This window comes from Rhodococcoides fascians A25f (genome assembly GCF_000760935.2).
Taxonomy (GTDB): domain Bacteria; phylum Actinomycetota; class Actinomycetes; order Mycobacteriales; family Mycobacteriaceae; genus Rhodococcoides.
In genome coordinates this window covers 1,494,481-1,725,166 of sequence record NZ_CP049744.1, presented here as the reverse complement: position 1 = coordinate 1,725,166, position 230,686 = coordinate 1,494,481, and the positions used below count along the sequence as shown (strand labels likewise).

Annotated in this window: 219 protein-coding genes and 1 pseudogene (2 of these 220 running past the window's edge); 80 read left to right on the top strand and 140 right to left on the bottom strand. The window is 64.6% G+C overall.

Annotated elements, in window-relative coordinates:
* Positions 1–257 carry the start of an HpcH/HpaI aldolase/citrate lyase family protein gene (locus tag BH93_RS08355; protein ID WP_052064829.1) on the bottom strand. 643 nt of this gene lie to the left of the window's left edge, so only the first 257 of its 900 coding nucleotides appear in the window; it begins with the start codon at positions 255–257; its stop codon lies beyond the left edge, outside the window.
* Between the two features lie 116 nt (positions 258–373).
* Here BH93_RS08355 and BH93_RS08350 point away from each other — a divergent pair, with 116 nt between their 5' ends.
* From BH93_RS08350 to BH93_RS08325, 6 genes are all read left to right on the top strand, one after another.
* Positions 374–1,648 (top strand): magnesium transporter MgtE N-terminal domain-containing protein, encoded by a 1,275-nt coding sequence (locus tag BH93_RS08350; RefSeq protein WP_037171529.1) that lies wholly within the window; start codon positions 374–376, stop codon positions 1,646–1,648.
* Between the two features lie 20 nt (positions 1,649–1,668).
* Complete coding sequence (locus tag BH93_RS08345) at positions 1,669–2,214, top strand: DUF1003 domain-containing protein (protein WP_052064891.1); 546 nt, start codon at positions 1,669–1,671, stop codon at positions 2,212–2,214.
* Between the two features lie 122 nt (positions 2,215–2,336).
* On the top strand, positions 2,337–3,209 hold the full coding sequence (locus BH93_RS08340) for a lytic transglycosylase domain-containing protein (protein ID WP_032375922.1): 873 nt from the start codon (positions 2,337–2,339) through the stop codon (positions 3,207–3,209).
* A 61-nt stretch (positions 3,210–3,270) separates the two neighbouring features.
* Entirely contained in the window at positions 3,271–4,407 is a 1,137-nt protein-coding gene (locus BH93_RS08335) for an Mrp/NBP35 family ATP-binding protein (protein ID WP_032375923.1), read from the top strand.
* Positions 4,408–4,499: 92 nt separating this feature from the next.
* Positions 4,500–5,957 carry an amino acid ABC transporter substrate-binding protein/permease gene (locus BH93_RS08330; RefSeq protein ID WP_037171536.1) on the top strand — a complete coding sequence of 486 codons (1,458 nt, stop codon included), beginning with the start codon at positions 4,500–4,502 and terminating at the stop codon, positions 5,955–5,957.
* Positions 5,954–6,727, top strand: a complete 774-nt coding sequence (locus BH93_RS08325; protein WP_052064830.1) for an amino acid ABC transporter ATP-binding protein — start codon at positions 5,954–5,956, stop codon at positions 6,725–6,727. The genes BH93_RS08330 and BH93_RS08325 overlap by 4 nt, the downstream gene beginning before the upstream one ends.
* Positions 6,728–6,879: 152 nt before the next feature.
* Here BH93_RS08325 and tatB read toward each other — a convergent pair whose 3' ends face one another.
* The 4 genes from tatB to sigE form a co-directional block, all read right to left on the bottom strand.
* Positions 6,880–7,344, bottom strand: a complete 465-nt coding sequence (tatB, locus tag BH93_RS08320; protein ID WP_037171539.1) for a Sec-independent protein translocase protein TatB — start codon at positions 7,342–7,344, stop codon at positions 6,880–6,882.
* An 18-nt stretch (positions 7,345–7,362) separates the two neighbouring features.
* Positions 7,363–8,895: a S1C family serine protease gene (locus BH93_RS08315; RefSeq protein WP_371832088.1), complete on the bottom strand. Its 1,533-nt coding sequence runs from the start codon at positions 8,893–8,895 to the stop codon at positions 7,363–7,365.
* Between the two features lie 81 nt (positions 8,896–8,976).
* Positions 8,977–9,303: a zf-HC2 domain-containing protein gene (locus tag BH93_RS08310; RefSeq protein WP_032375948.1), complete on the bottom strand. Its 327-nt coding sequence runs from the start codon at positions 9,301–9,303 to the stop codon at positions 8,977–8,979.
* A 16-nt stretch (positions 9,304–9,319) separates the two neighbouring features.
* The gene (sigE, locus tag BH93_RS08305) at positions 9,320–9,946 is read right to left on the bottom strand and encodes an RNA polymerase sigma factor SigE (RefSeq protein ID WP_052047749.1); all 627 of its coding nucleotides are present in this window, start codon (positions 9,944–9,946) and stop codon (positions 9,320–9,322) included.
* Positions 9,947–10,185: 239 nt separating this feature from the next.
* Here sigE and BH93_RS08300 point away from each other — a divergent pair, with 239 nt between their 5' ends.
* Positions 10,186–10,797 carry an O-methyltransferase gene (locus tag BH93_RS08300; RefSeq protein WP_032375949.1) on the top strand — a complete coding sequence of 204 codons (612 nt, stop codon included), beginning with the start codon at positions 10,186–10,188 and terminating at the stop codon, positions 10,795–10,797.
* Positions 10,798–10,865: 68 nt separating this feature from the next.
* On the opposite strand, the gene glgC is transcribed toward BH93_RS08300, so the two are convergent.
* A complete protein-coding gene (glgC, locus tag BH93_RS08295) occupies positions 10,866–12,080 on the bottom strand; it encodes a glucose-1-phosphate adenylyltransferase (protein WP_037171542.1) in 1,215 nt (404 codons plus the stop codon).
* 76 nt (positions 12,081–12,156) lie between these two features.
* Here glgC and glgA point away from each other — a divergent pair, with 76 nt between their 5' ends.
* Positions 12,157–13,320, top strand: coding sequence for a glycogen synthase (gene glgA / locus BH93_RS08290; RefSeq protein ID WP_037171544.1), 1,164 nt, complete (start codon positions 12,157–12,159; stop codon positions 13,318–13,320).
* Here the strand turns inward: glgA and BH93_RS08285 are convergent.
* The 12 genes from BH93_RS08285 to BH93_RS08230 all read right to left on the bottom strand — a co-directional run bounded on the left by BH93_RS08285 (position 13,290) and on the right by BH93_RS08230 (position 22,780).
* A complete protein-coding gene (locus BH93_RS08285; protein WP_037171546.1) occupies positions 13,290–14,153 on the bottom strand; it encodes a methyltransferase domain-containing protein in 864 nt (287 codons plus the stop codon). The genes glgA and BH93_RS08285 overlap by 31 nt on opposite strands.
* Before the next feature lie 103 nt (positions 14,154–14,256).
* Positions 14,257–14,424: a DUF3117 domain-containing protein gene (locus tag BH93_RS08280; RefSeq protein ID WP_008714277.1), complete on the bottom strand. Its 168-nt coding sequence runs from the start codon at positions 14,422–14,424 to the stop codon at positions 14,257–14,259.
* 95 nt (positions 14,425–14,519) lie between these two features.
* A complete protein-coding gene (locus tag BH93_RS08275) occupies positions 14,520–15,128 on the bottom strand; it encodes a DNA-3-methyladenine glycosylase I (protein WP_037171549.1) in 609 nt (202 codons plus the stop codon).
* The gene (locus BH93_RS08270) at positions 15,125–15,475 is read right to left on the bottom strand and encodes a DivIVA domain-containing protein (protein ID WP_037171552.1); all 351 of its coding nucleotides are present in this window, start codon (positions 15,473–15,475) and stop codon (positions 15,125–15,127) included. Before BH93_RS08270 ends, BH93_RS08275 begins: the two co-directional genes overlap by 4 nt.
* Positions 15,476–15,506: 31 nt before the next feature.
* Positions 15,507–16,436 carry a glucosyl-3-phosphoglycerate synthase gene (locus tag BH93_RS08265; RefSeq protein WP_037171553.1) on the bottom strand — a complete coding sequence of 310 codons (930 nt, stop codon included), beginning with the start codon at positions 16,434–16,436 and terminating at the stop codon, positions 15,507–15,509.
* Positions 16,433–17,293, bottom strand: a complete 861-nt coding sequence (folP, locus tag BH93_RS08260) for a dihydropteroate synthase (RefSeq protein ID WP_032375933.1) — start codon at positions 17,291–17,293, stop codon at positions 16,433–16,435. The genes BH93_RS08265 and folP overlap by 4 nt, the downstream gene beginning before the upstream one ends.
* A 36-nt stretch (positions 17,294–17,329) precedes the next feature.
* A complete protein-coding gene (locus BH93_RS08255; protein ID WP_037171555.1) occupies positions 17,330–19,105 on the bottom strand; it encodes a long-chain-acyl-CoA synthetase in 1,776 nt (591 codons plus the stop codon).
* A 91-nt stretch (positions 19,106–19,196) separates the two neighbouring features.
* Positions 19,197–19,775, bottom strand: coding sequence for a TIGR00730 family Rossman fold protein (locus tag BH93_RS08250; protein ID WP_052064831.1), 579 nt, complete (start codon positions 19,773–19,775; stop codon positions 19,197–19,199).
* Positions 19,772–20,539 carry a TIGR00730 family Rossman fold protein gene (locus BH93_RS08245; protein WP_037171556.1) on the bottom strand — a complete coding sequence of 256 codons (768 nt, stop codon included), beginning with the start codon at positions 20,537–20,539 and terminating at the stop codon, positions 19,772–19,774. Before BH93_RS08245 ends, BH93_RS08250 begins: the two co-directional genes overlap by 4 nt.
* Before the next feature lie 10 nt (positions 20,540–20,549).
* Positions 20,550–21,635, bottom strand: a complete 1,086-nt coding sequence (gene dapE / locus BH93_RS08240) for a succinyl-diaminopimelate desuccinylase (RefSeq protein ID WP_037171557.1) — start codon at positions 21,633–21,635, stop codon at positions 20,550–20,552.
* Between the two features lie 10 nt (positions 21,636–21,645).
* Entirely contained in the window at positions 21,646–22,590 is a 945-nt protein-coding gene (locus BH93_RS08235; RefSeq protein WP_037171558.1) for an SMP-30/gluconolactonase/LRE family protein, read from the bottom strand.
* A gap of 46 nt (positions 22,591–22,636) precedes the next feature.
* A complete protein-coding gene (locus BH93_RS08230) occupies positions 22,637–22,780 on the bottom strand; it encodes a hypothetical protein (protein ID WP_155290847.1) in 144 nt (47 codons plus the stop codon).
* A gap of 181 nt (positions 22,781–22,961) precedes the next feature.
* On the opposite strand from BH93_RS08230, the gene dapD reads away from it, so the two are divergent.
* Entirely contained in the window at positions 22,962–23,915 is a 954-nt protein-coding gene (gene dapD / locus BH93_RS08225) for a 2,3,4,5-tetrahydropyridine-2,6-dicarboxylate N-succinyltransferase (RefSeq protein ID WP_037171561.1), read from the top strand.
* 87 nt (positions 23,916–24,002) lie between these two features.
* On the opposite strand, the gene BH93_RS08220 is transcribed toward dapD, so the two are convergent.
* The 4 genes from BH93_RS08220 to BH93_RS08205 all read right to left on the bottom strand — a co-directional run bounded on the left by BH93_RS08220 (position 24,003) and on the right by BH93_RS08205 (position 27,325).
* Positions 24,003–25,430, bottom strand: a complete 1,428-nt coding sequence (locus BH93_RS08220) for an HNH endonuclease signature motif containing protein (protein WP_052064832.1) — start codon at positions 25,428–25,430, stop codon at positions 24,003–24,005.
* 402 nt (positions 25,431–25,832) lie between these two features.
* Entirely contained in the window at positions 25,833–26,288 is a 456-nt protein-coding gene (locus BH93_RS08215; RefSeq protein ID WP_037171563.1) for a 6,7-dimethyl-8-ribityllumazine synthase, read from the bottom strand.
* 10 nt (positions 26,289–26,298) lie between these two features.
* A complete protein-coding gene (locus tag BH93_RS08210; protein WP_032380597.1) occupies positions 26,299–26,730 on the bottom strand; it encodes a DUF1810 domain-containing protein in 432 nt (143 codons plus the stop codon).
* A 10-nt stretch (positions 26,731–26,740) separates the two neighbouring features.
* Complete coding sequence (locus BH93_RS08205) at positions 26,741–27,325, bottom strand: TetR/AcrR family transcriptional regulator (protein WP_037171564.1); 585 nt, start codon at positions 27,323–27,325, stop codon at positions 26,741–26,743.
* A 61-nt stretch (positions 27,326–27,386) separates the two neighbouring features.
* Here BH93_RS08205 and BH93_RS08200 point away from each other — a divergent pair, with 61 nt between their 5' ends.
* Positions 27,387–28,148 (top strand): SDR family NAD(P)-dependent oxidoreductase, encoded by a 762-nt coding sequence (locus BH93_RS08200; protein WP_242459155.1) that lies wholly within the window; start codon positions 27,387–27,389, stop codon positions 28,146–28,148.
* Here the strand turns inward: BH93_RS08200 and BH93_RS08195 are convergent.
* On the bottom strand, positions 28,123–28,563 hold the full coding sequence (locus BH93_RS08195) for a MarR family winged helix-turn-helix transcriptional regulator (protein ID WP_037171569.1): 441 nt from the start codon (positions 28,561–28,563) through the stop codon (positions 28,123–28,125). The genes BH93_RS08200 and BH93_RS08195 overlap by 26 nt on opposite strands.
* A gap of 59 nt (positions 28,564–28,622) precedes the next feature.
* Here BH93_RS08195 and BH93_RS08190 point away from each other — a divergent pair, with 59 nt between their 5' ends.
* The gene (locus tag BH93_RS08190) at positions 28,623–29,324 is read left to right on the top strand and encodes an SDR family oxidoreductase (protein ID WP_037171570.1); all 702 of its coding nucleotides are present in this window, start codon (positions 28,623–28,625) and stop codon (positions 29,322–29,324) included.
* A gap of 14 nt (positions 29,325–29,338) precedes the next feature.
* On the opposite strand, the gene BH93_RS08185 is transcribed toward BH93_RS08190, so the two are convergent.
* From BH93_RS08185 to BH93_RS08165, 5 genes are all read right to left on the bottom strand, one after another.
* A complete protein-coding gene (locus BH93_RS08185; RefSeq protein ID WP_037171572.1) occupies positions 29,339–29,824 on the bottom strand; it encodes a CoA-binding protein in 486 nt (161 codons plus the stop codon).
* Positions 29,821–31,119 (bottom strand): O-acetylhomoserine aminocarboxypropyltransferase/cysteine synthase family protein, encoded by a 1,299-nt coding sequence (locus BH93_RS08180; RefSeq protein ID WP_037171573.1) that lies wholly within the window; start codon positions 31,117–31,119, stop codon positions 29,821–29,823. Before BH93_RS08180 ends, BH93_RS08185 begins: the two co-directional genes overlap by 4 nt.
* Positions 31,120–31,123: 4 nt before the next feature.
* Positions 31,124–31,636 carry an OsmC family protein gene (locus tag BH93_RS08175; RefSeq protein WP_037171575.1) on the bottom strand — a complete coding sequence of 171 codons (513 nt, stop codon included), beginning with the start codon at positions 31,634–31,636 and terminating at the stop codon, positions 31,124–31,126.
* Positions 31,637–31,840: 204 nt separating this feature from the next.
* Positions 31,841–32,503: an SDR family NAD(P)-dependent oxidoreductase gene (locus tag BH93_RS08170; RefSeq protein WP_037171578.1), complete on the bottom strand. Its 663-nt coding sequence runs from the start codon at positions 32,501–32,503 to the stop codon at positions 31,841–31,843.
* Positions 32,504–32,586: 83 nt separating this feature from the next.
* The gene (locus BH93_RS08165) at positions 32,587–34,002 is read right to left on the bottom strand and encodes an acyl-CoA synthetase (RefSeq protein WP_037171581.1); all 1,416 of its coding nucleotides are present in this window, start codon (positions 34,000–34,002) and stop codon (positions 32,587–32,589) included.
* Between the two features lie 2 nt (positions 34,003–34,004).
* On the opposite strand from BH93_RS08165, the gene BH93_RS08160 reads away from it, so the two are divergent.
* The gene (locus BH93_RS08160) at positions 34,005–34,427 is read left to right on the top strand and encodes a hypothetical protein (RefSeq protein WP_032380587.1); all 423 of its coding nucleotides are present in this window, start codon (positions 34,005–34,007) and stop codon (positions 34,425–34,427) included.
* Between the two features lie 12 nt (positions 34,428–34,439).
* Here BH93_RS08160 and BH93_RS08155 read toward each other — a convergent pair whose 3' ends face one another.
* The 5 genes from BH93_RS08155 to BH93_RS08135 all read right to left on the bottom strand — a co-directional run bounded on the left by BH93_RS08155 (position 34,440) and on the right by BH93_RS08135 (position 39,959).
* Entirely contained in the window at positions 34,440–35,057 is a 618-nt protein-coding gene (locus BH93_RS08155; protein WP_032380586.1) for a LysE family translocator, read from the bottom strand.
* A gap of 58 nt (positions 35,058–35,115) precedes the next feature.
* On the bottom strand, positions 35,116–36,219 hold the full coding sequence (gene dapC / locus BH93_RS08150; protein WP_037171584.1) for a succinyldiaminopimelate transaminase: 1,104 nt from the start codon (positions 36,217–36,219) through the stop codon (positions 35,116–35,118).
* Between the two features lie 4 nt (positions 36,220–36,223).
* Positions 36,224–36,547 carry a ferredoxin gene (gene fdxA / locus BH93_RS08145; RefSeq protein ID WP_008714223.1) on the bottom strand — a complete coding sequence of 108 codons (324 nt, stop codon included), beginning with the start codon at positions 36,545–36,547 and terminating at the stop codon, positions 36,224–36,226.
* A 113-nt stretch (positions 36,548–36,660) separates the two neighbouring features.
* A complete protein-coding gene (locus tag BH93_RS08140; protein WP_032380584.1) occupies positions 36,661–37,419 on the bottom strand; it encodes a hypothetical protein in 759 nt (252 codons plus the stop codon).
* Positions 37,420–37,457: 38 nt separating this feature from the next.
* On the bottom strand, positions 37,458–39,959 hold the full coding sequence (locus tag BH93_RS08135) for a bifunctional FO biosynthesis protein CofGH (RefSeq protein ID WP_371832097.1): 2,502 nt from the start codon (positions 39,957–39,959) through the stop codon (positions 37,458–37,460).
* A gap of 161 nt (positions 39,960–40,120) precedes the next feature.
* Between BH93_RS08135 and BH93_RS08130 the strand changes: the two genes are divergently transcribed.
* Genes BH93_RS08130 through BH93_RS08120 form a run of 3 tightly spaced genes read left to right on the top strand, consistent with a single transcriptional unit; the run spans position 40,121 to position 42,816 of the window.
* Entirely contained in the window at positions 40,121–40,600 is a 480-nt protein-coding gene (locus BH93_RS08130; RefSeq protein WP_037171588.1) for a PH domain-containing protein, read from the top strand.
* A gap of 59 nt (positions 40,601–40,659) precedes the next feature.
* Positions 40,660–42,108 (top strand): PH domain-containing protein, encoded by a 1,449-nt coding sequence (locus BH93_RS08125; RefSeq protein ID WP_242459221.1) that lies wholly within the window; start codon positions 40,660–40,662, stop codon positions 42,106–42,108.
* A gap of 6 nt (positions 42,109–42,114) precedes the next feature.
* Positions 42,115–42,816: a uracil-DNA glycosylase gene (locus BH93_RS08120; protein ID WP_037171591.1), complete on the top strand. Its 702-nt coding sequence runs from the start codon at positions 42,115–42,117 to the stop codon at positions 42,814–42,816.
* On the opposite strand, the gene BH93_RS08115 is transcribed toward BH93_RS08120, so the two are convergent.
* The 5 genes from BH93_RS08115 to typA all read right to left on the bottom strand — a co-directional run bounded on the left by BH93_RS08115 (position 42,743) and on the right by typA (position 48,284).
* Complete coding sequence (locus BH93_RS08115; RefSeq protein ID WP_037171592.1) at positions 42,743–43,195, bottom strand: hypothetical protein; 453 nt, start codon at positions 43,193–43,195, stop codon at positions 42,743–42,745. The two genes, BH93_RS08120 and BH93_RS08115, sit on opposite strands and share 74 nt — an antisense overlap.
* Positions 43,196–43,261: 66 nt before the next feature.
* The gene (locus tag BH93_RS08110) at positions 43,262–43,420 is read right to left on the bottom strand and encodes a hypothetical protein (protein WP_008714214.1); all 159 of its coding nucleotides are present in this window, start codon (positions 43,418–43,420) and stop codon (positions 43,262–43,264) included.
* Positions 43,421–43,463: 43 nt separating this feature from the next.
* Positions 43,464–44,357, bottom strand: a complete 894-nt coding sequence (gene mshB, locus BH93_RS08105; protein ID WP_037172152.1) for an N-acetyl-1-D-myo-inositol-2-amino-2-deoxy-alpha-D-glucopyranoside deacetylase — start codon at positions 44,355–44,357, stop codon at positions 43,464–43,466.
* Between the two features lie 77 nt (positions 44,358–44,434).
* Entirely contained in the window at positions 44,435–46,243 is a 1,809-nt protein-coding gene (locus tag BH93_RS08100; protein WP_037172153.1) for an ABC transporter family substrate-binding protein, read from the bottom strand.
* A 103-nt stretch (positions 46,244–46,346) separates the two neighbouring features.
* A complete protein-coding gene (typA, locus tag BH93_RS08095; RefSeq protein WP_032365354.1) occupies positions 46,347–48,284 on the bottom strand; it encodes a translational GTPase TypA in 1,938 nt (645 codons plus the stop codon).
* A 175-nt stretch (positions 48,285–48,459) separates the two neighbouring features.
* On the opposite strand from typA, the gene BH93_RS08090 reads away from it, so the two are divergent.
* Complete coding sequence (locus tag BH93_RS08090; RefSeq protein WP_094609726.1) at positions 48,460–48,636, top strand: hypothetical protein; 177 nt, start codon at positions 48,460–48,462, stop codon at positions 48,634–48,636.
* Here the strand turns inward: BH93_RS08090 and BH93_RS08085 are convergent.
* Positions 48,602–49,027, bottom strand: coding sequence for a (deoxy)nucleoside triphosphate pyrophosphohydrolase (locus tag BH93_RS08085; protein ID WP_037171593.1), 426 nt, complete (start codon positions 49,025–49,027; stop codon positions 48,602–48,604). The genes BH93_RS08090 and BH93_RS08085 overlap by 35 nt on opposite strands.
* A gap of 14 nt (positions 49,028–49,041) precedes the next feature.
* Here BH93_RS08085 and BH93_RS08080 point away from each other — a divergent pair, with 14 nt between their 5' ends.
* Complete coding sequence (locus BH93_RS08080; RefSeq protein ID WP_037171596.1) at positions 49,042–49,323, top strand: 4a-hydroxytetrahydrobiopterin dehydratase; 282 nt, start codon at positions 49,042–49,044, stop codon at positions 49,321–49,323.
* Here the strand turns inward: BH93_RS08080 and BH93_RS08075 are convergent.
* Entirely contained in the window at positions 49,268–50,485 is a 1,218-nt protein-coding gene (locus tag BH93_RS08075) for a mannosyltransferase (RefSeq protein WP_037171598.1), read from the bottom strand. The two genes, BH93_RS08080 and BH93_RS08075, sit on opposite strands and share 56 nt — an antisense overlap.
* Before the next feature lie 300 nt (positions 50,486–50,785).
* Here BH93_RS08075 and BH93_RS08070 point away from each other — a divergent pair, with 300 nt between their 5' ends.
* Positions 50,786–51,646: an Rv1157c family protein gene (locus BH93_RS08070; protein ID WP_052064894.1), complete on the top strand. Its 861-nt coding sequence runs from the start codon at positions 50,786–50,788 to the stop codon at positions 51,644–51,646.
* A gap of 128 nt (positions 51,647–51,774) precedes the next feature.
* Here the strand turns inward: BH93_RS08070 and BH93_RS08065 are convergent, their stop codons facing one another.
* Positions 51,775–52,524 carry a DUF1906 domain-containing protein gene (locus BH93_RS08065; RefSeq protein ID WP_032380574.1) on the bottom strand — a complete coding sequence of 250 codons (750 nt, stop codon included), beginning with the start codon at positions 52,522–52,524 and terminating at the stop codon, positions 51,775–51,777.
* Positions 52,525–52,752: 228 nt separating this feature from the next.
* Here BH93_RS08065 and BH93_RS08060 point away from each other — a divergent pair, with 228 nt between their 5' ends.
* Complete coding sequence (locus BH93_RS08060; protein ID WP_032380864.1) at positions 52,753–53,331, top strand: TerD family protein; 579 nt, start codon at positions 52,753–52,755, stop codon at positions 53,329–53,331.
* A gap of 161 nt (positions 53,332–53,492) precedes the next feature.
* Entirely contained in the window at positions 53,493–54,314 is an 822-nt protein-coding gene (locus BH93_RS08055; protein WP_032380573.1) for a hypothetical protein, read from the top strand.
* 66 nt (positions 54,315–54,380) lie between these two features.
* On the opposite strand, the gene BH93_RS08050 is transcribed toward BH93_RS08055, so the two are convergent.
* A complete protein-coding gene (locus tag BH93_RS08050; protein ID WP_155290848.1) occupies positions 54,381–55,733 on the bottom strand; it encodes a sialidase family protein in 1,353 nt (450 codons plus the stop codon).
* A 194-nt stretch (positions 55,734–55,927) separates the two neighbouring features.
* Here BH93_RS08050 and BH93_RS08045 point away from each other — a divergent pair, with 194 nt between their 5' ends.
* Complete coding sequence (locus BH93_RS08045) at positions 55,928–57,301, top strand: WS/DGAT domain-containing protein (RefSeq protein ID WP_052064833.1); 1,374 nt, start codon at positions 55,928–55,930, stop codon at positions 57,299–57,301.
* A gap of 75 nt (positions 57,302–57,376) precedes the next feature.
* Positions 57,377–58,258, top strand: coding sequence for a PE-PPE domain-containing protein (locus BH93_RS08040; protein ID WP_037171601.1), 882 nt, complete (start codon positions 57,377–57,379; stop codon positions 58,256–58,258).
* Here the strand turns inward: BH93_RS08040 and BH93_RS08035 are convergent.
* From BH93_RS08035 to BH93_RS08020, 4 genes are all read right to left on the bottom strand, one after another.
* Entirely contained in the window at positions 58,224–58,697 is a 474-nt protein-coding gene (locus tag BH93_RS08035) for an SRPBCC family protein (protein ID WP_037171602.1), read from the bottom strand. The two genes, BH93_RS08040 and BH93_RS08035, sit on opposite strands and share 35 nt — an antisense overlap.
* Positions 58,698–58,707: 10 nt before the next feature.
* The gene (locus BH93_RS08030; RefSeq protein ID WP_037171604.1) at positions 58,708–59,067 is read right to left on the bottom strand and encodes a VOC family protein; all 360 of its coding nucleotides are present in this window, start codon (positions 59,065–59,067) and stop codon (positions 58,708–58,710) included.
* A gap of 16 nt (positions 59,068–59,083) precedes the next feature.
* Positions 59,084–60,040, bottom strand: a complete 957-nt coding sequence (locus BH93_RS08025) for an alpha/beta hydrolase (RefSeq protein WP_037171606.1) — start codon at positions 60,038–60,040, stop codon at positions 59,084–59,086.
* Positions 60,041–60,113: 73 nt separating this feature from the next.
* A complete protein-coding gene (locus tag BH93_RS08020) occupies positions 60,114–62,027 on the bottom strand; it encodes an alpha-amylase family protein (protein WP_037171608.1) in 1,914 nt (637 codons plus the stop codon).
* 71 nt (positions 62,028–62,098) lie between these two features.
* On the opposite strand from BH93_RS08020, the gene BH93_RS08015 reads away from it, so the two are divergent.
* Positions 62,099–63,088 carry an SDR family NAD(P)-dependent oxidoreductase gene (locus tag BH93_RS08015; RefSeq protein ID WP_037171609.1) on the top strand — a complete coding sequence of 330 codons (990 nt, stop codon included), beginning with the start codon at positions 62,099–62,101 and terminating at the stop codon, positions 63,086–63,088.
* On the opposite strand, the gene BH93_RS08010 is transcribed toward BH93_RS08015, so the two are convergent.
* Positions 63,074–64,822 (bottom strand): helix-turn-helix domain-containing protein, encoded by a 1,749-nt coding sequence (locus BH93_RS08010; RefSeq protein ID WP_037172156.1) that lies wholly within the window; start codon positions 64,820–64,822, stop codon positions 63,074–63,076. The genes BH93_RS08015 and BH93_RS08010 overlap by 15 nt on opposite strands.
* 70 nt (positions 64,823–64,892) lie before the next feature.
* Here BH93_RS08010 and BH93_RS08005 point away from each other — a divergent pair, with 70 nt between their 5' ends.
* Positions 64,893–66,266, top strand: coding sequence for an FAD-binding oxidoreductase (locus tag BH93_RS08005; protein WP_037171611.1), 1,374 nt, complete (start codon positions 64,893–64,895; stop codon positions 66,264–66,266).
* A gap of 13 nt (positions 66,267–66,279) precedes the next feature.
* Here BH93_RS08005 and BH93_RS08000 read toward each other — a convergent pair whose 3' ends face one another.
* The 3 genes from BH93_RS08000 to BH93_RS07990 all read right to left on the bottom strand — a co-directional run bounded on the left by BH93_RS08000 (position 66,280) and on the right by BH93_RS07990 (position 68,758).
* Complete coding sequence (locus tag BH93_RS08000) at positions 66,280–66,603, bottom strand: hypothetical protein (protein ID WP_037171612.1); 324 nt, start codon at positions 66,601–66,603, stop codon at positions 66,280–66,282.
* Positions 66,604–66,727: 124 nt separating this feature from the next.
* Entirely contained in the window at positions 66,728–67,279 is a 552-nt protein-coding gene (locus tag BH93_RS07995; protein WP_037171614.1) for a hypothetical protein, read from the bottom strand.
* A gap of 135 nt (positions 67,280–67,414) precedes the next feature.
* The gene (locus BH93_RS07990) at positions 67,415–68,758 is read right to left on the bottom strand and encodes an MFS transporter (protein WP_037171615.1); all 1,344 of its coding nucleotides are present in this window, start codon (positions 68,756–68,758) and stop codon (positions 67,415–67,417) included.
* Positions 68,759–68,783: 25 nt separating this feature from the next.
* Here BH93_RS07990 and BH93_RS07985 point away from each other — a divergent pair, with 25 nt between their 5' ends.
* The 4 genes from BH93_RS07985 (at position 68,784) to BH93_RS07970 (ending at position 72,319) form a co-directional block, all read left to right on the top strand.
* The gene (locus tag BH93_RS07985) at positions 68,784–69,683 is read left to right on the top strand and encodes a metallophosphoesterase family protein (RefSeq protein WP_242459153.1); all 900 of its coding nucleotides are present in this window, start codon (positions 68,784–68,786) and stop codon (positions 69,681–69,683) included.
* 16 nt (positions 69,684–69,699) lie between these two features.
* Positions 69,700–70,872, top strand: a complete 1,173-nt coding sequence (locus tag BH93_RS07980) for a winged helix DNA-binding domain-containing protein (RefSeq protein ID WP_037171617.1) — start codon at positions 69,700–69,702, stop codon at positions 70,870–70,872.
* A 464-nt stretch (positions 70,873–71,336) separates the two neighbouring features.
* Positions 71,337–71,918: a hypothetical protein gene (locus BH93_RS07975; protein WP_242459152.1), complete on the top strand. Its 582-nt coding sequence runs from the start codon at positions 71,337–71,339 to the stop codon at positions 71,916–71,918.
* Positions 71,915–72,319: a GNAT family N-acetyltransferase gene (locus BH93_RS07970; protein WP_037171618.1), complete on the top strand. Its 405-nt coding sequence runs from the start codon at positions 71,915–71,917 to the stop codon at positions 72,317–72,319. The genes BH93_RS07975 and BH93_RS07970 overlap by 4 nt, the downstream gene beginning before the upstream one ends.
* A gap of 45 nt (positions 72,320–72,364) precedes the next feature.
* Here BH93_RS07970 and BH93_RS07965 read toward each other — a convergent pair whose 3' ends face one another.
* Positions 72,365–72,982 carry a class I SAM-dependent methyltransferase gene (locus BH93_RS07965; RefSeq protein WP_037171621.1) on the bottom strand — a complete coding sequence of 206 codons (618 nt, stop codon included), beginning with the start codon at positions 72,980–72,982 and terminating at the stop codon, positions 72,365–72,367.
* A 138-nt stretch (positions 72,983–73,120) separates the two neighbouring features.
* On the opposite strand from BH93_RS07965, the gene BH93_RS07960 reads away from it, so the two are divergent.
* On the top strand, positions 73,121–73,750 hold the full coding sequence (locus BH93_RS07960) for a DUF4190 domain-containing protein (protein ID WP_037171622.1): 630 nt from the start codon (positions 73,121–73,123) through the stop codon (positions 73,748–73,750).
* Here the strand turns inward: BH93_RS07960 and BH93_RS07955 are convergent.
* The 5 genes and pseudogenes from BH93_RS07955 to BH93_RS07935 all read right to left on the bottom strand — a co-directional run.
* A pseudogene (locus BH93_RS07955) lies at positions 73,659–73,946 on the bottom strand (type II toxin-antitoxin system RelE family toxin); the annotation flags it as partial. The gene BH93_RS07960 and the pseudogene BH93_RS07955 overlap by 92 nt on opposite strands.
* A 116-nt stretch (positions 73,947–74,062) precedes the next feature.
* Complete coding sequence (locus BH93_RS07950) at positions 74,063–75,058, bottom strand: alpha/beta hydrolase (protein ID WP_037171624.1); 996 nt, start codon at positions 75,056–75,058, stop codon at positions 74,063–74,065.
* Between the two features lie 217 nt (positions 75,059–75,275).
* Complete coding sequence (gene ychF / locus BH93_RS07945; protein WP_037171625.1) at positions 75,276–76,355, bottom strand: redox-regulated ATPase YchF; 1,080 nt, start codon at positions 76,353–76,355, stop codon at positions 75,276–75,278.
* Positions 76,356–76,367: 12 nt separating this feature from the next.
* Positions 76,368–77,162: a TIGR03620 family F420-dependent LLM class oxidoreductase gene (locus tag BH93_RS07940; protein ID WP_037171629.1), complete on the bottom strand. Its 795-nt coding sequence runs from the start codon at positions 77,160–77,162 to the stop codon at positions 76,368–76,370.
* A gap of 34 nt (positions 77,163–77,196) precedes the next feature.
* Positions 77,197–78,033 carry a helix-turn-helix domain-containing protein gene (locus BH93_RS07935; RefSeq protein ID WP_037172159.1) on the bottom strand — a complete coding sequence of 279 codons (837 nt, stop codon included), beginning with the start codon at positions 78,031–78,033 and terminating at the stop codon, positions 77,197–77,199.
* A gap of 102 nt (positions 78,034–78,135) precedes the next feature.
* Between BH93_RS07935 and BH93_RS07930 the strand changes: the two genes are divergently transcribed.
* A complete protein-coding gene (locus BH93_RS07930; protein WP_037171631.1) occupies positions 78,136–78,906 on the top strand; it encodes an SDR family NAD(P)-dependent oxidoreductase in 771 nt (256 codons plus the stop codon).
* Positions 78,907–78,928: 22 nt separating this feature from the next.
* Here BH93_RS07930 and BH93_RS07925 read toward each other — a convergent pair whose 3' ends face one another.
* The 3 genes from BH93_RS07925 to edd all read right to left on the bottom strand — a co-directional run bounded on the left by BH93_RS07925 (position 78,929) and on the right by edd (position 81,817).
* Entirely contained in the window at positions 78,929–79,261 is a 333-nt protein-coding gene (locus BH93_RS07925) for a CD225/dispanin family protein (protein WP_052064835.1), read from the bottom strand.
* A gap of 84 nt (positions 79,262–79,345) precedes the next feature.
* Positions 79,346–79,963, bottom strand: a complete 618-nt coding sequence (gene eda, locus BH93_RS07920) for a bifunctional 4-hydroxy-2-oxoglutarate aldolase/2-dehydro-3-deoxy-phosphogluconate aldolase (RefSeq protein WP_037171632.1) — start codon at positions 79,961–79,963, stop codon at positions 79,346–79,348.
* A 30-nt stretch (positions 79,964–79,993) separates the two neighbouring features.
* Entirely contained in the window at positions 79,994–81,817 is a 1,824-nt protein-coding gene (gene edd, locus BH93_RS07915; protein WP_037172162.1) for a phosphogluconate dehydratase, read from the bottom strand.
* A gap of 142 nt (positions 81,818–81,959) precedes the next feature.
* Between edd and BH93_RS07910 the strand changes: the two genes are divergently transcribed.
* The 6 genes from BH93_RS07910 to BH93_RS07885 all read left to right on the top strand — a co-directional run bounded on the left by BH93_RS07910 (position 81,960) and on the right by BH93_RS07885 (position 89,134).
* Positions 81,960–83,141, top strand: a complete 1,182-nt coding sequence (locus BH93_RS07910; RefSeq protein WP_032380540.1) for an ROK family transcriptional regulator — start codon at positions 81,960–81,962, stop codon at positions 83,139–83,141.
* A gap of 134 nt (positions 83,142–83,275) precedes the next feature.
* Complete coding sequence (locus tag BH93_RS07905; protein WP_037172163.1) at positions 83,276–85,549, top strand: carbon starvation CstA family protein; 2,274 nt, start codon at positions 83,276–83,278, stop codon at positions 85,547–85,549.
* On the top strand, positions 85,550–85,720 hold the full coding sequence (locus BH93_RS07900; protein ID WP_072692145.1) for a YbdD/YjiX family protein: 171 nt from the start codon (positions 85,550–85,552) through the stop codon (positions 85,718–85,720).
* Between the two features lie 115 nt (positions 85,721–85,835).
* The gene (locus BH93_RS07895; RefSeq protein WP_037171633.1) at positions 85,836–87,302 is read left to right on the top strand and encodes an AlkA N-terminal domain-containing protein; all 1,467 of its coding nucleotides are present in this window, start codon (positions 85,836–85,838) and stop codon (positions 87,300–87,302) included.
* Positions 87,299–87,796, top strand: coding sequence for a methylated-DNA--[protein]-cysteine S-methyltransferase (locus tag BH93_RS07890; protein WP_037153512.1), 498 nt, complete (start codon positions 87,299–87,301; stop codon positions 87,794–87,796). The genes BH93_RS07895 and BH93_RS07890 overlap by 4 nt, the downstream gene beginning before the upstream one ends.
* 96 nt (positions 87,797–87,892) lie before the next feature.
* Positions 87,893–89,134, top strand: coding sequence for an AI-2E family transporter (locus BH93_RS07885; protein WP_052064836.1), 1,242 nt, complete (start codon positions 87,893–87,895; stop codon positions 89,132–89,134).
* On the opposite strand, the gene BH93_RS07880 is transcribed toward BH93_RS07885, so the two are convergent.
* On the bottom strand, positions 89,116–92,124 hold the full coding sequence (locus BH93_RS07880) for an AAA family ATPase (RefSeq protein WP_037171635.1): 3,009 nt from the start codon (positions 92,122–92,124) through the stop codon (positions 89,116–89,118). The genes BH93_RS07885 and BH93_RS07880 overlap by 19 nt on opposite strands.
* Positions 92,121–93,305: an exonuclease SbcCD subunit D gene (locus BH93_RS07875; RefSeq protein WP_037171637.1), complete on the bottom strand. Its 1,185-nt coding sequence runs from the start codon at positions 93,303–93,305 to the stop codon at positions 92,121–92,123. Before BH93_RS07875 ends, BH93_RS07880 begins: the two co-directional genes overlap by 4 nt.
* Before the next feature lie 125 nt (positions 93,306–93,430).
* Here BH93_RS07875 and BH93_RS07870 point away from each other — a divergent pair, with 125 nt between their 5' ends.
* A complete protein-coding gene (locus BH93_RS07870; RefSeq protein WP_037171639.1) occupies positions 93,431–94,597 on the top strand; it encodes a DNA recombination protein RmuC in 1,167 nt (388 codons plus the stop codon).
* Positions 94,598–94,617: 20 nt separating this feature from the next.
* Positions 94,618–95,781 (top strand): DUF6542 domain-containing protein, encoded by a 1,164-nt coding sequence (locus tag BH93_RS07865; protein ID WP_197914569.1) that lies wholly within the window; start codon positions 94,618–94,620, stop codon positions 95,779–95,781.
* A 36-nt stretch (positions 95,782–95,817) separates the two neighbouring features.
* On the opposite strand, the gene BH93_RS07860 is transcribed toward BH93_RS07865, so the two are convergent.
* Positions 95,818–96,825: a 4-hydroxy-3-methylbut-2-enyl diphosphate reductase gene (locus BH93_RS07860; protein ID WP_032402967.1), complete on the bottom strand. Its 1,008-nt coding sequence runs from the start codon at positions 96,823–96,825 to the stop codon at positions 95,818–95,820.
* 89 nt (positions 96,826–96,914) lie between these two features.
* Between BH93_RS07860 and BH93_RS07855 the strand changes: the two genes are divergently transcribed.
* From BH93_RS07855 to BH93_RS07845, 3 genes are all read left to right on the top strand, one after another.
* Positions 96,915–97,514: a lipid droplet-associated protein gene (locus BH93_RS07855; protein ID WP_037171640.1), complete on the top strand. Its 600-nt coding sequence runs from the start codon at positions 96,915–96,917 to the stop codon at positions 97,512–97,514.
* Positions 97,515–97,609: 95 nt separating this feature from the next.
* Entirely contained in the window at positions 97,610–98,788 is a 1,179-nt protein-coding gene (xseA, locus tag BH93_RS07850) for an exodeoxyribonuclease VII large subunit (protein WP_230592466.1), read from the top strand.
* A 13-nt stretch (positions 98,789–98,801) separates the two neighbouring features.
* Entirely contained in the window at positions 98,802–99,026 is a 225-nt protein-coding gene (locus BH93_RS07845; RefSeq protein ID WP_032380531.1) for an exodeoxyribonuclease VII small subunit, read from the top strand.
* Here the strand turns inward: BH93_RS07845 and BH93_RS07840 are convergent.
* Positions 99,023–99,595, bottom strand: a complete 573-nt coding sequence (locus BH93_RS07840; protein WP_032402964.1) for a DUF4245 domain-containing protein — start codon at positions 99,593–99,595, stop codon at positions 99,023–99,025. The two genes, BH93_RS07845 and BH93_RS07840, sit on opposite strands and share 4 nt — an antisense overlap.
* A gap of 135 nt (positions 99,596–99,730) precedes the next feature.
* Here BH93_RS07840 and glpX point away from each other — a divergent pair, with 135 nt between their 5' ends.
* Both glpX and BH93_RS07830 read left to right on the top strand, forming a co-directional pair.
* A complete protein-coding gene (glpX, locus tag BH93_RS07835; protein ID WP_032380529.1) occupies positions 99,731–100,771 on the top strand; it encodes a class II fructose-bisphosphatase in 1,041 nt (346 codons plus the stop codon).
* Positions 100,772–100,803: 32 nt separating this feature from the next.
* Positions 100,804–102,207 (top strand): class II fumarate hydratase, encoded by a 1,404-nt coding sequence (locus tag BH93_RS07830; RefSeq protein ID WP_037171642.1) that lies wholly within the window; start codon positions 100,804–100,806, stop codon positions 102,205–102,207.
* Positions 102,208–102,347: 140 nt separating this feature from the next.
* Here the strand turns inward: BH93_RS07830 and BH93_RS07825 are convergent, their stop codons facing one another.
* Positions 102,348–103,205 carry an acyl-ACP desaturase gene (locus BH93_RS07825; protein WP_037153528.1) on the bottom strand — a complete coding sequence of 286 codons (858 nt, stop codon included), beginning with the start codon at positions 103,203–103,205 and terminating at the stop codon, positions 102,348–102,350.
* 173 nt (positions 103,206–103,378) lie between these two features.
* Between BH93_RS07825 and BH93_RS07820 the strand changes: the two genes are divergently transcribed.
* Positions 103,379–104,926 carry a serine hydrolase gene (locus BH93_RS07820; protein WP_242459151.1) on the top strand — a complete coding sequence of 516 codons (1,548 nt, stop codon included), beginning with the start codon at positions 103,379–103,381 and terminating at the stop codon, positions 104,924–104,926.
* Between the two features lie 35 nt (positions 104,927–104,961).
* Complete coding sequence (locus tag BH93_RS07815; RefSeq protein WP_242459220.1) at positions 104,962–105,330, top strand: limonene-1,2-epoxide hydrolase family protein; 369 nt, start codon at positions 104,962–104,964, stop codon at positions 105,328–105,330.
* A gap of 50 nt (positions 105,331–105,380) precedes the next feature.
* On the opposite strand, the gene BH93_RS07810 is transcribed toward BH93_RS07815, so the two are convergent.
* The 3 genes from BH93_RS07810 to BH93_RS07800 all read right to left on the bottom strand — a co-directional run bounded on the left by BH93_RS07810 (position 105,381) and on the right by BH93_RS07800 (position 109,647).
* On the bottom strand, positions 105,381–106,706 hold the full coding sequence (locus BH93_RS07810; RefSeq protein ID WP_170945933.1) for a PhoH family protein: 1,326 nt from the start codon (positions 106,704–106,706) through the stop codon (positions 105,381–105,383).
* A 401-nt stretch (positions 106,707–107,107) separates the two neighbouring features.
* Positions 107,108–108,391 carry a serine hydroxymethyltransferase gene (gene glyA / locus BH93_RS07805; protein WP_037153536.1) on the bottom strand — a complete coding sequence of 428 codons (1,284 nt, stop codon included), beginning with the start codon at positions 108,389–108,391 and terminating at the stop codon, positions 107,108–107,110.
* 59 nt (positions 108,392–108,450) lie between these two features.
* Positions 108,451–109,647, bottom strand: coding sequence for a hypothetical protein (locus tag BH93_RS07800; protein WP_037153539.1), 1,197 nt, complete (start codon positions 109,645–109,647; stop codon positions 108,451–108,453).
* Between the two features lie 153 nt (positions 109,648–109,800).
* Between BH93_RS07800 and coaA the strand changes: the two genes are divergently transcribed.
* Positions 109,801–110,736, top strand: coding sequence for a type I pantothenate kinase (gene coaA, locus BH93_RS07795; protein ID WP_176457345.1), 936 nt, complete (start codon positions 109,801–109,803; stop codon positions 110,734–110,736).
* Positions 110,737–110,750: 14 nt separating this feature from the next.
* Positions 110,751–113,405, top strand: a complete 2,655-nt coding sequence (locus tag BH93_RS07790) for a helix-turn-helix domain-containing protein (protein WP_037171648.1) — start codon at positions 110,751–110,753, stop codon at positions 113,403–113,405.
* Here the strand turns inward: BH93_RS07790 and BH93_RS07785 are convergent.
* Positions 113,374–114,144: an AfsR/SARP family transcriptional regulator gene (locus BH93_RS07785; protein WP_052064838.1), complete on the bottom strand. Its 771-nt coding sequence runs from the start codon at positions 114,142–114,144 to the stop codon at positions 113,374–113,376. The genes BH93_RS07790 and BH93_RS07785 overlap by 32 nt on opposite strands.
* Before the next feature lie 143 nt (positions 114,145–114,287).
* Positions 114,288–115,070, bottom strand: a complete 783-nt coding sequence (locus BH93_RS07780) for an isoprenyl transferase (RefSeq protein ID WP_037171650.1) — start codon at positions 115,068–115,070, stop codon at positions 114,288–114,290.
* 132 nt (positions 115,071–115,202) lie between these two features.
* Here BH93_RS07780 and trhA point away from each other — a divergent pair, with 132 nt between their 5' ends.
* Positions 115,203–115,868, top strand: a complete 666-nt coding sequence (gene trhA / locus BH93_RS07775) for a PAQR family membrane homeostasis protein TrhA (protein WP_032380520.1) — start codon at positions 115,203–115,205, stop codon at positions 115,866–115,868.
* A 7-nt stretch (positions 115,869–115,875) separates the two neighbouring features.
* Here the strand turns inward: trhA and BH93_RS07770 are convergent, their stop codons facing one another.
* From BH93_RS07770 to mca, 4 genes are all read right to left on the bottom strand, one after another.
* Positions 115,876–116,814, bottom strand: coding sequence for a sensor domain-containing diguanylate cyclase (locus BH93_RS07770; protein ID WP_052064839.1), 939 nt, complete (start codon positions 116,812–116,814; stop codon positions 115,876–115,878).
* Between the two features lie 97 nt (positions 116,815–116,911).
* The gene (locus tag BH93_RS07765; protein WP_037171651.1) at positions 116,912–118,936 is read right to left on the bottom strand and encodes a thioredoxin domain-containing protein; all 2,025 of its coding nucleotides are present in this window, start codon (positions 118,934–118,936) and stop codon (positions 116,912–116,914) included.
* On the bottom strand, positions 118,936–119,208 hold the full coding sequence (locus BH93_RS07760; RefSeq protein WP_032401989.1) for a hypothetical protein: 273 nt from the start codon (positions 119,206–119,208) through the stop codon (positions 118,936–118,938). Before BH93_RS07760 ends, BH93_RS07765 begins: the two co-directional genes overlap by 1 nt.
* Positions 119,205–120,080: a mycothiol conjugate amidase Mca gene (mca, locus tag BH93_RS07755; RefSeq protein ID WP_170944756.1), complete on the bottom strand. Its 876-nt coding sequence runs from the start codon at positions 120,078–120,080 to the stop codon at positions 119,205–119,207. Before mca ends, BH93_RS07760 begins: the two co-directional genes overlap by 4 nt.
* 103 nt (positions 120,081–120,183) lie before the next feature.
* Here mca and BH93_RS07750 point away from each other — a divergent pair, with 103 nt between their 5' ends.
* Both BH93_RS07750 and greA read left to right on the top strand, forming a co-directional pair.
* On the top strand, positions 120,184–120,624 hold the full coding sequence (locus BH93_RS07750; protein WP_032380516.1) for a DUF4307 domain-containing protein: 441 nt from the start codon (positions 120,184–120,186) through the stop codon (positions 120,622–120,624).
* A gap of 224 nt (positions 120,625–120,848) precedes the next feature.
* Complete coding sequence (gene greA, locus BH93_RS07745) at positions 120,849–121,343, top strand: transcription elongation factor GreA (protein ID WP_027498150.1); 495 nt, start codon at positions 120,849–120,851, stop codon at positions 121,341–121,343.
* Positions 121,344–121,411: 68 nt separating this feature from the next.
* Here greA and BH93_RS07740 read toward each other — a convergent pair whose 3' ends face one another.
* The 5 genes from BH93_RS07740 to ilvA all read right to left on the bottom strand — a co-directional run bounded on the left by BH93_RS07740 (position 121,412) and on the right by ilvA (position 128,393).
* Complete coding sequence (locus tag BH93_RS07740) at positions 121,412–122,203, bottom strand: endo alpha-1,4 polygalactosaminidase (protein ID WP_037171652.1); 792 nt, start codon at positions 122,201–122,203, stop codon at positions 121,412–121,414.
* The gene (locus tag BH93_RS07735) at positions 122,203–122,997 is read right to left on the bottom strand and encodes an ABC transporter permease (protein WP_037171653.1); all 795 of its coding nucleotides are present in this window, start codon (positions 122,995–122,997) and stop codon (positions 122,203–122,205) included. Before BH93_RS07735 ends, BH93_RS07740 begins: the two co-directional genes overlap by 1 nt.
* The gene (locus BH93_RS07730; protein ID WP_037171655.1) at positions 122,994–123,962 is read right to left on the bottom strand and encodes a daunorubicin resistance protein DrrA family ABC transporter ATP-binding protein; all 969 of its coding nucleotides are present in this window, start codon (positions 123,960–123,962) and stop codon (positions 122,994–122,996) included. The genes BH93_RS07735 and BH93_RS07730 overlap by 4 nt, the downstream gene beginning before the upstream one ends.
* Before the next feature lie 55 nt (positions 123,963–124,017).
* Positions 124,018–127,170 carry an arabinosyltransferase domain-containing protein gene (locus BH93_RS07725; protein ID WP_037171656.1) on the bottom strand — a complete coding sequence of 1,051 codons (3,153 nt, stop codon included), beginning with the start codon at positions 127,168–127,170 and terminating at the stop codon, positions 124,018–124,020.
* A 74-nt stretch (positions 127,171–127,244) separates the two neighbouring features.
* On the bottom strand, positions 127,245–128,393 hold the full coding sequence (gene ilvA, locus BH93_RS07720) for a threonine ammonia-lyase (RefSeq protein ID WP_230594758.1): 1,149 nt from the start codon (positions 128,391–128,393) through the stop codon (positions 127,245–127,247).
* A gap of 197 nt (positions 128,394–128,590) precedes the next feature.
* Between ilvA and BH93_RS07715 the strand changes: the two genes are divergently transcribed.
* Genes BH93_RS07715 through BH93_RS07705 form a run of 3 tightly spaced genes read left to right on the top strand, consistent with a single transcriptional unit; the run spans position 128,591 to position 130,485 of the window.
* Positions 128,591–129,532 carry a DUF6286 domain-containing Asp23/Gls24 family envelope stress response protein gene (locus tag BH93_RS07715; RefSeq protein ID WP_037171658.1) on the top strand — a complete coding sequence of 314 codons (942 nt, stop codon included), beginning with the start codon at positions 128,591–128,593 and terminating at the stop codon, positions 129,530–129,532.
* Complete coding sequence (locus BH93_RS07710) at positions 129,529–130,080, top strand: membrane protein (protein ID WP_037171660.1); 552 nt, start codon at positions 129,529–129,531, stop codon at positions 130,078–130,080. Before BH93_RS07715 ends, BH93_RS07710 begins: the two co-directional genes overlap by 4 nt.
* Positions 130,081–130,104: 24 nt before the next feature.
* Complete coding sequence (locus tag BH93_RS07705; protein WP_155290850.1) at positions 130,105–130,485, top strand: hypothetical protein; 381 nt, start codon at positions 130,105–130,107, stop codon at positions 130,483–130,485.
* 139 nt (positions 130,486–130,624) lie between these two features.
* On the opposite strand, the gene BH93_RS07700 is transcribed toward BH93_RS07705, so the two are convergent.
* The 17 genes from BH93_RS07700 to BH93_RS07620 form a co-directional block, all read right to left on the bottom strand.
* A complete protein-coding gene (locus BH93_RS07700; RefSeq protein WP_037171663.1) occupies positions 130,625–133,150 on the bottom strand; it encodes a polynucleotide kinase-phosphatase in 2,526 nt (841 codons plus the stop codon).
* Positions 133,147–134,457: a 3' terminal RNA ribose 2'-O-methyltransferase Hen1 gene (locus tag BH93_RS07695; RefSeq protein WP_242459150.1), complete on the bottom strand. Its 1,311-nt coding sequence runs from the start codon at positions 134,455–134,457 to the stop codon at positions 133,147–133,149. The genes BH93_RS07700 and BH93_RS07695 overlap by 4 nt, the downstream gene beginning before the upstream one ends.
* 282 nt (positions 134,458–134,739) lie before the next feature.
* On the bottom strand, positions 134,740–135,930 hold the full coding sequence (gene tuf, locus BH93_RS07690; protein ID WP_032380840.1) for an elongation factor Tu: 1,191 nt from the start codon (positions 135,928–135,930) through the stop codon (positions 134,740–134,742).
* Between the two features lie 102 nt (positions 135,931–136,032).
* Positions 136,033–138,135 carry an elongation factor G gene (fusA, locus tag BH93_RS07685; RefSeq protein WP_032380505.1) on the bottom strand — a complete coding sequence of 701 codons (2,103 nt, stop codon included), beginning with the start codon at positions 138,133–138,135 and terminating at the stop codon, positions 136,033–136,035.
* Positions 138,136–138,230: 95 nt separating this feature from the next.
* Entirely contained in the window at positions 138,231–138,701 is a 471-nt protein-coding gene (rpsG, locus tag BH93_RS07680) for a 30S ribosomal protein S7 (RefSeq protein ID WP_003941856.1), read from the bottom strand.
* 1 nt (position 138,702) lies between these two features.
* Complete coding sequence (gene rpsL / locus BH93_RS07675; RefSeq protein ID WP_008714048.1) at positions 138,703–139,077, bottom strand: 30S ribosomal protein S12; 375 nt, start codon at positions 139,075–139,077, stop codon at positions 138,703–138,705.
* A gap of 293 nt (positions 139,078–139,370) precedes the next feature.
* Positions 139,371–139,898 carry a DUF3558 domain-containing protein gene (locus tag BH93_RS07670; RefSeq protein ID WP_037171665.1) on the bottom strand — a complete coding sequence of 176 codons (528 nt, stop codon included), beginning with the start codon at positions 139,896–139,898 and terminating at the stop codon, positions 139,371–139,373.
* Entirely contained in the window at positions 139,895–140,416 is a 522-nt protein-coding gene (locus tag BH93_RS07665) for a DUF3558 domain-containing protein (RefSeq protein WP_037171668.1), read from the bottom strand. The genes BH93_RS07670 and BH93_RS07665 overlap by 4 nt, the downstream gene beginning before the upstream one ends.
* Before the next feature lie 89 nt (positions 140,417–140,505).
* Positions 140,506–141,909 (bottom strand): amidohydrolase family protein, encoded by a 1,404-nt coding sequence (locus BH93_RS07660; protein WP_052064896.1) that lies wholly within the window; start codon positions 141,907–141,909, stop codon positions 140,506–140,508.
* 60 nt (positions 141,910–141,969) lie between these two features.
* Positions 141,970–142,596, bottom strand: coding sequence for a TetR/AcrR family transcriptional regulator (locus BH93_RS07655; protein ID WP_032380839.1), 627 nt, complete (start codon positions 142,594–142,596; stop codon positions 141,970–141,972).
* A gap of 25 nt (positions 142,597–142,621) precedes the next feature.
* Positions 142,622–143,374, bottom strand: a complete 753-nt coding sequence (locus BH93_RS07650; protein WP_037171671.1) for an enoyl-CoA hydratase family protein — start codon at positions 143,372–143,374, stop codon at positions 142,622–142,624.
* Positions 143,374–144,534 carry an acyl-CoA dehydrogenase family protein gene (locus tag BH93_RS07645; RefSeq protein WP_037171673.1) on the bottom strand — a complete coding sequence of 387 codons (1,161 nt, stop codon included), beginning with the start codon at positions 144,532–144,534 and terminating at the stop codon, positions 143,374–143,376. Before BH93_RS07645 ends, BH93_RS07650 begins: the two co-directional genes overlap by 1 nt.
* The gene (locus BH93_RS07640; protein ID WP_037171675.1) at positions 144,531–146,504 is read right to left on the bottom strand and encodes an acetyl/propionyl/methylcrotonyl-CoA carboxylase subunit alpha; all 1,974 of its coding nucleotides are present in this window, start codon (positions 146,502–146,504) and stop codon (positions 144,531–144,533) included. Before BH93_RS07640 ends, BH93_RS07645 begins: the two co-directional genes overlap by 4 nt.
* 4 nt (positions 146,505–146,508) lie before the next feature.
* Positions 146,509–148,107: an acyl-CoA carboxylase subunit beta gene (locus BH93_RS07635; RefSeq protein ID WP_037171677.1), complete on the bottom strand. Its 1,599-nt coding sequence runs from the start codon at positions 148,105–148,107 to the stop codon at positions 146,509–146,511.
* The gene (locus BH93_RS07630) at positions 148,104–149,252 is read right to left on the bottom strand and encodes an acyl-CoA dehydrogenase family protein (protein ID WP_037171680.1); all 1,149 of its coding nucleotides are present in this window, start codon (positions 149,250–149,252) and stop codon (positions 148,104–148,106) included. Before BH93_RS07630 ends, BH93_RS07635 begins: the two co-directional genes overlap by 4 nt.
* The gene (locus BH93_RS07625; protein ID WP_037171682.1) at positions 149,249–150,943 is read right to left on the bottom strand and encodes an acyclic terpene utilization AtuA family protein; all 1,695 of its coding nucleotides are present in this window, start codon (positions 150,941–150,943) and stop codon (positions 149,249–149,251) included. Before BH93_RS07625 ends, BH93_RS07630 begins: the two co-directional genes overlap by 4 nt.
* A complete protein-coding gene (locus tag BH93_RS07620; RefSeq protein ID WP_037171683.1) occupies positions 150,940–151,737 on the bottom strand; it encodes a TIGR03084 family metal-binding protein in 798 nt (265 codons plus the stop codon). Before BH93_RS07620 ends, BH93_RS07625 begins: the two co-directional genes overlap by 4 nt.
* Before the next feature lie 100 nt (positions 151,738–151,837).
* On the opposite strand from BH93_RS07620, the gene BH93_RS07615 reads away from it, so the two are divergent.
* Together BH93_RS07615 and BH93_RS07610 are read left to right on the top strand one after the other, a co-directional pair.
* The gene (locus BH93_RS07615) at positions 151,838–152,905 is read left to right on the top strand and encodes an endonuclease/exonuclease/phosphatase family protein (RefSeq protein ID WP_155290883.1); all 1,068 of its coding nucleotides are present in this window, start codon (positions 151,838–151,840) and stop codon (positions 152,903–152,905) included.
* Between the two features lie 7 nt (positions 152,906–152,912).
* Positions 152,913–153,311, top strand: a complete 399-nt coding sequence (locus BH93_RS07610) for an ASCH domain-containing protein (RefSeq protein ID WP_037171684.1) — start codon at positions 152,913–152,915, stop codon at positions 153,309–153,311.
* 229 nt (positions 153,312–153,540) lie between these two features.
* On the opposite strand, the gene BH93_RS07605 is transcribed toward BH93_RS07610, so the two are convergent.
* Positions 153,541–153,678 (bottom strand): hypothetical protein, encoded by a 138-nt coding sequence (locus tag BH93_RS07605; RefSeq protein WP_155290852.1) that lies wholly within the window; start codon positions 153,676–153,678, stop codon positions 153,541–153,543.
* A gap of 190 nt (positions 153,679–153,868) precedes the next feature.
* On the opposite strand from BH93_RS07605, the gene BH93_RS07600 reads away from it, so the two are divergent.
* Complete coding sequence (locus BH93_RS07600; RefSeq protein ID WP_037171685.1) at positions 153,869–155,728, top strand: HNH endonuclease signature motif containing protein; 1,860 nt, start codon at positions 153,869–153,871, stop codon at positions 155,726–155,728.
* 83 nt (positions 155,729–155,811) lie between these two features.
* On the opposite strand, the gene BH93_RS07595 is transcribed toward BH93_RS07600, so the two are convergent.
* From BH93_RS07595 to BH93_RS07585, 3 genes are all read right to left on the bottom strand, one after another.
* A complete protein-coding gene (locus BH93_RS07595) occupies positions 155,812–157,914 on the bottom strand; it encodes a glycosyltransferase family 39 protein (protein WP_197914567.1) in 2,103 nt (700 codons plus the stop codon).
* A 102-nt stretch (positions 157,915–158,016) separates the two neighbouring features.
* On the bottom strand, positions 158,017–158,523 hold the full coding sequence (locus BH93_RS07590; RefSeq protein WP_052064841.1) for a class F sortase: 507 nt from the start codon (positions 158,521–158,523) through the stop codon (positions 158,017–158,019).
* A 180-nt stretch (positions 158,524–158,703) separates the two neighbouring features.
* Positions 158,704–160,137 (bottom strand): ice-binding family protein, encoded by a 1,434-nt coding sequence (locus tag BH93_RS07585; RefSeq protein WP_052064842.1) that lies wholly within the window; start codon positions 160,135–160,137, stop codon positions 158,704–158,706.
* A gap of 418 nt (positions 160,138–160,555) precedes the next feature.
* On the opposite strand from BH93_RS07585, the gene BH93_RS07580 reads away from it, so the two are divergent.
* Positions 160,556–161,221 (top strand): TetR/AcrR family transcriptional regulator C-terminal domain-containing protein, encoded by a 666-nt coding sequence (locus tag BH93_RS07580; RefSeq protein ID WP_037171688.1) that lies wholly within the window; start codon positions 160,556–160,558, stop codon positions 161,219–161,221.
* Positions 161,222–161,474: 253 nt separating this feature from the next.
* Here BH93_RS07580 and BH93_RS07575 read toward each other — a convergent pair whose 3' ends face one another.
* Both BH93_RS07575 and BH93_RS07570 read right to left on the bottom strand, forming a co-directional pair.
* On the bottom strand, positions 161,475–163,166 hold the full coding sequence (locus tag BH93_RS07575; protein ID WP_032380493.1) for an MDR family MFS transporter: 1,692 nt from the start codon (positions 163,164–163,166) through the stop codon (positions 161,475–161,477).
* Between the two features lie 92 nt (positions 163,167–163,258).
* Positions 163,259–164,530 carry an MFS transporter gene (locus BH93_RS07570; RefSeq protein WP_037171689.1) on the bottom strand — a complete coding sequence of 424 codons (1,272 nt, stop codon included), beginning with the start codon at positions 164,528–164,530 and terminating at the stop codon, positions 163,259–163,261.
* 91 nt (positions 164,531–164,621) lie between these two features.
* Between BH93_RS07570 and aroQ the strand changes: the two genes are divergently transcribed.
* The 5 genes from aroQ (at position 164,622) to BH93_RS07545 (ending at position 168,892) form a co-directional block, all read left to right on the top strand.
* Positions 164,622–165,056, top strand: coding sequence for a type II 3-dehydroquinate dehydratase (gene aroQ / locus BH93_RS07565; RefSeq protein ID WP_170944754.1), 435 nt, complete (start codon positions 164,622–164,624; stop codon positions 165,054–165,056).
* Between the two features lie 31 nt (positions 165,057–165,087).
* A complete protein-coding gene (locus BH93_RS07560; protein WP_242459149.1) occupies positions 165,088–165,840 on the top strand; it encodes a DsbA family protein in 753 nt (250 codons plus the stop codon).
* A 20-nt stretch (positions 165,841–165,860) separates the two neighbouring features.
* The gene (locus BH93_RS07555) at positions 165,861–166,433 is read left to right on the top strand and encodes a vitamin K epoxide reductase family protein (protein ID WP_037153576.1); all 573 of its coding nucleotides are present in this window, start codon (positions 165,861–165,863) and stop codon (positions 166,431–166,433) included.
* 119 nt (positions 166,434–166,552) lie between these two features.
* On the top strand, positions 166,553–168,079 hold the full coding sequence (locus tag BH93_RS07550) for a C40 family peptidase (RefSeq protein WP_037171691.1): 1,527 nt from the start codon (positions 166,553–166,555) through the stop codon (positions 168,077–168,079).
* The gene (locus BH93_RS07545; protein WP_037171692.1) at positions 168,080–168,892 is read left to right on the top strand and encodes an acyl-[acyl-carrier-protein] thioesterase; all 813 of its coding nucleotides are present in this window, start codon (positions 168,080–168,082) and stop codon (positions 168,890–168,892) included.
* On the opposite strand, the gene BH93_RS07540 is transcribed toward BH93_RS07545, so the two are convergent.
* From BH93_RS07540 to BH93_RS07505, 8 genes are all read right to left on the bottom strand, one after another.
* Entirely contained in the window at positions 168,796–170,277 is a 1,482-nt protein-coding gene (locus tag BH93_RS07540; protein WP_242459148.1) for an AMP-binding protein, read from the bottom strand. The two genes, BH93_RS07545 and BH93_RS07540, sit on opposite strands and share 97 nt — an antisense overlap.
* Positions 170,249–170,884, bottom strand: coding sequence for an energy-coupling factor transporter transmembrane component T family protein (locus BH93_RS07535; protein ID WP_037171696.1), 636 nt, complete (start codon positions 170,882–170,884; stop codon positions 170,249–170,251). Before BH93_RS07535 ends, BH93_RS07540 begins: the two co-directional genes overlap by 29 nt.
* Complete coding sequence (locus BH93_RS07530; protein WP_037171698.1) at positions 170,881–171,561, bottom strand: energy-coupling factor ABC transporter ATP-binding protein; 681 nt, start codon at positions 171,559–171,561, stop codon at positions 170,881–170,883. Before BH93_RS07530 ends, BH93_RS07535 begins: the two co-directional genes overlap by 4 nt.
* Complete coding sequence (locus tag BH93_RS07525) at positions 171,558–172,676, bottom strand: thiolase family protein (protein ID WP_242459147.1); 1,119 nt, start codon at positions 172,674–172,676, stop codon at positions 171,558–171,560. Before BH93_RS07525 ends, BH93_RS07530 begins: the two co-directional genes overlap by 4 nt.
* 41 nt (positions 172,677–172,717) lie before the next feature.
* Positions 172,718–173,854: an AMP-binding protein gene (locus BH93_RS07520; RefSeq protein ID WP_080738910.1), complete on the bottom strand. Its 1,137-nt coding sequence runs from the start codon at positions 173,852–173,854 to the stop codon at positions 172,718–172,720.
* Positions 173,851–174,402 (bottom strand): biotin transporter BioY, encoded by a 552-nt coding sequence (locus BH93_RS07515; protein ID WP_170944753.1) that lies wholly within the window; start codon positions 174,400–174,402, stop codon positions 173,851–173,853. The genes BH93_RS07520 and BH93_RS07515 overlap by 4 nt, the downstream gene beginning before the upstream one ends.
* Before the next feature lie 154 nt (positions 174,403–174,556).
* Positions 174,557–176,683 (bottom strand): HNH endonuclease signature motif containing protein, encoded by a 2,127-nt coding sequence (locus BH93_RS07510; RefSeq protein WP_037171700.1) that lies wholly within the window; start codon positions 176,681–176,683, stop codon positions 174,557–174,559.
* Positions 176,684–176,785: 102 nt separating this feature from the next.
* Complete coding sequence (locus BH93_RS07505) at positions 176,786–177,637, bottom strand: alpha/beta fold hydrolase (protein WP_037171702.1); 852 nt, start codon at positions 177,635–177,637, stop codon at positions 176,786–176,788.
* A gap of 74 nt (positions 177,638–177,711) precedes the next feature.
* On the opposite strand from BH93_RS07505, the gene BH93_RS07500 reads away from it, so the two are divergent.
* A complete protein-coding gene (locus BH93_RS07500; RefSeq protein WP_037172176.1) occupies positions 177,712–178,293 on the top strand; it encodes a TetR/AcrR family transcriptional regulator in 582 nt (193 codons plus the stop codon).
* Positions 178,294–178,303: 10 nt separating this feature from the next.
* Here the strand turns inward: BH93_RS07500 and BH93_RS07495 are convergent, their stop codons facing one another.
* The 3 genes from BH93_RS07495 to BH93_RS07485 form a co-directional block, all read right to left on the bottom strand.
* Entirely contained in the window at positions 178,304–179,251 is a 948-nt protein-coding gene (locus BH93_RS07495) for a CPBP family intramembrane glutamic endopeptidase (RefSeq protein ID WP_052064898.1), read from the bottom strand.
* Between the two features lie 113 nt (positions 179,252–179,364).
* Positions 179,365–179,631, bottom strand: coding sequence for a hypothetical protein (locus tag BH93_RS07490; RefSeq protein WP_052064843.1), 267 nt, complete (start codon positions 179,629–179,631; stop codon positions 179,365–179,367).
* Positions 179,632–179,666: 35 nt separating this feature from the next.
* The gene (locus tag BH93_RS07485; RefSeq protein ID WP_080738911.1) at positions 179,667–180,323 is read right to left on the bottom strand and encodes a GAP family protein; all 657 of its coding nucleotides are present in this window, start codon (positions 180,321–180,323) and stop codon (positions 179,667–179,669) included.
* 66 nt (positions 180,324–180,389) lie between these two features.
* On the opposite strand from BH93_RS07485, the gene BH93_RS07480 reads away from it, so the two are divergent.
* The 3 genes from BH93_RS07480 to BH93_RS07470 are packed head-to-tail and all read left to right on the top strand — an operon-like array spanning position 180,390 to position 182,109.
* Entirely contained in the window at positions 180,390–180,995 is a 606-nt protein-coding gene (locus tag BH93_RS07480; RefSeq protein WP_037171705.1) for a TetR/AcrR family transcriptional regulator, read from the top strand.
* A gap of 60 nt (positions 180,996–181,055) precedes the next feature.
* Positions 181,056–181,598, top strand: a complete 543-nt coding sequence (locus BH93_RS07475) for a GtrA family protein (RefSeq protein WP_032380483.1) — start codon at positions 181,056–181,058, stop codon at positions 181,596–181,598.
* Positions 181,585–182,109, top strand: a complete 525-nt coding sequence (locus tag BH93_RS07470; protein ID WP_037172179.1) for a SixA phosphatase family protein — start codon at positions 181,585–181,587, stop codon at positions 182,107–182,109. The genes BH93_RS07475 and BH93_RS07470 overlap by 14 nt, the downstream gene beginning before the upstream one ends.
* Positions 182,110–182,142: 33 nt before the next feature.
* On the opposite strand, the gene BH93_RS07465 is transcribed toward BH93_RS07470, so the two are convergent.
* From BH93_RS07465 to BH93_RS07455, 3 genes are all read right to left on the bottom strand, one after another.
* Positions 182,143–182,343: a hypothetical protein gene (locus BH93_RS07465; protein WP_037171706.1), complete on the bottom strand. Its 201-nt coding sequence runs from the start codon at positions 182,341–182,343 to the stop codon at positions 182,143–182,145.
* A gap of 84 nt (positions 182,344–182,427) precedes the next feature.
* A complete protein-coding gene (locus BH93_RS07460; RefSeq protein ID WP_155290855.1) occupies positions 182,428–183,783 on the bottom strand; it encodes an outer membrane protein assembly factor BamB family protein in 1,356 nt (451 codons plus the stop codon).
* Between the two features lie 41 nt (positions 183,784–183,824).
* On the bottom strand, positions 183,825–185,120 hold the full coding sequence (locus BH93_RS07455) for a hypothetical protein (protein ID WP_037171708.1): 1,296 nt from the start codon (positions 185,118–185,120) through the stop codon (positions 183,825–183,827).
* A 142-nt stretch (positions 185,121–185,262) separates the two neighbouring features.
* Between BH93_RS07455 and BH93_RS07450 the strand changes: the two genes are divergently transcribed.
* From BH93_RS07450 to BH93_RS07440, 3 genes are read left to right on the top strand one after another with little or no spacing between them, the layout of a single operon-like run.
* Positions 185,263–185,853, top strand: coding sequence for a hypothetical protein (locus BH93_RS07450; RefSeq protein ID WP_037171709.1), 591 nt, complete (start codon positions 185,263–185,265; stop codon positions 185,851–185,853).
* A 17-nt stretch (positions 185,854–185,870) separates the two neighbouring features.
* Positions 185,871–187,163, top strand: a complete 1,293-nt coding sequence (locus BH93_RS07445; protein WP_165712659.1) for a sensor histidine kinase — start codon at positions 185,871–185,873, stop codon at positions 187,161–187,163.
* A gap of 13 nt (positions 187,164–187,176) precedes the next feature.
* Complete coding sequence (locus BH93_RS07440; protein ID WP_037171712.1) at positions 187,177–187,830, top strand: response regulator; 654 nt, start codon at positions 187,177–187,179, stop codon at positions 187,828–187,830.
* Here BH93_RS07440 and BH93_RS07435 read toward each other — a convergent pair.
* The gene (locus BH93_RS07435) at positions 187,827–189,149 is read right to left on the bottom strand and encodes an NAD(P)/FAD-dependent oxidoreductase (protein ID WP_037171714.1); all 1,323 of its coding nucleotides are present in this window, start codon (positions 189,147–189,149) and stop codon (positions 187,827–187,829) included. The two genes, BH93_RS07440 and BH93_RS07435, sit on opposite strands and share 4 nt — an antisense overlap.
* 131 nt (positions 189,150–189,280) lie before the next feature.
* On the opposite strand from BH93_RS07435, the gene BH93_RS07430 reads away from it, so the two are divergent.
* Complete coding sequence (locus BH93_RS07430) at positions 189,281–190,189, top strand: LysR family transcriptional regulator (RefSeq protein WP_037171715.1); 909 nt, start codon at positions 189,281–189,283, stop codon at positions 190,187–190,189.
* Here BH93_RS07430 and BH93_RS07425 read toward each other — a convergent pair.
* Positions 190,165–191,157: an MsnO8 family LLM class oxidoreductase gene (locus BH93_RS07425; protein WP_037171717.1), complete on the bottom strand. Its 993-nt coding sequence runs from the start codon at positions 191,155–191,157 to the stop codon at positions 190,165–190,167. The two genes, BH93_RS07430 and BH93_RS07425, sit on opposite strands and share 25 nt — an antisense overlap.
* A gap of 10 nt (positions 191,158–191,167) precedes the next feature.
* Between BH93_RS07425 and BH93_RS07420 the strand changes: the two genes are divergently transcribed.
* The gene (locus tag BH93_RS07420; protein WP_037171719.1) at positions 191,168–191,815 is read left to right on the top strand and encodes a type 1 glutamine amidotransferase; all 648 of its coding nucleotides are present in this window, start codon (positions 191,168–191,170) and stop codon (positions 191,813–191,815) included.
* A gap of 39 nt (positions 191,816–191,854) precedes the next feature.
* Positions 191,855–192,229 carry a VOC family protein gene (locus tag BH93_RS07415; protein WP_037171721.1) on the top strand — a complete coding sequence of 125 codons (375 nt, stop codon included), beginning with the start codon at positions 191,855–191,857 and terminating at the stop codon, positions 192,227–192,229.
* A gap of 6 nt (positions 192,230–192,235) precedes the next feature.
* Here the strand turns inward: BH93_RS07415 and BH93_RS07410 are convergent, their stop codons facing one another.
* Entirely contained in the window at positions 192,236–193,171 is a 936-nt protein-coding gene (locus BH93_RS07410) for an endonuclease/exonuclease/phosphatase family protein (protein WP_037171722.1), read from the bottom strand.
* Between the two features lie 133 nt (positions 193,172–193,304).
* Here BH93_RS07410 and BH93_RS07405 point away from each other — a divergent pair, with 133 nt between their 5' ends.
* Both BH93_RS07405 and BH93_RS07400 read left to right on the top strand, forming a co-directional pair.
* The gene (locus tag BH93_RS07405) at positions 193,305–194,945 is read left to right on the top strand and encodes a GMC oxidoreductase (protein WP_037171723.1); all 1,641 of its coding nucleotides are present in this window, start codon (positions 193,305–193,307) and stop codon (positions 194,943–194,945) included.
* A 75-nt stretch (positions 194,946–195,020) separates the two neighbouring features.
* Complete coding sequence (locus BH93_RS07400) at positions 195,021–195,587, top strand: GNAT family N-acetyltransferase (RefSeq protein WP_037171725.1); 567 nt, start codon at positions 195,021–195,023, stop codon at positions 195,585–195,587.
* Between the two features lie 60 nt (positions 195,588–195,647).
* Here BH93_RS07400 and BH93_RS07395 read toward each other — a convergent pair whose 3' ends face one another.
* Positions 195,648–197,261: an alkaline phosphatase D family protein gene (locus BH93_RS07395; RefSeq protein WP_037171727.1), complete on the bottom strand. Its 1,614-nt coding sequence runs from the start codon at positions 197,259–197,261 to the stop codon at positions 195,648–195,650.
* 73 nt (positions 197,262–197,334) lie between these two features.
* On the bottom strand, positions 197,335–197,772 hold the full coding sequence (gene soxR / locus BH93_RS07390; protein ID WP_179278300.1) for a redox-sensitive transcriptional activator SoxR: 438 nt from the start codon (positions 197,770–197,772) through the stop codon (positions 197,335–197,337).
* Between the two features lie 67 nt (positions 197,773–197,839).
* Here soxR and BH93_RS07385 point away from each other — a divergent pair, with 67 nt between their 5' ends.
* Together BH93_RS07385 and BH93_RS07380 are read left to right on the top strand one after the other, a co-directional pair.
* The gene (locus BH93_RS07385) at positions 197,840–199,225 is read left to right on the top strand and encodes an MFS transporter (protein WP_037171728.1); all 1,386 of its coding nucleotides are present in this window, start codon (positions 197,840–197,842) and stop codon (positions 199,223–199,225) included.
* Positions 199,226–199,289: 64 nt separating this feature from the next.
* A complete protein-coding gene (locus BH93_RS07380; RefSeq protein ID WP_037171729.1) occupies positions 199,290–199,712 on the top strand; it encodes a VOC family protein in 423 nt (140 codons plus the stop codon).
* A 49-nt stretch (positions 199,713–199,761) separates the two neighbouring features.
* On the opposite strand, the gene BH93_RS07375 is transcribed toward BH93_RS07380, so the two are convergent.
* Positions 199,762–200,259 carry a MarR family winged helix-turn-helix transcriptional regulator gene (locus BH93_RS07375; protein WP_037171731.1) on the bottom strand — a complete coding sequence of 166 codons (498 nt, stop codon included), beginning with the start codon at positions 200,257–200,259 and terminating at the stop codon, positions 199,762–199,764.
* A 75-nt stretch (positions 200,260–200,334) separates the two neighbouring features.
* On the opposite strand from BH93_RS07375, the gene BH93_RS07370 reads away from it, so the two are divergent.
* Entirely contained in the window at positions 200,335–200,706 is a 372-nt protein-coding gene (locus BH93_RS07370) for a nuclear transport factor 2 family protein (RefSeq protein WP_037171734.1), read from the top strand.
* Positions 200,707–200,710: 4 nt separating this feature from the next.
* Here BH93_RS07370 and BH93_RS07365 read toward each other — a convergent pair whose 3' ends face one another.
* From BH93_RS07365 to rpoB, 3 genes are all read right to left on the bottom strand, one after another.
* A complete protein-coding gene (locus tag BH93_RS07365; protein ID WP_242459146.1) occupies positions 200,711–201,073 on the bottom strand; it encodes a VOC family protein in 363 nt (120 codons plus the stop codon).
* Between the two features lie 194 nt (positions 201,074–201,267).
* Positions 201,268–205,224 carry a DNA-directed RNA polymerase subunit beta' gene (locus tag BH93_RS07360; RefSeq protein WP_032401941.1) on the bottom strand — a complete coding sequence of 1,319 codons (3,957 nt, stop codon included), beginning with the start codon at positions 205,222–205,224 and terminating at the stop codon, positions 201,268–201,270.
* Positions 205,225–205,320: 96 nt separating this feature from the next.
* Positions 205,321–208,827: a DNA-directed RNA polymerase subunit beta gene (gene rpoB, locus BH93_RS07355; protein WP_032380471.1), complete on the bottom strand. Its 3,507-nt coding sequence runs from the start codon at positions 208,825–208,827 to the stop codon at positions 205,321–205,323.
* Between the two features lie 702 nt (positions 208,828–209,529).
* Between rpoB and BH93_RS07350 the strand changes: the two genes are divergently transcribed.
* Complete coding sequence (locus BH93_RS07350; RefSeq protein ID WP_037171737.1) at positions 209,530–211,716, top strand: MMPL family transporter; 2,187 nt, start codon at positions 209,530–209,532, stop codon at positions 211,714–211,716.
* Positions 211,717–211,723: 7 nt separating this feature from the next.
* Here BH93_RS07350 and BH93_RS07345 read toward each other — a convergent pair whose 3' ends face one another.
* The 16 genes from BH93_RS07345 to BH93_RS07270 form a co-directional block, all read right to left on the bottom strand.
* The gene (locus BH93_RS07345) at positions 211,724–214,300 is read right to left on the bottom strand and encodes an aminotransferase class III-fold pyridoxal phosphate-dependent enzyme (RefSeq protein WP_037172181.1); all 2,577 of its coding nucleotides are present in this window, start codon (positions 214,298–214,300) and stop codon (positions 211,724–211,726) included.
* A 241-nt stretch (positions 214,301–214,541) separates the two neighbouring features.
* The gene (locus BH93_RS07340; RefSeq protein WP_037171738.1) at positions 214,542–215,477 is read right to left on the bottom strand and encodes a hypothetical protein; all 936 of its coding nucleotides are present in this window, start codon (positions 215,475–215,477) and stop codon (positions 214,542–214,544) included.
* Positions 215,478–215,536: 59 nt separating this feature from the next.
* Positions 215,537–216,226, bottom strand: coding sequence for a hypothetical protein (locus tag BH93_RS07335; RefSeq protein WP_032380469.1), 690 nt, complete (start codon positions 216,224–216,226; stop codon positions 215,537–215,539).
* A gap of 83 nt (positions 216,227–216,309) precedes the next feature.
* On the bottom strand, positions 216,310–217,557 hold the full coding sequence (locus tag BH93_RS07330) for an MCE family protein (RefSeq protein ID WP_032380468.1): 1,248 nt from the start codon (positions 217,555–217,557) through the stop codon (positions 216,310–216,312).
* Complete coding sequence (locus BH93_RS07325) at positions 217,554–218,816, bottom strand: MCE family protein (protein ID WP_155290861.1); 1,263 nt, start codon at positions 218,814–218,816, stop codon at positions 217,554–217,556. The genes BH93_RS07330 and BH93_RS07325 overlap by 4 nt, the downstream gene beginning before the upstream one ends.
* A 29-nt stretch (positions 218,817–218,845) precedes the next feature.
* Complete coding sequence (locus BH93_RS07320) at positions 218,846–220,129, bottom strand: MCE family protein (RefSeq protein WP_032380466.1); 1,284 nt, start codon at positions 220,127–220,129, stop codon at positions 218,846–218,848.
* The gene (locus BH93_RS07315) at positions 220,129–221,127 is read right to left on the bottom strand and encodes an MCE family protein (protein ID WP_032380465.1); all 999 of its coding nucleotides are present in this window, start codon (positions 221,125–221,127) and stop codon (positions 220,129–220,131) included. The genes BH93_RS07320 and BH93_RS07315 overlap by 1 nt, the downstream gene beginning before the upstream one ends.
* On the bottom strand, positions 221,124–222,191 hold the full coding sequence (locus BH93_RS07310; RefSeq protein ID WP_032380464.1) for an MCE family protein: 1,068 nt from the start codon (positions 222,189–222,191) through the stop codon (positions 221,124–221,126). The genes BH93_RS07315 and BH93_RS07310 overlap by 4 nt, the downstream gene beginning before the upstream one ends.
* Entirely contained in the window at positions 222,188–223,543 is a 1,356-nt protein-coding gene (locus BH93_RS07305) for an MCE family protein (protein WP_032401935.1), read from the bottom strand. Before BH93_RS07305 ends, BH93_RS07310 begins: the two co-directional genes overlap by 4 nt.
* A complete protein-coding gene (locus BH93_RS07300; protein WP_032365270.1) occupies positions 223,540–224,400 on the bottom strand; it encodes an MlaE family ABC transporter permease in 861 nt (286 codons plus the stop codon). Before BH93_RS07300 ends, BH93_RS07305 begins: the two co-directional genes overlap by 4 nt.
* Before the next feature lie 5 nt (positions 224,401–224,405).
* Positions 224,406–225,200, bottom strand: a complete 795-nt coding sequence (locus BH93_RS07295; protein ID WP_032401934.1) for an MlaE family ABC transporter permease — start codon at positions 225,198–225,200, stop codon at positions 224,406–224,408.
* A gap of 5 nt (positions 225,201–225,205) precedes the next feature.
* Positions 225,206–226,378 (bottom strand): ATP-binding cassette domain-containing protein, encoded by a 1,173-nt coding sequence (locus tag BH93_RS07290; protein ID WP_176458240.1) that lies wholly within the window; start codon positions 226,376–226,378, stop codon positions 225,206–225,208.
* 468 nt (positions 226,379–226,846) lie between these two features.
* On the bottom strand, positions 226,847–227,233 hold the full coding sequence (gene rplL / locus BH93_RS07285; protein ID WP_032380460.1) for a 50S ribosomal protein L7/L12: 387 nt from the start codon (positions 227,231–227,233) through the stop codon (positions 226,847–226,849).
* Positions 227,234–227,323: 90 nt separating this feature from the next.
* Complete coding sequence (rplJ, locus tag BH93_RS07280; protein WP_032380459.1) at positions 227,324–227,905, bottom strand: 50S ribosomal protein L10; 582 nt, start codon at positions 227,903–227,905, stop codon at positions 227,324–227,326.
* A 341-nt stretch (positions 227,906–228,246) separates the two neighbouring features.
* Positions 228,247–228,864, bottom strand: a complete 618-nt coding sequence (locus tag BH93_RS07275; protein WP_242459145.1) for a class F sortase — start codon at positions 228,862–228,864, stop codon at positions 228,247–228,249.
* 20 nt (positions 228,865–228,884) lie between these two features.
* On the bottom strand, positions 228,885–229,661 hold the full coding sequence (locus tag BH93_RS07270) for a CHRD domain-containing protein (RefSeq protein ID WP_037171740.1): 777 nt from the start codon (positions 229,659–229,661) through the stop codon (positions 228,885–228,887).
* 144 nt (positions 229,662–229,805) lie between these two features.
* Between BH93_RS07270 and BH93_RS07265 the strand changes: the two genes are divergently transcribed.
* Together BH93_RS07265 and BH93_RS07260 are read left to right on the top strand one after the other, a co-directional pair.
* Entirely contained in the window at positions 229,806–230,339 is a 534-nt protein-coding gene (locus BH93_RS07265) for an RNA polymerase sigma factor (protein ID WP_037171742.1), read from the top strand.
* Positions 230,336–230,686 carry the 5' end (the start) of a hypothetical protein gene (locus BH93_RS07260; RefSeq protein ID WP_037171743.1) on the top strand. The gene runs 384 nt beyond the window's last position, so the window shows 351 of its 735 coding nt (coding positions 1–351); its start codon is at positions 230,336–230,338; its stop codon lies beyond the right edge, outside the window. Before BH93_RS07265 ends, BH93_RS07260 begins: the two co-directional genes overlap by 4 nt.

Below are 230,686 nucleotides of genomic sequence, written 5' to 3'. Positions count from 1 at the left end.
GCGGCGCACTCGACCTTCGGCAACAGGATGGCGTCGAGATTGCGGCCTGCACCCGAGACGACGTCGATGACATCGGCGTACGTCCACTGCGTCGTCCAGTCGTTGACGCGCACGACCTTGATCTGATCGCCCCAGCCATCGGAGTTCAGCGCATCGACGATGCGCGCCCGAGCCTCGATCTTCGCGATGGGGGCGACGGCATCTTCGAGATCAAGGAAGATCGCGTCGGCAGGCAGACCCTTGGCCTTGGCGATCATCTTGTCCGAACTGCCCGGAACTGCCAGTACCGATCGCCGTAGGCCCGACGCATTCACCGCAGCACAACCCCTGTCTGATTCATACTCTGTATTGTCCAGCCTCTAACCTTGCCATCATGGCAGCACTGAGCAAGGTATTCGCGGCCAGGCTCGCAGGCCTGGGCGTCCTGGGCCCCGACGGCGAATCGATCGGCCGGGTTCGCGACGTGGTCATCTCGATGCGCGTCGGCAGAGCGCAACCGAGAGTTCTCGGCCTGGTGGTCGAATTGGCAACTCGCCGAAGAATTTTCGTGCCGATGCTCCGCGTGACCAGCATCGAGCCCAACTCCGTTCAACTCACGACCGGTAACGTCAGTCTGCGTCGATTCACCCAGCGCGCCAACGAGATCCTGGTGTTCGCGCAGATCCTCGACTCCAAGGTGCGCGTCGACGACCCCGAGCTCGACGAGCTGCACGACGCCGATTCGATCGTCGTCGACCTCGGTCTCGAGCTCACCCGAACTAGGGATTGGGTGGTCGCCCGAGTGGCTGTGCGTAAGCAGCGTCAGCGCCTCGCGCGCCGCGGCGCGATCCACGTCGTGGACTGGCAGCACGTGCAGGGGCTCACACAGAACGAGCTGTCGATGCCCGATCAGGGTGTGGCGCAACTGCTCATGCAGTTCGAGGATCTTCGCGCGGCCGATGTGGCGAACGCGATGCGCGAGCTGCCCGTCAAGCGCCGCATGGAGGTGGCGCGAGCTCTCGACGACGAGCGGCTCGCGGACGTCGTTCAGGAGCTGCCCGACGACGATCAGGTGGAGTTGATGCACTACCTCGGTGTGGACCGCGGTGCCGACGTGCTCGAGGCCATGGACCCGGACGACGCCGCCGACCTCCTGGGCGAGCTGCCCGAGACCGAAGCGGAATCGCTTCTGCGCCTGATGGATCCGGAGGACTCCGCGCCTGTCCGTCGCCTGCTCGAGCACTCCCCCGACACCGCCGGTGGTCTGATGACCCCCGAACCCGTCGTTCTCACCGCGTCGACGACGGTGGCCGAGGCTCTCGCCCGGGTGCGCAACCCCGACCTGACGCCTGCGCTGGCCTCCCTGGTGTTCGTCGTGCGGCCCCCGACCGCGACACCGACCGGCCCGTACCTCGGCTGCGTCCATTTGCAGCAGCTACTGCGAGAACCCCCGGCGAGCTTGGTCGGCGGAGTGGTGGACAGCGCCCTTCCGCGGTTGTCCCCCGACGACAGCCTCACCGCCGTGACGCGATACTTCGCGACGTACAACCTCGTCTGCGGCCCGGTGGTCGACGACGAGGACCACCTGGTCGGGGCCGTGACCGTGGACGACGTCCTCGATCACCTGCTGCCCGAGGACTGGCGAGATCAGGAAGTGGCGGGACAGTGAAAGAAACAGCACGCCAGAGAATGGACACTCCGCGTGGATCGCGGATGTTCAACGTCAATCTCGACTTCGATCTCGGCAAGTCGGGCGAGAAAGCCGCCAGATTCCTCGGCACGGGGCGCTATCTGGCCATTCAGACCGGCATCGTCATCGTCTGGATCTTCCTCAACGTCGTTGCGGTCAATCTGCAGTGGGACCCCTATCCCTTCATCCTGCTCAATCTCGCCTTCTCGACTCAGGCCGCCTACGCCGCGCCGCTGATTCTGCTGGCCCAGAACCGGCAGGACGACCGCGACCGCGTCTCCCTCGAGGAGGATCGCTCTCGCGCCCAACAGACCAAAGCCGACACCGAATTCCTGGCCCGCGAACTCGCTGCGCTGCGCATCGCCGTCGGTGAGGTCGCCACCCGCGACTACCTGCGCCGCGAACTCGACGAGATCAAGGCACTGCTCGAGCACGCAACAGGTCAGCCGGTCACATCGCCGAAGAAAGCACGCAAGAAGGCAGCCGCGCGGGTGCAGGACGATGCCGGTGCGCCGGACGCGTCCGATAACGATCCGCTGCCCTGACCGCACGGCATCGCCGCTGATAACAGCCCGATAACAGAACAGTCTCGAATCAGGTACCCTCGATCCCGGTCATCAGCTCGGGCCCCGGACGTCGTCCGGGGAAATCAGGAGGTACAGCACGCGTGGGTCGTCACAGAAAAGCATCGACTTCCAAGGTTCGACGGAATTCGGTGATTGCTCTGGCAGGTCTCGTCCCCGCAGGACTCGTCACCGCCGCCACCAGCGCCGGGGCAACGGAATACATTCCGTTCGTCAGCGCGAAGACCTCGCCTGCAGCGCAGGAATCGAACTCGGTGGTCGAGACCCCGCAGCCGATCACTCAGGACCAACAGGCTCAGCCGGTGGCGCAGGCCGAGCTTCCGGTACCGGCACCGGTCCCTGCACCCGCGCCGGTCCCTGAGATCCCGCCCACACCGGAGCTCCCCACCAACCTGGCCGTCAGCCCCATCGCGATTCCGGTGGTCAACGTCGCCGCCTACAAGAACGCCGAGCGGATCCTCGCCCAGCAGCAGCCCGGCTGCGGCATCAGCTGGACCGTCATCGCCGGCATCGGCCGCGTCGAGTCCACCCACGCCAACAACGGCAAGGTCGACGACTCGGGCGAGCTGCACGAGCCCATCCTCGGACCGGTTCTGAACGGCACCCTCGCCGGCAATCAGGTGATCCGTGACACCGACGGCGGCGCACTCGACGGCGACACCCAATACGACCGCGCAGTGGGACCGATGCAGTTCCTGCCCTCGACGTGGAACCTGTATCACGCCGACGGCAACGGCGACGGAGTCTCCGACCCACAGAATCTGTACGACGCAGCCCTGGCCACCGGCATGTACCTGTGCGACGACGGCACCAACATGCGTGACCTGGGATCCACCACCAGAGCGATCCTGCGCTACAACAATTCGATGGCCTACGTGGCGAACGTGCTGGCATGGTCGGCCGGATACGCCACCGGCATCGTCCCGACGTCGGACCAGCTCCCGCGCATTCACTGATCGGGTGTCCGCGCCTGCCCTGCTGTCCATCGACGCAGTGCCCACCGCCTAGCATGAGGCAATGGCTGTACTGACCGAATCCGACGTTCGGACCGCGCTCACGAAGGTGATCGACCCCGAGATCCGCAAACCCATCACCGATCTGGGAATGGTCAAGAGCATCGATGTATCCGCCGACGGTTCCGTCGGTGTCGGCATCTACCTCACCACCTCCGGCTGCCCGATGAAGACCGAGATCAGCGATCGCGTCAAGAACGCCGTCGCCGACGTCGCAGGCGTGGGCACCGTGACAGTCGAGCTCGACGTCATGAACGACGAGCAGCGCACCGAACTGCGCAAGTCTCTGCGCGGCGATTCCGCCGAGCCCATCATCCCGTTCGCGCAACCCGGGTCCCTGACCCGCGTCTACGCGGTGGCGTCGGGCAAGGGCGGCGTGGGCAAGTCCAGTGTGACGGTCAATCTCGCGGCATCACTGACTGCTCGTGGGCTGTCGGTGGGCGTGCTCGACGCCGACATCTACGGTCACTCCGTGCCCCGCATGCTCGGCAACGACGCGCGGCCGACCCAGGTCGAGAAGATGATCATGCCGCCGCAGGCGCACGGCGTGAAGTTCATCTCGATCGCCCAGTTCACGCAGGGCAACACCCCCGTCGTATGGCGTGGACCGATGTTGCACCGCGCACTACAGCAGTTCCTGGCCGACGTCTTCTGGGGCGACCTGGACGTGCTGCTGCTCGACCTTCCCCCCGGCACCGGAGACGTGGCAATCTCTGTTGCACAACTCATTCCGAGTGCCGAGATCCTCGTGGTCACCACTCCGCAGCAGGCCGCGGCCGAGGTTGCCGAGCGCGCCGGAGCAATTGCCCTGCAGACCCGCCAGCGCGTCGCAGGCGTCGTGGAGAACATGTCGTGGCTCGAACTGCCCGACGGCACCCGCATGGACATCTTCGGATCCGGTGGCGGACAGGACGTATCGGACAGACTCACGAAAGCTGTCGGTGCCAGCGTTCCCCTGCTGGGCCAGATTCCCCTGGACACCGCCGTCCGCGAGGGTGGTGACGCCGGGATGCCGATCGTACTGAGCAACCCGGAATCGCCTGCGGCACAAGCCTTGGAGGCCGTCGCCGCAAAGTTGGCAGTCCGCGAACGTGGACTGGTCGGAATGTCGCTCGGAATCGACTCGGCCCGCAAGCTCTAGAAACGACGGTTATACCCGACAAACGACGTCGGGAACAGGGTAGAAGCCTTAGGATTTGCCTTCAATCCTACTGTCGATAGAGAGTGGCCTTCATGAAGAAGCCGCATCGGATCAGGCCGGTCGTCGTTCCGGTTCTGATCGCCCTGATGATGACCCTGCTGGGATCGCTGCTCGGCCCTGGCCTGGCATCCGCACAACCCGCCCCGCCCGCGCAGAACTACTCGATCGCGACCGACACCACGTTCGCACCGTTCGAATTCCAGGACGAGAGCGGCAAACTCGTCGGAATCGACATGGACCTGCTGGCGGCGATCTCGGTGGATCAAGGCTTCGACTACACCGTCGAGCAGGTCGGGTTCGATACCGCGCTCCAGGGCGTCACCAGCGGCCAGTTCAACGGCATGATCGCCGGCATGTCGATCACCGACGAGCGCAAGGCCACCTTCGACTTCTCCGAGCCGTACTTCGATTCCGGTGTCCAGATGGCAATTCTGGATTCCAACGACGAGATCACGGGCTACGAGGATCTGCGCGGTAAGTCCGTCGCAGTCAAGAACGGCACCGAGGGCGCCACCTTCGCCGCGTCGATCGCAGATCAGTACGGCTTCACCATTCGTAGTTTCGACGACTCGGCCACCATGTTCGAGGAAGTTCGCACCGGCAACTCGGCGGCCGCCTTCGAGGACTACCCCGTGCTCGCCTACGGCATCACCCAGGGCAACGGATTCAAGACCGTCACCGAGAAAGAAGCCGGTGCCAGTTACGGATTCGCCGTCGCCAAGGGCACCAACGCGCAGCTGCTCGAGCAGTTCAACACCGGCCTGGAGAACCTGCGCGCCAACGGCCAGTACGACCAGATTCTCGACACCTACCTCAACGCCGACGCCTCCACCTCAGACACGTCCATCCCCGGCCTGATCGCCAGCAGCTGGCAGTTGCTGCTCAAAGGCTTGTGGCTGACCATCGTCTTGACTGTCATTTCCATCGCCATCGCGTTGGTACTCGGCGGAATCTTCGGCCTGTTCCGCGTCTCGACCAACATCGTGCTCCGTGGAATCGGAACCACCTACGTCGACATCTTCCGTGGCACACCGCTTCTGGTGCAGGCATTCTTCATCTACTTCGGTGTGCCCGCGGCGCTGAACTTCCAGATGTCGGCGTTCACCGCAGGCATCATCACGCTCTCGCTCAACGCCGGTGCCTACATGGCCGAGATCGTCCGCGGCGGCATCCTCGCCGTCGACAAGGGACAGATGGAGGCCTCGCGCAGCCTCGGCATCAGCTACCTCAAGTCGATGCGAAAAGTGGTGATGCCACAGGCAATACGCACGATGATCCCGTCGTACATCAATCAGTTCGTCATCACGCTCAAGGACACCTCGCTGCTCTCGGTCATCGGCCTCGCCGAGTTGACGCAGACGGGTCGTCTGATCATCGCGCGCAACTTCGAGTCGTTCAACATGTGGCTCATCGTCGGCGTCCTGTACTTCATCATCATCATGGCTCTCACCAAGCTGTCGAACCGGCTCGAGAAGAGGATCAACAAATGAGCACCGAACTGACCAAGGACCTGCCGGTCGACAATGGTCCGGGAACGAAGATCTCGATCAAGGGCCTGCAGAAGGCGTTCGGCGACAACACGGTTCTCAAGGGCATCGACGCCGAGATCGCCAACGGTGAAGTGGTCTGTGTGATCGGCCCCTCGGGCTCGGGCAAGAGCACGTTCCTGCGTTGCCTCAACAAGCTCGAAGACATCACTGCCGGATCGGTCGTCGTCGACGGCACCGACCTCACGGCCAAGAACGTCGACCTGGACAAGGTGCGCCAGAACATCGGCATGGTGTTCCAGCACTTCAATCTCTTCCCGCACATGACCGCCCTCGAGAACGTCATGCTCGCGCCCGTCGAGACCAAGAAGATGTCGAAGTCGCAGGCGAAGGAGTCGGCCGCGAAGTTGCTCGAACAGGTCGGCCTGTCCGAGCGCGCCGACTACAAGCCGGCCAACCTATCGGGCGGGCAGAAGCAGCGCGTCGCCATCGCGCGAGCATTGGCCATGAGCCCGTCGATCATGCTGTTCGACGAGGCCACCAGCGCACTCGACCCCGAGATGGTCGGCGAAGTACTGCAGGTGCTGCGCGACCTCGCCAAGGGCGGTATGACGATGGTCGTCGTCACCCACGAGATGGGCTTTGCACGTGAAGTCGCGGATCGTGTGATCTTCATGGCCGAGGGCGTCATCGTCGAGGAGGGAACCCCCGACGAGTTGTTCGGTAACCCACAGAACCCACGTACCCAGGACTTCCTGAACAAGGTGCTCTAGCTCGCCCGCCCCCCGTCTGCCCGCTACCCCCCCGTCCCGGATCAATGCGCCTTTGTTGCACTCAGAGCGACTGAATCCCACATTCATCCCGGGGCGGGAGGTCGGTCGGTACCAGCAGTCGGGGTGGCCTGGCGGGCGGGCTGAGGGTGCGTCTACGTGGCGTCGGCGTCGATCGGCGGGGTATCGCCCGCCGCGAGTTTCGGCTCGTTCTTGCTCATCGACACGGCACTCCCGGATGTACTGCTCGAGGGCACACCGTTCTGTGGCGTCGGTCCGCCGAGGTTCTTCGGCTTGGTGTCGAAGGGCTTGCCCTTGAAGGTGTCGTCCAAGGGGTTCTTGAAGATCGAATCGTCGCCGTCGAGCAGGTGCTTGGTGATCACCGCACGCGGCGTCATGCCCCGGAGCTGGTTGAGGTCGGCGAGCGGTTTGCGAAGGTCCTCGAAGTCGGTACCCAGCTCGTCCTTGAGCTGTTGACTCGCGCCGTTCGCGTAGTCCTTGACCTGGCGGATGGACTTGGACACCCAGCTGATGGCGCCGGGAAGGCGATCCGGACCGAGGATGACCAGAGCTGCTACGAGGAGGATTACGAGCTCTCCCCAACCGATGTTGCCGAACACGCCTGCCAGCCTACGTCGTCAGTCCGAAACCGGCGTGACGGAGACGTCCACCAGCCGTCCCGAACGGACGAGTTGCACGGGTACCGCTTGGCCGATCGTGGTCTCCTGCACCGCGACCACCAGTTCGTCCGCATCTCCCACAGCGCGGTCGCCGACCTTCGTGATGACGTCCCCTTCGACGATTCCGGCCTGCTGCGCCGGGCCGTCGGTGCGCACGTTGGCGACTTCGGCACCGGCCGAGGTGTCGTTGATGACCGATCGGGCGTTGATGCCGAAGTCCGGATGTCTCATGACGCCGTCCCGGATCAGGCTCTGTGCCACCTCGGTGACCTCGTCGACCGGAATCGCGAAGCCCAAGCCCACCGATCCGCCGCTCTCGCTTCGGATCGCCGAGTTGATGCCGATGACGCGACCCTCGAAGTCGATGAGCGGGCCGCCGGAGTTACCGGGGTTGATAGCGGCGTCGGTCTGTACGGCATCGATGACCGCATCGGTGTCGGTGCCCTCGCCCGACAACGCGACGGGACGGTCGAGCGCGCTGACGATGCCGGAGGTGACCGTCTTGTTCAATCCCAGGGGCGAGCCGACGGCGATGACGTCCTGGCCGACGCGAACGTCGCCGGAACTACCGAGCTGGGCCTCGGTGAGGTTGCCGACCTCGGTCTTCAGGACGGCGAGGTCGGTCTTCGTGTCGCGGCCGACGATGCGGCCGGGCACCTTCGTGCCGTCGGAGAAGGTGACTTCGAGTGTCGAGTTGTCCGGGTCGGACGCGGCAAGGGAGATCACGTGGTTGTTCGTCACGATGTAGCCGTCACCGCTGATCACGACACCCGAGCCGGTGCCCCCGGTCTCTCCGAGCGTCACCTGGATCGACACGACGGACGGCAGGACCGCGTCGGCGACCTTGCTGATCTGCCCGCGCGGGATGTCGTCACCGCTGGACTGGGTCAGTGTCACTTTCTGGCTGGTCAGTGCGCCGGTCACCTCGGCGGTCAGGCGACCGAACAGGCCACCGACCAAGCCGATGACGAGTGCGAGGACACCCAGTACGACGAGAGCTCGAACCGATACCGACCGTCCGAACAACACGTCGCGGACACCGAGTTTGGTTCCGGGAGGAAGCACAGGAGGTGGTGGAGCATCGACCGCTGCGCTGCCGAGAGATACCCGGGACGCAGGATCACGCCACGGATCGGCCGGCTCCGACGCGGCGGTGTCGCCGTCGTCGTGGGCGTCGGGATCACGCTGGAGCGATTCCTGAGCGTCGTCAGGACGTCCGAATGCCTCGGCGAGGATCGGATCGGGTGGTCGAACGGATACACGCGACGGCAATTGCTCGCCGGGCCGGCGCGGAGAGAACGAGCCGTCGACGTCCTCGGGACGTCCGAACACGGAAGCCGACACCGGATCGACGGAGGGCCGATACACCGGACGCGGTGGCAACCGTGGACCTTCCGGACCGTTCTGCGCGGCCTCGAAATCCGACGGGTCGGTGCCTGCGGTCTCGGTGCTGGTCGAATTCGATGTCACGCGTCCGGTTACCCCTCGCATACGTCGGTGTGAGAGTTCAGTATCACTCGAGCGGTCGGCTCGGCTCGATGCAGGTGAGGAGTCGGGCAGATCTCGCTGTCGTCAGCGTCGGCGACGACGCACAGCGGCGACGGACGACATGAAGGTTCGCTTGGTGTGGGCCGGCCGATCCTCGCCGGCGCACGACGGGATCTGGCTGAGCAGGCCGAGCAGCGAGTGTGGCATCGACATCTCACCCGCCCCGCGCAACGCTTTGCGCGCTTGCTGCTGAGCCTCGACCTCGGCCGCGCATTCCGGGCATTCGGCGAGGTGGTGGGCAGCACGAAGGTACGCGGGCATCCGCAATTCGCCGTCGACGTATGCCGCAACGGCCTCACTGGCCAGATGTTCGGTGGAGCTGAACTGCCGGGGCTTGCGCGCCTGCGTCATCCAACCCTCCTCGTAGCTAGTGGACACTTGCGTGACCGGAGTCGACCTTCCCGTGCACTCGAAGGTACTCGCGTAGCGCCTGGCGTCCACGGTGAATGCGACTGCGGACCGTTCCGAGCTTGACGCCCAGTGTCGCACCGATCTCCTCGTACGACAGTCCTTCGATGTCGCACAGCACAATTGCGGCGCGGAACTCGGGTGCCAGCGAGTCGAGTGCCGACTGCAGATCGGGGTCCAGCCGCGCGTCGTGGTAGATCTGCTCGGGGTTGGGCCGGTCGGAGGGGACGCGGTCGTAGTCCTCGGGCAGTGCCTCCATGCGGATGCGGCTACGGCGACGGACCATGTCCAGGAACAGGTTCGTGGTGATGCGATGCAGCCAGCCCTCGAACGTGCCGGGCTGGTAGTTGGACAGGGAGCGGAACACCCGGATGAACGTGTCCTGAGTCAGGTCTTCGGCATCCTGAGCGTTGCCGGACAGGCGGTAAGCCAGTCGGTAGACGCGGTCGCCGTGCTCGCGAACCAGCTCGTCCCAGGACGGCATGGTGGAGTCCTCGCCGGTCGCATCGAACACTGCGGTTCCGCTGAGGTCATCGGGTGCGGGTACTGACTCGGGTAGACGCGCGGTGTCGCGATCGCCGTTGATCTTGTAAATAGCTGGATCCTCCTGCTCAGGACTGCGTACGTCCTTCTGACTCAACCGACGACTACCCTCGGATGTTCCAGCTCACACTTCGCAATCGAGACGGACCTTCGATTCCTCCATAGCCTGACCGACCCGCGTGTGGGTCCGGTATGAATCACCTGAGGCGCACCTGAGAATGTGTGCGTGAGATCGAGCCTCCGGCACGATAACCTCGGGGCGTGCCGACCAACGCCGAGAAGATGCTCGCCTACGCCGAAGACTCCGCTCAGGAGGACGAGGTTCTCATCGCAGCCAGAGAGCGCGCCATCGACCTCGGTGCCGCCCCGGTACCGCCGTCGGTCGGGGCGATTCTGAGTATCTTCACCCAGATGCTCGGGGCCAAGACGGTCGTCGAGATCGGAACGGGCGCAGGAATCAGCGGGCTGTGGCTGCTCGACGGGATGCGCGCCGATGGCGTTCTCACCACGATCGACACCGAGCCTGAGCACCAGCGCGCGGCCCGAGAAGCGTTCCGCGCCGGAGGAATTGCACCCTCACGCACCCGGTTGATCAACGGCTGGGCACTGGACGTGCTCCCCCGATTGGCCGACGACACCTACGATCTGGTGTTCATCGACGCCAGTCCCGCAGACCATCCACACTTCGTCGCCGAGAGCGTTCGACTGCTCCGCCCCGGCGGAGTTCTGGTGCTGCACAACGCGTTGCTCGGTGGACGAGTCGCCGATCCCACTCAGCGCGACGCCACAGCGGTGGCCGTTCGATCCGCCGCGCGGGCGATCGCCGAGGACGAGCGGCTAACCACCGTGCTGCTGCCCCTCGGCGACGGTTTGATCTGCGCGTCGAGAGCGTGAGTGCGCTCCGCGCAGTGGTGCGGTTATGTGCCCTCTGCGGCACCTAACCGCACCGCTGCCGCAGGCACTCAGATCCAGACGCCCTTACCGACCGAGACGACTCCCCCGGCGCTGACGTTGAAGCGTTCACGATCGCGTTCGTGGTCGACGCCGATGATCTCGCCGTCACCCACGACGACGTTCTTGTCCAGGATCGCGTGCCGGACGACGGCACCCTTACCGATCTTGACGCCGGGCATCAGGACACTGCCCTCGACGGTCGCGCCGCTGTCGATCATGACGTTGGAGCTGAGCACCGAATTGCGCACGGTGGCGGCAGACAGGATGCAGCCGGCACCGACCACCGACTCCTGAGCCAAGCCGCCCTGAACGAATTTCGCGGGTGGCAGGTTCTCGGCCGATCCACGGATGGGCCAGCGGCGGTTGTACAGATTGAAGATGGGGTGCACCGACACCAGGTCCATGTGGGCGTCGTAGAAGGCGTCGATGGTGCCCACGTCTCGCCAGTACCCGCGATCGCGTTCGGTGGCACCGGGCACGACGTTGTCGTTGAAGTCGTAGACCGACGCGACGCCTGCTTCGACGAGCGCCGGAATGATGTCGCCGCCCATGTCGTGGTCGGAGTCGCTGTTCTCGGAGTCGGCCTTTATGGCGTCGACGAGCACCTTGGTGGTGAAGACGTAGTTGCCCATGGAGGCATAGGTGACATCGGGGTCGTCGGGGGTTCCGGGCGGTTGAGCCGGCTTCTCCAGGAACTGGGTGATCTTGCCGTCGGAGTCGGAGTCGATGCACCCGAAGGCGAATGCCTCGCTGCGCGGCACCCGGATACCGGCAACGGTGACGCCTGCACCGGAGTCGATGTGCTGCTGCACCATCTGCTCGGGGTCCATCCGATAGATGTGGTCGGCACCGAACACCATGATGTATTCGGGGTCCTCGTCGTACACCAGGTTCAGTGACTGGAAGATGGCGTCGGCGCTGCCGGTGTACCACCGGGGCCCGAGTCGCTGCTGCGCCGGCACCGGAGTGATGTACTCCCCGGCGAACCCGGACAGCCGCCACGTCTGCGAGATGTGGCGGTCCAGTGAATGGGACTTGTACTGGGTGAGCACGCAGAGCCGGAGGTAACCGGCGTTGACGAGATTGCTCAGCACGAAGTCGATGAGTCGGTAGGCGCCCCCGAAGGGAACGGCCGGCTTGGCTCGGTCGGCGGTCATCGGGTAAAGACGTTTACCCTCACCGCCGGCAAGCACGATCCCTAGTACGTGCGGTTGTGTCCTCACCCACTCAACCTATCCGCACCGAGAGAACCTTGCGAGCAGTACACGCACAACTGCTGGGGAATGTAGGTTCGTTCACGTGCGCGTAGCAATGATGACCAAGGAATATCCCCCGGAGATCTACGGTGGCGCAGGAGTTCATGTCACCGAGTTGTCCGCGCAGTTGAAGTCGCTGTGCGACGTGGACATCCACTGTATGGGCGCGCCCCGCGACACTGCGCAGGTGCACGACCCGGATCCCGCTCTCGCCGGAGCCAACGCTGCGTTGACGACGTTGTCGGCCGAGCTGCGAATGGCGAACGCGGCCTCGGGCGCAGACGTGGTGCATTCGCACACCTGGTACACCGGCCTCGCAGGCCACCTCGCAGCCGAGCTGTACGACGTTCCCCACATCCTCACCGCCCACTCGCTCGAACCGCGCCGGCCCTGGAAGGCCGAACAGCTCGGCGGCGGATACCGCATCTCGTCGTGGTCCGAGCGCAACGCCGTGGAGTACGCCGACGCCGTCATCGCCGTCAGCGAGGGCATGGCCAAAGACGTGCTCGACGCCTATCCGCGACTCGACAAGAGCCGGGTTCACGTGGTGCGCAACGGAATCGACACCGAGCGCTGGTTTGCCGATCACGGCACCTCGACGCTGGACGAGATCGGCGTCGATCGAAGCAAGCCGATCGTCGCCTTCGTCGGGCGCATCACCCGACAGAAAGGCGTCGGGCACCTGATCGCGGCCGCCCACCACTTCGATCCGTCCATCCAGCTCGTGTTGTGCGCCGGCGCGCCCGATACACCCGAGATCGCAGCGGAAACCGAGCGCGCGGTGGCACTGCTCGCCGAACAGCGGGGCGGCGTGTTCTGGGTCAAGGACATGCTTCCCACCGACAAGATCCGCGAAATACTCACTGCAGCAGCAGTATTCGTATGCCCGTCGGTATACGAGCCGCTCGGCATCGTCAATCTCGAAGCAATGGCCTGCGAAACCGCCGTTGTGGCATCGGACGTCGGCGGTATCCCCGAGGTGGTCGACGACGGCCGCACCGGACGCCTGGTGCACTACAACTCCTACGAACCCGACGTATTCGAGCGGAACCTGGCCGACACCGTCAACGCAGTCGCCCTCGACCCCGCACTCGCGACGGAAATGGGCAAGGCAGGACGCGAGCGCGCCGTCGCCGAGTTCTCGTGGGCGTCGATCGCACAGCAGACCCTCGCCGTCTACGACGCAGCGTTGGCGCGGCGGCGATAGGTCGACACTGTCACCGACGCGGTGACCTCGATGCCGTCCGGTAGCTGCGCCAGCGCAGCGGACCGCGACTCGGGGTCACCGTGCCGCGCCGACGGGCCCATTCCGATCAATGTCTCGATGTCGTGGTGCGAGAGCAGCATCGAGTATTCGAGCGGGGATTCTGCCACCGGCTCGAACAAGCCGGACAGCGATTCACCGAGCCTGCGAGTCTTGTTCTCCTCGACGCCGATGAGGCCCAGTGGGCCCCGCAGCTCGTGCTGGTGACGCGCAGTGGGTGTCACGACCACCAGCACGCCGTCGGGTACGAGAACTCGGCTGAACTCGGCGGCGTTGCGCGGAGAGAACACACACGTCACTGCAGCCGCGGTTTCTGTTCGCACCGGTAGGCCACTCCAGATATCCGCGACCACGGACCCCAGACGAACGTGTGATCGCGCAGCGCGACGCGCAGCGAACTTCGAGACGTCGACGCCTATGCCCCGGGCATCGGGACGGGCGTCGAGCACAGCCGCGAGATAGTGACCGGTACCGACCCCGACGTCGAGTACCACCTCGCTGTCCGACGGAACGGCAGCCGAGACCGCCGCCGCGATCGGGTCGAAATGGCCCTTCCCTAAGAACGTGTCGCGAGCGGCGATCATCTCCGCCGAGTCACCGGTGAACTTGCCGCCGTCTCCGGTCGACAAACTGACGTAGCCCTGACGAGCCACGTCGAACGAATGTCCTCGATCGCACAACAGCGTCCGATCGGTATCGCCGAAGTCCATGCCGGATTCGACGTCGCGTGCCCGGCATTGCGGACACAGCAGCAGATCGACGACATCGGTCAACATCGAGCACCTCTCTCACACCGGAACGAACACTCGTCGCCACAACACAAAGCCCCGCTTGCCGGTACGGCGAGCGGGGCTGAGCGACGAGCGATCGACGTGACTATCAGCCGGTGACACCCTTCAATTCGTCTCCGAGTGCCGCGGCCTCGTCGGGGGTCAATTCGACGACCAATCGGCCGCCCCCCTCGAGCGGGACACGCATGACGATTCCTCGTCCCTCTTTGGTTGCTTCGAGGGGACCGTCCCCGGTCCGGGGCTTCATCGCCGCCATCCTCTGCTCCCTCCAGATCTGCGCCCATCAGCACGGCGCCTCGGCCTAAAAGATAATTTCGTCGCGGGGCGACGGGTGTTGAGTCCTATTCTTCCCTATCGACCTCGATACCGGGAATCGGAGTCGGTATTCGTGACCTGCACACAACACCCCGACAGGTGATCGTCGACCATTCCGGTGGCCTGCATCAAGGCATAGGCGGTTGTCGGACCGACGAATCGCAGCCCCCGACGCTTGAGCTCCTTGGCCAGAGCCTTCGACTCGGAGGTCGAGGCAGGCACGTCGGAGGACTCCGTCAGCCGCCCGGGCCTGGGTTCGGGCGCAAAGGACCAGAGCAGGGTGTCGAGGTCGGTGTCGGTCAACTCGACGATGACCCGAGCATTGTTCACCGCAGCGTCGATCTTGAGGCGATTACGCACGATCGACGCATCGTTCATCAACCGTTCGACATCTGCGGTGCCGAATCGTGCCACTCGTTCCGGGTCGAAACCGGCGAACGCGCTCCGGAAACTCTCGCGCTTGCGCAGGATCGTGATCCACGCCAGGCCGGACTGGAACGCCTCGAGACACAGCCGTTCGTACAGTTCGTTTCGCCCGTGCAGAGGCTGCCCCCACTCGGTGTCGTGGTAATCCCGATACAGCTCGTCGTCGGTGGCACCCCACGGGCAGCGCAGCCTGCCGTCCGGTCCGGCGACAGCGCTCACCGCTCGCCCGGTTCGGTCGTGCCCGGCTCGTGGTCGACAGAGGGCCTGAACCCCAACTCTGCGCCGGCCTCCGCTGCAGACAACCGCGACCGAAGCATGTCGATTTCGCCGCCGAGCCGTTCGAGCGCCCAATCGACCTCGCTCGGCTTGTACCCCCGCACGGTCTGCTGGAACTTCAGCGCGCGCACGTCTGTACCGGTGACGCCCTCCGCGGGCAGCACGGTCGCGGTGGTTCCCTCGGGCAGTGGGCCCAGTTCCTCACCGCGACCGAACACCGTCGACGCCACGAAGAACAACGCAGCAGCGACGACAGCAATGACGACGACGTAGATCAGCAGCGTCAACATGCCACGATCTTGTCACGCCCGCCCGACACGACTACTTCAGCGAGTTCATCGCCGGTCGATCCATCAGCGACACCTCGGTCGAGAACGGCTCGAAGGAATCACCGTCCACCCGGAACTGCATCAACCCGGCACCGGAATCGACCATGCCGCACCGGTTCAGCATCGTTCCGACGATCTGCCGACTCATCGCCCCGAGCTCTACCAGCGGACGGTTACGGTGCTTGCGCACACCGAGGTTCACCTGACCGATCGCCTGCAGACCGAGCCTGTCGTACGAATCGAGCAACAGCCCGATCTCCACTCCGTAGCCGGGCGCGAACGGCACCGCGGACAGCAGTTCGCGAGTACCCGCGTATTCCCCGCCGAGCGGCTGAATGACGCCCGTCAATTCCGGTCGCAGTGCAGCGAGCAGCGGCCTGGCCACGAGCTCGGTGACACGTCCACCGCCGTTGGCATCCTCGGTTCCGCTGACCCGCAGCGGACGGCGGTAGTAGCCCTTGACGAGGTGGATGCCGTCGCCCATCAGCAGCGGGCCGAGCAATTTCGGTACGAACGCCGGATCGGGATTGATCAGATCGGAGTCGACGAAGGCGATGAGATCACCGGTCGACGCCGCGACCGATCGCCACAGCACCTCACCCTTGCCCGGCACCGGGTCGATTCCGGGGACCGCTTCCTCGCGGCTGATGACTCGCGCGCCTGCCGCCGCCGCGCGGACGGCTGTTTCGTCGGTAGAACCGGAGTCCAACACGATCAGCTCGTCGACGAGCCCCCCGAGCAGGGGATGAATCGTGTCGATGACCGCGGCAACGGTCTGTTCCTCGTTCAGCGCCGGGAGTACCACCGACACCGTCCGGCCCGCCTTCGCGGCTTCCAGTTCGGCGATCGTCCAGTCGGGGACGTCCCAGCTGTTGGTCTCGGACCATGCCATGGTCACGTCCGTTCGATCCGCAAGTGTCATGCCAGACCCCTGACCGTCCGCGCCGGGGTTCGGAGCCCCTGGATCGCTGCCACCATGTCTACGACTCTTCTGGTCGACGCAACCTCGTGCACCCGGAACATTCGGGCTCCGCCTGCTGCGGCCAATGCTGTCGCTGCCAATGTTCCCTCCAACCGGTCGACGAGCTCTACCCCTAGAGTCTCGCCTACGAAGTCCTTGTTGCTCAGCGCCATGAGCACAGGCCACCCGGTGTTTACAAGATCGTCCACGCGCCGCAACAACTCGAGCCCGTGATAGGTGTTTTTCCCGAAATCGTGCGTCGGATCGATCAATATCGAATCTTTTTTCACCCCCTCGGCGACAGCATTCTCGGCGGCTGCGGTGACTTCCGCGATCACGTCCGCCACCACATCGGCATACCGAACCCGATACGGACGCGTCCGCGGCACAGCACCACCGGTGTGCGAACAGACGATGCCGACACCCTCGGCGGCCGCGACGCGCACCAACTCGGGGTCTGCTCCGGCCCAGGTGTCGTTGATCAGATCCGCGCCCACTCCGCAGGCCAACCTGGCGACTTCGCTACGCCAGGTGTCGACACTGATCAGCAGCTCGGGATACGCACCCCGGATGGCCTCGACGAACGGAACGACGCGTCGGATCTCCTCCTCGGCGTCGACGATGTCGCCCGGACCGGCCTTCACACCGCCGATGTCGACCATGTCGGCACCCTCGGCGACTGCCCGGTGCACCGACGCCATCGCGGCATCGTCGGTGAAATTCGCACCCCCGTCGTAGAACGAATCGGGGGTGCGATTGACGATGGCCATCACCAAAGCGCGGTCGTCGGCAACCGGTTTGCCGCAGAGGGTGCTCATGAAATCAATAGTGACACGCGCGCATCTTTCGGGTGCTCAGCCTTTGGGAGCCTTACCTGCGGCGACCTCGTCGACGTACCCGTCGTACGCCTTTTCGTAGCCACCGGACTTGCCGCGCAGTACGTACAGATCGCTGGCACTGTCTTCCTCGTACCCGAGCTTGCGTAGGGCCACCTTCTGGCTCTTGAACGTCGACGTCTGCTCCAGGCTGTCCACGACACGCACGAACAGCGGCACCGCGTAGCTCGGCAGCTTGTCGTAGAGGTGCTCGGCGACCGATTTGCCGTCGAAGGTTTCGCCTTCGCGAAGCGTGACCGCCGCCATGCCGGCCTTGCCGTCGGTTCCGTCGATATCGACGCCGTACACGACGGCACCGTCGACCGAGGAGTGTCCGCCGAGGGCACCTTCGACCTGGGTGGTGGCCACGTTCTCGCCCTTCCAGCGGAAGGTGTCACCGAGGCGATCCACGAACGCGACGTGCATCCAGCCCTGCTTGCGGACCAGGTCGCCGGTGTCGAACCAGGCGTCACCGTCCTTGAAGCCGTCGCGCACCATCTTCTTCTCGGTGGCTTTGTCGTCGGAATAGCCGTCGAACGGTGCCCGGTCGGTGATCTTGGACAGCAGCAATCCGATCTCCCCGTTGCCGACCTTGCGGAGCTTGCCGTCCTGGCCGCGCTTGGCCTTGCCGGATTCCTCGTCGTACTGCACGACGGCGTACGGAAGCGGGCAGATGCCCGCGGTCTTCTTCATGTTCAGGGCGTTGATGAACGCGATGTTGCACTCGCTGGCACCGTAGAACTCGGCGACGCGGGAGATACCGAACCGCTCGGTGAACTCTTCCCAGATCTCCGGGCGCAGTCCGTTGCCGACGATCAACTTGACCGAGTTGTCGCGATCCGAACTCTTCTTCGGCTGCGTCAGCAGGTAGCGGCACAGCTCACCGATGTAGGTGAACGCGGTGGCCTTGTTGACCCGGATGTCGTCCCAGAAATTGCTCACCGAGAACTGCTTGCCGATGGCCATGGTGGCTCCGCCGGCGAGCACCGAGGACAGCGTCACCGTCAGTGCGTTGTTGTGGTAGAGCGGCAGGCAGCAGTAGATGACGTCGTTGCTGCGCAACCGGACACCCATGTTGCCCAGCCCGGACATCGACTTGAGCCAGCGGAAATGGCTCATCAGGCTGGCTTTCGGCATGCCGGTGGTGCCCGAGGTGAAGATGTAGAACGCCTTCTCCTTGGCCTGGATCTCCGCGGTGACCTTCGGGTTGGCCGTGGACGCCGTTGCGGCCAGCTCGGCCAGCTTCTTCAGTGGCAGCACCGCTCCCACCTTCGGCTCCGCATCGAGCGAATCGAGAGCTTCCTGCGCGTTCTCGTCCAGTACCAGGACCTTCGCGTCGAGAATCCCGAGGCTGTGCTCGAGCACGTCGCCGCGCTGGTTGTAGTTCAGCATGCCTGCGGTGGCACCGAGCTTGACGGCAGCGAGCGCGGCGAACAGCGCCTCCGGACGGTTCTTGCTCAGCACGCCGACAACGTCACCGCGCTGTACACCGTGGTCGGCGAACACTGCGGCGTACTGGTTGACCACCTCGTTGGCGTCCTTGTACGAGGTCGACTCACCCTCGAACCGCACGAACGGGCGGCTGCTGTTCTTGGCAGCGGCCTCCTGAAAGATCAGGCCGATCGACACCTTGTGATCGGGCTTGCGGGTGAATCCCGCCAGACCCTTGAGCAGGCTCGGCACCTCCGTCACCATTTTCGGCAACGCGACCGCGAGGTCGGTCACTCCAATTTTCTGACGGGCATCGACAGCCATGAACTCCCCTTTGAGACGGTGTGAGATTTCTTACCCTACTTGAGGGTAACAAGTTTGAGCATCTCACTCCGCGGGCAAGGTTCGTGACCTGTCACAACGTTGCGCACGCATCCAGCGCCGATTCGACCGTCGTCGTCCTGACCAGTGCGTCGAGTGCTCGCTGTTGCACGAATCCGGTCGACCGGAGACCATCTATCCACTGCATCATCCCGTCGAAATGTCCGAACGGATCGAGCATCACCATCGGCTTGCTGTGCATGCCCAGGTAGCCCGCAGTCCACGTCTCGAACAGTTCCTCGAGCGTTCCGATACCGCCGGGCAGCGTGATGAACGCGTCGGCGCGATCCTCCATGATCTTCTTGCGCTCGCGCATCGTGTCGGTGACGATCAGCTCATCGGCGTCGACGTCCGCGACCTCGCGGTGCACGAGTGCCTTCGGGATGACGCCGACGGTGTTCCCGCCTGCCGCTCGCGTCGCCGCGGCCACCGCGCCCATCATCGAGACGTTGCCACCGCCCGAGACGAGTTGCCAGCCACGTCGGCCGATCTCGGTTCCGACGTCTCGAGCGAGTTCGATGAACGAGGAGTCGACGGGACCCGACGCGCAGTAGACGCAGACACTGAGCGTGTGTCCCCCAGTTGCTGGGTTGCTCGCTACCGAATTGTTCACTGCTGGGCCTCGCGGACGATGCGGACGGCCTCGTCGACGCTGTCGGTGCAGTGGATGAGGTCGAGGTCCTTCTCGGACACCTTGCCTTCTTTCACGAGAGTCGTCTTGATCCAATCGAGCAGTCCCGACCAGAAGTCTTTGCCCAACAACACGATCGGGAACTTCGTGACCTTTGCGGTCTGCACCAGGGTCAGCGCCTCGAACAGTTCGTCGAGGGTACCGAAGCCACCGGGCAGGCAGACGAACGCCTGGGAGTACTTGACGAACATGGTCTTGCGAACGAAGAAGTATCGAAAGTTGACGCCCAGATCGACCCACTCGTTGAGTCCTTGCTCGAACGGCAATTCGATGCCAAGTCCGATCGAGTAACCGTCGGCCTCGCTCGCACCGCGGTTGGCACCTTCCATCACGCCCGGCCCGCCGCCGGTGATGACGGCAAAGCCCTCCTCGGCGAGAGCGGTGCCGAGCTGCCGGGCTCGGGCGTACTCGGGATGGTCGACGGGGGTGCGGGCAGACCCGAACACCGTCACGGCTTTCGGTACCTCGGCGAGCGCGCCGAATCCCTCGACGAACTCGCTCTGGATGCGCAGCACTCGCCAGGTATCGGAGTGAATCCAGTTGCCCGGTCCTCGCTCGTCGAGCAAGCGTTGATCGGAGGTGGACGTCTCGGTGTTTCGGCCACGCCGGAGTACTACGGATCCCTTGTGTCTGGCCGGCTTCTCGGTGTGTCCCTCGGAACTGCTGGGGCCCTCGACGCTGTTCATGGCGTCCAGGCTATCCGGCGGAGAGGTAGCTCCGGAGTACCTGTGTGACATGGCTGATCTGCTCGACGGGGACGCGTTCGTCCCGCTTGTGCGCGAGGTTGGGATCGCCTGGCCCGTAATTGACCGCCGGGATGCCGAGGGCCGAGAACCGAGACACGTCGGTCCAGCCGTATTTCGCCCGAAACTGCCCGCCCGCAGCCTCGATCAGCGCAGCCGCCGCGGGCTGGTTCAGACCGGGGAGGGCACCCGGTGACGAGTCGGTGACCTCGAAGCCGAGATCGAGCCCGTCGACCACCTCACGAACATGCTCTACGGCCTCGGTGACACTGCGATCCGGCGCGAACCGGAAATTCACGTCCAGTTCGGCGGCGTCGGGAACGACATTTCCCGCAACGCCGCCGGAGATCCGAACTGCTTGCAGCCCTTCGCGATACACGCAGCCGTCGATGTCGACGGTGCGAGCTCGATACGCAGCTAGCCGGTTGAGTACGGCACCGAATTTGTGAATTGCGTTGTCTCCCAGCCAGGAACGGGCACTGTGCGCCCGCGTTCCCGACGCCGTCAGCCGGACCCGCAGCGTCCCTTGACACCCGGCCTCGATGAAACCGCCGGACGGTTCACCGAGAATGGCGACGTCGGCTTCGAGCCACTCCGGCAGTTCTCGCTCGATGCGGCCGAGTCCGTTTCGCGAGGCCGCGATCTCCTCGCAGTCGTAGAACACCAGAGTCAGGTCGTGCGCGGGGTTGTCGATGGTCGCCGCGAGATGAAGGAAGACGGCGTCCCCCGACTTCATGTCGACGGTTCCGCACCCGTGCAGGATGTCGCCCTCGGCACTGTCGTGTTCCCGCCTCGACGGCACGTTGTCGGCGATGGGCACCGTGTCGAGATGGCCGGCCAGCATCACCCGCGATCCGAGTCCGCGGTTGGTTCTGGCCAGAACGGCGTTGCCGCTCCGAATGATCTCGAAGCCCGTGGTCTGCTCGCGGAGCGCCTGCTCCACCTCGTCGGCGATGCGCGATTCGTCCTCACTGACACTGGGGATGTCCACCAGTGCAGCAGTGAGATCTATCGGGTCGGCATGCAGTTCGAGCGTCACGCCGACAACCCTAGGCTTTGGGTCCCGGAATCTCGCGGACCACGCCGTCGAAGCCTGCACCGAACAGTCGTCCGCTCGAAAAACCCTGTTCGGAGCGACCGTAGGCGACAACACTCGTCAACCGGGTACCGGTGCCGATCACGCAGGTGGCCCCCGGCGCATCGATGCGGACGACGGATCCGCCGGCATTGAGCGGCACCACGGGGCGTCCGGCGGAATCGAGAGTCAGGCCGTCCGGGGCTGCGAAGGAGCCCAGTCCCGACAGGTCGAGGAGGCTCTCCGGTGCCGACGGGTTGGCGATCGGAATTCGGCTGACCCCTGGGTTCACGAATGTTCGCGAGACGTACAGATACTGATCAGCGGCGTCCAGGACAGCGCCGTTGGCGCTCGGAAAGCGAGCCCAGTCCGGGTCGACGGAACCGTCGGGACCGATCCGACCGATGAGCGAGCCGAAGTCGTTGGTGGCGTACACAGTTCCGTCGGCAGCGACAGCGAGTCCGTTGGCAGCACTCAGGCCGGTCGCAAATGGGGTGACGGCAAGCGTGTTCACGTCGAGTCGAACGATGCCGGCCGCCTTGACGAGGTCGCCGACGAAGACGCGAGGGTCGGCTCCGTAGCCGACCAGGAGTGTGCCGTCGGGCATCCAGGCCAGAGCTCCGCCGCCGCCGCTCGGAACCTTCGCGATGGGATACGCGGCCCGGCCCGGCGCATCGATGCGGTACACCCGGCCGGAGACGATGTCGGTGACGTAGGCGCGGCCCGACGCGTCGACGGCCAGGCCTTCGAGAGCTGCCCCGGGAATTCTCGTGACCACGGCCGACGAACCGCCGGCTCCGGCGCAGTTGGGATCGGCGGCAGCGGTGCCCGAACCGACAACGGCGCTGCTCACGGCGATCAGCGCAGCAGCGATCACCGTTACTGCCGAACGCGTGCGTGTGGACTTGCTCGAACTCATGACGCCCCCCCAGACTCGGCGACCCCCTGTCAGCCGATGGGCATGTCTACCACGCTCCTGCGACAACCAAACCGAGGGCGACTCCGAGGACGATCGTCGTGGCCAGCGTCGTCACCAATCCGGTGAAAGAGACGCCGTCCGCCACCACCGTGGCGGCTCCACGGCTGCGCGAGCCGATGCGGGTGGTCATCGGAGAAACTCTGTCAGCTCCCCCGCCCTCTACCCGTACACCCGCATCCCGATGCGATCACACTCGACAGTCGAATCGGTAACGAACCGACGCGGCATCAGGATCGGATTCCGGAAACAGTCCGCGTACCCGCGATGACGGGTGAACCCGCGCACGAAACCCACCGCGTATTCTTCCTGCCGTGAGCGCACAGGGAGCATCAGCAGTAGGTATTGCCAACATCACGACGTCGGGTGTCGTTCTCGACACCTGGTTTCCGAGCCCCGAGCTCGGGTCGGGCTTCGAGACCGGCACCACTCGACTCGAGGGATCCGAGATCCCGGAGGAGTTCGCTTCTCTCGTCGGACCGGACGACGCGCGCGGTGTCGAGGTCGTTGCGGTTCGCACCAGCATCGCCTCCCTCGACGACGCCCCGATCGACGCGCACGATGCGTATCTGCGACTGCATCTGCTCTCGCACCGGCTGGTTCAGCCGCACGGGCAGAACCTCGACGGAGTGTTCGGCCTGCTCGCCAACGTCGTATGGACCAACTTCGGCCCCGCTGCGGTCGACGGCTTCGAGACGGTGCGCGCGAAGCTCCGCGCCCGCGGGCACGTGACGGTGTACGGCGTCGACAAGTTCCCGCGTCTGGTCGACTACGTCGTTCCCACCGGAGTTCGCATCGCCGACGCCGACCGCGTGCGCCTCGGTGCTCATCTGGCCAGCGGAACGACGGTCATGCACGAGGGCTTCGTCAACTTCAACGCAGGCACGCTCGGCAACTCGATGGTCGAGGGGCGCATCTCGGCAGGCGTTGTTGTGGGCGATGGTTCCGACGTCGGCGGCGGCGCGTCCATCATGGGGACGTTGTCCGGTGGCGGTAAGAACGTCATCTCGGTCGGGAAGAGCTGCCTGCTCGGTGCCAACTCCGGACTCGGTATCTCTCTCGGTGACGATTGCGTCGTCGAGGCGGGGCTCTACATCACCGCGGGCACGAAGGTCAGCGGACCGGATGGAACTGTGGTGAAGGCGGCGACGCTGACCGGAAAGTCCAACCTGCTGTTCCGTCGCAACTCGCTCTCGGGTGCGGTCGAGGTGGTGCCGTGGAAGGGCACCGGAGTCGAACTGAACGCAGTGTTGCACGCCAACGACTGAGAGCTACGTTCTCGAATTAGCTTTAGGGCCAACCTCTTCCAGCCCCGCACCGTGTTCTCGGTGCGGGGCTGTATTGTTTGCATGGGCTTACGCGATGTGGGGGCCGGCTCTGGCGTGGGATTGTCGGGGTTCTCGGTAGGGGTCGACGGTGGCCGGCGGTACGAACCACGGGTGGTTGTCGGCGCCGATGAACACTTCCCAGTCACTGTGGTGGATCAGTCGGTGGTGGAATCCGCACAGTAGGACGAGATTGTTCATGTCGGTCGGGCCACCATCGGTCCAGTGCCAGATGTGGTGGCCTTCGGTCCAGGCTGCGGGTTTGCCGCACCCGGGGAACGCGCAACCGTGATCACGGGCGGTCAACGCGCGTTTCTGTTTGGCGTTGACGGTGCGGGCGGTGCGGGCAAGGTTGATCGGGGAACCGTTCTCGTCCATGACGATGGCGGTGAGAAGACAATCGCAGGCCAGTTGCCGGGACGTATTGCGGGAGAGTGGCCCCATCCACGGCAGCCACCCGACGGTGGTGCCGTCACCGAACAGGTCCCGATACGCGCCGCGATCCTGGCTCGGTCGCGTAGCACCGTCACATCCATCGGCACTACCGGTGAGGTCATCGGGTTCGGTTGCGGTGGAGGCGTTCTCGTGTGTGCCGTCGCCGTCTGCGTTGCCGTCTGTGTCTGTGCTGTCGCCTGCCGTGGCGTCGGTATCGGATTCGTGTGCAGCGTGCGAATTTTCGTCTTCGGTGACGTCGTCGCCGCGGCTCTGAAGGTCGCGGAGGGTGATGTGGAGGTTGATGTGAGGTCTCTCGCCGCCCTCGGTGGGGCGATCCTTCGAGGCGAGGTAGTGGTCGAGGATCTGCCCGAAGGCGTCGGCTCGGCGTTGGGCTGGGCTGCGTTCGTCGGGGGTGCCGTCGGCTGCGGGGCGGGGTTCGGTCAACGGTGAGAGGGCGGTGAAGAGTTTTTCTGCGGTGATGGCATCGAAGTCGGCTTTGAGGCAGAGCCGCTGGTTGAGCATCTTCGATGCGAACAGTTCGTTGCGGTCGGTGTCCTCGGGGGGTGGTTTCTTGCTGCCGTAGGTGTCTTCGAGTTTGGTGATCGCTTCACGGATGCGGCCGGTACGTGCGCCGGGCCCGGTGGCGGCGGTGATCATCGCGGTGCGGGCGATGTCCCGGCCTTCTTGCGGGAGGTTCTTCGGTGGTGTTTCGGCGAAGGTGAGGATCAGGGCGGCGTGGTCGATGGTCATGCTGCCGGTGTTGACGGCGTCGGCGATGTCGGGGAAGTTCTTCAGTCCTCGGGCGAGGGCGACGATCTTGGTGGCTTTGGACGGTGAAAGCAGGGTGGTGGAGGTCAGCCAGCCGGCGGGGCCCGGGAAGCCGAGCTTCTCGCGGCTCACGCGGGTGTCGATTTCGGCGACGAGGGCGATACGGCGGGCTTCGAGCAACTGAATGTCATGGGAGGCGGCGATGGCGTCGGCGAGTAGCTCGGACTCGCTCAGTTGCCAGATCTCCGTTGTCATGGGCCAAGTGTATCGAACATGCGTTCGACTGGCAATGATAGTCGAATCGAAAACTATTGCCCTGCTTCACTATTCGCGAAAAAGAATCTGTCGGTAGCTCGTGATAGAGGTCGGCACATCCGTCACACTTCACGATTCGTGTCGAGCCGACCGCTCGGGTCGGACGAGTACCGGTCTTCGAGGACCGACCAGACGTGTTCGCGACTGTAGAGCCGACCCGAAGCTCCGATCTCCCAAAAACTTGGATCGGTGAGGCGCTCGAAGTCTTCCCGCGTGGTGCCGTACTCGCGGCGGTGGAAGACCGGTTCTCGCCGTTCGAGTCCCGCGAGTACTTCGTGAAGCCCAGGCGCAGTGTGGCAATCGGGCCCGCGCACAGAATCGGCCATGGCGTCGGCCCCAGCGTCAGCCGATGGTTCCCAGCGACGCCAGAGTTTTGACCACAGCTCTCGCCGCCTCGGCACCTTTGGTTTCGAGATGCGCGGTGAAGAAGGCCTTGTGGTCGGCATGCTCGTGGAAATGGTGGGGAGTGAGCACCACCGAGAACACGGGGACGTCGGTATCCAGCTGCACCCGCATGAGACCGTCGATGACCGCCGTCTCGACGAAGTCGTGTCGATAGATTCCGCCGTCCACCACCAGTGCGGCGGCAACGATCGCCGAGTACTTCCCGGTCTTGGCCAGCCGCTGCGCATGCAGCGGGATCTCGAATGCTCCCGGGACCTCGAAGACGTCGATGGACGTCCCGGCCTGGCCGAGCCGCTCGAGTTCTGCTGCGAAACCCACTCGCGCGCGGTCGACGATGTCCAGGTGCCAGCTGGCGTGAACGAAGGCAATGGATCCGGCGAGTGGAGTCGTCATGGGTGCGATGCTAGCGGTATCGCTCGTCGAGCAAGTCGAGTGTTCCGCCATCGGATTCACCGTCGAAATACTTTTGCAACACTTCGCCGAAAACGGACGTGCCGTTGGTAGCTTCGGCGAAAAGGGTCATGGACGAGTGCAGTTTCAGATTGTCCGGATAACCGAAGATCTCGTCGATCGTCCGGCCCTCGATTCCAACGGTCAGCCGAGCTGCCTTGCTCAGGCGCGGCCCCAGCACCTCGTGAGACAAGTACAGTTCCGCCTCGGTCAGATCGGCGATGCCGAAGTGTTGAGCAGTGGCACTGCGGCCCAGCCCCGCCAACTGCGGGAACACGAACCACATCCAGTGCGTCTGCTTGCGTCCCGCCTTCAGTTCCTTCGTCACTGCATTCCAGACGGGGTCCTGGGCGTCGACGAAGCGTTGCAGGTCGTATTCGGTCATGCCGTTCAACCTAGGTGAACCCGCGCATCAGGGTGTCGACGGTTGCGTCCAGTAGATCCTCGACGGGGACGCCGTCGAGGAGATCACCGGTGGCGAGCACCGCGAGGCCGTGCACGCTCGCGAACGCCACCCGAGCGAGTATTTCGGTGGGTGCCGCGGTGATCATGCCGGCGTCAATGGCGTCCTTCAACAACGCTTCGGTTGCCGTCATACTCTGGCCCGCAGCAGCTTTCAGGTCTTCGCTGGCATCGGGGTGGTGTTTGGTGCTGTACATGACATCCAGCAGTTCGGGATGCTCGACGGCGAATCCGAGATAGGCACGTGCGACGCCACGAAACCGCGACATCAGCTCACCGGGACCGGTCGCAGCGGCGGCCATCCGGCGGTTCATCTCCTGAAAACCGTGTAGCGCCAGCGCATCCAACAATGCCTGTTTGTCTCTGAAATGCCGAGCCGGGGCGGCGTGACTGACTCCGACATCTCTGGCCAACTGCCGCAGCGAGAGCGCGTCGACGCCACCCTGCGCAATGCTCCGTTCGGCCGCGTCGAGCAGTACCGCCCGCAAGTCACCGTGGTGGTAGCGCCGCGTTGCCATGTACTCACCCTAGGGGATGTTGGCATTGACAACAATGCTGACACTGCCTACATTTGCGCTCATGACTTCCACAGTGCTCATCACCGGAGCAAGCTCAGGCCTCGGCGAGGAATTCGCCACCCGATTCGCCGCACGCGGCGAGAACGTCGTCCTCGTGGCGCGGCGGGCCGATCGGCTCGAGGCGCTCGCTCGTAGCATCGAGGCCGACCACGGCGTGACTGCCACCGTCGTGGCGATGGACCTGGGCGTACCTGGAGTCGGTGCAGCACTCCGAACCACGTTGGCCGAGAAAGGGATAACTCCCACTTCCCTGGTCAACAATGCTGGCTTCGGAACGCACGGCCGGTTCGCCGACGAGGATCCGGAGCGCGTGGCCGCGGAGATCGCCCTCAACGTCAGTGCGCTGGTCGACCTCACTCACGCATTCCTGCCGAACTTGACCGGTGCGCTGATCAACGTGGCGAGTACCGCTGCGTATCAACCGACGCCCAACATGGCCGTGTACGGGGCGACAAAAGCGTTCGTCTTGAACTTCACCGAGGCTCTGGCATTCGAGTACCGCACCTCGTCGTTGAAAGTCCTCGCACTCTCCCCCGGCCCGACGCGCACCGAGTTCTTCGACGTCGTGGGATCGAAAGACGCCGCGGTGGGCAACTTTCAGACATCCGAGCAAGTTGTCTCGACGGCATTGCGCGCGTTGGATTCTCGTCGCACTCCGGCCAGTGTCGTGTCCGGTCTGTCCAACAGGATCAGCGCAGGCAGCGTGCGCCTCGCCCCGCGCGGTCTGGCAACAGTGATCAGCGGTCGCCTGCTGAAAGCGTGAGGCCGACGAGGATTCGCTCGAATGCCGCTCGCTCGGAAACCGGGATCGCGTCGAGCAGATGCCGTCGGACCGCCTCGGCGTGAACGGGCCGAGCGCGCACGACGGCATCGCGACCCGCGGTGGTGAGAAATACCTTCACTCCCCCGTCGACCTGACGTCGAGTGATGAGTCCGCGGTCGGCCATTCGGGTCAGATGGTGCGACAGCCGGCTGCGATGCCACTCGAGCAACGCGGCCAAGGCGCTCTGCCGCAGCACCCCATCCCCTATCTCGTGCACTCGGGTCAGAACCGCGAAATCCTGGTCCGACAGGCCAGTTTCGTCCGCAATCTCCGCGGTGACGCGAGTCCACACGGCGTCCTGCGCCCGCTTCCATACGTGCCACAGGGCCATCTCGGATTCGTTCAACAGCGTCATTGCGCCAGCCTATCCACCCACTGTTGACATGACAACACAACCGGGTGCATTGTGTTGACATGACAACACACACCGCTCTCGTCACGGGTGCCAACCGAGGCATCGGCCTTGCCATCGTCCGCGGCCTCGCCGCCCAGGGCTTTGTCGTCTACTTGGGCTCGCGAGATCTCGCCGGGGGCGTCACAGCGGCCACCGGGATCGACGGAGACATACGCCCGATTCGGCTCGACGTCACCTCGACCGACGACATCGACGAGGCCGTCCGACACATCGACACCGAAGTGGGCCACCTCGACGCTCTGATCAACAACGCCGGCGTCAACGTCGGGTATCACCGCCCTACCGAGGAGAGTTCGTCGGATCTGCGAAAGGTGTATGACGTCAATGTCTTTGCCGTCGTCGATGTGACCAACGCATTCCTGCCGCTACTGAGAAAGTCCCCGGCCGGTCGGATCGTCAACGTCACCAGCAAGCGCGGTTCCATCGGCGAGGACGGTGCATGGGTGGGCACGCCGTCGATGGCGTATTCGAGCTCGAAGACCGCCCTGAACGCCCTCACCGTTCACTACGCCCGAGACCTTGCCGATACCCCGATCAAGGTGAACGGAGCAGCCCCCGGGCACGTCGCCACCGACTTCAACGGATTCCGCGGAACACGATCGCCGGACGAGGGTGCGGCCGTTGCGATTCGGCTCGCCACCCTCGACGCCGATGGACCCACCGGACTGGTGTTCGAGGACAACACCGTCCTGACGTGGTGAGGCGTGCGGCTCGCCTACCCCCGTGTACGACGCGAATCGATCACTCCCGTATCGAATCCGGCCAGATGCAATCCACCGTGGAATCGCGCGTGTTCGATCTTGAGGCAGCGATCCATGACGACGTTCGATCCGGCGGCTTCGGCGTCGTGGGCCACCTGCTCGTGCCACAACCCCAGCTGGAGCCAGATCGTCTTCGCCTGCGCTGCAATGGTTTCGGCAAGCACCGCAGGAAGGTCGTCGTACTTGCGGAAGACGTCGACCAGATCCGGCGGTTTCGGCAGGTCGGCGAGCGTCGGATAGACCGTTGTTCCTTCGATCTCGGTGATCGTCGGATTGACGAGAAAGATCTCGTAGTTGCTCGTCGACGACAGATACCGATTGACGAAATAGGATGCCCGCGAGGGGTTCTTGGACGCACCGACGATTGCCACCGTCCTGGTTTCCCGCAGAATGCGCTGACGCTCTTGGGCGGACGGGCCCTGCCAGGTGCGTTCACTCACGAGCGTGCCTTTCCGGTTGCCAGCGTCAGGGCCTGATCCAGATCCCAGAGAATGTCCTCGATGTCTTCGAGTCCGACGCTGATGCGGATCAATTCCGGGCCGACACCCGCTCCGCGGAGTTGATCGTCGGTCAGCTGCCGGTGGGTGGTGCTGGCCGGGTGAATCACGAGGGTACGCACGTCGCCGATGTTGGCGACATGGCTGGCAACTCGAACACCTTCGACGAACGTCTGACCGGCGTCGCGACCCCCGTCGATTCCGAAGGCGAACACCGCACCGGGCCCGGCGGGCAGATATCTCTCGGATCGATCGTGATGCGGGTGACTGTGTAGCCCAGCCCATCTCACGTAGTCGATGCGCGGATCCTGTTCCAGCCACTCGGCGACCGCTCGGGCATTGGCGACATGTGCGTCCATACGCTGCGGCAACGTCTCGACACCCTGGATCAGGGTGAAGGCCGACTGCGGTGCCAATGCACCACCGATGTCGCGCAGTTGCTCGCTGCGCAGCTTGGTCAGAAAGCCGTACTCGCCGAAGTTTCCCCACCACGACAGGCCCCCGTACGAGGCCACCGGCTCGGTCATCTGCGGGAATTTGCCAGAGCCCCAGTCGAATCGACCGGATTCGACCACCACTCCCCCCAGCGTCGAACCGTGCCCGCCGAGAAATTTCGTCGCCGAGTGGATCACGATGTCGGCACCGAACTCGATGGGCCTGCTCAGCCACGGGGTCGCCATCGTCGCGTCGATCACCAACGGGATTCCGTGCTCGTGCGCAACGGCGGCGAGACCCTCGAGGTCGGCGATCTCCCCCGACGGGTTGCCGATGATCTCGGCGTAGATCAGTTTGGTCGAATCCGTGACCGCAGCAGCATAATCCGCTGGATCGGTGCCCGGAACGAACGTGGTCTCGACACCGAACCGGCGGAGTGTGACGTCGAGTTGGGTCACCGTGCCGCCGTAGAGACCGGCCGCCGCGACGATGTGGTCCCCGGTGCCCGCGAGAGCAGCGAACACCGCGAACTCGGCCGCCAACCCACTGGCGAACGCGACCGCTCCGATGCCGCCTTCGAGGCTCGCGATGCGCTCCTCGAAGGCGGCGACGGTCGGATTGCCGATACGGCTGTAGACGTTGCCGTACTTCTGCAGAGCGAACAGATCGCCTGCGTCCGAGGAATTCTCGAACACGTAGCTCGCCGTCTGATAGATCGGCACAGCACGCGAACCGGTGGAAGGATCAGGCCTTGCTCCGGCGTGAATTGCTCTGGTACGTAGGCCGAATGTCCGTTCGCTCATGACCTCAGGCCGTTTCGAGAACGGTGTGGATCGGGGTGGGATTGCGCGTCAGATCCAGCACCGGGCAGTGATCGTCGACGGCCTGTTGCAGCTCCTCGTACCGTTCCCGCGTCTCCGGCCCCGTGACCGTGACGACAACGCGCACCTCGCCGAACCCTGGGCGCACCGCGTCGTCGAACCCGAAGAATCCGCGCACGTCGAGATCTCCCTCGGCCTTTGCGCTGATGTCGTCGACGATTATGCCCAGCTTCTCGGCCCAGACGCGATAGGTGACCACCTGGCAGGAAAGCAGCGACGCGAGGTAGTACTCCACGGGATTGGCGGCCTTGTTCTCCCCGCCGAGGGCCGGCGGCTCGTCGACCTCGACGCTGTACTTGCCGAGTGTGACGGTGCTGGCGACGGCGTCGTGTGCGGTGGCCGAACCACGAAAGACGACCTGGGCGTTCTTCGCGTCGGCCTGTACGGCGTCATCGGTGGCAGCGATGACGCCGCCGAGATGAGAAACAGATGTGGTCATGAGAATTCCTGTTCGATTCGAGGGTTGCCGGAACTACCCGAGGAGCGCAAAAAGCCCGTCGGGAATGGGTTCGATCGACTGTTACGAACAGGAGGAGGTGCAGACGAGACCGAAGTCGATGGTGCGACGACGAACGAGCCTTCTGGCTGCGTCGGTCACATGTGTCTCGGTCACGAAGCCGACAATAGCCTAGGAACGTCTCGCCTACGAGAACTGGTCCGCGCCGACGTCGGTCTCGTCGTCGGTGATGGCCGCGACGATGCGCGCTGCCACCGACTCCGGGGTCAGCCCCTGTGGCAGTTTCGGTGCCTGCCCGGCGATCGGCCGAGTGGCCAAGCCGGTCTCGGTGTGCGGTGGCCGCACATCGACGATCCTGATCTTCGACTTACGGGCTTCTGTGCGAACACTTTTCAGCAGCGCACTCACCGCGGCCTTGCTCGCAGAATAGGCACCCATGTTCGGCATCGGCTTGTCGGCCACCACCGCACTGATGTTGAGGACGAAGCCGCCCTGATCGAGTGTGGTCAACGCTTCGCGCATGATGCGCAGCGGCGCGAGGTAGTTGAGCAGCAGCAGTTCGTCGACGGTGTCGTCGTCCACTTCGGTCACCGGCCCGAACGCCACGACACCGGCGGCGATCACGATCCCGTCCAGACCGCCGTGGTGTTCGACGGCCTCTGCGATCACCGAGCGACCCGAATCCGGGAGCGTCAGATCGGCATTCACCACGTGATGATCCGAGGACTCGAGGCTGCGACCGCTGACGGTCAACCGAGCACCGGCTTCGGCGAGCTGGTCGACAATCGGGGACCCCAGCCCACCACTGGCACCGAATACGAGAATGCGTGCGCCGTCGAGTGAGGTCATACCCCGAACTTAATCGCCGCCTCGTACCCCGCGCTGACGCTGAGCCATTTTGGGTCATTCCGCAGGCTCCACTCCCGCGACGACTAGCTCAACAACTTCTTCTGCACCTTGCCCATGGCATTGCGCGGCAGCGAGTCGACCACGCGAATCTCTCGGGGCCGCTTGTGAATCGACAGCTCGGTCGCCACCAGATCGATGAGCACCCGATCATCGACATCGGTGCCCACGACGAAGGCCACGATGCGCTGGCCCAGGTCGTCGTCCGGTAAGCCGACGACAGCGACCTCGTCCACGCTCGGATGCCCCAGCAGCACCGTCTCGATCTCCCCCGCGCCGACGCGATAGCCGCCGGATTTGATCAGGTCCGTCGACGCGCGCCCGACGATGCGATGAAAGCCGTCCGGCTCGATGAGAGCGACATCTCCGGTGTCGAACCAGCCGTCCTCGGTGAAAGTCTTCGCTGTCGCCTCCGGGTTGTTCAGGTAGCCGTCGAACAGCATGGGGCAACGGATCTGGAGTGCACCGATCGATTCACCGTCGTGGGGCAGGATTTCGCCCTGCTCGCCGCGCAGTCGGGTTTCGACGCCTGCGACCGGTAGCCCCACCGAGCCCGGGCGACGCTCACCGTCGGCGCGGGTGCTGATGGTGATGAGGGTTTCGCTCATGCCGTACCGCTCGATCGGGGCCTGGCCGGTGAGTTCACGCAGCTTCTCGAACACCGGTACCGGAAGCGGCGCACTGCCGGAGACCAGCAGTCGGGCGTCCGCGAGAGCTCGGGCGGACGTCTCGTCGGCGGCGACCCGCGACCATACCGTCGGCACCCCGAAGTAGAGGGAACCACGCGCTGCCGCGTAGAGCTCCGGAGTCGGCTTACCGGTGTGAATCAGTGGGCTGCCGACCCGCAGCGGGCCGAGGACCCCGAGGATGAGACCGTGCACATGGAACAACGGAAGCCCGTGCACCACAGTGTCTTTCCACGTCCAGCTCCACGCCTCCACCAATGCGTCGAGGCCGGCGGCGATTGCGCTGCGAGAGATCAGGACGCCCTTCGGTGGACCGGTGGTACCGGAGGTGTAGAGCACGAACGCGATCGACGATGGCTGCGGTTCGGCGTAGCTGTGCCACGACCGCGCATGCTGACGCACCGGTAGAACCTCGAGCCCGGCGGTATCGGGCGGAGCTTCGCCGAGCCACGCCTGGGCACCCGAGTCACGGAGGATGTGCTCGCGTTCGGCGACACCCGCGTCCGGCGGAACGGGCACCACGGTGACCCCAGCGATCAGGGCACCGACGACCGCGAGCACCGTCTTGACCGACGGCGTTGCGTAGATCGCGAGCCGATCTGCCCGCGCGATACGTTCGGCAACCGAGGTCGCCGCACCCAGGATGTCGGCGCGAGAAAGCGAGACTCCGTCGATGGTGATGGCGTCGGGAATATCGTCTCCCCGCGCAACGGCGAGTGGGTTCAGTGAACGAAGCAGCACATGGCTACCGTACATACATGGACGTGGACGGAATCGACACCGGCGATTACGCCGAGTACATGACGGTCGCCGCCGGTGACCTGCAGGCGGGCGTCTATCTGATCGGAACCGACGCCGAGCAGGACACCGACTCCGAGGACGAACTCGACCTGGATCTCGAAGACGAGGATTCGGACGACGACGCCATCGACATCGCGCACGTCACCGACGGCGCGCCGAGGCTGGTCTACTCGGTCCAATCCGACGATTTCTGGACCCGAGTCGAACTCGCGGATCTCCGAGCCACCCAGCTCTACGAGGAAGCCCACGCACGCAATCCCGAGGTCAACACCGAGCCGAAGCGCTTCACCACCGTCGAAGCATTCGGCAGCAACGAACTGGTCTACATCCTGCGCATCCGACGCGGCGGCTGGGATGTGGGCGAGCCCGACCTCGATTGACCGCTGTCGCCGCTAGGCCGAGGACGCGACGGTTCCGACGCCGAGGGCGACCAGGAATCCGGCACTGATGCGGTCCAGCCAGTCGGTCACCGCCGGCTTGCGCAGCAACGCGACCGCGCGTGAGGCGACGACGGAGAACACTCCCATCACCAGGGCGGCCACCACCACCTCGACCAGCCCGAGCGTCATTGCGCCGGTGAACGTGACCACGGTGAGGAACTGCGGCACCACGGCCAGGTAGAACAGTCCCACCTTCGGATTGAGCGCACACGAGAGAACTCCGGCACCGAACGCCGACCATGCCGCCGCAGCGACCGGCACCAGCGGCTCACCGGCCACCTTGTTCTTTCGGCGTGCCCGAAACGCCTTCACGCCCAGGTACAGCAGATACAGCCCGCCGAGAATCTTGACCACGCGATACGCCGTCGCCGACTGCTCGACGATCGCCGCCAGCCCAACAGCTACCAGCACGGCCCAGAACAGTCCGCCGATCGCGACGCCCATCGCCGCCGCGATCCCGGGCTTGAGGCCGCCGATGCTGTACCGCAGCACCAGAAACGAATCGGGCCCGGGCAGAATCGCCAGCAGAAAACACACGCCGGCGAAGCTGAGCAGCAGGGTGAGGGTCATGCGTACATGAGAACACCCAGTCCGAGCCGGGTCCAACCGACCTGAGTGTCCACCGGAATCAGCCGCGCAGGCGAGTGGCCGCAGCCTCGATGCGCTCGTCCGTGGCCGTCAGTGCGATTCGCACGTGCTGTCCGCCGTCCGGCCCGTAGAACTCTCCCGGAGCGGCGAGGATGCCGCGTTCGGCGAGCCAGTCGACGGTGTCGCGGCACGGTTCGCCCCGCGTGGCCCACAGGTAGAGCCCGGCCTCGGAGTGATCGACGGTGAATCCGGCTGCCTCGACGGCAGCTTTGAGCACGGTGCGCCGGGCGCGGTATCGCTCGCGTTGAATGCTCTCGTGCTCGTCGTCGGCCAGAGCCGCGGTCATGGCGGCCTGGATCGGCAGCGGCACCATCATGCCGGCGTGCTTGCGCACCTCGAGCAACTCGGCCACGAGGGACGCGTCGCCGGTGACGAACCCTGCGCGGTAGCTCGCCAGGTTCGAGGTCTTCGAGAGTGAGTGCACGGCAAGCAGATTGGTGTGATCACCGTCGCACACGCGAGGATCCAGTACCGATACGGCGTCGGCGTCCCAGGTCAGTCCCAGGTAGCACTCGTCGGAGACGACGATGGCGTCGCGCTCGCGGGCCCAGTCGACAACCTTGCGCAGGTGGTCGACGCCGAGCACCTTCCCCGTCGGGTTGGACGGAGAGTTGACGAAGATCAACGACGCGCGCTCCGGTCCGAGTCGCGAGAGACCGTCTGCCCGCAGAATACGAGCACCGGCAAGCAGGGCACCCACTTCGTAAGTGGGATAGGCCAATTCGGGGATGACGACCAGGTCGTCGGCTCCCAGACCCAACAGAGTCGGCAACCAAGCGATCATTTCCTTGGTGCCGATGGCCGGTAGCACCGTGTCGACCCCGATGCCGGTGATCGAGTAGCGGCGCTCGAGCGCAGCCACCGCGGCCTCCCGCAGCGCAACGGTACCGACGGTCGTCGGGTATCCGGGTTCGTCCGCAACCGAATTCAGTGCCGTGCGGATGACCTCGGCAACGGGATCCACCGGCGTCCCGACCGACAGGTTGACGATGCCGTCCGGGTGCGCCGACGCCTTCTCCTTGGCAGCGGTCAACGAGTCCCAGGGAAAATCGGGCAGCGCCGCTGCCACCGCTCTACGTGCCAAGGCGTCAGTTCTCGCCCATGGGAGGCAGAGCCTTGATGAACGGCGGGTCGTAGTCGGTCTTGCCGAGCTTCGCGGCACCGCCGGGAGATCCCAGGTCGTCGAAGAAGTCGACATTGGCACCGACGTAGGCGCTCCACTGCTCGGGAACGTCGTCCTCGTAGAAAATGGCCTCGACGGGGCACACGGGCTCGCAGGCCCCGCAGTCGACGCATTCGTCGGGGTGGATGTACAGCATTCGGTTACCCTCGTAGATGCAATCCACCGGGCACTCTTCGATGCACGCTTTGTCCAGTACATCTACGCACGGTTCTGCAATCGAGTAGGTCACTGCTGCTCTCCCCTCCTGTATCGATCGTGGGCGCTCGCGCGCCCTGAGCATCCTAGTATCGCCGTCCGAACATGGGGCAAATCGACCAGGGTGGCCTCACCTGCCCCGAACGGCTATCGCCGCAGCTGCTTCGCGGGCACGTCTGCACCGAGTGCGGACGCCTTCTTGTGCGCCGCCAGCCACTTGCGGCCCTGCTTGGCGGCGCGCGAGAGCGCGCCCCGCTCACCGAGGTATCCGGCGACGCCGCCGACGAGCGGAATAGCTCCGAGTACGCGGTAGAACCCACGTGGATGCGGGCGCTTCTCCAGTTCGCCGGCAACGTCGCGCAGCACGTTGGCGATCTGCCACATTCCGCGCAGCAGTGCGAACGGGCCGGATTTCGGCGATTCTTCCTTCTTCGCGGGAGCGCTGTCGGCCAAGGACGTCAGGTCGCGCTTGCACAGCACCGACCCGAGCAGCGCCACGTGCGTCTCGCGGTCGGTCACTCCGGATTCGCGGGCCACCGCCACGAGCACCATCGCCTGGTTGGCGAACCCGAGCAGGTCCTGGATCGGCAGCCGGTTCACCAGGATGCCGAACACCCCGGGGAATGCGACGGCAACGGTGTTGAGAGCTCCGATGCGATTGACCCACCACTGCGAACGAGCATCGCTGTCGAGCTTCTCCCAGCCTGCTGTTCCCGGGAAGTCGGTGGTGTCGAAGGCTTTCGCGAGAAAGTCGATGACGTTGTCGAGGGTCGAATCGTCCGCAGAGGACTCGCGGAACGTCCGCCCCTTGAGTCCGATCGGATCACGTGTGGCCAGGATGTCGAGCACGGGATGAATGATGGCGACGGCGCTGCTCAGCACCGCGGCGACTCGACGGTCGTCCATGTCAGACAAGCTCCATTTCAGAAAATCAGGACCCAGGGTCAGATCAGGCCGGCGACCGACACCTCTGGTGCCGGGCCGTACGTGGTGGTGCGCTGACGAACCGGTCGTCCGATGCCGTCGGCGATCTCGTGCAGTTCCGCGACGGTCTTCTCCGAACCGTTCTGCGAACCCGCCATCCGCGAGATCGTCTCTTCCATCAGGGTCCCGCCCAGATCGTTCGCGCCTCCGTTCAGCATCGCCTGTGTACCCGTGATTCCCAATTTCACCCACGACGTCTGAATGTTGTCGATCCGGCCGTGCAGCATGATCCTGCCCAGAGCATGCACCGCGCGGTTGTCCCGGTTGGTCGGTCCTGGCCGCGACGCCCCGGCCAGATACAACGGTGAGGACTGGTGCACGAACGGCAGCGGCACGAACTCGGTGAATCCACCGGTCTTGTCCTGGATCTTCTTGAGCACGTTCAGGTGACCGACCCAGTGCGACGGGTTGTCGACGTGCCCGTACATCATCGTCGAACTCGACCGCAGCCCCACCTCGTGCGCGGTGGTGATCACTTCGATCCACTCGGCGGCAGGGAGCTTGCCCTTGGTGAGCACCCAGCGGACCTCGTCGTCGAGGATTTCCGCGGCGGTACCCGGAATCGAATCCAGGCCGGCGGCCCGGAGCTCGGTGAGCCATTCGCGGATCGACTGACCGCCGCGCGAGGCCCCGTTGACGATCTCCATCGGCGAGAACGCATGCACGTGCATCGACGGCACCTTGGCCTTCACCGCCCGCACCAGATCGGCGTACCCCGTCACCGGCAGTTCGGGGTCGATTCCGCCCTGCATGCACACCTCGGTGGCTCCGACGACATGCGCTTCCCACGCGCGATCGGCTACCTCGGTGGTGGACAGTGTGAACGCGTCGGCGTCGCCCTTGCGCTGAGCGAACGCGCAGAAACGGCACCCGGTGTAGCAGATGTTGGTGAAGTTGATGTTCCGGTTCACCACGTAGGTGACGGTGTCCCCGTTGACCTGCTTGCGCAGATCGTCGGCGAGCGCGGCAACGGCATCCATGCCCGGACCCTCGGCCGTCGCCAGCGCGAGGTACTGCTCGTCGGACAACCCGGCCGGGTCCTTCTCCGCTGCCGTCAACGCCGACACCAGGTCACGATCCACCCGCTCGAGCCCGGCGAGATCACGGACCTGCTCGCGGATCGATTCCCAGTCGCCGAACGCATTCGCCAGATCCGAGCGGGTCTCGGTGTTGCGGCCCTGGGTGTCGATCTCGGTGTTCAGATCCACCCGACCCGAGGACTCCCACTCTTCGTCCGGCTCCTGCCACGGCAGACCCGTCGGGTTCACACCCTCGCGAGCCATGCCGGTCTCCGGATCGGCCACCGCCCGCACGTGCGCGGAGATCCGCGGATCGATCCACGGTGCACCGGCGAGAACGTACTGCGGCTGCGCGGCAGTGCGCTCGACCAACCGGTATCCGGCCGTTGCCGACAGCTCGGCGAGAGTGTCCAGGTTCGGCCACGGCCGCTCGGGATTGACGTGATCGGGCGTCAGGGGCGAGACCCCGCCCCAATCGTCGACGCCCGCCCCCAGCAACGCGGCAGTCTCCTCCGGTGCGACCAGATTCGGCGGAGCCTGAATCCGCATCGACGGGCCCAGCACCATGCGCGTCACCGCGATGGTCGCCAGGAATTCTTCGAGACCGGCGTCGGGCACCGACCGCATCGCGGTATCGGACTTGGCCAGGAAGTTCTGCACGATGATTTCCTGAACGTGCCCGAAAGACTTGTGCACCTTGCGAATTGCCATGATCGACTCGGCGCGGTCGCGCAACGTCTCGCCGATGCCCACCAGAATGCCGGTGGTGAACGGGATATTGAGCCGGCCCGCATCGGTCAGCGTGCGCAGCCGAACCTCGGGATCCTTGTCAGGACTGCCGTAGTGCGCCTGTCCCTTCTCCTCGAACAACCGACGCGAGGTGGTCTCGAGCATCATCCCCATCGACGGGGCGACCGGCTTGAGACGTGAAAGTTCCTGCCAGGACATCACTCCCGGGTTGAGGTGCGGCAGCAGGCCGGTCTCCTCGAGCACCCGGATGGACATGGCACGCACGTAGTCCAAGGTCGAATCGTAGCCGCGGGAATCGAGCCACGCCTTGGCCTCGGGCCACCGCTCCTCCGGTCGGTCGCCCAGAGTGAACAGCGCTTCCTTGCACCCGAGCGCGGCACCCTTGCGAGCGACGTCGATGATCTCGTCGGGATCCATGAACATCCCGTGCCCGGCGGCATTGAGCTTGCCCGGCACCGTGACGAACGTGCAGTAGTGGCACTTGTCGCGGCACAACCGCGTGATGGGTACGAATACCTTGCGGGAGTACGACACCGTCTTCGGCCGGCCCGCGGACTCGAGCCCGGCATCGCGTACCCGGGACGCCGACGCCATCAGATCGGTCAGATCGTCACCGCGAGCGTGCAGCAGTACCGTGGCCTCGTCGACGTTGAGAGACACTCCATCGCGGGCACGACGCAACACTCGTCGCATCGCAGAGGGGGCTGGTACGGGATCCGGTAGAGAAGTCACCCGTCGATCATGCGCCTTCCCGGTACGCCCGTGCCACTGCAGGGTCTTCAGGCTGCCGCCCCGACTCCGACTCGGGGTGGTGGATACCAAAAGACACCTCTAGGTTTGTAGCCGTGACAACGATGACCGACCCCCAGTGGCAACCGTCTCCTCGTGCACGTCTTCTCTGGGCTCTGAGTGCCGGTCTCCTGTGGCTGCCGGTCTTCGTCGCCCAGATCGTCTGGGCCGTCGTCGACTCGAAATGGACCTCGTGGCCGCATGTCGCCGTCCTTGTGGCATCGATAGTGCTGGCGGCCCTGCACATCGCGATCGTGCCGCAGTGGCGGTACCGCGTCCATCGTTGGGAGATCAGCGACACGGCGGTCTACACCCGCACCGGCTGGCTCAGTCAGGAGCGCCGCATCGCGCCGATCTCGCGAGTACAAACGGTCGACACCGAGCGCGGACCACTCGATCGGCTGCTCGGATTGGCCACGGTCACCGTCACCACGGCGTCGTCGGCCGGAGCAGTGAAGATCACGGCACTCGATCGAGACGTCGCAGACAAGACAGTGGCCCGACTGACCGATATCGCCGGCCGCACCGTCGGAGACGCAACGTGACAGATCAGGAGCTCCTCGCCGTCGAGGAAGAGCAACCGTGGCTACGGCTGGACAAGCGAATGTTGTTGGTGCACCCGGTGAACGAGGGCATCAAGATCCTGCCGGTGCTGCTGTTGTCCTTCTTCGTCGGCAGCCAGAGCGGTAACCACTACTGGAGTCTCGGCATCCTCGCGGTCGTGGTGGTGTTCGCAATTCTGCGCTGGTTCACCACCAGCTACCGGATCGGCCCGGTACATGTGCAACTGCGCACCGGAGTGCTGCAGAAGAAGGTTCTGTCCATCCCGCGCAACAGGATTCGTTCGGTCGACGTGGAAGCGAACGTGCTGCACCGGATGCTCGGATTGTCGATCCTGCGGATCGGAACCGGCCAGCAGGCGGGCAAGGGCGAGGCCTTCGAGCTCAATGCCCTCGACACCTCCCTGGTCCCCGCACTGCGTGTCGATCTGCTGCAGCGAGTGTCGGGACAGATTCCGGCAGCCGACGGTATCCCCACCGCGGCACCGAATCCCGAAGTGGAGATTGCCCATTGGCAGTTCTCGTGGGTGCGATTCGCCCCGTTCTCGATCACCGGCATCGTCACCATCGCCGCTGCCGTCGGCGTGCTGTTCCAGTACGGACTGGGGCAGACGCTGGCCGAGTCGTCGGTGGTCTCGAACAGCATCGACTCCGCCGAGCAGTTCGGAATCGCCGTGTTCGTCGTCGTCGCCCTGATCGCACTGCTCGTCGTGTCGAGCATCTTCGCGTGTGTCCGCTACCTGTTGACCTACGCCAACCTCACTGTCACCGACCAGGGTCGCACCCTGCACGTCAGCCACGGACTGCTCCGTACCCGTCAGTCGACACTCGACCGGAAGCGGCTGCGCGGCACCTCCCTGTCGCAACCGCTGCTGCTGCGGGCGGTCAGCGGTGCCCGCCTGGACGCCATCATGACCGGCGTCAGCGCCGAGAAGAAGGAATCGTCTCTGCTGCTCCCCCAGGCCCCGCAGGCCGAGGCTCTACGCATGATGACCACGGTGCTCGGCGACGCCGGTCTGCACGGCGGCGCCGACCGGCCACTGCTGCGACACGGCCCCGCAGCGCGACGTCGCCGTTACACCCGGGCAGCGCTTCCGCTGCTGTTCATCGCCGCCGGCCTGGGAGTCGCACAGTGTTTCGGCGCGCCGATTCCGATTCTCGCGTGGACAGCGATCGGGGTGTTGTTCGTCGCCGCTGTCGGCCTGGCTCACGATCGCTACCGAGGCCTGGGCCATGCAGTGCTGCCCGGCTGGCTCATCACCCAGCACGGTTCGCTGGACAGAACTCGGCACAGCCTCGAGGCCGCGGGCATCATCGGCTGGACGGTGCGGCAGACGTTCTTCCAGCGCCGCGCCGGGGTGGCGACCATCGTCGCGGCAACTCCGGCAGGCGTCGGCCACTACGAGGTGATCGACATCCCGGTGGAGAACGCGTGGGCCATGATCGACGCCGTCACCCCGGGAGCCGGAGACATCTGGCTGCGGCGCACCTGACCCGCTATGAAGAAGGCACGCCCGCAGAGCATCGAACAACTAGACATCGCGGTATCCGAATGTCGCGCCTGCCCGCGCCTGGTGCGGTGGCGCGAACAGGTCGCCGCCGAGAAGCGTGCGGCATTTGCGGACGAAACTTATTGGGGCAAGGCGGTTCCCGGATTCGGACCGGCCGACGCGGCGATGCTGATAGTGGGCCTCGCTCCGGCGGCACACGGGGCGAACCGCACCGGCCGAATGTTCACCGGCGATCGAAGTGGTGACGTGCTGTATAGAGCCATGCATGCCGTCGGGCTGGCGAGCCAACCCACCGCGACACATATCGGCGACGGGTTGACGCTCAACGGAGTTCGCATCACGGCCCCGGTGCATTGCGCGCCGCCGCAGAACAAGCCGACTCCGGCCGAACGAGACAGGTGCAGGCCGTGGTTGGACGACGAGCTGCGGTTGCTTCGTCCGACGTTGCGATCGGTGCTCGTTCTCGGTGCCTTCGGCTGGCAGTCCCTGCTTCCGATACTGGCCACCAACGGATGGGAAATACCCAGGCCTGCACCGAAGTTCGGCCATGGAGTTCGACTGGAGCTGGGATCGATCACGGTGTTCGCCAGCTACCACGTCAGTCAGCGAAACACCTTCACCGGACTGTTGACGCCGACGATGATCGAGGATGTCCTTCGGGATGCGGGTCGGCATGCACGCTTGCTGTGATCGCCTTCATCCGGAACATGAACAGCAGAACACCGGCCGGGCCCGCCCCCGCAATGATGAGCAGCATCGTGCGCCAGTCGGCGAGCAGCAGAACATCGTTGCCCGGGCCGCCCAGCATGCACAGCACCACCGCGACGAACCAACCGATCAGGGGTGACGCCACCCAGATCGACCGCTCGGCAACCTTACGCGCGGCCAGGACCAGCGCGACGTTGGCGATGCCGCCGAGTAGTGCGCTGATGGGGAATTGAACCGAACCGAGGTACGTCGGCAAGAAGAAGACCGACAGAATTCCGGAGAGAAAGCCGTCGAACACCAGTACTGCGACGGTCGCCCAGGACACCAGGGCGACAGTATTGGATGCGGCCTTCGAGATCATGCGCCCAATACTGCCTTGACCCGGGTTGTTTCAGTGCATCGCATTCGAAAAACCGGGCACCGGCACTCAGGAAACCGGCGGATATCCCAGCGAGGTGAGCAAGTTGCTCGCACCCATGGCGATCTGACCCAGAACGTATTGGTACAGATCTGCCTGCGCGCCGAACTGCGGCTTGAGAGAATCGACGAACGCGACGATGGCGTCCTGCACTACCCAGTTGTACATATGTGTTCCGCCCCTGCTGTGATGAGATCGACCCTGTGGTCATTCAGTGATGCGAAGCACAGCCTAGTACGCCGGCGAACAGGTCGGTCTCCCTGCCCGTCCCATCGACGCCGAGTGTGCCCCGAACCAGCACGTACTGCTCGTCCAGCAGGATCGGCTGGGCGATGTCGTTGGAGAGTGCGTACTCGCGTCCCGACGGTGCGACGGTGACCTGAGTGGCGTGTGCGCGCAGCGCGTCCCGCTTGGCATCGAGCACACCGCGAATATCGATGCTGGTCGTGATCGTGCTCTCGGGCACGCTGGGCAACTCACCGTCGACGGGCAGTCGCCATCCGGCCGGAATGTCGTCGATGGCGGCGAGTCCCGACTGCAGTTGGTCCTGACCGGTGACGGTCCAGTAGAACTTCGACACCTCCCATGGCGACCCGGCCCGGGGGTAGGAATCCGTGCCGCAGACCTCCACGGCCTCGGTCACCAACGAATGCACCTGCTGATGATCGGGATGGCCGTAACCGCCCTCGGGGTCGTATCCGATGACGACCTGCGGCCGAAGCTCACGCATCACCGCCACGAGCGCTCCGAGAGCCTCGTCGCGGTCTGCGTTGACGAACGCACGCGGCTTGCGGGCAGCAGACGTCCCGGCCATTCCGGAATCCCGCCAGCGGCCGGCTCCGCCGAGAAAGCGCGGCGGATTGCAGCCCAGCGCCGCGAGAGCACGGTGCAATTCCAGAATCCGGTAGCCGCCCAGCTGATCGGCACGATCGACGACCAGATCGGCCCACGTCTCGCCGATCACCTCGCCCTCCTCGCCGAGCGAGCAGGTGAGTACCGTGACGGCGGCCCCGGCACGAACGTAGTGGGCAATGGTGCCGCCGGTGGTGATGGTCTCGTCGTCCGGATGCGCGTGCACGAGCAGCAGCCGCTGCGGCTCCGTCATCGCCTGCTCCGTCACTGCCTCTGTCATCGATCCAGTGCTCACTTCGTCATTGGTCGCGGTGTCGCCGCGGCGATCGGTCACGAGGGCGTCCGTATCCACTGCGCCGCGTCGGCGAAGATGCCGACCTCGATCGGGCCGGTCAGGGAGACGCCGGTGATGCCGGGAACTGCGGCCACCACCGACGAGTCCTGCATGATCGGCAGCGTCGACGCCAGCGACCACAGCTTGGGCTCGACGTCGTTGGTGGCGACGGACGGATCGAGTCCGTTCACGAGAGCCCTGTCGATGGTCGGCCCGAGTTCGGGAACGCACAGGCCGGACAGATTTCGCGGGGCCGGCGCGCGGTCGCCGCTGCCTGCAGCAGGCTCCTGGACACAGCCGAACCGTGATGCCAGCGCTGTCGCCGGGTCCACTCCTGCGCTGTTCCAGCCCACCACCGCATCGACGGTGCCCTCGGTCAACGCCGTCGAATACAACTCGTCGGCGGGCAGTGGGGTGACGGTCGCATCGATCCCTGCGCTGACGAGCTCGTCCGCAGCCGTCCCCGCGACAGCGAGCGCGATGTCGTCGTTCTCGACGGCACCGATCACGAACCGCAACGCGGTACCGGTCGCGTCGGCAAGACGGGGCACCCCCGGAACCGGAGCACTCGTGGTCGCCGGGTCGGCGGTCTGGGTACCGGTTGCCGGGGCGGTCGACGTCGGCGCGGTTGCAGTGGTCGGTGCGGTCGCATTCGGTGTCGATGTCACCACCGCGTCGGGCGTCGGAACGAAGCCCGCGCGTCGCAGTAGGTCGAGGGCCGCGGTTCTGCCGATGGGAGCGGGCGACGTCGCGGTGTATCCGGGGTCGGAGGGAGAGAGGAGCTGCGCTGCAGCTCGACGATCCGTCGCGCCACCGCCCGCCCCGACGGTGGCGAGCAGATTGGGATCGAGCAAGCCGAAAATACCCTGGCGCACAATGGAATCCGACATATTGGCCGCGCGCCCGTTTACCGTCATCGACAGCACCCGGGATTGCCGGATCGTGTCGGTGCGGACGCCGGGAATTGCCGAGAGCTGGGCTCGCAAGGCCGCGTCACCACGAACCTGGGCGATCTGGGCGTCGGCAGACCGCAGAGAATCGGCCAGTTGCGCGGGGGTACCGCCGCGGCGGATGAGGATCTGATCGGGCGACGCGGGCTCGCCCCAGAAGCGGTCGTTGCGCTCGAGCAGAATCTCGTCACGACCCTGGTCGACGGTCTTGATGTTGAACCGGGATCCGGAGACCGGCACGTTGTCGGTGAGACCACCTTGGAAACCACCGGGCGAGTCCTTGAGCAGGTGTGAGGGCACCAGGTCCGTGAACAAGCGCTGCCACGCCGGGTACGGCGATTCGAGGGTCACGTCGACCGTCTTGCCACCGCCCGAGGATGCGACGTCGCTGATCAGGGCGTACCCGGCGGAATCGACCACACCGGGTTGGGTGATCATCTGCTGCCACAGGTAGCGGAAATCCTCGGCGGCGATGGGTGCACTGTCGGACCACTGCGCCTCGTTGCGCAGCTGATAACGAATGGTGAACGGCGACTGCGAGGTCACCTCGGCCGAGATCATCAGCGACAGGTCGGGTTCCCAGGTGGTCACCCCGGTGTCGGCGTTTCGAATCGGCCGAAACGGGCTGGGTAGCACCAGGGAACTCACCGCGGCCGTTGCGGGCGACTGATCTGCCAGCAAGTGCGGGTTGAATCCGATTCCGACGTCGTCGATGGCGACGACCACCGGATCACCGGTCTTGGCCGGAACCATCGTCGTGCTGACCGGCGTCTCCACGCTCTCGATGGGAGGTGGCGGATCCGCGGTGCACGCAGTGAGTACCAGTGCGATGGCAGAAACCAGAACCGCCGGCATCAGCACGTTGCGCAACGAGGATCTCCTTCGTGATCGGCTACCGGTACAGGAGAAGCGACGCCCCACGAAAGTGACACGTCGCTTCTCCCGCACGAGATGAGTCTTACAGAGCAGCCTTGTCGCGAGTCTTGCTGCGCGAACGCTCACGGGCGCGCTCGTTGGAATCGAGGTGCACCTTGCGGACGCGGACGACCTCGGGGGTCACCTCGACGCACTCGTCGCCTGCGCAGAACTCCATGGCCATTTCCAGGTCCAGCTTCTTGGGCTTGGCCAGGGTCTCCATGACGTCTGCCGAGGACTGACGCATGTTGGTCAGCTTCTTCTCGCGGGTGACGTTGATGTCGAGGTCTTCCTGACGCGGGTTTATGCCCACGACCATGCCCTCGTAGGTGTCTGCGCCCGGCTCGACGAAGAACGTGCCGCGGTCGGCCAGCTGGATCATCGCGAACGGGGTGACGGTTCCGTGACGGTCCGAGACGAGCGAACCGGTGTGGCGGGCGCGGATCTCGCCGGCCCACGGCGCGTAGCCGTGGAAGACGGCGTTGGCGATGCCGGTACCGCGAGTGTCCGTGAGGAACTCGGTGCGGAAACCGATCAGGCCACGCGAGGGAACGATGAATTCCATACGAACCCAGCCTGCGCCGTGGTTCGTCATCTGGACCATCTTGCCCTTGCGTGCGGCGAGCAGCTGAGTGACGGCACCGAGGTACTCCTCCGGTGTGTCGACCATCAGCTCCTCGAAGGGCTCGTGCAGCTTGCCGTCGACCTGCTGGGTGACCACCTGGGGCTTGCCGACAGTGAGCTCGAAGCCCTCACGACGCATCTGCTCGACGAGGATGGCGAGAGCGAGCTCGCCACGACCCTGAACCTCCCAGGCATCGGGGCGACCGATGTCGAGGACCTTGAGCGAGACGTTGCCGATGAGCTCCTGATCGAGGCGGCTCTTGACCATGCGCGAGGTGAGCTTGTGGCCGCTGACGCGTCCGACGAGCGGGCTCGTGTTGGTGCCGATGGTGACCGAGATGGCGGGCTGATCGACGGTGATGCGCGGGAGAGCGACCGGGTTCTCCAGGTCGGCGAGCGTGTCACCGATCATGATGTCCGGGAAGCCCGCGACGGCGACGATGTCTCCTGCGACACCCTTCTCGCCGGGAACGCGCTCGACGCCGATCGTGTTCAGCAGCTCGGTGATCTTCGCCTTCTGGACGACGGGCTCGCCGTCGACCTCACGCATCCAGCTCACGGTCTGGCCCTTGGAGAGCTGACCGTTGTGGATGCGGACCAGGGCGAGGCGGCCGAGGAACGCGGAAGCGTCGAGGTTGGTGACGTGCGCCTGCAGCGGCGCGTCGACGTTGCCCTTGGGTGCGGGGACGTAGCTGAGCAGAACCTCGAACAGCTCGTCGAGGTTCTCGGCGTCGGGAGCGTGTCCGTTCTGGGGCTGGACCTTCGAGGCCTTGCCCTCACGACCGGAGGCGTAGAGGACGGGGAGGTCGAGTGCGAGCTCGGCTGCCTCGGACGCTTCGTCGTCGAGATCGGACGCCAGATCGAGCAACAGGTCGTGGCTCTCCGAGACGACCTCTTCGATACGCGCGTCGGGACGGTCGGTCTTGTTCACGACCAGGATCACCGGCAACGACGCGGCGAGCGCCTTGCGCAGCACGAAACGGGTCTGCGGCAGCGGGCCCTCGGATGCGTCGACGAGAAGGACGACGCCGTCGACCATGGACAGGCCGCGCTCGACCTCTCCGCCGAAGTCGGCGTGGCCGGGGGTGTCGATCACGTTGATGACGGTGATGGTGCCGTCGGCATTGCGCTTGTGAACGGCCGTGTTCTTGGCCAGGATCGTGATGCCTTTTTCTTTTTCGAGGTCACCCGAGTCCATGACGCGGTCGATCGCTTCGGCACGTTCCTCGAACGCGCCGGACTGCCGAAGCATGGCGTCGACCAGGGTGGTCTTGCCATGGTCGACGTGTGCAACGATGGCGACGTTGCGAAAAGTAGTGGTGCTGTCGATGTTGTCTGCACTGCTTGGGGCGCTCACGCGAAAAATTCTCCTGGAGTCGAATGCGGGCTCTTGTTCGCTAGCGGGCTTATGTCGCTAGAGAAGCGCGCTGCACCGCGAGGTTCTCGCGACTGATCGAGTTTACCCGTAGTTCGACCGTGCCCCGCGCCACCCTCAGGTCTGTGACCTGCGCCACCCATTAGTCTTGGTGCTCATGGGCAAGATAAAGGCCGCAGATGTCTCGGGGATGAAGCCCAAGAAAAAATGCTGCCGCAAGAAGGTTCGGTGCATCAAATGCCCGGTCGTCATCATGCGAATGAAGAAGCTCGAATCGGCGGGCGCAACCAAGAAAGACCTCAAGAAGGGCCTGAAGACCGCTCGGGCGAAGTGAGCAGGATGTCCAGTAGCTCGGGTAGCCAGAGTCGGTCGGCATCGACCAGATCCATCGTCGGCAGCGTCTCGGCGTCCACCCACCGCAGAGCCGAATGTTCCAGCGCCGCAGGGGTTCCCGAGACGAGCGCCGCGCGGTAGGTACGAAGCACCAGTCCGCCGGAGAGATCGACATCGCCGTTCAGCGCGGCACCGATGGAGCACTCGACTCCCAATTCCTCGCGAAGCTCACGGGCGAGCGCTGCGTCCTCGGACTCCCCCGGCTCCACCTTGCCGCCCGGCAGTTCCCAGCGGCCGGCCAGCTCCGGCGGACGGGTTCGTTGCGCGAGCAGGAGTCGGCCGTTCTCGATCAACGCGGCAGCGACAACCACAGCGGTAGGGGTACCGGACATGCCACCATCTTTCTATGACCGAACTGCTGACCGACCGCGACATAGAGGACGCCCAGCTCACCGACTGGACGGTGGTGGAAAAATCCCTGACGCGAACCGTCGAACTGGGCTCGTTCCCGGCAGCCATCGAGGCGGTGAACCGCGTGGCCGACGCCGCGGAAGAGGCGGACCATCACCCCGATATCGACATCAGGTGGCGGACGCTCACGTTCACGCTCTCGACGCACTCTGCCGGTGGTCTCACGCAGAAGGATGTGGATCTGGCGCGTCGGATCGACGAGTTGATCGTGCACTGATGCGCCCCGCATAGACGACCCAGCCGAGGAAGAGAGCAGATCCGATCACGTCGACGGCACCCGCCCACGCCTCGAACCCGGGACGAGGGATGGTCCAGATCGATTCCTGGAAGAAGCCCAGCAACCACGGCACCCCCACCGTGACCGTCACCAGCCAGTATCCCGCGACGAGCTTGGCACCGGCGATATCGCGCAGTGGACCGTGCACCAGCCAGATCACCATCGGAATCACCCAGATCCAGTGGTGCGACCACGAGATGGGCGACACCAACAGGCCGAGGAGTTGAACGATGACCAGGGTTCCGAGGTAGTCGCGGCGATCGATTGCTCGCCATGCCGACACAGCGAGGACCGTGGCGATCACCGCGGCGGCGATCCACAGCGGTCCCTGGCCCACGTCCTCGCCCACGATCCGGCTCAGCGCACCGCGCAGAGACTGATTCCAGACCGAACCGACGGGCCCGATGCGGTCGGCGTCGCCGAGCAACGTGGTGAAGTAGGTGGCGGCCTGATGCCCGAGCACCGCGTAACTGACCGCGACCGTCAGCGCGAAGGCCACGGCCGAGAATGCTGCGGCCTTCCACCTGCGCGTGGCCAGGAAGTACAGGCCGGTGATCGCCGGGGTCAGCTTGATTCCCGCGGCGAAGCCGACGAGTCCGCCTGCGACCCACCACCGCGAGCTGCGTACAGCCAGTAGTGCCAGCAGCACCAGGAAAACGTTGACCTGGCCGTAGTCGAGAGTTGTCCGTACGGGTTCGGACCACAGCCCCAGCGCGGTCCACAGCATCGCGATCCGCACCCAGCGCGGTTGTGCGGCACGCCCGTCACCCAGCACCATCGACAGCGCCAGCCGAACCACCGCGAACAACGCGGCCATGGTCGCGGCCTGCCAGACGACGCCGACCACCGTGAACGGCAGGTAATGCAGTGGGAAGAACACCAGGGCGGCGAACGGTGGGTACGTGAACGGAAGCGGGAAGTCCGGGGTCTGCACCGAGTAGGTGTAGTCGTACAGGTTGTCGCCCAGCAGCGCTGCCGAGCCCTCTACGTAGACGTGCAGATCGACGAGGTTCATGCCGTTCGGTGTCACGAAGGCCCAGACGAAGCGGCTGATCACCGACATCGCCAACAGAACGGGGGCCAGCCGAACGAGTCGGTTCACTGTGCGTGCGGTTCCGTTCGGTATCGGTGCTGTATATCGATAACGAAGCTTATAGGTCGTCACAGGCCTTCCCTAACCACATGGGTTGACGAGTAACATTTGCATCACCTTTAACACTGATAACTCCAGCAACAGGCTATTGTTTGGCCCTGCGGAGAATTCGCAGCGTGGACCACATAGACTGCCCTGGCACAGTTGCGATGGGGAGGGTTCGACGTCAACGGCTGTACATCGGGGATCGCGCTACATAGAGTGACCCCTCGAGCACCGGCTGTCGCCGGGGCCCGCGTCATGATCAGAATGGGGATTATCACCGTGCTTCGTACCCGCGGAACGCGTCGCGTAGTAACGGCATTTGCCGTTGCAGCAGCCGCCGCACTCGTCGTGCCGACCAGCGCATCCGCACAGCCTCTGGTGCCCATGGCGCCCGCCGATCTGCCTGCAGCACCGGCCGATCCCGCCGCGTTGATCGCTCAGTTCCTTCCCGCTCCCGGTGAGCCCATGCCCAACCTGGCCGACATCGAGGCGCTCGCCTCCTTCGCGCCCGCGATCGTCGGTGCTGCCGCTGGACCCGCCGATGTCGGAGCCGCTCCGGCCGCAGATCTGTTGAGCCAGGCTCGCGCTCTGCTGGCAACGGCGCAGCTGCCAGAGCAGGTCAAGTCGCTGCTCGAGTCCGTGATCACCTTCCTGGACGGATCCGGCGGCGGCGGTCCGGAACTGCCCGCCGACGGACCGGCCATCGCTCAATTCCTCTACCCGACGCTCGGCAAGGGGTGCATCTCCGACACCGCCGATTCCGTCGGAACCGCCCTCGCCGTACCGGGCCCGGCCACGTTGCCTCCTCCCGGACCGGCCGCGGGCCAGGCAGGCTTCGTGTTCACTGCGCTCGGCACCGCCCCCATCGCCGCCGAGCAGTCCGCTCCGCTCACCGTCACCTGGCTCAACATCGACAACCGTCGCTCGGGAACGCAGGACCTGACCGGCGCAGCGAAGATCAACGCCGACGGCCCGGCAACGTTGTCGGCCATTGCCGATACCGGTCCCGGACGCGTCCTGTCGGTGGTCTCCGGCTCGATCACCACGCAGTCGAAGGAAGATCCCGCGGCCGCTCCCCGCAGCTGCACCTTCCTGCCCACCATCGGAACGGTCTACGTTCCGTAAATCCTGCGCACAACGCATTTCGCCCCCGGCTGTTCGTCAGCCGGGGGCGAAATCATTTCGAAGGTGTTTCGGACAGTCGACTTACATCGTGGAATGCGACAAACACCGCGGAATTACATCGATGTAATTCAGGTGATATCGGCAGCGGATTTCGACCACTGCCCATAATCGGCTTTGAGAATATTGTTGATGTCCACTTTGACTCCGCCGACAGAATCCTTGTCGATTCGGATCTGATGAATATGCGCGGCGGGGTGAACGAAGCCCTTCGGTGTCCCCCAATTGTGCTGCCAATACCACTGGCCGAGACCGGCTACCGAGGCCAATTCGATGGTGGGCGAATTGGCGTAGATGCCGGTGTTCTCGGCCCCGATCACCGACTGCCAACCCAGGATGTACGGCGCGATCAGAGTCGCGAACTCCACCGCGGTGGGATTGTCGTCGATCGACGCGTAGATCGGGCGGTCCGCGGGACCTCCGGCAGCCGTGTGGAGTTCGAGGCCGCGCTTGGCATGCTTCACGCCCGCTGCGTACCCACCGCGCCAATCCGACGTCGCTCCTTTTCCGAACTGGTAGTTCGAGACCACCTCCAGTCCGGCGGAGGTGAGCGAGTCGGCCTCGGACTTACGCATCGGCTTGCCGATCATCCAGTTCGCGTCGGGTCGGCGATCGGAGACGTACCGCACCGCCCCGAGGTGACCGGCCTGCTTGATCGCCGAGGCCGACGGCACCCCGCCCGAGTAGTCGACGAGTGTTCCCAGTCCGGCGTCCGCGTGCGCGGTCGCCGTCCCCAGCGCAACCAGACCGACGGCGGCAGCGGACCCTGCGGCGGCGTATTTGAACAGTTCACGTCGCGAAACCTGCACTGAAATCTCCATCATTCGATCGATCGCCGCGGCGCGCCTACTCACAGAACTGCACCACCACTGATAATTTGTGATCTTTTGTCGTATCCCACCACAATCCCACCGGTACCGCCAGCCCCACTGCTCACACCCGACGCCCTTCTCACGGGCATCACATCGGCAACTCGGGCACCCTGAACGCATGCATGAATAGGGTGGGTAGAACGATCGACGGTCGAACGCGCGAAGGAGTGGATGGACATGGGCGTAACTCTTGCCAAGGGTGGAAATGTCTCACTGACGAAGGAAGCACCGAACCTGACCGCTGTCTCCGTCGGACTGGGCTGGGACGTCCGTGCCACCACCGGCGGTGACTTCGATCTCGACGCCAGCGCCATCGGCCTCGGCACCACCAAGAAGGCACTGAGCGACCTCTACTTCGTCTTCTACAACAACCTGCGCTCCCCCGACGGCGCCATCGAGCACACCGGTGACAACCGCACCGGCGAAGGCGAGGGCGACGACGAGAGCATCGATGTGGACCTGGTGGCCCTGACCCCGGAGGTCGACTCCATCGTCTTTCCGGTGTCCATTCACAACGCAGACGCGCTGGGGCAGAACTTCGGTCAGGTCGTCAACGCCTTCATCCGCGTCGTCGACAAGTCCGACGGACGCGAACTCGCCCGCTTCGACCTCAGCGAGGATGCCTCCACCGAAACCGCCATGGTGTTCGGTGAGCTCTACCGCCGCGGTGCCGAATGGAAATTCCGCGCCATCGGCCAGGGCTACGCATCGGGCCTGGAAGGAATCGTTCGGGACTTCGGCATCGACGTGGGCTGAACCGTTCGTGGACCGTCTCGATCGGACCGTCTCGATCGGACCGTCTCGATCGGACCGTCTCGATTGAACAACGGATTCCGGCAGAACTTGTGGCGTCGAGATGATGTGTGGTGATATCAGCGCAACCGCAACATAAGCCACATCAGTCACAGGAGTCACACATGTCTCGTCGCCTCAGCCGTCTGGCGGGCGCGCTCGCGCTCTCCTGCGCAGCATTGCTCGCAGTCCCCGCTACCGCGACAGCGGAGCCTGCACCGGCAGATCCACTGGCCCAGGCAATTGCCGCACTGCAGGGTCAGGGCGGTGCATCTCTCGCGGCTGCGAACGCTATCGCCGACTCACGCACCCCGGTCGCCGAGGATGCGAGCACCGATCCGTTCGCCGCGCTGAACGCAGCCAACAAGGCGTTGACCGATTTCGGCATCACACCGTTCTTCTACCCGACTGCGGCCATCAACTGCGCGGCGACGGGTGCCTCACCCCTCGGCATCGTCCCGGGCGTCGCCGGTGGTGCCGGCGGACCGTGGCCCCAGCTGACCGTGCCGCCGATCGCCACTCTGCCCGGCCTGCCCTCGATCGCTGTGCCCGAACTGAACGCGGTGAACAAGGGCGAGACGATGTTCGCATTCGTTCCGGCCGGCATCGTCAACGACTCGGCCGACAAGTCCGGCATGCAGGTGGCGTGGTTCAACGTCAACACCCTGCAGGGCGGCTTCGCCGACTTCGGTGGGCTGGCCACCACTCTCGCCCAGTCGATCCTCGACAACTCCGGCATTCCGGCAGAGTTGAAGGAACTGGCCCGGCCTCTCGTGGTCAACGCACTCAATGCATTGCCCGCTGCCGGTGCGCGCGCCGTGCCCGTGGAAACCGGATCGGGAACCGTCCTTGCGGCGGTGTTCGGCACGGTGAACCACAAGGGAATCGACGGCACCGACAAGAGCTGCTTCTTCTTCCCCACCGTGGGTCTGGTCAACGTCGCCTGATCAACGTCGCCTGATATCGAAAGTCGAAAGGCCCTGCAGCGCATGTGCTGCAGGGCCTTTCGATGCTCAAGCTTCGACTGCTCGGCCCAGCCTTCCCAGTACTGCCTGCATCTCGGTGCGTTCCGAGCGCACCGCCCACGGACGCTGCCGGTTCCTTCCTCGCATCTGCATCGCGGCTCCCGTGAGCAGGTCACCGTTGGGGGCGAAGTGCACCCGAACGATGTCGTCGAGTGAGCGTCCCAACGCGAAATCCTTGACGCCACCGCGGAAGCCGTGCGGAAACAGTGGCGCGTCGGGTTCGTTGTACTTGCCGCCGACGAACACCGGGCGGCCGGTGCGAAAGTCACGACACTGCGCGATGAACCCGTGGAATGCGCGCCCTCGCTCACGCCCGTAATAGGCGATGCCCACTCGCCCGGACCCGGTGGCGGTGATGGCCGCGAGTCGGGCGTCGCGCACTCCGGGCGCGGAGACGACCACCGGCCTCGACCAGGTCACCGTTCCATCGAAGGACCAGGCGGCATGGAGCACTCCGTCGCGGTCCGGCCACACCACGTAGACGTTGCCCTCGTCGTCGACCGCCGTCGACTCCGGCAGTCGATAGCGCGAACCGAGCAGCAGAAAATGCAGTGGGTTGTGGTACCTCGCCAGTGCCGACCCGGGGACCATGCGGACATCCCAGGTCAGACCCTCGTCGTGACTGACTGCCACGGCGAACCGTCGACCGTAACGGCCGCCGATGTAGACCGTTCCATCCGGGCCGACGACGCCCTTGCCGAACGTGACGTACTCGCGGCTCGGTAGACCGGGGATGTTCTTCGGATCGATGTCGAATCCGCCTGCCACTTCCCACTTCACGCCGCCGTCGTAGGACCGCCAGATAACCTGACGGGTCACGTTGATCAGCGGTCGCACGCGTAGCGCGAACGGCGTCGGAGCAGACAGGTACGTCACCCTCCCACTGCTCGAATTACGTGGGCCGGCAAAAATTTTCGCGTTCGTTCGGGCTTTGGACGCCACCTTTCGGATGCGCCAGGTTTCACCTCGGTCGTCGCTGACCCCGAGAGCGAATCCCGTCCGAAACAGGCGCTGCGGTGCCGCGCCGAACGTGCCGGCATGAAGAAATAGTCGGTCGTCGACATCGTCGAAGTACAGATACGGCCGACGTCCACCGTTCTGCATGCCCTCCGGAACCGATGCGCGCCATGACTTTCCGAAGTCCGACGACCGCAACACACCGATCCCGTCGACGGTGAAGGCAGGGGCGAGAAAGACGGTGTTGTCCGACGCGACCCCGAGGGTGCAGGCCGCCGAGCCGTACTCCGTGTAGGAGATGTCGGTGACGTAGTCGGCCGAGGCGGCGGCGTTGGTCGAGGAACGCAGACCCGCCCGATAGCCCGAAGCAACTCTGGGCGTCACGACACCGACCATGCCGGTTCGCGGCGTTGCGTACGGAGGGCGAGGCGATGCATCGACCCAGGCTAACGGGGATTCGGCGAGTAATCGCCGAGGCAACCGAAGAAGTCCTCGGCCCGTGGTGGTGAGAGTTCACAGAACCGAACTGGTCAGTTCGTAACCGGCCCGGTCCCGCCGCGGCGCTTAGGCTCTACCGTGTGCCCCGCGATCGCCCCGACGACAATCGCCCCGAGTCGATGCGTCTGCACCCGGCCGATGCACGGGCGTACTGGATGGCGTCGAAGATCCCCAGCGACCAGTTTCTGCTGTACTGCTTCGACACCGGACCCGACGACCTCGATGCAGAGGTGGTCCGACTGCTCGAACGCAGCGCTCGCATCGACGTACTGCGCCAACACGTCACCGACGCACCTCTCGGGCTGGACTATCCCCGGTGGACGTCCGCGAATCCGTGCACCGACGCGATCATCGTTCACCGGACACCACACACCTGGTCGGAATGCCTCGATGCGATCTCGGCGTCGTTCGAGCAACAGGTGGACCCCCGAGTATCGGTGTGGTGCCTACAGCTGTATTCGCAGGTCTCCGACGCTCCTGGCGGAACAGGACCGGCTATCGTTGCTGTACTTCAACTTTCGCACGCTGCGGCCGACGGAGCCCTGGCATCGAAGACCGCCCGCGACCTCTTCGGCACACATCGACTCCCGCCCGCAACCGAGTGCACCTCGCGTTCCACCGGGACCGAAATGGCCTCCGCAGTGCGGGCCGCTGCAGTCCTTCCGCTGCGCGTGGCGCTGATGGTTCGCGGCGGTCTACGCGCTCGACGGGACGCGCTGGCCCTCGGGCGAGCCACCGACACGGGTTCGATCCCGCCGCCTGCTCGGTCGCGGGCCCTGACAACCCTCGACGTACCGCCCACCGGCCGGACGTCCGTGCGGACCATCGTTCTTCCGAAGTCCGATCTGCACGCCGAGGGCACCACGGTCACCGCGTTCGCACTCACCGCCATATCGATTGCACTGCAAGCCTTTCTCGACACTCCAGGCGATCTGGCCGCAGAGGTGACCCTCGCGCGACAGACACGTGGGCCCGCGCGCAACAACTTCGGCAACGTGGGAGTCGGACTGTTCACCGCAGAGCCGGATATTCGCACACGCATGCTCCTCATCTCGGACGACCTGGCCGCACGGAGAGTTCGCGCCAGTCACCCACTGACGGAGGCGGCCCGCGCCTCCCAAGACGAGGTCGAAGTACACGTGCCGGCGTTTCTGGCCGAATGGGGAGTCGCGCAGTTCGATCCGACCGTGACGCCACCGACGGTCACCGGCAACACCGTCGTGTCCAGCGTCTCGCGCGGCAATGCGGATCTGACGCTCTGCGGCGGTGGCGTCCGGTTCACCGCAGGCTTTCCCGCCCTCTCCCCCGCCATGAGCCTGACCCACGGAATACACGGCATCGGCACTACCGTCACCATCGGAATCACGTCCAACAGCGCCGCCGTACCCGACCCGGACCGATACGAGGCGCTGCTACGCGGTGCCCTCGAACAGGTGCGCGCTGCCTTGACCTGATCGGGACCGAACTGCCAGACAGTTCTCAGCATTTGCCGGGCGACGAGCTCAGGTTCGACCGCCAGACTCGAGACCATGAACCAGGACCACGTCACCGTACTCGCCGTCGGGGGTACCGGAGAATCGCATCCGTCCGACCACCGGACGTCGGTGACCGGACTGCTCGCCTGCGTGGTCGGTGAACTCGACGACCGTTTCGTCGGCCGATGGGTCGGCTACCCGGCGTCGTACGGTCCTGTTTCACTGGGTGGACTGTGCTTCCGGCACAGTGCCGACATCGGCGTCCGACGCCTCCGTCGCGCAGTCGAAGGCACCACCGGGCCGATCGCGCTGATCGGCTATTCCCAAGGTGCGACCGTTGTGCGCGAGGTGCTCGGACTCGTCGCCGACGGAACGATCGACGGCACCCGAATCGTCGCTGCGGGCTTGGTGTCCGATCCCCAGCAACCGGCCGGCGCGGTGAGCGGATGCGATGGACGAGGGGTCGCAGGAACGGGTCCGGTTCTGCCCCAGTCGATTCCGGTTCGGTGGATCGGCCTCGAGACCGACATGATCTGTAACGCCAGCGACGACAGCCTGATTCGCGACATCGCCGACCTCACCCGCTGGATGTCGTTTCGCACCCCGAGAATCTGGCTGCGCGAACTGTGGACACTACTGCGCAGCAACAGTTTCCAGAATGCGACCCGGACTCGCCTGCGACCCTCCCAGTGGGTGGTGGATGTTCGACGCCTCCGCACCGCGGCCACCGAGGTGGCCGGCTATCTGCCACAGTCGATGCGCTGGCACCGATTCGAGTGGGCCAACCCCGGCGGCGGCCGACACATCGCCTATGCGCGCGAACCGTACGACGGCGAACTCACCGGATGCCAGGTACTCGCGCGCTGGCTGAGCGAGCAGGCAGACCGCCTCGAGGACGGATTCAGCCCTTCTCGGCCACAGCCGCGAGCTGCCTGAGGCCCTTCTCGAAATCCGGTCCGACGAGCTTGTCCATCGAGAACACTTTTCCGATCAGAGCGAAGAGCTTGTTCTGCTTTCCCGACATTCGCCAGGTCACCCGGGTTCCGTCGGCGTGAGGCTCGAGCAGGAACGCCGTGACGTTCCGGTTCTTGAACGGCTTGGTGAACGCAAGATCGAGCACCACCCGTTCAGCGGGAATCGACTCGGTGATGGTCATCGTCCCGGCACCGGCCTTGCGGTTACCCGACCACGAGTACGACGCCCCCACCCCGGCGTCGGGACCGGTGTAGGTGCGCTGCAAACCAGGGTCGAGTCCCTCGTAGGGCGACCACTTCACCCACTCGTGAAAGTTGTCGATCAGTCCGTGCACGGTTGCGGCGTCGGCCCGGACGAGGGCCGATCGCTCGACGAGTACCGGGTGGGTTTCGCTGGCCATGACGCTTCCTTCATTTTCTTTTGCACAAGCAGAAGATGTGTCCAGCGGGATCGCGGTACACCCAGAACGAGGACTGCGCGTGGTCGATGAGTGTCGCCCCCGCGTCGACGACGAAGTCCCTGGCCTGTTCCATGTCGTCCACCACCAGATCGAGGTGGATCTTGACGCTCTCGTTCGGCCAGTCGATCGGGGTGAAGTCCGGTGCTCGCTGAAACGCCAGCCGCAGTTCACCGGGACCATGGACAACCACCCAGTCGCCGTCGTCGTCCACCGATCCCCACCCGAGGATGGTGCTGTAGAAGCGAGCCAGCTCAGCGGGTTCCGGGCAGTCCAGCACCGTGTAGTCGACGGTGATTCTCGGGGGCGTCATGGCGCCAGAGTAACTATCAGCCGCCGAGCGCAGGGGCGATTGTCTCGAACCATGCCTCGTGCAGGTGCTGCTCCCAGTGGTTCCACCAGTGCACACCGGTACCGGTGATCTTGACGTTGGGTCGACCGCCTGCGGCCTGCAGCAACGGAACGAATGCACGGCTGCTCATGCCGGCGGCCGTCTCCAGCGGAACCATCTGCGCGAACTTGACCGGGTCGAAGCTGCTGCTGGCCGGGTTGAACACAGGGTCGGTAGCCGGTGAGCCACTCCCCGAAGAGACGAAGACTGCCGTGTTGCGCAGCGCGCCGACGTTGAGGGACGGGTCGTTGCGGATCCAGTCCGCGGACGGCCAGCTGCCCCACATGTTGCGAGCGTTGCCGCCCATCTCGCCGACGGCCACCGAGATGCCCTGCGCAAATCCGGGGCTGCTCGCGGTCGGGTAACCGCTGAACGATGCCACCGCCTTGTAGAAATCCGGACGATGCGCGGCCAGGTTGAGAGCGGAGGTTCCGCTCATCGACAGTCCTGCGACGGCATTGTTGACGTTGTCACTGCCGAAACGATCGGCCATGACGGGCGGCAGTTCCTGAGTGAGGAAGGTTTCCCACTTCACCCGTCCGAGCTTGGGGTCGTCGCGCTGCCAGTCGGAGTAGAAGGTTCCGCCGCCGCCGAACGGAATGACCACGTTGACGTGCTTGTCGGCGAAGAAGCTCTCGACGTCGGTCTCGATCAGCCAACCGCTGTTGTCCTCGGGCGCGCGCAGCCCGTCGAGCAGATACAGGGTGGGCGCGGGTCCCCCACCGGCAGCTTTGAGCACCTTGATCGGGATGTCTTTGTCCATCGACGGCGAGTAGACGTAGACGAGCTCGGAATCGGCCCTCGCCACACCGGTCCCCATCAGCACCGTTGCCATCGTGGCCACCAATACCGCCACCACAGCGAGCACCAGACTTCGTATCCGAGCATGCAGCATGGAGATTGTCCCCTTGTTCGTATCGACCGACCGTCTCGGGGAGGGTAACAGCCCGGTCACGGTAACGCTCCTTCTAGCGCAGAGGGCTGTCGACGATCCACCACGCCGCGTATGGGGGCAACCACACCGATCCGGTGTCGTCGACGTGCAGATCGTGTTGCGAGAGCACCTCCGTCGGAGCCGGGATGCCGAGTTCGATCAGCTGCGCGTGGGGAAAGGGTCGATGGTCGGCCGTCACGTTGTAGAGGCCGACCAGGGTGCCGCTCGGATGACGCCTGCGCACGACGAGCAGACCGTCGTCCGATTCGGTCTGCACGTCCACCGGAGCCTCGGCGTGGAGCATCGGCAGACCGGCGCGCACCTTCGCGATTCGAGCGATACCGTCGAACACCCGCTGCGCGTCGCTCCCCTGCTCGAACCGACCGGCGCGGTCGGCGTCGGTGACGCGGGGGCGATGCACCCACCTGTTGTCCTCGGCATGAGCCGGATCATCTGCCCAGTTCGGGTCTCCCGGGGAGCCGAGCTCGTCCCCGCTCCACACGACGGGAATGCCGCCCCAACCGGCAATGATGGCGTGCGCCAGAAAGATTCGCCCGAACGCGCCGTCGGGATCCAGGCGGGACGGGCCAAGGCCGGTGAGCGCGGCCGCGGTTCCGCTGATCCGGCGGTCGCCGGTGTCGGGGTTGTACTGGAACACCAGGCCTTCGGCCCAGGAGCCCTCGAATTCACCGGAGTACCAGTCGGCCAGAAAGTGCCGATGCCCTGCGCCCGAAAGTCCGAGTGACGCTGCGTCGCCGTCGTCGATTGCCCAGCCGATGTCGTCGTGGCAGCGAACGTAGGTCACCCAGGTTCCGCTCGGCGGCGTCGGGGGCAGCGACGCCAACGCGTGACGCGCCAAAGCCGTACTGCCCGTTGCCAACATCGACCAGACCTGCACCATCAGCGAGTTGTGGTATGCGATGTCCGAGACTCGTCCGGTGTGCCGCCCTTGACCCAGGTACGGCAGCAGATCGCGGGGTCCGACGATCGCCTCGGCCTTGAACAACGTGGCCGGAGCAGCCAGTCGAGCGGTGGCGCGCAGAGCCTGGGTGACCGCATGCACCTCGGGTTGATTCTGGCAGTTGGTGCCGAGCCGCTTCCACAGGAACGCGATGGCATCGAGGCGCAGCACCTCCACCCCCAGGTTGGCCAGATGCAGCACCACGCTCGCGAACTCCTGCAGCACAGCAGGATTGGCCCAGTTCAGATCCCACTGCCATTCGTTGAACGTCGTCCACACCCATTCCCCGAGCTCGTCGTCGAAGGTGAAACTGCCGGGAGCGAAGTCGGGAAATACCTCGGGGAGAGTGCGCTCGTACGAGTCCGGAGTGGTCCGATCGGGATAGATCAGGAAGTAGTCGCGGTATTTCGGATCACCGGCACGAGCCTTGGCCGCCCACTCGTGCTCGCGAGCAACGTGATTGAGAACCAGGTCGACCACCAGGCTGATGCCGCGTTGACGCAGCGTCTGCGCGAGGGTGCGCAGATCCTCGTTGGTGCCCAGGTCTTCTCGCACGGCGCGGTAGTCCATCACCGCGTATCCGCCGTCGTTGTCGCCGGGCCTGGGCTGCAGCAACGGCATCAGGTGCAGGTAGGTGACACCGAGGTCGGTCAGATGGTCGAGCCGCTCACCCACCCCGCGCAGCGTCCGTCCGTACCGGTCGACGTAACAGGCGTAGCCGAACATGTCCGGCTGCTGAAACCAGTCGGGCTCGAGCAGTCGGCGCTGGTCCAGCCTGTGCAGATCCTCGGCTCGGGCGGCATAGGCGCGAGCGGCGATGTCCACCAGTCCGGCCGCCACGGTGTCGGGATCGGGATAGACGGCGGTGACCGCGTCGTGCAGATCGGGAAACCACTGCTCGAGACGCAACTCGAACGTCTCGCGTCGGTGTGCGGGAAGTTCGGCGAGGATCTCGCGGGTGACGTCGGAGACGGCGGGGTGAATCATGGACTCATTCTGGCATCGACCCCAGCGTGCGGACGCGCATACATCCGGTTACCGCGGGGTATCAGAGCGGCATGTCATTGCTGAGCCGCACGGTGGACACGATCCTCGACAGAGCAATCGTTCCCGGATACTCCCGCATCGGTGCCACGGTGCGTCGCCGGTTCTGGGCCGCGGATCCGACGCCGTTCCCCTCCCCCATAGACATGGTGGTGACCGGCGCGTCGTCCGGTTTGGGAGCCGCCACTGCGAAAGAACTCGCGCGGCTCGGGGCACGGGTGCACCTGGTCGGCCGATCCGCCGACCGACTCGAGTCCGCCGCCGCGGCCATCAGAACCGAGGTGCCCGACGCCTCTCTCGTAGTGCACGAGTGCGACATCAGCGATCTCGATTCCGTGGCGGCGTTGATCGCGGCTCTGGCGTCCGAACTCACGTCGGTACATGCACTGGTGCACTGCGCCGGGGTGATGCCGGATGGACGGCAACTCTCTGCGCAGGGACACGAATCCGCTTTCGCCACCCATGTTCTCGGACCGGTCGCGTTGACCGTGGGATTGCGAGAGCTGTTCGACGCCGGATCGCGAGTTGTGTTCGTCTCGAGCGGCGGCATGTATGCGGTGCCCTTGCAGAACTCGGACTTCGAGTACGAGAACGGCAAGTACTCCGGTATGACGGCGTACGCGCGCACGAAGCGCATGCAGGTGGTGGTGGCCGAGCAACTGGCCGAACGCTTTTCGCTCGAAGACGATCCGGTGGTGCACAGCATGCACCCGGGCTGGGCGTCGACTCACGGGGTCACCGGCTCCATGCCACTGTTCGGTTCGGTGATGAAGCCGATTCTTCGCAGCGCCGACGACGGAGCCGATACCATCGTCTGGCTCGTGGCAGCCGATCCCGCGTTGACCAGCACCGGCACATTCTGGCACGACCGCGCGCCGCGCCCGACTCATTACCCTTCCTGGCGCGGAGATTCACCTCGCGTGCGAGATGCTTTGTGGGCCAGCGTGGTCGAGGCAACGGGAATCGAGATCGAACCCGCGGCCGGTGACTCACAGACCGAGTAGGTCGGCCGATCTGCGCAACCGCATCAGCACCTGAAGATCGAGGGCATCGTCCGGGTCGCGCCACTGTGTACCGATCAGCCGGTCGATTGCCTCGAGTCGTTGGTAGAGCGTGTTGACGTGCACACCCAGGCTCGACGCCGTAGCCGAATGGTGCCGTCCGTGTGCGAGATACACCGACAGCGTCTCCATCAGCGGAACCCCGCGCTTGTTCTGCTCCGCCATCAAGGGGCCGAGCAGTTCCTCGGTGAGCTCGTCCAAGTGTTCACGGGCCATGTGGCTGAGCAGGATTCGATAGATCCCCAGACCGCGGGCCGAGGACACTTCACCGTCCCTGCCCAGGGTCGTCAGAACATCGACGGTTTGTTGCGCCTCGCGGAATGCCGTTGCCAGGGCGTCGGCACCTCGCGCGGGCTCGGAGATTCCCACCGTCGCACGGGTGTTGATCATGCGGCGAACGGCAGCGGATTCTCGGGCCGGCACGACGAGCAGAACCCTCGAACCCTGCTCCGCCACTACCGATCCCGGAGGTAGTGCAATGGCTTCGAACTCGGCTCTCGACGCATTCCCTTGCCCCACTGCCACGCAGTACGTCACGTCCGGCGTCAGTCCGGCACGGTGGAACTGCCTGCGTTCGTCATCGGGTGACGAGATGGGATGAAGAAGCAGATCCACCAGAAAGGCGTCCTGCGCGCGGCGTGCAGATTCCGCTGCTGCACGCTCCTCGGCCAACGACAGCGCAATGGCCGGCGCGGCCCGATCGAGAAGCAAACGGGTTTGATGGTCCTCCGGGCCGACGGAGATCAGCACCCCCAGAAAGTGGCCCGCTGCTACCACCCGGTGAGCGGTCATCGCGTCGTCGACGGCCGTATCCGCGCCCTCCCTACAGCGGTCGACGAGAGTCTCGACTGTGGTTGCCGTGTACTCCAGAGCAGCCGGCACGGACGCGACATCCGCCATGAAATACGCCGGGCGTTCGGTGGCCGCAGCTACCTCCCGAACCAGGCTCCGCACCCCGCCCCCTTGGAGCACGACCTGGGTCAACGTGCGGTCCCATTGCAGCGTTTGTTCCAGTTCCGCCGTGCGAAGGGATAACTCGGCGTTGAGTGTTTCGAGTTTGTCGATCGCTCGAACGTTCTCGATGGCGATGGCCGCGTGTGCGGCCAGTGCCGACAGCAGAGCGATCTCACTGTCTGCGAAATCCCGCTCCGACCGTTTGCACGCGAACAATGCGCCGATCACACGGTCGCCCACCCGCAGCGGTACGCCCAGCAAGCCGCGCATGTTCTCCGATCGCGCTGCGCTGTCGGCTCCGGTGATGTGCCGAAAGGCAGGTTCGCTTTGATAGTCGGGAGTCCACGACGGCGAGGCTCCGCGCACGATGAGGCCGACCAGCCCCTCGTCCTGCGCGAGCCTGATGCCCACGAGCTTCGGCGTCAGTGCACCGCTGGTGACTTCGATGACGAACTCGTTCCCGTACACCGAACCCATGTAGGCCAGATCCACGCCCAGAAGTGTGCGCGCCTGGTCCACCACCTCTTGCAACAGAATCCGATTGTCTCGCACGGTGGTCAGGCGCACCGCGATGTCGTTGAGCGCCGAGAGTTCGGTGCTGCGCTGTTTGCGCTGATCGAGCAACGCGCGCAGCCTCGAGGCCGCGTGCGCCTCGGCACCGGGATGTGCTCGACGGTGGGCTTCCAGTTCGTCGATGGACGCATCGGCCAGCAGCAATTCCATCCATGACTTCACGGGCGACATAGAGAAAACCTACATTGGCCGAGACCCAGGTCACAGCTAGAGTCGAGATATGTCGCTCGTCGAACAGTTGTCGAATTCTCTCCCCGCGGACCGCGTCGTCGTCGATCCCGACGTCATCGCGTCGTACCAGCACGACGAAGCGGAATGGGCACCGTTTGCGGTGCCAGTTGCCGTCGTGCGGCCCCGCAGCGCCGAAGAAGTGCAGGCTGTCGTTCGTGCATGCCTGGCCCATGGCGCACCCGTCGTCACTCGCGGGGCGGGCACCGGACTGTCCGGGGGCGCGAACGCCACCGAGGGATGCGTTGTAGTCGCCCTCGACGGCATGGATGCGATCAAGGAGATCGACCAGCTCGAGCGATACGCCGTCGTGGAGCCGGGAGTGGTCAACGATCACCTGCGAGCAGCGGTCGCCGAGCACGGTCTCTGGTACCCGCCGGATCCGGCCAGTGCACCGTGGTCGACCATCGGCGGCAACGTTGCCACCAACGCGGGCGGGCTGTGCTGTGTGAAGTACGGCGTCACCCGCGATTACGTCATGGGGATGCAGGTGGTCACCGGAACCGGAGAACTGGTGAGGCTCGGGCGCAAAACAGCCAAGGGCGTTGCCGGATACGATCTTGCGGGTCTGATGGTCGGATCGGAAGGCACGCTCGGCATCATCACCGAGGTGACCCTCAAGCTGCGCCCGCTCCAGGATCCGCAGCGGACCGTTGCCGGCTATTTCGATTCGATCGTCGACGCCGGTCGTGCCGTGGCCGCGGTTGCCGCCGCCGGATTGACGCCCTCCGCATTGGAACTGATCGACAAGCAGTGCCTCATCGCAGTCGACGCCTGGAAGAACATGGGCCTGTCGGTCGAGGCGAATGTGGTGTTGCTCGGGCGGATCGACGATCCAGGACTCATCGGAGACCAGGAGGCCGAGAAGATGCTCTCGTGCTTCGACGAGGCGGGGGCCACGTGGTCTGCAGTCTCGACCGATCAGGAGGAGGCGGACGCGCTGTTCGCGGCCCGCCGGTTGGCGTATCCGGCGATGGAGCGACTGGGTCCGGTGTTGACCGAGGACGTGTGTGTACCGAAGAAGCATGTGCCCGAGATGCTTTCCCGTATAGAGCAGATCGGCCTGCGGTACGAGACTACGATCGCCAACATCGCACACGCCGGTGACGGAAACCTGCATCCGTTACTGATCACACCCCACGACGACCTTCCGGCCCGCGAGCGCGCTCAGGCCGCCTTTGCCGAGATCATCGACGCTGCTTTGGAACTCGGCGGCACCGTGACCGGCGAGCACGGAGTGGGGCTACTCAAGATGGACGGTCTGGTGCAAGAACTCGATCCGGTGGTGTTGGACATGCACCGCGCGGTGAAAAAGGCACTGGATCCGCACGGAATCCTCAACCCGGGCAAGGTGTTCGCGCCCTGACAGCGCTGAGATCCTACGGTTGAGTGCGCAGATTCCCGTTGTGCAGCGCGGTCACCAGCAGACTCGGCAGGCCGTTGACCAACAAGAGAACGGCCACCATGAGACCCATCGCCAACCACGGCTCGGTCAGCCAGAAATGATTGCCGAGCTGTAGCGCACCGACGATACTCAGTATCCATCCAGCAGCCTGGGCACGTCGGGCACGCTGGGCAGGTCTGACCGGATACGAGCCGTTCACCGTGGGCAACTTACGGCCGTAGTTTTCTCGAGATGCGATTCGAGCTGCCACGACGTGGAACAGAACAGCGAACGTGATGGCGCACAACGCAAGCGACATGTACTCGTCTCCCCTTCCAACTCTTGTCAGCGCGCAGTCTCCCAGGCCGAAGAGCAGTACGCCCGGGTTCCGCGTCTCAATATTCACATAGTCGAAAGAGACCCGTGCACAAACGGTCGAGGGACTAAACCACCTGGCCGCCGTCCGTCCCGGTACCGGACCTTTTTCTGAGAAGCGCTACAGCCGCCGCAGACACAACCAAGCCGACGAGCCCACCACACAGCGGCAGAATGAACCACAAATACCCCTGACTACTGAGCTCGATGCGAAATGGTCGCGTATCGGTGAGTCCGCAATAGGTAGGCGGCGAAATATGCGCCCAGGCAGCCGCGCAGAGGCCGAGAAGACCGCCGGTCACCGAGCCGACAAGTCCAGCCAGAGCAATCGGAACTCGGGGTTGCACAACACCGCGTGCACAGACAAACCCGAGCAGGCAGAACACCATGGCCGAGAACCCTGGGAACACGATCACAGTAGGAATCCACGTTGGTGCCGGCTCGAAATACTCGATCAGATATCCCACCACGACTGCGACCGAGGATTCGGAGGAAGCGGCCAACCGCTCCGAATCGAATCGCGGAGCCACGAAGATGTGCCACGAGATCGCAATCGCTACCCCCACCAGCAAACCCACTACGCCCGCCGCGAACGCGGCCTTACGTCGCTGACTGTTCACTGCGCCATCCCGACGTTCGCCCAGCTCCGGACCCGCCCACGACTCGTCATCCGTCGAGTATGTCCGGTGTTCGGTGCGGGGACTGGATCCGGCTGTGTAGAAGATGCTCCGCTCCGTGACTACGCAGCCGGTTCGTCAGTGCGCCACCGGCACATCCGTATTGCTCTCGGAGCGGACTCCCATTCGGCTGCGCAGAGCGATCACCAGCACCACCGCCATGAGCATGACACCGCCGACGACCCATAACCCGGCCTTGGCGTTGCCGGTGGCGTCGAGCAGCCACCCCGTCACATAGGGGGCACCGAAGCCCGAGGTGTTGCCGACCGAGTTGATGACGGCAATTCCCGCCGCTGCCCCCGCTCCGGTGAGGAACGTACTGGGCAGGTACCAGAACACGGGGAGTGCGCAGAACACGCCCACCGCGTTGACCGTCACCGCGATCATGGTGGTGAACGGTGAATCCATGTACAGCGCAAACGGAATGGAGATCGCACCGATCAGGGTGGGGATCGCGACGTGCCAGGTTCGCTCGCCCGTCCGGTCCGAGTGTCGACTCCAAAGCACCATCGCCACTGCGCCCACTGCGAACGGCACGGCCACGATGAGACCCGTTGTCACGAGTGAGAAGTCGGTATCGAACGTCTGCTTGAATCCGGCGACGATGCTGGGCAGAAAGAAACTCAGGGAGTAGAGACCGTAGGTGATGCCGAAATACACCAGGCCGAGCATCCAGACCCGGACGTCACCGAGAGCGCGCTTGACCGAGCCGCTGATGTGCCCGTCCTTCACAGCGTCCTCGGACTCCAATTCGGTGGTAAGCCAGGCCTTCTCGTCGACAGTGAGCCACTTCGCCTGCGAGGGCCGATCCGTGAGATAGAACCAGGTGACCACTCCGAGCAGGATCGCAGGAATGCCCTCGAGGAGGAACATCACCCGCCAACCCGACAGTCCGAACAGCCCGTCCATGTACTGAATGATCGCACTCGACAGGGGCGCACCGAGCGCCGACGACACCGGCAGTGCCAGCATGAACAGGCCCATCAAACGGACTCGGTAGGCGCGCGGAAACCACATCGTCATGTACAGCAGCACACCGGGGAAGAAGCCGGCCTCGGCGATGCCGAGAAGAATCCGTAGCCCGTACAGCCACCCTGCTGTCGGCACGAATGCCATGGCGGCAGCCACAATTCCCCAAGACACCATGATGCGAGCGATCCACCGTCGGGCACCGAATTTGTGCAACGCCAAATTACTGGGCACCTCGAACAGCAGATATCCGATGAAGAACAGTCCTGACGCCAGACCGAACATCGTTTCGGTGAGACCCAATTCGTCGCTCATGGTCAGCTTGGCGAGACCGATGTTGGTGCGATCGAGATAGTTGACGAAGTAGGCCAACCCGAGAAACGGGATGATGCGTCGGGCGACCTTCTTGACCACCCTCGTCTCGATCTCGGGCTTCGACGTGACTGCAGGCATGGGCTTGGCCTTCCATGGAGCGAAAGTGACCTGGACCACACTATGGACCTACTGGGCGAGGGTCTACGGAGAAATCACCCACCGAAGGCAGAGATCCGAGGGCGAGATCTCCAACGCTCGCCGAGGATGCGGTGTTGCAGTCGTGTGCCCACGCTGCGATCCTGTGGTGGTGCGGGTAGCTCTCATCGCCGATATTCACGGCAACATCGCGGCGCTCGACGCCGTCGTCGACGACATCGGCCGGCAACGCGTCGACTCAGTGGTGAACCTCGGCGATCTGGTGTCCGGCGGACTGCATCCGCGTCGGACTGCGGACCGGCTCATGGCGCTGGATTTTCCCACCATCGCCGGAAATCACGATCGCTATCTGCTCGAGCAGGATCCCGAGTCGATGGGTAGTTGGGATCGGCACGCCCATGATCGACTCGCCGACGAGCATCGACAGTGGCTGGGCTCGCTGCCCTTCTCACTCGAGCTGGGCCACGGGATCCTTGCAGTGCACGGCACTCCCACCGATGATCAGCAATATTTCCTGCACTCGGTGGACGCCAACGGCTCGCGCGAGGCAACCGAGGCCGAAATCCTCGAACGGGCAGCAGGTTTCACGGACCGATCTGTCATCGCCTGTGGACACACCCACCTACAGCGACAGTGGACTCTTCCCAGCGGAACACTCGTGGTCAACCCGGGCAGCGTCGGCACCCCCGCGTACGACGACGATCAGCCCTACCCGCACGTCATGGAATCCGGGTCGCCGCATGCGCGCTACGCAGTACTCGACGATCATGGCAGAGGCAGCTGGACAGTCTCGTTCGAGCTGGTCGAGTACGACCACGTCGGTGCTGCCGCCGATGCCCGCGCGCACGGCATGAACGCCATCGCCGACGCTCTTCTCACCGGTTTCGTCGGTCCTGCGCCCCGATAGCCGTCACACTGACCTCGTGAAGATCACCGACGCCCAGCGGCGACACCGGCTCGTTGCGCAGCACTTCTCCAAGGCTTCGAGCGTCGAAGCCGTGGTGTCGTCCCTGCTCGCGTTGCACGCCACCGACCCGGCGACGGTGTATCTCTCGGTGTTGGCGCGTGCTCGATCTCTCGGACTGTCCGCTGTTCGTGACGCGATGTACGAGCGTCGAAGTCTCGTCCGGCTGATGGCGATGCGGCGCACGATGTTCGTCGTCGCACACGACGACGTCCCGATGATTCATGCTGGCGCGAGTCTCGGGGTTGCGCGCACGATGCGGGCGCGCTTGGTCAAACAAGTCTCGACGCTGCCCACCGAACCTGTGATCGACAATGTCGAATCCTGGCTTGCAGCAACCGAAGAAGAGACCGAGGCGGCGCTGCGCTCGATGGGCACCGCCACCGGGGCGGAGCTCTCGGCCGCGGTCCCCGGCCTCAAGACGGCGCTGCTACCGACCACCGACAAGGTGTACGACGTCAGGCGATACGTCACCTCCGAGGTTTTGGTGATGATGGCCGCAGAAGGAAAATTGGTGCGCGTCGAGCCACGGGGAGCATGGACTTCTCGGCGGCATGCGTGGGCACCGATCGACCATTGGTGGCCGGACGGGATTCCCGATCTCGACGAAAACGAGGCACGCGCCGAACTTGCCCGACGCTGGCTCGAAGTATTCGGACCGGCGACGCTCGACGACCTGCAATGGTGGACGGGGTGGAACAAGACGCAGACTCGTGGTGCAGCGTCCGGCCTGGACACCGTGGCGGTCGAACTGACCGAAGGCGACGGAATCATGTTGACCGGCACTACCTTCGACAAGCCCGCCGGCGCGAGCGTCATGCTGCTGCCCGCACTGGATCCCACACCGATGGGATGGAAACATCGCGCCTGGTATCTCGGCGAGCACAAGGCACCGCTGTTCGACACTTTCGGCAACATCGGTCCGACCATCTGGTCCGGGGGTCGCATCGTCGGGGGTTGGGCCGTGACCGGATCCGGCGAGGTGGTCACCGAGCTACTGGAAGACGTCGGCTCGACGGTGTCGAAAGCCGTTGCAGCCGAGGCCGAACGACTCACCACCTTGCTCGACGGCACCGCGGTGGTCCCGTCGTTCCCGACGCCGTTGGAGAAAACATTGAGAGGCAAGAAGTGACCGGTATTCGCCTACGGATTGTGCATCTGCAGCCGCAGCCGGTCTGAGATCGTATGCGACGAACGCCGTGAAATGGTCTTGAGCCGACACTGTCCTTGACCAACAAAATCCGGTTGCACTTGATCAGCGATGTGCTTTACTGACCGCGTGATGACCCGTGCGCAGTTCTGGTGGCCGCTCTGACAGCGGCTTGCAAAATTGTGCATTCGGCCGCCTGTCGTGCGGCCTGACAACTCCCTTCGCGGGATCTCACACGGGTCTCACGTTCAGGCGGCTGCCTACCGAGGAGGCCGACCACCTTGTTCGACGAAAACGAATTCAACCGAACCGCTCCGAGACTGGGCGAGATACTCGTGAGCTCTCGATCGCTCGCCGAGTACCGAGCAATGTTCTCACTCACCGAGGATGACCTGAACAGTCGAATCCTTGATTGCCCCAGTGGTGCAGCGTCTTTCACTGGCGATGTGAACGGACGCGGTGGTAGAGCCACAGCGTGCGACAGCGCATATTTCGATGCCACCCCTGCCGACCTCGCCGCGATCGCGATCAACGAGGCGGCGCGGGGCAACGCCTTCGTCCACACTCACCGTGACGGTTACGCGTGGACATACTTCGCCGACCCGGATCACCATGGACGAATCCGTGAAGATGCAGCCGGCCGGTTCTCCGCCGATATCAACGATCACCCGGAGCAGTACGTGCCAGGCCGGCTACCTTCACTGGCTTTCGGCGATAACAGCTTCGACCTCGTGCTCAGTTCCCATCTGCTGTTCAGCTACTCCGATATTCTCGATCATCAGTTCCACATCGACTCCATCACCGAGCTGGCCCGCATCAGCCGCGGTGAGGTGCGCATCTTCCCTCTGGTCGCCGTCGGCGAGCGCACACCGTATCCGCGTCTCGGCGAACTTCTCGAGGAACTCGCAGCCAGCGGGATCAACGGTCGGATAGTGAAGGTGAACTACGAGTTTCAGCGAGGTGCAGATGAGATGCTGGTCTGCACACAACCGAATGTCCACTACCCAGAGGAGTGGATCCATCGGTGAGCAACTCTCTCGACTACCGGGTCAACTTTTCCGTCGACGACGCCGAGCTGTCGCAGCTTCATCGGAGAGCATTCGGCGGAGAGTACGAACTCACTCCGTGGCGGGCCCGACTGGACACGCACAGTAAATCGTGGGTGGGCGCGTTCACCAACGGCCAGCTGTGCGGGTTCGTACACGCGGTCTGGGACGGAGGCAGGCATGCCTTCCTCCTCGACACCGCCGTCGACCCCGCACTCCAACGGCGCGGCATCGGAACAACCCTCGTAGCGCGCATCGTCGCGGATCTGCGAGGGTCAGGGATCGAGTGGGTACACGTGGACTACCAACCGTACCTCCACGAGTTCTACTCAGCCGGATGCGGATTCAGTGCGACAGCCGCAGGGCTGCTCCGGCTCGAATGAGCGATGCGTGACTGCAGTCGTGAGGTGCTTGTCCAAATCGTCACGTCAGAACCGGTAGCGCCCCTCGGCCCAGGCGCGGGCAGCCGGCGGGGTCACCGTGTCGACAGGTTCCCCGTCGCGAAAGTAGCTGGTGTGCAGAATCCGACCCGCATCGACTGCTTCCTGCCACGCCTGGGTCGGGCCTTCACCGAACCACAGCCACGGGGTGATGTCGTCCATGATCACGATCGTGTCCGGGGTAGCGAATGCGCGTAGGTCGTCGAGGTCCGCGCGAGCACCTTCCACCGAATGATCACCGTCGACGAAGATGACATCGAATCGCAGGTCCGGGTGTTCCTTCGCGTACGCGGCGATGGTGGTGTGCGAGTCGCCCTGGATCAGGATGTGACGGCCCGGAAAGCGTTCGTCGATATGGGCTTTCGCTGCAGCACTGTATGTGTACGCGGCCAAGTCGAAGGACACGACCGTCACGTCGGGTGACGCGGACAGAAAAGCCCAACTCGAGAAGCCGGCATTGAACCCGACCTCACAGATCAGCTTCGTACCCGGCCGGGCGGCGAGCGAAGACAAGTATGACTGCTCCGCCTCATCGGCTCCACGCTCGAAAGCTTCTCCAGCGGTGGCTGTCTGGTGTACCAACGCTTCGAGTTCCTGCAGACCCATCTACGTTCTCCTATCGTCTGATTCGGAGCGTAGCCAACTTCCATGTTCCATGCAGACGACGGCTGATTGGTGCCCGCAGGCGATGCCTGTAGCGTTCGCACCTAATGACTTTCCGCACCGTGAACGGGGAACGAGTCGATGACCGTAGATCTCACCAAAGGCGATGACCGCGCCGCCGGGCCGGTCAACCCGTACGCCGTGATCTCGCTGGTGGCAGCTCTCCTGGGACTGTTTCCTGTCGCGATAGTGTTCGGGATCCTGGCCTTCTGGCGACCTGCTGGTCGAGGAATTGCTATCGCTGGCTTGGCAATCGGGGTGATCGAACTGCTCGTTGTCGCGACTTTCCTGTATGGGTTCGGATCTCTCACACCGAACAATTCGGCATCCAGCGACACATTGACGCCTTACTCGGTACCGGCAACCGCGATGTTGACGGTTCCGTCCACCACGACCTCTCTGCCTCCGGTGGAGACAACGGTCGACGCGACCGAGGTACCGATCGCCTCGCGTCCTGAGGTGGACGACCCGTGCGATCCGAGCACCGACAATCACGAAACCTCCGCCGATGGCACATTCCTCAAATGCACCTATGCAGGGTCGACCAGCGCGCGGTGGGTGCAGTCCGCACCGATCATCGACAGCAACGTGGAGGCAGGATCGGTATGCGATCCGACTGTCAGCGGCATCGCAGTGTCGCCGGACGGAATCGACTTGTTCTGCGTCTCCGACGGCGCAAATGGTGGGGGCTATTGGTCGCCCGGCCCGTAGGCGGTTGACTCGTAAAGCCTTGGGTTCGCATTGCTCTCTCGAAGCGACGTCTCATCGACCAGGGCCCGAGAGTGAACGCCCGATCCCATCGTCGACAGCGATAGACATCCCGCCGATGAGCAATTGCGATCACTCGCACGACAACTCGGTCTTCGTAGATCTGATACACGAGCCGGAACTCGCCTCGTCGACAAGCTTCAACAGGTTCGCTCGAACTTCGGCAAGCGGCAGAGTGGTCATGTACAGAATTCCAGCGCGAAGAACTTCCACTCCGCGTGAACCTGCTGGGTTCCTACCGCTCCGCGAGCAAGCTCACGGCTCGAGCCCCGCGGCCAGCGTCGGCCAGCTCTTTGCAAGTTGGTCTGCCCAGTACGGCCACGAGTGCGTACCAGGGCTGCCCAGATCGAACGTGGCCGGGATATTCAGGTCGACGAGCCTGTCACGCAGCAGGCGCGTGCAGAAATCGGTACCAACTTCGATCGCCCCGCCGATCACCAGCGTGTCGAGATCTTCGAGCGTCTCGTACCGCTCGTGCGGACCGGGGAGCCCACTGGCGGAAAAGAGGTAAATGGACATTCCGCGCAGCGCTTCTGCGTTCACCAGCAGGTCGTGGGCGGCCCAGCGCTCGTCGAGGGGCCCACCGAGCATATTGTTCGCGTTGCCGCCGTAACCGGCGACGATGCTTCGCATGAGGGTTTGCCCGAGTATGCCCTCGGATAAGAAGCACCCGCTGTACGCCGCGACGGCCGAGTACTTGTCCGGGTTCCGGGCGGCCAGCATCATCGCGGACTGAGCGCCCATCGACAGGCCCGCCACACCGTCACTGCCGTTGCCCTCGAACTCCGCGTCGATCAACGGCGGAAGCTCCTGCGTGAGGAAGGTTTCGAAGCGGTAGCGGCCGAGGCGGGGGTCGTCGTTCTCCCAGTCGGTGTAGAAGCTCGCTGGACCGGCAAGCGGGAGAACCACGTTGACATTCTTGTCACGGAAGAACTCCGCCGCGTTGCCCTTGCGAAGCCAGATGCTGCTCGACGGTTCGTTCTCCCCGGATCCACTGAGCATGTACAGCGTCGGACGCGGGCCTTTACGCTCCGCGGGGGTCAGAACCTGCACCTCGATGGTCCGATCCATGCTCGGCGAGTACACCGACAGCCACGTCAGCGTCGGGCCGGTATCGATTCGGTTCTCGATCCGCGCCGGCTGGCTCGGTGCAGGATTTTCAGTGTCGATGTCTTGAGCAGCGGCAGGCACGCCCGCTACGAAGGTGAGCAGAACTGCAATCACCACCAGAACCGGCCGCACGCCGAACATAAGACCCCCACTGCCCGCGGCGCTGCGCGACCGCTGTTGTCGGGGCAATCTTGCACGAAGGAAGGGCAAAAATCGGACTAATAGTCAGCAACTTGTGAAAAATCCGGGATTCAGCCCGTTTTGTGCCGCACCGATGGGAATAGTTCAACACTTAACCGAGGCCGTGGGCTGCCAACAAATGACATGCCCGCGTGACCTACTGAAGTCGCGCGTCAGGCTAGACGTTGAAGCGGAACTCCACCACGTCGCCGTCGGACATGACGTAGTCCTTGCCCTCGATGCGCACCTTGCCAGCAGCCTTCGCAGAGGCCATGGAACCCGCCGCGATGAGGTCTTCGAAGGAAACGATTTCGGCCTTGATGAAACCGCGCTCGAAGTCGGTGTGAATGACGCCCGCAGCCTGGGGCGCAGTGTCACCTCGATGAATTGTCCACGCGCGAGCCTCTTTCGGGCCTGCGGTGAGGTACGTCTGCAAGCCCAGAGTGTGGAAGCCGGCGCGAGCCAACGCGTCGAGACCGGGCTCGGTCTGTCCGACGGATTCGAGCAGTTCCGCTGCCGATTCCTTGTCCAGCTCGAGCAGTTCGGATTCGATCTTCGCGTCGAGGAACACCGCGTCGGCGGGGGCCACGAGGCGAGCCAGTTCGCCGATCTTCGCGTCGTCGGTCAGCACCGACTCGTCGGCGTTGAAGACGTAGAGGAAAGGCTTCGTGGTGAGCAGCTGGAATTCACCGAGCAGCTCGAAGTCCAACTTCGCCTTGGCCGAGAACAACGTCTTGCCGTCGTTCAGTACGGCCTGTGCTGCCAGCGCCGCGTCGAGTGCGGGCTTGCGATCCTTCTTGATCCGCACCTCTTTCTCGAGGCGCGGGATGGCCTTCTCTAGAGTCTGCAGATCGGCGATCGCGAGCTCGGTTTCGATGACCTCGATGTCTGCGGTCGGGTCGACGCGACCATCGACGTGCACCACGTCGTCGTCGGCGAAGACACGAACGACCTGGCAGATGGCGTCGGCCTCACGAATGTTGGCGAGGAACTTGTTGCCCAGGCCTGCGCCCTCGGACGCACCCTTGACGATGCCGGCGATGTCGACGAACGACACCAGCGCAGGCACGAGCTTCTCCGAACCGAACACCTCGGCCAGCTTCTCGAGCCGGGGATCCGGCAGCGCGACCACACCAACGTTGGGCTCGATGGTGGCGAACGGATAGTTCGCGGCCAGCACATCGTTGTTGGTCAGTGCATTGAAGAGGGTGGACTTGCCGACGTTGGGCAGTCCGACGATTCCGAGGGTGAGGCTCACGGTCTATGGAGTCTACTTTGACAACGCCACCAGCTCGGACAGTGCCCGGCCAGCCTCGATACTCGACGCACCCAGCGGTGCCAGAACGACGTGATCTGCGCCGGCAGCGTGGTGCGCGGCCACTCGCTCGGCGATGTCGTCGACACTCCCCCACACCGCCAAGCCGTCGACCAGACGGTCGCTGAGATCGTCGACATCCGCCTCGGTGAACCCCATGCGCAGGAAGTTCTGCCGATACCCAGGGACCGTGGCAAGGAAGCTCAGCGGTTCCCGAGCTGCAGCGCGCGCCCGATCCGGATCGGACTCGACCACGACGAACTGGTCGACCACCAACGTCGACCCACCGAGTGCACTGCGCGCCTGCGCCGTCCACTCCGGCGTCACCAGCAACGCGATTGCGCCGGCAGCGCGGTCCCGCGCCATCTCCAATTTCTTCGGACCGAGCGCCGCGAGCAGAAGGTGATCGGCGGGCACCTCGAGCTCGTCGAGGTACTTCCTCAACCCGGCCAAAGGCCGAGCACTCTGCGGCCCACCGAGGCCGAGGACGAATCGACCGGTGCCCGAGAGCTCGTCAAACAGCTCATCGGTCTGTGCAGGCGAGTACACATCGACCGGCACGATCCCCGGAACAATGGTCGCGTTCTCGGTCGCGTGGACCAGATCGGCCAGCCTGCCGAGTCGATCGAGCTGCCCACCCGGCAACCAGACCGAGGTGAATCCGAATGATTCCAACTCCCGCGCATCGTCGAGGTACGACGGTGACACGTCGATGGAAATGCCGATGGTGCCGAGACCGAGTGTGTCCATGGCTACGACGCTAAAACCTCGAGTGTTGTTCAGGTCAAGAGGTGATCGCCGAACTCGGGTCCCAGCTCGCCAGGATCGGCAGTACTTTCGCCGTACTCGACCCTTCCTCGACCGTGTAGACGATCAGACTTTGATCCGGCTCGCTCGGCGACGTCAGAAACTCGATCCCGAATTGCAGGGTGCCCGCCGCCGGGTGCTGAATGATCTTGGTTGCACCTGCAAATTCGGCAACCTCGTGATCGCTCCACCATTGTTCGAAACAAGGCTCGGACGAACGCAATTCGTCGATCAACGCACCCAGGGTCGGGTCTCCCGGTCGACGGGCAAGATCGCGGCGCAGCGCGGCAACCGAGGCGGCCGCGAACTGCGACCAATTGACGATTCGCTCGCGGGCGATGGGATTGCGAAACAGATAGTGGAACAACGAGTGATCAGCGGACGGTTGCAGACTCAGTACCGATCGAACCAGCGAGTTGCTGGCCAGGACTCCCCCGCTGCGCCCGAGCAGGATCACCGGGACGTGGTCGAGTGCCTTCATGACCTGGAGCAGACCTGGATTCGGTAGCTGCGCAACATCCTCGGTGGGCATCGCCGGGGACGCGAGATCGAGTAGATGCGCGGACTCGACCTCATCGAGCTTCAACGCGCCGGCGATTGCCCGCAGCACCTCGGTCGACACGTTGGCCTGCCGACCCTGCTCGAGTTTGCTGTAGTAATCCGGACTCACTCCGGCCAGCGCTGCCAGCTCTTCGCGCCGCAGCCCCGGCACCCGTCGGGCACCGGGATACGTACGAATCCCGGCCTCGATCGGGGTCATGCGGTCGCGCCGATCACGCAGAAACGCGCTGAGGGCGGACCTGTCATTGTTCACGAATTCCACAGTAGCGACGTGGGCGATTGCCAACCTGGTCATGACAGACCTAGGCAGAACGACGCCTGGTTGACTGCCTCGACCGACCGTAGACATGGCGTCATGACTTCTTCTACTTCTCCGCAGCTCCTCGGACGCACAGCCGTCGTCACCGGATCGACCAGTGGGATCGGTGCTGCGATCGCGCTAACCCTCGCCGCTCAGGGGGCATCGGTGGTCGTCAGCGGCCGCGACGCCGAGCGCGGCAAGGCCCTGGCGCACCGCATCACCGAGGCAGGCGGCACTGCGACCTTCGTCGACGTCGATCTCGCGGGCAGCTACCAGGAGCTCCGCGAATTTGCTGCCCGCACCACCGACGCTCTCGGCGGCCGCGTCGACATTCTCGTCAACAACGCCGGCATCTATCCGGCCACCGCCACCGCGGACCTGCCCGATCATCAGCTCGACGCGATGCTTGCCGTCAACGTCCGAGCTCCACACGTGCTCGTCGGCGCGCTGGCCCCGGCCATGGCCGAGCGCGGTAGCGGAGTCATCGTGAACATCGGGTCGTGGATGGCCACGATGGGCAGCCCCTTTGCCGCTATGTATTCCGCCACCAAGGCAGCCGACGAGCAACTGACCCGCAGTTGGGCTGCAGAATTCGGCCCACGCGGCGTGCGAGTGAACTCCCTCGCGCCCGGAGCGACTCTGACACCGGGCAACGAGGATGCTCGTCAAGTCCTCGACGCGATGACGGCCGGCACGCCGGCAGGCACAGTGCTCTCGCCGCAGGACATCGCCGACGGCGTTCTGTTCCTGGTCTCGGACAACGCCGCGATGGTCCACGGGACGACCCTCTACGTCGACGGCGGCATCTCGGTCACCCGCGGGTGAGCAGCACACCGCCGTCGACCGGTCACATGGTCGAGACGACCAAGCCGATGAACGCAAGGTAGAGAACGATGAAGGCACCGAAGATGATCAGCGACAGCTTCCCGAAGAACCCGGCCCGATTCGACGAATACTCTGCTCCCTGAACGTCTCCCATCATCCACAGCGGGTGCACCTTCAGTGCGTGGTTGAACGCTGGAATGGCCAGCGGCCAGAAGAAGATGACGGCCACGACGGCCCAGCCTGCATTGGAGGACGGCAGAGCAGCTGGCTGCGAATACGGCTGTGCTGTTGGAAAGGGCTGCCCCGCTGGAAACGACTGTGCTGCTGGGAACGGTTGCTCGTACGGACCTGACATGAGAATTTCCCCCGATTGTTCGATGACGGACAACCAGTAGGACGCCGCACCGTCACGTCTGGTTCCATCGGAGGAGGGCGAATCTCAGACCAATTCGGTCGTGGCCGCCGCAAGAGCGACGATTGCATCCCAATCTTGTTCTGCCACAGCCGCGGCCGGAGTGAGCCACGATCCGCCGACGCATCCGACGTTCGGCAATGCCAGGTACGCCGAGGCATTGGCGGTGGAGATTCCACCCGTCGGGCAGAAGCGTGCGGCCGGGATCGGCGAGTGGATCGACTTCAAGAAGTTCGCGCCGCCCGATGCCTCGGCCGGGAAGAATTTGAGCTCGGTGTAACCGGCTTCGAGCAGGGTGAGCACCTCGGATACCGTTGCGGCACCGGGCAGATGCGGTAGTCCGGTATCTCGCATGGCCTTCGTGAGGGAAGGCGTGCAGCCGGGCGAGACCAGAAACTGAGCACCCGCATCGGCGGCCTGCTTGGCCTGGCCGGGAGTGACGATCGTGCCCGCACCGACGAGGATCTCGGGAACCTCCGCCGCGATGCGCTCGATGGCGTCGAGTGCCACCGGTGTCCGCAAGGTCAGCTCGATGACGGGCACTCCGCCCGCCACCAGGGCACGTGCGATCGGAACAGCATGATCGAGGTTCTCGATGACGACGACGGGGATGACGGGTACGCGGTCGAGCAGAGATGCAGTCACGTTCTTACCTTCTTGTGGAGTTACAGGGACTCAGCGCATGACGAACATTGCGCCCTCGTCGGCAGGGCCGACGAGCGCACGCATGCCCGAGAACAGGTCACGACCGGTGCTGGACCATTCGTCCTTGTCCAGGACTCGTCCGGTGACCGGTCGAGCCTCGAACTCGTCGAGCGGAACATCGATCGACAATGTGCCGTCGAGAGAGTCGAGGGTGATCATGTCACCGTCGAGAATTTTCGCGATCGGTCCGCCACTCGCCGCTTCGGGCGTCAGGTGGATTGCCGCAGCCACTTTTCCGGAGGCCCCCGACATCCGACCGTCCGTGATCAGCGCTACGGACCGCCCCTTGTCCTGCAGAATTCCCAGAGCCGGAGTGAGCTTGTGCAACTCGGGCATGCCGTTCGCCTGGGGGCCCTGATAACGCAGCACCGCAACGAAGTCGCCGTCGAGAAGCCCTGCATCGAATGCCTCGAGGAAGTCCGCTTGGTCGTCGAACACTCGCGCCGGTCCGGTGACCACCCGATGTTCGGGTGCCAATGCAGACGTCTTGATGACACATTTTCCGATCGGCCCGGTCAGCATCTTCAGTCCGCCGTCGGCGCTGAACGGCTCGTTCGCGCCACGTAACACGGTGTCGTCGTGGCTCATCCGAGTACCGTCCTGCCACATCACCCCGTCGCCGTCTAGCTTCGGTTCTTGCGTGTAGCGCCGCAGGCCCTGCCCGGCAACGGTTTTCACATCCTCGTGCATCAATCCGGCGTCGAGCAGAGAGCCGATGACGAACCCGAGACCACCGGCCGCGTGGAAGTGGTTGACGTCGGCTTTGCCGTTGGGGTAGATCCTGGCCATCAGCGGCACCACGGCCGACAGATCGGACAGGTCCTGCCACGTCAGCGTGATGCCGGCAGCTTTCGCGATGGCGACGAGGTGCATCGTGTGGTTGGTCGAGCCGCCGGTGGCCAGTAGTGCGACGCAGCCGTTGACGATCGACTTGACGTCGACGACCTCGCCCACCGGGGTGTAGTTGTCTCCGAGGGACGTCAGACCGGTGACGACGTGCGCGGCCTCGCGGGTGAGCGCGTCGCGCATCGCGGTTCCGGGGTTGACGAACGACGAGCCCGGCAGATGCAGACCCATGACCTCCATGAGCAGCTGGTTGGAATTGGCCGTTCCGAAGAACGTGCACGTGCCACTGCCGTGATACGACGCGGCCTCGGCGTCCAGCAGTGCCTCACGGCCCACCTTGCCTTCGGCGTAGAGCTGACGGGCTTTTGCCTTCTCGCCGTTGGGAAGTCCGGATGTCATCGGACCCGCGGGCACGAACACCGCAGGCAGATGGCCGAAACTCAGTGCGCCGATGAGCATTCCGGGGACGATCTTGTCGCACACGCCGAGCATCAGGGTGGCGTCGAACATGTCGTGGGACAACGCAATTGCCGTCGACATCGCGATGATGTCCCGACTGAACAGGGACAGCTGCATGCCGTCGCGGCCCTGCGTGATGCCGTCGCACATGGCGGGGACGCCACCGGCGAACTGCGCGATGCCACCGGCGTCGATGACCGACTTCTTCAGTACGGCCGGGTATGTCTCGAACGGCTTGTGCGCCGAGAGCATGTCGTTGTAGGCGGAGACGATCGCGATGTTGGGCTTGACCATGCCGCGCAGCGCTTGCTTGTCGGCCTTGCCTGAGGCGGCGAAGCCGTGGGCGATGTTGGCGCAGGCGAGTCGGCCACGGGCCGGGCCTCGATCCCCGGCAGCAGCGATTCGAGCGAGATATTTCGTGCGGTCGGACTGGCTGCGGTCTGCGATGCGGTCGGTGACCTGACGCAGAACCGGATGAAGAGTGTCCATGAGCATCTCCGATGTTCGGTCTCTCACGACTCAGCCTAGAGCCGGTTACGTCGATCAGCAACCCAACTTATGTTTTTCAAAGTTCTAAGTAGCAATTCTTAGGGTGTTGCCGTAAAAGTTGCCAGTTGGTTGAATGGCGTATATGTCGATGCCGCGCCTGAGCGCTCCACCTGCGACCGCAGGTGAGATCTTTGCTCTGGTTCGCGACGGCGAAGCCGACACCCGCGCCGAATTGGGCCGGATCACCGGACTGTCTCGCTCGGCGGTCGCCTCCCGGGTCGCTGCACTCGCCGGCCTCGGCTTGATCATCGAAACCGAGGACACTCAGTCGACGGGTGGACGCCCCCCGGCGCGATTGTCCTTCGACGTCGACGCGGGTGTCGTACTCGCGGCTGCGATCGGACGTAGCCGCTCGCAACTGGGCGTCTTCACCCTCGGTGGGGAGTTCCTCGCCGGCGATACCGTCGATCAGGAAATCGGCATCGGGCCGGACGAGCTGATGCCGCAGATCACCAAGCGCTTGCAGGCATTGCTCGACGAATCGCACCGAACCGAACATCGCATTCTCGGCGTCGGCCTGTCCATCCCCGGCACCGCCGACACCGCGCGCGGGTGCAGCCTGGACTCGCCGATCATGCACGGCTGGGACGGAGTGCCACTGGCCCCGTTCTTCGCCGACACCACCTCCGCTCCGGTCTTTCTCGACAACGACGCCAACGCGATGGTTCTTGCCGAACGCCGGGACAATCGAGATCGCTTCCAGAACGCCCTGTTGGTCAAGGCCTCGACGGGTCTCGGTGCCGGGATCGTCGCGGGCGGCGCACTACAACGTGGATCACTGGGCGCAGCAGGCGAATTCGGCCACACCAAGACCGCAGCCGCAGCGGGCGTCGCGTGCCGGTGCGGCGACAGTGGTTGCCTGGAGGCCATCGCCGGCGGCTGGGCATTGGTACGTGCGCTGAACGAGCAGGGCCGAGAAGTGGGCCACATCCGCGGTGTCGTCGACCTCGCGGTCAGCGGTGACCCCGAAGCACGCAGACTCATCCGCGACAGTGGACGCCACATCGGCGAAACCCTGGCCGGAGCGGTCAATCTACTCAACCCCGAGGTCCTCATCGTCGGCGGCGACATGGCCAATGCGTACGACATCTTCGTTGCAGGACTGCGCGAGACCGTCTACGGAAACGCGACCGCGCTGGCCACCAAGGCTCTCACCATCCAGGCCACCACCCACGGCGACCTCTCCGGGGTCATCGGTAGCGCAGCACTGGTGCTGGATCAGGTACTCAGCGCTCGGGCCGTCGACGACGCGCTCGGTAGCTGACGGCCCCGGCGACATTTCCGTTCGTCGCACTCCAGCGACCGCCGGGCGCAACGCGATGCGTCGATTCGAGGACGAGCACCGGCTGCCCACATAGGGTGATCGCAGTCACACCTGCGATCCTGGAGACCCCACACATGTCACTGAAAGCACCCGACGATCCACACGTCGAACTGCTGAAGACAGATCCCGACCTACCACCCGTCGGCGTCGTCGAGTCACATCCGATGACGCCGATCAAGCGTCTGATGCTCGTCGCGATCGGCCTACTCGGCGGCGTCGCCTGGACGATCATCGCCATCGTGCGCGGGGAGAACCCCAACGCCGTCTGGTTCGTCATCGCCGCCGTCTGCACCTACATCTTCGCGTTTCGCTTCTACGCCAGGTTGATCGAACGCAAGATCGTCTTTCCTCGCGACGACAGAGCGACACCGGCCGAGATTCTGGAAAACGGCAAGGATTACATGCCGACCGATCGTCGGGTGTTGTTCGGCCACCATTTCGCCGCGATCGCCGGAGCCGGCCCCCTCGTCGGACCCGTGCTCGCCGCTCAGATGGGCTACCTACCCGGCACGATGTGGATCATCATCGGCGTCGTGTTCGCCGGTGCCGTCCAGGACTTCCTGGTGCTGTGGATCTCGACGCGCCGTAACGGCCGCAGCCTCGGCCAGATGGCCCGTGACGAACTCGGCGTCGTCGGTGGTACCGCGGCGCTGATCGCGGTGTTCGTCATCATGATCATCCTGATCGCGGTGCTGGCACTCGTCGTCGTCAACGCGCTCGCCGAAAGCCCATGGGGCGTCTTCTCCATCGCGCTGACCATCCCGATCGCACTGTTCATGGGCGTGTACCTGCGCTTCCTGCGACCGGGCAACGTCACCGAGGTCTCGCTCATCGGTGTCGTCCTGCTGCTGCTCGCCATCGTCGCCGGCGGCTGGGTTGCCGAAACCGAGTGGGGCACCGACTGGTTCACCCTCTCCAAGGTGACCGTCGCCTGGTTGCTGATCGGCTACGGCCTGCTCGCCTGCATCCTGCCGGTGTGGCTGTTGCTCGCACCGCGCGATTACCTGTCGACGTTCATGAAGGTCGGCACCATCGCGCTGCTGGCCGTCGGCATTCTCATCGCTCGGCCCGAGATTCAGATGCCCGCCATGACGAGCTTCGCCACCGAGGGCAACGGCCCGGCATTCGCAGGATCGCTGTTCCCCTTCCTGTTCATCACCATCGCCTGCGGTGCCCTCTCCGGTTTCCACGCTCTGATCTCCTCCGGCACCACGCCGAAGTTGCTCGAGAAAGAAAAGCAGATGCGCATGATCGGCTACGGCGGCATGCTCACCGAGTCGTTCGTCGCCATCATGGCGCTCATCACCGCCTGCGTTCTCGATCAGCACATCTACTTCGCACTGAACGCACCGGCGACGTTGACCGGCGGCACTCCGGAGACTGCGGCGACGTACGTCAACGGATTGGGGCTGAGCGGCGGAGACATCTCGGCGGCCGAATTGAGCCAGGCGGCAGCCGATGTGGGCGAGGAATCGATCATCTCCCGCACCGGCGGCGCACCGACACTCGCGTTCGGCATGTCCGAGGTACTGCACCAGGTGTTCGGCGGGCCGGGGCTCAAGTCGTTCTGGTATCACTTCGCGATCATGTTCGAGGCACTGTTCATCCTCACCACGGTCGATGCAGGCACCCGCGTCGCGCGCTTCATGCTCTCCGACAGCATCGGCAACCTGCCCGGAGCCTCGGCCAAGAAGTTCAAGGACCCGTCGTGGCGTCCCGGCGCGTGGATCTGCTCGCTGATCGTCGTCGCAGCCTGGGGCGCAATCCTTCTCATGGGCGTCACCGATCCCCTGGGCGGCATCAACACGCTGTTCCCGCTGTTCGGTATCGCCAACCAGTTGCTCGCGGCGATCGCGTTGACGGTAGTGATGGTCATCGTCGTCAAGCGTGGCCTCTACAAGTGGGCCTGGATTCCCGGGGTTCCGCTGGCCTGGGACCTGATCGTCACCATGACGGCCTCGTACCAGAAGATCTTCTCCTCGACCCCGGCAATCGGCTACTGGACTCAGCACTCGCAGTTCCGCGACGCCAAGGCGCAGGGGCTGAGCGAGTTCGGCAGCGCCAAGACACCCGAGGCCATCGACGCCGTCATCCGCAACACCTTCATCCAGGGCACGCTGTCGATCGTCTTCGCGGTACTCGTCCTGGTGGTCGTGATCGCCGGAGTGTGGGTGTGCATCAAGGCCGTTCGCGGAGCTGACCTGCCCGACAACGAAGAGCCGGAGGTGCCGTCGAAGATCTTCGGTCCCAGCGGCTTCGTGCTCACTCCGGCCGAGAAGCAAGTGCAGGCCGAGTGGGACGAGCTGATCGACGCGGGCACCGTCCGTAGACCCGGATCGGCGCACTAGATGCGCGGGCTGTGGTGGTGGATCACCTCGGTGATGGGCGACCACGATTACGACCGGTACGTCGCCCACCTGGCTCGGCACCATCCGGGTCAGGAGCCGCCGACCGTGCGTCAGTACTGGAAGGACCGGCACGCGGAAGCGGATCGAAATCCGGGGGCCCGCTGCTGTTAGGGCTTCGCCCTCGTGCGCGTTTTGCGTAGCTGGAGGTACGCAAAACGCGCACGAGGGGCGCAGCCACGTCCGATTTCCGCTAGCACTGGCGAGATCGCGCTGACACAGTAGGTACATGAGCAGCGAACGGCAGGTGCAAGAACTGGACTTCGATCGGTGTTATCGCGCGGTCTCCTCGCGTGACGCACGGTTCGACGGCCAGTTCTTCACCGCCGTATCCACCACCGGCATCTACTGCCGCCCGTCCTGCCCGGCCCGCACACCCAAGCCGGGCAACGTCTCGTTCCTGGCCACGGCCGCCGCAGCTCAACAATCCGGCTACCGTGCCTGCCGCCGCTGCCAGCCCGACGCCACCCCCGGTTCCCCGCGGTGGAACATCCACTCCGACCTCAGCTCTCGCGCTATGCGACTGATCTCCGACGGGGCCGTCGAGCGCGGCGGCGTCGACGGCCTCGCCAGCACCCTCGGTTACTCGAGCAGACAACTGACTCGGGTGTTGACCGCCGAGGTCGGTGCAGGCCCCCTGGCATTGGCCCGCGCGCACCGAGCACATACCGCCCGCACACTGATTCAGACCACGGACATGTCGATGGCCGACATCGCCTTCGCAGCAGGCTTTTCCAGCGTTCGGCAGTTCAACGACACGGTCAAGGAGGTGTTCGCCGTCGATCCGTCCACGCTGCGCCGCGAGGCACACCGCACCGCGGTGACCACCGCAGGTGGCACGGTCACGTTGCGACTGCCCTACCGCCAGCCGTTGGACAGGGGCTGGATCGAATGGTTCCTTCGTGGTCACGTGGTCGAGGGCATCGAATCGTTCTCCGAAGACGGAGAATACGTCCGATCGCTGCGCCTGCCGCACGCCGGCGGACTGGTGGCCCTGCGGGTGATGGACGGATTCGTCAGTGCCGCAGTGACATTGCAGGACATGCGAGACCTCGCTCCCGCCGTCGCCCGAATCCGACATCTCCTCGACCTCGACGCCGATCCACTCGCCGTCGACGACGCCCTGCGCGCCGACCCGCAGTTGGCACCGAGTGTCGAGGCCCATCCAGGAATTCGGGCCCTCGGGGTGGTCGACGGCGCAGAGATGTTGCTGCGCACCGTGATCGGACAACAGATCTCCCTGAAGGCGGCGGCCACCCACACTGCCCGGCTCGTCGACGCGCTCGGCGCACCACTGGACCTGGGCGACGGAAGCGTCACCAGGTTGTTTCCCGAGGCCGCCGTCATCGCCGAACGCGGTCACGAGGTTCTCACCGGCCCTGCGGCCCGCGTCCAGACCGTCATCCGCGTCGCCGACGCCATCGCGTCGGGAACCGTCGAGCTGCATCCCGCGCGCGAGGGTCCCGAACTGGAGCGAGAACTGCTGGCGCTCAAAGGCATCGGACCGTGGACCGCTCGTTATGTCGTGATGCGACTGCTCGGCGACCCCGACGTTCTCCTCGACACCGACCTGGTCGTCCGCCAGGGTGCGCAAGCCCTGGACATCTCGCTGAAGAACTCAGCCCGCTGGGCACCGTGGCGCTCGTACGTCTCGATGCACCTGTGGATCACCGCACTGGAAAGAAGACAAGCATGACTGCCACAGCCGCCACCCGGGACACCCCGATCGGCCCGTTCACCACCATCGTCGACGCCGATCAGCGCGTACTCGCGTCGGGCTGGACCGATGACATCGAGGAGCTGCGAATCCTGATTCACCCGACGATGCGACCCGACACCGTTCGCAGTGCCGCCGACCTCGGCACGGTCACCGACGCCGTCGACGCCTACCACCGCGGCGAACTCGATCGGATCGACGATGTGCCCGTCGCGCAACGGTCCGGTGAATTCCTGATGCACGCCTGGGATGTGCTGCGCACCGTCGAACCCGGCGCTCCGGTGACCTACTCCCGATTCGCGGAGCTGTCGGGCCGACCCACGGCCATCCGCGGTGCGGCGTCGGCCTGTGCGCGCAATGCGGCTGCGCTGTTCGTGCCGTGTCACCGGGTGGTCCGTATCGGCGGTGCCCTCGGCGGATTCCGTTGGGGATTGCCCGCAAAGAAATGGCTGTTGGCACACGAGAGCGCCTGACCGCTGCCGCGTCGGGTGGCGGTGGCCCGCGGCCGAACGGTCCCGGGCGTTATGGTTCTTCACGATCCGCCATCCGCCGAATGTGAGGAAGCCCCAGTGACCGAATCGGCAGTGCCAGGAAAATCCACGGCATCCGCCAAGCCCGACAAGGACCGCGGGGACCTCATCGGGGTCGGCGGCCTGTGGCTCGCCAAGTGGTCGCTCATCCTGGTGTCGATCGCGGCCGGAGCCTGGGTGTTCGGTTGGCTGATCGGTCATCTGTGGGTGATCCTGTTGCCGGTCCTGCTCGCGGTCATCGTCGCGACGGTGTTGTGGCCGCCGGCGAAACTGATGATGCGGCTCGGATTTCCTCCCGCGCTGGCCGCGTCGGTCTCGCTCGTGGTGTTCTTCGTCGTCATCGGCGGCGTCATCACCCTGATCATTCCGTCGGTGGCCGAGCAGGCTCCCGAGTTGGTGGACCAGGCGTCGGGCGGAATCGCGCAGGTTCAGGACTGGCTGAAGGGGCCGCCGCTGAACATCGGCGACGACCAGATCGACTCGGCCGTGTCGGCGATCGTGTCGCGTCTACAGGACAGCGGCGAGGTCATCGCCACCGGCGTGTTCACCGGCGTCTCCGCCGCCGGCTCGCTGCTGGTCACTCTCGCGTTGGTGCTGGTTCTGTCGTTCTTCTTCGTCAAGGACGGCCCGAAGTTCCTGCCGTGGCTGCACGGGTTCTCCGGTGGCCGCGCCGGACGCCATCTGGGCGAGGTGCTCTCGCGGATGTGGGCGACGCTCGGCGGATTCATCCGAACGCAGGCCATCGTCAGTTTCATCGACGCCTTCTTCATCGGTCTCGGACTCGTCATTCTCGGCGTTCCGCTGGCACTGGTACTCGCAACGCTGACATTCCTCGGTGGGTTCATCCCGATTGTCGGTGCGTTCGTCGCGGGTGCGCTCGCAGTTCTCGTGGCCCTGGTGGCGAACGGGCTGACCACGGCGCTGATCGTGCTCGCCATCATCGTCGCGGTGCAGCAGTTGGAAGGCAATGTGCTGCAGCCGATTCTGCAGAGTCGAAGCATGAACCTGCATCCGGCGATCGTGCTTCTCGCGGTGACGGGCGGCAGCTCGTTGTTCGGCATCATCGGTGCATTCCTCGCAGTTCCGGCCGCTGCTGTTGCCGCGGTGCTGATCCGGTATCTGTCCGAACAGATCGATGCGCGCTCGAACGAGCCGGACCAGGACGAACTCGAGGACGAAATCCCGCCGCCCGAGGGACTGACCGAGGAACAGGCCGGTCTGGACGACGAGGGCGAGTCGAAGCCGGACAAGACTACGTCAGGTCAGGACGCGACGACCTGAAGCGTCGAACCGGTGCGCTCCCGTTTGACGTAGAGGCGACTGGGAATGCGCTGGCGCATCTCGTCGACGTGACTGACGACGCCGACGACGCGTCCGCCTGCGCGTAGTTCGTCGAGGACGGCCATCACCTGCTCGAGAGTGTCGGCATCGAGCGTGCCGAACCCCTCGTCGATGAACATGGTGTCGAGTACGACGCCACCGGATTCGGCGGCCACCACATCTGCGAGTCCGAGAGCGAGGGCGAGCGAGGCGAGGAACGCCTCGCCTCCGGAAAGAGTCTTCGCCGAGCGCACGACACCGGTGTAATCGTCACGGATGTCGAGGCCGAGACCACCGCGCTTACCCCGGGCACCCGCCTCGTCGGAATGGACGAATTCGTATCGCCCCGAGGACATCCGACGCAGTCGCGCCGAGGCCGACTCGGCGACGTCCTCGAGCCGGGACGCGAGAACATAGGACCGCAGCGACATCTTCCTGGCATTCTGACCGCGCCCGGCCACCACGTCCGCCAGGTTGGCGAGCTCGTCGAATTCCGCGCGTTGCGGCGCGATGGCCTCGGCCGCAGTCGACAGTTCGGCGATCAGTCGTTCCAGATCGTCTGCGCGCCTTCGGCATTCCGCTACCGTGGCGGCGGCGGATCTGACCTGCCGGTCCAGCTCGGTACAGGCCTGACGCAGCGGATCGAGGTCCACCGGCGCATGCCCGGCGACGGCAACGATGGTGGGCTCACGGAGTACGTGTTCGGCATGCGCCCGACGCTCGTCGGCGGCGCGGAGTTCGGCCTCGATTCGCTCGACGCGATCGGCGGTCAGAACGGCCCCGGCAGCGGCCTCGACGGAGGCGAAACTCGATGCGGTAACTCGTCGGTCGAGCTCGGCGCGCAGCGCATCGGACTGTGCGGTGGCATCGAGCCAGACGATCCGTGCCTCCTGGATTCGCCGCGCACCGTCGATCAGGGCCTCACGTTCGGCAATTCGATCGATCAGCGACTCGCCCGCGCCCACTTCCTGCGACACCGACGCACGCATCTGCGTCAGCGATTCCTCGGTGGCCGATATTCGCTCGTCCACGGCCACGCGGGACGCGACGAGGTTGTTGAGTGTGACCGTCAGTTCGTCCGTCTCACGGCGCAGTCGGCTCAGTTCCGCCCGCGCCGGGTCGGCATCCGCGGCGCTCACACGGGCATCCTGCACCGAACTCGTTGCGGTATCGAGGGCCTGGGTCAACTCCGCGAGAGTCGCTCCCCCGGTGCGATCGCGCAGCAGGTCCACTGCGAGTCTGGCCTCCGCGAGAGCCCCGACCGCCTGATCGAGGGCGGCAGCTGCCTTCCGTTCGGCGGCGGCTGCCTTGTCTTCCTGCGCCTTGGTCACCGTCGACGTCGAGGCCGCAGCGGGGTGAGGATGCGCGGGGGATCCACACACCTGGCACGGCTCGCCGGCTTTCAAGCGGGCCGCCAGCTCTGCTGCCATCCCGTCGATGCGTCGCTCACGAAGATCGAGCAGGTGCTCCCACGAGGTGTTGTGTGCGGCGGCGGCACGGTCGCGGGATCGTTCGCTCTCGACCAGCGCAGCGCGCTTGCGTACCAATTCGATGGCGGATTCGGCGGCCACGCGAGCCCGTTCGCAGCGCTCGTCGAGGGCCGGCAGCTGTGTCGCGGCGGCATCGGCTCGCGCTACCCGCGATTCGGCGGCCGCGATCTTCTCGGGCATCGACTCCTGCCGCTGCTCGGTGCGCTCGATCTGCGCTGCAATGCTGCGTTGTTGTGCTCGATAGTCGACCAGGGCACCGGCGAGCTTGGCTGCTTCGCGTACGACCCCGAGCAACGACTGCATCCTCGCGACGTCGGTGGTCCAGTGGCGCACGAACTGCGCGACGACGGTGCGCTCGTCCGCAGGATCGCCCGGCGCGGGTGGCCAATGCAGGGCGTCGTGAAACCGCTGCCCCTCCAGCGACGTCGGTAGCTCGCGTTCGGCTGCGGCCAGCGCGGCGGTAGCCGCCTCGCCCGCCGCACGTGCCAGGGACAGATCTGCAGCGGCGTCGGCGATCGGTCCTGCGGCCGCGGAATCTGCCAGCTCGGTTCTGCGCGCTGCTCGTGCCTCCTCCCCCGCGTGATGCTGTGCGAGTTGTTCCTCGGCGAGAGCGCGCCTGCGCTGCAGATCCAGAACGATCGTGGCCTGAGCCAGCGCCTCGGACGCCCGCCGAGCTGCCGCGTCGACCAGCACCGCGCGCCCCTGAGCCAGGGTCCGATTCTGACGAGCGTCGGCCAGGACGTCGGCCGCCCAGTCGAGCGGGTCCTGTTGTTCGCGGTCGTCGGTGACGGGCTCGGGCACTCCCGATGCCTGCGACACCCGCCCGAGCATGATGTCGATGTTGTGGTGGGCATCGGCGAGATCGGCGGCCAAGTCTCGGCGGCGCTGCGCGAACCACTCTTCGACGTCACCGAATCGGCCTGTGTCGAAGAGCCTTTCGAGCAGGCTCCCGCGCTCGTCACTGTCGGCTCGCAGGAATCGCGCGAATTCGCCCTGCGGTAACAGCACCACCTGAAAGAACTGGTCGGCGCTCATTCCCAGCAACGCGTTGACGGCATCGCCGATCTCGCTCAGCCGGGTGAGGTTCTGCCCGCGACCGTCGAGCCAGGTGAGACTGGCTTTGGCGTGTTGCTTGGTGGTTCCGGTGCTTCTGAGCTTGGGGCGCAGGAACTCCGGACTGCGCACGATTCGGATGCGCCGTCCGCCGAGGGTCGCCTCGAGGGTCACCTTCGGTACCGCTCCCACGGCCGCGTGGTCGGACAGCAGTCGCTTACCCTCGCGGCGCGCCCCTGGCACGGTTCCGTACAGGGCAAACGCCACGGCGTCGAGAACCGTCGTCTTGCCGGCCCCCGTGTGCCCGTGCAACAAGAAGAGCCCATCGGCTCCGAGCGCATCGAAATCGACCGTCTCGGTACCCGCGAAGGGTCCGAAAGCGGTGATTTCGAGCGAATGCAGCCTCATGCAGCACCGCGGTCTGCAGCAGCGCCGTCGGTGACCTCGTTCTCGCGCTGTACCGACGTCAGAGCGCGGGCCAGCAATGCGGACTCCGCTGCGGTGGGCTCGCTACGCATGTCCGTCAGGAACGAGGTGGCGATGGCGAGATCACTGCGACCGCGCACCCGGTCGCGGTAGCGAAGCTCTCCCGACCCCTCGGGGCGACGCCACTCGAGGTGTATCGCGTGCCGAAACCGCTGCTGCAGCAACCGCATTGCGTCCACCGGACGGACGTCGTCGGTGAGCACGGCAGAGACGTAGTGGTCCTCGACATCGGAATAGGTTGCGTCCGAGAGCAATTCCTCGACCGTGCCTTCGATGCGGGCGAGCCCGCGCACCACCGGCAGGTCCACTCGCTCGACGCTGCCGAGTCCGCTCGCGTCGAGTTCGAGAATCCACACGGCCTTGCGGTGCGACCGCTCGCCGAACGAATACGGCAGAGGAGACCCGGAGTACCGCACTCGGTCGGTGAGAATCTGCGGAGAATGCAGATGACCGAGCGCCACGTAGTCGACTCCGTCGAACGCCGACGCCGGTGCCGTTTCGATGCCGCCGGAAGAAATGGACCGCTCCGATCCGGTCGCCTCACCACCGACGATGAACGCATGCGCGAGCACGACCGACCGAACATGTTCTCCTGCAGCGGCTCTCGCATCGAGGTCGCCGCGAACACGATCCATCGCGGCTGCGAGAACCTCGGCGTGGGTACGCGCTGCAGGAACATCGAGTTCCAGGCGGGTGGTCTCCGGCTCGAGATACGGAATGCCGTAGAACGCAACGCCGCCGTGCTCGTCGTCGACGACGACCGGTGTGGCGACATCGCCCACCCGAGTCATCAGGTGCAGGCCTCCCGCCGACGCGAACGCAGCACCGGCTCCCAGCCGAGCCGGGGAGTCGTGGTTCCCCGACGTCGCGACGATGACGGCACCCGCTGCTCGAATTGCCTCCAGCCCGCGATTGCAGACCAGCACGGCGTCGGCGCTGGGCACAGCACGATCGTAGATATCGCCCGGTACCACCACCACATCGATCGATTGTGCCGCAACCAGTTCCGCGATGGACCCCAGCACAGCGCCTTGATCGGCCAACAGGTCGACACCATGAAAGGTGCGACCTATGTGCCAGTCCGAGGTGTGCAGGATTCTCATGCGTTCGACGCTATCGGCAAGCACCGACAAACTATTCGAGGCGCGTCGGCCTGTCGGGAACCGAGGACGGTCCACGAACTCCGCACAACGAAGTCTGTCGGTACCTTCCTGCATCATCTGTCCCCATGAACATACTCACGGCGTTCGGCCTGCTCGTGGCCCTCGGCATCGGTGCGGTCGTGGGCTGGTTGCTGCACGCCTCGCGGATGGGAGACAGAGCTGTGCGGGCCGAGGCGCAACTGGCTGCGCTGCGCGAGCACGAAGGCATGCTTCGGCAGTCGCTGAGCGCGGTCAACGAGGATTCCGCTCGGCGACACTCCACCGTGATCGGGCAACAGGTCTCGCACCTGGTCGAGCCGTTGCACGACGCCGTCGATGCGCTGTCCGAGCACGTCCGGCAAGTCGAACACAATCGAATCAGGGCCTACGCAGGATTGTCCGAGCAGGTCACCGGCATGCACCGCGCGTCGATGCATCTGTCCACCCAAACCAGCCAGTTGGTGACGGCGCTGCGTGCCCCGCAGATCAGAGGACGGTGGGGAGAGATTCAGCTCGAGCGGGTCGTCGAGCTCGCGGGCATGCTCAAGCACTGCGATTTCGACACTCAGGTCAGCAAGGACGGCATCAGACCGGACATGATCGTCCGTCTCGCCGGCGGTCGTCAGATCGTCGTCGACGCCAAGGTGCCGTTCGCGGCCTACCTCGATGCTGCTCAGGACGATGCCCCGGGCGCTCGCGAGAAGAACCTGCGACGTCACGCCAAACAGCTGCGGACCCACATCGATCAGTTGGCCGACAAGGCGTACTGGGAGGCGTTCGAGCCGACTCCGGAATTCGTCGTGCTGTTCGTTCCCGGCGACCCGTTTCTGGATGCAGCACTGACGTCCGATACCGGCCTGCTCGAGTACGCCTTCGGAAGGAACGTGATCCTGGCCACCCCCACCACCCTGGTCGCGCTGTTGCGCACGGTGGCATACACCTGGAAGCAGGAATCGCTGGCCGAGGACGCGGCGCGCATCCAGCAGTTGGGGCGCGAGTTGTACACCCGCATCGGCGTCGTGTCGACGCACTTGGACAAGCTCGGGGCCAATCTGGGCAAGGCCGTTGACTCCTTCAACTCCACCGTCGGATCGGTGGACTCCAGGGTGAGCGTGACGGCGAGAAAACTACACGAACTCGAGCTGTTCGACGCCGAGCCGGTGACGATCGGCCGGGTGGACGGGCGCCCCACACTGTCCGATTCGTCCCGCTACCGGCACGACTTCGGTCATGTCGACGATGCAGTCGGCTGAACTACGGCTAACCTCGAGGGGTGTCTACCTCCCAACGTGCCCGATCCGGGGTACCGCTGGATCACCGATCCATCCTCGCGACTCTGCCCGGTGTGCCCGCGTGGGGTGCCGTCGCGATCGCCGCAGGCCTGACTTTCCTCGGGTTTCTCATCGATGCCGCCCGCGGCACCGAGCTGACCGGCGCGTTCGCGTTCTTCTACATCCTCGGCTGCATCGCTGCCGTGGTGCTCGTTCGTTACCGCGGACTGTTCACCGCGATGGTGCAAGCTCCGCTGATCCTGTTCGTCGCCGTACCGCTGTCGTACCAGTACTTCACCGACAACGCGGGAACCAGCCTCAAGGACATCATTCTCAACGTCGCGATTCCGCTGGTCAATCGCTTTCCGTTGATGCTGCTCGGTACCGTTGTGGCCGTCGGACTCGGAGCACTGCGCATCGTGCTCAAGCGGCAGAACACACATGCCCCCGCCGTTCGGCGAAGCCAGAAGGCCGAGGGCACCGCTCGTCGGAGCTCGAAGTCCGAGAGTGCAGTACGCCGCACTCCGAAGACCGGTGACGACAAGCCCACCCGTGCGCAGCGACGGGCACAGGAAGAGCGTCCCGAACGCACCCGCAGACGGGCTACCCCGTCGGCCGATCGCAGCGCCGTCTCCGCGACCGAGGCCACCGACATCGTGTCCGAGCCGTACGTCGGCCGAAGAGCATCCGACTCCCGTTCCAATCCGACTCCGCGCACGTCACGGGTCGTGGATCCGAGCGCGAGCCCACGCCGCTCGTCCGGGGCGGTGCCAGCGCCGCAGAGCCGACACTCCGGAACCGACTCACCTCGGCAGGATCACGCCAGGTCGGAGCACCAGAAGCCCGATTACCAGCGTCCGCAGTACCCACAGGCTCAGCCTCAGGCCCGGCAATCACCGCGGCCGCAGTCGGGCGAGCCTCGGTACTCGACAGAACCTCGCCGCCAGCGGTCGGCCCAGGTGCAGCCTCCCCGTGAGGTCCCCGGCCCGTACGCCACCGGCTCCCGGCCCGTCGTGACTCCACAGACCACCTCGTCGAGCCAGACCAGCTCGTCGACCGACGCGAATCAGGCTCCCGGCAACCACTCGTTGCCCGGTGCCCATCGGGACGACATTCCGCCTCATCCGGTGCCGCAGGTTCGCTACCGCGACCGGCACACGGACTGAACGACTCCCGTGGGCGTCGGCGATCGGGTCGAAGACCTACCGAGCCGGACGAAGTTCGCGGGGAAGTGAGAACACCAGCGTCTCGTTTGCCGTGGTGACCGGCTGCACGTCGGCGTAGCCGTGCTCGGCGAACAGGTCGATGACGCCCTGCACCAGGATCTCCGGCACCGACGCACCCGAGGTGATGCCGATGGTCTCGACCCCGTCGAGCCAGGCCAGGTCGATCTCCTTGGCGTAGTCGACGAGGTAGCTGGCCCGCGCACCGGCGTTCAGCGCGACCTCGACCAGACGCACCGAATTCGACGAGTTCTTCGATCCGACGACGATCACCAGATCGCATTCCGGAGCCATCGCTTTCACCGCGACCTGACGGTTCTGGGTGGCGTAGCAGATGTCGTCGCTGGGCGGGTCCTGCAGCGTCGGGAATCGCTCGCGGAGCTTGGCGACCGTCATCATCGTCTCGTCGACGCTCAGAGTGGTCTGCGACAACCAGATCACCTTGTTCTCGTCGCGGACGGTGACGTTGTCGACCGACTCGGGGCCGTCCACCAGCTGGATGTGCTCGGGGGCCTCACCTGCGGTGCCCTCCACCTCCTCGTGACCTTCGTGACCGATCAGGAGAATGTCGTAGTCGTCGCGAGCGAACCGCTTCGCTTCCTGGTGCACCTTGGTCACCAACGGGCAGGTGGCGTCGATGGTGCGCAGGTTCCGCTCTGCCGCCGAGGTGTGCACGGCCGGGGACACGCCGTGCGCCGAGAACACGAGCAGGGAACCCTCGGGCACCTCGTCGGTCTCCTCGACGAACACCGCCCCGCGATCGGACAGCGTCTCGACGACGTGCCGGTTGTGCACGATCTCCTTGCGCACGTAGACCGGCGCACCGTGTTGTTCCAATGCTTTCTCGACGGTCTCGACCGCACGATCGACACCTGCGCAGTAGCCACGGGGCTCCGCGAGCAGCACTCGCTTACCCCCGGCGTACGCGGACTTACCCGCGCCGGCTGATTGTGCGATACCAAGATTCAGAGGAACGGCCGAAGACATACCTCCGAGGATACGTGTAGACGGGATCAGCGCTGCGTCTCCAGCCTGTCGGCTACCCAAAATTCACGACTTCGGGCAGTCTGGTGGGCATGACTCGAGTCCCCTTTGCAGCTCGCGTGGCCGCTGGCGTCGCCGTGACCGTGGTAGAAGAGGCTCGCAAGCTTCCCGGTTCCGCCCTGATGCTGCCGATGACGGTTGTCAGTGAAGCGCTGGCGCGCGGTATGCGGTTCCAGCAGCAGGTGACGGCGTTGGCCATCAAGGGAGATCTGATCATCGCGACCCTGCCGGTCGTCGGCACTCCGCGCGAGGAGCAGCCCGCGTGGGCCGAGTTCGACGAAGACGAGGACGACGCCTTCGAGACCTCCGTGATCACCGACGACGTCGACGTACCCGATGCGCCGGTGGCCGAGCCGGTCGCGGCCAACGGCCGCTTCGCGCTGTACTCGACGCCTCCGCTGGACGAGCCCGTCCAGGACACCTCGGCCAAGCGCGCTCCGTCCGTCGACAAGCCCGAGATCGTCGAGATGATCGACTTCGACACCCTCGCGCTGGCGCAGCTGCGGGCACGGTTGCGCACACTCTCGGTCGAGGACCTCGAGACGTTGCTGGACTACGAGAACGACACGCTCGCCCGCGCGCCGTTCCGGACGATGCTGGCCAACCGAATCACCACCGCCAAGGCCAAGTGAGCACTCCCCCAACCCAGTCCGGTCCCACTCAGCCGGGTTCCACTCAGGCTGCCGCGAGTTCCGCCGAACAGCCGTGGCCGGTGCGTACCGTCGCGATGAAGGTCGCCGGCTGGATCGACAAACTCGGCAGCATCTGGGTCGAGGGGCAACTCACCCAGATCAACGCCAGACCCGGCACCCGCACGGCTTTTCTGACGCTGCGTGATCCGTCGGCCGATATGTCGCTGTCGGTGACGTGTTCGCCTCAGCTACTCGACCGCTCGCCTGTTCCGCTGACCGAGGGCGCACGCGTCATTCTCTACGGCAAACTGTCGTTCTTCACCGGCCGCGGAACCATTTCGCTGCGCGCCACCGACATTCGCGCTGTGGGCGTCGGCGAACTCCTCGCCCGCATCGAACGTCTCCGAGCTCTGCTCGCCGCAGAGGGGTTGTTCGACCCACGCCTCAAGCGACCGTTGCCGTTTCTGCCCGGCACGATCGGACTCATCACCGCCAGGGCCAGCGCAGCCGAGAAGGACGTCCTCACCGTCGCCCAGAGGCGTTGGCCTGCGGTTCGATTCGAGGTCCGCAACACCCCGGTTCAAGGACCTCAGGCGGTCCCGGCAATTCTGGACGCGCTGAAAGACCTGAACGAGGACCCCGCTGTCGACGTCATCATCCTGGCCCGCGGCGGTGGCAGCGTCGAGGATTTGCTGCCGTTCTCGGACGAGGCTCTGTGCCGCGCCATCTCTCGGGCCACCACACCGATCGTCAGCGCGATCGGTCACGAGCCCGACAGTCCGCTCAGCGACCACGTCGCAGACCTGCGCGCCGCAACCCCCACCGATGCCGCCAAACTCGTGGTTCCCGACGCCGTCGCCGAGCAAGCGCTGGTGTCGGAGCTGAAGTCCAGAAGCGCTGCAGCTCTGCGTAACTGGGTCGAGCGCGAGGCACGTGGCCTCGATATGCTCCGGCACCGACCGGTATTGGCAGATCCACTCGCCTCACTCGAGCAGCGACGCGAGGAAATTCGACGCCTGACCGACGCGGCACGACGCGACGTGCAGCGCGAACTCACCACCCAGGACACGCTCGTCGAACATCTGCGGGCGCGGCTGTCGACGCTGGGACCGGCTGCCACACTTGCTCGGGGCTACGCCGTCGTGCAGCGGGTGGTGGCGGGCTCCGATCCCGAAGTGCTGCGTTCGGTGGACGACGCGCCGCCGGGTACACAGATCAGAGTGCGGGTGGCCGACGGTGCCGTCACCGCCGCAGTGATGGGCCGAGTGAAATGACGAAGGAGATTCGATGAGCGAGAACGAAGACAAGCCGGTTTCGGAACTGGGCTACGAGGAAGCCCGTGACGAACTGGTGGGCGTGGTGAGAATTCTCGAGCAGGGCGGGCTCGATCTCGATGCGTCGTTGGCTCTGTGGGAACGCGGCGAGCAACTGGCATCGCGCTGCGAGGAACAGCTTGCAGGCGCCCGCAAGCGGATCGAGACCGCGCTCGCGAGCACCGAGAAGGACGGCTAGGGAACGAGCGGTTCGGTGGCCTCGAGGATCGATGCGAGAGTGGTGAAGTCCTCGGTGGTTGCGGTGCCGCCCAGCAGTATTCGGACGTCACCGAAATCGGAGACCCAGTAATTTCGCGAACCTTCCTCGCCGTAGACCACCCAATCTCGACCCGACACGTTCTGTGCGCCCGACGCGTACGCAGTTTCACTTCCGGCCACGAACGGGACCAGCTGTTCCTCGGACGCCGAAGACTGGGTGAGTTGTAAGTATGCACCGGTACCGGTGATGTATCCGACAGTCGATACCGCTCCGCCGTTGTCGCCGGAGATGGTCGCGCGACTGCCCGAGTTGGGCGTCCAGCCCTCGGGAACACTCGGATTGCGCACCGGGAAGCCGATTTCGGATGCGTCGTACTGCAGCGCAGTGTTCACGTCGAAGTTGGGGATGGGCCCCTGCTTGGGGCCACCGGGGCTCAGCGAGCACTGGCTGGCCACACCCGCGATCAGCAAACAGGCAATGACCAGCGGAATGAGCGACCAGACCATGTCGCGGTTGTTGTTGAGAATCCGAGGTTTGCTGTTCGCCACTTCACCAGTATCCCCTCTGCGCGGCAGTGCTCGGTCGGCGCGTACCTCACAGTCGACCCGACCCCACCGCAGGCATCACAGAAGTGAGATAATCGCGCCTGGGTAACACCCCACCAACCAGGAGGCTACAAACCGATGACGGCCAGCACCGAGTCCACTCGCGCCATGGCGCCAGATCGCAACCTCGCACTCGAACTCGTACGCGTCACCGAGGCCGGTGCGCTCGCATCGGGCCGCTGGGTCGGTCGCGGCGACAAGGAAGGTGGCGACGGAGCAGCGGTCGATGCCATGCGTCAGTTGGTCGCCTCGGTCTCGATGCGCGGCGTCGTCGTCATCGGTGAGGGCGAGAAGGACGAAGCGCCGATGCTCTACAACGGCGAAGAGGTCGGCAACGGCAACGGTCCCGACGTCGACTTCGCCGTCGACCCCGTCGACGGAACGACGCTGATGGCCAAGGGCATGCCCAACGCCATCTCGGTCCTCGCCGTCGCCGAGCGTGGCGCGATGTTCGACCCGTCCGCCGTCTTCTACATGGAGAAGATCGCCGTCGGTCCCGATTACGCCGACGTCATCGACATCACCGCCCCCGTCGCCGAGAACATCGCTCGGATCGCCAAGATCAAGAAGGGATCTGCGTCCGACGTCACGGTGTGCATCCTCGATCGCCCGCGGCACGCCGAGCTGATCCAGCAGGTGCGCGACGCCGGGTCCCGCATCCGGTTGATCTCCGACGGTGACGTGGCCGGTGCGATCGCCGCTGCTCGTCCCGACTCGGGCACCGACATGCTCATCGGAATCGGCGGCACGCCCGAGGGCATCATCGCCGCCGCCGCGATGCGGTGCATGGACGGTGCCATCCTGGGGCGTCTGGCACCCACGGACGACGACGAGAAGCAGAAGGCCATCGACGCGGGCCACGACCTGGATCGTGTCCTCGACACCAAGGACCTCGTCTCGGGCGAGAACGTCTTCTTCACCGCCACCGGCGTCACCGACGGTGACCTGCTGCGCGGCGTTCGCTACGCAGGCGGCGGCGCGCACACCCAGTCCATCGTCATGCGATCCAAGTCCGGCACCGTGCGCATGATCGACGCCTACCACCGCCTCGAGAAGCTGCGCGAATACTCCTCGGTCGACTTCGACGCCGACGAATCCGGCCAAGCACCGTCCTTCTGATCACCGAAACCACGACTGGCAAAGTAAGGCTCATGACGCAGACAGACGAACAGCAGTTCCGGATCGAACACGACACCATGGGAGAGGTTCGCGTTCCCATCGACGCACTCTGGCGTGCCCAGACTCAGCGTGCGGTGGAGAACTTCCCCATCTCGGGACGTCCGCTCGAGCGCACCCAAATTCGCGCGATGGGTCTCCTCAAGGCAGCCTGCGCACAGGTCAACAAGGACCTGGGCCTGCTCGACGGTGCTTTGGCCGACGCGATCATCGCAGCGGCCACCGAGATTGCCGACGGCAAGCACGACGACCAGTTCCCGATCGACGTCTTCCAGACCGGCTCGGGCACCAGCTCCAACATGAACGCCAACGAGGTCATCGCGTCGATCGCCAAGGCGAACGGCGTCGAGGTGCACCCCAACGATCACGTGAACATGTCGCAGTCCTCCAACGACACGTTCCCGACGGCCACCCACGTCGCCGCGACCGAGGCAGCAGTCACCTCACTGGTGCCCGCGCTGAAGCACCTGCACGAGGCACTCGCCGCCAAGGCAGTCGAGTGGAAGACCGTCGTGAAGTCCGGCCGCACCCACCTCATGGATGCCGTACCGGTCACCCTCGGCCAGGAATTCGGCGGCTACGCCCGCCAGATCGAGGCAGGCATCGAGCGCGTCGAGGCCACCCTGCCCCGACTGGGTGAGCTCCCCATCGGCGGCACCGCCGTCGGCACCGGCCTCAACGCACCCGACGGCTTCGGCCCGAAAGTTGTTGCAGAACTGGTCAAGTCGACCGGCATCGATGCGCTCACCGCAGCCAAGGATTCGTTCGAGGCACAGGCTGCACGCGACGGACTCGTCGAGGCATCGGGCGCACTGCGCACCATCGCGGTGTCACTGACCAAGATTGCCAACGACATTCGCTGGATGGGATCGGGACCGCTCACCGGACTCGGCGAGCTGGCCCTCCCCGACCTGCAGCCCGGTAGCTCCATCATGCCTGGCAAGGTCAATCCCGTTCTGCCCGAGGCTGTTACGCAGGTCGCCGCACAGGTCATCGGAAACGACGCCGCAGTTGCCTTCGGCGGCGCATCGGGTGCATTCGAGCTCAACGTGTACATCCCGATGATGGCGCGCAACGTCCTCGAATCGTTCAAGCTGCTTGCCAACGTCTCGGTGCTCTTCGCCGACAAGTGCGTCGTCGGCTTGGTTGCGAACGTCGATCACCTCAAGACTCTCGCCGAGTCCTCGCCGTCCATCGTGACGCCACTGAACTCGGCAATCGGCTACGAGGAAGCTGCAGCGGTCGCCAAGCAGGCACTCAAGGAGAAGAAGACGATCCGTCAGACGGTCATCGACCGCGGACTGATCGGCGACAAGCTCAGCGAGGAAGAACTCGACAAGCGCCTCGACGTCCTCGCCATGGCGAAGGTCAAGGACTAGCTTCCCCGCTCGCCCCGCCGGACCCCTGAACGCGTGAATGCGCCCGCCCCCGGTGGGATCAATGTGGGTTTCAGTCACTCAGACTGCAACAAAGTCGCATTGATCCGCCGGGGGCGGGCGGTTTCCAAAGGGGTCGAACCTCAGGCCAGGTGCGCGAGTTCCTCGCGTGCCTTCAGGCCGTCCTCGCCCAGATCGGTGCGATCGAAGATCTTCCAGCCGGCGAGCAGGGGCTTGAAGACCTTCTCGCGTTCCTGATCGGCGTCGTAGATGCCGGCTTCGGCGAGTGCGACTGTGCTGTTCCCGCGCTCGGGCAGGTCGACGACGGGGATGGCGAACCCGTTCACGCGATCTGCGATTGCGCGCGCGGCCTGATCCGGCACCACGGCGAAGGCCTCATTCAGGATGTTGGCGTAGAACGTCGACTGCAGTGCATCGTCGTCGGCGATCTTGCCGAGGATGGTAGCCAGGACCGGATCCTTGCTGAGGGCAACCGTGTTGCGGTGACGCAGCGCGGCGGCAGCTTCCTCGATCGCGAAGTGGGCCAGGATATCGAGCAGATGATGGCTCGGCGCGTCGTAGCCGAGCGTCATGTGCTCCATCCGGACGCGCTCGAGCGCGACCGGATCGACGGCGCGGGTGAGTACCAGGAAGTTGCGCAGCACGATCGACTGGCGGTTCTCCTCCGACGTCCATCGGCCGGTCCACTTCCACCAGGCACCGAGGCCGGTGAGTGCATGGGCCAGTTCGCGGTGGTAGGCGGGCAGGTTGTCGGCCACCAGGACTGCGACCGTTGCGGCCAGGATTTCGACGTCGCTGAGGTGCGACTGCTCGGGCGTCCAGTCCTCGCCGCCGAGGAAGGCGAAGTTCTTGCCCTCGTCGAACGGTGCCAGGTCGTGGGGGTGCCACTCGCTCGCTACCTCGATGTGGCGTCGTAGATTCTCTTCGACCGCGGGCTCCAAACGGACCAGCAGATCACCGTCGGACAGGTTCGTAGACATGTGGTAACCGTAGCGCCTGGACTCCAGCGCCCGACGTCATGCCCCTGACCTCTGTGATTTCTCCTAACGCCAGGTGGACGCAGGTCTATTCTCAGTGCATCCAGCCATCGACGTGAGGACTTCTCGTGATGCGGTCGGGTCTAAATTTTCTGTGTCTTTGTGTTGCGTGCTCGATGATCGTGCTGGTCGGGTGCTCGAACGACGCACCCACCGCAGAAAGTCCACCGACCTCCGAGCCGGTGCCGACCGAGGATCTGTCCCCCGGCCAGGTCTCCGGCGTGGACGTTCCGGCCGGCCGCATCGACGAGGCCGTCGGCAAGCTCGATGGCATCGCCGATGAGCTGATGGCGTCGTCGAACATTCCGGGTATGGCCATTGCCGTCGTGCACGGTTCGGACGTCGTCTACTCCAAGGGCTTCGGCGTTCGCGAGATGGGCAAGGACGACCCGGTCGACGCCGACTCGGTGTTCCAGCTGGCCTCGCTGTCCAAGTCGGTGGGTGCGACGGTGGTCGCGTCGCAGGTGGGCGCGGGCGTGATCGACTGGTCGACGCCGGTTGTCTCGCAACTGCCGTGGTTTGCGCTCGACGACCCGTGGGTGACTCAGAACGTCACGGTCGGTGACTTCTACGCGCATCGAAGCGGTCTGCCCGAGCACGAGGGCGATCTGCTCGAGGACCTCGGCTACGACCGCAGGCAAATCCTGGAGCGGTTGCGCGAGGTGCCGCTCGACCCGTTCCGGTCCACTTACCACTACACCAATTTCGGGATCACCGCCGCAGCCGAAGCCGTCGCTGCGGCGTCGGGCAAGGACTGGGACACCCTCAGCCGGGACACCATCTACGGCCCGCTCGGCATGACCTCGACCAGCTCGTCGTTCGCGGACTACATCGCCAGGGCCGACCGAGCCGTGCCTCATGTCCTCGTCGACGGCGAGTATCAGGCCAGGTACCAACGCGAACCCGATCCGCAGACGCCGGCCGGTGGCGTCAGCTCCTCCGTGAACGACCTCGCGAAGTGGCTGAAGATGCTCATCGCCGACGGCACCTACGACGGGGCGAAGATCGTCGATCCCGACGCTCTACTTCCTGCCGTCAGCGCTCAGATCGTCTCGAGCCCATCCGCATCACCGGATTCGCGCGCGGGCTATTACGGGTACGGATTCAACGTCTCCACCAGTGCGGCCGGACGCACGACGGTGAGCCATTCGGGAGCCTTCGCGCTGGGGGCGGGCACCAACTTCCTGTGGATACCGTCGCTCGATGTCGCCATCGTTGTCCTGACCAACGCCGCGCCTCTCGGCATCGCCGAAACCGTGACCGCCGAGTTCGCGGACCTCGTCCAGTTCGGTGAGGTGCGTGAAGACTGGCGAACACTGTACAAGAATGCCTTCGCCGGAATGAGTGAGCCGGAAGGCGAGCTCGCAGGTAAGACCGCACCCACGAATGCCGCTGTACCACAGCCTCTCTCGTCGTACACCGGCGTTTACCAGAACACGTACTGGGGGCCGGCGACGGTGACGGAGGTCAACGGTAAGTTGGTGTTGTCCCTCGGACCGAACTCGACTTCGTACGAGTTGTCGCCCTGGGACGGTGACACGTTCACGTTCGAGCCGACCGGTGAGAATGCGCCCGACGGAACCATTTCCCAGGCGACGTTCAACGCGAACACGGTCACACTGGAGTTCTTCGACGGCGATGGATTGGGGCGATTCACCAAGTGACCGACACACAGCAGGCAACCGAGATCGTGGAAGATATGTTCGACGCGTTGAGGGTTCGCGACACCGATCGCGCACTGGCACTTCTCGACGACCGCATCGTGTGGCACAACGTCGGGCTTCCGAAGGTGCGCGGCACCTCGAACGTCGGCAGGTTTTTGGCGTTGCTGGCCAAGCCGACGTTCGGCTTCGACGTCACCATGCACAACATCGCGGCCGATGGAAACGTCGTCCTCACCGAACGCACCGACGCCCTGATCTGGCGTCGGCTTCGAATCGAGTTCTGGGTGTGCGGAACTTTCGAGTTGCGCGACGGCAAGGTGGCCGTGTGGCGAGACTACTTCGACACCGTCGATTTTCTGAAAGGTGTTGCACGAGGCGCATTTCGCGCATTGACCGGCCGGTGACCAGGTGAACGGAACTTCGTAGTGGGCTACGAAGTTCCGTTCACTTAGGGTCAAGCTCCTGAGGGACCGAACTCCTCCAGCATTTCCGTCACCAGTGCGGCGATCGGTGAACGCTCACTGCGGGTGAGGGTGATGTGCGCGAAAAGCGGGTGTCCCTTGAGCTTTTCGATGACGGCAGCAACGCCGTCGTGTCGCCCGACGCGCAGGTTGTCTCGTTGCGCGACGTCGTGGGTCAGTACGACGCGTGAGCCCGAACCCAGTCGCGACAGTACCGTCAGTAGCACGTTGCGCTCGAGGGACTGCGCCTCGTCGACGATGACGAAGGAATCGTGCAGCGACCGACCGCGAATGTGCGTCAGTGGCAACACTTCCAGCATTCCGCGGGCGATGACCTCCTCCATGACCTCCGGGCTCGCGAGGCCTTCGAGGGTGTCGAAGACCGCCTGGCCCCACGGCCCCATCTTCTCGCTCTCACTGCCGGGGAGGTAGCCGAGCTCCTGGCCACCGACGGCGTAAAGAGGCCGGAACACAACAACTTTCCGATGAGAGCGACGTTCGAGGACGGCCTCGAGTCCGGCCGTCAGCGCCAGAGCAGACTTGCCGGTGCCGGCCTTTCCACCGAGCGAGACGATACCGATGCTCTCGTCGAGCAGAAGATCCAGCGCCACTCGCTGTTCCGCCGAGCGGCCGTGCAGGCCGAATGCCTCACGCTCACCGCGCACGAGCTGAATCTGCTTGTCGGGCGTGACGCGCCCGAGCGCACTCTGCCGTCCGGCAAGCAGTCGAACCCCGGTGTGGCACGGTAGGTCTCGCGCCTCTGCGAGGTCGATGACACCGTCGTTGAACAGTGTGTCGACCGCGTCGGACGGCACGTCGAGCTCGGTCATGCCGGTCCAACCGGACGGCACGACGTCGTGAGCGTGGTACTCGTCGGCGGGAAGACCGACGGCACCGGCCTTGACGCGCAACGGAATGTCCTTGCTGACGAGCACGACGTCCTTGCCCTCAGCCGCCAGATTCAGGGCGCAGGCGAGGATTCGGGAGTCGTTGGAGTCGGTACGAAATCCGACGGGAAGCACCGAAGGATCGGTGTGATTGAGCTCGACTTGCAGTGTGCCACCGGATGTTCCGATGGGAACCGGCTGGTCGAGTCGGCCGAATTCGACGCGAAGGTCGTCGAGCATGCGCAAGGATTCCCGCGCGAACCATCCCAGTTCGTGATGGTGGCGTTTGCCCTCCAACTCGCTGATCACGATCAACGGAAGTACCACATTGTGCTCGGCGAACCGGATGACTGCCCATGGATCCGAGAGCAGGACCGAGGTATCGAGCACGAATGTCCGAAGAGGGGCGGAAACGGAGCGTGAAGTGGTCACGTGGGGCTCCTACGTCTGCGCGGCACCGCGCAAACTCTGTCGCTCGGCCGGTCGGGTCCAATGTGTCAGGTGACACGAGGACCGGGTACCGGCCCTCTCGCGCTCACTAGCTCAGTCACGTATCAGAACCTCCCGCACAGGTAGCTTCCCCGCTGCCTGTTACTGCCGACGGTACCGCCGAACTCGAGGTTCGGCTCGCTGGAAGTCTGGCGTGTCGGTGAACAACGCGTTACGTCGACATCGCCCCAGGTCGGCATTCGATCGGCGTCGAAAGTGCCTCCCCCGGGTGGATCAATGCGGCTTTGTTGCACTCAGATTGACTGAAAGCCACATTGATCCGACCGGATGTGACAGCGGACCGGGGGCGGTCGAGGGGTGGGCGTGAGCAGGTGAAGCCAGGGTCAGCCCAGCAATCCCCAGTCTTCGAGGCCCTCGTACAGGGGCTTGCTCTGCGCGAGTTTCACGACGCGTTCCTTCAGAGCATCGGTGGCCTGACCGGTGGCCAGGGCGGTACCGATGATGTCTGCGACCTCGGTGAATTCGGCCTCGCCGAATCCGCGGGTCGCCAGTGCGCCGGTGCCGATGCGAAGGCCGGAGGTGACCATCGGCGGACGCGGGTCGAAGGGCACTGCGTTGCGGTTGACGGTGATGCCGACCTCGTGCAGGAGGTCCTCGGCCTGCTGGCCGTCGAGCTCGGAGTTCCGCAGGTCGACGAGCACCAGGTGGACGTCGGTGCCGCCGGTGAGGACCGAGACACCCTTGTCGGCGACGTCGGAACCGGTGAGACGCTCGGCGAGCAGGGAGGCACCGAGCAGGGTGCGCTCCTGACGCTCCTTGAACTCCGGCGTCGCCGCGATCTTGAAGGCGACGGCCTTGGCAGCGATGGCGTGCATCAGCGGTCCGCCCTGCTGTCCGGGGAACACTGCGGAGTTGAGCTTCTTGGCCCATTCCTTCTTGGCCAGGATGATGCCGGAGCGCGGTCCGCCGAGGGTCTTGTGCACCGTCGAGGAGACGACGTCGGCGTACGGCACGGGCGAGGGGTGTACCCCAGCTGCGACGAGTCCGGCGAAGTGCGCCATGTCGACCCAGAGCAATGCGCCCACCTCGTCGGCGATGGACCGGAAGGCTGCGAAATCCTGGTGACGCGGGTATGCCGACCAGCCGGCGATGAGCACCTGCGGCTTGGCGGAGATGGCCTGCTTGCGCACCTCGTCCATGTCGATGCGGTGATCTTCTTTGCTGACGCCGTAGGACTCGACCTCGTAGAGCTTGCCCGAGAAGTTCAGCTTCATACCGTGGGTGAGGTGGCCGCCGTGAGCCAGGTCCAGGCCCATGATCTTGTCGCCCGGGTTGATCAGCGCCATCAGCACCGCGGCGTTGGCCTGCGCGCCGGCGTGCGGCTGCACGTTGGCGAACTCGGCACCGAAGAGTTCCTTGGCGCGATTGCGGGCGAGATCCTCGACGATGTCGACGTGCTCGCACCCGCCGTAGTATCGGCGGCCCGGGTAGCCCTCGGCGTACTTGTTGGTCAGGACGCTGCCCTGGGCCTGCAGCACGGCACGGGGGACGAAGTTCTCCGACGCGATCATCTCGAGGGTGTCGCGCTGACGTCCCAGTTCACCGGCCATCGCCTCGGCGACCTCGGGATCGAGTTCGGCCAGTGACAGGTTGTTGACGTCAGTCATAACAGGAGTCTCCAAGGGACAGCAGAAAAGGGGGCAGCACAGTAAGGGACTCGGCCAGTTTACGAGACGCGTAGTGCGCCCGGTGTCAGTGGCTCGTCGAGGAGCCTGCCGAACAGTTGCGCACGCTCGCTGACGGTCGTTCCCTGGTCCAGCCAACCGGCCAGCAGCTTGTAGCCCTCGACGTAGGTGCTGATGTACGCCCGCCACAGGGGGGAGGACAGAAAGCGCAGGCTGTGCCGGGCGCGCTGAGGTGAGGCCAACGACCACCGCTCCAGGTAGGCGGCCACATCGTCCTCGCTCTTGTGCTGATCGTGCAGCAGCAGCGCGGCGTCCTGACGCACCCCCAACAGCTGGCTCGACGCGGCAGAGAGTCGCTCGGCCTTCTCACCGTCGAAGCGCAGTCCCAGATCGGCGTAGATCTCTTGCGCCCACGCGCCCCAGCCTTCACCGACGATCGCGCCGAGAGCATGGTCGGCCAGCCCCTCGGCCATCAGGCACTGCGGAGTGTTGACCACGAACAGTGTCTGCTCGAGCTGGCCTGCACCAACGAGCCCCGTCTCCTTGCGGCAGTGTTCGGTGTGGTGTCCGGGGTACGACTCGTGCGCGATGAGGTGCGGCAGATTGGCCATCTGCTGCTCGATGTCGGAGTTGATCGCGACGGTGGACTGGAAGTTGCCGAGGTAGTAGTTGAATCCGGACCAGGGCTTGTCTCCGACGACCTCGTAGGTGACCTTCTCGGTGTCGGGCAGCGTGTATTCGGCCCGGACGCGGTCGCGTAGCGCGGACGAGAACGCCTCGACGCAGTCCTGCAGTCGGTCGGCTGGGATGACGTCAGCGCGGCGATGGGTGATCAGCCGTTCGCTCAGCGAGCCGGGACCGGCGAGAACCTCGTCCATCTTGCGGTGCGCCTGCAGGTATTGGTCCTGATCGCCGGGGGCGATGCGGACATCGAAGTAGGCATCCACCTCGTCGACGAACCCGATGTCCTCGCCGGCGAACTTGCGCGCCGAACACTCGAGAGCGCGCAGGTGGACGTCGAGGAACGTCGTGCGCTCGGGTGTCAGATCGACGTTGCCGAGCTCTGCGCGCAGCGTCTGCGCTCGACGAACGAGCTCGCGGGGCTCCGGCGCGGGGGCGTTCTCGGTGATTCTGCGCAACTCCGGATCGCCCGTGTATGCGTCCACGAAGCCGTCTTCGAGGCGGTCGAAACTGAGGCCGAGCAGCAGGTATTCGCGTACCAGGGAAGCAGCATCCATACCCGAACCCTAGTACGGCGAACGACCCCGCCCGTGCGCGATCCACCGGCACCGAGCACAATCGGAAACCATGCGACTCGCGCTCCACGGGAGCTCAGCCGGACCCTCAGCATCTCCGATGTGGCAAGAGTGGAGCCTGCGGAACGACTGTGGTTGGAGCCGTGCGTGAGCGAGTCCAGCCCGTACGTCGAGTTCGACCGTGTGCAGTGGCGCACGCTGCGCCAATCCACGCCCTTGGTGCTCACCGAGGAAGAACTGATCGGGCTGCGCGGTCTCGGTGAACAGATCGACCTCGACGAGGTGGCCGAGGTCTACTTGCCCCTGGCGCGTTTGATCCACCTCCAGGTCGCGGCCCGGCAGCGGCTCTTCGCCGCGACTGCAACGTTCCTCGGCGAGAAGCATCCCGATCGCCAGGTCCCCTTCGTCATCGGTGTCGCGGGCAGCGTCGCCGTCGGCAAGTCGACGACAGCCCGTGTGCTGCAGGCACTCCTGGCCCGATGGGACCATCATCCGCGGGTCGACCTCGTCACCACCGACGGATTCCTGTATCCGACGGCCGAGCTCATGCGTCGAGGAATCCTGCACCGCAAGGGTTTTCCCGAGAGCTACGACCGGCGCAAGCTGCTCAGGTTCGTCACCGAGGTCAAGTCCGGGACCGAAGAGGTGGGCGCGCCTGTCTATTCACACGTCTCGTACGACATCGTCAAGGGCCAGTACCACATGGTCCGGCAGCCCGACATCCTGATCGTGGAGGGACTCAACGTATTACAGACCGGGCCTCGGTTGATGGTCTCGGATCTGTTCGACTTCTCCATCTACGTCGACGCCCGAATCGAGGACATCGAGAGCTGGTACGTCAAGCGTTTTCTCGCGTTACGCAAGACATCGTTCACCGATCCGTCCTCGCATTTCCACCATTACGCCGGCCTGTCCGACGACCACGCGCAGATCGCCGCCGAGGATCTCTGGCATTCGATCAACCTGCCGAATCTGGTCGAGAACATCCTGCCGACGCGACCGCGAGCGACCATGGTGTTGCGCAAGGACAACGACCACGCGATCAACCGGCTGCGCCTGCGGAAGTTGTAGACCATAATCCAGCAATGACGCTGGAAAGGCGCACGATCGGCGAGGTTCCGCTGATCGGTCGAGACGACGAGTCGGCGCGAATTCTGCATGCCGCCCGCACGTACGGCGGAATGGCGGTCAAAGCCGCGCCCGGAGTCGGCCGTACCCGACTGCTGACCGAGGCGGTGCGGTCGCTGGTGCGTCTCGGCTGGCATCCGCACCGAGTGGTGACGGTGATGCCGACCGGCACCGGATTCGTCCCCGTCGAATCCGACCGGGCGCTGGCCGCCGCTCTGGCCGAGGCGCACAGCGGCCGACGCACGGTCGTGGTCATCGACGACGCCCAGTGGCTGGCCGATTCGACCATCGAGCTCCTGGCCCGCCGCATCGGCTCTAAGGACCTGTTCATTCTGCTCAGTGTCAGTGCCGGCCGACGTCGCACCCCGGTGCTCGACGGCCTGTGGAAGGACGGCCTGGTCGACCGCATCGATCTGGAGCCGCTCACCCCCGAGCAGAGCCGATCCCTGATGGAGTCCATGCTCCGTCGAGATGACGAGATCGTGGACAGTGCGGCGCTTTTCGCCGTCACCGCATTGTCCGCGGGAAATCTGGTCGTGCTGCGTGATCTGGTGACGACCGCGGTCGAGCGGCAGGCGTTGACCGTCTCGTCGCGCGTATGGCGACTCGCCTCTCCCCTGCCCGTCTCCGCCGGTCTGGCCGATGTGGTGCGCGATCATCTGGCCGAGGTGGTCGCACTCGCCGACTATGCGGCAGCCACCGAGATCGCCGATGCGCTCGACATCGTCGCCCTGGCCGGTTCCCTGGTGTTCGGAGCCGCTGCCGCGGTGATCGATCCGCGTCTGATCGAGGAACTCGAATCGGCCGGCGTTCTCACCGTCCGCACCGAGCACAACGTCGACCGGGTGACGTTCGCGACGCCGATCACCGCGCAGGTACGTACCGAAGACATGGCAACGCTGCGCAGACGACGGCTGAGCCTGACGGTGGCCGACGCTCTCGACGCTTCCACCGACGGCCTCGGCCCCCGCGAGCGCGTCATCGCCGCACTACTGCGCATCCACTCCGGCGTCGCGCTCGATGCGCAGACGGCCGTGGAGGCGGCCCGATTGTCGTGGCGTTTCGTTCCTCCCGAGACGACGCTCGAGCTGGCCGCGGCTGCTGCCGCGGCCGGCGGCGGGTTCGACGCTCAGCTCATTCTTGCGACGGCAGAGAGCCAGCTCGGTCTGACCGCATCTGCCCAGCAGCGACTCGACGAGCTACTACTCGGGTCCGACAACGACATCCGCCGCGCGACGGCGGTGCGCGCGTGTACCGACAACATGGTGCTGCGGCTGGCGGATCCGACGCGGGCGCTGGCCCTGAACTCGAGTACCGAGCTCGCCATTGTCGACCCCGATATCCGAACGCAACTACGAGCGCAGCGTGGGCTGATGATGCATGCCATCGGCGATACTGCCGGTTCACTGGCCCTGCTCGAGCCGCTGATGGACGACCTGGAAGGTGCGACGCTGATCTCGGCCAGTTTCGCCGTTGCCGCCGGGGCCACCGTCGTCGGTCGGTTGTCGGCCGCGTTCTCGGCACTCGCCCGCGTGCAGCCCGAACCCGACAACCCGGCGGCAACGGTCTTGGATCTGACGCGATGCTTCACGATCGCCTGTGCCGGCAACTTCGAGGAGGCGTCAGCACTCGCTCGATACCGGTACGACGAAGCGGTGGAACAGTTCTCGCCGTTGCAGCAGGCGTGGTTCGGGTGGGCCCGCGGAGGTGTGTTGCTCTCGCAGGGCCACGCGGCCGAGGCGATCCGCTGGTGCTCGGAGGCCTACACGCTCGCGGGCACCCTCGGCCAGCGGTCGATGGAGCCGATGGTGGCGTGCGATCTGGTCCGCGCTCTCGCACTAGCCGGACGCGCAGAGGAGGCATCGGATCTCATCGCGGCCGCTGACCTCGACAACCCGGCCTCCCCTGCATTGTTCGGAGCTCGCGGGACCCGGCTCGCGGCACTGGGCTGGGCTGCGGCGGCACGCGGAGACGTCGGCCGGGCGCGCGAGCTGCTCATCGCCTCGGCCGAGGCGCACGCCGCCATCGACCATCATCTTCCCGCTCTGTTCTCCTACGTCGACGCCGCTCGCTGTGGTGCGGCGGCCGCGGTGCTGGCCCCCGTCCACTCCCTGGCGAGGCTGATCGAGGGCGACCTGGTCCGCACCGAGGTACGCATGGTCGAGGTTCTCGCCGCATCGCCCGGGTCGGACAGTTCGGACAGTTCGGTATCGGAACAGGCGGTGGCCGAACAGGCGGTGTCCGTGGCTGCGAGCGCCGAGAAGCACGGCCTGGACCTGCACGCCGCAGAGATGTACTTCCACGCACGAAATCTTCTGTTGCGCAGCAACCCTCGCGCAGCCGCAACCGCAGGAAGGCAGGGCCACGTGCTCACCGAGCGGTGTGGACATCCGAGCACCCCGCTCCTGCGCGGAACACGAGACGCGGCTCTGACCACCCGCGAACGTCAGATCGCGACCCTCGCTGCCTCCGGCCTGTCGAACCGCGATATCGCCGACGCCGTCGTGCTGTCGATCCGCACCGTCGAGACCCACCTCAATCGCATCTTCGGCAAGCTGGGCATCAGTACCCGCGCCGAGCTCACATCGCTACGAGGCTCACTGCTCGATTGACCGAACCGCCGGTGTAGAGAGAGGCCTCGATGTCGAGCAGGTAGCGCGACGGAGCCACCCCGAGTTCGGCCCGCAGAATCGTCTCGGCACGACGAAAGGCAACCACCGCCTCGGCCGTCCGGTGCGACCGATCGAGGGCGATCATCAGCTGGCCCCACAGGTGTTCGCGCAACGGCGAGACCCGTAGTGCGCGCTCGATCTCGGCGATCACGGTCTCGTGTCGACCGAGGTGTAGGCGGGCCTCGAATGCCGATTCCAGCACCACGGCGCGCACCTCGTCCAGATGCACCCGCTCGTCGACGGCGAAGCCCAGATCACCGAACTCGACGAAGGCGGGGCCTCGCCACAACGCCAGCGCACGACCGAACTGACCGTCTGCCTCGGCAAACCGGCCGCGCCCGAATGCATCACGGCCGCGGGCCGCGAGCATCTCGAACTCACGCAGATCGACTCGGTCTCCACCCAGGTCCAAGCGGTAGCCCCAGGACGTCGTGACGAGCCGGGCACCGTCGTCCGCACCGAGGACTCGTCGCAGATTCGCCACGTACGCACGCAACGACGCCAACGCCTTGGCCGGCGGACGACGATCCCAGACGAGATCGATCAACCGGTCGAATTCGACGACGTTCCCCGCTTCCACGAGCAGCACCGCCAGCACGGCCCGCTGCTTGAGCCCACCGAGCGCCTTCACGCCGATCCCGTCGCGCACCACCATGGGTCCGAGCACGTTGTAGTCCACGATCGGAAATTTTCCGAGCCTCGCGCCGATCGCGCCACAGATTACGTAGCAATACAGAGGTAAGTACGTAGTGCGTCGCCCCAGGTCGTGAGTGGAAATTCGTAGCAGGCTACGAGGTCCTGCGCACGTCAGATACCGAAGCGTCAGATACCGAAGCGCCGGTGTCTGGCGGCGAAGTCACGCAGAGCGCGGAGGAAGTCGACGCGACGGAATTCGGGCCAGTAGGCCTCGGTGAACCAGATTTCCGAGTACGCGCTCTGCCACAGCAGAAAGCCGGAGAGTCGCTGCTCGCCCGACGTACGGATGACGAGATCGGGATCGGGCTGGCCGGAGGTGTAGAGGTGGCTGTCGATGCCGTCGACGTTGATGGAAGCGATCAGGTCGTCTCCGGTGACGCCCTCGGCGATCTTCTCGCTCACCAGGGATTGCACGGCGTCGGCGATTTCTTGTCGACCGCCGTACCCGACGGCGACGTTGACGTGCGTTCCGGTCCGTCCCTCGGTGAGAGCGGCCGCCTCCTTGAGCCGACGTGAGGTCGATGCGGGCAGCAGGTCGAGAGTGCCCACGAGCTTGACGCCCCAGTTCATCTCGGGTCCGCAGATTTCCTCGACGACGTCGGTGATGATATCGAGCAACGAATCGAGTTCGTCGGCGTCTCGGCGGAGGTTCTCGGTGGAGAGCAGGTAGATGGTTGCCATCTCGATTCCGGCGGCATCGCACCAGCCGAGCATCTCGGCGATCTTCAGCGCGCCCATGCGGTGGCCGTGCGCGACGTCGGTGAACCCGTTCTCGCGCGCCCAGCGGCGATTGCCGTCGCACATCACTGCCACGTGCCGCGGGTGCTGCACCCCTTCGAGCTGGCTCAGCAGCCGCCGCTCGTACACGTTGTAGAGAACGCCGCGCACCTTCTGCGGAATGATCACCACTACTTCGTCACCGCTGCTCTCATCACCACGGAGGATTACCTTACGCCGACGTCTGCGAGCGGGCGGCCGGTACAGTAGCGTCTGAACCTACGGTTGCGTAGGTTCACGGCGGCGGCACGGGAGGCAATCGACATGACGATGTTCGGACTCGACGAGATACCCGTCAAACCTCGCATGCGCGGTTGGATTCACCTGTACGCGTTTTGTGTGGCGGTGGTCTGTGCGATCACGCTCGTCACGCTTGCGTTCAGCATGGTCTCGGTCAGCGCGGGGCTCGCGACGGGCGTCTATGCCATCACCGTCTGCGGGGTTTTCGGGGTCAGCGCCACGTACCACCGCGTGCCGTGGAAGACCACGGCGTCGCAGATCTGGATGAAGCGCGCCGATCATTCGATGATCTTCCTGTTCATCGCCGGCAGCTACACCCCGTTTGCCGTGCTGGGCCTGCCCGCCTCGACCGGACGCACATTGCTGATCATCGTGTGGCTCGGGGCCTTCGCCGGAGTGGCTCTGAAGATGTTGTGGCCCACCGCTCCCCGCTGGGTCGGTGTACCGCTGTACCTGATCCTCGGCTGGGCGATCGTACCGGTCGCCCCCACCCTGATCGAACACGTCGGCTACGCACCGTTCCTGTTGCTGCTGGTGGGCGGGGTCTTCTACAGCGTGGGAGCCGTGCTGTACGCCACCAAGTGGCCGAACCCGTGGCCTACCACGTTCGGCCATCACGAATTCTTCCATGCTGCAACGGTATTGGCGGCGATCTGCCACCTGGTTGCCGTGTGGCTCGTCTTGTTCTGAGCACCCGTCAGGCGGGCCCGGATGCCTTGTCTCGGTACATCAGTTCGTCGGCGCGTTGAATGAGCCGATCTCTGGATTCGCCGGGTTCTCGCACCGCGACGCCCACGCTCACCGATACCCCGAGCAATCGAGATCCGAACGGCACCGGTTCGCTGCAGATTGCGTTCCGCACAGATTCGGCCAGTCTCGCGGCGTCGAATGAACTGCCACCGACCGCGTCGCTCACCGCGAACACGAACTCGTCTCCGGCATATCGACCGACGACGCTGCCGCGCGGCGACCACTGCTGCAGTCGACGCCCAGCTGCCTCGAGGACGGCATCTCCCGCAGGATGACCGTGAGCGTCGTTGATCGACTTCAAGCGGTCGACGTCGACGAACGCCAGGGCCACGGGGCGATCGGCCACGATCCACTCGTCGACGTGGGCCAACAGGGGACTCCGCCGCAGCAGGCCGGTCAGGTCGTCGCGTTCGGCGCGATCGCGCCAGTGCACGGTGTCGTCGACGACGGGATTGACCAGATCCAGTAGCGCAACGATGAACCGCCGTCCGAGGATGGTCGAGATCCCCACGTGCATCCAACAGGAGACGACCTCACCGTCGCTGCGCCGTACTCGACGAAGAGCTCCGATCGGACGACCGCCGTAGGACGAGCCGGCCGCGGGGTATCGGTTGTCGAGCTGCATCGCCATGTCCTTCGCCGACGCGCGGTCCCCGAGCGGAACGAAATCGGCTACCGGGCGGCCCAGCATGCCCTCCACCGGGCAGTCGAGTACCTCCTCGCAGAGCGTGTTGGCACCGACCACCTCGAACTGCATGGAGTGGACCATCGCCGCCATCGGGACCGACGCGACGAACTCCGCGACGGCCGCGCGCTGCTCGTCGGTCACGGCCTCGTCGAGCATGCCGTCGCCCACGACACTGTCCCTGGTGACGCCTTCGCTCATGACACGCACCATCGATCCACTGATAGAAGTTTCCGCCCCGGGCCGAACAAGTTCCCGCAACAATACTGTTCTCGAGCTGAAGCATCGACGAGCTTCGTCATCTCCGCAGCGCGAGCGACAGATCTTCGGCAGAGGTCACAGGACGGTCGCAGACGATACCGCGACACACGTACGCCGTTTCGACGCCGTCGACGGGCGGACGGTCCATCAGCAATACGGACGAATCCGTTTCGCCCGCAACGACAACCGAGCCTCCCGGTGCCAATCGTCGGGCGGCGGACGTCAGGTCGCCGCCCGGCGCGGTCGACACCGCAATCTGGATCGGGCCGGATGCGGACGCTTCTGCGACCGCCAGCCAGTGCCCACCGGACCTGGGCGCGCGCTCGAGGATCAACGCCGCTCGCGCCAACGACGCTGCCGCCAGTTCGCCGTATCGCGCCGAGGATGTGTGATCGACCAGAGCCGCAGCTGTGAGCAACGCCTCTGCCATCGTGGATGCTCCCGATGGGGTTGCCCCGTCGATGGGATCTCGGGGCCGGGTCACGAGCGTCTCCGCGTCGTCGGCGGTGTCGAACCAACTGCCGGCGTCGTCCGGGTCGGCGAAGTGCTCGATCGCCGCATCGAGGAGCGAGACCGTGCGCTCGATCCATACCGAGTCTCCGGTGGCTTGGAACAGCGCTGCCGCGGCAACCGCGAGGCACGCGTAGTCCTCGAGCACTCCGGTGGCGTCCCCCACCGCGCTACCCAGAGATGCGCGACGCACCCGCCCCGATTCGACGTGCGCGGCGAAGAGTTGCTCGCCGCATTCGACCGCCGCGTCCACCCACTTCGGCGTGTTCGACCCGATTCCGGCCTCGACCAGCGCGGTGATCGCCAACCCGTTCCACGCGGTGACCACCTTGTCGTCGCGGCCGGGCTGCGGCCGGATGGCGCGAGCGTCGGACAGCGCCCGACGTACCCGGGCGAACCGGTCGTAGTCCTCGGGTTCGGCGGGCAGTTGCAATACCGACATGCCTGCTTCGAACGTGCCTGCCGAATTCACTGCGAACAGCCCCGCAGCCCACACCCCGTCCTCGAAGCCGAGAGTCTCGATCAATTGCTCCGGCGTCCAGGCGTAGGTCAGGCCCTCGACGCCCTCGGTATCGGCATCGAGCGCCGACGCGAAACAGCCGTTGGCCGTGCGCAATTCACGGAGCATGAACTCCGCAGTGTCCGACGCCACCCGCCGAATCAGAGGATCGTCGTCGACCCGGGCCGCGTGCGCGTAGAACCTGAGCAGCAATGCGTTGTCGTAGAGCATCTTCTCGAAATGCGGGACGATCCACTCGGCATCGACGGAGTAGCGCGCGAACCCGCCGCCGAGTTGGTCGTAGATGCCCCCGCGCGCCATCGCCGACGCGGTGCGTCGAACCACGTCGAGAACCTCACCGTTGCCGGTGCGCTCGTAGTGCCGGAGCAGACCCTCGAGCAGTGCGCCCGGCGGAAACTTCGGCGCCTGGCCGAAGCCGCCGAAGGTCGTGTCTTCGTCGGCGCAGATCGCTGCGACGGACCCGGCCAGAAAATCGGCGTCGATCGGCCGTCCGCCGGCCGGAATTCCGGCGCTCTGCTTACGCAGTTCCGTCACGATCGCCGCGGACGCGTCGAACACGTCTTGTCGTCGAGTCGACCAGGTGTCGGCAATTGCGGTGAGCAGCTGCTCGAACGACGGCATTCCCTGCCGCGGGGTCGGTGGGTAGTAGGTGCCGCAGTAGAACGGTTCGGTCTCGGGGGTGAGGAAGCAGGTCATCGGCCATCCGCCCTGACCGGTCATCGCGACGGTGGCGTTCATGTACACCGAATCGAGGTCCGGTCTCTCCTCACGATCGACCTTGATGCACACGAAATTCTCGTTCATCAGCGCCGCGGTGGTCTCGTCCTCGAACGACTCGTGGGCCATGACGTGGCACCAATGGCACGCGGAATAGCCGATCGACAGCAAGATCGGTACGTCGCGATCGCGTGCCGACTGCAGAGCCTGCGGTCCCCACTGCTGCCAGTGCACCGGGTTGTCCGCATGTTGCCGCAGATACGGGCTGGTGGACTCGTCCAGCGCATTGGTGTTCAGGACCGTGGCGTCGAGCATCAGGTCTCGTCGGTGGCGGCAGGTTTTGCCGGACTCTGTTCCGGCGGCGTGGTGGTGGCGATTCCGCCGCGGTCGGTGCCCTCGTCGAGCGCCTGATCCAACGTCGGATCCTCTTTCTCGAACGTGGCGGGCAGACGCTTGATCTTCTTGTTCATCGACCAGATCAGCAGGGCTGTTCCGACCAACAACGCCACCAGGATCACCAACCCGATCGGCGACGACTTACCGAACTCGGGGCCGGTGGGCTGCTGGGCGAGAATCGAGACGATCACCGGTCGGTCTCTTCGATTCCGGCGAACAGGTCGGTCTCGGGCAGCGAGGTCGCCACCCGGGTGCGAGCCAGCTCGAATTCCTCGGTGGGCCACAATTTGCGCTGCACGTCCAGCGGCACCGCGAAGAACGATCCGTTGGGATCGATCTGCGTCGCGTGCGCGCGGAGGGCGTCGTCGCGCTGCTCGAAGTAATCACCCACGGTCACCTGGGTGGTGATGCGGCCGATGATCTCGTCTCGCTGGCCGTCCCATCGCTTCAACCAGTCGACGAACGGGCTCTCTTCACCGCGGTCGATGAACCAATCGTGGAACAGCTGCATGCGCTTCCGGATGAACCCGTGGGAGTAGTACAGCTTGAGCGGAGTCCAGGGCTCACCCGCGTCCGGGAAGCGTTCGGGATCGCCGGCGGCCTCCCACGCGGCCATCGAGACCTCGTGGCAACGGATGTGATCGGGATGCGGGTAACCGCCGCGCTCGTCGTAGGTGGTGATGACGTGCGGCTTGAACTCGCGCACCACCTTGACCAGCGCCTCGGTGGAGACTTCCAACGGCACCAGCGCGAAGCAGCCCTCCGGAAGGGGTGGTAGCGGATCGCCCTCGGGCAGTCCTGAGTCCTCGAAGCCGAGCCAGGTCTGCTGGACACCGAGGATGCGAGCGGCCTCGGCCATCTCTTCGCGCCGAACCTCGTGGATACGCTCGTGCACTCCCGGAATGTCCATCGCTGGATTGAGAATGTCGCCCCGCTCGCCACCGGTGAGGGTGACGACCAGTACGTCGTGTCCTTCGGCCGCGTAGCGAGCCGTCGTCGCAGCACCTTTGCTGGACTCGTCGTCGGGATGGGCATGTACTGCCATGAGCCGCAGTCCGGACACGTTCTTCCTCACCTCGGATTCGCCTGGTTCTTGCCTGCCCTATAGTTCCACCTGACGCCGACAGGCCCCCAGCGGCACCCCCGAATCGACCCCGAGAGCGGCCATGACCAACGCACTTCCCGCAGGTAGGTACCCGTCGGGTTCCGGTCCCAGCGGAATTCGGCAGGCCCCGAAACGTGCGACGAAGATCGCACTGGTGGCCCTGGTTCTGCTGGTCGGACTGGGCGTGGCCTACTACGCGTACTCCAAGTTCTCGGTCAAACCCATCGAAGGCAGCCAGCTGTCGTTCGACATCGTCGACGACTCCACGATGTCCATCCGTTTCAGCGTCACCCGACAGGATCCCGAGCAACCGGCCGTGTGCATCGTCCGTGTCCGGTCCCGCGACGGTTCCGAGACCGGCAGGCGTGAGGTGTACATCCCACCGGAGTCTTCGTCCGGCACCGTCGAGCTGACCACCGAGGTGACGACGTCGTCCGACCCCGCGGTCGGTGACGTGTACGGCTGCAGCCTCGATGTTCCCGAATATTTACGAGCCCGATAGGCGAACTACCTGTTCGTGGTAAGCTCGGCACATACACGGCCGCCGTAACAGGTGCCGTGTATTGCTGCATTGCGGGCAGGGTTCACCTGCGAACGATGACGACGGCTCCAGGATGCGGGCCGACCAAGGGGATCCAACCATTGGAGTCCCCTGTTCGTTGCGTGCCCTACCTGCTCAGAAAACGGAATCGATATCGAGATTCCGACTACGAGGGAGTGATCGAGATGACCGAGACCCAGGTGACCTGGCTGACCCAGGAATCACACGACAGGCTCAAGAGCGAACTCGACCAGCTCATTTCCAATCGCCCCGTCATCGCCGCCGAGATCAACGAGCGTCGCGAAGAGGGCGATCTGAAGGAGAACGGCGGCTACCACGCTGCGCGCGAGGAGCAGGGCCAGCAGGAAGCACGCATTCGTCAGCTGCAGGAACTGCTCAACAACGCGAAGGTCGGCGAAGCGCCCACCCAGTCCGGCGTGGCACTGCCCGGATCCGTCGTCAAGGTCTACTACGACGGCGACGAGTCCGACACCGAGACCTTCCTCATCGCCACCCGTGAGGAAGGTGCCCGCGACAGCAAGCTCGAGGTGTACTCCCCCGCGTCGCCGCTGGGCGGATCGCTCATCGACGCCAAGGTCGGCGACACCCGTGAGTACACACTGCCCAACGGCAAGACCATGAAGGTCACGCTCGTGAGCGCGGAGCCGTACCACACCTGAGCCTGCTCACCGAAGATGTGCTGCACCCCCGGTCGCTCGGCGACCGGGGGTGCACTCGTCTGGGCGGTTCAGCACTGTTCGTACACGTACGCCGGATCGGACGGGGACACCAGGCCTCGATCTCGCAGAATCGTGACGGCCGGCCGATCCTGTTGGGCACACAGCCGATCGAACGGCTCCGGGAGGTTGTCGGTGTACTCGATGTCGTACACCCGTGCTCCGTATGCCGAAGTGTACGAGCCACATTCGTCGTAGGCGAGACACTCCTCGGCGACGGCGAAATCGAATCCGACGTCGTCCCTCATCCGACCGGCTCCGTCCGGGGTGTTCTTCTGCGCGATCTCGATGCCCGACGCATGGGCACGGTCTGCGTACAGGCGCGCGAGTGCGAGTACCGAATCCTCGTCGATCGAATCCGGGAACCGGGTCCAGCTGTCGAGATTGTCGATTTCGACGGCGTCGAATCCCCGAGCGGCGCAGCCTTCGATGGTCGGCCCGATGACCGCGTCGATCGCCGCACGCTTCTCGGGTGTGCCCGGGTCGAGGATGTGCTCGTCGGGCCAGTCCGGATCGACCACAACCTCGCCGCCCGCATCGCGCAGCAATAGTTCCGGGTTCCACTCGGCTCCGGGCTGAGTCTGCAGACCGTTGACGTAGCAGATCGACAGTGCGCCGGGCAGCGGCTCGGCGGTGGAATCGCGCACGACGGTGTCGAGACCGCCGGGCACGTCGTACGCCGCGCCTAGTTGGTAATCGAATCGCTGGGTCTGTGTCGGGTCGGTCTGTGTCGGGTCGGAACTGCATCCCCCGATCGCTACCGCGGCGGCCAGCAGGCATGCCCCCGCCGCCGCGGTGCGCATCAGGCGGTCATCGTTTTCTGGTACTTGCGTACCGACAACGGCACGAACACCACGAGCATCACCACAACCCAGATCAAGGTGTAGAGCACTGGATTCTGCAGTGGCCACACCTCCGGCGGCGGTGCCATCGGATTGGTGTTGCCGAATTGCTCACGAACCGCCAACGTCACCGAGGAGATCGGGTTCCATTCCGCGATCGTCTTGAGCACGCTCGGGAAGTTGTCGATCGGGACGAAGGTGTTGGCGATGAACGTCAACGGGAAGATCACGATGAACGACGCGTTGTTGAAGATCTCCGGCGAACGCACCGTGAGTCCCACCAGCGCCATCACCCACGAGATCGAGTACGCGAACAGAAGCAACAGCACGTAGCCGAGCAGCGCGTCGAAGAACGACGACGTGATGCGCCAGCCCACGATGAGCCCGGTGATCGACATGATCGTGATGGTGACGAGGTTGTTGCCGACGTCGGCCGCCGTGCGTCCGATGACCACGGCCGATCGCGCCATGGGCAACGACCGGAACCGGTCCATCACGCCCTTCTGCAGATCCTCGGCCAGCGAGGACCCCGTGAGAGAGGCGCCGAAAATCATTGTCTGAACGAAGATGCCGCCCATCAGAAAGCTCTTGTAGTCGATGCCGGGCACGTCGATGGCACTACCGAAGACGTACGCGAACAGCAGCACGAACATGATCGGCGACAGCATCGCGAAGAACAGCAGATCGGGAACTCGCTTGAGCTTGATCAGGTTTCGCTTGGTGATGATCGCGGAGTCAAGGAAAACGTTGCTCATTTCTCTTCCTCCGCCGTCTCGGGCTCGCCGGTGGTCTGACCGGTCAGACTCAGGAACACATCGTCGAGATTGGGCCGCCGCAGTCCGACGTCGACCACACCGATTCCCGCCTCCTCCAGCTGGGCCAGAGCAACGGACAGATCTTTCGAGCCTCCGTTGACCGGCATGACGATCCGGCCCACCTGTTCGTCGAAAGTGGGTGGCTCGACGCCGATGGGTGTCAGAATCTCCTTGGCACGATCGGCCTGAGATCGGTCGGTGAGCACGAATTCGATTCGCTCGCCCCCGGTTTGGGCCTTGAGCTCGTCTGCTGTGCCGCGGGCGATGATCTTGCCCTTGTTCAGCACGATGATCGAATCGGCCAGCCGATCGGCTTCTTCGAGGTACTGCGTGGTCAACAGAATGGTCGTTCCGTCGCGCACGAGGTCTGCGATGAACTCCCACATGGTGATTCGGCTGCGCGGATCGAGGCCGGTGGTGGGTTCGTCGAGGAACACCACCCGTGGTCGTCCGATCAGACTGGCCGCGATGTCGAGTCGACGACGCATGCCGCCGGAGTACTGCTTGGCAGTGCGATCGCGCGCGTACTCCAGGTCGAATCGCTCGAGTAGCTCACCGGCTCGCTGTTTCGCTTCCGCCTTGCGCAGCCCGAACAGCCGGCCGACCATCTCGAGATTCTCGTAGCCGGTCAGATACTCGTCCACGGCCGCGAACTGGCCGGTCAATCCGATCGTGCCCCGAACCTCGTTCGCCTGCTTCAGCACGTCGAGACCGAAGATCTTCGCCGAACCGGACGTTGCCTTCAGCAGCGTGGCGAGAATGCGGACAGCCGTCGTCTTGCCGGCACCGTTGGGGCCGAGCACACCCAGCACCGTGCCCTCGGGAACGGTGAAGTCGATCCCACCGAGCGCGACGTTCTTCCCGTACCGAAGTACCAGGTTCTCTACTTCTATAGCGTTCGCCATGGCCCTCTCCCCGTTTCTTTCACTGTCGGTATAAGGACTTCCGAACGCGTAGAGATTAACCGGTTTTGATCGGACCGGGCGTCCACAGGCCCGAACGCTGGACGTCGGAGGTGGTGATCTGCGCCGGCTCCGCCGTCTCGTCGTACGGCGTGTACCGCTCGATCGATCCCCAGTCACGGTCCCAGTCGTCCTTCAAATACGACGGAATGGTCCGAGCCGAGGCCACGATGTCGATCCACCCGAGCGGCCCGCCGCCGTAATGGTCCTGCCACGCATTGGTGATGACGGCACCGCTGCGGTCGGGGAGCACCCTGTACCCAGGCACCTCGGCGACGCCGAAGCGATGGTCGAACGGATGCTGGCACGGGAAGTTGAAGCCGACCTCCCAGTCCAGCAGAACGGGAGTCTCACGGCCGACGACGTCGTTCAGCGTCTGGGTGCGCGGTACTCGTGGCGGGGTGATCGCAAGCCATTGGTCGGGATCGCGATCGGTGTCGGAGAGCACAAGACGAATCGTGTTGGCACCAGCGGGAATCTGGTCCATCGGAACTCGCAGGTTGCGCCACGACGGCGTCGGGCCGATGTCGATCGGCGTCACTCGCCCCTGCGCGCGACCGTCGACTCCGTACTCCAGCTCGAGGCTCTGGCCGTACGTGACGATGCCGTCGGAGTTCACCGAGCGGATGCGTCCGGCAGCGGCGATGGAGATAAGGTCGCCCGGATCTGCGGGCAGCGCGTACCAGCCGGTGGTCAACGTGGCAGGGGTATCGGATCCGAACGATCCGAGCACCGGAACGGTTGCCGGGTCCAAGCCGAACGGAAGTGCGCTGCCACCGGTTCCGGCTCCGGTGGTCGACGTCGGCTGCTGTTGGTCCTCGGTATCGACGGTGTTCGAGGTGCCCGACGCCGAGGCCTCCTTGTCCGCGGTGAGGTCGCCCGCAACCCCGTCGGGGGTGAACCCGTCGTTCTCGGCACCCAATGCGGCAAATGCGTCTCCGCTGACCGGTTGCAGCACATCGGCATTCGGATCGGTTTCGAGCAGTACGTCGTTGGCGAGACCGCACGTGTTCCCGGCCAGGGCCGAGAGATTCGATTTCGCGATCGAGTACGACGGCCACTGCGCCACAGCGCCCTTGGCCATCGATGCCACGGCGAGCAGCACCATCAATGCGGCCGCAACGGCGATCGGCGGCACCGACCACCAGCGCGCCAAGGGCTTGTCGGTGCGCACGTACGGCGCGCGGAGATGGAACCACACGGCCGCGAGCAACAGCAGGAGCGTCAGTCCGAGGAACATCGTCGAGATGCCCAGGCCCGCGACGAGAATCGGCTTGTCCCAGAACGGAACTCCCCATGCCGAGACGTACCAGTAGCCGTTCGTTCCGGTGAACGCGACGGCCAACAGGAACGACACCGCTGCGGCGAACAACAGCCGATTACGCCGCGAGCGCAGCACTGCCGCGCCGGTCGCCACGGCCGCCAAGACGGCAACCGAGGCGGCCAGACCGGCGAACACTCCGAAATGGTGTGTCCACTTGGTGGGGGTGATCATCATCAGCGCCATGGACCCGACGGTGATACCGACGATCCGGCGAGCCGGACCGGTTGCGGTGCCGGGGATCTTGCCGCCCTTGCGCAGCATCGCGACGACTACCGTGATCAGCGAGACGATCATGACGAACACCCCGAACCGGCGCGCGAGCGAGCCGTCGATGTCCATGTTCATCAACCACTGGTAGCGCAGGTACTCGTCGAACCAGGCCTGACTCGGCCCGGCCACAGTGTGCACCCGCTGCATCTCGAGCATGCCCGCCACGGTCTGGTTGCCGAAGGCGAACACCAGTACAACCGTTCCCGACGCCACCAACGGGGCCAGCAGCGTCACCGCGCCCAGTGTTGTATTGCCGAAAGACTGCGCGGTGCTGCCGAACTCGCGAGGGCGGGCCACGACGATCTGCAGCACCGGCCGGGCTCCGGCGATCAGCGGCGCGAAGCAGATGAATCCGGAGGGGGCACACGTGACCGTCAATGCCGCGATCAGAATTGCCGCGGCTGCAGGCAGCAATCTGCGGGTCGCGATGGATCGCTCCACCGAACACCATGTCAACAGCACACCGATCGCCACGAACGGTTCCGGTCGCAGGCCGTTGTTGTACGGCAACCAGAACGCGAGCAGCACCAGACCACCGGTCCACAGCGCGGTCTTCGAGGCACGAGCGGCGGCACCGAACCGCGGGATCACCTCGCGACTGAGAACGAGCCACGCGACGACGGCGCAGATCAGCGTGGGCAACCGCATCCAGACACTGGCGGTCGAGACGTGCGACATGAGGCCGAACATGTCGTACAACGGTGTGCCGAACGGCGTCTCGGGCACACCGAAGTACCGGAAATAGTTGGCCATGTACCCGGCATGATCGGCCGTGCGGGCCATGCCGAGTTGATAGCCGTCGTCGGAGGTGTTCGCGCCGATGACGTGCCAGACCAGCAGCGTTCCGATCACCACCGCGTCGACCAGACCGAACGTCCACCAGCGACGCGGTAGGAACCGTCGGGCGCGCCGGCCGTCGGACAGGTCGAGGCGGTGCAGCGCCACCAACGCGACGATGGTGGCGAGCACGCCGACGATCATCGCGAACCACTTCAGGATGCTCGGAGTGGACGAGAACCTGCTGTCCAGCTCGGCCTGCAGCTGCAGACCGGGAATGCTTCCCTGTAGATCGCTGAACACGCCGACCATCTGTGGCCGGACGTCGCCGTCGCGCGTCACGGTGTCTTCGCCGGTCAGTCCGACAGTGGTCGCAGTGCCGTTCGAGGTGATCGTCAACGAGCAGTCGCCAGCAGTCGATGGGCTCAGTTCCGAGACCGGCTTCTCGAGGAGAACCGAATCGCGCAGCGTCACCTTCAGTTGCGACGCCTCACCGCCGGTCACTTCCGCGACAAGACCGTATCGATAGGCGTCGGGCGATCCCTTGGGTGAGGTGGACAGCAGTATCCCGCCGCTGGGAAGCCTGGCCGCGGCGTCACACGGGACGGTGGCGTCGACGCTGATCGGCGTGTAGCCGACGAGCGGAGCTTCGACGTTGCCGACCGTGTCGCTCTGCGGCCAGGTCAACGACGACTGCTGCTGCTCTATCGGCAACAGCGGTATCGAGATCGTCAGCAGAATTCCCAGGACAGCGGAGACGATCGCGACGAGCCGAGCCATGCAAATATCTCCCACCGATGTCCTGGTCCAAGTCGCTGATCAAGGTACCAGTGCAACCTGTGTGGCCCGGGAGGTCAGTTCTCGACGTGCACCGCATATCCGGCCGCGCCCAGGGCGTCGAGCACCGAGCCTCGGTGATCGGGTCCGCGCGTCTCGACAGTCAACATCACGTCGACTTCCTCGAGGCCGAGCCGGCCACCCGTGCGGGAGTGGACGACGTCGACCACACTTGCGCCGGCGTCGCGCACCACCCCGAGCACGCCGGTGAGCCCGCCCGGTCGGTCCGAAATGGTCACGCGCACAGCCAGGTAGCGCCCACCCGCCCGCAGACCGTGGGTGATGACGTGGGTGAGCAGCAGCGGATCGATGTTCCCGCCGGAGAGGATGGCGCACACAGAGCCGGTCAGTCCGAGCTCCTCGGCGGAGTGCGTCATCAGCGCGGCCACCGCCGCCGCGCCCGCGGGTTCGACGATGAGTTTGGCGCGCTCGATGCACAGCACGAGAGCTCGCGACAGCGCATCCTCGCTGACGGTGACGACGTCGTCCACCCATCCCTGCACGTGATCGAACGGCACCGATCCGGGTAGGCCGATCGCGATGCCGTCGGCCATCGTCGACATCGATTCCAGCGCAATCGGGTGTCCCGCCTTCAGCGACGCGGGCCAGGCGGCAGCGCCTTCAGCCTGCACGCCGACGATCCTGATGTCGGGTTTGGTCAGCTTGACAGCCGCGGCGACTCCGGCCAGCAGTCCCCCGCCGCCGGTGGGGATCACGATGGTGCCGACGTCCGGCATCTGCTGCAGCAGTTCGGTACCGAGTGTCGCCTGCCCAGCGACGATGTCGAGATGATCGAACGGATGGATGAGGGTGGCACCGGTACGTTCGGCGAATTCCCGAGCCGACTTCAACGCCTCGTCCACGGTGTTGCCCACCAGATGCACCGTCGCTCCGTATGCCTTGGTGGCCACCAGCTTCGGCAGCGACACGCCTACCGGCATGAACACCGTCGAGGTAATCCCCACTTGCGACGCGGCCCACGCGACACCCTGAGCATGGTTGCCTGCGCTGGCCGCGACCACCCCGTGAGCGCGCTGTTCGGCGTCGAGCCTGGCGATGCGGTTGTACGCCCCGCGTGGCTTGAACGATCCGGTGCGCTGCAAGTTCTCGCACTTGAGGCGCACCTCGTGGCCGGTCAGATCCGACAGAATCCGCGAGGCCACCACCGGGGTCCGGCGCATCACCGGTTCCAGCAGCTCCTCGGCCGAGGCGATATCCGACGCGGTCACCCGCACAATTTCCGACACAGTCGCAGTATGCCAGGAACAATTACTCCCATGACGGCATGCGACGTCGGCCGTCACTACAGTTGTGGAGCGCGAGCCGCACCAGAGCGAGCCGCGACCGGCGCAAAGGATTCTCGGTGACGACGCAGGCTGGATCCGACGAGGTCAGCGACGACCCCGGTTCGCGCGGGAGCGTAGAAATAAAGGATCGGGCCATCTCCCGGACCGCCATCGCAGCGGCCTTGAAAGACCCTCGGGTCACCCGCACCACCGGTGGCCTCTCGCGACTGACCGGGCGAGAGCTACCCCGCGCCGACGTCACCCTCGGCGCGGACACGATTGCCGTCAACCTCTACATCGGTGTCCGGTGGCCGTCGCAGATCACCGAGGTCACCCAGGCAGTGCACACAGCCGCCGAAGAAGCACTGGCGACGATGACGGGACTGCACGTGCATCGGGTGAACGTGCTGGTATCCGACACCACCCTCGACAGCGGTCCCGCACCTGAGGCGAATCCCGATGCTTCGCAGGCTGTTTCACCCCGTCCCCCCACCGCCGGTCCGGCCGCGATGCCGGTGGCGCTGCTGTTCGGGTTCGTGCTGCTGGGCGTTGCCTTCGTAGCCGGCCGCGAGTTCTTCATCGCGCACGGAAGTATCGGTGGCAGTCCGTGGATCGCCGACGCGATCGACTGGGTCGCCCGATTGCACTGGCAGAGTTGGATGATCGCTGCGGCGATCGGTGCCGCCGTCGTCGGATTGTCACTCGTGTTCGTCGGAGTCAAACCGCGCACGAGAACCCATTCTGGCCTGGGCGACGGGGCGCCGACTGTCTGGGCAACTCCCACCGATATCGCTCGATTGTGCAGTGCTGCAGCGCAGTCCACTCGCGGAGTCACGGACGCGCATACCGTCGTGACGCGAAAGAAGATCGAGGTGCGGGTGGAGCGCGATCCTGGTTTCGAGGTCGACAGTGTCGATACTGCCGTGCGCGATTCCCTTGCTTCGGTGCTGTCCGTCGCCGCGGGTGGACGCAGGCTCACGGTTCGGCATTCGGTAGCGCAGCCGACGAGGGTCTCGTGAAGACATTCGTCGCCGGGGTGGATCGGCTTCTCGCCATCGTCGCCGGGCTCGTGCTCGTGGCCGGTGGCGGCTTCGCCCTTGCCTGGCACTACGACGTTCCGTGGGCACGAGAGACGCTGTCTCGCTTCGACCGTGCGCGTATTGCGGAGTTGCCGCAGCAGGGTTGGTGGATGCCGACGCTGGCGATCGCCGTCGCGGTCGCCGTCGTGGTGGCTCTGGTGTTGTTGATCGGCAACTTTTCTCCCCGAAGTACCGGAACGGCGAGCGTCATCGAGGAGCCGCACTTCTCGGCGCACGTGGACCTGAGTGCGATCGCTTCGGGCGTGGCCGCGGAGTTGGCAGAATTTCACGGTGTTCGACGAGCCAGAGGAACAGCGATCGATGATCGCGGTATGCCCACCATCGCTGTATCGGTCTATGCTGCAGCAGACTTCGATGTAGTTGCCTTCACCTCCCTGGCCGAATCACGAGCCGCATTCGTCGCCGAATCTCTCGCTGGTACCTACGTCGCTACCCGAATTCAGTTGCACGTCGACAAGCGTCGGTAACAGTCCCGGCGGTACGGTATGGCCATGGTTGCATCGACGCGCAGCAAGTTCGAGCGATGGTCCGGTGGAATGCCCCTCGCTGTTCCGGTGGCATTCGGAGCGGTACTGGCGATTGCCGCGTTCGCATCGAAACTCGGTGACAGTTCTGTCTACTTCTACGTTCCCCTGGTATTCGCGGCAACCGGAACGATGATCTGGCTGAAAGCACGCCATACCCCCACCCTCGTACAAGCCGCTGTCGGATCGACATTACTGATCGGGTCCGGCCTCGTTGTCGCGGTCTGCGGTCTCGCCGGCGGTCTGCTGCTGGACTCGCAGACCTTCTGGGCGTCGATCGGGATAGCTGCTGCAATCGCGGCACCGATCAGTGCTGGAATCACTCCATTCGCGTCGCCGAAGGACTGATACCGCGCCCTCCCCCTCCCCCGGCCCGGATCAATGCGCCTTTGTTGCACTCTGAGCGACTGAAATCCACATTGATCCAGGCAGGGGTGGGCGCAGCACTCGAGGTCCAGCGGACTGCCGCGCCTGCGATGATCGGTACCTACAGGCGCGGGTCCACCGGCTCCGATTCCAGTGCCAGTACTGCGAACACCGCCTGGTGGATGCGATACAGCGGTTCATTGCGCACCGATCGGTCCAACGCCTCCATGCCGAGTGCGTATTCGCGCAGAGCCATCGACTGCTTGTGTCCCACGTTCCGGTTGCGCAGTGCAGTCAGTCGATCCGGGTCGGTGTAGTCGGCACCGTAGATCAGCCGCAGATACTCTCGGCCGCGAACCTTCATGCCGGGCTGCATCTTTCCGCGCGGACAGTTCTCGGCAGGTTTGACGACCATGCCCTCGCCGCCCTGCGCCGTCAGCTCCTCCCACCATTTCTCTCCTGCCGCAACCGAATCGGCCGATGACAGATCCACCTCGATCCGACGGGTCGCGGCGAACACCTCGGGAGCAGCCGTCACCATCCGGTCGGCGAGATCGAGGTGCCACTGGTGCGGACGATCGGCATAGGTTCCGACATTCGACGCCAACACCTGGAACGGCGCGATCAAGACGCCCTTCAACCCGTCGGTCGGCCAGATGTAGCGCCGATAAGCGGCGGTGAACTCCACCAGATTGTCCTGACGAATTCTGTTGCGCTCTCTCAGTTCCTGCATGTCCAGACCACGCGACGCAGCCTGAGCAAGCACACCTGCTTCGGCCTCGAGAGTGGCCCGAGACTCCGCACCAACTGCGGCATACTCGGTCTTGATCAGCCCCTCCGCCTTCGCAGACCAGGGCATCAGCTCACAATCGAGAATCAGCCAGCGCGAATCCACTTCGTCCCACACCCCGGCTCTTTCGAGCGCGTCGGCCACTCCGGAGATCAGCTCTCCCGTCAGTGCTTCGTCGAACACGGGACGACCGGTGCGGGTGTACGCAGTACCGAGCACTCCCTCCGGTGCATCGAACTTCTCCCGCGCGGTCTCGGCATCGCGACACACGACCACGACGACCCGCGAGCCCATGTGCTTCTCCTCGCAGATCACCGCCGACGCACCGAGCGCCCGATACGCGTCGAACGCCTCCGTCGGATACTCGAGGTACCCGTCGCGCTCCGAGGTTCGACTCGGTGCCATCGTCGGCGGTAGATAGTGCAGCCACTGCGGAGCGAGCGCAAACCGACTCATCACCTCCAATGCCCCGGCAGCATTTTCGGGCCGAATCGATACGCGTCCGCGCAGCGAGGTCTCGACACCTGTCGGACCGATCACGTCCGACAGATCGAGCGACGCCGCATCTCTGACGAATGCACCCACCGGACGAGCCGGCTCGTACCAGACCTGCTCGGCCGGCACCGACACGATCTCGCGCTCCGGGTAGCGCAGCGCCGTCAACTTGCCACCGAATACGCAACCGGTATCGAGACACGCAGTGTTGTTCTCCCACTCCACATCCGGCACCGGAGTGTGCCCATAGAGCACCGTCGCCGAACCGCGATAGTCCTTCGCCCACGGATATCGAACCGGCAGGCCGAATTCGTCGGTCTCCCCGGTGGTGTCGCCGTACAGAGCAAAGCTTCGAACTCTGCCCGACGCCCGATTGTGGTACTTCTCGATCAGACCGGCGTGCGCGACGACGAGCCTTCCGCCATCGAGCACGAGGTGCGCGACGAGACCGTCGCAGAACTCGAGCACCTCCCGGCGGAACTCTGTCGGCTCGGCGTCGAGCTGTTCGAGGGTCTCGGCGAGACCGTGCGAGGCCGTCACTTTCCGACCTCGCAGTGCCTTGACGAGCTTATTCTCGTGGTTACCCGGGACTGCCAGCGCCGCACCGGCACCGACCATCCCCATCACCAGCCGCAGTACTCCGACCGAGTCGGGCCCCCGATCGACGTAGTCACCGAGGAACACCGCCATCCGTCCGTCCGGTGCCGTTGCGCCGACCGCTCGACCGGACTCGTCACGCTCCACCGTGTAACCCAATGCTGCGAGCAAGGTTTCGAGCTCGGCGAGACACCCGTGGATATCGCCGATGACGTCGAACGGCCCGGTCAGCTCACGTCGATCACTACGCAGAGGCGTACGAACGAACGTCGCCGACGCCACCGCATCGACGCCGTCGAGCACATGAACCGAACGAAACCCTTCCTTGGCCAGACCTCGCATGGACCGCTGCAACTGTGACTGCTGACGGCGCAGCACATCTCGGCCGAACGTCCTGTCGGTGCGCTCGGCATTGCGCTGTGCACACACCGATTCCGGCACATCGAGCACGACGGCAACCGGCAGCACGTCGTGTTCTCGGGCCAGCGCGATCAACGCCTTGCGGGCGGCCGGTTGCACATTGGTGGCGTCGACGACTGTGAGCAGGCCGGCCCGCAATCTGGTCGCGACCAGAAATTCGAGGAGGGCGAACGCATCCTTGGTTGCGCTCTGCAGATTGGGGTCGTTGCTCACCATCCCTCGGCAGGCATCACTCGACACCGTTTCGTACGGACCGAAGTGCTGCGCCGCGAACGACGACTTGCCGGACCCACTGATGCCGATCAGAACGACGAGGGACAGATCCGGAATGTCGAAAGTACTCACTGGGACTGCTCCTTTCGAGTGAAGACGGCCATCTGGGTCGGGGTGCCGTGCGTGTCGTCGACGGGGCCGATTCCCTCGAAACGAACCGAGTAGGCGTGGCCGTCGGCCACCGATGACGCCCACTGCTCGAATTCGGTGCGGGTGAACTCGAATCGGTGGTCGACATGACGGAAGGCACCCGGTTCGAGCCCGGGATACAGCACGTTGTATTCGGAGTTCGGTGTGGTCACGAGAACCGTCCGGGGACGGGCCTCGCGAAAGACCGAGCGCACCAACGCCGGAAGCCGATCGAGGTCGACGTGCTCGATCACCTCCATGAGCACCATCGCATCGAATCCCTGCAATCGAACGTCGCGGTAGGTCGCCGACGACTGGAGCAGTTCGATACGCGTCCGCTGCCGATCTGCCATGTCGTCCAACCGCAAGCGGCGATGCGCCTTCGCAAGTGCCCGATCGCTCACGTCGGCACCGACGATCCGCTCGAACATGTTGTCTGCCATCAACTCTCGCAGCAGACGACCCTCGCCGCAACCCAAGTCGATCACCGACTTCGCGCCGACGTCTGTCAGCGCTGCCAGCACGGCGCGTACCCGCTGCTCGGACAACGTCGGATCCCTCGGGGCAACGTCGTCCTGCGGAGCGTCGGGCACCAGTCGGTCCAGCGCGGAGGCCACGAGTTCGCGGCGGTGCGCCAGGTAGCGGGATGCGATCAACGACGATTCGGGGTGATCTCCGAGCCAATCCCCCGCTGCTCGAACGAGTTTGTCTGCCTCGTCCTCGCCAACCCAATAGTGCTTGGCGTCGTCGAGAACCGGAAGAAGAACGTACAGGTGCCGCAGCGCTGCCGACAGAGTGAACGTGCCGGTGAGAACGAGGTCGACGTATTCGGAGTTGCCCCATTCCGACTGCGTCGGGTCGAGCGGAATGGGCGTCGCCTCCACGTTCCATCCCAGGGGACCGAACAACCGTGACGCGAGGTCGGTCGCTCCGCGAGACGGCGCGGCAGGCATCGACACAGTCAGATCAATTGCGGCAGAGACCAACTCGGGCCTGGTGGCGCACACGCCGGTCAATGCCTGCTTGAACAACCGAGACAGTGCCACCGCAAGCCCGGATGCGGCAGGACTCTTGTCGTCGGTAGCGTCGAGCAGTACTGCGAGGGTTGTCCGCTCTGCCGAGACCTCGGGATAGAGCACCGTCGCGGCACCCATGGGCAGGTTTCGGCTCAACACACGATCGGGGTGCTTGTGCAACAGATACCCGATGTCGGAGGTGTCCGGGAAATCGGTTGTGGCATTTGCAGTCACGGTCAGTAGCACCGCAGCGACGTTACGGGAGTGGGGCGTCCGATGCGTCCCATTTTTTGGTTGCTCGCTTGGACCGCGTCAATGGACCACTGCACACGTCTGACCGCGACAAGGGTTCATTCACCCACTGTGGGTGGCCACCTCAGCCCGCGTGAATGAACCACTGCATACGTCTGAGCGGTACAAGGGTCCATTGACGCGGGCGGCGGAGCCGCTCGCACGCAAAAGCGGCACCCACCCGTGAGGGTGGGTGCCGCTTCGGTAGAGCAGGGTGAAACTAGATCACTTGACGATCTTCGTGACGCGACCGGCTCCGACGGTACGACCGCCCTCACGGATTGCGAAACGGAGGCCGACATCCATGGCGACCGGCTGGATCAGCGTGACGGACATCTCGGTGTTGTCACCGGGCATGACCATCTCGGTGCCCTCGGGGAGGGTCACAACGCCCGTAACGTCCGTGGTACGGAAGTAGAACTGCGGGCGGTAGTTGTTGAAGAACGGCGTGTGGCGGCCGCCCTCGTCCTTCGAGAGGATGTAGGCGTTGCCCTCGAACTCCGTGTGGGGAGTCGTGGTGCCGGGCTTGATGATGACCTGTCCACGCTCGACGTCTTCGCGCTTGATGCCACGAACGAGGAGGCCGACGTTGTCGCCTGCCTGACCCGAGTCGAGCAGCTTGCGGAACATTTCGATTCCGGTGACGGTGGTCTTGGTCGAGCCGGGGCGGATGCCGACGATCTCGACCTCTTCGTTGACGTTGACCGAGCCGCGCTCGATACGTCCGGTGACCACGGTGCCACGACCGGTGATGGTGAAGACGTCCTCGACGGGCATGAGGAACGGCTTGTCGGTCTCACGGACGGGATCCGGAACGGAATCGTCGACGGCCTGCATGAGCTCCAGAACCGACTCGCCCCACTTCTCGTCACCCTCGAGTGCCTTGAGTGCGGAGACCTTGATGACCGGTGCGTCCTCGTCGAACTCCTGCGAAGCGAGGAGCTCGCGGACCTCCATCTCGACGAGCTCGATGATCTCGTCGTCGTCGACCATGTCGGCCTTGTTCAGTGCGACCAGGATGTAAGGAACACCGACCTGGCGGGCGAGCAGCACGTGCTCGCGGGTCTGCGGCATCGGGCCATCGGTAGCTGCCACGACCAGGATTGCGCCGTCCATCTGAGCCGCGCCGGTGATCATGTTCTTGATGTAGTCGGCGTGACCCGGTGCATCGACGTGCGCGTAGTGGCGCTTCTCGGTCTGGTACTCGACGTGGGAGATGTTGATCGTGATACCACGAGCCTTCTCCTCCGGAGCCTTGTCGATCTGATCGAAAGCCGATGCCTCGTTCAGGTCCGGGAACTTGTCGTGCAGAACCTTGGTGATTGCAGCCGTCAGCGTCGTCTTACCGTGGTCAACGTGACCGATGGTGCCGATGTTGACGTGCGGCTTCGTCCGATCGAACTTCGCCTTCGCCACTGTGTGTCCTCCTGGACTGATCTGTGCGTACCCCTGCGGGGCAAGCACGCGTATGTGTTGTTACTTATTACAGGTCGAGCGTGGTCCAGCAAACGAAGAGAATTACTCTCCGTTGACCTTCGCGATGATTTCCTTCGCTACGTTCGCGGGAACTTCTGCGTACGAATCGAAGACCATGGAGTAGTTAGCGCGGCCCTGCGTCTTCGACCGAAGGTCTCCGATGTAGCCGAACATCTCCGACAGCGGAACCAGTGCCTTGACGATACGGGCACCGCTGCGTTCCTCCATGGCCTGGATCTGACCACGGCGGGAGTTCAGGTCGCCGATGACCTCACCCATGTAATCCTCGGGCGTGATGACCTCGACGGCCATGACGGGTTCGAGAATGACGGGGCTGGCCTTGCGGGCGGCTTCCTTGAACGCTTGTGAGCCGGCGACCTTGAAGGCCATTTCCGACGAGTCGACGTCGTGGTACGCACCGTCGAGCAGTGTGACCTTGACGTTGACCAGGGGGTATCCGGCGAGAACACCGTACTGCATGGCGTCCTGTGCACCTGCGTCGACCGAGGGGATGTACTCCCTGGGCACACGACCACCGCTGACCTTGTTCTCGAACTCGTAGGTCGCGCCGTCTTCACCCTCGAAGGGCTCGAGCTTGATGATGACCTTCGCGAACTGGCCGGAGCCACCGGTCTGCTTCTTGTGCGTGTAGTCGTGCTTCTCGACCGTCTTGCGGATGGTCTCGCGGTACGCGACCTGCGGCTTGCCGACGTTGGCCTCGACCTTGAACTCGCGACGCATACGGTCGACGAGGATGTCGAGGTGCAGCTCGCCCATGCCGCCGATGACGGTCTGGCCGGTGTCCTCGTCCAGCTTCACCGAGAAGGTGGGATCCTCTTCGGCGAGCTTCTGGATGGCTGTTCCCAGCTTCTCCTGGTCGGACTTGGTCTTCGGCTCGATCGACACCTGGATGACCGGGTCCGGGAAGCTCATGGACTCGAGGATGATCTGGTTCTGCGGATCGCAGAGCGTGTCACCCGTCGTGGTGTCCTTGAGGCCGATGACGGCGTAGATGTGACCGGCAGACGCGGTCGCGATCGCGTTCTCCTTGTTGGAGTGCATCTGGAAGAGCTTGCCCAGACGCTCCTTCTTGCCCTTGGTCGAGTTGATGACCTGAGCGCCGGAGTCGACCTTGCCCGAGTACACCCGGACGTAGGTGAGCTTGCCGAAGAAGGGGTGCGTCGCGATCTTGAACGCGAGAGCTGCGAACGGCTCGTCTGCGGACGGCTTGCGAGTGATCTCCTTCTCCTCGTCGCCGACGGCGTGTCCGATGGTCTCGGCAACGTCGAGGGGAGACGGGAGGTAGTCGATGACCGCGTCGAGCATGGGCTGAACGCCCTTGTTCTTGAACGCGGATCCACACAGGATCGGGTACAGCTCGCTGTTGACCGTCATCTTGCGGATGGCGCCCTTGATCTCGTCGATCGTGAGCTCTTCGCCACCGAAGTGCTTCTCCAGAAGCGCTTCGTCGGACTCGGCCACGGTCTCGAGCAGCATGGTGCGGTACTCGTCCGCGCGCTCCTTGAGGTTTTCCGGGATCTCCTGGATCTCGTACTTCTCGCCGAGCTTGGTCTCGCCACTCCACACGAGAGCCTTCATCTGCACGAGGTCGATGACGCCCTCGAAATCGTTCTCTGCGCCGATGGGCAGCTGGATGACCAGCGGCTTGGCACCGAGACGATCGATGATGGTCTGCACGGTGTAGTAGAAGTCCGCGCCGAGCTTGTCCATCTTGTTGACGAAGCAGATGCGCGGCACGTCGTACTTGTCGGCCTGACGCCAGACCTGCTCGGACTGCGGCTCGACACCTTCTTTGCCGTCGAACACTGCGACAGCGCCGTCGAGGACGCGGAGCGAACGCTCCACCTCGACGGTGAAGTCGACGTGACCGGGGGTGTCGATGATGTTGATCTGGTTGTCGTTCCAGAAGCACGTCGTGGCAGCAGAGGTGATCGTGATGCCACGCTCCTGCTCCTGCTCCATCCAGTCCATGGTGGCTGCGCCATCGTGAACTTCACCGATCTTGTAGGAGATACCGGTGTAGAAGAGGATGCGTTCGGTAGTGGTGGTCTTGCCGGCATCGATGTGGGCCATGATGCCGATGTTGCGGACCTTGTTGAGGTCGGTCAGCACGTCCTGTGCCACGAGTTAACCCGCCTTGGTGTTGGAAGAGGTATTGCCTGAGCTGATCAACGCTCCGGCGGTATCGGATAGTTCCGAATACCGCCCGAGCGAGGAGATCACCAGCGGTAGTGGGCGAACGCCTTGTTGGCTTCGGCCATCTTGTGAGTGTCCTCGCGACGCTTCACAGCGGCACCGAGGCCGTTGCTGGCGTCGAGCAACTCGTTCGCCAGACGCTCGACCATGGTCTTCTCACGACGAGCGCGCGAGAACGTGACCAGCCAGCGCAGTGCCAGCGTGGTGGAGCGGCCGGGACGAACCTCGACGGGCACCTGGTAGGTGGCACCACCGACGCGACGGCTGCGAACCTCGAGGGCAGGCTTGACGTTGTCGAGTGCACGCTTGAGCGTGACTACGGGGTCGGTGCCGGTCTTCTCACGAGCCTGCTCGAGCGCCTGGTAGACGATGCGCTCTGCGGTCGACTTCTTGCCGTCGAGGAGGATCTTGTTGACGAGCTGCGTGACCAACGGCGATCCGTAGACCGGGTCGTTGATCAGCGGCCGCTTGGGTGCTGGGCCCTTGCGTGGCATATCAGCTCTTCTCCTTCTTGGCTCCGTAGCGGCTGCGAGCCTGCTTGCGGTTCTTGACACCCTGGGTGTCGAGCGAGCCGCGGATGATCTTGTAACGCACACCCGGGAGGTCCTTCACACGACCGCCGCGAACGAGCACCATCGAGTGCTCCTGCAGGTTGTGACCCTCACCGGGGATGTATGCGGTGACCTCGACCGAGGAGGTCAGGCGAACACGCGCGACCTTACGGAGAGCGGAGTTCGGCTTCTTGGGGGTGGTGGTGTACACGCGAGTGCACACGCCACGGCGCTGTGGACTGCCCTTGAGGGCAGCGGTCTTCAGTTTCGCAACCTTGTCGGTGCGACCCTTACGGACCAGCTGGTTGATCGTTGGCATAAACCGGCTTTCTTCGTGTCGATAAACAGGGATCTAGCAGTTGGAGCAAGAGAACACTGCTCCTCACCCGGTACTGCTGCTGCTCCAGTACTGCTATCGCGGGTCTCTTGCACCCCGCGGTCGGGTGTGTCGCATACCCCCACACGTCCAGCCGGTTGCGCGCTCTTCGATCGAACGTGCGCACGGCTGTACCTCGCATAGGCACACAAACGGTCCGGCCAGGCCGGACACGACCCATAACGATACCCGGCGGCGCGGCCTCGGGTCAAAACACCCTTCGCCCAGTACGCAACCTATCTGCTCAGGTTGAGTGTGAGGTCGGCCAGCTTCGCCGCGGCCTGGCAGGGATCGGGGTGCGCGACATCCGGCTGATACTGCACCCACCACCCGAAGATGCCGTCCCGATCCGCACCGGCCGAGACTCCGCACGAGGCGGAATCGTTCGGACGCTGGGCCTGTATTGCCTTGCGGCCCTGCACTGTTGTGTCGCTGACGGTGTACGTCATCTTCTCGTCGGCCGCCCGCTCGGCGGCCAGGGTGCCGGACTCGAACCAGTTGAACGTCACCTTCACGATGCCCGCGGAGCCGATCAGATCCCATCGGCAGATGGCCCCGAAGAAGCCGCGCGCGATGTCTTCGGCACCGACCGTCTCCGTGATCTGGTCGTCGGAGACGGCATCACACTCGGTCAACAACTTGGTGAATTCTTGACTACCAGAGCCGCCGAAGCTCGCCGGCCGCGGCGTGCCCTCGACCGTCTGGGCGCATCCGGCGACGAGCAACAGGGTCGACGCCGCCGCGATCACTTGTCTGCGCGTCATTGCTTGCGCTCCACCGTCAGCTGTGCCAGCTCGTTTCCGACGTCGCAGGGCGGACGCGCGGCGGGTTGGTCGGAGTACGTGATGGACCAATGAAAGAAGTCGTCGCCGAACTGGACGCCGATCTCGCACAGCGTGCCCTGCTCGGCCTCGAACCCGGGGTTGCCGTCGACCTCGATGTCCTTGGCCGGACGGCCGATCAGCTCGGAGCCTGCGCGTTCACGTCCGATCGGGCTGCCTCGGTACCAGGAGAAGCTGACGCTCGGACCGCTGAAGACCACGGTCTCCCACTGGCAGCCGACGGAGTTGCGGGTGATCTGGGAGAACGGGCCGGCTCCGAACGCCGATTGCACCTCGGCGTCGGTGATCGATCCGCATTCACCGAAGAACGGACCGGGCTCGTACGCCCCGGTGGTCGTCGTCGCTGCCTCGGTCGAGGCATCGGCGGCGTCGGTATCGGAACCACCGCAGCCCGCGACCAGCGCGGCGACTGCGGTGATCACCAGTGCCACTCGCTTCATGCGGTCCTTCGCGGGTTGTCCGATCCTGCAGTTCGACGTTTACAGCAGTTCGACGCCGCACTGAACCTATCAATCGGAGGGCGTTCCAGTCATGTGCCGTGCACAGCGCGTCCCTGCACGTACACGCCGACGATGGCAGGTTCACGCATCGCCAGCAGCAGGGCGAACAGAGTCTGGTCTCGGGCCAGTTCGGCATCGTCGGCGCGAACACCGTGGTCGATCGCCGCCGCCAACTGAGGCCATGCGGACGGATCGACGACGACAAAATCTCCTTCCTTGCCGGTGTCGAAATTGCCGATACGGTTCTCCATGTCCAGGGCGCGCGCCCCTGCGAGAGTTCCGGTGAACAGCAGTTCCGCCGGGTGCAGCGACAACCCGTCGTCCCCGGCCTCGGAGATGTGCACCTTGAAGGCGTCGGCGAGCACCAGCGGTAGCAACCATTCGTCACCGCCGCCGAAGTCGGAGCCGATGGCGATGTTCACTCCCGCGGCGACGGTTCGCTTCCACGGCATCGTGCCCGAGCCCAGAAACTGTTGCGAGGTAGGACAGTGCGCGATGGAGGTGCCGGTCTCGGCCATCCGCTCCAGTTCGGCGTCCTGGCAGTGCACCGCGTGCGCCAGAATGGTTCGCCTGCCGAGAAAGCTCTTGCCCCCGACCTGCGAGCCCGGCAGAAACTTGCCGTCGTAGGTGTCGAGGTAGGTACCGACCCCGTAGGCATTCTTGGTGGCATCGATCTCCCCCGTGCCCGGCCGGTTGTTCTCGTTGAGGTGCGTGTGGAAGTAGACGCCACGTGTCCGTACCGAGTCGTAGAGCTCGCCGAGGTTCTTCAGCGTCTCGGTCGTCACCGAGAGCGAGAACCTCGGTACGACGGCCACGTGCAGCATCGCCGTGTCGACGTCGCCGGTATCGGCGGCATGCCACTTCTCGATCTCCTCGGACACCAGGCGGATGGCCTCGTCCTCACCGGTGATCAACGCCTGCGCCGACGCCGGGCCGGTGGTCTGCACACCGCGGCCACTGACGATGCGCAGTCCGTGCTCGTGCGTCTCGGAGAACAGTGAATCCTGCGCGTGCGGGAATGCCGACCCGAACACCATCGCCTGCGTGGTCCCGGCCCGGATGCGTGCGGCGCAGAAGTCCCTGGCCGCCGTCGCGGCGAACTCGGGATCGGCAAAGCGCGACTCGGACGGGAAGATGCACGTGTTCAGCCATTCGAGAAGCTGACCGCCGCCGTAGGAATCGCCGGCGTAGGTCTGCGGAAAGTGAATGTGAGTGTCGACGAATCCAGGCAGCAGAAACCCCGGTCGATGATCGGCAACCGCCAGGTCTGCGAATCGGCTTGGGAGAGAATCGAACTCACCGCAGAACTCGATGATGCCGTCGTCTCCGACGACAAGGGCACCGTCGGGAATCGACACCAGCGCGGTTGCGGCGTCCGTCACGGTGGGCGAGCCTGCAACGTGAAAGATGTGGCCGCGGTGCACGCGTGCGATATCGGAAGTCACCCGCCAGACTCAAGCACAGGTTCGTCGGTGCTGCAGAGCCTGCGAGTTCTACCCAGCTACCGAACCGGCGACGACGGAGTGTCTCGCGCCGAGCGATGCGTCGAGAACATCGGCCCACGTGCGGACGATTTCGACGCGTCGACGCGCATCGTCGGTGAGCACATCGGCAAGTCCCAAACCACGGGCGAGGTCGAGGGTCGCCTGCACCAGTCGGTGGGTCACGGGGTCGTTGTCGTCGACCCCGAGGTTCTCGACGGCCATCTGGTGGGCACGGCGACCGAACCGTTCTTCGAGGGGCACGATTCGATCGCGCAACTCGGGATCGGCGGAGGCGGCCGTCCACACCTGCAGAGCCGCTTTGAACATCGGGCCGGTGTAGTACTCGACGAGCCGCTCCACGACGAGCTTCGTCCGCCCCGGCCCCGGCGGAATGTCCTGTGCTTCGCGCCGCGCGTCGTCCATTCGAGTGTCGAACATGTACTCGAGGGCCCCGGTGATGAGGTCCTCACGCGTCGGGAAATGGTGTTGGGTCGCACCGCGCGAGACCCCGGCGCGCTCGGCGACGACACCGACCGTCGTTGCGACCCAGCCCTGCTCGGCGAGCGAGTCGATCGTCGCCTCGAGCAGTCGCTGGCGCGTCACCCTGCTGCGGTCCTGCTTGGGTTCGCGCGCCATCACCATCTCCCTGCTCCTTCTCGACCTACTTTTCGACCGCCCAGGACGGAGGTCTCTTCTCCAGAAAGGACATCATCCCCTCTCGGGCCTCGTCCGATGCAAACAACCTGGCCGATTGCTCGGCGACTGCCGTCCCTCGCTCGTCGATCTCGCGTCGGATCGCCGCGGTGGTGAGCTGTTTGGACTCGGCCAGGCCCTGCGGCGAACACTTCCGAAACATGATCATGTAGTCGGCCACCGCTGCCGCGGGAACGGCGTCGGCCAACGTGACCAGACCGATCGCCTCGGCGGTAGCACCGTCGAACGTCTCCCCGGTGAGGAAGTAGCGACTCGCCGCACGAGACGAAAGCCGCGGCAGCACAGCAACGGAGATGACCGATGCCGCCAGGCCGAGGCGAACCTCCGTCAGCGCGAACGAACTCTGGGGTCCGGCGACCGCAATATCGCAGGCCGCGACGAGCCCCATTCCACCTGCGCGCACATGCCCGTCGATCTGCACGACGACGGGTTTAGGGGTGTCGATGATCAACCGCATCAGGTCGAGCATCTGCCGGGTGCGCAGCTCCGGTGACGATCCGGCTTCTCGGAGGTCGGCTCCGGCACAGAACGTGGTGCCGGTGTGGCCGAGCACGATCGTTCTGACGTCGTCGTCGTGCGCCGCAGCGATGAGGCCCGCTGTCAGCTCCTCGACCAACACTGACGACAGCGCGTTTCGGTTCTGCGGCGAATCCAACGTCAAATACGCTGTGTCTTTGCCCGACTCGACGAGAACGGCCATCAGTAGCTCCTGGGCAGTCCGAGCGAGTGCTGGCTCACGAAGTTGAGGATCATCTCCCTGCTCACCGGAGCCACACGGGCGATACGGGCGGCCCCGAGCATCGCAGCCAATCCGTACTCGCTGCTCAAGCCGGCACCACCGTGGGTCTGGATCGCCTGATCGAGCGCCTTGATACTGGCCTCGGCGGCAGCGTACTTGGCCATGTTCGCAGCCTCGGCCGCACCGAAATCGTCGCCGGAGTCGTACAGCACCGCCGCTTTCTGCATCATCAGCTTGGCGAGCTCGAGCTCGATCTTGCACTGCGCCAACGGATGAGACAGACCCTGGTGCGCGCCGATCGGCGTCATCCAGACCGTGCGCTCCTTGGCGTACTTCACCGCTGCGTCGATGGCGTACCGGCCCATTCCGATGGCCATCGCGGCCCCGAGAATGCGTTCGGGGTTCAGGCCCGCGAACAGCTGCATCAGAGCGGCGTCGGCCTCACCGACGAGTGCCTCGGCGGGCAGCCGGACGTCGTCGAGGAACAGCACGAACTGGTGATCGGGCTCGACGATGTCCATCTCCATCTGCGTCTTCTGCAGTCCCGGAGCGTCGGTGGGCACGATGAACAGGGCCGGCTTGAGCTTGCCGGTCTTGGAATCCTCGGTCCGCGCGACGATGAGGACCGCATCGGCCTGGTCGACACCGGAGATGTAGATCTTGTTGCCCTTGAGAATCCACTCGTCGCCATCTCGGCGCGCGGTGGTGGTGATCTGATGCGAGTTGGATCCGGCGTCGGGCTCGGTGATCCCGAAGACCATGATCTTGGACCCGTCGGCGAGAGCGGTGAGCCACTCCTGCTTCTGATCTGCCGTGCCGTACTTGCCGATGATGGTGCCGCAGATCGCCGGGCTGACGACGACGAGCAACAGACCGGCACCGTGCGCGGCAAGCTCTTCCTGGACCAGCGCGAGCTCGTAGATCCCGGCACCGCCACCGCCGTATTCCTCGGGAAGATTGACGCCGAGGAACCCGAGCTTCCCCGCCTCGTTCCACAGTTCGGTCAGTGGCTCACCCTTGCGCGCTTTGGGCAGAACGTAGTCGATGTAGTTGTAGCGCTTGCCCAACGACGCGACTGCGTTGCGCAGCCCCTTCTGCTCTTCGGTCTCGATGAAACTCATGATTGCTCCGCTCCCTTTTCTGTGACCACGGCAAGAACAGCACCGACTTCGACTTGCTGACCTTCTGTGACGTTCAATTCGGTGAGCACACCATCTGCAGGTGCGGTCACTGTGTGTTCCATCTTCATCGCCTCGAGCCACAGGATCGGTTGACCCGCGGTGACGGTATCGCCCTGCGCAGCAGCGATTCTGATGACGCTGCCCGGCATCGGAGCCAGCAGCGACCCCGCAGCCACCTCGTCGGTGGGGTCGGTGAACCGCGGGGCCCGGACCAGACGGACCGGTCCGAGCGCAGAATCGACGAACACGTTCGACCCGTATCTGTGCACCTCGAAGATGCGCCTGATGCCACCGTCGTCGAGCGTCACCGATGTCGGTGTGTGCTCGACGAGTTCGACGCCGTCCAGCGAGACACCGTCCACCGAGGAGGCGAGGCCGCCGCGTCCGATCGAGTATTCGACCGTCCTGTCGTCGTAGGTCTTTCGCTGCGGCTGCGACCGGAGGTTGCGCCAGCCGCCGGGTAGTCCACGGTTCACACGTGCCTTCGCCGTGTTGTGCGCCGCGTCCGCGAGCGCTGCGGCGAGCGCCGACAGCTCCACGCCGCGACCCTGGGCGATCGGTAGCGACAGCACATCGAGGCCGTGGGTATCGAAGAAGGCGGTGTCGGTGTCGCCGGCCAGAAACGACGGGTGCCGCAGGATGTTGACCAGCAGATCTCGGTTGGTTTTCAGTCCATGAATAGTGGCTCGCTGCAACGCTTTCGCCAGCAGATTCGCCGCCTGGTCGCGCGTCGGTGCGAACGAGATGACCTTCGCGAGCATCGGGTCGTAATGCGTGCTCACCACACTGCCGGACTCGACGCCGGAATCGACTCTGATTCCGGCCCGGTCCAGCACCTCGAACTGCGCACCGGGAATCTCGAATCGATGCACGGCACCGCTCTGCGGCTGCCAGTCCTGAGCCGGATCCTCCGCGTAGAGGCGAACTTCGATGGAGTGGCCGCTCGTCGCCGGCTGCTCGGCGGGCAACCGCTCCCCCGCCGCCACCCGAATCTGCAGCGCCACCAGATCCAGACCCGTCGTGCATTCGGTGACCGGGTGCTCCACCTGCAGACGAGTGTTCATCTCCAGGAAGAAGAAGTTGCCCTTCTCGTCGGCGAGGAATTCGACGGTGCCCGCACCCTCGTAGCCGATGGCCTCGGTGGCGAGTGTTGCTGCATCGAAGAGTTTCTCGCGCATACCGTCGATGCGTTCGACGAGCGGTGACGGCGCTTCTTCGACGACCTTCTGGTGACGACGTTGGATCGAGCACTCACGCTCGCCCACTGTCCACACGGTGCCGAACCGGTCGGCCATGACCTGAACTTCGATGTGTCGGCCGGTCTCGATGTAGCGCTCGACGAACACCGTTCCGTCACCGAACGCCGACAGCGCTTCTCGCCCCGCAGCTTCGATTTCGGACTGCAGCGTGTCGAGGCTGCGCACGATCCGCATACCGCGACCACCGCCACCAGCGGAGGCTTTGATCAGCACCGGGAGTTCGTTCTCGGTGACGGACTCGGGATCGAGCTGCATCAGTACCGGCACTCCGGCGTCGGCCATCATCTTCTTGGACTCGACCTTCGAGCCCATCAGCTCGATGGCCTTGACCGGCGGCCCGATCCACGTCAAGCCGGCGTCGAGTACCTGTCGGGCGAATTCCGCGTTCTCGGAGAGGAATCCGTATCCCGGGTGCACAGCGTCGGCCCCGGCGTGTACCGCGGCGGCGATGACGAGGTCGCCACGAAGGTAGGTCTCCGACGAGCTGTTGCCGGGTAGGCGCACAGCGGAGTCCGCCTCGCGCACGTGCGGGGAGTTGGCGTCTGCGTCGGAGAACACCGCGACGGTGTCGATGCCTTCGGCGCGGCAGGTGGTGAAGACGCGGCGGGCAATTTCGCCGCGGTTGGCTACGAGGACGGACGATACTGTCATGGCTTCACATCCGGAAGACACCGAAGTTGGCGGTGCCTTCGATCGGGGCAGAGGCGATGGCCGACAGGCACATTCCCACTACCGTGCGGGTATCACGAGGATCGATGACGCCGTCGTCGTAGAGGCGTCCGGAGAGGAACATGGGCAGCGACTCGGCTTCGATCTGTGCCTCGATCATCGCGCGCATGCCGGCATCGGCCTCTGCGTCGAATGCCTGACCGCGGGCCTCGGCAGCGGCGCGTCCGACGATGGAGATGACACCGGCGAGTTGCGCGCCGCCCATGACGGCAGATTTGCTCGACGGCCAGGCGAACAGGAATCGCGGGTCGAAGGCGCGGCCGCACATGCCGTAGTGACCGGCACCGTAGGACGCACCGAGCAGGATCGAGATGTGCGGAACCGTCGAGTTGGAGACGGCGTTGATCATCATCGAGCCGTGCTTGATCATCCCGCCTTCCTCGTATTCCTTGCCGACCATGTACCCGGTGGTGTTGTGCAGGAACAACAGTGGCGTGTTCGACCGGTTGGCGAGCTGGATGAACTGCGTCGCCTTCTGCGATTCCTCGCTGAACAGCACACCGCGTGCATTGGCCAGGATGCCGATGGGATAGCCGTGCAGCTCGGCCCATCCGGTGACGAGCGAGCCGCCGTACATGGGCTTGAATTCGTCGAAATCGGAGCCGTCGACGATGCGGGCGATCACCTCGCGGGGGTCGAACGGGATCTTCAGGTCGGTAGTGACGATGCCGAGCAGATCCTCGGGGTCGGCCAGCGGCTCGATGATCTCGGCGCGCGGCTCCGGGCCCTTCTTCTTCCAGTTCAACCGGGAGACGATGCTGCGTCCGATACGGATGGCATCCTGTTCGTCGACGGCGAAATAGTCTGCGAGACCGGACTTTCGGGCATGCATCTCGGCCCCGCCGAGCGACTCGTCGTCGGAGTCCTCACCGGTGGCCATCTTCACCAGCGGCGGGCCGGCGAGGAACACTTTGGATTGTTCCTTGATCATGACCACGTGATCGGACATCCCGGGAATGTACGCGCCGCCGGCAGTGGAGTTACCGAACACCAACGCGATCGTGGGAATGCCCGCAGCCGACAGCTGCGTCAGATCGCGGAACATGCGTCCGCCGGGGATGAACACCTCCTTCTGGGTCGGCAGATCGGCACCGCCGGATTCGACCAGGGAGATCACCGGCAGTCGGTTCTGGGTCGCAATGTCGTTGCCGCGGAACCCCTTCTTGAGAGTCCACGGGTTGCTGGCTCCACCGCGGACCGTCGGATCGTTGGCGACGATGAGGCACTCGACTCCGCACACGACGCCGATGCCCATGACGGTGCTGGCCCCGACAGGAAAGTCGCTGCCCCAGGCTGCAAGTGGGCAGAGTTCGAGAAACGCGGAGTCCTCGTCGATCAACAGCTCGATACGCTCGCGGGCAAGTAGCTTGCCGCGCTTCTTGTGCCGCGCCACGTACTTTTCGCCGCCGCCGAGGAGAGCCTTGTCGTGTTCGGCGTCGATCTCGGCGAGTTTGGTGTTCATGGCCTCGGTGGCACCGGTGAACTGTTCCGATGCGGTGTCGAGGGTGGACTTCAGCACGCTCATGCCTGGTACCCCAATCGTTTTGCTGCCAGTCCGGTGAGGATTTCGGTGGTTCCGCCGCCGATACCGAGGATGCGCATGTCACGGTACTGACGCTCGACTTCGCTCTCGCGCATGTAGCCGAGTCCACCGAAGAGTTGTACCGCCTGATTGGCGACCCATTCTCCGGATTCGACGGCGGTGTTCTTCGCGAAGCAGACCTCGGCGATGAAGTCCTGGTTCTCCTGCAAGGACCGCTCGACGAGGGAACGGGTGTAGACGCGGGCGATGTCGATCTTGCGCGCCATCTCGGTGACGGTGTTCTGTACGGATTGCCGTGCGATGAGCGGCTTTCCGAACGTCTCCCGATCGCGGACCCACTGCAGAGTGAGATCGAGGCACCGTTGCGCGCTGGCGTAGGCCTGGGCCGCGAGTGCGATGCGCTCGGTGAGAAACGCCTGCGCGATCTGCGCGAAGCCACTGTTCTCGGCACCGACCAGGTTGCTCACCGGCACGCGAGCGTCGACGAACGAGAGCTCGGCGGTATCGGATGCGCGCCAGCCCATCTTGTCGAGCTTGCTGGTGACCTCGAACCCGGGTGTGCCCTTCTCGATGACGAGCAGCGAGACACCGGCCGCACCCTCGCCGCCGGTGCGGACCGCGGTGACGACAAAATCGGCTCGACACCCGGAGGTGATGTACGTCTTCGATCCGTTGACGACGTAGTGCTCGCCATCCCTGACAGCCTTCGTCCTGAGGTGGCCGACGTCGGAGCCGCCACCGGGCTCGGTGATCGCGAGCGATCCGATCTTCTCGCCGGCCAGCGTGGGCCGCACCCACTTCTCGATCTGGTCGGCGTCACCCGCGGCAACCAAGTGCGGCAACGCGATTCCGCTGGTGAACAGCGATGCGAACAGTCCGCCCGATGCACCGGCCTGATGCATCTCCTCGCAGATCACGACCGCGTCGGCCAGGTCTCCGCCGTCCCCGCCGACCTCCTCGGGAAAGCCGGCACCGATCAAACCGAGAGCTGCCGCCTTCTTGTGCAGATCGCGCGGGATCTCGCCGTCGGTCTCCCACTGATTCATGTGCGGCGCGATGTCCTGCTCGACGAAGCTACGGACGGTCTTGCGAAGCTGCTGACGCTCGGGCGTCGTCCAGATGCTCATCCGAGTTCTCCTTTGTAAGCAATCGTTTCGGGGATGTCGATGTGCCGCGACCGCAGCCATTCACCGAGCCCCTTGGCCTGTGGATCGAACCTGGCCTGCGATGCCACGCCTTGGCCGAGGATGCCCTCGATGACGAAGTTCACGGCCCGCAGATTCGGCAGCACGTGCCGGGTGACGGTGAGTTGCTCTGCCTCGGGCAACATCTCTTTCAGGGTCTCGACCGTCAATGCGTGGACGAGCCAGGAGAATTCGTCGTCGGTGCGGACCCAGACTCCGACGTTGGCGTTGCCGCCCTTGTCGCCGCTTCGGGCCGCGGCGACGGTTCCCAGTGGTAGTCGGATGGTCGCTTCGGCTGCTCTCGGTGCCGGGAGCGTCGGTTCATCGAGGGGTTCCAACGCCCGCGTGTCCGTCGACGGTGCGATGGCGCTTTCGGTGCCGTCGGCGAGATGCGCAACGTGCGGCACCTGGTTCGCGTCGACGAAACCTGCCGTGAACACTCCGTACGGCGCTCCATTTCCCGGCGGTGCGGTCACCGAGAATCCGGGGTAGCTCGCCAGTGCGAGTTCGACTGCAACCGCCGAGAACTGACGTCCGACGGCGTCGGGGTTGCTGTCGCGGGCCACGCAGCGCAGCAAGGCGCTGGCCGTCTCTTCCGTCTCGGCGTCCGGCTTGTCGGTACGCACCAGGGTCCAGTCCAATTCGGTCGGACGGGCCGTGAGCCAGGACTCGAATTGCCGTTGTGCCAGTGCCGCTTTGGCCTCGATGTCGAGGCCGGTGAGCACCATCGTGAATTCGTTGCGGAAGCCGCCGAGCGCATTGAGCGAGACCTTGTAGGTGGGCGGCGGCGCTTCGCCGGTCACGCCGGTGATGGACACCCGATCGCTGGACTCCTGCGCCAGGATCGCTGAATCGATCCGCGCGGTGACATCGGGGTTCGCGTAGCGGCCGCCGGTGATTTCGTACAGCAGCTGAGCGGTCACAGTGCCGACGCTGACAGCCCCACCGGTGCCCTCGTGCTTGGTGATGACGGACGAACCGTCGGACTCGATCTCGGCGATCGGGAAGCCCGGCCGAGACATGTCCGCGATCTCGGTGAAGAACGAGTAGTTCCCGCCCGTCGCCTGAGTTCCGCACTCGATGACATGTCCGGCGATCACGGCACCGGCCAGGGCGTCGTAGTCGGTCGGCGTCCAACCGAAGTGCGCCGCAGCGGGTCCCACGATCACGCTGGCATCGGTGACGCGCCCGGTGACCACGACGTCGGCACCGGAGTTCAAGCATTCCACGATGCCCCACGCGCCGAGGTAGGCATTTGCGGTCAGCGGGTTGCCGAGGCCTAGTTCGGCCGCCCTGCCGAGAAGGTCGTCGCCATCGACATACGCGATGTTGGCACCGGAGTCGAGCTTCTCCAGCGCCTCGGCCAAGCCACGTGGATTCAGACCACCGGCGTTGGCGACGATCTTGACACCCTTGTCGAGTGCCAGTCCCAGGCAATCCTCGGCCTGGCGCAGAAAGGTTTTGGCGTAGCCACGGGTCGCATCCTTCATCCGGTCGCGGCCGAGGATGAGCATCGTGAGCTCGGCGAGGTAATCGCCGGTGAGGTAGTCGAGTTCGCCGCCCTCGAGCATCTCGCGCATGGCCGAGAGGCGGTCTCCGTAGAAGCCCGAACAGTTGCCGATTCGTACGGTCATGCTTTCTCTCGTCCCGATCCTGGAGGGCCTGCGAAGGCTTGGGCGATGGTGAGCCAGTGCGCGGCGTCGGATCCCTCGGCAGTGACGTCGAGGGTGTCGCGATGAGCACGCTGGGTCACGAGGAGGCAGAAGTCGAGCGCCGATCCGCTCACGCGCTGCGCGGCGTCTTCGGGGCCCCAGGTCCATAGCTCACCCGAGGGCGCGCTGAGTTCGACGCGGAACTGTTCGATGGGAGGTGTCTGCTGATTGACCGCGTAGGCGAAATCCCTTGTACGGACTCCGATGTGCGCGACCCCGCGGATCCGGTCGGTGGGCACACGGGAGACGCCCAGTGCGTCGGCGACATCCTGGCCGTGGGCCCAGGTCTCCATCAGGCGCGCAGTGGCCATGGACGCCGCACTCATCGGGGGTCCGAACCAGTCGATCTTGGTTCCGGGCGGTACCTGCACCAGAGCATCGGTCATGGCGTGGCGTCGGGTACGCCAGATGGTCAGTAGTTCGGGATTGCGAGCTTCTTCCTCCGCAGCCTCGTCGACGAAACCGGTGGGGTTTTCCCACGCTTTCTTCAAAGTGAGAGCGAACTCCTCCTTGGCCGCGGCATCGCCCGATGCTGCGGACGTGGTTCGCTCCGCGACGTGATCCGTCCAGGACAGATGTGCGATCTGGTGTGCGATCGTCCAGCCCTCGGCCGGTGTCGGTGCCGCCCACAGCTCTGATGTCAGTTCGGCGACGAGCGCATCGAGGTCGTCGCCCTCGGCACGGAGGTCGCCGACGAGTGTGTCGAGGTCTGCCATGGGTCCAGCTTCACAAAGGCACGAGAAAAAAGCAAGCACGCTTGCTTGTTAATTCGTAACCTTACGTTCGCTTGCCGTCCCTACGGTGACGACTGTGAAAATGTCGAGACTCGCAGCCGTCACCGTTACCCTCGCTTTCATGGCCGCCGGTTGCTCCTCTGTGAATCCAACCGCTGCGGACCCGGCCCCCGAGGAACCGTCGAGCATTCGGGTCGCGACGTTCAATGCGAGCCTCAATCGATCAGCGGCCGGGCAGTTGGTGACCGACCTGCAGGGCGAGAATGCTCAGGCCCGCGCGGCGGCCGATGTGATCTCGGCGAACTCGCCGGATGTGTTGTTGGTCAACGAGTTCGATTACTCGGGTGACGATGCGGTGAGGCTCTTCAACGACAACTATCTGGACAAGCAGTACCCGTACTCCTTCACTGCGCCCGTGAACACCGGGGTCGACTCGGGACTCGACCTGGACAGGGACGGCGCGCTCGGCGGTCCGGGCGATGCCTGGGGATTCGGGCAATTCCCAGGTCAGTACGGCATGGTCGTGTACTCGAAGTATCCGATCGCGACCGATTCGGTACGCACGTTCCAGAACTTCCTGTGGAAGGACATGCCGGATTCCCTGCTGCCGCGCGACTATTACGGAGAGGTGTCCGACGCTCTGCGTCTGTCCAGCAAATCGCATTGGGACGTGCCGATCGACGTGAACGGCAAGACGCTGCACGTACTGGCCTCGCACCCCACTCCCCCGTCTTTCGATGGTCCCGAGAACCGCAACGGCAAACGCAACCACGACGAGATCCGGCTCAGTGCCGACTACATCTCGGGCGCGGATTACCTGTACGACGACAGAGGCGTGCGCGGCGGGTTGGAACAGGGTGCCTCGTTCGTGATGCTGGGTGACCAGAACAGCGATCCGGTCGACGGCGATTCGGTTGCGGGTGCCATCGCGCAGGTTCTCGATCTCCCACGGGTTCAGGATCCGGCCCCCATGTCCGATGGACATGGGACGGACACAGCCGATTTCGCAGATCCGACGCCGGGTGACCTTCGCGTGGACTACGTGCTGCCGTCGGACGATCTGACGGTGGTCGACTCTCAGGTGTACTGGCCGGACCAGCCGGAGCATCCCTCGGACCATCGACTGGTGTGGACCGATCTCGAAATATGATGTGTGAGTGACCGATCTACCGATTGTCGAATTCGCATACCCGGGTCCCTTGCGGGACGCCCTGGTTGCGGCCGTCCTGTCCGGTGCCAAGACCACGACGGCAAGTCTGGTGGTCCAGTACACCGACGAAGAGTTGCCGAAGGTCGGCCAACGCGGTGCGGTGATCGACTCGGCGGGCCGGACGGTGGGGATCATCGAGACCACTGCCGTCGATGTCGTTGCACTGAAGGTTGTTTCGCTGCAGCACGCCCTCGACGAGGGTGAAGGTTACGCCGATGTGGCGCAGTGGCGAGCCGGACACCAAAGATTCTGGCAATCGGCCGAGGTTCGCGAGGAACTGGGAGATCCGAACTTCACCGTGAACGACGACACTCGGGTGGTACTGGAGCGATTCACACTCGTGTGAGCGTGGCCCGCGGCCGTGCCGCTGCCATGATGACCAACGCATTTTCCGGAGTGTGGATCTCGAGTTCGACGGAATTCCATGGTCGAGTGTGCGGCCCGGCAACCGAGCCGGGTCGGATTTATGTGTAGGTCTCGACTATGGCGTCGAGCTGGTCGAGGACGCAGGTGAACCAGTCGACCGGGGATCGCGAAGAACTCGAGGACACCCAGAGCATCGATCCAGAATTCGGTCACTCCGCGAGATTCGCCGTGGGGATTGTGACGAACATGGGCATGCCGTACAGGCCACGAAACAGCTCGGGCGCGGTGGCGTCTGGGCCCGGAATCGGTACGGATCTCACCTCGAAGGCGGGGTAGTTCTCGTTCATGATCACCATCCTGAGGCCTGACGCGACGTCCGGGTCAAACAGCGTTGTCGGTGAGTGGGTGTATTGACACTTCATCTCCAAACCTTCTTCATTGCAACATGATTGGGGTTGACGGCTGGTTCACATCTCGGTACCATCGAACATACGTTCTATAGTTGGTCGGAACATCTGCCGGGGGGGCGAAGACACAGTGACCACACCTGCACGCAGTCGATTCGCGGCCTATCTCGGGCCGCAATCGAAGCCGTACATCGCGCCTGCTTCGTTGGCCGAGATGCGGGATGTCACGATTCTGGAGAACCAGGCGTGCGCTCGCAAGGTCGCTCTGGCCGCCGCCATCTGGGATACTTGCATTCATCAGAACGTGCTCGTCGGTGATGTCATTCAGGACGCGGGCAACTATGCGGCTTCCGAAATTGCGCACGTTCTGGGCTGCTCGAAGACCGTCGCGAACACGTACGCCGAGGTCGGGATGGACCTTCGGCTTCGACTTCCTTCCATCGCGGCCGCATTCGAGGCCGGCGAACTCGATTTGCCCCGAGTCCGTGCGATATACCGCTGTACCCACAATCTGACGCAGGACGCGGCGGCCGCCGTCGAAGGCGAGGTTCTGCGCGCTGCCCGACGCCTGCCGCCCGGTCCGCTCGCGACCGAAATCTGGTCGATCATGTACCGCATCGCACCCGAGCAAGCGGCCGCTTTACGCAACGACCTGGAACGGCATACCAACGTCACCTACACCGACAAGGACGTGCTCTCGACGCTCAAGGCCGATCTCACCGCCGCCGACGCCGCAGCTGCCTGGCAGTTGATCAACGAGATGGCCGCGACCGTGTGCCGACGTGATCCGCGTACCCGAGGACAGAAGCGTGCGGCCGCGTATGTGGCTCTGCTGCAGCAAGAGTCGTCGATGGAATGCATGTGCGAACCCGATGACGACAATCCGTGTACGGCCGATACCGCGCGGCCCGATCGACGCGCCCCACTGACCGTGATCACTGTCGATCTCGCCACTCTCGCCGGTCTGCTGTCCGATCCTGCCCACCTGGCCGGCCACGGCACCATCGATGCCGAGTACGCCCGCGAACTCGCCGACAACGCTCACTGGCAAATTCTTCTCACCGAGGCACGCAACCTTGCCGAGGCACTCGGTTACGGCGAAGACCTGGAGTCGCTCATCGACCTCGAGACCGACACTGGCACTGGCACTGACACTGACACTGACACTGACGACAAGGGTGCAGAAAGCAGGGCCGACAGCGGCAGCAGCAGGATGAACCACAGCGGATCGAGAGGTGACCAGAAGAAGTCCAGAGGATCGAAGGTACGCAAGACAAAGAACAGCAGGTCCGAGGGCAGCGGGTCACACATGATGTTTCATCCTCTGGGGCGCGGACGTCGCCGAGACGGCGCCGCAATTCCTTGCCCGCCCAGATCGCAGACTTCCGCGCCTCCACCACGGAACAGCTGTGTCGTCACTCCGTATCGGGGCACTTACACCTTTGTTGCAGAACTCGAAGCAGCAATCGCCGCCGATCCAACTCTTGGGCTCGCCCTGCACCCGGACGGTCACGGAGGTCTGCTGCTGCCGCCACCCGGAGCCCTCGTCTATCGGCCGACTGTCTCACTTGCAGAACGCATTCGATATCGCGACCGCACCTGTCGGCACCCGGGCTGCGATGTCGCGGCCCAGCAATGCGAGATCGACCACATCGTGCCGTACTTTCATCGCGATCCTGCGACCGGTGGCTGGACCATCGACACCAATCTGCATTGCCTGTGTCGCTATCACCACAGTCTCAAGACCATGGGGCTGTGGACACCGGTGATGCTCGCCGATGGTGTCGAGTTCTGGGTCTCGAATGCCGGCACCACAGCGATCACTGTTCCCGGCACCACGCAACTCGCAGACCTGAGCCATCTGCCCGCCGTCTATCGCAGGCCCAAAGGTCAAGCGATGCAGGCGGATACCTCGGGCTTTGGGATCGTTCAGCCGCAGCCCGCGCCAGTACCTACGTCAGCGTCCGACGGTGATCCTCCGCCCTTCTGATGGATCTCGGGTCAGTACGCAGAAGTTCCACCGCAGTCGAAGTGTCTGCGGTGGAACAACTGTGCCTGATCGGTGTCCGGGTGTCAGCCCGTGTAGGTACTGAGGTCGTACACCGTCGCGCTACCGACGGTGCTGGCGGTGAAGTTCGCCTCGACCCATTCCTGGATCTGCGAGGAAGTGCTCGTCGAGTCGCCGCCCATTCCCCCACGAGCCATGCCGCCACCCATTCCGCCCGACACGTAGTAGGCGACTTCGTGGTTGGAGACGTACTGGATGAATTCGTCGAGTGTCGGGGCAGGATCGCCGCTCCATCCACCGATCGCCATCACTGCCGTATCGGACGCCAACTCGTACCCCGCAGCCGACTGCGAACCGTTCACTGCAGCAGACCATGTCGTCGACGTGGACTCGAGGAGCGTCGTCAACTCTTCGTTGGACTCACCGCCCATGCCACCCATACCGCCCGTGCCACCAGCCGTGGCACCGTCACCGGTGCCGAAGCCGGCTGGAAGATCGGCCGCGTCGGCGGCAACGCCAGCCGCAGTACCATCCGGTGCTGAGCCACTTGGCATTGCACCACTGGGCATCTCACCGCTGGGCATTTCACCGCTGGGCATCTCACCGGCTCGTGTCTCACCAGGAGCACCACCACCCATTCCGCCGTCGGTGACTGCACCGGTCGGGCCCGCGGTGGGGATGGATCCACTGTGCGCATTCGTCGTCGTGGCGATCGCATAGGAAGCGCCACCGCCGAGACCGGCCACGGCTCCGAGGATCAACGCAGCGGCAGTGAGCTTTCGGTACCGCCCGGCGAGCAGAATCATCACGGCCGCAACGATGGTTCCCGCCAACAGAATCCATTTCAACGCCGGCAGCCAATCCGCGTTGCGGTGCAGCAGCACCCAACTCCAGGTGCCGGCCGCAATCATCATCGCCGCCATACCCGCTCTGCCCCAGATGGATTCGCGCCGAAGCCACAGTGCGTAGCCGCCGGTTCCGATCATGCCCGCAAGTGCAGGAGCGAGCGCGACCGTGTAGTACGGGTGGATCGTGCCGGACATGTAGCTGAAGATCAGCGCCGTCACCAAGAACCAACCGCCCCACAGAATCAGGGATGCACGCAGCAGGTCGGTCCGCGGCGCTCGACCACGAGCAATCAGACCGAAGACCAGCGCCACCAGAGCAGCAGGGATCAGCCACGAAATCTGGATTCCCATTTCACTGCCGAACAGGCGGTCCAGACCGGTCGACCCTCCGAAGCTCGATCCTGCTGCCCCCGCGCTCATTCCGGCTGGAGCCTCCATGCCGCCTCCACCGGTGTTACCGAAGATACGACCGAGCCCGTTGTAGCCGAGCACCAGATCCATCACGGTGTTGTCGGTGGACCCGCCGATGTACGGGCGCGCACTTTCCGGCCACAGCTGAACCGTCACCACCCACCAGCCGGCGGCAGCGATCAATGCCGCGAACGCACCGACCAGATGCAGCAGTCGTGCGCGCAATTGCGCCTGTCCGGCAACCAGATACGTGAGACCGAACGCCGGCAACACCAGCAGCCCCTGCAACATCTTCGTCAGGAACGCGAACCCGAGCGCCACGCCGGCGAAGGCCAGCCACATCGCGGCCCGTCGACCGGCCGATGTCTGCAGAGAGCGCACGACGAAGTATCCGCCGAGAGTCATGAGCAGCACCAGCAACGCGTCGGGATTGTCGAAATCGAACATCAGCGCGGCGGCAGGAACGGACGCCAGAGTGAAGCCGGCGAGCAGGCCGGCAGTGGGATTCGCGACCCGCTTGACCGAGGCATACACCGTCGCCACTGCGGCGACACCCATCAAGGCTTGCGGAAGCAGAAGACTGAAGCTCGAGAACCCGAACAGACGGGCCGACAGTCCCATCACCCACAGTGCGGCCGGTGGCTTGTCCACGGTGATGAAGTTCTCGGAATCGAGTGATCCGAAGAACCACGCCGTCCAGTCCTTGGTGCCTGCCTGCACCGCCGCGGCGTAGAACGTGTTCGCGTAACCACTTGCGGTCAGGTTCCACAAATACAGGGTTGCGGTGGCTGCGAGCAGAATCAGCAGCCCGAGCAGGTGCCGGCGGCGATACCACCACGTGTCCTGCCAGGACGGCTGGCGGGCGTGCGACGGGGGTATCGCGGCCGGTCGGTCGATTTGGGCAGTCATCGCAAATCCTGTTCGTCGAAGTTGTCGACTACGAGAGTGCGCGATGGACCGTCGGCCGGGCTGGGAGCAGCCTGCGAGGTTGCTGTGAACGCGTGAGCTCGGTCAGACGCGATCGGCGTACACGACGATGTTGTCGTCGTAGCTGGAGATGTCCGAGTCGAACTCGCCGCCACAGGTGATCAGGCGCAGACCGGCATGATCGATGTCGCCGTACACCTTGTCGGTGGGAAACGCGTCCTTCGGATACTGCTCGACCGCGCTGACAACGAAGCGGACAGTACCGCCATCCTGGTCCGTGACGGTGACGTCGTCACCTTGCGCGAGATCCCGGAGTCGATAGAAGACTCCCGGGCTACCGCCCCAATCCACGTGTCCGGCAAGGATCGACGGCCCCAACTGGCCCGGGATGGGCGACCCCGTGTACCAGCCTGCGGGAAATCCACCCGGCGGAACTTCCATCGAACCGTCCGAACGTAGACCGAGACCCATCACGTCGGAGTCGACGTCGATCGCTGGAATATCGATGCGCGCGGGAGACGACCCGGCCGCCGGTGAGTTTGCCTGCGCTGCAACCTCACCGGTAGCAGTATCGGGTGCCTGTGTGGACACGGCCGGCGACTGTGAAGTGCGTTCCGGCGACGCCGCGTCCGAGGGCGTTGCACAACCGGTAAGAAGCAACAGGAGCATGAAGCAGGCAGCGGCCACTGCCCGCACCGCGCCCCGGGAAGGGGTCGCGGTGCGAGCAGATTCAGCCGGAGGTGCGCACACCGTGGCTACGGATCTCACAGATCAGCGCCGACGGCGAGTCATCATCGTGACCGATACTGCCCCGACCGTGAACAGAGCGAGAAGAGTCCACATCGTCACGATCGACGAATCGGTCGACTGTCCGACGGTGCTGCCGTCACCGGTATCCACGCCACCATTGGGAATCTGCGTGATCTGCCCACCCGGGTTGTACGTACCCGGCTGATCCGGGCCACCAGGTGTGGTCGGCTGGTCGGGAACACCGGGCGTGTTCGGCTGATCGGGCACATTCGGCTGGTTCGGCACATTCGGCTGGTTCGGCACGTTCGGCTGGTTCGGCACGTTGGGCTGGTTCGGCACGTTGGGCTGGTTCGGCACGTTGGGCTGGTTCGGGACGTTCGGCTGGTTCGGCACGTTCGGGACACCGGGGATCGGCGGGATCGTGATGCCTGGGATCGGAGGCAGACCCGGAATCGGGGGCACTTCGATGACAATCGGCGGCGTACCGCCACCATCACCCGGAGTGCCCGGGGTGCCGCCACCGTCACCCGGGGTGCCCGGCGTACCGCCACCGTCACCCGGGGTGCCCGGGGTACCGCCACCATCACCCGGAGGCGTTGTGGTCACCGGCGGCGTAGTGGTCACCGGCGGCGTAGTGGTCACGGGAGGCGTCGTGGTCACCGGCGGAGTAGTTGTGACGGGAGGCTCCGTGGTTCCGCAACCCGGGTTGGTGATCGTGTTCGAGTCGAGGGTGACGGCACCATCCAGAGCCAGTAGTCGTCCCTGTACATCGGCATTCGTGGTCGCGGTGATCGACGCCCGCGCCATGATCGTGCCCACGAAATCGGTATTGGTACCGAGAGTGGCCGAGCTTCCGACCTGCCAGAACACGTTGCACGGGTTGGCTCCGTTGATCAGCGAGACACTGCTGTCGGATGCCGTGATCAGCGTCGATGCCGCTTGAAAGATGAAGACGGCATCCGATTTGCCCTGCGCATCGAGTGTCAGGGTTCCGGTGAGGCCGAGCGTGCCCGAGCCGTACAACCCTGCCAGCAGAGTCTGTCCGCCCAGTTCGACTCCGGTCGAGGTTGCTCCCGGCCGTCCGGCCGCGTCGTCGTATCCTGTGCTCAGGTCTGCTTTTGCCTGTGCTGCAACAGAATTGCGGTCGTTGATGACCCCACTGCTGAGCTCTCCCGGCGGGAATCCTGTGATGAACGGTTCGACGCCGACACCTGGACTCACTCCGACGTTTCCGCTGATTTTCGACGGTCCGGTGTTGGTGATCTTGGAGCCGGCGAGTACGGCGTAGCTCTCAGCGGTACCGAGCTCGACGGTGGTGGGCTGAGCGCCGGCTGCCGAAGCATTGACCAGCATGAGCGCACTGGTTGCCAGCGCGACGGTGCCGACGAGAGGAATCAACGCAGCGCCCTGGCGTCGGGATGTGGACAGCGCAGGACGGTGTTGCGGAGCGTACATGTTGTGTACCGATCTGATGGAGGAGGTTCGAGTGAGACTTGTTGCCGCACAGCGAATTATGGGCATCGATTCCCCCGACGAGAGTCGACTGTGAGATTCCGCGACGGTCGACGATGTTCACTGGATTTCACCAGGGGCGTCGAGGTCTCGCAGAGTCCGTAGATCGGTGGATCGCCGGCCGAATGTCTGCAACCGAGCGAATGAGATGGAAGACCAGCGGAGGCTCATGGCCCACTCCGCAACAAAGAGTTTCCCCGTATCTCTACGGTGTAGGACTACAGCACACCATGTGTATTCTGACGAGTCAAGCGAAAATGCCTGCAGGACAACAAGTTTGTTTTTGGTCTGATAACCTTCGATATACCGCTTATATCTGAATTCGGAAAGGTGGTGACGCTCGTTGTCACCCTCCAATCGCATGGGCCCAAACATCAAGGACAAGATCGACCGTGAATACGTCGTATCAGCCGCCCTGTCCATCATCGATGGCACCGGACTCGACAGCCTGACCATTCGCAGTCTGGCCGTGTCGATCGATCGCGACCCGATGACCATCTACCGTTACGTTCCGACCAAAGAGGCCCTGCTGGACGCGGTCGCCGATTCGATCCTCGGAGGCCTCGTAGCGGTCGACGAGACCGATACCGACTGGAGACGTCAGCTGACCATCTTCGCCCGGCATTACCGTGAGCTCGCCCTCGAACACCCGCGGGCGGCAGTTCTTCTGGCGACGCGGCCCCGGGCTACGCCTCTCGGACTGGGCACCACGAGGTCGTTGGTGTCACTCGAAGGCATCCTCGGTTTACTGGCCACTGGCGGTTTCACCGTCCCCGAAGCACTCTCGGCCTACCGGCTGCTGATGTCCTTACTACGCGGGCATGTGCTCAGCGAGACCCAGGAGACAACGGACCATCCAGACGAGACAGGGGACAGATTGAGCCTCGCGCTGCGCAGACTGCCGATCGGAGACTTTCCCATCATGTCCGTCATCCCCCCGCTCATCACGGAATACGACGGTGCCCACGAACTGAACCGTGGATTGGACGTCCTGTTCAACGGCCTGCGCCACATCCCGAACACCTGACTCCGACCCACGACGTCGCAGCTCCGGACCCGGCGAATGAGCGTAAGAGTCTGTGCGGCGTCTCAGGTGAAGTCGAGCAGGATCGCGATGCACGGACGAAGCGCTCCACCGGATCCGGTCGCTGCAGCGCACCGGTAGAGCCACCACGCCGCCGTCTCTGCATCCCGCCAGCCTTGTAGGTTCGCCGACCACCTGCTCGATGAACGCGATGGTGTCCGTGCCCATGAGGTCACCGCATCGGCAGTCAACGCATTTACAGCACAGGCCCGGTCTCGTTCGCCTTCTCTTCGTCTCGCTGCTGCTGCGCTGCAGCCAGCCCCGACATCGTGCGCAGCGGCACCTCTTTCAGGAAGAGCACCAGCACGAACCCGATGACCATCAGGATCGACACGGCCAGGAACACGTAGTCCATGGCATCCGAGAAGCCGATCCGGAACGGTTCGGCAAGTGCGGGTTCGAGCTTCTGAATGAACGAGCTGTCCTGCAGCGCACTCCCGGCGACCGAGGCGTCACCCGACGCAATGGCCCGGGCGAACCCGGATTCCAGTGGATCGGAACTGCTTGCCGCAGTCTGCACCGCTTGCTGGAAGGCCGGCGTCGAGCTCGCGGCGATCAGTGCATCGCCTGTCTTCGGGGTCAGCTGAGTGAAGAGCATCGACAGGAACACCGCCACACCAACCGTCGCACCGATCTGGCGGAAGAACGTTGCGGCAGAGGTCGATACACCCATGTCCTTGGGCGGCATCGCGTTCTGGATCGCGAGCGTCAGCGGCTGCATCATCGAACCGAGACCGAGACCGAACACGCCCATCACGACCATGGTCTGCCACAGCGGAGTATCGGCGTGTACGTAGTGGAACGTGAACATCGCGATCGCCATCAACGCGGTGCCGATGATCGGAAAGATCTTGTAGCGCCCCGTCTTCGAGATCATGCGACCCGAGACGATCGACGCGATCATCAGTGCACCCACGAGCGGCAGGGTTTGGTAGCCGGCCAGAGTGGGCGAGGATCCCTTGACCACCTGCAGGTACTGCGGTAGCAGAGAAATGCCACCGAACATTGCGGCACCGGCAATGACGCTGACGGCAATACACAACGAGAACAACGGGTTTCGGAAGAACCGCATGGGGATCAGGGCGTCGTCGCCCATCTTGATCTCGGCGAGCACGAACGCGATGACGCCGACGATGCCGATTCCGAAGCACAGCAACGCTCGCGGCGAGCTCCAGCCCCACACACGACCCTGCTCGGCGATGATGAGCAGCGGCACCAGCCCGACGCTGAGCAGAACTGCGCCCCACCAGTCGACGCGCGCTTCGCGTCGGTACACCGGCAGGTTCAGCACTCGCCACACCACCACGAGTGCGATGATGCCCAGCGGCACGTTGATGTAGAAAACCCAACGCCAACCGGTGATTCCGAGGATCGACGACTGCCCTGCGAGCAGCCCACCGATGACCGGCCCGAGCACACTCGAGGTACCGAAGACGGCCAGGAAGTAGCCCTGGTACTTGGCTCGCTCACGCGGCGGTACGATATCGCCGATGATGGCCAGCGCCATCGACATCAGACCACCCGCACCCAGGCCCTGGATCGCGCGGAAGGCGGCGAGCTCGTACATCGACGTCGCGATGCCGCACAGCATGGACCCGACGACGAAGATCGAAATGGCCGTCATGAAGAACGGCTTGCGCCCGTACAGATCGGAGAGCTTGCCGTAGAGCGGGGTCGAGACCGTCGAGGTGATGAGGTAGGCCGTTGTCACCCAGGCCAGAACCGAGAACCCGTTGAGATCGTCGGCGATGGTGCGCACAGACGTCGACACGATGGTCTGGTCGAGGGCAGCGAGGAACATGCCCATCATCAGGCCCGACAGAATGGTCATGATCTCGCGGTGCGAATACTCGCCGCTCGCGGGAGTCACTTCTCGCTCGGTTACCATCTCTTTAGTGCACCTTTACGTAGCGTTTGCTTGTGTCCTACAACGATATTCGGACCACCAGCATGCTCGCAGAAAGCTGTCTAAGCAAAGGTTTATTTGCGACGAATCCGGTCTCGCACCTCACGCATCGTGTGGGGATGAATTCCCTCCGCCGCGAGCACTCGTCTGGTCTTGCGGCGCGTCAGCAGAACTCCGGTGATCGCGACGATCCACACCGGGAACTGCACGAGCAAGGCAACCCGGAAACCGTCGAACGTGTAGCCGCCCATCGCGTCGAGAATCCAACCGATCCCCGCTATCACCAACAGCGACGCCAGGAACCCGCCGATGTTCACCATCCCCTGAGCCGTCCCCAGATTTGCGCTCGGATTGAACGTGCGGGCGAGGTCGAAACCGATCACCGAACCGGGACCGCCCACCGAGATCACCACCACCAGCAGCACCAGCAACCACAGCGGCGCAGGCCCGGGAAGAGACAGCACGATGGCCCACATCGTGGCGTTGCTGATCATGATCGCCAGCACCAGCCACGACCGTCGCATCGGGTAACGACCGGTAAGGAGACCGACCACGATGCCCGACACCACCGCGGCCGCAACCGACACCGTCAGCAACGCTCCGGCCGTCGACGCCGACAGGCCCTGCGCCGACGTCAGATACGGCACACCCCACAGCAACGCGAACACCGTGATCGAGAACTGGGTGCCCATGTGGGAGAAGAAGCCGAGCCGGGTGCCGGGGCGTCGCCACACCTGCGCGATGGCCGCGATGGTCTGTCGCAATGACGTGGGCTCGGTATCGAGAGTGCTGCTGTCATCGGGACGATCTCGAACCAGCGCGATCACGAGCACAACAGCAAGCAGCCCCAATGCCGCCGCGCTGCCGAATGCGAACGTCCAACCCGGCCCGTTCAACAGAATCAGGAACGGGACCGCCGAGAGCACCTGACCGAGTTGGCCGAGCAGACCCGTCAGCTGCGAGACGATCGGCACCCGCCGCGGGGAAAACCAGCGCGGCACCAACCGCAAGACCGAGATGAAGGTGAGAGCGTCGCCCACGCCGACGAACGCGCGAGCGGCCACCGCGACCGGGAGCGACTCGGTGAGTGCGAGGGTGATCTGCGCGGACGCCATGATCAGCGCGCCCGCGGCGATCATCCTGCGCGAACCGATCCGATCCAACAGCACGCCGGCCGGGATCTGCATCGCCGCATACACGATCACCTGCAACACCACGAACGACGACAGCAGAGACGGCGACACCGAGAACCGATCCGCAGCACTGAGACCAGCGACTCCGAACGACGTGCGATGCAGCACCCCGATGATGTAGGCGAAGACACCGACGCCCCACACCACCCACACGGTTCTCCCTGTAGTCACGAGACGATTGTGTCAACCACGCTGTGGAATGATCAGACCCGGTAGTTCGTAGAGCAAGAAAGTGAGTGACGTCATGGCCAAGCAGCTGTTGGTGCTCAACGGTCCGAATCTCAACATGCTCGGCACCCGGCAGCCCGAGGTGTACGGCCACGCCACCCTCGCCGATGTCGTCGCCCTGTGCGAGAAGACCGCAGCCGACCTCGGACTCACCGTGAAAGCAGAGCAGTCCAACCACGAGGGTCAGATCATCGACTGGATCCACGAGGCCCGCGGGGTGGCGTCGGGCATCGTCATCAACCCTGGTGGACTGACGCACACCTCGGTGGCGCTGCGCGACGCACTCGTCATCCCGGAGGTCCCGATCATCGAGGTGCACATTTCCAACGTGCACGCCCGTGAGGAGTTTCGACACCACTCCTTCGTGTCGCCTATCGCCAGTGGCGTCATCGCCGGACTCGGCATCGACGGATACCGCTTCGCCATCGAACGACTGGCTGCTCTCATCTGACACTCAGGTTGTCCTGCCTAAACTGGTCGCCGTGAACACCAGCAACAAGGCATCGAAAGACATCAGGGCTATGCAGAACGGCGACAAGAATCGCCGAACGCTGATCCAGATCGTCGTGGCTGTGGTTCTCATCGCGCTCGTTGCAGCAATTGCCTTGTTCATCGTCAACAGGAACTCGACGTCGGGTGAGGCATCTCCCGCCACGAGCTCGTCACCGGGCCAGCAGCTGACGCCCACGTCGTTGACCGACACCGGTGCCATCCGCTTCGGCAATCCCGACGCCACCACCGTCATCAGCGTCGTCGAGGACTTCCAGTGCCCGGCGTGCAAGAACTTCGAGTCCATCAGCGGGTCGACATTGCAGCAGCTGGCCGACGCGGGCAACGTCGCGGTGGACTACCGACCCATCTCCATTCTCGACCGCTTCTCGAACGGCACGATGTACTCGACGCGTGCCGCGAGCGCCTCGATCTGCGTCGCCGAGAACGACCGGGACAGCTGGATGGACTGGCACAACGCCATGTTCGCGGAGCAGCCTGCGGAGAACGGCACCGGATTGACCGACGACAAGCTCGTCGAGATCGCCACCTCCGCCGGTGCCGACTCCCCCGCCACCGCGTCGTGCATCACCGACGGCAGCTACACCGATTGGGTCACCAGCCAGACGCAGTCCGTCATCGGCGAGGGCATCAGCGGGACGCCGAGCGTGCGCGTCAACGGCACCGACGTCTCCAACCCGACTCCGGAGAACATCCTCGCCGCTGCTGCAGCAGCCGGTAACTGAGCGGCAGCCGGTACCAGAGCATGAGGACCCGCGTCGGTGCTGCAGTCTTCACCGTCTTCAGCGCGATCGGGCTACTCGCTGCGCTGACGCTGACGATCGAGCGATTCAAGTTGCTGGAGGACGCGTCGTACGTACCGTCGTGCAGCCTGAATCCGGTGCTCTCGTGCGGTTCGGTGATGGTGACGAAGCAGGCTGCGCTCTTCGGCTTCCCGAACCCCATCCTGGGCATCGTCGCGTTCTCGGTTGCGCTCGTCGCCGGGGTGCTGTGGCTCGGCCGCGTCGAATTGCCGCACTGGTTCTGGCTCGGCATGAGTGGCGGCCTGCTGCTCGGTGAAGTGTTCGTGCATTGGCTGATAGTCCAGAGCCTGTACGAGATCGGCGCACTGTGCCCTTACTGCATGGTGGTGTGGGCCGTGACGATGCCGCTGTTCGTGCTGGCTCTGAGCCGATTGATCAGCACCGGCCCGAACAACGGCGGCACGATCGGCCGTCTTTTCCTCGAATGGCGGTGGACGCTGCTTGCCGTGTGGTACGCAATCGTCATCGCGCTCATCGGAATCCGCTTCTCGGACTACTGGACCTCCCTGCTCTGACAGTTTCGCAAAACTCATGAGTCGATCGACTGCACCGTGCATGATGGGTACAGCACCCGAGTGAGACTGATCACAGCTCCTGGCTCGGGGAAGATCGTTCGAGTAGCAGGAGTCGATACATGGCAGGCGATCCATTCGCAGTCATCGTTGCCGTCATCGTGTCCGCCGCCGGTGTTGTCGCCGGAACCGACGCCCCGGCTCCGATTCCCGATCAGGCAGTGACGGATCAGGCCGCAGAAATTGCCGCCAACGCCGAGGATCAGGCGAAGACGATGAGCGATCAGTGGACCGAACTCCTGGGCACCATGCCCGAGCCTGCCGCCGACATCGCCGATCGCACGTTGTCCGACGCTGCGGACGGCCTGCACACTGCCGTCGAGCCGATGCTGCCGAACCTTCCGGCGGTGGAAGACATCGAGGCGGCCGAGGATGCAGCGGTGCCGACCGCGGCGGAAGATGCACTGGCTGCCCTCCCCACTGCCGCTGCGGCTGTACCTGCTGCCGGCTCCCCGTCTGCCCCACTTCCGTTCAGCGTGTTCTCGCCGAGTGCTCTTTCGGCCGGCGCTCTCTCGTCGACCGCTCTCTCGTCAACGGCAGCTGCACTCGGTGCCGGTGCAGTCCAGTTCGCCGGCCGCACGTACACCGCAGCCGACATCGCCACCCAGACGGCGTTCATGGCGTCGGCTGAGGCCATTCGGCGCGCACTCTTTCCCGGGCTGCCCGTGACGTTCACCGGTATCAATGTGGGTCCGATCGGCTTGGGGGCGGTGGGAGCCATCACCGCCTTCGTACCGTGGTTGCAGAAAGCAGGCAACATCTGCGGAGGTGTCAAAGGCACCACGATCGCCGCACTCTATGCCGCCGAGAACGGCTTTCGGTACGGGCCGACTGCGCCTGTCTCGAGCACCGGCGCACAGGGACCGGGACAATTCATGCCGGGCACGTGGGCGACCTACGGCAAGGACTACGACGGCAACGGCGTGGTCGACGTCAACAGCGTCGGAGACGCGGTCATGGCGTCGGGCACGATGCTGTGCGACATCTACGGGCAGGTCGACGGCTGGAAGCGAGAAGGCAAAGTCTCCGGTGACACACTCGACCTGACCCTCGCCGGATACAACGCGGGCGCGGGAGCGGTGCTGCGATCAGGCGGTATGCCCTCGGGCACAGTCGATTACGAGACACAGACCAAGCCGTACGTGGCCCGCATCAGGGCGACCGAGGCGCAGTTCGCCTCGATACTGACCCCGTTCGCGGGGCTCGACCTCACCGGAATGGGCGGCCGGGCAGTGCAATTGGCGATGGACTACCTGGGGCTGCCCTACGTATGGGGTGGCGGAAACATCAACGGTCCGTCCGGCGGTGGATTCGATTGCTCAGGTCTGACGTCGTACGCCCTGTTCAAGGCCTCGGGCGGGAAGGTGACGCTGCCCCGCACCTCCGAAACACAATGGAACGTCGGCACCGAGGTTCCGATGGAACTGGCGCAGCCCGGCGATCTACTGTTCGGAAACTGGGGACCGGCGGGACCCGGACACGTGGCGATCTACATGGGGAACGGCCAGATGGTGCATGCTCCCACCACCGGTGACGTGGTTCGAGTGGCACCGGTGTTCGACGGTATGCGCGCCCGCCACATCGTCTAGATGCGCGCGTACAGTGCGAACGTGACCAATGCACGCGTGGAACCGGCCGGCTTCGACGACGAGCTGGCACCGGAGCCACCACCCGGTGAGGGCTTCGAGACCAGTTGGCCGGTGCGGACAGGCGACATCGATCCGACCAACCGACTGCGGTTCGACGGGGTTGCGCGCTACCTGCAGGACGTCGGAACCGACAACCTCGACGCCACTCCCCTGGGAAAGACCGATCCGGTGTGGATCGTGCGGCGGACCGTCATCGACGTCTTCGAACCCATCCACTTTCCGGACCATGTGCACATGCGTCGGTGGTGTTCGTCGATGTCGACGCGCTGGTCCAACATGCGAGTGGCGCTGACGACCCCCAAGGGTGGACGCATCGAAACCGAGGGCTTCTGGATCAACATCAGCAAAGCCACCGGCATGCCGACTCGCATCAGCGACGGGGCACTGGAGATGTTGGCCAGAACCACCGATCAGCACCGGTTGCGGTGGAAGGCATGGCTGACCGAGCCGGCACCGGCGGAATCGCACACGGACGTGCAGTTCCCTTTGCGCGCAACCGATATCGACCCGTTCAACCACCTCAACAATGCGGCGTACTGGCACGCGATCGAGGAGCTGCTGGTCGAGCTGCCACAGCTGGCGGCGTCTGCGCACCGCGCCGTGATCGAGTACCTGACCCCGGTCCTCGCGAGTGAACACGTCACACTGCGCCACCGCTACGAAGGCGGCGCGTTGACCGTCTGGTTCGTTGTCACCGGCGCATCGGGCGAGCCGACGGTGCGCACCGTGGCCAAGGTCGCACCCAAGGCCTGATGATCGAGCTTGCCGCGCGGGGTGCGCGGTAAGGCGTCCACGACGGCGATCACCACGGGTAGGCTCGGGCTCGGCAACATCGAGCGAACGTGCCGCCGTATCTGCGCCACTGTGGGTGAGTTCTGCTGGGCTACAACCACTCCCGCCGCCGGCACCTCACCGGTGCGATCGTCGGGAACGCCGACAACTCCGGCATCGAGAACACCGGGGATCGACAACAGGGCCGCCTCGATCGGGGCCAGCTCGACCGTGAGCCCGGCTCGAACGATCGTCTCGCTGCCGCGGCCGAGCAACGTCAGTCGACCCTCGTCGACACTGCCGCGATCACCGACCGTCATCCACCCGTCGACGGGCCCGTTCGTCAGGGTGGTGTGGTCGCCGACTCGGCTCAGGTAACCGTCGAACAGCATGTCGCTGCGCACATGCAGCAGTTCGTTCCTGGTCTCCACCTCCACCCCGCCGAACAACGCGCCCTCCACACTCGATCCCTCGACACCCGTGCTGCCAGGAGTTCGACGGTCGTACGAGACGAAGCTCAGTTCCGATGCACCGTAGAAGTGCGTCATGGTTGCGTTCGGTAACACCGTCGCCAATGCCGTGCGGGCAGACTGCGGCCATCGCGCCGCAGACGAGAGCACCTCGCGGACGGAGGGATACCGGGCGTTGGAGCGAGCGATGTCCCAGGCGATGGTCGGTACCGAATACAGATGTGTCGGAGCATCTTCGAGAGCGACCGCCGCCTTCCGTAGATCCACCGTTGCACCGCGGGTGAGCCCGTGCAACGCACCGTAGAGAAAGTGTGTGTGATCGAGGGTGCCGGATGCAGACACTCGATCGCCCGGCCCGAGCTCGAACAGTGCATCGGACCGGTCGAGCGTGGCAGCCCACGACGCCTGATCCCGAACGAACAATTTGGGTGGTCCGGTCGTTCCGGAGGTGATGCCGACCAGGAGTTCGGCGCTGCGTGCGGGTGGATCGAGCGGAGCGGCGCGGCCGGTGGTGAGCTCCTCGGGTGCCAGCACTGTGTCGGCACCCCAACGATGCACTCGTGCGTGCTGGCGCGGATGCGCGACAATCAGCGAGGGCTCACACACCGCCGTGACATCGGCGAATTCTCGATCCAACAGATGTCGATGCAGCAGAACGACACTCACCCCGGCATGCATTGCCGCCAGAACCACGACCAGCGACCCGATGTCCGACGTCGGCAGCACCGCCACCCGACGCATGCCCGACAACGATCCCGCGGTGCGCTCGACCCGATCCCAGAATTCGCGGTAGCTGATCTCGCCGGTTGCGTCGACGATCGCTGCGTCCTGTCGCCCGGAATTCCGAGCGACGCGCGCGGCGAGCAGCTCACTCGTCATCGTCTGTACCGTCGTCATCTATACCGTCGTCGTCCACACCGCGTGCGACGAGGGCATCACCCATCGCATCCGCAGTGCGGAGGGCGCGCACCAGAACCGGGGTTGCCAGAGCCGTCATGGACCACTGCAGTCCGCGGGCTTTGCGGGCCTGGGACACTTCTTGGACGATGGAGGCCAGCAGCGGGATGCACCGAATGGCAAGGGCCAGGAGCAGTCCGATGCGATCCGGGTCGACGCCGAAGCGGCGGATCGGCCCGAGTGCTCGCGTGACGGTGTCGAGCATGTCGGTCACCCGGGTGGTCAGCGTGACCAGTGCCGCCAGGGCAACGGAGATCACCAGCACCCCGCACACCACCACCGCGCGCTGCCACGTGGTGATCAGTATCTGGAACACGCCGATGATCAGAAGCATCCACAGCACCGGACGAAGTTGCGCCAGTGCGACTTTCACCGGAATACCGGCCACTGCGAACAGGGCGGCGACCGCCAGAGCCACCACGCCAACCTCGAGCGGGGTGCGCGCGAAGATCACGGTCGCCAAGATTGCAACTATGAGCGACAACAGTTTCCAGCCCGGGCTCATTCGGTGCAGCAGCGATGTACCGGGGCGGTAGAGACCGATCACCCGATCAGCTCCCGATACGCCGGCACCGCTGCGGCGGGGGCACCGTCGAACGCCACGCGGCCGTCATCGATGACGATGACACGCTCGAAGCTGTCCAGCAGAGCGAGCTGATGAGTCACGACGACGACTTGCTGATCCATCGAATCCAGAGCCTGAGCGACGACGCGTCCGTTGCGCAGGTCGAGCAACGTGGTCGGCTCGTCTGCAACAACCACCTCCGGCCGTCTGATCAGTACGGCACCGATCGCGAGCAATTGCTTCTGCCCACCGGAGAGCAGGTGCGCCGGATGATCGCGATGCTGATCCAGGCGAAAGCGGACGAGGATTTCGTCGACGCGGTCTTCGACTTCTTTTTTGCTCAGCCCGGACCTACGCAGCGAGAACGCGAGATCCTCTGCGACAGTGGGCATGACGATCTGCGAGTCGGGGTCGGTGAAGACGAACCCGACCTTCTTGCGAACCTGCGCACCCTTCTTGGCAGCGTCGACGCCGTCCACCGTGACGCGGCCGGAGTCGGGCTTGATCAGACCGTTGATCATCCGAGCCAGCGTCGACTTCCCCGACCCGTTCGATCCGATGATGCCGATGCGGCGCTCGTCGAATTCGAGGTCGATGCCATGCAGCACCTGCCGCTCCCCGAAGGAGTGGGAAATGTTCTCGAACTTGATGCTGCTCATGTCACTCGCTCCACCAACATCGCTATTCCTTGCCCGCCGCCGATGGCGCAGGCCGCCAATCCCAGTGCCGGACCACTCGGTTGCAGCATTCGAGATGCCAAGCGCACCAGCAGAATTGCGCCCGATGCGCCCCACGGATGACCCATCGCGATGGCCCCACCGTCCGGGCAGATGCGCTCGTCGTCGATGCCCAGCGCATCCGAGACTGCGAGCACCACCGATGCGAACGCCTCGGTGATCTCGATGACCCCGATCTCGTCGAGTGACACCCCGGTGCGCCCGAGTAGCTTCTCGATCGCAGGCACCGGTCCCAGACCGGGCAGTGCCGGATCGGACCCGGCCACCGCGCTGCCGAGAATGCGCAGTGCCGGCATACCAGCGGCACGTTCGGCCGTGGTGATCGCCAGAACTGCGGCACCGTCGGAGATTCCGCAGGAATTGCCCGCGGTGACCGTGCCGTCGGAGGTGAACGTGGGACGCAGTCTGCCCAGTCGCTGGGCAGTCATGTTGGGGCGGATGCGCTCGTCGGCGTTCAACTGTCCGATCGGGACGATTTCGGCGGAGAAGTCGTATGCCGAGGCTCGTGCGAAGGACCGTGCGGCGTACTCGTCCTGCCGCTGTCGGTCGATTCCACGCCTACGCGCGAGATCGTCTGCCGCAACGCCCATGTCGGGATCGTCGAAACCGTGGGGAGCGAATGGTGCTCGGGTGTACCGAACAGGTTCTGCGCCGTCGACCGGGGGCCAGAACCGCCACGGACTCGTACTCGCCGATTCGACGCCACCTGCCAGAATCAACGTCTCGTCGCCGCTGCGGATGCGCGACGCGGCCTGCATGACGGCGTCGAGTCCGGATCCACACTGGCGGTCGACGGTAACGCCGGGGACGTCGACACCGAGTCCCGCGAGCAAGGCCGATACACGCGCAACGTCGCCGCCGGGGCCGAGACAGTTGCCGAGGATCACGTCGTCGATCGGGAGTCCGAGTGAAATAACCTCTACTGCAACAGCTTTCAGAACCGGCGCAGCAAGGTACGGAGCGGTGACGTCTGCAAAACCGTGACCGGCAATGCCGATCGCGGTTCGTTTGGCCGCAACGATCACGGGAGTACTCACAGCAGGGACATTCACAGCAGGGACATTCACAGCAGGGACATTCACAGCAGAGCTTTCCGGGCGATCTTGCCGCTCGAGGTGCGGGGCAGCTGCTGTACCACCGTCCACTTTCGCGGCAGTGCCTCCTTGGTCATGATCGCGCGGGCGTCGGCGCGGATACGGTCGAGATCGCGGGAACCGTCGAGTTCGATGACGGCAGACACCGTTTCACCCAACACCGCATGGGGAGACCCGATGGCAGCCGCGGCTCGAACGCCGTCGAGAGCGGTCAGGATTCGCTCGACGTCCTCTGCGACGACGGTGGTGCCGCCGACATTGATCGCCGCGTCCCCCCGACCATGGACCAGAAGTTCGCGGCCGCTGAGCTCGGCCAGATCACCGACGCCGCACCAGCCAGTGGTGGCGAGTGCCGAGTACGGCGAACGGACGACCAGATACCCGTCTTCGGTGCGCGCCTCGACATCGCGGAGCAATCGCAGTGCCGCGTGCTCGCCTGTCACCCGCGCCGCCACCAACGACAGTTCCGCCGAGCCGTAGTACTCGACCAACCTGACGCCCATGTCCGAGATCGTCTGCGCTGCAGCTGAATCCAGCCCGGCACCAGCCGCGACCGCCACCCGCGCACCGGGCATCCGACGAACCGTGTCGCGAAGGACCGCTGGCACTGCGTGCACCGCCGTCGCCAGGGCCGTGTCGTCGGTGACGCAGGCCCCCAGCCACAGCGCGTGCACTGCGGCGAACAGGTGCATCGTGGCGTGCAATGGTCCGGTGATCAGCACCGAATCGGTGGGGCGGATGTCGGTGATCTCGGTGAACTCGGGGAAGCTGTCGACCCACGACGCGGCAGTGCGCTCGAGCGGCTTGGGGCGTCCGGTGGAGCCCGAGGTCGCGACCAGCAGGAAAGCGTCGGGCTCGGTGTGGGTAGGGCGCTCGGGGCGGGCCGACAAATCCTCGACTCGCACCGCACTTCCCTGCCGCGCCGCCGCAAAAACGCAGATCAGCGCCTCGGGTAGCTCGAGCGCTGAGGCGTCGTGCACCGGGAGGTGAGGCCATTGCTCGACGGCAGCGTCGAGGTCGGCGTAGGTGAGCGTGCGACCCGACCAGACGATGGCCGGGTCGTCGGCCCGGTCACTTACGCTGCCGTTGTCGTCACCTAGACCTCCCAGCTCGAGAGTCACGCCTTGATCAGGCCCGGGTATGCACGATGCACGCTTTTGGCGACAACGGTGGCGACGACGACCTTGGCGATGTCACCGGGCAGGAACGGGCCGTTGGACGTGATCGCGGCCCAGACTCCGACGTCGGTACGCAGGATCAGGCCGATGATCCCGAAGACGTACACCACCACGATGCCGCCGACGGCATTGATCGCCAGACCGAGCGCGATCGAGTACTTCGGCAGGATGCGGGCCGTGAGCCAGCCGATCAGCAACGCTGCCGGTATCCAGCCGATGAGGTACCCGACGGTGGGCCCGGCCATGGCCGACAGACCGGTACGTCCACCCGCCAGCAATGGGAGGCCGATCATCGTGAGCGCGAGAAACACCAGGACCGCAGCAGTGCCTTTCCTGGCACCGAGGATCGCGCCGGACAGAATGATGCCGAGGGTCTGCAGGGTGATGGGGACGCCGGAGAAGCCGACCGTGATCGATCCCGGCAGGCCGAGAGCAGCGATGAGCGCTGCGAACACTGCGATCTGCGCCATGTCGCGGGCGGAGACGTTCATTCGGCTGACCTTACGGCTCGGCGGACGAGTACTGCTGTCGACATCTGACACGGGTGGCTCCTCGAGGAGTGGGGCGGTCACCTGCCCCAGAGACTTGAACGGCGTTCAAGGTAGCAGGTGTGCGGTTCTGACCACACCCTGGACGGTCTTTTGTTCAAAAGGGAGCGGGATCGTATCTGCTCCGGTCGAGTCGAATGCGCACGTGTACGACGCGGCAGTGGTCGAGGTAGACACGTCTCTTGTCTGCCAGTTTCTTCCGTGCAATGTCCGATGACGCGGAACGGAAATCCGCGAGTGTCGGCGGTGCAGAGCTGCTGTACTCGAGCTCCCATCGGGTGGGTTCGAACGGGGACAGCTCACTGTCGGCCGACTTCTTCCGGCGATGGCGACGTCGAGGAGGCGACGCGATCGAGAACTCCGGCAGCGTGACCGCGCGTAGACCGAGAGAGTTCGACCACAGAATCGCCCCTCCGGCGAGCATCACCGCCGACCACGCTTTCGACGTCTTCGCCTGATGGTGGAATACGCACACCGGTTGAAGATTTGTCACGATCGTCCAGCCGCCACGCCCCGGATCGTCCTTGTCGAATGGGACCACATGATCGATCTGACACCGGGCCGAGGGCACGTCACAGTTGGGGAACGTGCACGTGCGATAGGCCGTCCGCACGACAGCGGCGACGCGCGCGCTCGGCCGATAGGTCACCGCGGCTCGCGACGGAACGCATTCGCCGCCATGACCGTCGGGAAAAATCCCGCGCGCACGCTCGGGCTGTTCGGCAATCCAACCGAGCCAGCGTGCGACAAGCCCATCGCGGACAGACTCCTCCCCCAGAATCCGATCGGCCGGCGGACAACCTTGGGCGCACACGCCGCGCATCGGCGGAAGCTGAGCGGCACTGCGCACCCGGCCGATGCCCACCACTGTGCGCAACAAACGGAAGCCGGGTGGAGACGGACCGACGCGGTCTTCGGAGGTTTCGGGATCGTCCCGATCGAGTGGGCCTGCCGGGTGGGTCGATCCCTTGATCGAGGGACCGCGGCCGTCATCCGGGTCGTTGCCTCCGGTGGAACCACCGCCTTCATCGCCGGGCCAATCCTCGCCGGGTCCGCCGGGCCCATCGTTGTCAGGGCCGCCGGGCCCATCGTTGTCAGGACCGCCGGGCCCATCGTCGTCAGGACCACCGTCCGGGCCGCCGTGATCCGGGCTGTCGCCATCCGGGCTGTCGTCATCCGGATCGTCGTCGTTCGAGCGCTTGCCCTTCGGGCTCTTGTCGTTCGGGCTCTTGCCGTTCGAGCCGCGCTCGTCGGGGCCGTCCTGCTCGGGCTTCAGCATGTCGACCAACTCGGTCAGCATTGCCTGCCACTTCGCATCGGCGGCGACGATGCGCGCCACCTCGGGATCGATCGGAGTCCCGTCCGCCAAGGTTGCGGGCTCCGCGGACAGTCCCAGCAGCGTCTCCACCGCCACCACGATCTGCAGGAGATGCCCGCGCCTCGGTGGAAGATCGTCGGCGGCACCGGCAACCGGGCACTCGTCACCGAGATCGCACTGACAGACCAGCGAATGCTCGCCGTGCAGCAACGCCATCAATCCGGCGGCCCGCAGCATCCCCGTCGACCGCGGATCGTCCTTGCAGACCGTGACGACGATCTCGACGATGAGTGCATCTGCTTCGGCCGATTCCAAATCCGTGATCTTCGCGATGAGCGTCGAAATACCGCCAGGACCGGTTCGCACGATCCGCACTCCGACTTCCTCCGACTTCGCCGTCTCGCGAGCCTGCGCAGCACCGTCCGGATCGGCCTTCATCCACAACCGCCAGATTCGGTTCCGCAAGGCCTGCGGGCGCATTCTGCCCCCTGCAGCGCAGACCTCGTATTCGATTTTCGAGATGGTCTCGTCAGTGGCGCGATGCAACACCGAGGTGATGGTGACCACCGTCGACCAGTCGAAGCTTCCGGTCACGAAACGCAAGGCAGTCAACGGCATTCGATGCAGCCGCTCCGCGACGTCGTGCACCACCGATGCATCGCGACGCGTGCCGGTCATCGTCACGGCCAAGTCACACAACGCGCCGCGGACCGTCTCGCCCGGATCGCCACCGGCGGCCTCGGCAGCCTCCAGTCGCATCTCGAGTACGTCGCAGTACGCCAGTACGGTCCCTGCCCTGGCAAGGTTCTCGTGGACGCGGTTGAGCGCGATGACGTCGAGAAACCCCGCAATGCAGTCATCGACCGGTGGCGTTTCCGCCACGCCCCACCCCCCGGTATCGAACATGCATTCGATCCTACGAGAGGGGTCCGACAAGAAAATCTCACGCGCATTAGGCGTCAGGATCGGTACGACTACAACGTGGTCCCAGCCTCGGCAATCATGGAGTCACCGATAAGTCACGTGTGCCGGGTCGTCCGGGACGAACTCTCGGAGGGCAGCCGCGAACCGTTCGGGCTGGTCTTCCGGAATGAGTGTCCACGAGTCATCGATGAGCACCTGACGTGCATCGGCAAACAACTCTCGCAGCCGGTCGGCATGGATGAGCGGCATCATCGTGTCCTCTGTCGCCCAGATCACGAGGACCGGGCGATCGAACGTCGAGAGCCGAGAGACCCACGTCAGCAACGTCTTTCGCGATGGTGTGCCGGTGGCGAACTTACGCAGATCGCGCCGAATCTCCGCGCTGCGCGTTGCAGGCGCGAACCAGTCGTCGAGCACCTCGTCGGGGATCCCGTGCTTGCTGAGCCCGCCCCATGCGCGCTTGTTGTGTCGAACGAACTTCGTGGCCAGCAGTCGCAGAAACAGCGAGGTGCCACCGGGCACTCGGCACAGCGCCGCTGCGGGCCGGGCAGGCAGCGGCGGAAAATTGTCGAAGGCCTCGCATGACGCGAGGACCAAACGTCCGACTCGATCGGCGCGGCCGTCGGAGACGATGAATTGCCCGCCGCCACTGTCGTTGAGTACCAACGTGACATCGGTGAGGTCGAGCGCCTCGAGAAAGTCGGCGATGATCCTGGCGATGCCGCGCTGCGTGAGGTCGGCCTCCGGTTTCATCGGGCTCCGATGTCCGCCCAACGGCAGCGTAGGAGCAATGCAGCGATATCCCCCGAGGAGTGGGATCACTTTGCGCCACTGTGTCTCGTTCATGAGTAGTCCGTGCCCGAAGACGAGCACCGGACCGTCACCGCCGGTGTCGAGGTAGTCGATCGGTCCAGCCGCCAGGTCGATTCGCTTCACAGATCCTCCACTGGATAGATCGTTCTAGTGAATCGGAAGGTACTCTGGGCCTTTCTCGGATGCAAGGACAATTCATGGCCAACGACACTCGCGCGCGAATCCTCGAAGCGACCGCCGAGCTGTACCGGCGTCAAGGTATGACCGCGACCGGACTCAAACAGATTGCTGCGGCGGCCAACGCCCCCTTCGGGTCCATCTATCACCACTTCCCCGGCGGCAAGGAACAGATCAGCGAAGAAGTCATCCGTGCCGAGGGCGTGCGCTACGGCCTCCTTGTCGGCAGGCAACTTGCCGCCGTCACCGATGTGGTGGACGGGATACCCGAGATCTTCGCCTCGGCGGCAACGTTGTTGGTCGAACTCGACTACACCGAGGCGTGCTCGATCGAGACCATCGCACTCGAGGTGGCCAGCACCAACGAACGATTGCGTCTCGCAACGGAAGCCGTGTTCACCGGCTGGATCGACGGCCTCACACAGTGGTTCACCGAAACCGGCCTGCCGGACGATGCATGTCGGAGCCTGGCTCTGGGATGCCTGACGAGCCTCGAAGGTGCCTTCGTGTTGTGCCGCAGCTTGCGGTCCACAGAACCGATGATCGCCGCCGGTCTGGCCGTCCAGGATCGAACGCGCGCGGCTGTGCACGCGGGTACCTAGTTTGTACGGGTCAGGGCTTGACGGGCGGGTTTCTTCTGGGTGTATCCGGATCGAGCTTCTCGGGATTGAGCACGACCTCGGCCACCATCGGCGTTGTCTCGACTGTCGAATCGCCGTAACGAACGGCCACCGTGTTCGGCAGAAACGCCTCCAGAGCCCTCGGGGTCAGCCACCACAACAGCGCGGTGAACAGGATCAGGATGTTGACCCACTGCATGATCGTTGCGGCATTGTCGGACGGAATCACTCGATCGAACACCTGAACGTTCATCACCAGACCGTGCACTGCGATCAACACCCACAGCCGTCGGTAGCGATAGAACACCCACACCGCCGCCGCACCCCAGCACAGCGCCCAGAGAAAACCGCCACCGCCGAAGTACAGATAGAGGAAGCCCCGCATCGTCGCCGACAACGCCATGATTGCCCAGATCGGCAACCTGCCCACGAGCAGCAGCACCGGAAGCGCCACCAGGATCGGCTCCTCACGCAGACCGACGGCCAGCGCGGAAACCACTGCAAGCCAATCGGATTCGACCGAAGCCGGAACCGAGAAGCTGAAGCGGAGCACATCCATCCGAGACAGCACGAGCAGCAATGCCGACGCAGCACCGATCGCAGCGCACCAGGTGATCGCCGCCTCGAGCGCAGTACCGCGACGCATCGGCCATACCGCGGGCAACGTGCGACGCCGAACGAAATACACCGCAGCGATAGCCGCCGCCCCGATCGCCACCTGAACCAGGCCGACCGCAAGGTCCATCCATTGATCCGACAGCGTGAGTACGGGCGCAGGCGCATTCGGCTCGCGGAAACGCCACAGCGCACCCACCAGACCGATGAAGTAGACGATGCCCCAACCGGCCACCAGAGCCAGAATCGACACGGCCGTGCCGACTGCGGTCAAGCCACGTCGACGCGAGTGAGCCGCGGCATTCGCATCCAGACTGCTCGCCACCAGGTCACCACCATCCACTCAGCACCGCATCGCCTGTCATCGAACAGCTGTCGACCCCCGGACTTGTTTATCATGCGGGGGCCGAAAATTCAGTACCGTCGCAGCGACGTCGGTCACCGTCGACCATCGCGGTCCGGTGTGTCGGTCGGATCCTCGCGTCCGAAAATGTCGTCACGTAAGTCCCCGACAATTCCGCGCCCGTCGGTGGCGCGCCGCGAGTCCCATACGTCCACCACAGCGAGGACCATCAGGACACAGCCGAGTGGGCCGCCCTGGAACCAGAACACCCGCAGATCCCAGAAGAACAGCGCCAACACTGCGCCGACGACAATCATGACGATGCTGCGCGCATCGGTTGCCCGAACTCTTCCTGCCCTCATGACGCATCCTTTCCTCGGGTCGACCGGGGCCGACGTCACACCAGGTTCATCTCGACGGCCGCATCTGCGACCAGCAACGCACCCACGACGATCAGTACCGTCACCACCACGTCCTGGCTCCAGCGTTCGACGCGGTGCATCAGACGCCAGAGAAGTGACGAAACAAGTTGCGATGCAGCGACTCTGGCGATGAGCAGAACCAGAGCCGGTAGCAGGGTGATGAGTACGTAGATCGCGAGAATCGCGACCGAGAATGCCCATCCCCGTGCGGATGCGGCCACCGCCTCGATCGCGGCGACATACGGCAGCATCGTCGACACCTCGACCGCGCCCACTGCAACAGCGAGGAGGACCACCCCTCGCGCACTCGCAGGTGCCCGCATCCACCACGCACCACTCGGGCGTCGACGCCGTCGATCGCAGACGAGCCCCGCGAGCAGAACGACACCACCCACAGTGATCCGCACCCACGCATTTCCGGGTACGGCATGGGCAATAAGGGCAAAATTCGCATCTTTGAACACCGTCAGCAGCGCGATCCCGACTCCGAGATACAGCAGCCCCAGCACGCTCAGGTGCAACAGAACCCCTCGAACCCGGAACGACGGCCGCACCATCATCCACAGCGGGACGACGAGCGTGCCGACACCGATGCTGTCCACCAATGCCAGCCCGACCACGTTAAAAAACACAGCTGTACCATAACATCTATTTCACACATCTGTGTCGGAAAAATCCACACGTGCTAGAACAGACCGATGCCGAAGATCGTCGACCACGAAGCTCGCCGATCGGAGATCGTCGCCGCCGTCTGGCGCGTGATCGAGCGAGCGGGAATGAACGGGGCGACCGTGCGCAGCGTCGCCGCCGAGGCCGGCGTCTCCCCCGGATCACTGCGGTACTACTTCTCCGACCAAGGAGAACTCGTGCTGTTCGCAGCCGAGGCCATGACGCAGCGCATCGTGCATCGGTTGGAAGCACACCCCACCGAGGGTGACGGACTGGCGCGCGCTGTCCGAGTCCTCGAAGAAATGCTCCCACTCGACGAGAACCGCCGCGTCGAGGCGTCGGTATGGCTCGAGGCGATCGCCCGAGCCCGATTCGACGACCGGTTGGCCGCCCTCAAGACCGCGGGATGGTTCGGGAGCCGGTACCTGTGCCGACTCGCGTGGGCGCACCTACGCGATCTGGATCTGCCGAACTCGCCGCAATTCTCGTTCGGAAGCGACGCGGACGAGTACGCCGTCACCGAACTACACATCTACGTCGACGGGCTCACGCTGCACGCAGTGACGTATCCCGAACAACTCCCATCCGACGAGGTGCGCCGACTGCTGCGGTACTACCTGACGACGCGGCTCTAGCCGGTCTTCGCAGCCGCGACGAATCCGGCCAGATCCGTTACTCGAGGTAACGTCGATGGGATGCATGTGTCCGACCGTCTCACCGACCACGTTCCCGAGCGCTGGCTCGAGCCCCTCGTCAAGCACGCCGAGGCTCTCAAGTTCCTCATCGTCGGAGCGATCACCTTCGTCGTCACCGTCGTACTGTTCTTCGGCCTGAAGTGGACGATCCTGCAGGACAAGCCGGTGACAGCGAACGTTCTGGCGGTGCTGATCGCGACGATCGTGTCGTACATCCTCAACCGGGAATGGTCGTTCACCGCCCGCGGCGGACGTCGGCGACACCACGAGGCCGCGCTGTTCTTCGCCGTCGCCGGAACCGGCCTGGCAATCAACCAGCTACCGCTGTGGGTGTCCAGTTACATGCTGGATCTGCGCGCTCCGAACGTGTCCTTCCTCACCGAAAACATCGCCGACTTCGTCAGCGGCTCGATCATCGGCACACTGCTGGCGACCGCGTTCCGATGGTGGGCAATGCGCAAGTTCGTCTTCCCGGAACCGGTGAATGTTGTCCCCGATTCTGCGCCTCTGACCGTTTACGGTGGACGGCATGGCGACCTCTAGGACCCTCGTGCTGATGCGGCACGGCAAATCCGGCTACCCCGACGGCGTTCCCGACCACGAGCGACCGTTGGCGCCGCGCGGCGAACGCGAGGCGGGACTTGCCGGAGCCTGGATTGCCGAGCACGTCGGCCGCGTGGACGCAGTGCTGTGTTCGACGGCCCTGCGCACTCGCGAAACCCTGGCCGCCACCGGTCTGGGCGATGCTCCCACCCGGTTCGAGCGCGACATCTACGGCGGATCCGCAGACGAGATCATCGACGAAATCCGTCTCGCCGACACGTATTTCGACGACGTGACGGTATCGACCTTGCTGGTCGTCGGGCACGAGCCCGGAATCCCTTGGACTGCACTCGAATTGGCGGCAGACGATGACACCGACGTCGCCCGCGAGGTTCGGCACCGCTTCCCCACTTCTGCGATAGCAGTGCTCACCACCGAAAAATCGTGGGCCGAGCTCGCAGCGAGCTCGGCCACGATCACCGAGTTCTGCATCCCGCGCGCGGATCAGTAGTCAGCGTTTGTCGGAAGTCAGTGCTTTAGGTGATCAGCGGTTCCTGAGGTACAGGTAGCCGGCACCGCCTGCTGCGAGCAACAGGATCAGCGCCGCGGGGAACCCGAGCAGCCACCACACCACTGCCAGCACCACCAGTGCAGGTGCGGCGGCGATCAATGCGATGCCGGGATTCTCGCGAACCGTCTCCAACGCGGACTGTGCGTGCACTCTGTCGATCTTCTTGCCTGCCATGGCGGACTCCCTGGTATTGCCTACGTGTCCTGTATGCGTGATTCCAGGGTAGACCTGTCGCGTATGAAGGGGACTTTGCATCGTCTACGGGTCGACCAAGGCAATCGTGGCTGTGGACGTATACACCAGCCCATCGCTGGATTGCGTGACTCGCGATCCGAGGTACGGATCGGATCCGAAACGATCGGGCGTCGGCTCGATCTCTACCCGTCGACGAGTCGAGCCATCCTGCAAAGCAATCGATTCCACGATGCCGCCCGCCGTGGAGTACGCAAGACCATCGGCGTACGCGGTGATCGGATAGTAATCCTCCGGGTCGTTCTCCCAGCGGATCGCCCCGGTTCTCAGATCCAGTGCCGTGACGTGAGCGGTTCCAGAAGCACGGGCGATCACCACGTCCCCCACGACGGCCACACCGTTGGTCGACGCCAGTGCGGGATTCGACCAGACGAACGCTCCGGTCGAACGGTCGAACGCGGTATCACCGACGATCATCGGCAGGGATAGGTCAGCAGGAGAATCGATCTCGGGATAGGGATAGATCGGCGTCGATGACCTGGCCAGAACTCGACCATCGGAAGTGACAGCGGCGGTGCCGGTGAATGCCTCCGACCACGAGCACACCAACTCGGTCATGATCACCAGCGCCGGTTTCACCCGGTACGGCTGCTGCACGCAACTGTCGGGATAACCCCGATACCACGTAATCGCCCCGGTGGCCGAGTCGAATCCTATTGCGGTCGAACCGAATCGACCCAGGCCGTATGTACCGTCGAAGGTGATCGCCGAGCTCGGCGAACCTGCGTAGATGGCCACGCCGGGAAACTCGCTGACCCAATCGCGGCCGACATCGTCGATGGAGCCCCTCTTGATCTGCGGAGTTCCCTCGTAACCCTGCGGTGTCACGGTCGAATTGACCGTGTAGAGAGAGGATCCATCGGTGCCGACCGCAAGGATCCGCTGCGGCGCAGCAACGGAGCGCTCCTCGCCGGTCATAGCGTTCACCACGACGATCTGCGAATCCGGGTTCTCCGATTCGCTGGTAGACACGCACACGAGATTTCCGAACAGAAGCTGGTCCGCACAGGAGTCCACTCGGAAGTCGTCACGCCGCCACACGGTGGATCCATCCGTTGCATCGAGACCCACCAGCGCGGGGGCGTCGAAGTTACCGGTAGAGGGATCGGGTAGGCCGACAGAGGCGACATACACCTCGCCTGCATCGATGAACGACGCTGCGCTGGGATAGTTCTGGCTTCCCGCGCCCGGATCACTGAACTGCGCGAATTCGCGGCCGTAGACATCTTCTGCAGATCTGGACCACTGGACCTCCGGCGCACGGGGAACGACCGAGGTCGTCGTGGCCGCCACGTTCGGTGCAGTCGCAACCGCAGGCGAAGGGTCGTCCTGCACGGCGATCACGGCAGCAATGACAGTCACGACCGCCGCAGTGCCCGCGAGCCACACCGGCCACCGCACGCTCACAGGTCCAGACCCGGTGCGGTCGCGATGGACTCCAGATTGTCGACGCTGACGAGCTCGCCTGCGGACGTCGAGGAGATACGAACACGAGTGCCCGACGGCCGGGTCACAGTGACGGTCCTGACGCCGCGCTTCGATCGCTCGGAGATCGATCCATCGGGCAGGCGAACCGTGTCGACCGAGCGATCGGCAGCCGGGTCGTACTTGTCGGGAAACTCCGGAAGCGGTTGACCACCCGTAATCGAGACGCTCACAACACCTTTCGATTCGGGAGTGACGATCGTGCCTGTTGCACACAACGTATCGACCGCGGAATACCCGCGCTGCATCGGCGCCAAGGGCCGGTCGAATGCAACGACGGCCCGAAGAGCGCGGACGCGGGCGTGGTCCAGGGCACTACCGAGGCGGTCGGCATCTGCCGCGGTCACCGGCGGCCCGTCCTGTACCCCTGCGCGCGTGCCGCACGGTGGCGGTGCCGAGCGGGTTCCGTGCGGTATCGGGGCGTCGATGCGGAGATCGCTCCTCGACACCAACGACACCAAATCGTCCATCGACACAGCGTCGTCCGTGGACACGAATTGGTTCGCCTGAATCTGCAGGTTGGTCCCGTCGGGTGCATACGACGACACCGACCTGACCACCGCACTCTTGCCACCGCCTTCGCTGACGGACTCGAACACGTCGACCACCGTGCCGTCTCCCAGCACCTGTCTGCGGTCGAGACTGCCACCGATACAGGGCGGTACGCCGTATGTCTGCTTCGAAATCGTGACGGTTACGTCGACGCCTCTACCGTCGCGGATCAGCAGGCCGGCCGCGGTGCTGCTCGCGAAGAGCGACGGGTCGTCCACCGCACTGTCGGGGGAAGGCCCCTGAACGGGACCGAAACGAAGGGCCGACTCCGTGCCGAACGCGCTCGTCCCGGGCGCTGCGAACTCGATGGCCGTGCCTTCGGGCAGCGCCCTCGCGAGCGCGTCGGACAAGGCAGTTGCCTTACGGCCGGAAAACCACGGGTAACGCGGATTGTCGTAGGTTTCCTCGAGCGACTGATAGAAGGCCACTGTCTGCCCATCCGGGGCGACAACCGCGTCACACCCAGGGATAGTCGCCGACGGGTCCTTGGGAGCAGAAGACTCCGAGACGAAGTGGGTCGACCCAGGGGTCTCAGGAATCGCGACGTCATCGGAATCCGGCGCACGCACGTCGACGACGATCACTCCCAGTGCCAGGACCGTCACCGAGACGAAGACCCAAAAGACCCTCGGTTGACGTTCGAGCACTCCGAAGCGGATCACGCCGAAGAGCTTAGCCCGCCTGGTGCACAGCTCCCGGCTACGACTTTCGGTGGAGCGCAGCGTCGTACCTTCGGCCGAACCACCAGGTACGACGCGACTGCGGGGGTATCGCGCGCACGTCGGCTGCGGTGAGATCGGGTCCATGAACAATCCGATTCTGATCACGATCGCGGTCTGCGAAGTCGGCTTCTGGGTACTGGTGATCGGCGGACTGTGCCTGCGCTACCTGGCACGCATGAGACGCGCCAGCACGATCACGCTCGCCCTCCTCCCGATACTCGATCTTGTCCTCGTCGCGGCGGTGGCCCTGGATCTGCACCGCGGCGGCGAGGTCGAATTCGCCCACCGTCTCGCCGGCATCTACCTCGGCTGGACCGTCGTGTTCGCGCACTCCACCGTGGCTTGGCTCGATGTGCGCTTCGCGCACCGATTCGCGGGCGGCCCCGCACCGGTGAAGCCTCCCAAGAGCGGCCCGCAGGCCTACCGCAACGAGATCCGAGGATTCGTGAAGTGGCTGTGCGCAGCGGCGATCGCTCTGGCGATCACCTACGGACTCGCGTACACCGTGGCAGACTCGGAGCAGGCAGCAGCGCTGAAGACCGTGATCCAACCGCTCGGCGTCATCACGTTCTTCTGGTTCGTGACCGGACCACTGTGGGTGCTGGGTTCCAAGAACACAGACTCGAAAGATGCGAGCTCGAAAGATACTGCAGGAGAACGGAGTCGACACTGATGCTGGGAGGTTCGCGGGTGCCGGCTGGTTCCACGATGCTGCGCAGGTTCAGACCCGCGTGGCGGCCGCTCAATCCCGCCGTACTGCCGATCGAGATGCTACTGGCCACCGTTTTCTATGCCGGGTTCCAGCTCTCCACGGGCATGGTCGGTGACACCAGGGACGAACTCGTCGGCAGCCCAGCCCTGATCGCGGTGAGTGTCGTCGCCACCATCGCGATGACTGCTGTGACGTGTGCACGCCGGTCGTTTCCCGTCACGTCCTATCTGACGGTGGTAGCCATCAGTGTCGCGCTGATTCAGGTTCTGCCCGACCGCACTCTCGGGTTCACCCCGCTCTACTGGTTTGCCATCGCCGCGTTGGCCATTCGGGTGACCGGGCTACGCCTGTTCGCACCCCTCACACTCGGGCTGATCCTCGAAATCGCCGTCAGCGTCGACACCCGCCTGTCCTTTCCGGATGCCGCAGCAGGCCCCGGTGGAACGATCGGCGTGGTGGCCGAGCAGGTGGCTAATCTGATCATCAACTACACGGTACTCATCGCACTCGGAAAATACATCGCGCGCAACCGGACCCAGGAACTCGAGAACGAGGCGGCACTGGACCGAGCCGAACTGGAACACCGACAACAACTGAATGCGGCACTGGACAACGAACGAAGAACCATGGCTCGCGAACTCCACGACGTCGCTGCCCACCACCTGACCGGAATGCTCATCCAAGCCAAGGCTTCCAAGACTCTCATCACGAGCGACCCCGAGCAGGCACGCGAACTGCTCACCGGTGCAATCGGACACGGCCAGCGCACCCTCGACAGCCTGCGCCAGATCGTCGGCATCCTGCGCCCGAGCACCACCGACCAGAACGCACCGCAGCCGATGATCGCCGACATCCCCGGTCTGATCGAGCAATCACGAATGTCGTTCGCGTCCATCACGGTAGACATCGGGATACACACCGCCGGAGACACAGGCGACACCGACAGCGCCGTGCAGTTGACGTGCTACCGCATCGTTCAGGAGGCGTTGTCCAATGCCCGACGCCATGCGCCCAACTGCGATGTGACCGTGCAGGTATCCGATCGTTCGTCGGCCATCGAGGTGACCGTGAGCAACACGATCACCTCGGACGCCTCCGGCCGACGCGAATCGGCGGGGCAGGGTTTCGGCATCCCGGGAATGCAGGAGCGAGCCGCACTGCTCGGAGGAACCCTCGACGCCGGATTGTCGGCCGACGGAACGGCATGGTCCGTACGCGCTCGGCTGCCTGTCAACGGGAAGATCTCCCGGCCCGCAGAGCTGATTGCATGATCGGGGTGCCAACATGATCACCGTCCTGATCGCCGACGATCAGCCCGTGGTTCGACAGGGATTCGAGCTGTTCCTGGCCGGCCATCCCGACATCCACGTCGTCGGACAGGCAACCTCGGGAAAGCATGCCGTGCAACAGGTTACGGACCTTCGCCCCGACGTCGTACTGATGGACATCAGGATGCCGAACGGAGACGGACTGACCGCAACACGGGAGATTCTGGCGCGGTTCGACACCATCCGCATCATCGTCGTCACCACGTTCGACCTCGACGAGTACGTGTTCGCGGCGCTCGACAGTGGTGCATCCGGCTTTCTGCTCAAGGACACCGATCCCGACGAGCTCGCCGACGCGGTGGTCACCGTGGCCGGCGGCGGTGCGGTGCTCTCACCCCGCCTGACCCCGCGTCTGATGACGGAGTTCGCCCGCCGGGGCGCGCCGAGGCCACACACTTACGTTGCACCGCAACATGATCTGAGTCTTCGCGAGATGGAAGTGGTGCAACTGTTGTCGCAGGGCCTGGGCAACAACGAGATTGCCCGGGCCCTGCACCTCGAACAGAGCACCGTGAAAACTCACGTCGGGAACATCTGTCGCAAACTCGACGTCAACACCCGAGTCCACGTGGTTATCTGGGCCTACCGCAACGGCCTGGTGAGCAGCTAGGCTGCCTTTCGTTCCTCGTCATCCGCAGTCTCACCGGCGCGCTCGACCAGCGAGGCCGAGTGGTCGGTGTACTGGAAGTGCGGTCGCTTGTCGCCGATGTAGGAGGTCATCCACGACACCACGGCAACATAGCGGTTTCGGAAGCCGACCAGGTACATCAGGTGCACGGCGAGCCACATGAGCCAGGCGATCGGTCCGGACATGTCGACCTTGCCGAACAACCGTGCCACAGCACTGAATCGGCCGACGATCGACATGCTGCCCTTGTCGGTGTACTTGAACGGCGTCCCGGCGTCGACCTTCCCGATGATCATCTTCGCGACGTGCCTGCCCTGCTGCATCGCCACGGGCGACTGTCCGGGGAGCTTGTTCAACGACGTCACGTCGCCGATCGCGTAGATGTCCTTCGCCGAGCCGACCGTCAGATCCTCGTGCACGAGAAGGCGTCCGGCACGGTCGGTTTCGCATCCGGTGCGCTCGGCGATCGTGGCCGCCAACTCGCTCGCCTGAACGCCTGCCGACCAGATGACGGTCTTTGCCGGGTAGGTACGCGACGTCTTGGTGTCGACATCCTGCACGGTCACGACGTCGTCGGCGATGTCGGTGACCATGGCCCCGGTGACGACGTCGACGCCCGACTTCTCCAGCTTCGTGCGGGCGTACGCGCTGAGCTTGCCGCCGAATGCGGGCAGAACCTCCTTGACACCGTCGACGAGAGTGACCGTGACGTCGCCCGGTTCGATGTCGGGGAACGAGCCGGCGAAGTAGCGGTGCGCGAGATCCCTGATCTGGCCGGCCAATTCGACGCCCGTCGCGCCTGCACCGACGACGACGAAGCTCAGCAGCTCCTTGCGGGCGGCGGGATCGGTCGTCATGTGCGCGGTCTCGTAGCAGCTCAGGATCTGCTCACGGAGCGCAATCGCGTCGTCCACGGTCTTGAGCGCGAACGTGCGGTCCTTGAACTCGTCGCGGCCGAAGTACGCCTGCGTGGCACCCGTTGCGACGATGAGCCGACCGAAGCCGATGGTGTGGCTCTCCCCGGCACCGATGTAGGTCACCTGGTGTGCCTCGGGATCGACGTCGACGACGCGCCCCAGACGGACGTCGGCGGAGTCGTACTGCGCGAGGATGCGTCGGATCGGCGGGGCGATCTCACCCGTCGAGAGCATTCCGGTGGCGGCCTGGTAGAGCAGCGGCTGAAAGAGGTGCTCGGTGGTGCTGGAGATGAGCGAGAACGTCACACCGGCCTTGCCCAGAGACTTGGCAGCAGCCAACGCTCCGAATCCCGATCCCACGATGACGACGTCGTACGTTTTCACAGCACATCCCTTTCTAAGCCCAAGTCCTTTCCCAAACGAAGAACTACCTCCATGAAACTCCGACCTCGGTGGTCTATCAACGCGAAAGTTGGAATAGCATCCATGAGTAGAACTCATGATTGGAGACGCGCGTGGAACTGCGACAGCTGAAGTACTTTCTCGCGGTCGGGGAAGAACTGAACTTCTCGCGTGCCGCCGAGCGCTGCTACGTCTCGCAGTCCGCGATCAGTCTGCAGATCGGCAAGCTGGAACGAGAAATCGGCGAGCCGCTGTTCGAGCGAACCTCACGCGTCGTTCGATTGACCGTTGTGGGAGCACAATTGGTCTCCATCGCGCGGCACATGGTGGAACTCGAGCAAGCCGCCCTGGCGTTGACGGCGCGCCGCCGAAACCAACTACGCCTCACCGGAAACATGACCTTCGCCGCGAACGCCATCGCGGCCATCGTCTCGGTGCGCGAGCACCATCCCGACGCCGAGATCGACTTCGTGCTGAAACGATTCGCAGAACAGATCGAAGCGGTGACGTCCGGGGACTGCCAGGTGGCGCTCATTCGCGGCAGCGTCGAACGTTCGGGACTGCACGTGACCGAACTGTGGACCGAGGATCTCGTCGTCGCGCTCGCCGAGGGGCATCCGCTGGCCGGCGAGGACAATCCGAGCCTGCGCCAACTCGCCGACTACCCGCTACTGCTGCCCAAACGCAGCGAGCAGATCCTGCTGCACCGGGTGATCGAACGCGAGATGAAGCGCAGCGGGCTTCCACTGACGTTCGGGCCGCCTGTCGCGTCGGATCACACCGCAAGCGCCGAACTGCTCAACCATCCGCAATGCTGGACGATTCTGTACGCCAGCACCGCCGACAGCACGCCCAAGACCGGTCTCGTCTTCCGCACCGAGGCCGACCGAAGACTGCAACTACCGGTCTCGGCGGTGGTCGACGCCACCGAGCCGGTCACCGACGTCCAACGCGACCTCGTGGCAGCCCTGGCGGCGACGGCACCGGTTCAGCCTGTTCAACCCACGGCACCGGCGAGCTGAGCGTAAGCGGCGTCCGCGTCGAACAACTCGGCGCGATCGTACGTCGATGTCGAAGCCATGATCTCGTGCGCGCCGGTGCGCTCGATCAACTCTTCCAGCCGGGGACGCACCTGCCCGGCAGTGCCAAGGATGCTCGACGCCAACGACGCCTCGATTCGGTTCCGCGTCTGCGGAGTCCACTGCGACTCATCGATCGCCGACGCCGGTTCCAGGGCCGGAAATTCACCCTCGCGCCGTGACCTGGCCATGGCCCACGCCTCCGGCAATGCGAGCCTGCGCGCGTCGGCGGTATCGGCTGCGATCGTGACGTCGAGCGAGATGATCACGTACGGTTCAGGATTGTCCGGCGAGGGCCGAAAACTCTTGCGATACATCGCCAATGGGTCGGTCTTGTGCAACACCGGTCCACCGACGACCACCGGAAGCCCGGCGCGGGCCGCGACCTCCAGGCCCGCACCGGTCGCGAGAACGAAGACCGGCGGAGACGCGGTGACGGGCCGCGCCGTCACCGGTGCCGAACCGTCCAGATACGAACGCAATTCGGCGATGTCGGTATCGAAGGTATCGGCGTGCTCACTGCGTAGAGCTGCCCGTACCGGTTCGGTGAACCCGAGCGAACGGCCGACGCCGAGATCGATCCGGCCGGGAAAGAGGGACTCCAACATCAGGAATTGCTCGGCCACGATCAGCGGCTGATGGTTGGGCAGCATCACTCCCCCGGATCCGACGCGGATGCGTGAGGTGCGCGACGCCACCGCCGCAGCCAGTACCGCCGGTGCGCCCGACGCGATGCCGGGTACACCGTGATGCTCGGCCACCCAGAACCGATGCAGCCCTATCTTCTCCGCGTGCACCGCCCGTTCGACGGTATGACGCAGCGCCGAGGCGTCGTCCGTACCGGATCGAGTGCGGGATCTGTCGAGGAGGGAAAGCAACACAGCTAGGACAACCGCCGGGGCGTCGGGCATATTTCTGGGTATGAGTTGGTGGGTGGCAAAGCACGTCGATGCCGAAGGCCCGGCGCTGATCGGGACGATCATGACCGAACGCGGAATCGACTACACGGTGGTCGCGGTGGCGATTGGGGACTCGTTGCCCTCAGCCGATGCGGTCACGGGGTTGGTCGTGCTGGGCGGACCGATGGATGCGTGGGGCGATGTCGCTCACCCTCACGTGCGGGCCGAACGAGACTTGATTGCCGAGTGTCTGCGACGGGACATTCCCGTGCTCGGGGTGTGTCTCGGGGCGCAGCTCCTCGCCGCCTCGCAGGGATGTGCGGTGTACCGGGGTCCTGTCGCGGAGCTGGGCGCCGGAGAGGTGACCGCGACCGATGCCGGTGTATCGCTCTTCGGAGCAGAGTCGGTCTCGGTGGTGCACTGGCACACCGATACGTTCGACCTGCCTGCCGGGGCGGTGCTCCTGGCGAGCTCGAATCTCTACCGGAATCAGGCGTTCCGGTTCGGCAGCGGTCTCGGTCTGCAGTTCCACGTCGAGCTCACGCCTGCGCAGCAACCGATGCTCGACGCACACATGCCTGCGGGAACGGCACCGAATGCACAGGTCCTCGGTCGCGTCGCCGAGGGCGGGCGAAGAATTCTCGAAACATTCTTCGACGAGGTGTCATAGCGGACCGAACATGTCCGCAATGGCGCTCATCATTGATTCATGAACCTCACCATGAAGCTCGAACTCGTCACCCTGGCCGTCACCGACGTGGACCGTGCCAAGGACTTCTACGTCTCGATCGGCTTCAACGCCGACCACGATGCTCGCCCCTGGGACGGCATCCGGTACGTCCAGCTCACTCCCCCGGGCTCGGCGTGTTCCATCGCCATCGGCGAGAACATCACCGATGCCGAACCGGGCAAGGGAGCCGGAATCCTGATGGTCGTGGACAGCGTCCAGGACGCCTACGAACACCTCACCGCGGCCGGACTGACCATCGACCCGCCCAAGGACGAGGGCTGGGGCACGTTCGTGTACTTCGCCGACCCCGACGGCAACAAGTGGTCGGTGCAGCAGTTGCCGGCACAGTCCTGAGCAGCGCTAACTGGGACCGAAGGCCAGCCGAGCCAGGATGCCGCGGTGGTCGGAGCCGGGAATCGTCACGGCCTCGACCGAACGCACCGCCATGTCGGCCACCAGAACATGGTCGATGGCGATGACCGGAGGGTGCCAGGTGTGCGCCGGGTACGTCCTGAGCATGCCGGCTCCGGTGGCCACCGCGGCATCGACGAAACGCCCGTCCTGCAGGTCTCGATATCGCCGATGATCCTGCGTCGCATTGAAGTCGCCCGCGACCACCACGGGACCGTCGTCTGCGGGAATCTTGGCCAGTAGTTGCCGCAGCAGCCCAAGCTCGCGGACCCATTCGGACGGTTCGCGCGGCCACGGCGGCACGGGATGCACCGCGAACACGAGCGGGCGGCCCGGCATCTCCACCCGCGCCGAGAGCAACTCGGTCACGAAGCCGTCGTGGCGCTGCTGGTCCACGAGCGGGAAGCGGCTGTAGATGCCGGTTCCGTCGCCGCCCGCGGCAGCGCTCACGTACGCATGCGGCAACGACCCCGCGAGCCTGGGGCGAAGTTGCGCGTCCGCCTCGGGCGTCAACTCGACGAGGGTGAGCACATCGGGGCGGTGCTCGTCGACCAGCGCGACCACCGCGTCGAGATCGGCCTGCCCCAGCCAGATGTTGGCATGCAGCACTGTCAGAATCGAGGCGTCGGAGTTCGTTGTCGATCTTCGCCGCAGTAGGGGCATCTGCGTTGCGGCGGCGCTCGCCATTATCGCCGCGCCGGCCGCCACACCCCACCAACCGAACGCGAAACCTGCGACCACGGTGCCGGGCACAGCGGCGAGCATGAGGACATGTGCCAACGCAGCGGCCACGAGCATGCCCTGTCCTCGCGAGTCGAGGAGGTGCGCCGCGATGCCGACCACCGCCGTGACAAGCAACAACAGAGCCACCGAAGCCGAAACCATAAGCGGAAGTCTGACAGGCAAACCTGAGGCCGAGCTGGGAAGCATCCTCGAGACCGACCGAACCGTTCGCTTTCTCGCGGCAAACACGACAGAATCGACAACGCTGTCCGTGAGTCAAGTAGGGGGACTTTCCGTGAACCGAAGGCAATTGCTGCGGTTGGCCGCTGCCGGAATGCTCGGCGTTGCCGCCGCTCCGGCCCTGAGCTCCGCCGGCCTGCCGGGTTCCGCCCCCGCCGGCGCACTCCCCCTCGGTGCCGACCGAATCCGGTCACTCGTTCCCGAACTGTTCGCCGACCCGCCGCGCCCACCGGACCACTCGTCCGTCATCGTGGTCGGCTCCGGATTCGGTGCCAGCGCCGCCGCGCTGCGTATGGCCCAGGCCGGCACCCAGGTGACCGTGCTCGAGCGCGGACTGCGCTGGCCACGAGACCCCTGGCGCGAGATCTTCACCGCCGACATGACGGCCGACGGACGCGGCCTGTGGCAGCAAACGTCGTTCACCAACATCACCGGCCTCCCGGTGGGACCTGTCGATCTCTTCGGCGGAGTCCTCGACACCACCCGCTACGAGAACCTCTCGGTCTGGCGCGGCGCGGCCGTCGGCGGCGGCTCGATCGTCTACACCGGCGTGACCATCGCCCCCGACAAGAAATTCTTCGACCTCTCCTTCGGCGGACGCCTGAGCTACGACGAGATGGCCGCCACCTGGTACCCCAAGGCCCGTTCGATGCTCCGGCCGTCGGCGATGCCCGAGGACGTGTACAACAGCCCGAACTTCGCGCACTCGCGCACCTGGGACGACCATGCCCGACGGGCAGGATTCACCCCGGAAGCGGTCGACGGAAACTGGAACTGGAACGTCGTGCGCGACGAGATCGCCGGCCGGTCTCGGCCGTCCGCGACCGTCGGCGCGAGCACGTTCGGCAACTCCAACGGTGCCAAGCACGACCTGACTCAGAACTACATCCCCCAGGCAGAGGCCACCGGCCGCGCGGCCGTCTGTCACAGCCACCGCGTCGCGGCGATCGGCACCGAATCCGGCGGCCGCTACCGCGTCGAGATCGAACGCCTCGACCCGTTCGGCAACGTCGTCGAAACTCGCACCGTCACCTGCGACACCCTCGTCCTCGGGGCCGGATCCATCGGTACCACCGAACTGCTGATGCGCGCCCGCACCACCGGAGCGCTGGCGAATCTCAACGAGTTCGTCGGCACCGGCTGGGGTACCAACGGCGACGCCTCGATGACGCGGTCGCTCGGGCCGATGTCTGCCGGACCGCAAGGTGCGCCCTGCGCATCCCGCATCGTCGACGACTCCGGGCTACCCCTGACCGTCGAGAACTGGTACGTGCCAGGCGTTCCCGTGAACCTCGGATTCATCGGATCCCTCGGCATGACCATCGACCCACTGCGCGGAAACTTCGGATTCGATTCCGCCGCAAACAAATTGACCCTGAACTGGCCCAAGGGTGGCAGCCGCGACACCGTCGAAGCCCTACGCGCAGTGCAGAATCGGATGGCGCAGGCCGGCGGTACCATCGTCGCAGCCGAACCGTTCACCCGCGATGTCGACGACACCTTCACCGCCCACCCACTCGGCGGCGCGGTACTGGGCGACGCCACCGACGACTACGGCCGCGTGAAGGGTCACCCCGGTCTCTACGTCGTCGACGGTGCACTGATCCCGGGAAGCACCGGTGCGGCCAACCCGTCACTGACGATCACCGCGCTCGCCGAACGCAACGTCGCACAGATCATCGCCGACGGGCGCTGAGACACGGGCGACGGGCGCTAGCCGCACATATCGGTTTCCGGTCGCGTACAGACTTGCCCTCGAAAAGGTTCACTCATGCACAATCCAGCAACTCGACTCGCGGAAACCGATGATTTGGCGCCTGCCGCCGAAACACTGCGCGCGGCGTTTGCCGACTACCCGTGGACGAGATGGGTGATACCGGCCGATGATTACACGACCAGGCTGCTCGAACTCCAACACTTATATCTACAGCATGCGCATCGACACGGAATTGTGCTGCTCACGGACGACTACGCCGGGGTGGGGGCACTACTTCCCGCGGATGCACCTGCACCCGATGACGAATTCATGGCGCGGATCATCGAACTGCACGGAGATCGGATCGACCGACTGTCTTCCGTCGAATCCTTGTCGCATTCGTGGACACTGGAAACGCTCGGCGTGCAACCACACATGCAAGGGCACGGGATCGGCGGACGGATCCTGGAGAAGGCCATCGAGGAAGTCGGCCGACGAACAACCTCCGATTTGGCCCTGGACACTTCGGATCTACGCAACGTGCGCTTGTACGAGCGGCACGGATTCCGCATATCGAGCCACACCGCACCGAGTGAGGGACCAGAAGTGTGGTCCATGATCCGCACATTCACCACGGATTGAGATCTGCAGTTCTGACGCATCGGTGACGAACGGTCGAACGCCACACGGACATTGCGCGAGCTAGCTCAGCTCAATGTCGGGGCGGCCTTCGGGGACGGTGACCGTTGCTGCGGTTCGCACCGATGCGCCCGGTTCGGAAACGCGGTCGAGAACCCTTACCTCCGAACGCCATTCGGTGTTCGTCAGCGTGCTGCGAAGATAGCCCCGACGGGCATTGCCGTACTTGACGTGCGGCGAACCGTCGGCGATGGCGGCTCCGGTGGAGTCGACATCGGCACCGTCCTTGCCCGACGCTATGGACGTGGTCGCGATCTCGACACCTTGGATCGGCGACACTTGATCCTGGTAATCGCGACGCAGTTCCGACACGATCGTGCGGTGAATGTCGCCGACGATCGACGCCACGTTCTTCGTTCCGCGATCCCTGGCTCCGTCGAGAATGCGATGACGCGAGGCCTCGTACCCGCTCCATGGATCCATGCCGACCTTGCGATCGTTGCCCTGTCCCCGAGCAAGGTCAGCGATGACCGTCTGGTGTGCCAGGAAGTTCCACCTCGACGGTGACGCGAACCCGTCGAGGATCCATTGTTCCTGTGCCGCACCGGTAATGGTGCGCGAAGGATCGGCCGTCTCGGCGTCCTGCGCATGCTCGCCGTCCCCGTGCGCCTGATCGCTGCGGTACTGCCGGGTATCCAGCACCGAGAAGTCCACCAGATCACCGAACGAGAACCGTCGATAGACCTTCATGTCCGGGCCCACGGGCTTCAGATTCGCGCGCACCGGAGTGTTCTCCCACCACGCCTTGAATGCATCGGCTCTGCGCAACAGGAACTCTCGCGGATCGTCGTCGTCCTGACTGATCTGCGAGGCCCAGTTGTTGTCCACCTCATGGTCGTCGAACGTCGAGACGAACGGTGCCGACGCATGCGCGGCAGCCAGATTCTCGTCGGCCTTGTACATCGCGTATCGGTCGCGATAGTCGCTGAGCACCATGGTTTCTCGCGCCGCCGACTCGGTGCGCGGCTCGCCCTTTCGCGCACCCTCGTCCTTGATCGCGTACTCGTAGATGTAGTCGCCCAGAAAGAACACCACGTCGAGATTCGAGGCCGCCAGGTCCCCGTACGCGCCGAAGAACCCGTCCTCCCACTTCTGGCACGAGGCCCAGGCGAAGTCGAGCTTGCTCAGCGGCTGACCCACTGCCGGTGCAGTTCTGGTACGTCCGACCGGGCTCGCGTGTGGGCCGACGAGGAAGCGATAGAAATATTCGCGGGCCGGCTCCAGCCCGCGGACGTCGACGTGAATCGACCAACCGTCGATCTCGGTGGCGAGCTCGATGCCCTCGCGGCTCATGTGTGCGAACTTCTCGTCGGTCGCAATCTGCCACCGCACCGGTACCACTCCCGGGGTCATTCCGCCCAGCGGCGCAAAGGGATCGGTGGCGAGCCTGGTCCACAGCACCACCGAGTCGGGCAACGGATCACCGGAGGCCACGCCGAGGCGGAAGGGGTAGTCGGGGGTCACGACGGACTGCGCGTGCGCCGTGGTTCCCGCGAGTCCAGGAGTGAAGGCGAGCGCCCCTACCAACGCACTCCACGTCAGAAACTGTCGGCGCGTGGCCCCCGCCTGCAAGGAGATGTCCTGACCGATCCGAATCTCATTACCCCGTCTCACCATTGGTCGAGACTCTCGTGCCCGGGCAAACTGCGCTCGTCATCGATTCGACGGCAAGGTGAACACGCTGCGGCCTTCAGATGCGTCGAGCTCCTGGGCCCGCCTTGCCCAGCTCGTCGCCGGGGTTGAGCAAGGTGCACTTGCTGAGCGAAAGACATCCACAACCGATGCACCCGGTCAGCTCCTCCTGCATCCGCGCAATCGACTGCTTGCGATCCTCCAGCCTCTGGTTCCATGCAGCCGAGATCTTTGCCCAGTCACGTTTGTTCGGGGTGCGGCCCGACGGCAGGGACGCAAAGACCTCGGCCACCTCGGAAAGCGGTATTCCGAACCGCACTGCCACCTGAATCAGCGAGATCCGCCGAATCGCGTGCCGGGGGAACTTTCGTACGTTGCCGGCCGTCCGCTCGGCGGGAACGAGCCCGAGGGTCTCGTAGTACCGGACCGCGGACACCGCGGCCCCGGTTCTGGCCGCGACCTCACCGATCGAGAGCAACTCATCGCTGATCCGGATCATGCTGCCTCCCAGCGGGTCCATCGATTTGACCTGAAGTGCACTTTAGATTCTAACCTTCGTCATCATGCACCCCTCCACCGAACCCACGACCGGAACCTGGCGGCAGCTGCTCAGCGCCCGCTACGTCGGCACCGCAACCGTCCTCGCCGGCGGCGTAGCGCTGTACGCCACGAACGTCTATCTCACTACGAGCCTGCTGCCCACGGCCATCGACGAGATCGGCGGCCAACGCTACTACGCCTGGACTGCAACGGTTTTCCTGATTGCGTCCGTCATCTCCTCGATGCTGGTCAGCAATGTTCTGGCTGCCCGCGGACCTCGCGGTGCATACCTCATCGGCCTGACGATCTTCGCTCTCGGGACCGTGGTGTGCGCCGTCAGCCCCACGATGGAACTCCTGCTGGTGGGCCGAACGATCCAGGGTTCGGGAGGTGGACTACTGGCCGGACTCGGTTATGCCGTCATCAATGCAGCGCTGCCGCAACACCTCTGGACTCGCGGAGCTGCGTTGGTCTCCGCCATGTGGGGCGTGGGAACGTTCACTGGCCCGGCCATCGGTGGCATATTCGCTCAGTTCGGAGCCTGGCGGTCGGCTTTCGGCGTGCTCGTCGTCGCAGCACTCGCGGTGGCCGCCCTCGTCCCCAAGGCGCTCCCGGCCCACACCAGCGAGCCCACCGAGTCCAGCCCGGTACCGACATGGTCGCTGACCCTGCTGACCACGGCTGCACTGCTGGTGAGCGTAGCCGGCGTGATGCCGAATCTCGCGATCACCGCAGCCATGGTTGCGGCCGGAGCGCTGCTGCTGATCGCCTTCGTCGCAGCGGACCGGCGCGCACCGTACGGCGTTCTCCCGCCGTCGACCTTCAGCGCGTCGTCCCTGAAATGGGTGTACCTGACCATCGTCGTCCTCGCCGTTGCATCGACGGTGGAAACGTTCGTCCCACTGTTCGGCCAACGACTTGCCGGATTGGCACCGTTGGCGGCCGGATTCCTCGGAGCTGCACTGGCATTGGGCTGGACTCTCGGAGAGATTCCGAGCGCGTCGGCCACGGCTCCGCGCATCGTACGACGCATCGTCATCGGCGGACCGATCCTCGTCGCTGTCGGATTGTGCATCATGGCAACGTTTCTCACCGACCGAGCAAACGCCGGCCTGATCACCGTGTGGGTGGTGGGTCTGATCGTCGCGGGAGTCGGAATAGGAATCGCGTGGCCGCACCTGGCGGTCGGTGCCATGACATCGGTCACCGAACCGGGCGAAGGCGCACGAGCCTCGGCCGCCATCAATACCGTCCAACTGATAGCCAACGCTTTCGGCGCAGCCCTTGCGGGAGTGCTGGTGAACCTCGGGGAATCATCGACGCTGCGATCGGCTCAGTTGCTGCTGTTCACCTTCGCGGCCGTAGCACTGATCGGCGTGGCAGCGGCGGCGCGATCGCAGCGGGCTTAGGTTCGGGGCGGCCCCATCCGATTCAGGACCGAACTCGTCCGTGATCTCGGCAAGACTCGAACGCATGACGAACCTCGACCGCACCGGATCCCAAATCGACCACCTCAACATCGGCGTCGCCGATCTCGCCGCCAGCGCCGAGTTCTACGGCGCTGCACTCGCACCGCTCGGGATCACCGAGATCATGCGGGTACCGCACACCCCCGAGGCGAACCAGCTCGCCATGATCGCGTTCGGTTGGGCGCAGGTGAAGCCTTTCTTCTGGATCGTCGATGCACCGGGGTCGGCTATCGGACCGCACACCCATCTCGCGTTCAGTGCCTCGGACCGCGCCACGGTCGATGCCTTCCACACCGCAGCGCTGTCGGCAGGAGCTATCGAACTCCGGCCTCCAGGACTACAGCCCGAATACCACGCGACGTACTACGGATCTTTCGTGCGGGACCTCAACGGCATAGACCTCGAGGCTGTCTGTCACCACGAATGAACGACGTTGTCGTAGTCCGAGGTGGAGGTTGTCGCTGCGGTCGGGGCAGTCACTGCGGTTGAGGCAGTGTCCCGTTGATTCGCATATGGTCGCGTAGACGCGTGAGAATCGACTCGAGAGTGGAGACTTCGTCGGGTGCGAGCCCGTCGAAGAACAATCGCCGCACCACGTCGACGTGACCTGCTGCCGACGCGTCCAGAGCCGCTCTGCCCGCTTCGGTGAGAACGGCATCCGTGGCGCGCGCGTCGGTAGTCGAGACCGTGCGATCGGTGAGACCTCGTGCGGACATTCGGGCGAGGTGATGGGAGGCCCTGCTGCGCTCCCAGCCGATCTCGGCGGCCAGGTCGGTCACCCGGCGACGCCCGTCGGGACTGTCCGCCAGCGCGACGAGCACCGAGTAGTCGGCCAGGGACAGACCGTGGTCCTCGGTCAGCTGGCGGTTCATCTCGAAGGTCATCTGCAGCGACAGCCCCATGTAGGCGCGCCACGCCGATTCCTGGGACGGCGTCAGCCAGGGAGAGTCGGCCGTCGACCGATTACGTGACATGTCATGTTCTTTCTGAGATGCTTGATCCGGGGTGCAGGCGCAGTAGACCCCGATAACCAACCTTAGGGGCACACCATGGATCGCACGTCTCATGCCGAGTTGGTACGTCGCAACGTCGTCGAAGTGTTCAACGCCACCGACGCCGAACGACGACGCGAGCTGATCGAATCCATGTACCACCCGGACGCGGTGTTCTACGACGCCGAGAACACCGCGACCGGACGCGAAGCCGTCATCGACGCGATCACCGCACTCCTCGCGGACTCCGCAGGCCTGTCCTTCTCCGTCACCGTCGAACCCGCTGCGCTGGGCGACGTTGCCCGCATCTCCTGGGCACTCTCACCACCCGACGCCCCGGCCGTCGTCACCGGCCAGGACTTCGCCGTCGTCAGGGACGGCACGATCGCCGAGCTGTACACGTTCGTCGATCGGAAACAGCCCGGCTGACCCGTCAGGCTTGCACGACCCACACCGAATTGCCGTCGGGATCTCGCAGCGCGAACATCGGCGGAACGCCGTCCACTTCTTCCATCAAGTCGTCGAGATCGACGCCGCCGAGGGCGCTGAGCCGCGCATGCTCGGACGCGACATCAGCTGTCTCGACACCGATGGACCCACCGCCGGGCGTGCCTCCCATCGGCGGGTTGAGGGCGAGCCGCGCGGTCGAACCGGGCGGTGCCATCTCCAGCCACCGGTACTCACCCTCGGGGCCGAAACGCGAATCACCGCGGACCTCGAACCCGAGCACACGCGAGTAGAAATCGAGAGCCGCATCCTGATCGGCCACGGAGAACATGGCCACGCCGATTTTCACGATAGAGCTGGATGTTTGGTTGGTCATACCGGTAACGACTCGAGGCGCATCGAAAACTCATCGCTCCCAGAGTCACAACAACAAAGCCCCGCACCGACCGAAGTCGATGCGGGGCTCTGTTTGTCACGCCTTGTCGTCGTGAGCAGAAACTCGTAGTGGGCTACGAGTTTCTGTTCACGTGCGACGAAGTCGCTCTAGCGGTATTCGTTGGAGAAACCGTAGTCGTCGAGCGGCACTGCAGCACCGGTTCCCTGGCCGAAGCCGTCCGGGCTGTAGTACTGATCGTCGTACGACGGCACCGCGTATGCCGCGGCACGCGCCTCTTCGGTCGGCTGCACCGTGATGTTCCGGTACCGGTTGATGCCGGTACCAGCCGGGATGAGCTTACCGATGATGACGTTCTCCTTGAGACCTATGAGCTTGTCGCTCCGGCAGTTGATCGCCGCATCGGTGAGCACACGAGTGGTCTCCTGGAAGGACGCTGCCGACAGCCACGAGTCGGTGGCCAGCGACGCCTTGGTGATACCCATCAGGACCGGACGTCCGGCTGCGGGCTCGCCACCCTCGGAGACGACACGACGGTTGCTCGACTCGAATTCGCTGCGCTCGGTGAGTGAACCGGGCAGGAATTCGGTGGAGCCGCTGTCGATGATCGTCACGCGACGGAGCATCTGGCGCACGATCGTCTCGATGTGCTTGTCGTGAATCGACACACCCTGCGACCGGTACACCTCCTGGACCTCGTTGACGAGGTGGATCTGCACCTGGCGAGGACCCATCACGCGCAGAACCTCGTGCGGATCGGCAGCACCTTCCATGAGCTGCTGTCCGACCTCGACGTGGTCACCGTCCGCCAAGAGGCGCTCGGTGCCGTCGTCGTGCTTGAAGACGCGCAGACGCTGACGCTTGGAGAGCTTGTCGTAGACAACCTCTTCGCCGCCGTCGTCCGGGACGATGGTGATCTTGTAGAAACGATCGCCGTCCTCGAGCTGAATGCGTCCCGACACGTCCGCGATCGGAGCCTTGCCCTTCGGCACACGTGCCTCGAACAGCTCCTGCACGCGAGGCAGACCACCGGTGATGTCATCTCCGGCGACACCACCCTGGTGGAAGGTACGCATGGTCAGCTGGGTTCCGGGCTCACCGATGGACTGTGCGGCAACGATACCGACGGCCTCACCGATGTCGACCAGCTTGCCGGTGGCCATCGAACGGCCGTAGCAGGTGGCGCAGACGCCGGTTCCGGTGGTGCAGGTGAGCACCGAGCGAACCTTGACCGACGTGATGCCCGCAGCGAGCAGTGCGTCGATGGCCGGGTCACCGAGATCGTGTCCGCGAGCGACGATGACCGTGCCGTTCTCGTCGACAGCGTCGTTCGCCAAGGTGCGGGCGTACGTGCTGGTCTCGACGTGAGCGTCGCGGATCATCTTGCCGTCGGCGGTCTTCTCGGCGATCGTCGTGACGATGCCGCGCTCGGTGCCACAGTCGGTTTCCCGAACGATGACATCCTGCGAGACGTCGACCAGACGACGCGTCAGGTAGCCCGAGTCGGCGGTACGAAGCGCCGTGTCGGCCAGACCCTTACGAGCACCGTGCGTGTTGATGAAGTACTCGAGGACCGTCAGGCCTTCCTTGAAGGAAGACTTGATCGGACGCGGGATGAACTCACCCTTCGGGTTCGTCACCAAGCCCTTCATGCCGGCGAGCGAGCGAACCTGAGTCATGTTTCCGGCTGCGCCGGACTTCACGATCATCGGGATCGGGTTGTCGTCGGGGAAGTGGGCCTCCATGGCCTTACCGACCTGCTCGGTTGCGTCCTGCCAGATCTTGACCAGTGCGGAGTTGCGCTCGACCTTGTCGAGTGCGCCACGCTGGTACTTCTTTTCGATCTGATCGGCCTGAGCCTCGAAGGTCTCCATGATCTGCGGCTTCTCCGGCGGCACGAGGACGTCGGAGATCGAGATGGTGACACCCGAACGCGTGGCCCAGTAGAAGCCTGCGTCCTTGAGCTTGTCGACGGTCTGCGCGACGACGATCATCGGGTAACGCTCGGCGAGATCGTTGATGATGGTCGACTGACGCTTCTTCGGCATCTGCTCGTTGACGAACGGGTAGTCCGCCGGAAGCAGCTCGTTGAAGAGCACGCGTCCCAGAGTGGTTTCCGCGGTCCATGCCTCGCCGCGGTTCCAGCCCTCGGGGAACAGCTCGTTCTCGATCTCACGCGGCGGGCGCTGCGTGGTGAGACGAACCCGAATCTGCGACTGCACCGTGAGCGATCCACGGTCGACGGCCATCTGCGCCTCGGCCGGGGAGGAGTACGCCCCGAACTCGGCGTGATCGGTCTTGGCGTCGGCGCGCTCGCCGACAGCACCGGCATCGAGACGAGTCAGGTGGTACAGACCCGTCACCATGTCCAGACGCGGCATGGCGAGCGGACGGCCCGATGCCGGCGAGAGGATGTTGTTCGACGACAGCATCAGCACGCGCGCCTCGGCCTGAGCCTCGGCGGACAGCGGGAGGTGGACAGCCATCTGGTCACCGTCGAAGTCGGCGTTGAACGCCTCACACACGAGCGGGTGCAGCTGGATGGCCTTGCCCTCGACGAGCTGCGGCTCGAACGCCTGGATGCCCAACCGGTGCAGGGTGGGTGCACGGTTCAGCAGCACGGGGTGCTCGGCGATGACCTCTTCGAGAACGTCCCACACCTGCGGACGCTGACGCTCGACCATGCGCTTGGCCGACTTGATGTTCTGCGCGTGGTTCAGATCCACCAGACGCTTCATCACGAACGGCTTGAACAGCTCGAGAGCCATCAGCTTCGGCAGACCGCACTGGTGCAGCTTGAGCTGCGGGCCGACGACGATGACCGAACGGCCCGAGTAGTCGACGCGCTTGCCGAGGAGGTTCTGACGGAATCGACCCTGCTTGCCCTTGAGCAAGTCGGAGAGCGACTTCAGCGGACGGTTACCCGGTCCGGTGACCGGACGTCCACGACGGCCGTTGTCGAACAGGGCGTCGACCGACTCCTGCAGCATCCGCTTCTCGTTGTTGACGATGATCTCGGGTGCACCGAGATCGATCAGACGCTTGAGGCGGTTGTTGCGGTTGATGACGCGGCGGTACAGGTCGTTGAGGTCGGACGTCGCGAAACGGCCACCGTCGAGCTGCACCATCGGACGAAGCTCCGGTGGGATGACCGGGACAGCGTCCAGGACCATGCCCATCGGCGAGTTACGGCCCGCCTGGAATGCGGCGACGACCTTCAGACGCTTGAGCGCGCGCAGCTTCTTCTGACCCTTGCCACTGCGGATGGTCTCGCGAAGAGATTCCGCCTCGGCATCGATGTCGAAGGTCTGCATGAGCTTCTGGATCGACTCGGCACCCATGGCACCGGTGAAGTACTCGCCGTACCGGTCGATGAGCTCGCGGTAGATGAGCTCGTCGACGATGAGCTGCTTGGGAGCAAGCTTGGTGAACGTGGTCCAGATCTCTTCGAGACGATCGAGCTCACGCTGCGCGCGGTCACGGAGCTGACGCATCTCGCGCTCGCCGCCGTCCTTGACCTTGCGACGCACGTCGGACTTGGCACCCTCGGCTTCGAGCTCGGCGATGTCGGCTTCGAGCTTCTGCGCACGAGCCTCGAGATCGGCGTCGCGCTGATCTGCGACGGCCTTCTTCTCGACCTCCATCTCGGCCTCTAGCGTCGAGAGCTCGTTGTGACGGAGCTCGTCGTCGACCGTGGTGATGACGTAGGCAGCGAAGTAGATGATCTTCTCGAGATCCTTCGGAGCCAGGTCGAGCAGGTAGCCCAGACGCGACGGCACACCCTTGAAGTACCAGATGTGGGTGACCGGAGCGGCCAGTTCGATGTGGCCCATGCGCTCACGACGCACCTTGGCGCGAGTGACCTCGACGCCACAGCGCTCACAGATGATGCCCTTGAAGCGGACGCGCTTGTACTTGCCGCAGTAGCACTCCCAGTCCCGAGTGGGGCCGAAGATCTTCTCGCAGAAGAGGCCGTCCTTCTCGGGCTTGAGCGTGCGGTAGTTGATGGTCTCCGGCTTCTTGACCTCGCCGTAGGACCACTGACGGATGTCGTCCGCAGTGGCAAGGCCAATGCGAAGTTCATCGAAGAAGTTGACGTCGAGCACGTAACTTCCTTTCCCCGTTATGGGTGTTGTGCTGGAAGAGCAAATGAGAGAAACGCCTGCCGGATCCGCACTGGGCGGATCCGGCAGACCACAGAACTACTGAGCGAGGTCGTCGACCGTGGCAGCTTCGTTGCGGGAGAGGTTGATTCCCAGGTTGGCTGCGGCACGCTCGAGGTCTTCGTCGTCACCGTCGGCCATCGTGATGGCAGCACCGTCCGAGGACAGCACCTCCACGTTGAGGCACAGCGACTGGAGCTCCTTGAGGAGCACCTTGAAGGACTCGGGGATACCGGGCTCCGGGATGTTCTCGCCCTTGACGATCGCCTCGTACACCTTCACGCGGCCGACAACGTCGTCCGACTTGATGGTGAGAAGCTCCTGCAGCGTGTACGCGGCACCGTAGGCCTGCATGGCCCAGCACTCCATCTCACCGAAGCGCTGTCCACCGAACTGAGCCTTACCACCGAGGGGCTGCTGAGTGATCATCGAGTACGGCCCGGTCGAACGAGCGTGGATCTTGTCGTCGACCAAGTGGTGCAGCTTGATGATGTACATGTAGCCCACCGACACCGGGTACGGGAACGGCTCGCCGGAGCGGCCGTCGAACAACGTGGCCTTTCCGTCGGAACCGACCATCTGCTCGCCGTCGCGGTTGGGAATCGTGCTCTCCAGCAGGCCGGCGAGCTGATTCTCCTTGGCACCGTCGAACACCGGGGTGGCGATGTTGCTGTCGGCCGGAGCCGCCAGCATCTCCTCGGGCAGGCGTTCGGCCCAATCGGGCTTGCTGCCGTCCGCGGCGATCTGCACGTTCCAACCGGTCTTGCCGATCCAACCCAGGTGGGTCTCGAGGACCTGACCGATGTTCATACGACGCGGAACACCGTGGGTGTTGAGGATGATGTCGATCGGGGTGCCGTCGGGCAGGAACGGCATGTCCTCCTGCGGGAGGATCTTGCCGATGACGCCCTTGTTGCCGTGACGGCCGGCGAGCTTGTCGCCGTCCTGGATCTTGCGCTTCTGAGCCACGTAGACGCGGACCAGCTCGTTGACGCCGGGAGGCAGATCGTCGTCGTCGTCGCGCGAGAAGACGCGGATGCCGATGACCTTTCCGTTCTCGCCGTGCGGAACCTTGAGCGAGGTGTCGCGAACTTCGCGAGCCTTCTCACCGAAGATGGCGCGCAGCAGGCGTTCTTCGGGGGTCAGCTCGGTCTCGCCCTTCGGCGTGACCTTTCCGACCAGCACGTCGCCGTCACGAACCTCGGCACCGATACGGATGATGCCGCGCTCGTCGAGGTCTGCGAGGACCTCGTCGGAGACGTTCGGGATGTCGCGAGTGATCTCTTCGGCACCGAGCTTGGTGTCGCGAGCATCGATCTCGTGCTCCTCGATGTGGATCGAGGTGAGAACGTCCTCTTCCACGAGGCGCTGCGACAGGATGATCGCGTCCTCGTAGTTGTGGCCCTCCCACGGCATGATCGCCAGCAGCAGGTTCTTGCCGAGTGCCATCTCACCGTTCTCGGTGCAGGGGCCGTCGGCGAGGACCTGGCCGGACTCGACACGCTGTCCCTCGTCCACGATCGGACGCTGGTTGGCGCAGGTGCCCTGGTTGGAACGCGCGAACTTGCGCATCCGGTAGGTCTTGCGCGATCCGTCGTCGGCCATGACCGTGACGTAGTCGGCGGAGACCTCTTCGACGACACCGGTCTTCTCGGTGATGACGACGTCACCGGCGTCGACAGCGGCACGCAACTCCATGCCGGTACCGACGATCGGAGCCTCGCTGCGAACCAGCGGGACAGCCTGACGCTGCATGTTCGCGCCCATCAGGGCACGGTTTGCATCGTCGTGCTCGAGGAACGGAATCATCGCGGTGGCGACGGACACCATCTGACGAGGCGAGACGTCCATGTAGTCGATGTCGTCGGACGAGACGAACTCGACCTCTCCACCCTTACGACGGACGAGAATCTTCTCCTCGATGAAGTGACCCGAATCGTCGACCGGAGAGTTCGCCTGCGCGAGCGTGTGGCGATCCTCCTCGTCAGCGGTCAGGTAATCGACATCGTCGGTCACCTTGCCGTCGACGACCTTGCGGTACGGGGTCTCGATGAAGCCGAACGGATTGACGCGTGCGTACACCGAGAGCGATCCGATCAGACCGATGTTCGGGCCTTCCGGGGTCTCGATGGGGCACATGCGGCCGTAGTGCGAGGGGTGCACGTCGCGGACCTCGAGGCCGGCGCGCTCACGAGAGAGACCGCCGGGTCCCAGTGCCGACAGGCGACGCTTGTGCGTCAGACCCGACAGCGGGTTGTTCTGGTCCATGAACTGCGAGAGCTGGGAGGTTCCGAAGAACTCCTTGATCGCAGCGACGACGGGACGGATGTTGATCAGGGTCTGCGGCGTGATCGCCTCGACGTCCTGAGTCGTCATACGTTCGCGCACGACGCGCTCCATGCGGGACAGGCCCACGCGGATCTGGTTCTGGATGAGCTCGCCCACGGTACGAAGACGACGGTTGCCGAAGTGGTCGATGTCGTCGACCTCGACGGGAACCTCGACGCCCTCGGGTGCGGTCATCGAGGTCTCACCTGCGTGCAGACGCACCAGGTACTCGATGGTCGCGACGATGTCTTCCTCTGTGAGGGTCGACGCCACGATGGGCTGACCCGAGTTGAGGCCGAGCTTCTTGTTGATCTTGTAGCGACCCACGCGAGCGAGGTCGTAACGCTTGTCCTTGAAGAACAGGTTCTCCAGCAGGGTCTGCGCCGACTCCTTGGTCGGCGGCTCGCCCGGACGCAGCTTGCGGTAGATGTCGAGGAGAGCCTCGTCGGTACCGGCGGTGTTGTCCTTCTCCAGCGTGGCCATGAGGATCTCGGAGAAGCCGAAGCGCTCCGTGATCTGCTCGGTGGACCAGCCGAGAGCCTTCAGCAGCACCGTGACGGGCTGGCGACGCTTGCGGTCGATGCGGACACCGACGGTGTCGCGCTTGTCGACGTCGAACTCGAGCCAAGCACCGCGGCCGGGAATGACCTTGACGCTGTGCAGGTCCTTCTCGGTGGTCTTGTCGATCGAATGGTCGAAGTAGACGCCCGGAGAACGCACCAGCTGCGAGACGACGACACGCTCGGTGCCGTTGATGATGAAGGTGCCCTTGTCGGTCATCATCGGGAAATCACCCATGAAGACCGTCTGGCTCTTGATCTCGCCGGTGTTGTTGTTGATGAACTCGGCGGTGACGAACAGCGGAGCTGCGTACGTCATGTCCTTGTCCTTGCACTCATCGGTCGAGGCCTTGACCTCGTCGAATCGTGGGTCGGAGAAGGAAAGCGACATCGAGCCCGAGAAGTCCTCGATCGGAGAGAGCTCGGTCAGGATGTCCTCGAGTCCGCCGGAGACACCACTGTCTCCGCGGGCGGCGGCACGGTCGCGCCAACTTTGCGCACCTACCAGCCATTCGAACGAATCCGTCTGTACATCGAGGAGACCGGGTACCTCCAACGGCTCGCGAATGTTCGCGAACGAAACCCTCCTCGGGGCTCCCGGTGTTCCGACAACTGCCTTGGTCTGGCTAGAGACTGCCAAGATGCGTCCTTCCAGCACCTCACGCGGGTCGCGCCGTTCCGTCGACTGACAGGACCTGTCAGCTGACACGACATGGCGACCGCCGCTGTATCTGTTTGCTATATGTGGGGCGAATTTCGGCTGGTCGCAACCAGACCGAATCCCCATTACAGAGGCCCGAGAACGAGTCTTCGAGCAACAGCAATCGAGAGGTGGACAGGAGGCAGCCAGCGCAACGTCCAAAGGTACCCCAAATGTGCGCACAGCGCAACGGGGGCATCAAAAGTAGCACCCGAGGTCCGTTCGCGCGCCGAGTCGGCAGCAGCGTGTCGACCTTCCTCGCCGCGACCCGACCGAGAGCGCCCGCTGAGCGGACGCCGTACGAGCCTGCAACCGATGACGAACAGCTGCGGCGAACTGAAAGCTGTGGTGAACGATCGTGTGCGGTCGCCACCACGGGGGTGCTCCTTCACGACAAGAGTGAACCCTGCGTCTTCCTTCGTCAAGAGGTCCGAGGGAATCCGCCGTCGCTATGGCAATCGCGCTCGGCTTCTGATTGTATTTCTTCTGTCGCAACCGGGGGTGACGTCGTCAGGTGATCGGGTTCGCCGCGTGACAGATCTTCCTCTGTGCCACAGGCATATTCACGGAGCACTCACATCACGTCTCGCGGGGGGACAACATGATCACGGTGGTAATGGTCGACGCCGGATGCAGGTGTCGAGCCTTCGGTAGTCCAGCGTGACCAGGGGTTCGCCCGTCGTCGACTTGCTCATTGTCCGTGCTCGCTGGGTCCTGGCCGTCGTGGTTGCGACCGTTCTGCTCGCCGGAACCTGGGGCCTCGGCGTCGTCGACGAACTCAGCCTCGGTGGCTACAGCGACCCCGACAGCGAGTCGGCGAAGGTCGATGCCCTCGTCGAATCCCGGTTCGGCCGCGACGTTGCGGACATCGCGGTGCTCTACACCCCGACGGACGGACGAACGGTCGACGAGATAGCCGATACCGTGGGCGCGAGCCTCGCCGGTATCGACGCGGGAGTGCTGGCTCGCGATCCCGTCACCTATTGGACGGTGCCCGACGCCTTTGCTCCGGGCCTGCGATCGTCGGACGGGAACTCTGCCCTCGCGGTGCTGACGCTGACCGGCGACGAGGACCAGCGCGTCAAGTCCTACCAGGACCTGCGCGAGGGGTTGACGATCGACGGCGTGACCGTGCAGTTCGGTGGATTCTCGGCCGTCGTCGACGCGTACAACGAGCAGGCGCGAGCAGATCTGGTGCGAGCCGAGACCATCACCTTCCCGATTCTGCTGGTTCTGCTCCTGATCGTCTTCGGCGGACTCGTCGCCGCAGGAACTCCGTTGGTGATCGGCGGACTGAGCGTGCTGGCGTCCCTGGCCGTGCTGCGAGCGGTGAACAGTGTCTCCGAAGTGTCGGTGTTCGCGACCAATATCGCGTCCCTCGTCGGACTCGGAATGGCCGTCGACTACAGCCTGTTCGTGATCACCCGGTTCCGCGAGGAGTTGCGCAACGGGCGCGGAACGGCGGATGCGGTACGCCGCACGATGTCCACCGCCGGCCGCACCGTGGCGTTCTCGGCACTGCTGTTGATCTGCGGGTTCGTCGGAATGCTCATCTTCCCGCAGGCGATGATCCGCTCACTGGGCTTCGGCGGCATGGCGGCAGTGGCCGTCGCCGCCGTGATCTCGCTGACCGCCCTCCCCGCCGCACTCGCCCTCCTCGGCCCCCGCATCGATTCGCTGAGCTGGCGCAAGGGTGCGATCGACCGCGGCGAGGCACGGGCGCAGAAGTTCTGGGGCACGGTGGCAGACCGCGTGATGCGCAGGCCCATCCTCGTCGCCGTTGCCATCATCGGTGTGCTGGCCGTGCTCAGCGCGCCCATCTCCGGCGTAGCTCTGGGCGACCTCGACCACACCGGCCTGCCCCCGGACTCGCCCGCCCGGATCGCCACACAGAAGCTGATCACCGAATTCACGCTCGCCAACAGCGGCGTCACCGTCGCCGTCGAATCGCTCACCGATGCACCGCCGAGCCCTGCCGCGGTCGCAGAAGTCACCGACGCCATCGGCCGCGCGGACGGAGTCACGGCAGCGTTTCCCAGCGGCAGCGCCGACAATCTGACCGTCGTCGATGCCATCATGACCTCGGCCGATCGCACCCCGGCTGCACTGGCGACAGTCGATGCGATTCGATCGATCCCCGCTCCGGCCGGGACCACGCTGAGAGTGGGCGGTACCACCGCGCAGAGCGAGGACGGCATCGACGCGATCTACTCCACCATTCCGTGGATGTTGGCCATCATGGTGCTGGCCACTTTCACGATGACGACACTGGCATTTCGCTCGATCGTGCTCAGCCTCAAGGCAATTGCCATGGCGATGGTCAGCCTGGCGGCGACTTTCGGTGTGCTCACCTGGATCTTTCACGACGGCCACGGCAGCGGGCTGATCGGCGTCACTGCCGGCCCTTTGCAGTCCACGATGAGCATCCTCGTCATGGCGGTCGTGTTCGGCCTCTCCACCGACTACGAGATCTTTCTGCTCTCACGCATCGTCGAGGCCCACGACAACGGAGCCACCACCACAGACGCAGTCCACATCGGGGCCGCTCGCACCGGACGCATCGTGACGGCCGCTGCGCTGCTGCTCATCAGCGTCACCGCGTTCTTCTCGTTGTCCGAACTGTCGATGATGCGACTCGTGGGCATCGGCATCATCGTCGGTCTCGTCATCGACGCCACCATCGTGCGTATGATGCTCGTGCCCGCCCTCGTCACGCTGATGGGAGATGCGAACTGGTGGCTCCATCCCACCCCGAAACGACCGACTGGGACTGGGCAGGGCGGGGCCGGTCAGGACGGGGCCGGAGTCCACGAACTTCCGGGAGCTCCGGCCCCAGCCGACTACTGAGTGCTGACTACTGACTACCCTCGCGCCATCGGGTGGCCTCGGCGAGCGCGAACCCGTGGACGTCGGCCAGCTCACCCAACCGCTCGACGCTGTCTCCGTCGAGACTGGTGCCGATGCTGCGGAGGTCGAACTCACCCGACAACGCGATCAGCATCGTCTCGGCCATGCAGGCGTACGTCAGGCCCGGAGCCAACCCGTAGGTCAGACCGAAATCCGAATCCGACGGCACCCTGACGATGCCGCCGTCGAACACCGTCACGTCCGGCCGCTCACCGCGCACGTCGCGGCCGATGTTCGGTGGCTGCGCAACGTCGCAGACGATGGCACCGTCCATCAGATCGGTCGGGTCGATCAGTGCGTGCGGTGCCGACGTCGCCGCAATCACGATCAGCGAATCATGCACCGCAGCAACGGGATCGGTGAAGAACTCGATGTGCCCGGACCTGATCAGGTCATCCAGGTCACCATGCACCTCGAGTGCAGCAGCGGCGAGATCCCCCGAGCCGGACCCGCCTATCGCACTCGCCACCATCTCTTGCGCCGCCGCCCACAACTTCGGCGCGATGACCGAGCCCTCACCCTGCCGACCGACCAGAGCGATACTGCCGACCTCGCCGGCCAGCTGCTTGCCGATGGTCCGCCCGATGGCCCCGGCAGCACCGAGAATCGTCACCCTGGCCTGCGCGACGTCGATTCCTCGTTCGCGGCACACGCGTCGAACGGCCCGCAGACTCGCCGCGGCGGTGAACGTGTTGCCGGTGGTGATAGGCCGAGACGTTGCCCCGAGACCCAACCCGTTCCCGGTGATCACCGACGAGTAACCGCCCAACCCCACTACCGTCGCGCCGCGCGAGATCGCGAGTTCGACGGCACCGCCCACCACCCGCAGCGCCTGCTCGGTCGGCAGATGCAGCAACTGCTCCGAGGTGTAGGGCAGCCCGATCAGGTCACCGTGTGCCGTCGCGTCCCCTCCCCCGACGACCCGGCCACTGCCGATGACGAACGACGCGGGGTCGAGCTCGGACGTCGATGCAGCGAACCGGCGAAGCAGATCCTGACGTTCGGAATGATCGAACACCTCGAGCGCAGGATCGAAGGCGGCGAAGAACCCCAGATCCAAAGGGTGCGCGATGAACGCGAACCGGCGATCCGTGGAGCGCACGGCGATATCGGGGGTGCGGCCCGGACGTAGTGCGGTGAGCGAGGGTGGGGTGCCGACGGTCGGGCGACCCAGCAGGTGCCCGAACAATCCGTCCAGGTCCCCTACCGCCGCGTAGCCGAGCGCCCGATCCAACGCGGCCACCAGACGTGCACACTGCGCCGCCGACACCGTCAGCGGTGGCTCGATCCGAATCACCCTGGTACCGAACAGGGTCGGAGCAACCCGGATCCCTTCGACATTGAGCAGATAGGAGCAGATCACCGCAGTCAGATTGTGTTGCTCGGCAATCGAACCCAGTAGCGACTGACGCCCCACGAAGTTCACGTCCGCAGTCAGCTCGATTCCGAGCAACAAGCCGCGGCCGCGAACGTCGGTGACCACGGACGGATACTTCTCGGCCAACGCACCGAGATCCTTCGTCAACTCCCGACCGAGCACGGCCGCGTTCGTCACCACCGCGCAGTCGTCCCTGGTGAGCTCGTCGATGACTGCGATACCCACCCGAGCCGCCAGCGCGTTGCCCGCGAACGTCGACGTGTGACGCAGCGCGAAGCTCTCGTCCACCAGCTTCGGCGCACACAACACCGCACCCACCGGCACGATGCCGCCACCGAGCGCCTTCGCCACGGTCAGAATGTCGGGCACCACCCCCTCGTGTTCCGCCGCGAACATCCGCCCGGTCCGGCCGAGACCGGTCTGCACCTCGTCGAACGCGAGGAGCACACCGTGCCGATCACAGACATCCCGCACAGCCCGCAGATAGCCGTCGGGCGGGCACACCACTCCGCCCTCACCCTGAATCGGTTCCACGAGAAAGACCGCATAGTGATCCGGCGCGGCCGTCAGGGCTGCATCGAGTGCATCCGCATCGCCGAAGGCGATGTGATCGAAGCCGACCACCGGAGCCCCGAATCCACTCTGGTACTTGATGTTTCCGGTCGCAGACAGCGCGCCGAGCGTCTTGCCGTGGAAACTGTTGCCGGTGGTCAACACTCCCAGTCGCCCGGTGTGCGCTCGCGCGAGCTTGAGCGCAACCTCGGTGGCCTCGGCACCGCTGTTGACGAACGTCGTTCGCGTCAACCCGTCGGGTGCGATGCGCCCCAACCGATCTGCCAGTTCACCTGCTGCAGTCAGCACCGAGGGCTGCACGAAAATTGCCTCTCCACTGCACCGAACATCGTTGATCGCCTGCCAGATCGGCGTGGGGCCGTGCCCGAACGGAAGTGCCCCGTATGCACCGGCGAAATCGAGATAACGTCGGCCCGCGGCGTCGAACAAGACGGTCCCGTCGCCGCGCACGTACTCGCGATCCAGATCGAGGGCGGACAACAATCGGTACAGTTCGGGATTGACGTTCTCGGCGAAGCCCGAGCGACCGGACCTCGATTCCAGCACGGATAGATCGATAGTTGTGTCAGTCATGACCAGCATGCTCCGTTTTCATCGGATCCATCCCTGGCTGTCGAGCGTCGAAATGGTTGTCCCGAACAACCAGGGCTCGTCCCAAGCCAGGACGCAAACGCGATGGTAATCCGGTCGTGCGCATGCGACAGATGAGTGCACAACGCACGAAAAAGCCCCGCTCGAGCAGGGCTTCTGCATCGAACGGGGCTGAATCGAAGAGCGGGGCCGAATCCCTGAGCGGGGCCAGCGGGTACCGGTACTACTGATCGTCGATGGCCGACAGCTTCCAGGTGCCGTCGACCTTCTCCATGTTGACCGTCAACGGGCCCTCGGCACTACCCGACGCCACACCGTCCTGCGTGGCGCTGATGTTCACGTTGGCGATCAACTCGGCCTTGTCGTCCTCCAGCCGCGAGACGCCGATGTCGGTAACCATGGCCTCGGTTCCCGTCTTCGTTTGCACCACAGCGGATTTGGTGGTGTCCGCAGTGGAGTTGAACTCATCGAGCATCGACTGATTGAGCACCGCACGGGCAGCATCGAAATCGGCATCGATCGTGTCGGCCTTGTACGTGTACAGAGTCTGAAGCGCGTCGGTCGCCGCCGAGGTGACTTCCTGGGTGGCTGCAGAATCCACCCAGGCAGCATTGTCGATCGTGGCGAACGGCTTGAACGCCGCAACAGCAGCGAATGCACCGAGCACCACGGCGATGATCGCGACGACGACCACGTGCTTGTAACCGATACCCGACCTCGACGCCTTGCGCGAGGTGACAGCCTGGTCCGCGTCCGCGTCGGAAGCCCCCGACGTGGCGGAGTCGAGCGGAGTGGCGGCCTTGTCGGTGGCATCGGACTTGGTGGCGTCGGACTTGGTGGCGTCGGACTTGGTGGCGTCGGACTTGGTGGCGTCGGGCTTGGTGGCGTCGGGCTTGGTGGCAGCCTTGGCCAGTGAGGGCTTCGAATTCGCGCTCTCGTCGGCGACCGTCTTGCCTGCAACCGTCTTGTCGGCAACCGTCTTGTCGGCCGCAGGGGTGCTCGGTGCCGGTGTTGTTATCGCGGTCGTCTCGGTCGTGTCCGAACCCTCCGCGGTGGTCGAACCCGCGTCGGACGCTGTGGGCTTACCGGTGCCGGCCACCTTGCGGCGCACCTTGCTGGTGGTGGTGGGTGGGACGATCTTGCGACGCTGGGGAGGCACTACAGAACTCCTTCGAGACTCACTGCACTACAGACGGAAAAGACACTGCCCGGGGAACGTCAGTTGCCACCGGAATCCGGCTGTGGGGCCGGCGTCGCTTCCGCGCTGGGGGTAGCCGCATTCGGGTCGGCTGCATTCGGGTCGGTAGCACCCGGTTCGCTCGGTATGACGGGATTGGTGTTGGGGTTGTCCAGCGAGATCCGCGAACCGATGGGGTCGACCTTGTTGGTCTTCCACACCCCGTCGACTTCTTCCATGGCCAGTCGCATCGTGAGCTTGCTTCGCTCGACGCGGTCGGGCCACGTCGTAGTCGTCTTGATGACTACGAGAGCCTCGGCGGTGTTCTCGTCGGTACTGAGCTCCGTCACCGCGGCATGCAATACCTCGGCCTCACTCTTGGCACCGGACTGACGGACCTGATCGGTGATACCCGAACGCGTCTGCTCGAGGTCGTTGAGCATCAAGTCACCGGTGATGGACGACTTCATGTTGTCGAACGACTGATCGATGTTGGCGGCGTCGACCGTGTTCAGGTTGACCGCCGCCTGCTGGGCACCGGTGAGGGCAGAGTCGCGAGTATCTTCCGTCGGCTTCTGGCTGAACAACGCCGTGCCCCAGCCGTAACCGAAGAACACCGCCGCTGCGAGAGCAGCCACGGCGATCACCGTGACGACGGCAAGAAGAATTTTCGCTGTCTTGTTCTGCCCTGGAGTCGCTGGGGACTCCAGGGCTTCGGTGCTCGAGTTCACATTTTCACCCTACTACTCGGTAATATCCGGCCGAACCACTCTCGGCCCGACGATAGTGCTGAGCAGCAATTCTTCCGATGTCGCTACTTCGGCGTGACGCCGATGAGCGGTGCCAACTGGGTGGCGATGGGGTTGAGGTTGAGCTTCTCGGGATCGACCTTGGGGTTGAGATCCCACGGCTGCGGCACGTCCGGATCGGCAAACACGATTCGGTTCGCGCTGCGAACGCCCGTCACGCTGCCCTGTGGCGTTGCACAGTTCGCGTCGAGGTTCAGCGGGTAGTTCTCCCGGGTCGGGTCGAAGTTCGGGTTCTTCCGCTTCTCCTCGTCCAGGATCGCCTGCGAGCCCTCGTAACCGACCGTGCAGGGCGGCGGGTTGTTGACCTCGAGCAACAGACCCTGATGGATCGTGCCGTCGTTCGGGACGATGGTGGAGATACCGGCACCGAGCGCAGGCAGGAATGTCAGGAACGGCCGAAGAGCGAGATACCGCGGCTCGGCCTGAGCCGCGACAAGCGCAAGGTTGTTGATGTCGGTCGTCAAGGCCGGCCCGGCTTCGGTGATCAGACCACCGAGCTGATCACCCGCAGCGGTTCCGGTGTCGATGAGCCGACGGATGTCGGGATCGCTGGACTTCAGCTGAGCCGTCACCTGATCCAAGCTGGTACTGAACTCGCGGATCAGATCCGACTGCTCGGACTGTGTGTCGAGCACCGGCACCGCGTCGCGCACCAATGCCAGCGTCTGCGGGAGTGCCTCGTTGCCCGCCTCGGAGATGTTGCCGAGCGAGTCGACGAGCGATTGCAGATCGTTGCCCTTGCCGTCGAACGCCACCCCGAGCTCGTTGACCACCTTCGTCAAGTTCTCCAGCGGTACCGATCTGACCAACGTGTCGGTGTTGGCCAGCACGTCCTGCACCGGAACGGGAGTCGATGTGTTCGCGGCTGCAATCTGGGAGCCGTCGACCAGGAACGGTCCCTGATCGGTCTGCGGCTGCAGATCGACGTACTGCTCGCCGATCGCGGACCTGTTCGCCACGACGGCCTTCGTGTCTGACGGGATGTCGGGACCGCCGTTGTCGAGCTTGAGTTCCACCTGAACGCCGTCCGGCGTCAACTGCAGGCCACCGACGGTACCCACCGGCACCCCGCGGTACGTGACCTCGGCGTTGGTGAAGATTCCACCGGAATCGGCGAGATTGAGCGCCACCTTGTACTGCCCGAACCCGAGCATATTGTCCAGACGAACGTACTTTCCGCCGACGAAGATCAACCCGACGAGGGCGATCACGACGAATACCACCAACTGGTACCGAACGAGCTTCGATCTCACTGGCCAACTCCGAACTGTTCGAGCAGATCATTCAACGGGGCCAACGGGTCGAACGGCGCTGGCTCTGCCGCGGCGGCCTGACCGCTCGGTGCACCCGGCCCGGGAACCGGTGACGGGATGATCGGCGGCAACGGCAGCAACGAGATCGTGGGCCAGCCCGGACGCGGTCCGTTTCCGTTGTAGTACGGATTGGACGGATCCACGACGGGGAGCGTGTTGCCGTACTTCGGCTGGACGTAGACCGGATCTCCCTCGCCGACACCGAAGTTACGAAGCGCAGTTCCGATCGACAGGTCCAGCGACAGGAACAGGTTTGCCGAGTTGCCCTCGATGATCTTCTCCGTGCCGTCGGCGAACGGCAGTGTGGGGATCACCGACAGCGACGTCACCACGTCGTCCGCCGAATCGGCCAGTGCCTGCAGCGTGGGGCGTAGCGCTCGCAGGTCTGCGATCAGATCGTCCTTGGATCGGTTGATGACATCGGTGCCGACCGAGCCGAGGCGATCGAGCGCACCGAGCATCTCCGTCAGCTGCGGTCGCTGCTGCTCGAGTACGTCGGTGGCGATCGGCAGATCCTTGAGCACCCCGTCGATCTTGTCGGTCTGCGAGTTGACGCGCCCGCTGAGCGTGTCGAGACCGTCGATGGCACGGGTGATGTCGTCACGCTGCTGATTGAGTCCATCGATCAGCGTGTTCGCCTGCTGCAGAAGCTCTTTGGTCTTACCTTCACGACCGTCGAACGCAGTACTCAGTTCCTTGACGATGGGCGAGAGCTGACCGACGCCTCCGCCGTTGAGCAGCAGCGAGAGCGCGCCGAGGACCTGTTCGATATCGGTGGCATGGCGAGTTCGATCGAGCGGGATCGTGGCACCGTCCTGCAAACGCGCGGCTTCCTCGTCACCCGGAGGTGCGGACAGCTGCACGAACTTCTCGCCGAGCAGGTTGGTCTGCTGGACCGACGCGATCGCGTTGGCCGGCAGGTCGACATCGGAGTTCAGGATGACGTTGACGTCGGCGGTCCAACCATCGTTCGGAACCGTGATCGAGTCGACGCGGCCGACGGCCACACCGTCGACCTTGACGGTCGACTGCGGGACGAGGTCCAGTACATCGTCGAACTGCACCGTCAGGTTGAACGGGTTGTCTCCGACATCGGCACCACCCGGTAGCGGGATGGCGTAGATGCCTGCCGACGAGCATGCACCGGCAGACAGGGCCACCACGCACAGTCCTGCGCCGAGGGACAACGAACGCTTCACGCGAGCTCGATTCCGATTCACAGAGGTACTCACTGTCCCCCACCTCCGATGTACGACTGCTCCAGACCCGGCATCGAGCTGGTTCCGAGCTTGGGCGAGACCACGCCCGGGACCGTGCCCGGCACGGACTGGTTCTGCTGGATGTCGTTGGTGAGAACACCGAACGGCAGCACAATCCGGTTCTGGTCGGCGAGAGGCGCCTGAATCATGGTCGTGATGTTGGCGCACTGATCGATGATCGGCTGAATCTGCGCTCCCAGAGCCTCGAAGCGCGGATCACCGGGTACCAACTTGCCCAGGTCGATCAACCGGCAGACGGTGCCGAGAGGATCCTGGGTCTCGTTCTGCAGATTGGCGCGCGAAGCGAGCGTGCCCGACTCGGCGTCGTACGCATTGACCAGGTTGCTGATAGCCAGTGGCAGCAACGTCAAGGTCTGCACCAACTGCTCACGGTTGTCGGCCAGGGTTTGAGTGGGCTGTACGAGCCCGTTGGCCGCGTCGGTCAGTTCGGTGCGGTTGTCGGCGACGAACGTGGCGACGTCACCGAGCGACACCGAGAGTTGCTGCAGCGCAGCACCGAGATCCTCACGCTGACCGGACAGGAAACCGGTCAGGTCGGCCAACTGGGTGTTGAAGTTGCGCACCTGCTGATCGTTCACGGACAGAGCACTGACGAAGGTCTGCAGATTCTTGATCGTGTCGAACACGTCGGTACGCGAGTCGCTCAAGGTCCGACCGGCCGCCGAGAGCTGAGTGATGCTGTTGCCCAGCGCTTCACCGTTGCCCTCGAGGTTGGCGGCACCGGTGTTCACGAAGTCCGTGAGCGCGCCGTCCTTGTTGGCCCCGTCGGGCCCGAGAGCTTTGGACAGGTCGTTGATCGACGAGTACAGCTCGTCGACCTCGACGGGTGTGGCCGTGCGATCTCGACCGATGGTCGTTCCGCTGGCCATGGTGTCGCCGCCGGTGTACGCGGGTGCGAGCTGAACATAGCGATCGGCGACGAGCGACGGGGTGACCTGGACGGCCTTCGCATCGGCCGGGATGTCGATGCCCCGGTCGACTCGGAGGACGACCTCGACGTCGTCGCCCATCGGGGTGACGGAATCGACGGTACCGACCTTGACGCCGAGCACACGCACCTCGGAACCCGAATAGATGCCGACCGACTTGTCGAAGTAGGCGGTGATCTTGGTTGTTCCGGCCCTGGTGAACAGCCACCACCCGGCGACCGCTACGACCAGTGCTACAACCACGACGACCGCGATGATTGCGAGTTTGTTCTTGTTTCGCGGCGCTGCCTGAGTGTCTGTCATCAGTTCCCCGCCAACTTGTCGACCGAGGGCTCGCGGTAACCAGGTATCAACGGAACTCCGGGTGGTGTGAGGTTGGCCAGGACGATATCGAGCCACCGGCCGTTACCGGTCACGTTGGTGTAGAGGCGAATGAACGGCTCGTACAGCTTGAGCGCCCGGTCCAGATTGTCGTTGTTGCGCTGCAGGATCTCGATGACGCCGTTGAGCTGCTGCAGCATCGGGTTGATGGTGGCCTCGTTGTCGCGGACCAGACCGGTCAGCTCCTGAGATACGCGCTGCGTGCCGGTGAGGAGCTGCGAGATGGCCTGCTGCCGGTTGTTGAGCTCTTCGAGCAACGGGCCTGCATCGGTGATCAACTTGTTGAACTGCTCGTTGCGGTCGGCCAGCACCTTCGAGGTCTCGCCGGTAGCGGCGAACAGCTTCTTCAGTTCCTCGTCGCGGCTTGCCACTGTCTGAGAAAGCCGAGTCACGCCGTCCAAGGACGCACGAATGTTCGCCGGCGTCTCCGAGAACGCCTCGGACAGGGTTCGCATGCTGTTCGCGAGTTGATCGGTGTCGATGTCGTTGATCGTCGATGCCGCCGCCGAGAACGCATCGATGACGTCGTACGGAGACGTGGTGCGATCGAGTGGAATCGTGTCCTTGGGGCTCAACGTGTCCGAGCCGCTGGGATCGAGGGCCAGGTATTTCTGACCCAGGAGCGTCTTGATGGCGATGGCCGCCCGTGACTCGTTGCCGACCCAGGCGTCCTGCACCGTGAAGTCCACGAGCACCCGGTCGCCTTCGAGACGCACATCGGTCACCTTGCCGACCTTCACACCCGCGATACGGACCTCGTTGGACGGCTTGAGACCTGCTGCTTCGCTGAACTCTGCGGTGTACACCGATCCTGCACCGATGATCGGAAGCCGGTCGAGAAAGAAGACAGACATCGTGGCGAGCAGGATGATGGCGATTCCCAGCGCACCGATGGTTGCCGGACTACGACGAGATTTCATTGCTTGATCCCCCCAGCTTTGCAGCGCTCTGCCGAGTTCGTGTACAGCGGCTGGTTTACGGTCGGAAGCCCGGTCGGCAAGTTCAGGTTCGGCGAATACCCCGGTCCGGCAACGATGTCGATGCCGCAGAGGTAGAACGTGAACCAGGATCCCTGCTGGGCCGTGCGGATGAGCTTGTCCAGCTTGTTCGGCAGAATTCCGAGGACCTTGTCGACGTCGTCGCTGCGGCGGTTGACCGTCTCCGACAGCGTGTTCAGTGCCGTCACCGATCCCTGGATCGACGGCCTCGTCGGCTCGAGCAGGTCGGCCGTTGCGTTGGTCAGACCGGCCAACGACGTGACCGCCGAACCCACGACATCACGATCGGCCGACAGTCCGGAGACGAGCTTCTGGGTGTTGACGATGAGACTGTCGAGCTGGCCGTCGTTCTGATTGACCGTCGCCAGCACGTTGTTGAGATTGGTGATGACCTGGCCGATGACCTGATCCTTGTCTGCGACCGTGTTCGTCAGACTCGCAGTGTTGGTCACCAGCTCGTTGATGGTGCCCGACTCCCCCTGGAACACCTGAATGATCTGGTAGGACAGCTTGTTGACGTCGTCTGCACTGAGCGTGGTGAACAGCGGCCGGAAGCCGTCGAACAGCGTGGTCAGGTTCACGGCAGGCTTGGTCCGCTCCAGCGGGATCGTCGCACCCCCGTTGATCTTCTGACCTTGGTCCCCCGAGCCCTGCTCGATGGCGATGTAGCGCTGACCCACCAGGTTTCGGAAACGGATGGTCGCCGTCGAACTCGCGGGCAGCCAGTCGCGGCTGCTGAGCGTGAAGTCCACCTTCGCTTCGCGCTCGTTGGCGATCTCGATGTTGTCCACCTGGCCGACGCGAACGCCTGCGATCCGAACTTCGTCGCCCTTGTTGAGGGAGGTGACGTCGGTGAACATTGCCGAGAACGTGGTGCCGCCGCCGCCACTCGAATTGGCGATGGTGAAGGCAAGGGTGGCCGTGGCGAGGATCGTGACCACAGCGAACACGACCAACTTGATGATCGGCGCGAGAAGGCCTCTCATTTGACGCTCACCTCCGCTCCTCTCAATGCCGGGGCGCCGATAGCGGCCGCCCACGACGGAATGCTTTCGGGTGCAACACCACTCGCCTGTCCGTAGATCACGGCGAGAGTGTCACGCTCGAAGTCCGAGCCCTCGTAGCTCGCCGGCTCCGCGGATTCCGCGATGGCCGGAACGATGGAACTCTGAGCCGACTTGGGTGGGCCCTGTCCGGGGATCTCCTGCGGACCCGGGTTGCGGGTCGGGACCTGGTACGAACCGTCGTTGATCGAGCCTCCCGGGTACTGCGGGAAGAACTCGCCGGGTGCTGCAGGCTCGAAGCACGTAGCTCCGCGATCGTCGAACAAGCGCGGCTCGTCCTGGTTCGGCAAGTAACGGCCCTTCGGGTTCACGAACGATGCGGAGACGTTGATGCCGGGGTACTCGTCGCCCTCGCCGAGCACCACCGCGCCGCGCCTGGCACCTTCGGCGAACTGAGTGAAGGTGCAGCCGAACGTCGGTGAGAACTCGGCGAGCAGTTCGAGAGCCTCACGGGAATTCGACGCCAAGCTGATCAGATTCTCGGAGTTCGCCTGCAGGAAGTCCGCGGTGACGTTCGACGCCGACGTGAGCGAGCCGTACAGCGTCTCGAGACCGGACTGACGCTCGACGACGGTGTTGCCCGTCGTACGCAGATTGTCCAGAGCCGAGATCAGCTCCGGTGCCGCGTCCGCGTAGGTCTGGGAGAAATCTGCGAGACCGACGAGGGTCTGCTGAATGTTCGGCAGCTCCGTGTTCAGACCTGACACGATGTTCGTCAGATTGTCGATGGTCTGCCCCAGTTGCTCGCCGCGCCCGCTGAGACCCTGAGCCAGTGACCCGAGGGTATTGGCCAGATCCTGCGGCGGAATCGCCTGCAGCAGCGGGAGCAAGCCGTCGAGCAGCTGCCCGACCTCGATCGCGTTTCCGCTCGTGTCCTGACGCAGAACCGTGCCGTCGGTGATCGGCGACGCCGAATCGTTCTCGGGCACGATCAGCGAGACGTAACGCTCACCGAACAGAGTCTTCGGAAGCAGCCGAGCCGTCGCGTTCGACGGAATCAGCGGTGCCTTGTCCGGATCGATCGCCAGCTGCGAGGTGACGACACCGTCGACGCTCGACGCCGATCGCACCTCGCCCACGATCATTCCGCGCACCTTGACGTCCGCGTTCATCGGCAGAGAGTTTCCGACCGAGTCGGTTTCCAGGCTCACGTTCACCACGGACTTGAACGTCTTGTTGTAGGAGGTGATGCTCCATCCGAGAAACAGGATGAGCACCAGGAAGAATGCAAGTCCGAGCAGTACTCGCTGCAGTCGCGACGGCGAGTCGATCATCCGGCAACCCTCACTGTGGTGGTCGTGCCCCAGATGGCGAGGCTCAGGAAGAAGTCCAATACGGCGATCGTGACGATTGCCGTACGCACGGCGCGGCCCACTGCGACGCCGACGCCAGCCGGTCCGCCCGAGGCGTGATAGCCGTAGTAGCAGTGGATCATGATCAGCACGAAAGCGAAGATGAGCACCTTGAGGAAGGAATACAGCACGTCTTCCGGGGGCAGGAACAGATTGAAGTAGTGGTCGTAGGACCCCGACGACTGGCCGTTGAAGATCGTGCTGATCCCCCTGGACGCCACATAGGACGCAAGCAGGCCGACGATGTAGAGCGGGATGACCGCGACGAAGCCGGCGATCATGCGGGTGGTGACGAGGAACGGCACGCTCGGCACGGCCATGACCTCGAGCGCATCGATCTCCTCGGAGATCCGCATGGCACCGAGCTGAGCGGTGAAGCCACAGCCGACGGTTGCCGAGAGCGCCAGGCCCGCGACGATCGGTGCGATTTCACGGGTGTTGACGTACGCGGACAGGAACCCGGTGAGCACGGAGCTACCGAGCTGTTCGAGCGCTGCGTAGCCCTGCAGGCCGACGACGATGCCGGTGAAGCCCGACATCATCACGATCACGCCGATGGTGCCACCGATAACGGCCAGCGCGCCGCTGCCGAAGGTGACCTCCGCCAGCAGGCGGAGCACCTCCTTCTTGTAATGCACGGCAGTCTTGGGAATCCACCCGATCGCCCGCAGATAGAAGGACATCTGCTCGCCTGCGCGATCGAGCACGTTGAGCGGAGCATTGCCGACGCGCTTGACGCGCATCAGTGTGCGGTCACCGCGACCTCTTGCGATAGTCATCGCGGTTACGCTCCCTTCGCTGGAACGACCTGGAGGTACACCAGGGTCAGAATGAGGTTGGCGAAGAAGAGCAACAGGAACGTGATGACCACGGTCTGATTCACTGCCTCGCCGACGCCCTTGGGTCCGGGATTGGGGTTGAGCCCCTTGTACGAGGCGATGATGCCCGCTATGAGACCGAAGATCGCCGCTTTCGCTTCTGCGACATAGAGATCCGGGAGCTGTGCCAGCGCCGAGAACGATGCCAGGTACGCACCGGGGGTACCGCCCTGCAGGATCACGTTGAAGAAGTAGCCACCCGCGATGCCGACCACCGAAACCAAGCCGTTGAGCAACAGGGCGATGAGGATCATGGCCAGCACACGCGGAACGATCAAGCGGTGCACCGGGTCGATACCCAGGACACGCATCGCGTCGATCTCCTCACGAATGGTCCGTGAACCCAGGTCGGCGGTGACGGCCGAGCCCGCGGCACCGGCAACGAGAAGGGCCGTCACAAGGGGTGAACCCTGCTGGATGACCGCGAGCACGCTGGCTGCACCCGTGAACGATTCGGCACCGAGCTGCTTGATGAGCGATCCGGTCTGCAGCGAGACCACAGCGCCGAAAGGAATGGCGACGAGCGCAGTCGGCAAAATCGTCACGCTGGCGATGAACCAAGCCTGCTCGATGAACTCGCGGAACTGGAACGGCCTACGAAAGGTGTTCCGAACGACCTCGACCAGCAGTTCGACGATATTGCCGGCTTGTGTCAGAGCGGCGTTCGCCGGAGCGAACGCGGACTTCTTCGATCCCGCCATGTCTGCTATTGACCCCGACCTTGCGTAGGAGCTTGGTAGCCCTGTTGATCATGACCTTGACCGCCGTATCCCTGCTGGTCGTACCCCTGCTGGTCGTACCCCTGCTGGTTGTAACCCTGCTGGTCGTAGCCCTGCTGGTCGTAGCCCTGCTGGTCGTACCCCTGCTGGCCGGCGTAGGCGGGGTACTGCTGCCCGGGGTCGGTGGTATCGAGGCTCTCCTGGATGGCGACCTGCGCGTTGTGCGGCAACGTGTGCATGATCTGACGGACCCGCTCCTGCCTGCGTCCGACAGCCTGCCGGACCGGGGTGCCGGGGGTGGCCTTCATCTGCGGCACGATGCCTTCGACGTCGTCGACGCCACCGGCGTGGTGCCCGGCGTCGACGAGGGCCTGCTCGTGCGCCATCTGCGCCTCGTCCTTCTCCTCCGACATGCCGATCGGACCGATCATGGTGCCGTTGAGGAACTGCTTGACCACCGGCTCGTCACTGGTGAGGAGCACCTCGCGTGGGCCGAACATGACCAGCTGACGACGGAAGAGCATGCCGATGTTGTCGGGCACCGTTCGAGCGAGGTTGATGTTGTGCGAGACGATCAGGATCGTGGCATCGATGTTGGCGTTGATGTCGATCAGAGTCTGCGAGATGTACGTGGTGCGAACGGGATCGAGGCCGGAGTCGGGCTCGTCGACCAGAATGATCTCCGGGTCCAGCACCAACGCGCGGGCAAGGCCGGCGCGCTTGCGCATACCACCGGAAATCTCGCCGGGCAGCTTGTCCTCGGCACCGAGCAGACCCGTCAGCTCGAGCTTCTCCATGACGATCTTGCGGATGTCGGACTCGGACTTCTTCGTGTGCTCGCGAAGGGGGAAGGCGACGTTGTCGTAGAGGTTCATCGAGCCGAACAGCGCGCCGTCCTGGAACAGCACCCCGAACAGCTTCCTGATCTCGTAGAGCTCACGGGAGGAGCACTGCAGGATGTCGGTTCCGTCGATGAAAATCTTGCCCTGTTCGGGACGCAGCAGGCCGATCAAGGACTTCAGGAAGACCGATTTGCCGGTACCGGAAGGACCGAGGAGCGCACTGACTTCACCCTTCGGCAGGGTCAACGTCACGTCCTGCCAAATCTTCTGTACCCCGAAAGACTTGGTCAATCCTTCGACCGAAACCTCGACTCCCACGCTGACCTCCACAATTCGTACACATCGACCCGGATGTGGGTTGCGTCACTGTATCCCATGCAGGTGTCCGCACCGACACAGGAGCTTACCGCCCAGTAAGAACTTCCCCGAGTCAGGCTGTAGAGCTTGCATCAGTGTGGCTCATCTCACGCGACGCGGTCGGCGACTCGCCAGAACTGTGACAAGTACCAGTGGCGAAATGCTGTGACACACCACAAGTGAACCCAACCGAAACCCTTCGACGTGCTTCAGACTTCGGCGAGATCGAGTAAACAGGGGCCGAATCGGGGTGTCACGCGATCCGGCAGAGTCAGTGATCGATCACAACGATGCACCCGATACAACGCCTGGAACACAAGAGAGGGCAGGGCCCGAAACACAGAAAAGGGGCCGCTCCCACCTAGGTGAGAACGGCCCCTTCTGCGCTCGTGCGATCAGAGCACGAAGTACGACTGCAACGAAGCGGTCTTACTTGACGGAGATCTTTGCGCCGGCAGCTTCCAGCTTCTCCTTGGCAGCCTCGGCTGCGTCCTTGGCGACCTTCTCCAGGATTGCCTTCGGAGCGCTCTCGACGAGGTCCTTGGCTTCCTTCAGGCCGAGGCCGGAGACGACCTCACGGACGACCTTGATGACCTGGATCTTCTTGTCGCCGGCCGACTCGAGGACGACGTCGAACTCGTCCTGCTCTTCGGCAGCCTCAGCCGGAGCACCGGCTGCGCCTGCTGCTGCGACGGCGACGGGAGCGGCTGCGGTGACCTCGAAGGTCTCCTCGAATGCCTTCACGAACTCGCTGAGCTCGAGAAGGGTGAGCTCCTTGAACTGGTCGAGCAATTCTTCGGTGCTGAGCTTCGCCATGGTGGCGGGTCCTTCCTGTAAGTACCTGGTCGCTGATCCGCGACTTGGTGTTGGTGGTGTGGAGCTGAGCTGTTCGCCAATACCAGCGGATCAGCTTTCGGCGGGAGCTTCCGCCGGTGCTTCTGCTTCTGCAGGTGCCTCGGCTGCGGCGGGTGCGCCGGCAGCCTTCTTCTCCTGCAACGCGAACGCCAGACGCGCGAACTGCGATGCGGGAGCGTTGAACAGGCCTGCAGCCTTCGACAAGTTGCCCTTCATGGCGCCGGCGAGCTTGGCCAACAGGATTTCGCGCGACTCGAGGTCTGCGATCTTGTTGATCTCGTCCACGGACAGCGTTGCGCCGTCCATGTAGCCGCCCTTGACGATCAAGGCCTTGTTGTCCTTCGCGAAGGCCTTGATGGCCTTCGCAGCGTCGACCGGCTCGCCCTTGATGAATGCAATGGCGGTCGGTCCGACGAACAAATCGTCGAGGCCGGTGATACCGGCTTCGGCAGCTGCGCGCTTGACCAGGGTGTTCTTGGCGACGGAGTACGTGGCACCTTCGCCGAGCGCACGCCGGAGCTGAGTCAGACCGGACACCGACAGGCCACGGTATTCCGTGACGACGGCAGCCGTCGAACCCTTGAACTGTTCGGTGATCTCCGATACTGCTGAGACCTTTTCGGGCTTTGCCATACTTCGCCTCCTCTCGTGGGAAGTTGTGTCGATCGCGAGAGGGCCGGAAAACGACGAACGCCCCGGCGCAAGAAGCACACGGGGCGTGAACGAGCGGGCAACCGCGAGAGCTGCATACAGGTTCCCTACCTCGTTCTCCTGCGTGGGCCGTCCGACGCGATCTCGGACCTTCAACCGCGCAACTCCCGGAAGCGAATCCTTCGAGAAGGCGGTGACCAACGGTCTTGGGTAGAACTTGATTGGGCGATCTGGATCGGAGTGCGAGCACTCGTGATCCGAACCGTCGACCAGACTACAACACCCTCGACGACAACTCCAAAACGCCGAGCTACTGCTGTTCCCTACTGCCGAATCCCGTAGACGACCAGGTTGCGCTCGTAGCTACCCACGGACGTATCGAAATCACCCGAGCACGTGATCAGCCGGATCTCGTCGGCAGGCACCGCCCCGAAGACCAGCGCCGTCGGAAACTCCGCTTTGCCGTAGTCGCCGATCCGATCGACGCGGTAGTCGGCTCGGCCACCCGTCCCGTTCGCCACCGTGACGACATCTCCCGGCCGCAGCTCGGACAGCCGATCGAACACCGCGGGACCGGTCGTGGAATCGACGTGCCCGGCAAGCACAGTCGGACTGCCGATCGCGCCCGGTCGGCCGCCGCCGGTGAACCATCCGACGTCGTCGTAGTCGCTCGGCACCTGCATCTGCCCGTCTTCGGTGAGACCGAGGCCGATCAATGGCTCGTCGAGATCGATGGTCGGAGCGCTGAGCCGCATCGGCACCTGCCCCACGGAGTCCGTCGTGGGGCCAGATTCCGATGCGTTGCTCGAACTCGGCGGCGCGTCCAGCGCGGGCCCAGCCGGTACCGACGACTCGGCGGGTGGTGATGGTGCGGCAGGTGGTGGTGCGGCAGGTGGTAATGGTGCGGCGGTACAGCCCGTCACCACCACCACTGCCGTCACGGCAACCAGAAGCCGGTATCTCAGCTGCGTGCCGTTCCGTTGCGGCGAGCAACCAACGTCACTCCCGCGATCGCCGTTGCACCCAGGGCTATTGCGCCGAGGGCTACCGCGCCGACAACGGGAACTGCCGAACTGGACGCCGAATCGGATGCCGCGGCGAGTGCCGCGCCGCCACCTCCGGTTGCCACTGATCCGACCGGAATCTGGGTCAGCTGCCCACGCACCGCACCGGCCGAGAAGTCGACGGTGTGGGTGTCGGCCGCGAAGCCGGCCGGGTTGGCTTCGATCTGATCCAAGGTGAATCCGGTACCGCTGTCGGCGCTGGCCCCGGCCGGCGTCAGGCCGGTGGTGAACGGTCCCTGCATGCAGCCACTACTGGTACGCGGGCCGTCACCGATAGGAGTCGGGTTCGGGAACGCCAACCGCGGCGGCCCTGCCGCACCCGCCGCCGCCTGGTGGAGGTGCGTGGCGGTCTTGGCCGGGCTCATGTAGTCGCCGGTGACGCCGTCGAGCGCGATGTCGTAACACACGATGTCGAGGTCGGAATTGATACGCAGCGTGAAGGTTCCCATTGCGCCCGGCTGACCTGGAGTGGCCACGCCCTCGCCGTTGAGCACCTGGTCGGGGGTTGCCATTGCGGTGAAGGCGCTGGTGAGCGAATCCGGTTCGGCAACAGGGGTATCGGCCCCGGCCGGGGCGGCGGTGAACAGCATCAGAGCAGCGGCCGTGCCACCGACGACTGCTGCGGCGGTGCCGCGGACGGACATCGCCGGGCGGGTGATCGAGCGTGTGGTCATCTCGTGTGCCTTCCGTGGGGGTATCGGGCAGGCGAGCCCGTGCAAAGGTGTACGACCGTTGATGCCACGATGTTCAAAGCTCAGTAAAGAAATATCCCAGTCCCGGATATGAACGCCCGGGCGTCCGTCGACGTAGTCACTGTCATGAGCATCGGGAGCGTGATCGAACTGGACTTCGACGTCGCTGCCGCGTACGACGAGCACGCGTCGGCCATGCTCGGTTTCGCCGTCAATGCGCTACGCGACCGAACGCTCGCCGAGGATTGCGTCCAGGAGACGTTTCTTCGCGCATGGCGAGCTCGATCCCGCTTCGAGCCAGGTCGAGGATCGCTGCGCACATGGTTGTTCGCCATCGAACGCAACGTCATCGTCGACGTCCAACGGTCGCTGAGCAGAATGCCGATATCTGCGTCGGAACGGATCGAGGACGTCGACCGGCAATCGGTTGCGATCTCGCGGGACACCAGCCCCGACGTCGACGAGCGGCTGCGCATCGTCGCCGCGCTGGCGCTGCTCTCTCCCGACCACCGACAGGTCGTCGTCGCCGTGCACCTGGCCGGAACGACCTACGCGGAGCTCTCCGAGTCGACGGGAGTGGCCGTGCGAACACTGCGCACCCGCGCCTTCTACGCATTGAGGGCGCTGCGAGACCATCTCGAGGGACAGGAGGAAGCATGAACGCCCGAGACGATCGCCGAGCCGAGCTGATCGCCGCTGCCGTCGCCGACGACCTCGACGCCACCGAGACCGCAGAACTGCGCGAGCTCGCAGCGTCGGATCCCACCGTCGACACCGACATCGCCGAACTACGCGCGCTGACCGAGACTCTCGGTTCTCGCGGTCCGACCGGACCGTGGCTCGAATCGCCGACGTCGCCCGAATTGCGCGAGCGAGTTATGGGTACGACGGGCGACTCGGTGTGGCGGTCACCTCGTGAACAGGACGCGCCGCGATTCGGTGGGCGACGTAGGTCTGCCGCTCTGGTGGCTGCAGCCGCATTGGTGGGACTGGTGGTCGGCAGCGGC

What these genes read in the sequence shown, in the direction of transcription:
- BH93_RS07790 (WP_037171648.1), top strand. Translation starts at nt 110,751, where the DNA reads ATGACGCTGGAAAGGCGCACGATCGGCGAGGTTCCGCTGATCGGTCGA.
- rplL (WP_032380460.1), bottom strand. Translation starts at nt 227,233, where the DNA reads ATGGCGAAGCTCAGCACCGAAGAATTGCTCGACCAGTTCAAGGAGCTC.
- BH93_RS07475 (WP_032380483.1), top strand. Translation starts at nt 181,056, where the DNA reads ATGCATGTGTCCGACCGTCTCACCGACCACGTTCCCGAGCGCTGGCTC.
- BH93_RS07875 (WP_037171637.1), bottom strand. Translation starts at nt 93,305, where the DNA reads ATGAGAATCCTGCACACCTCGGACTGGCACATAGGTCGCACCTTTCAT.
- BH93_RS07470 (WP_037172179.1), top strand. Translation starts at nt 181,585, where the DNA reads ATGGCGACCTCTAGGACCCTCGTGCTGATGCGGCACGGCAAATCCGGC.
- BH93_RS07895 (WP_037171633.1), top strand. Translation starts at nt 85,836, where the DNA reads ATGAGCAGCGAACGGCAGGTGCAAGAACTGGACTTCGATCGGTGTTAT.
- BH93_RS07465 (WP_037171706.1), bottom strand. Translation starts at nt 182,343, where the DNA reads ATGGCAGGCAAGAAGATCGACAGAGTGCACGCACAGTCCGCGTTGGAG.
- BH93_RS07395 (WP_037171727.1), bottom strand. Translation starts at nt 197,261, where the DNA reads ATGGTGAGACGGGGTAATGAGATTCGGATCGGTCAGGACATCTCCTTG.
- BH93_RS07990 (WP_037171615.1), bottom strand. Translation starts at nt 68,758, where the DNA reads ATGCCTGCAGTCACGTCGAAGCCCGAGATCGAGACGAGGGTGGTCAAG.
- BH93_RS07440 (WP_037171712.1), top strand. Translation starts at nt 187,177, where the DNA reads ATGATCACCGTCCTGATCGCCGACGATCAGCCCGTGGTTCGACAGGGA.
- BH93_RS07740 (WP_037171652.1), bottom strand. Translation starts at nt 122,203, where the DNA reads ATGCGCACCGCGGCGGCGGGGGCATGCCTGCTGGCCGCCGCGGTAGCG.
- BH93_RS08255 (WP_037171555.1), bottom strand. Translation starts at nt 19,105, where the DNA reads ATGGCTGTCGATGCCCGTCAGAAAATTGGAGTGACCGACCTCGCGGTC.
- BH93_RS08060 (WP_032380864.1), top strand. Translation starts at nt 52,753, where the DNA reads ATGGGCGTAACTCTTGCCAAGGGTGGAAATGTCTCACTGACGAAGGAA.
- rpsL (WP_008714048.1), bottom strand. Translation starts at nt 139,077, where the DNA reads ATGCCAACGATCAACCAGCTGGTCCGTAAGGGTCGCACCGACAAGGTT.
- BH93_RS08210 (WP_032380597.1), bottom strand. Translation starts at nt 26,730, where the DNA reads ATGACCGAATACGACCTGCAACGCTTCGTCGACGCCCAGGACCCCGTC.
- BH93_RS07305 (WP_032401935.1), bottom strand. Translation starts at nt 223,543, where the DNA reads ATGATCGACTCGCCGTCGCGACTGCAGCGAGTACTGCTCGGACTTGCA.
- BH93_RS07585 (WP_052064842.1), bottom strand. Translation starts at nt 160,137, where the DNA reads ATGTACGCTCCGCAACACCGTCCTGCGCTGTCCACATCCCGACGCCAG.
- BH93_RS08125 (WP_242459221.1), top strand. Translation starts at nt 40,660, where the DNA reads ATGTTGTTGGTGCACCCGGTGAACGAGGGCATCAAGATCCTGCCGGTG.
- BH93_RS07490 (WP_052064843.1), bottom strand. Translation starts at nt 179,631, where the DNA reads ATGAGGGCAGGAAGAGTTCGGGCAACCGATGCGCGCAGCATCGTCATG.
- BH93_RS08180 (WP_037171573.1), bottom strand. Translation starts at nt 31,119, where the DNA reads ATGAGCGAACGGACATTCGGCCTACGTACCAGAGCAATTCACGCCGGA.
- trhA (WP_032380520.1), top strand. Translation starts at nt 115,203, where the DNA reads ATGACGATGTTCGGACTCGACGAGATACCCGTCAAACCTCGCATGCGC.
- BH93_RS08000 (WP_037171612.1), bottom strand. Translation starts at nt 66,603, where the DNA reads ATGTCGCTTGCGTTGTGCGCCATCACGTTCGCTGTTCTGTTCCACGTC.
- BH93_RS07540 (WP_242459148.1), bottom strand. Translation starts at nt 170,277, where the DNA reads ATGACGACGGTACAGACGATGACGAGTGAGCTGCTCGCCGCGCGCGTC.
- BH93_RS08090 (WP_094609726.1), top strand. Translation starts at nt 48,460, where the DNA reads ATGGGCAAGATAAAGGCCGCAGATGTCTCGGGGATGAAGCCCAAGAAA.
- BH93_RS07855 (WP_037171640.1), top strand. Translation starts at nt 96,915, where the DNA reads ATGACTCGAGTCCCCTTTGCAGCTCGCGTGGCCGCTGGCGTCGCCGTG.
- BH93_RS07670 (WP_037171665.1), bottom strand. Translation starts at nt 139,898, where the DNA reads ATGACGCGCAGACAAGTGATCGCGGCGGCGTCGACCCTGTTGCTCGTC.
- BH93_RS07965 (WP_037171621.1), bottom strand. Translation starts at nt 72,982, where the DNA reads ATGGGTCTGCAGGAACTCGAAGCGTTGGTACACCAGACAGCCACCGCT.
- BH93_RS07545 (WP_037171692.1), top strand. Translation starts at nt 168,080, where the DNA reads ATGCGCGCGTACAGTGCGAACGTGACCAATGCACGCGTGGAACCGGCC.
- BH93_RS08020 (WP_037171608.1), bottom strand. Translation starts at nt 62,027, where the DNA reads ATGATTCACCCCGCCGTCTCCGACGTCACCCGCGAGATCCTCGCCGAA.
- BH93_RS07385 (WP_037171728.1), top strand. Translation starts at nt 197,840, where the DNA reads ATGCACCCCTCCACCGAACCCACGACCGGAACCTGGCGGCAGCTGCTC.
- BH93_RS08270 (WP_037171552.1), bottom strand. Translation starts at nt 15,475, where the DNA reads ATGTTGACGCTGCTGATCTACGTCGTCGTCATTGCTGTCGTCGCTGCT.
- BH93_RS08135 (WP_371832097.1), bottom strand. Translation starts at nt 39,959, where the DNA reads ATGCGACGAGTGTTGCGTCGTGCCCGCGATGGAGTGTCTCTCAACGTC.
- BH93_RS07300 (WP_032365270.1), bottom strand. Translation starts at nt 224,400, where the DNA reads ATGACTATCGCAAGAGGTCGCGGTGACCGCACACTGATGCGCGTCAAG.
- BH93_RS07730 (WP_037171655.1), bottom strand. Translation starts at nt 123,962, where the DNA reads ATGGCGAACGCTATAGAAGTAGAGAACCTGGTACTTCGGTACGGGAAG.
- BH93_RS07295 (WP_032401934.1), bottom strand. Translation starts at nt 225,200, where the DNA reads ATGGCGGGATCGAAGAAGTCCGCGTTCGCTCCGGCGAACGCCGCTCTG.
- BH93_RS08115 (WP_037171592.1), bottom strand. Translation starts at nt 43,195, where the DNA reads ATGATCTCGAAGGCCGCATCCAATACTGTCGCCCTGGTGTCCTGGGCG.
- BH93_RS07320 (WP_032380466.1), bottom strand. Translation starts at nt 220,129, where the DNA reads ATGACAGACACTCAGGCAGCGCCGCGAAACAAGAACAAACTCGCAATC.
- BH93_RS07595 (WP_197914567.1), bottom strand. Translation starts at nt 157,914, where the DNA reads ATGACTGCCCAAATCGACCGACCGGCCGCGATACCCCCGTCGCACGCC.
- BH93_RS07940 (WP_037171629.1), bottom strand. Translation starts at nt 77,162, where the DNA reads ATGGACACACTCGGTCTCGGCACCATCGGCATTTCCATCGACGTGTCA.
- BH93_RS08205 (WP_037171564.1), bottom strand. Translation starts at nt 27,325, where the DNA reads ATGGCAACGCGGCGCTACCACCACGGTGACTTGCGGGCGGTACTGCTC.
- BH93_RS08220 (WP_052064832.1), bottom strand. Translation starts at nt 25,430, where the DNA reads ATGACAACGGAGATCTGGCAACTGAGCGAGTCCGAGCTACTCGCCGAC.
- BH93_RS08300 (WP_032375949.1), top strand. Translation starts at nt 10,186, where the DNA reads ATGCTCGCCTACGCCGAAGACTCCGCTCAGGAGGACGAGGTTCTCATC.
- BH93_RS07310 (WP_032380464.1), bottom strand. Translation starts at nt 222,191, where the DNA reads ATGAGAGGCCTTCTCGCGCCGATCATCAAGTTGGTCGTGTTCGCTGTG.
- BH93_RS07925 (WP_052064835.1), bottom strand. Translation starts at nt 79,261, where the DNA reads ATGTCAGGTCCGTACGAGCAACCGTTCCCAGCAGCACAGTCGTTTCCA.
- BH93_RS08200 (WP_242459155.1), top strand. Translation starts at nt 27,387, where the DNA reads ATGACTTCCACAGTGCTCATCACCGGAGCAAGCTCAGGCCTCGGCGAG.
- BH93_RS07555 (WP_037153576.1), top strand. Translation starts at nt 165,861, where the DNA reads ATGAGGACCCGCGTCGGTGCTGCAGTCTTCACCGTCTTCAGCGCGATC.
- BH93_RS07735 (WP_037171653.1), bottom strand. Translation starts at nt 122,997, where the DNA reads ATGAGCAACGTTTTCCTTGACTCCGCGATCATCACCAAGCGAAACCTG.
- BH93_RS07515 (WP_170944753.1), bottom strand. Translation starts at nt 174,402, where the DNA reads ATGAACGTCTCCGCCCGCGACATGGCGCAGATCGCAGTGTTCGCAGCG.
- BH93_RS07890 (WP_037153512.1), top strand. Translation starts at nt 87,299, where the DNA reads ATGACTGCCACAGCCGCCACCCGGGACACCCCGATCGGCCCGTTCACC.
- BH93_RS08065 (WP_032380574.1), bottom strand. Translation starts at nt 52,524, where the DNA reads ATGGAGATTTCAGTGCAGGTTTCGCGACGTGAACTGTTCAAATACGCC.
- BH93_RS07815 (WP_242459220.1), top strand. Translation starts at nt 104,962, where the DNA reads ATGTTCGACGCGTTGAGGGTTCGCGACACCGATCGCGCACTGGCACTT.
- BH93_RS08280 (WP_008714277.1), bottom strand. Translation starts at nt 14,424, where the DNA reads ATGGCGGCGATGAAGCCCCGGACCGGGGACGGTCCCCTCGAAGCAACC.
- BH93_RS08040 (WP_037171601.1), top strand. Translation starts at nt 57,377, where the DNA reads ATGAACCAGGACCACGTCACCGTACTCGCCGTCGGGGGTACCGGAGAA.
- BH93_RS07770 (WP_052064839.1), bottom strand. Translation starts at nt 116,814, where the DNA reads ATGAGCGAAGGCGTCACCAGGGACAGTGTCGTGGGCGACGGCATGCTC.
- BH93_RS07270 (WP_037171740.1), bottom strand. Translation starts at nt 229,661, where the DNA reads ATGACCACACGCTCGATCACCCGCCCGGCGATGTCCGTCCGCGGCACC.
- BH93_RS08100 (WP_037172153.1), bottom strand. Translation starts at nt 46,243, where the DNA reads ATGCCGGCGGTTCTGGTTTCTGCCATCGCACTGGTACTCACTGCGTGC.
- BH93_RS07400 (WP_037171725.1), top strand. Translation starts at nt 195,021, where the DNA reads ATGCACAATCCAGCAACTCGACTCGCGGAAACCGATGATTTGGCGCCT.
- BH93_RS08285 (WP_037171546.1), bottom strand. Translation starts at nt 14,153, where the DNA reads ATGTTGACCGATGTCGTCGATCTGCTGCTGTGTCCGCAATGCCGGGCA.
- BH93_RS07625 (WP_037171682.1), bottom strand. Translation starts at nt 150,943, where the DNA reads ATGACCGTACGAATCGGCAACTGTTCGGGCTTCTACGGAGACCGCCTC.
- BH93_RS07370 (WP_037171734.1), top strand. Translation starts at nt 200,335, where the DNA reads ATGGATCGCACGTCTCATGCCGAGTTGGTACGTCGCAACGTCGTCGAA.
- BH93_RS08325 (WP_052064830.1), top strand. Translation starts at nt 5,954, where the DNA reads ATGAGCACCGAACTGACCAAGGACCTGCCGGTCGACAATGGTCCGGGA.
- BH93_RS07650 (WP_037171671.1), bottom strand. Translation starts at nt 143,374, where the DNA reads ATGGCCGTTCTCGTCGAGTCGGGCAAAGACACAGCGTATTTGACGTTG.
- BH93_RS08245 (WP_037171556.1), bottom strand. Translation starts at nt 20,539, where the DNA reads ATGAACAGCGTCGAGGGCCCCAGCAGTTCCGAGGGACACACCGAGAAG.
- BH93_RS08190 (WP_037171570.1), top strand. Translation starts at nt 28,623, where the DNA reads ATGACAACACACACCGCTCTCGTCACGGGTGCCAACCGAGGCATCGGC.
- edd (WP_037172162.1), bottom strand. Translation starts at nt 81,817, where the DNA reads ATGGACACTCTTCATCCGGTTCTGCGTCAGGTCACCGACCGCATCGCA.
- BH93_RS08110 (WP_008714214.1), bottom strand. Translation starts at nt 43,420, where the DNA reads ATGTACAACTGGGTAGTGCAGGACGCCATCGTCGCGTTCGTCGATTCT.
- BH93_RS07860 (WP_032402967.1), bottom strand. Translation starts at nt 96,825, where the DNA reads ATGTCTTCGGCCGTTCCTCTGAATCTTGGTATCGCACAATCAGCCGGC.
- BH93_RS07510 (WP_037171700.1), bottom strand. Translation starts at nt 176,683, where the DNA reads ATGTTCGATACCGGGGGGTGGGGCGTGGCGGAAACGCCACCGGTCGAT.
- BH93_RS08345 (WP_052064891.1), top strand. Translation starts at nt 1,669, where the DNA reads ATGGACACTCCGCGTGGATCGCGGATGTTCAACGTCAATCTCGACTTC.
- BH93_RS08330 (WP_037171536.1), top strand. Translation starts at nt 4,500, where the DNA reads ATGAAGAAGCCGCATCGGATCAGGCCGGTCGTCGTTCCGGTTCTGATC.
- BH93_RS07800 (WP_037153539.1), bottom strand. Translation starts at nt 109,647, where the DNA reads ATGGATGCTGCTTCCCTGGTACGCGAATACCTGCTGCTCGGCCTCAGT.
- BH93_RS07345 (WP_037172181.1), bottom strand. Translation starts at nt 214,300, where the DNA reads ATGACTGACACAACTATCGATCTATCCGTGCTGGAATCGAGGTCCGGT.
- BH93_RS07450 (WP_037171709.1), top strand. Translation starts at nt 185,263, where the DNA reads ATGAACAATCCGATTCTGATCACGATCGCGGTCTGCGAAGTCGGCTTC.
- BH93_RS07725 (WP_037171656.1), bottom strand. Translation starts at nt 127,170, where the DNA reads ATGGCTCGGCTCGTCGCGATCGTCTCCGCTGTCCTGGGAATTCTGCTG.
- BH93_RS08235 (WP_037171558.1), bottom strand. Translation starts at nt 22,590, where the DNA reads ATGAGTTCGAGCAAGTCCACACGCACGCGTTCGGCAGTAACGGTGATC.
- BH93_RS08080 (WP_037171596.1), top strand. Translation starts at nt 49,042, where the DNA reads ATGACCGAACTGCTGACCGACCGCGACATAGAGGACGCCCAGCTCACC.
- BH93_RS08010 (WP_037172156.1), bottom strand. Translation starts at nt 64,822, where the DNA reads ATGGAATTGCTGCTGGCCGATGCGTCCATCGACGAACTGGAAGCCCAC.
- BH93_RS07705 (WP_155290850.1), top strand. Translation starts at nt 130,105, where the DNA reads ATGGTTGCATCGACGCGCAGCAAGTTCGAGCGATGGTCCGGTGGAATG.
- folP (WP_032375933.1), bottom strand. Translation starts at nt 17,293, where the DNA reads ATGAGCACCCTCTGCGGCAAACCGGTTGCCGACGACCGCGCTTTGGTG.
- BH93_RS07820 (WP_242459151.1), top strand. Translation starts at nt 103,379, where the DNA reads ATGATCGTGCTGGTCGGGTGCTCGAACGACGCACCCACCGCAGAAAGT.
- BH93_RS08155 (WP_032380586.1), bottom strand. Translation starts at nt 35,057, where the DNA reads ATGACCCTCACCCTGCTGCTCAGCTTCGCCGGCGTGTGTTTTCTGCTG.
- BH93_RS08350 (WP_037171529.1), top strand. Translation starts at nt 374, where the DNA reads ATGGCAGCACTGAGCAAGGTATTCGCGGCCAGGCTCGCAGGCCTGGGC.
- glpX (WP_032380529.1), top strand. Translation starts at nt 99,731, where the DNA reads ATGACGGCCAGCACCGAGTCCACTCGCGCCATGGCGCCAGATCGCAAC.
- BH93_RS07845 (WP_032380531.1), top strand. Translation starts at nt 98,802, where the DNA reads ATGAGCGAGAACGAAGACAAGCCGGTTTCGGAACTGGGCTACGAGGAA.
- BH93_RS08005 (WP_037171611.1), top strand. Translation starts at nt 64,893, where the DNA reads ATGTCGCTCGTCGAACAGTTGTCGAATTCTCTCCCCGCGGACCGCGTC.
- rplJ (WP_032380459.1), bottom strand. Translation starts at nt 227,905, where the DNA reads ATGGCAAAGCCCGAAAAGGTCTCAGCAGTATCGGAGATCACCGAACAG.
- BH93_RS07630 (WP_037171680.1), bottom strand. Translation starts at nt 149,252, where the DNA reads ATGAGCATCTGGACGACGCCCGAGCGTCAGCAGCTTCGCAAGACCGTC.
- BH93_RS07315 (WP_032380465.1), bottom strand. Translation starts at nt 221,127, where the DNA reads ATGAAATCTCGTCGTAGTCCGGCAACCATCGGTGCGCTGGGAATCGCC.
- BH93_RS07415 (WP_037171721.1), top strand. Translation starts at nt 191,855, where the DNA reads ATGAACCTCACCATGAAGCTCGAACTCGTCACCCTGGCCGTCACCGAC.
- BH93_RS07550 (WP_037171691.1), top strand. Translation starts at nt 166,553, where the DNA reads ATGGCAGGCGATCCATTCGCAGTCATCGTTGCCGTCATCGTGTCCGCC.
- BH93_RS07665 (WP_037171668.1), bottom strand. Translation starts at nt 140,416, where the DNA reads ATGAAGCGAGTGGCACTGGTGATCACCGCAGTCGCCGCGCTGGTCGCG.
- BH93_RS08215 (WP_037171563.1), bottom strand. Translation starts at nt 26,288, where the DNA reads ATGACGACTCCACTCGCCGGATCCATTGCCTTCGTTCACGCCAGCTGG.
- BH93_RS07830 (WP_037171642.1), top strand. Translation starts at nt 100,804, where the DNA reads ATGACGCAGACAGACGAACAGCAGTTCCGGATCGAACACGACACCATG.
- BH93_RS07580 (WP_037171688.1), top strand. Translation starts at nt 160,556, where the DNA reads ATGGGCCCAAACATCAAGGACAAGATCGACCGTGAATACGTCGTATCA.
- xseA (WP_230592466.1), top strand. Translation starts at nt 97,610, where the DNA reads ATGAAGGTCGCCGGCTGGATCGACAAACTCGGCAGCATCTGGGTCGAG.
- BH93_RS07905 (WP_037172163.1), top strand. Translation starts at nt 83,276, where the DNA reads ATGTCACTGAAAGCACCCGACGATCCACACGTCGAACTGCTGAAGACA.
- BH93_RS07620 (WP_037171683.1), bottom strand. Translation starts at nt 151,737, where the DNA reads ATGGCAGACCTCGACACACTCGTCGGCGACCTCCGTGCCGAGGGCGAC.
- BH93_RS08120 (WP_037171591.1), top strand. Translation starts at nt 42,115, where the DNA reads ATGAAGAAGGCACGCCCGCAGAGCATCGAACAACTAGACATCGCGGTA.
- BH93_RS07645 (WP_037171673.1), bottom strand. Translation starts at nt 144,534, where the DNA reads ATGAGTTTCATCGAGACCGAAGAGCAGAAGGGGCTGCGCAACGCAGTC.
- BH93_RS08140 (WP_032380584.1), bottom strand. Translation starts at nt 37,419, where the DNA reads ATGGACGACCGTCGAGTCGCCGCGGTGCTGAGCAGCGCCGTCGCCATC.
- BH93_RS07615 (WP_155290883.1), top strand. Translation starts at nt 151,838, where the DNA reads ATGTCGAGACTCGCAGCCGTCACCGTTACCCTCGCTTTCATGGCCGCC.
- BH93_RS08335 (WP_032375923.1), top strand. Translation starts at nt 3,271, where the DNA reads ATGGCTGTACTGACCGAATCCGACGTTCGGACCGCGCTCACGAAGGTG.
- greA (WP_027498150.1), top strand. Translation starts at nt 120,849, where the DNA reads ATGACCGAGACCCAGGTGACCTGGCTGACCCAGGAATCACACGACAGG.
- BH93_RS07265 (WP_037171742.1), top strand. Translation starts at nt 229,806, where the DNA reads ATGAGCATCGGGAGCGTGATCGAACTGGACTTCGACGTCGCTGCCGCG.
- BH93_RS07480 (WP_037171705.1), top strand. Translation starts at nt 180,390, where the DNA reads ATGCCGAAGATCGTCGACCACGAAGCTCGCCGATCGGAGATCGTCGCC.
- BH93_RS08055 (WP_032380573.1), top strand. Translation starts at nt 53,493, where the DNA reads ATGTCTCGTCGCCTCAGCCGTCTGGCGGGCGCGCTCGCGCTCTCCTGC.
- BH93_RS07500 (WP_037172176.1), top strand. Translation starts at nt 177,712, where the DNA reads ATGGCCAACGACACTCGCGCGCGAATCCTCGAAGCGACCGCCGAGCTG.
- BH93_RS07765 (WP_037171651.1), bottom strand. Translation starts at nt 118,936, where the DNA reads ATGCTCGACGCCACGGTCCTGAACACCAATGCGCTGGACGAGTCCACC.
- BH93_RS08170 (WP_037171578.1), bottom strand. Translation starts at nt 32,503, where the DNA reads ATGACCTCACTCGACGGCGCACGCATTCTCGTATTCGGTGCCAGTGGT.
- BH93_RS07530 (WP_037171698.1), bottom strand. Translation starts at nt 171,561, where the DNA reads ATGAGCAGCATCAAGTTCGAGAACATTTCCCACTCCTTCGGGGAGCGG.
- BH93_RS07880 (WP_037171635.1), bottom strand. Translation starts at nt 92,124, where the DNA reads ATGAGGCTGCATTCGCTCGAAATCACCGCTTTCGGACCCTTCGCGGGT.
- BH93_RS07575 (WP_032380493.1), bottom strand. Translation starts at nt 163,166, where the DNA reads ATGGTAACCGAGCGAGAAGTGACTCCCGCGAGCGGCGAGTATTCGCAC.
- BH93_RS08310 (WP_032375948.1), bottom strand. Translation starts at nt 9,303, where the DNA reads ATGACGCAGGCGCGCAAGCCCCGGCAGTTCAGCTCCACCGAACATCTG.
- BH93_RS08315 (WP_371832088.1), bottom strand. Translation starts at nt 8,895, where the DNA reads ATGCGAGGGGTAACCGGACGCGTGACATCGAATTCGACCAGCACCGAG.
- BH93_RS07825 (WP_037153528.1), bottom strand. Translation starts at nt 103,205, where the DNA reads ATGTCTACGAACCTGTCCGACGGTGATCTGCTGGTCCGTTTGGAGCCC.
- BH93_RS08030 (WP_037171604.1), bottom strand. Translation starts at nt 59,067, where the DNA reads ATGACGCCCCCGAGAATCACCGTCGACTACACGGTGCTGGACTGCCCG.
- BH93_RS08130 (WP_037171588.1), top strand. Translation starts at nt 40,121, where the DNA reads ATGACCGACCCCCAGTGGCAACCGTCTCCTCGTGCACGTCTTCTCTGG.
- BH93_RS08070 (WP_052064894.1), top strand. Translation starts at nt 50,786, where the DNA reads ATGGGGATTATCACCGTGCTTCGTACCCGCGGAACGCGTCGCGTAGTA.
- BH93_RS08035 (WP_037171602.1), bottom strand. Translation starts at nt 58,697, where the DNA reads ATGGCCAGCGAAACCCACCCGGTACTCGTCGAGCGATCGGCCCTCGTC.
- BH93_RS07605 (WP_155290852.1), bottom strand. Translation starts at nt 153,678, where the DNA reads ATGAACGAGAACTACCCCGCCTTCGAGGTGAGATCCGTACCGATTCCG.
- glyA (WP_037153536.1), bottom strand. Translation starts at nt 108,391, where the DNA reads ATGACTGACGTCAACAACCTGTCACTGGCCGAACTCGATCCCGAGGTC.
- BH93_RS08230 (WP_155290847.1), bottom strand. Translation starts at nt 22,780, where the DNA reads ATGACCACCCGCATCGGCTCGCGCAGCCGTGGAGCCGCCACGGTGGTG.
- BH93_RS07635 (WP_037171677.1), bottom strand. Translation starts at nt 148,107, where the DNA reads ATGAGCGTGCTGAAGTCCACCCTCGACACCGCATCGGAACAGTTCACC.
- BH93_RS07900 (WP_072692145.1), top strand. Translation starts at nt 85,550, where the DNA reads ATGCGCGGGCTGTGGTGGTGGATCACCTCGGTGATGGGCGACCACGAT.
- BH93_RS07640 (WP_037171675.1), bottom strand. Translation starts at nt 146,504, where the DNA reads ATGACAGTATCGTCCGTCCTCGTAGCCAACCGCGGCGAAATTGCCCGC.
- BH93_RS07960 (WP_037171622.1), top strand. Translation starts at nt 73,121, where the DNA reads ATGACCGTAGATCTCACCAAAGGCGATGACCGCGCCGCCGGGCCGGTC.
- BH93_RS07930 (WP_037171631.1), top strand. Translation starts at nt 78,136, where the DNA reads ATGACTTCTTCTACTTCTCCGCAGCTCCTCGGACGCACAGCCGTCGTC.
- aroQ (WP_170944754.1), top strand. Translation starts at nt 164,622, where the DNA reads ATGGCCAAGCAGCTGTTGGTGCTCAACGGTCCGAATCTCAACATGCTC.
- BH93_RS08165 (WP_037171581.1), bottom strand. Translation starts at nt 34,002, where the DNA reads ATGTACGGTAGCCATGTGCTGCTTCGTTCACTGAACCCACTCGCCGTT.
- BH93_RS07425 (WP_037171717.1), bottom strand. Translation starts at nt 191,157, where the DNA reads ATGCCCGACGCCCCGGCGGTTGTCCTAGCTGTGTTGCTTTCCCTCCTC.
- BH93_RS08015 (WP_037171609.1), top strand. Translation starts at nt 62,099, where the DNA reads ATGTCATTGCTGAGCCGCACGGTGGACACGATCCTCGACAGAGCAATC.
- BH93_RS08265 (WP_037171553.1), bottom strand. Translation starts at nt 16,436, where the DNA reads ATGACACTTGCGGATCGAACGGACGTGACCATGGCATGGTCCGAGACC.
- BH93_RS07375 (WP_037171731.1), bottom strand. Translation starts at nt 200,259, where the DNA reads ATGTCACGTAATCGGTCGACGGCCGACTCTCCCTGGCTGACGCCGTCC.
- rpsG (WP_003941856.1), bottom strand. Translation starts at nt 138,701, where the DNA reads ATGCCACGCAAGGGCCCAGCACCCAAGCGGCCGCTGATCAACGACCCG.
- BH93_RS07950 (WP_037171624.1), bottom strand. Translation starts at nt 75,058, where the DNA reads ATGTTCGGCGTGCGGCCGGTTCTGGTGGTGATTGCAGTTCTGCTCACC.
- BH93_RS07420 (WP_037171719.1), top strand. Translation starts at nt 191,168, where the DNA reads ATGAGTTGGTGGGTGGCAAAGCACGTCGATGCCGAAGGCCCGGCGCTG.
- BH93_RS08175 (WP_037171575.1), bottom strand. Translation starts at nt 31,636, where the DNA reads ATGACCACATCTGTTTCTCATCTCGGCGGCGTCATCGCTGCCACCGAT.
- BH93_RS08085 (WP_037171593.1), bottom strand. Translation starts at nt 49,027, where the DNA reads ATGTCCGGTACCCCTACCGCTGTGGTTGTCGCTGCCGCGTTGATCGAG.
- BH93_RS07380 (WP_037171729.1), top strand. Translation starts at nt 199,290, where the DNA reads ATGACGAACCTCGACCGCACCGGATCCCAAATCGACCACCTCAACATC.
- BH93_RS07750 (WP_032380516.1), top strand. Translation starts at nt 120,184, where the DNA reads ATGACCAACGCACTTCCCGCAGGTAGGTACCCGTCGGGTTCCGGTCCC.
- BH93_RS08195 (WP_037171569.1), bottom strand. Translation starts at nt 28,563, where the DNA reads ATGACGCTGTTGAACGAATCCGAGATGGCCCTGTGGCACGTATGGAAG.
- BH93_RS07655 (WP_032380839.1), bottom strand. Translation starts at nt 142,596, where the DNA reads ATGGCGCGCGAACCCAAGCAGGACCGCAGCAGGGTGACGCGCCAGCGA.
- BH93_RS08025 (WP_037171606.1), bottom strand. Translation starts at nt 60,040, where the DNA reads ATGCTGCATGCTCGGATACGAAGTCTGGTGCTCGCTGTGGTGGCGGTA.
- BH93_RS07410 (WP_037171722.1), bottom strand. Translation starts at nt 193,171, where the DNA reads ATGGTTTCGGCTTCGGTGGCTCTGTTGTTGCTTGTCACGGCGGTGGTC.
- mshB (WP_037172152.1), bottom strand. Translation starts at nt 44,357, where the DNA reads ATGACGGAGCCGCAGCGGCTGCTGCTCGTGCACGCGCATCCGGACGAC.
- BH93_RS07910 (WP_032380540.1), top strand. Translation starts at nt 81,960, where the DNA reads ATGTCGATGCCGCGCCTGAGCGCTCCACCTGCGACCGCAGGTGAGATC.
- BH93_RS08160 (WP_032380587.1), top strand. Translation starts at nt 34,005, where the DNA reads ATGGACGTGGACGGAATCGACACCGGCGATTACGCCGAGTACATGACG.
- BH93_RS07870 (WP_037171639.1), top strand. Translation starts at nt 93,431, where the DNA reads ATGAACATACTCACGGCGTTCGGCCTGCTCGTGGCCCTCGGCATCGGT.